This window comes from Leucobacter insecticola, assembly GCF_011382965.1.
Classification (GTDB): Bacteria; Actinomycetota; Actinomycetes; order Actinomycetales; family Microbacteriaceae; genus Leucobacter; species Leucobacter insecticola.
Genome location: NZ_CP049934.1, coordinates 2,358,084 through 2,588,769, shown reverse-complemented (window position 1 = coordinate 2,588,769; position 230,686 = coordinate 2,358,084). Strand labels below are relative to the sequence as shown.

211 protein-coding genes, 1 tRNA gene, 1 other RNA gene and 29 pseudogenes (2 of these 242 only partly in view) are annotated in these 230,686 nt (G+C 63.1%); 160 read left to right on the top strand and 82 right to left on the bottom strand.

Features of this window, described 5'->3' with window-relative positions; translation table 11 throughout:
- Positions 1-1,464, bottom strand: the 5' portion of a protein-coding gene (locus G7067_RS12100; RefSeq protein WP_166324757.1) for an FdhF/YdeP family oxidoreductase. The gene continues 861 nt to the left of window position 1, outside the view; only the first 1,464 of its 2,325 coding nucleotides appear in the window; its start codon is at positions 1,462-1,464; the stop codon falls past the left edge of the window.
- The gene (fdhD, locus tag G7067_RS12095; protein WP_166324754.1) at positions 1,461-2,441 is read right to left on the bottom strand and encodes a formate dehydrogenase accessory sulfurtransferase FdhD; all 981 of its coding nucleotides are present in this window, start codon (positions 2,439-2,441) and stop codon (positions 1,461-1,463) included. Before fdhD ends, G7067_RS12100 begins: the two co-directional genes overlap by 4 nt.
- A gap of 92 nt (positions 2,442-2,533) precedes the next feature.
- Here fdhD and G7067_RS12090 point away from each other — a divergent pair, with 92 nt between their 5' ends.
- The 3 genes from G7067_RS12090 to G7067_RS12080 are packed head-to-tail and all read left to right on the top strand — an operon-like array spanning position 2,534 to position 4,708.
- On the top strand, positions 2,534-3,778 hold the full coding sequence (locus G7067_RS12090; RefSeq protein WP_166324751.1) for a molybdopterin molybdotransferase MoeA: 1,245 nt from the start codon (positions 2,534-2,536) through the stop codon (positions 3,776-3,778).
- Entirely contained in the window at positions 3,775-4,440 is a 666-nt protein-coding gene (mobA, locus tag G7067_RS12085) for a molybdenum cofactor guanylyltransferase (protein WP_166324748.1), read from the top strand. Before G7067_RS12090 ends, mobA begins: the two co-directional genes overlap by 4 nt.
- Complete coding sequence (locus G7067_RS12080; RefSeq protein ID WP_205881146.1) at positions 4,433-4,708, top strand: DUF6457 domain-containing protein; 276 nt, start codon at positions 4,433-4,435, stop codon at positions 4,706-4,708. Before mobA ends, G7067_RS12080 begins: the two co-directional genes overlap by 8 nt.
- On the opposite strand, the gene G7067_RS12075 is transcribed toward G7067_RS12080, so the two are convergent.
- The 3 genes and pseudogenes from G7067_RS12075 to G7067_RS12065 all read right to left on the bottom strand — a co-directional run bounded on the left by G7067_RS12075 (position 4,705) and on the right by G7067_RS12065 (position 8,064).
- Positions 4,705-5,904, bottom strand: coding sequence for an ABC transporter substrate-binding protein (locus G7067_RS12075; protein ID WP_166324745.1), 1,200 nt, complete (start codon positions 5,902-5,904; stop codon positions 4,705-4,707). The genes G7067_RS12080 and G7067_RS12075 overlap by 4 nt on opposite strands.
- Positions 5,905-5,968: 64 nt before the next feature.
- On the bottom strand, positions 5,969-6,799 hold the full coding sequence (locus tag G7067_RS12070) for an inositol monophosphatase family protein (protein ID WP_166324742.1): 831 nt from the start codon (positions 6,797-6,799) through the stop codon (positions 5,969-5,971).
- 9 nt (positions 6,800-6,808) lie between these two features.
- A pseudogene (locus tag G7067_RS12065) lies at positions 6,809-8,064 on the bottom strand (ammonium transporter).
- Between the two features lie 233 nt (positions 8,065-8,297).
- Between G7067_RS12065 and rpsO the strand changes: the two are divergent.
- Together rpsO and G7067_RS12055 are read left to right on the top strand one after the other, a co-directional pair.
- On the top strand, positions 8,298-8,567 hold the full coding sequence (gene rpsO, locus G7067_RS12060; RefSeq protein ID WP_166324739.1) for a 30S ribosomal protein S15: 270 nt from the start codon (positions 8,298-8,300) through the stop codon (positions 8,565-8,567).
- Positions 8,568-8,871: 304 nt separating this feature from the next.
- Positions 8,872-9,876, top strand: a complete 1,005-nt coding sequence (locus tag G7067_RS12055) for a hypothetical protein (RefSeq protein WP_166324736.1) — start codon at positions 8,872-8,874, stop codon at positions 9,874-9,876.
- Positions 9,877-10,046: 170 nt separating this feature from the next.
- Here G7067_RS12055 and G7067_RS12050 read toward each other — a convergent pair whose 3' ends face one another.
- Positions 10,047-11,441: an aspartate aminotransferase family protein gene (locus tag G7067_RS12050; protein ID WP_166324733.1), complete on the bottom strand. Its 1,395-nt coding sequence runs from the start codon at positions 11,439-11,441 to the stop codon at positions 10,047-10,049.
- Between the two features lie 2 nt (positions 11,442-11,443).
- On the bottom strand, positions 11,444-11,911 hold the full coding sequence (locus G7067_RS12045) for an Lrp/AsnC family transcriptional regulator (protein WP_166324730.1): 468 nt from the start codon (positions 11,909-11,911) through the stop codon (positions 11,444-11,446).
- Positions 11,912-12,160: 249 nt separating this feature from the next.
- Between G7067_RS12045 and G7067_RS12040 the strand changes: the two genes are divergently transcribed.
- The 14 genes and pseudogenes from G7067_RS12040 (at position 12,161) to gap (ending at position 25,935) form a co-directional block, all read left to right on the top strand.
- Positions 12,161-13,372: an ABC transporter substrate-binding protein gene (locus G7067_RS12040; RefSeq protein ID WP_166324727.1), complete on the top strand. Its 1,212-nt coding sequence runs from the start codon at positions 12,161-12,163 to the stop codon at positions 13,370-13,372.
- Positions 13,373-13,374: 2 nt separating this feature from the next.
- Entirely contained in the window at positions 13,375-14,553 is a 1,179-nt protein-coding gene (locus G7067_RS12035; RefSeq protein WP_166324724.1) for an ABC transporter ATP-binding protein, read from the top strand.
- Positions 14,554-14,563: 10 nt separating this feature from the next.
- Positions 14,564-15,424 carry an ABC transporter permease gene (locus tag G7067_RS12030; protein ID WP_166324721.1) on the top strand — a complete coding sequence of 287 codons (861 nt, stop codon included), beginning with the start codon at positions 14,564-14,566 and terminating at the stop codon, positions 15,422-15,424.
- Positions 15,421-16,221 carry an ABC transporter permease gene (locus tag G7067_RS12025; RefSeq protein WP_166324718.1) on the top strand — a complete coding sequence of 267 codons (801 nt, stop codon included), beginning with the start codon at positions 15,421-15,423 and terminating at the stop codon, positions 16,219-16,221. Before G7067_RS12030 ends, G7067_RS12025 begins: the two co-directional genes overlap by 4 nt.
- A gap of 185 nt (positions 16,222-16,406) precedes the next feature.
- Positions 16,407-17,822 (top strand): APC family permease, encoded by a 1,416-nt coding sequence (locus G7067_RS12020; RefSeq protein ID WP_166324715.1) that lies wholly within the window; start codon positions 16,407-16,409, stop codon positions 17,820-17,822.
- 46 nt (positions 17,823-17,868) lie between these two features.
- Entirely contained in the window at positions 17,869-18,981 is a 1,113-nt protein-coding gene (gene prfB / locus G7067_RS12015) for a peptide chain release factor 2 (protein ID WP_166324712.1), read from the top strand.
- Positions 18,982-19,049: 68 nt separating this feature from the next.
- The gene (gene ftsE / locus G7067_RS12010; protein ID WP_166324709.1) at positions 19,050-20,258 is read left to right on the top strand and encodes a cell division ATP-binding protein FtsE; all 1,209 of its coding nucleotides are present in this window, start codon (positions 19,050-19,052) and stop codon (positions 20,256-20,258) included.
- A pseudogene (gene ftsX / locus G7067_RS12005) lies at positions 20,255-21,168 on the top strand (permease-like cell division protein FtsX). The gene ftsE and the pseudogene ftsX overlap by 4 nt, the downstream one beginning before the upstream one ends.
- A gap of 152 nt (positions 21,169-21,320) precedes the next feature.
- Positions 21,321-21,797 (top strand): SsrA-binding protein SmpB, encoded by a 477-nt coding sequence (gene smpB / locus G7067_RS12000; RefSeq protein WP_166324706.1) that lies wholly within the window; start codon positions 21,321-21,323, stop codon positions 21,795-21,797.
- Between the two features lie 36 nt (positions 21,798-21,833).
- Positions 21,834-23,071: pseudogene (locus G7067_RS11995) on the top strand (alpha-hydroxy acid oxidase).
- A 98-nt stretch (positions 23,072-23,169) separates the two neighbouring features.
- Positions 23,170-23,542: a transfer-messenger RNA gene (gene ssrA, locus G7067_RS11990) on the top strand.
- Between the two features lie 165 nt (positions 23,543-23,707).
- The gene (locus tag G7067_RS14710) at positions 23,708-23,839 is read left to right on the top strand and encodes a hypothetical protein (RefSeq protein ID WP_280115717.1); all 132 of its coding nucleotides are present in this window, start codon (positions 23,708-23,710) and stop codon (positions 23,837-23,839) included.
- Between the two features lie 40 nt (positions 23,840-23,879).
- Positions 23,880-24,824 (top strand): GlxA family transcriptional regulator, encoded by a 945-nt coding sequence (locus G7067_RS11985; protein ID WP_166324703.1) that lies wholly within the window; start codon positions 23,880-23,882, stop codon positions 24,822-24,824.
- A gap of 112 nt (positions 24,825-24,936) precedes the next feature.
- Positions 24,937-25,935 (top strand): type I glyceraldehyde-3-phosphate dehydrogenase, encoded by a 999-nt coding sequence (gene gap / locus G7067_RS11980; protein ID WP_166324700.1) that lies wholly within the window; start codon positions 24,937-24,939, stop codon positions 25,933-25,935.
- 12 nt (positions 25,936-25,947) lie between these two features.
- On the opposite strand, the gene G7067_RS11975 is transcribed toward gap, so the two are convergent.
- The 9 genes and pseudogenes from G7067_RS11975 to G7067_RS11940 form a co-directional block, all read right to left on the bottom strand.
- Positions 25,948-26,385, bottom strand: a complete 438-nt coding sequence (locus G7067_RS11975; RefSeq protein ID WP_166324697.1) for a DUF3054 domain-containing protein — start codon at positions 26,383-26,385, stop codon at positions 25,948-25,950.
- The gene (locus G7067_RS11970) at positions 26,382-27,215 is read right to left on the bottom strand and encodes an inositol monophosphatase family protein (protein ID WP_166324694.1); all 834 of its coding nucleotides are present in this window, start codon (positions 27,213-27,215) and stop codon (positions 26,382-26,384) included. The genes G7067_RS11975 and G7067_RS11970 overlap by 4 nt, the downstream gene beginning before the upstream one ends.
- A gap of 60 nt (positions 27,216-27,275) precedes the next feature.
- Positions 27,276-27,348: transfer RNA gene (locus tag G7067_RS11965), tRNA-Lys, on the bottom strand.
- Between the two features lie 106 nt (positions 27,349-27,454).
- Positions 27,455-27,967 carry a Na+/H+ antiporter NhaA gene (locus G7067_RS15010; protein WP_341872834.1) on the bottom strand — a complete coding sequence of 171 codons (513 nt, stop codon included), beginning with the start codon at positions 27,965-27,967 and terminating at the stop codon, positions 27,455-27,457.
- Between the two features lie 176 nt (positions 27,968-28,143).
- A pseudogene (locus G7067_RS15005) lies at positions 28,144-28,563 on the bottom strand (Na+/H+ antiporter NhaA); the annotation flags it as partial.
- A 194-nt stretch (positions 28,564-28,757) separates the two neighbouring features.
- Positions 28,758-29,207 (bottom strand): FCD domain-containing protein, encoded by a 450-nt coding sequence (locus G7067_RS11955; RefSeq protein ID WP_166324691.1) that lies wholly within the window; start codon positions 29,205-29,207, stop codon positions 28,758-28,760.
- Complete coding sequence (locus tag G7067_RS15290; RefSeq protein ID WP_166324688.1) at positions 29,204-29,482, bottom strand: GntR family transcriptional regulator; 279 nt, start codon at positions 29,480-29,482, stop codon at positions 29,204-29,206. Before G7067_RS15290 ends, G7067_RS11955 begins: the two co-directional genes overlap by 4 nt.
- A gap of 9 nt (positions 29,483-29,491) precedes the next feature.
- Positions 29,492-30,301 (bottom strand): carbon-nitrogen hydrolase family protein, encoded by an 810-nt coding sequence (locus tag G7067_RS11945; RefSeq protein WP_205881145.1) that lies wholly within the window; start codon positions 30,299-30,301, stop codon positions 29,492-29,494.
- Positions 30,298-30,960: an RraA family protein gene (locus G7067_RS11940; RefSeq protein ID WP_166324685.1), complete on the bottom strand. Its 663-nt coding sequence runs from the start codon at positions 30,958-30,960 to the stop codon at positions 30,298-30,300. Before G7067_RS11940 ends, G7067_RS11945 begins: the two co-directional genes overlap by 4 nt.
- A 363-nt stretch (positions 30,961-31,323) precedes the next feature.
- Here G7067_RS11940 and G7067_RS15325 point away from each other — a divergent pair.
- The 4 genes and pseudogenes from G7067_RS15325 (at position 31,324) to G7067_RS11915 (ending at position 35,200) form a co-directional block, all read left to right on the top strand.
- Positions 31,324-32,388 (top strand): annotated as a pseudogene (locus G7067_RS15325) (extracellular solute-binding protein).
- 2 nt (positions 32,389-32,390) lie between these two features.
- Complete coding sequence (locus G7067_RS11925; protein ID WP_205881144.1) at positions 32,391-33,494, top strand: ABC transporter ATP-binding protein; 1,104 nt, start codon at positions 32,391-32,393, stop codon at positions 33,492-33,494.
- A 12-nt stretch (positions 33,495-33,506) separates the two neighbouring features.
- The gene (locus G7067_RS11920) at positions 33,507-34,412 is read left to right on the top strand and encodes an ABC transporter permease (protein ID WP_166324675.1); all 906 of its coding nucleotides are present in this window, start codon (positions 33,507-33,509) and stop codon (positions 34,410-34,412) included.
- Positions 34,413-34,417: 5 nt separating this feature from the next.
- On the top strand, positions 34,418-35,200 hold the full coding sequence (locus G7067_RS11915; protein ID WP_166324672.1) for an ABC transporter permease: 783 nt from the start codon (positions 34,418-34,420) through the stop codon (positions 35,198-35,200).
- A gap of 150 nt (positions 35,201-35,350) precedes the next feature.
- Here the strand turns inward: G7067_RS11915 and G7067_RS11910 are convergent, their stop codons facing one another.
- Entirely contained in the window at positions 35,351-35,566 is a 216-nt protein-coding gene (locus tag G7067_RS11910) for a hypothetical protein (protein WP_166324669.1), read from the bottom strand.
- Positions 35,567-35,682: 116 nt separating this feature from the next.
- Here G7067_RS11910 and G7067_RS11905 point away from each other — a divergent pair, with 116 nt between their 5' ends.
- From G7067_RS11905 to ilvC, 5 genes and pseudogenes are all read left to right on the top strand, one after another.
- On the top strand, positions 35,683-35,922 hold the full coding sequence (locus G7067_RS11905) for a hypothetical protein (RefSeq protein WP_166324665.1): 240 nt from the start codon (positions 35,683-35,685) through the stop codon (positions 35,920-35,922).
- A 123-nt stretch (positions 35,923-36,045) separates the two neighbouring features.
- A complete protein-coding gene (gene ilvD, locus G7067_RS11900; protein ID WP_166324662.1) occupies positions 36,046-37,740 on the top strand; it encodes a dihydroxy-acid dehydratase in 1,695 nt (564 codons plus the stop codon).
- Positions 37,741-37,822: 82 nt separating this feature from the next.
- Positions 37,823-39,625, top strand: a complete 1,803-nt coding sequence (locus G7067_RS11895) for an acetolactate synthase large subunit (RefSeq protein ID WP_166324659.1) — start codon at positions 37,823-37,825, stop codon at positions 39,623-39,625.
- Positions 39,626-39,627: 2 nt separating this feature from the next.
- Complete coding sequence (ilvN, locus tag G7067_RS11890; protein ID WP_166324656.1) at positions 39,628-40,137, top strand: acetolactate synthase small subunit; 510 nt, start codon at positions 39,628-39,630, stop codon at positions 40,135-40,137.
- 158 nt (positions 40,138-40,295) lie between these two features.
- Positions 40,296-41,320: pseudogene (ilvC, locus tag G7067_RS11885) on the top strand (ketol-acid reductoisomerase).
- A 299-nt stretch (positions 41,321-41,619) separates the two neighbouring features.
- On the opposite strand, the gene hrpB reads toward ilvC, so the two are convergent.
- Positions 41,620-44,199, bottom strand: a complete 2,580-nt coding sequence (gene hrpB / locus G7067_RS11880) for an ATP-dependent helicase HrpB (protein ID WP_244301110.1) — start codon at positions 44,197-44,199, stop codon at positions 41,620-41,622.
- A 70-nt stretch (positions 44,200-44,269) separates the two neighbouring features.
- Between hrpB and G7067_RS11875 the strand changes: the two genes are divergently transcribed.
- From G7067_RS11875 to serA, 3 genes are all read left to right on the top strand, one after another.
- Positions 44,270-44,737: a hypothetical protein gene (locus G7067_RS11875; protein ID WP_166324650.1), complete on the top strand. Its 468-nt coding sequence runs from the start codon at positions 44,270-44,272 to the stop codon at positions 44,735-44,737.
- Positions 44,738-44,739: 2 nt separating this feature from the next.
- Positions 44,740-45,063 (top strand): hypothetical protein, encoded by a 324-nt coding sequence (locus G7067_RS11870; protein ID WP_166324647.1) that lies wholly within the window; start codon positions 44,740-44,742, stop codon positions 45,061-45,063.
- A 146-nt stretch (positions 45,064-45,209) separates the two neighbouring features.
- Positions 45,210-46,802: a phosphoglycerate dehydrogenase gene (serA, locus tag G7067_RS11865; protein WP_166324644.1), complete on the top strand. Its 1,593-nt coding sequence runs from the start codon at positions 45,210-45,212 to the stop codon at positions 46,800-46,802.
- A gap of 76 nt (positions 46,803-46,878) precedes the next feature.
- Here the strand turns inward: serA and G7067_RS11860 are convergent, their stop codons facing one another.
- Entirely contained in the window at positions 46,879-47,727 is an 849-nt protein-coding gene (locus G7067_RS11860) for a hypothetical protein (RefSeq protein ID WP_166324642.1), read from the bottom strand.
- Between the two features lie 273 nt (positions 47,728-48,000).
- On the opposite strand from G7067_RS11860, the gene G7067_RS11855 reads away from it, so the two are divergent.
- The 5 genes and pseudogenes from G7067_RS11855 (at position 48,001) to G7067_RS11835 (ending at position 54,886) form a co-directional block, all read left to right on the top strand.
- Positions 48,001-50,250, top strand: coding sequence for a polyribonucleotide nucleotidyltransferase (locus G7067_RS11855; protein ID WP_166324639.1), 2,250 nt, complete (start codon positions 48,001-48,003; stop codon positions 50,248-50,250).
- A 283-nt stretch (positions 50,251-50,533) separates the two neighbouring features.
- Positions 50,534-51,915: pseudogene (locus G7067_RS11850) on the top strand (M16 family metallopeptidase).
- 9 nt (positions 51,916-51,924) lie between these two features.
- Positions 51,925-52,686, top strand: coding sequence for a 4-hydroxy-tetrahydrodipicolinate reductase (dapB, locus tag G7067_RS11845; RefSeq protein ID WP_166324636.1), 762 nt, complete (start codon positions 51,925-51,927; stop codon positions 52,684-52,686).
- The gene (locus tag G7067_RS11840; protein WP_166324633.1) at positions 52,683-53,138 is read left to right on the top strand and encodes a hypothetical protein; all 456 of its coding nucleotides are present in this window, start codon (positions 52,683-52,685) and stop codon (positions 53,136-53,138) included. Before dapB ends, G7067_RS11840 begins: the two co-directional genes overlap by 4 nt.
- Before the next feature lie 149 nt (positions 53,139-53,287).
- On the top strand, positions 53,288-54,886 hold the full coding sequence (locus tag G7067_RS11835) for an APC family permease (protein ID WP_166324630.1): 1,599 nt from the start codon (positions 53,288-53,290) through the stop codon (positions 54,884-54,886).
- Positions 54,887-55,637: 751 nt separating this feature from the next.
- Here the strand turns inward: G7067_RS11835 and G7067_RS11830 are convergent.
- From G7067_RS11830 to G7067_RS11820, 3 genes are all read right to left on the bottom strand, one after another.
- Positions 55,638-56,690, bottom strand: a complete 1,053-nt coding sequence (locus tag G7067_RS11830) for a hypothetical protein (protein ID WP_166324627.1) — start codon at positions 56,688-56,690, stop codon at positions 55,638-55,640.
- Between the two features lie 135 nt (positions 56,691-56,825).
- A complete protein-coding gene (locus G7067_RS11825) occupies positions 56,826-57,854 on the bottom strand; it encodes a DDE-type integrase/transposase/recombinase (RefSeq protein WP_166324624.1) in 1,029 nt (342 codons plus the stop codon).
- Positions 57,851-58,300, bottom strand: a complete 450-nt coding sequence (locus tag G7067_RS11820; RefSeq protein WP_166324621.1) for a transposase — start codon at positions 58,298-58,300, stop codon at positions 57,851-57,853. Before G7067_RS11820 ends, G7067_RS11825 begins: the two co-directional genes overlap by 4 nt.
- A 108-nt stretch (positions 58,301-58,408) precedes the next feature.
- On the opposite strand from G7067_RS11820, the gene G7067_RS11815 reads away from it, so the two are divergent.
- Both G7067_RS11815 and G7067_RS11810 read left to right on the top strand, forming a co-directional pair.
- A complete protein-coding gene (locus G7067_RS11815; RefSeq protein WP_166324618.1) occupies positions 58,409-58,855 on the top strand; it encodes a hypothetical protein in 447 nt (148 codons plus the stop codon).
- Positions 58,856-58,861: 6 nt separating this feature from the next.
- On the top strand, positions 58,862-59,227 hold the full coding sequence (locus tag G7067_RS11810; RefSeq protein WP_166324615.1) for a hypothetical protein: 366 nt from the start codon (positions 58,862-58,864) through the stop codon (positions 59,225-59,227).
- Positions 59,228-59,670: 443 nt separating this feature from the next.
- On the opposite strand, the gene G7067_RS14480 is transcribed toward G7067_RS11810, so the two are convergent.
- From G7067_RS14480 to G7067_RS11800, 3 genes are all read right to left on the bottom strand, one after another.
- Positions 59,671-59,847: an ATP-binding protein gene (locus tag G7067_RS14480; RefSeq protein WP_244301109.1), complete on the bottom strand. Its 177-nt coding sequence runs from the start codon at positions 59,845-59,847 to the stop codon at positions 59,671-59,673.
- A 9-nt stretch (positions 59,848-59,856) separates the two neighbouring features.
- Positions 59,857-60,033: a hypothetical protein gene (locus tag G7067_RS14475; protein ID WP_244301108.1), complete on the bottom strand. Its 177-nt coding sequence runs from the start codon at positions 60,031-60,033 to the stop codon at positions 59,857-59,859.
- A 139-nt stretch (positions 60,034-60,172) separates the two neighbouring features.
- Positions 60,173-60,922, bottom strand: a complete 750-nt coding sequence (locus G7067_RS11800) for an ATP-binding protein (RefSeq protein WP_166324612.1) — start codon at positions 60,920-60,922, stop codon at positions 60,173-60,175.
- A gap of 108 nt (positions 60,923-61,030) precedes the next feature.
- Here G7067_RS11800 and G7067_RS11795 point away from each other — a divergent pair.
- A protein-coding gene (locus tag G7067_RS11795; RefSeq protein ID WP_166324609.1) for an IS3 family transposase occupies positions 61,031-62,205 on the top strand; the annotation gives its coding sequence in 2 pieces (ribosomal slippage) (positions 61,031-61,310 and positions 61,310-62,205; 1,176 coding nt in all).
- Positions 62,206-62,238: 33 nt separating this feature from the next.
- On the opposite strand, the gene istA is transcribed toward G7067_RS11795, so the two are convergent.
- The 3 genes from istA to G7067_RS11780 form a co-directional block, all read right to left on the bottom strand.
- Positions 62,239-63,774 carry an IS21 family transposase gene (istA, locus tag G7067_RS11790; RefSeq protein ID WP_166324606.1) on the bottom strand — a complete coding sequence of 512 codons (1,536 nt, stop codon included), beginning with the start codon at positions 63,772-63,774 and terminating at the stop codon, positions 62,239-62,241.
- 160 nt (positions 63,775-63,934) lie between these two features.
- Positions 63,935-64,159, bottom strand: a complete 225-nt coding sequence (locus G7067_RS11785) for an ATP-binding protein (RefSeq protein WP_244301357.1) — start codon at positions 64,157-64,159, stop codon at positions 63,935-63,937.
- A 100-nt stretch (positions 64,160-64,259) separates the two neighbouring features.
- Positions 64,260-65,482 (bottom strand): IS3 family transposase gene (locus G7067_RS11780; protein ID WP_166324603.1). Its coding sequence is split into 2 segments (ribosomal slippage): positions 64,260-65,197 and positions 65,197-65,482, totalling 1,224 coding nucleotides; the frame shifts between segments, so codons are not numbered across the junction.
- Between the two features lie 374 nt (positions 65,483-65,856).
- Here G7067_RS11780 and G7067_RS11775 point away from each other — a divergent pair.
- The 19 genes and pseudogenes from G7067_RS11775 to G7067_RS11700 all read left to right on the top strand — a co-directional run bounded on the left by G7067_RS11775 (position 65,857) and on the right by G7067_RS11700 (position 80,547).
- Positions 65,857-66,108: a hypothetical protein gene (locus tag G7067_RS11775; protein ID WP_166324600.1), complete on the top strand. Its 252-nt coding sequence runs from the start codon at positions 65,857-65,859 to the stop codon at positions 66,106-66,108.
- Between the two features lie 74 nt (positions 66,109-66,182).
- Entirely contained in the window at positions 66,183-66,542 is a 360-nt protein-coding gene (locus G7067_RS11770; RefSeq protein ID WP_166324597.1) for a hypothetical protein, read from the top strand.
- Positions 66,543-66,837: 295 nt separating this feature from the next.
- Entirely contained in the window at positions 66,838-67,200 is a 363-nt protein-coding gene (locus G7067_RS11765) for a hypothetical protein (RefSeq protein ID WP_166324594.1), read from the top strand.
- Positions 67,201-67,726: 526 nt separating this feature from the next.
- Positions 67,727-68,086: a hypothetical protein gene (locus G7067_RS11760; protein WP_166324591.1), complete on the top strand. Its 360-nt coding sequence runs from the start codon at positions 67,727-67,729 to the stop codon at positions 68,084-68,086.
- A 538-nt stretch (positions 68,087-68,624) separates the two neighbouring features.
- Positions 68,625-69,038, top strand: coding sequence for a WapI family immunity protein (locus G7067_RS11755; protein ID WP_166324588.1), 414 nt, complete (start codon positions 68,625-68,627; stop codon positions 69,036-69,038).
- A 287-nt stretch (positions 69,039-69,325) separates the two neighbouring features.
- Positions 69,326-69,685: a hypothetical protein gene (locus G7067_RS11750; protein WP_166324585.1), complete on the top strand. Its 360-nt coding sequence runs from the start codon at positions 69,326-69,328 to the stop codon at positions 69,683-69,685.
- 98 nt (positions 69,686-69,783) lie between these two features.
- A pseudogene (locus G7067_RS11745) lies at positions 69,784-70,581 on the top strand (thymidylate synthase); the annotation flags it as partial.
- 7 nt (positions 70,582-70,588) lie between these two features.
- Positions 70,589-70,948, top strand: coding sequence for a dihydrofolate reductase (locus G7067_RS11740; protein WP_425280681.1), 360 nt, complete (start codon positions 70,589-70,591; stop codon positions 70,946-70,948).
- Positions 70,891-71,112, top strand: coding sequence for a dihydrofolate reductase (locus tag G7067_RS15285; RefSeq protein ID WP_425280680.1), 222 nt, complete (start codon positions 70,891-70,893; stop codon positions 71,110-71,112). Before G7067_RS11740 ends, G7067_RS15285 begins: the two co-directional genes overlap by 58 nt.
- 283 nt (positions 71,113-71,395) lie before the next feature.
- Positions 71,396-72,475, top strand: coding sequence for a hypothetical protein (locus G7067_RS11735; RefSeq protein ID WP_166324579.1), 1,080 nt, complete (start codon positions 71,396-71,398; stop codon positions 72,473-72,475).
- A 72-nt stretch (positions 72,476-72,547) separates the two neighbouring features.
- Positions 72,548-73,144: a hypothetical protein gene (locus G7067_RS11730; RefSeq protein WP_166324576.1), complete on the top strand. Its 597-nt coding sequence runs from the start codon at positions 72,548-72,550 to the stop codon at positions 73,142-73,144.
- Complete coding sequence (locus tag G7067_RS11725; protein ID WP_166326162.1) at positions 73,090-73,989, top strand: hypothetical protein; 900 nt, start codon at positions 73,090-73,092, stop codon at positions 73,987-73,989. Before G7067_RS11730 ends, G7067_RS11725 begins: the two co-directional genes overlap by 55 nt.
- Positions 73,990-74,048: 59 nt before the next feature.
- Positions 74,049-75,026, top strand: a complete 978-nt coding sequence (gene dapA / locus G7067_RS11720) for a 4-hydroxy-tetrahydrodipicolinate synthase (RefSeq protein WP_166324573.1) — start codon at positions 74,049-74,051, stop codon at positions 75,024-75,026.
- 149 nt (positions 75,027-75,175) lie between these two features.
- Positions 75,176-76,801, top strand: a complete 1,626-nt coding sequence (locus tag G7067_RS11715; protein WP_166326159.1) for a ribonuclease J — start codon at positions 75,176-75,178, stop codon at positions 76,799-76,801.
- 3 nt (positions 76,802-76,804) lie between these two features.
- Positions 76,805-77,164 carry a hypothetical protein gene (locus tag G7067_RS14470; protein WP_244301106.1) on the top strand — a complete coding sequence of 120 codons (360 nt, stop codon included), beginning with the start codon at positions 76,805-76,807 and terminating at the stop codon, positions 77,162-77,164.
- Entirely contained in the window at positions 77,104-77,820 is a 717-nt protein-coding gene (locus G7067_RS14465; protein WP_244301105.1) for a lipid II:glycine glycyltransferase FemX, read from the top strand. Before G7067_RS14470 ends, G7067_RS14465 begins: the two co-directional genes overlap by 61 nt.
- The gene (locus G7067_RS14990) at positions 77,751-77,909 is read left to right on the top strand and encodes a hypothetical protein (protein WP_341872833.1); all 159 of its coding nucleotides are present in this window, start codon (positions 77,751-77,753) and stop codon (positions 77,907-77,909) included. Before G7067_RS14465 ends, G7067_RS14990 begins: the two co-directional genes overlap by 70 nt.
- The gene (murJ, locus tag G7067_RS11705; protein ID WP_166324570.1) at positions 77,909-79,525 is read left to right on the top strand and encodes a murein biosynthesis integral membrane protein MurJ; all 1,617 of its coding nucleotides are present in this window, start codon (positions 77,909-77,911) and stop codon (positions 79,523-79,525) included. Before G7067_RS14990 ends, murJ begins: the two co-directional genes overlap by 1 nt.
- Complete coding sequence (locus G7067_RS11700; RefSeq protein ID WP_166324567.1) at positions 79,522-80,547, top strand: lipid II:glycine glycyltransferase FemX; 1,026 nt, start codon at positions 79,522-79,524, stop codon at positions 80,545-80,547. Before murJ ends, G7067_RS11700 begins: the two co-directional genes overlap by 4 nt.
- Before the next feature lie 208 nt (positions 80,548-80,755).
- Here G7067_RS11700 and G7067_RS11695 read toward each other — a convergent pair whose 3' ends face one another.
- Entirely contained in the window at positions 80,756-81,790 is a 1,035-nt protein-coding gene (locus tag G7067_RS11695; protein WP_166324564.1) for a hypothetical protein, read from the bottom strand.
- Between the two features lie 381 nt (positions 81,791-82,171).
- Here G7067_RS11695 and G7067_RS11690 point away from each other — a divergent pair.
- From G7067_RS11690 to miaA, 9 genes and pseudogenes are all read left to right on the top strand, one after another.
- Positions 82,172-85,059 (top strand): annotated as a pseudogene (locus G7067_RS11690) (FtsK/SpoIIIE family DNA translocase).
- The gene (pgsA, locus tag G7067_RS11685) at positions 85,035-85,646 is read left to right on the top strand and encodes a CDP-diacylglycerol--glycerol-3-phosphate 3-phosphatidyltransferase (RefSeq protein WP_244301104.1); all 612 of its coding nucleotides are present in this window, start codon (positions 85,035-85,037) and stop codon (positions 85,644-85,646) included. Before G7067_RS11690 ends, pgsA begins: the two are co-directional and overlap by 25 nt.
- A gap of 10 nt (positions 85,647-85,656) precedes the next feature.
- Positions 85,657-86,193: a CinA family protein gene (locus G7067_RS11680; protein ID WP_166324561.1), complete on the top strand. Its 537-nt coding sequence runs from the start codon at positions 85,657-85,659 to the stop codon at positions 86,191-86,193.
- Positions 86,194-86,368: 175 nt separating this feature from the next.
- The gene (locus G7067_RS11675; RefSeq protein ID WP_166324558.1) at positions 86,369-86,689 is read left to right on the top strand and encodes a helix-turn-helix domain-containing protein; all 321 of its coding nucleotides are present in this window, start codon (positions 86,369-86,371) and stop codon (positions 86,687-86,689) included.
- Between the two features lie 81 nt (positions 86,690-86,770).
- A complete protein-coding gene (locus tag G7067_RS11670; RefSeq protein ID WP_166324555.1) occupies positions 86,771-86,992 on the top strand; it encodes a DUF3046 domain-containing protein in 222 nt (73 codons plus the stop codon).
- 254 nt (positions 86,993-87,246) lie between these two features.
- Positions 87,247-88,355, top strand: a pseudogene (recA, locus tag G7067_RS11665) (recombinase RecA).
- Positions 88,356-88,478: 123 nt separating this feature from the next.
- Complete coding sequence (locus tag G7067_RS11660) at positions 88,479-89,210, top strand: regulatory protein RecX (RefSeq protein ID WP_205881141.1); 732 nt, start codon at positions 88,479-88,481, stop codon at positions 89,208-89,210.
- A 46-nt stretch (positions 89,211-89,256) separates the two neighbouring features.
- The gene (miaB, locus tag G7067_RS11655) at positions 89,257-90,798 is read left to right on the top strand and encodes a tRNA (N6-isopentenyl adenosine(37)-C2)-methylthiotransferase MiaB (protein ID WP_166324549.1); all 1,542 of its coding nucleotides are present in this window, start codon (positions 89,257-89,259) and stop codon (positions 90,796-90,798) included.
- A gap of 9 nt (positions 90,799-90,807) precedes the next feature.
- The gene (gene miaA / locus G7067_RS11650) at positions 90,808-91,695 is read left to right on the top strand and encodes a tRNA (adenosine(37)-N6)-dimethylallyltransferase MiaA (protein ID WP_166324546.1); all 888 of its coding nucleotides are present in this window, start codon (positions 90,808-90,810) and stop codon (positions 91,693-91,695) included.
- A 3-nt stretch (positions 91,696-91,698) separates the two neighbouring features.
- Here the strand turns inward: miaA and G7067_RS11645 are convergent, their stop codons facing one another.
- The 3 genes from G7067_RS11645 to G7067_RS11635 are packed head-to-tail and all read right to left on the bottom strand — an operon-like array spanning position 91,699 to position 93,951.
- Positions 91,699-92,433 carry an ABC transporter permease gene (locus G7067_RS11645; protein ID WP_166324543.1) on the bottom strand — a complete coding sequence of 245 codons (735 nt, stop codon included), beginning with the start codon at positions 92,431-92,433 and terminating at the stop codon, positions 91,699-91,701.
- Between the two features lie 7 nt (positions 92,434-92,440).
- Positions 92,441-93,241, bottom strand: a complete 801-nt coding sequence (locus G7067_RS11640) for an ABC transporter permease (protein ID WP_166324540.1) — start codon at positions 93,239-93,241, stop codon at positions 92,441-92,443.
- Positions 93,238-93,951 carry an ABC transporter ATP-binding protein gene (locus G7067_RS11635; RefSeq protein WP_166324537.1) on the bottom strand — a complete coding sequence of 238 codons (714 nt, stop codon included), beginning with the start codon at positions 93,949-93,951 and terminating at the stop codon, positions 93,238-93,240. Before G7067_RS11635 ends, G7067_RS11640 begins: the two co-directional genes overlap by 4 nt.
- A gap of 130 nt (positions 93,952-94,081) precedes the next feature.
- Here G7067_RS11635 and G7067_RS11630 point away from each other — a divergent pair, with 130 nt between their 5' ends.
- From G7067_RS11630 to dapF, 5 genes are all read left to right on the top strand, one after another.
- On the top strand, positions 94,082-94,936 hold the full coding sequence (locus tag G7067_RS11630; RefSeq protein WP_205881140.1) for a sensor histidine kinase: 855 nt from the start codon (positions 94,082-94,084) through the stop codon (positions 94,934-94,936).
- Entirely contained in the window at positions 94,933-95,637 is a 705-nt protein-coding gene (locus G7067_RS11625) for a response regulator (protein ID WP_166324534.1), read from the top strand. Before G7067_RS11630 ends, G7067_RS11625 begins: the two co-directional genes overlap by 4 nt.
- A 263-nt stretch (positions 95,638-95,900) precedes the next feature.
- Positions 95,901-96,350, top strand: coding sequence for a GNAT family acetyltransferase (locus G7067_RS11620; RefSeq protein ID WP_166324531.1), 450 nt, complete (start codon positions 95,901-95,903; stop codon positions 96,348-96,350).
- Between the two features lie 318 nt (positions 96,351-96,668).
- Positions 96,669-97,007, top strand: a complete 339-nt coding sequence (locus G7067_RS11615) for a hypothetical protein (RefSeq protein WP_166324528.1) — start codon at positions 96,669-96,671, stop codon at positions 97,005-97,007.
- A 43-nt stretch (positions 97,008-97,050) separates the two neighbouring features.
- The gene (gene dapF / locus G7067_RS11610) at positions 97,051-97,935 is read left to right on the top strand and encodes a diaminopimelate epimerase (protein WP_166324525.1); all 885 of its coding nucleotides are present in this window, start codon (positions 97,051-97,053) and stop codon (positions 97,933-97,935) included.
- 33 nt (positions 97,936-97,968) lie between these two features.
- Here the strand turns inward: dapF and G7067_RS11605 are convergent, their stop codons facing one another.
- Positions 97,969-99,342 carry a PAS domain-containing protein gene (locus G7067_RS11605; protein ID WP_166324522.1) on the bottom strand — a complete coding sequence of 458 codons (1,374 nt, stop codon included), beginning with the start codon at positions 99,340-99,342 and terminating at the stop codon, positions 97,969-97,971.
- 56 nt (positions 99,343-99,398) lie between these two features.
- Positions 99,399-99,997, bottom strand: a pseudogene (locus G7067_RS11600) (class I SAM-dependent methyltransferase).
- 93 nt (positions 99,998-100,090) lie between these two features.
- Here G7067_RS11600 and hflX point away from each other — a divergent pair.
- Positions 100,091-101,698 carry a GTPase HflX gene (gene hflX, locus G7067_RS11595; RefSeq protein WP_166324519.1) on the top strand — a complete coding sequence of 536 codons (1,608 nt, stop codon included), beginning with the start codon at positions 100,091-100,093 and terminating at the stop codon, positions 101,696-101,698.
- A gap of 21 nt (positions 101,699-101,719) precedes the next feature.
- On the opposite strand, the pseudogene lexA reads toward hflX, so the two are convergent.
- Positions 101,720-102,383: pseudogene (gene lexA, locus G7067_RS11590) on the bottom strand (transcriptional repressor LexA).
- Positions 102,384-102,675: 292 nt separating this feature from the next.
- Here lexA and G7067_RS11585 point away from each other — a divergent pair.
- From G7067_RS11585 to G7067_RS11560, 6 genes are read left to right on the top strand one after another with little or no spacing between them, the layout of a single operon-like run.
- Positions 102,676-103,128 (top strand): hypothetical protein, encoded by a 453-nt coding sequence (locus G7067_RS11585; RefSeq protein ID WP_244301103.1) that lies wholly within the window; start codon positions 102,676-102,678, stop codon positions 103,126-103,128.
- A 34-nt stretch (positions 103,129-103,162) separates the two neighbouring features.
- Positions 103,163-104,248, top strand: coding sequence for a histidinol-phosphate transaminase (locus G7067_RS11580; protein ID WP_244301102.1), 1,086 nt, complete (start codon positions 103,163-103,165; stop codon positions 104,246-104,248).
- 48 nt (positions 104,249-104,296) lie between these two features.
- Positions 104,297-104,905, top strand: a complete 609-nt coding sequence (gene hisB, locus G7067_RS11575; RefSeq protein ID WP_166324513.1) for an imidazoleglycerol-phosphate dehydratase HisB — start codon at positions 104,297-104,299, stop codon at positions 104,903-104,905.
- Entirely contained in the window at positions 104,902-105,540 is a 639-nt protein-coding gene (gene hisH / locus G7067_RS11570) for an imidazole glycerol phosphate synthase subunit HisH (RefSeq protein WP_166324510.1), read from the top strand. Before hisB ends, hisH begins: the two co-directional genes overlap by 4 nt.
- A gap of 42 nt (positions 105,541-105,582) precedes the next feature.
- Positions 105,583-106,329: a bifunctional 1-(5-phosphoribosyl)-5-((5-phosphoribosylamino)methylideneamino)imidazole-4-carboxamide isomerase/phosphoribosylanthranilate isomerase PriA gene (gene priA / locus G7067_RS11565; RefSeq protein WP_166324507.1), complete on the top strand. Its 747-nt coding sequence runs from the start codon at positions 105,583-105,585 to the stop codon at positions 106,327-106,329.
- 39 nt (positions 106,330-106,368) lie between these two features.
- On the top strand, positions 106,369-107,271 hold the full coding sequence (locus tag G7067_RS11560; RefSeq protein WP_166324504.1) for an SseB family protein: 903 nt from the start codon (positions 106,369-106,371) through the stop codon (positions 107,269-107,271).
- Here G7067_RS11560 and G7067_RS11555 read toward each other — a convergent pair.
- Genes G7067_RS11555 through G7067_RS11545 form a run of 3 tightly spaced genes read right to left on the bottom strand, consistent with a single transcriptional unit; the run spans position 107,258 to position 108,664 of the window.
- Positions 107,258-107,584: a branched-chain amino acid transporter permease gene (locus G7067_RS11555; protein WP_166324501.1), complete on the bottom strand. Its 327-nt coding sequence runs from the start codon at positions 107,582-107,584 to the stop codon at positions 107,258-107,260. The two genes, G7067_RS11560 and G7067_RS11555, sit on opposite strands and share 14 nt — an antisense overlap.
- Positions 107,577-108,278, bottom strand: coding sequence for an AzlC family ABC transporter permease (locus G7067_RS11550; RefSeq protein ID WP_166324498.1), 702 nt, complete (start codon positions 108,276-108,278; stop codon positions 107,577-107,579). Before G7067_RS11550 ends, G7067_RS11555 begins: the two co-directional genes overlap by 8 nt.
- The gene (locus tag G7067_RS11545) at positions 108,275-108,664 is read right to left on the bottom strand and encodes a DUF1844 domain-containing protein (protein ID WP_244301101.1); all 390 of its coding nucleotides are present in this window, start codon (positions 108,662-108,664) and stop codon (positions 108,275-108,277) included. The genes G7067_RS11550 and G7067_RS11545 overlap by 4 nt, the downstream gene beginning before the upstream one ends.
- Positions 108,665-108,856: 192 nt before the next feature.
- Between G7067_RS11545 and infC the strand changes: the two genes are divergently transcribed.
- From infC to G7067_RS11525, 4 genes and pseudogenes are all read left to right on the top strand, one after another.
- Positions 108,857-109,507, top strand: a complete 651-nt coding sequence (infC, locus tag G7067_RS11540; RefSeq protein ID WP_166324495.1) for a translation initiation factor IF-3 — start codon at positions 108,857-108,859, stop codon at positions 109,505-109,507.
- Positions 109,508-109,576: 69 nt separating this feature from the next.
- Positions 109,577-109,770 (top strand): annotated as a pseudogene (gene rpmI, locus G7067_RS11535) (50S ribosomal protein L35).
- A gap of 46 nt (positions 109,771-109,816) precedes the next feature.
- Complete coding sequence (rplT, locus tag G7067_RS11530) at positions 109,817-110,203, top strand: 50S ribosomal protein L20 (RefSeq protein ID WP_166324492.1); 387 nt, start codon at positions 109,817-109,819, stop codon at positions 110,201-110,203.
- Positions 110,204-110,446: 243 nt separating this feature from the next.
- Entirely contained in the window at positions 110,447-111,253 is an 807-nt protein-coding gene (locus G7067_RS11525; RefSeq protein WP_166324489.1) for a TrmH family RNA methyltransferase, read from the top strand.
- 103 nt (positions 111,254-111,356) lie between these two features.
- On the opposite strand, the gene G7067_RS14985 is transcribed toward G7067_RS11525, so the two are convergent.
- The 4 genes from G7067_RS14985 to G7067_RS11505 all read right to left on the bottom strand — a co-directional run bounded on the left by G7067_RS14985 (position 111,357) and on the right by G7067_RS11505 (position 114,752).
- Positions 111,357-112,166: a Dyp-type peroxidase gene (locus G7067_RS14985; RefSeq protein ID WP_341872832.1), complete on the bottom strand. Its 810-nt coding sequence runs from the start codon at positions 112,164-112,166 to the stop codon at positions 111,357-111,359.
- 492 nt (positions 112,167-112,658) lie between these two features.
- A complete protein-coding gene (locus G7067_RS11515) occupies positions 112,659-113,303 on the bottom strand; it encodes a copper chaperone PCu(A)C (protein ID WP_166324486.1) in 645 nt (214 codons plus the stop codon).
- A gap of 76 nt (positions 113,304-113,379) precedes the next feature.
- Positions 113,380-113,982, bottom strand: a complete 603-nt coding sequence (locus G7067_RS11510; protein WP_166324483.1) for a copper resistance CopC family protein — start codon at positions 113,980-113,982, stop codon at positions 113,380-113,382.
- A gap of 137 nt (positions 113,983-114,119) precedes the next feature.
- Complete coding sequence (locus G7067_RS11505; RefSeq protein WP_166324480.1) at positions 114,120-114,752, bottom strand: hypothetical protein; 633 nt, start codon at positions 114,750-114,752, stop codon at positions 114,120-114,122.
- 41 nt (positions 114,753-114,793) lie between these two features.
- Here G7067_RS11505 and pheS point away from each other — a divergent pair, with 41 nt between their 5' ends.
- The 3 genes and pseudogenes from pheS to G7067_RS11490 all read left to right on the top strand — a co-directional run bounded on the left by pheS (position 114,794) and on the right by G7067_RS11490 (position 119,028).
- Complete coding sequence (gene pheS / locus G7067_RS11500) at positions 114,794-115,855, top strand: phenylalanine--tRNA ligase subunit alpha (RefSeq protein WP_205881139.1); 1,062 nt, start codon at positions 114,794-114,796, stop codon at positions 115,853-115,855.
- Positions 115,855-118,472 (top strand): annotated as a pseudogene (gene pheT, locus G7067_RS11495) (phenylalanine--tRNA ligase subunit beta). The gene pheS and the pseudogene pheT overlap by 1 nt, the downstream one beginning before the upstream one ends.
- A gap of 16 nt (positions 118,473-118,488) precedes the next feature.
- Positions 118,489-119,028: a YaeQ family protein gene (locus tag G7067_RS11490; RefSeq protein WP_166324474.1), complete on the top strand. Its 540-nt coding sequence runs from the start codon at positions 118,489-118,491 to the stop codon at positions 119,026-119,028.
- A gap of 67 nt (positions 119,029-119,095) precedes the next feature.
- Here G7067_RS11490 and G7067_RS11485 read toward each other — a convergent pair whose 3' ends face one another.
- Positions 119,096-120,028: an NAD-dependent epimerase/dehydratase family protein gene (locus G7067_RS11485; protein ID WP_166324471.1), complete on the bottom strand. Its 933-nt coding sequence runs from the start codon at positions 120,026-120,028 to the stop codon at positions 119,096-119,098.
- 154 nt (positions 120,029-120,182) lie between these two features.
- Between G7067_RS11485 and G7067_RS11480 the strand changes: the two genes are divergently transcribed.
- Positions 120,183-120,899 carry a TetR/AcrR family transcriptional regulator gene (locus G7067_RS11480; protein WP_205881138.1) on the top strand — a complete coding sequence of 239 codons (717 nt, stop codon included), beginning with the start codon at positions 120,183-120,185 and terminating at the stop codon, positions 120,897-120,899.
- Here the strand turns inward: G7067_RS11480 and G7067_RS14460 are convergent.
- From G7067_RS14460 to G7067_RS11465, 4 genes and pseudogenes are all read right to left on the bottom strand, one after another.
- Positions 120,865-121,251, bottom strand: coding sequence for a class I SAM-dependent methyltransferase (locus G7067_RS14460; RefSeq protein WP_244301369.1), 387 nt, complete (start codon positions 121,249-121,251; stop codon positions 120,865-120,867). The two genes, G7067_RS11480 and G7067_RS14460, sit on opposite strands and share 35 nt — an antisense overlap.
- A 53-nt stretch (positions 121,252-121,304) precedes the next feature.
- Positions 121,305-121,376: pseudogene (locus G7067_RS14455) on the bottom strand (SAM-dependent methyltransferase); the annotation flags it as partial.
- 166 nt (positions 121,377-121,542) lie between these two features.
- Positions 121,543-121,959, bottom strand: coding sequence for a PIN domain-containing protein (locus tag G7067_RS11470; RefSeq protein ID WP_166324465.1), 417 nt, complete (start codon positions 121,957-121,959; stop codon positions 121,543-121,545).
- Positions 121,956-122,231 (bottom strand): AbrB/MazE/SpoVT family DNA-binding domain-containing protein, encoded by a 276-nt coding sequence (locus G7067_RS11465; RefSeq protein WP_244301100.1) that lies wholly within the window; start codon positions 122,229-122,231, stop codon positions 121,956-121,958. The genes G7067_RS11470 and G7067_RS11465 overlap by 4 nt, the downstream gene beginning before the upstream one ends.
- Before the next feature lie 222 nt (positions 122,232-122,453).
- Between G7067_RS11465 and G7067_RS11460 the strand changes: the two genes are divergently transcribed.
- The 9 genes from G7067_RS11460 (at position 122,454) to G7067_RS11425 (ending at position 131,246) form a co-directional block, all read left to right on the top strand.
- Positions 122,454-123,056: a VOC family protein gene (locus tag G7067_RS11460; RefSeq protein WP_341872831.1), complete on the top strand. Its 603-nt coding sequence runs from the start codon at positions 122,454-122,456 to the stop codon at positions 123,054-123,056.
- Positions 123,056-123,355 carry a VOC family protein gene (locus G7067_RS14980; protein ID WP_341872830.1) on the top strand — a complete coding sequence of 100 codons (300 nt, stop codon included), beginning with the start codon at positions 123,056-123,058 and terminating at the stop codon, positions 123,353-123,355. The genes G7067_RS11460 and G7067_RS14980 overlap by 1 nt, the downstream gene beginning before the upstream one ends.
- A 130-nt stretch (positions 123,356-123,485) precedes the next feature.
- Entirely contained in the window at positions 123,486-125,120 is a 1,635-nt protein-coding gene (locus tag G7067_RS11455) for an HNH endonuclease signature motif containing protein (RefSeq protein WP_166324462.1), read from the top strand.
- A gap of 71 nt (positions 125,121-125,191) precedes the next feature.
- Positions 125,192-126,040 carry a DUF2510 domain-containing protein gene (locus G7067_RS11450; RefSeq protein ID WP_166324459.1) on the top strand — a complete coding sequence of 283 codons (849 nt, stop codon included), beginning with the start codon at positions 125,192-125,194 and terminating at the stop codon, positions 126,038-126,040.
- A 127-nt stretch (positions 126,041-126,167) separates the two neighbouring features.
- Complete coding sequence (locus tag G7067_RS11445; protein WP_166324456.1) at positions 126,168-126,806, top strand: GntR family transcriptional regulator; 639 nt, start codon at positions 126,168-126,170, stop codon at positions 126,804-126,806.
- Positions 126,803-128,329, top strand: a complete 1,527-nt coding sequence (locus G7067_RS11440; protein WP_166324453.1) for an MmgE/PrpD family protein — start codon at positions 126,803-126,805, stop codon at positions 128,327-128,329. The genes G7067_RS11445 and G7067_RS11440 overlap by 4 nt, the downstream gene beginning before the upstream one ends.
- Positions 128,329-129,240, top strand: coding sequence for a methylisocitrate lyase (gene prpB, locus G7067_RS11435; RefSeq protein ID WP_166324450.1), 912 nt, complete (start codon positions 128,329-128,331; stop codon positions 129,238-129,240). Before G7067_RS11440 ends, prpB begins: the two co-directional genes overlap by 1 nt.
- 50 nt (positions 129,241-129,290) lie before the next feature.
- Entirely contained in the window at positions 129,291-130,427 is a 1,137-nt protein-coding gene (locus G7067_RS11430; RefSeq protein ID WP_166324447.1) for a bifunctional 2-methylcitrate synthase/citrate synthase, read from the top strand.
- Between the two features lie 42 nt (positions 130,428-130,469).
- On the top strand, positions 130,470-131,246 hold the full coding sequence (locus tag G7067_RS11425) for an enoyl-CoA hydratase (protein WP_166324444.1): 777 nt from the start codon (positions 130,470-130,472) through the stop codon (positions 131,244-131,246).
- A 307-nt stretch (positions 131,247-131,553) separates the two neighbouring features.
- Here the strand turns inward: G7067_RS11425 and G7067_RS11420 are convergent, their stop codons facing one another.
- Together G7067_RS11420 and G7067_RS11415 are read right to left on the bottom strand one after the other, a co-directional pair.
- Positions 131,554-131,718, bottom strand: a complete 165-nt coding sequence (locus G7067_RS11420; protein ID WP_166324441.1) for a TetR/AcrR family transcriptional regulator — start codon at positions 131,716-131,718, stop codon at positions 131,554-131,556.
- Positions 131,679-132,209 (bottom strand): TetR/AcrR family transcriptional regulator, encoded by a 531-nt coding sequence (locus G7067_RS11415; protein WP_166324438.1) that lies wholly within the window; start codon positions 132,207-132,209, stop codon positions 131,679-131,681. The genes G7067_RS11420 and G7067_RS11415 overlap by 40 nt, the downstream gene beginning before the upstream one ends.
- 88 nt (positions 132,210-132,297) lie before the next feature.
- On the opposite strand from G7067_RS11415, the gene G7067_RS11410 reads away from it, so the two are divergent.
- Both G7067_RS11410 and G7067_RS11405 read left to right on the top strand, forming a co-directional pair.
- The gene (locus G7067_RS11410; protein WP_166324435.1) at positions 132,298-133,452 is read left to right on the top strand and encodes an ABC transporter permease; all 1,155 of its coding nucleotides are present in this window, start codon (positions 132,298-132,300) and stop codon (positions 133,450-133,452) included.
- The gene (locus tag G7067_RS11405) at positions 133,452-135,269 is read left to right on the top strand and encodes an ATP-binding cassette domain-containing protein (protein WP_166324432.1); all 1,818 of its coding nucleotides are present in this window, start codon (positions 133,452-133,454) and stop codon (positions 135,267-135,269) included. Before G7067_RS11410 ends, G7067_RS11405 begins: the two co-directional genes overlap by 1 nt.
- A gap of 201 nt (positions 135,270-135,470) precedes the next feature.
- Here G7067_RS11405 and G7067_RS11400 read toward each other — a convergent pair whose 3' ends face one another.
- Positions 135,471-135,800, bottom strand: coding sequence for a nucleotidyltransferase family protein (locus G7067_RS11400; protein WP_166324429.1), 330 nt, complete (start codon positions 135,798-135,800; stop codon positions 135,471-135,473).
- 149 nt (positions 135,801-135,949) lie between these two features.
- On the opposite strand from G7067_RS11400, the gene argC reads away from it, so the two are divergent.
- The 11 genes and pseudogenes from argC (at position 135,950) to G7067_RS11345 (ending at position 148,392) form a co-directional block, all read left to right on the top strand.
- The gene (argC, locus tag G7067_RS11395; RefSeq protein WP_166324426.1) at positions 135,950-137,023 is read left to right on the top strand and encodes an N-acetyl-gamma-glutamyl-phosphate reductase; all 1,074 of its coding nucleotides are present in this window, start codon (positions 135,950-135,952) and stop codon (positions 137,021-137,023) included.
- Positions 137,020-138,176: pseudogene (argJ, locus tag G7067_RS11390) on the top strand (bifunctional glutamate N-acetyltransferase/amino-acid acetyltransferase ArgJ). Before argC ends, argJ begins: the two are co-directional and overlap by 4 nt.
- Positions 138,177-138,201: 25 nt before the next feature.
- Positions 138,202-139,103 (top strand): annotated as a pseudogene (gene argB / locus G7067_RS11385) (acetylglutamate kinase).
- An 80-nt stretch (positions 139,104-139,183) separates the two neighbouring features.
- Entirely contained in the window at positions 139,184-139,696 is a 513-nt protein-coding gene (locus tag G7067_RS11380) for a prepilin peptidase (RefSeq protein ID WP_166324423.1), read from the top strand.
- A gap of 5 nt (positions 139,697-139,701) precedes the next feature.
- Positions 139,702-140,421 (top strand): HAD family hydrolase, encoded by a 720-nt coding sequence (locus tag G7067_RS11375; RefSeq protein WP_166326141.1) that lies wholly within the window; start codon positions 139,702-139,704, stop codon positions 140,419-140,421.
- Complete coding sequence (locus G7067_RS11370) at positions 140,418-143,012, top strand: glycoside hydrolase family 65 protein (protein WP_166324420.1); 2,595 nt, start codon at positions 140,418-140,420, stop codon at positions 143,010-143,012. Before G7067_RS11375 ends, G7067_RS11370 begins: the two co-directional genes overlap by 4 nt.
- 73 nt (positions 143,013-143,085) lie before the next feature.
- A pseudogene (gene fdxA, locus G7067_RS11365) lies at positions 143,086-143,397 on the top strand (ferredoxin); the annotation flags it as partial.
- A gap of 47 nt (positions 143,398-143,444) precedes the next feature.
- Positions 143,445-144,524, top strand: coding sequence for a succinyldiaminopimelate transaminase (gene dapC / locus G7067_RS11360; protein WP_166324417.1), 1,080 nt, complete (start codon positions 143,445-143,447; stop codon positions 144,522-144,524).
- A 166-nt stretch (positions 144,525-144,690) separates the two neighbouring features.
- On the top strand, positions 144,691-145,989 hold the full coding sequence (locus G7067_RS11355; RefSeq protein ID WP_166324414.1) for a citrate synthase: 1,299 nt from the start codon (positions 144,691-144,693) through the stop codon (positions 145,987-145,989).
- Positions 145,990-146,014: 25 nt separating this feature from the next.
- Positions 146,015-146,776 carry an ABC transporter ATP-binding protein gene (locus tag G7067_RS11350; RefSeq protein ID WP_166324411.1) on the top strand — a complete coding sequence of 254 codons (762 nt, stop codon included), beginning with the start codon at positions 146,015-146,017 and terminating at the stop codon, positions 146,774-146,776.
- Entirely contained in the window at positions 146,758-148,392 is a 1,635-nt protein-coding gene (locus G7067_RS11345; protein WP_166324408.1) for a transporter, read from the top strand. Before G7067_RS11350 ends, G7067_RS11345 begins: the two co-directional genes overlap by 19 nt.
- 474 nt (positions 148,393-148,866) lie before the next feature.
- On the opposite strand, the gene dapD is transcribed toward G7067_RS11345, so the two are convergent.
- The gene (gene dapD, locus G7067_RS11340; RefSeq protein WP_166324405.1) at positions 148,867-149,838 is read right to left on the bottom strand and encodes a 2,3,4,5-tetrahydropyridine-2,6-dicarboxylate N-succinyltransferase; all 972 of its coding nucleotides are present in this window, start codon (positions 149,836-149,838) and stop codon (positions 148,867-148,869) included.
- 45 nt (positions 149,839-149,883) lie between these two features.
- Here dapD and dapE point away from each other — a divergent pair, with 45 nt between their 5' ends.
- Both dapE and G7067_RS11330 read left to right on the top strand, forming a co-directional pair.
- Positions 149,884-150,990, top strand: a complete 1,107-nt coding sequence (gene dapE / locus G7067_RS11335) for a succinyl-diaminopimelate desuccinylase (RefSeq protein ID WP_166324402.1) — start codon at positions 149,884-149,886, stop codon at positions 150,988-150,990.
- A gap of 84 nt (positions 150,991-151,074) precedes the next feature.
- Positions 151,075-151,245 carry a DUF3117 domain-containing protein gene (locus tag G7067_RS11330; protein WP_166324399.1) on the top strand — a complete coding sequence of 57 codons (171 nt, stop codon included), beginning with the start codon at positions 151,075-151,077 and terminating at the stop codon, positions 151,243-151,245.
- Between the two features lie 131 nt (positions 151,246-151,376).
- Here the strand turns inward: G7067_RS11330 and G7067_RS11325 are convergent, their stop codons facing one another.
- The gene (locus G7067_RS11325; protein WP_166324396.1) at positions 151,377-152,009 is read right to left on the bottom strand and encodes an O-methyltransferase; all 633 of its coding nucleotides are present in this window, start codon (positions 152,007-152,009) and stop codon (positions 151,377-151,379) included.
- A gap of 171 nt (positions 152,010-152,180) precedes the next feature.
- Here G7067_RS11325 and G7067_RS11320 point away from each other — a divergent pair, with 171 nt between their 5' ends.
- The 3 genes from G7067_RS11320 (at position 152,181) to G7067_RS14705 (ending at position 154,441) form a co-directional block, all read left to right on the top strand.
- Positions 152,181-152,564: a twin-arginine translocase TatA/TatE family subunit gene (locus tag G7067_RS11320; protein ID WP_166324393.1), complete on the top strand. Its 384-nt coding sequence runs from the start codon at positions 152,181-152,183 to the stop codon at positions 152,562-152,564.
- Between the two features lie 66 nt (positions 152,565-152,630).
- Positions 152,631-153,923: an EAL domain-containing protein gene (locus tag G7067_RS11315; RefSeq protein ID WP_166324390.1), complete on the top strand. Its 1,293-nt coding sequence runs from the start codon at positions 152,631-152,633 to the stop codon at positions 153,921-153,923.
- The gene (locus G7067_RS14705) at positions 153,920-154,441 is read left to right on the top strand and encodes an EAL domain-containing protein (protein ID WP_166324387.1); all 522 of its coding nucleotides are present in this window, start codon (positions 153,920-153,922) and stop codon (positions 154,439-154,441) included. Before G7067_RS11315 ends, G7067_RS14705 begins: the two co-directional genes overlap by 4 nt.
- On the opposite strand, the pseudogene G7067_RS11305 reads toward G7067_RS14705, so the two are convergent.
- The 3 genes and pseudogenes from G7067_RS11305 to G7067_RS11295 form a co-directional block, all read right to left on the bottom strand.
- Positions 154,353-155,523, bottom strand: a pseudogene (locus G7067_RS11305) (P-loop NTPase). The gene G7067_RS14705 and the pseudogene G7067_RS11305 sit on opposite strands and share 89 nt — an antisense overlap.
- Positions 155,520-156,032: a DUF1003 domain-containing protein gene (locus G7067_RS11300; protein WP_166324384.1), complete on the bottom strand. Its 513-nt coding sequence runs from the start codon at positions 156,030-156,032 to the stop codon at positions 155,520-155,522. The pseudogene G7067_RS11305 and the gene G7067_RS11300 overlap by 4 nt, the downstream one beginning before the upstream one ends.
- Positions 156,029-157,270 carry a magnesium transporter MgtE N-terminal domain-containing protein gene (locus G7067_RS11295; RefSeq protein WP_166324381.1) on the bottom strand — a complete coding sequence of 414 codons (1,242 nt, stop codon included), beginning with the start codon at positions 157,268-157,270 and terminating at the stop codon, positions 156,029-156,031. Before G7067_RS11295 ends, G7067_RS11300 begins: the two co-directional genes overlap by 4 nt.
- A 148-nt stretch (positions 157,271-157,418) precedes the next feature.
- Between G7067_RS11295 and G7067_RS11290 the strand changes: the two genes are divergently transcribed.
- Positions 157,419-157,919 (top strand): YflT domain-containing protein, encoded by a 501-nt coding sequence (locus tag G7067_RS11290; RefSeq protein ID WP_244301099.1) that lies wholly within the window; start codon positions 157,419-157,421, stop codon positions 157,917-157,919.
- 234 nt (positions 157,920-158,153) lie between these two features.
- The gene (locus G7067_RS11285; RefSeq protein WP_205881136.1) at positions 158,154-159,155 is read left to right on the top strand and encodes a type IV toxin-antitoxin system AbiEi family antitoxin domain-containing protein; all 1,002 of its coding nucleotides are present in this window, start codon (positions 158,154-158,156) and stop codon (positions 159,153-159,155) included.
- Positions 159,156-159,264: 109 nt separating this feature from the next.
- Here the strand turns inward: G7067_RS11285 and hrpA are convergent.
- A pseudogene (gene hrpA / locus G7067_RS11280) lies at positions 159,265-163,214 on the bottom strand (ATP-dependent RNA helicase HrpA).
- A gap of 97 nt (positions 163,215-163,311) precedes the next feature.
- Between hrpA and G7067_RS11275 the strand changes: the two are divergent.
- From G7067_RS11275 to argG, 4 genes and pseudogenes are all read left to right on the top strand, one after another.
- Complete coding sequence (locus G7067_RS11275) at positions 163,312-164,148, top strand: aldo/keto reductase (protein ID WP_166324375.1); 837 nt, start codon at positions 163,312-163,314, stop codon at positions 164,146-164,148.
- 48 nt (positions 164,149-164,196) lie between these two features.
- Positions 164,197-165,178: pseudogene (locus tag G7067_RS11270) on the top strand (malate dehydrogenase).
- 139 nt (positions 165,179-165,317) lie between these two features.
- On the top strand, positions 165,318-165,749 hold the full coding sequence (locus tag G7067_RS11265; RefSeq protein WP_166324372.1) for a hypothetical protein: 432 nt from the start codon (positions 165,318-165,320) through the stop codon (positions 165,747-165,749).
- A 17-nt stretch (positions 165,750-165,766) separates the two neighbouring features.
- Positions 165,767-167,184: pseudogene (argG, locus tag G7067_RS11260) on the top strand (argininosuccinate synthase).
- Between the two features lie 71 nt (positions 167,185-167,255).
- On the opposite strand, the gene G7067_RS11255 reads toward argG, so the two are convergent.
- Positions 167,256-167,504 (bottom strand): WhiB family transcriptional regulator, encoded by a 249-nt coding sequence (locus G7067_RS11255; RefSeq protein WP_166288715.1) that lies wholly within the window; start codon positions 167,502-167,504, stop codon positions 167,256-167,258.
- A 192-nt stretch (positions 167,505-167,696) separates the two neighbouring features.
- On the opposite strand from G7067_RS11255, the gene G7067_RS11250 reads away from it, so the two are divergent.
- Positions 167,697-168,110 carry a hypothetical protein gene (locus G7067_RS11250; protein ID WP_166324369.1) on the top strand — a complete coding sequence of 138 codons (414 nt, stop codon included), beginning with the start codon at positions 167,697-167,699 and terminating at the stop codon, positions 168,108-168,110.
- Positions 168,111-168,122: 12 nt separating this feature from the next.
- Here G7067_RS11250 and bcp read toward each other — a convergent pair whose 3' ends face one another.
- From bcp to aroA, 3 genes and pseudogenes are all read right to left on the bottom strand, one after another.
- On the bottom strand, positions 168,123-168,596 hold the full coding sequence (gene bcp / locus G7067_RS11245) for a thioredoxin-dependent thiol peroxidase (RefSeq protein ID WP_166324366.1): 474 nt from the start codon (positions 168,594-168,596) through the stop codon (positions 168,123-168,125).
- A gap of 36 nt (positions 168,597-168,632) precedes the next feature.
- Entirely contained in the window at positions 168,633-169,694 is a 1,062-nt protein-coding gene (gene rsgA, locus G7067_RS11240) for a ribosome small subunit-dependent GTPase A (protein WP_166324363.1), read from the bottom strand.
- Positions 169,691-171,156: pseudogene (aroA, locus tag G7067_RS11235) on the bottom strand (3-phosphoshikimate 1-carboxyvinyltransferase). The gene rsgA and the pseudogene aroA overlap by 4 nt, the downstream one beginning before the upstream one ends.
- Before the next feature lie 162 nt (positions 171,157-171,318).
- Between aroA and G7067_RS14445 the strand changes: the two are divergent.
- The 3 genes and pseudogenes from G7067_RS14445 (at position 171,319) to G7067_RS11215 (ending at position 173,395) form a co-directional block, all read left to right on the top strand.
- Positions 171,319-172,400: pseudogene (locus G7067_RS14445) on the top strand (IS30 family transposase).
- A gap of 133 nt (positions 172,401-172,533) precedes the next feature.
- A pseudogene (locus G7067_RS11220) lies at positions 172,534-173,159 on the top strand (sigma-70 family RNA polymerase sigma factor).
- The gene (locus tag G7067_RS11215; RefSeq protein ID WP_166324354.1) at positions 173,156-173,395 is read left to right on the top strand and encodes a zf-HC2 domain-containing protein; all 240 of its coding nucleotides are present in this window, start codon (positions 173,156-173,158) and stop codon (positions 173,393-173,395) included. The pseudogene G7067_RS11220 and the gene G7067_RS11215 overlap by 4 nt, the downstream one beginning before the upstream one ends.
- On the opposite strand, the gene G7067_RS11210 is transcribed toward G7067_RS11215, so the two are convergent.
- From G7067_RS11210 to G7067_RS11195, 4 genes and pseudogenes are all read right to left on the bottom strand, one after another.
- Positions 173,392-174,297, bottom strand: coding sequence for an alpha/beta fold hydrolase (locus G7067_RS11210; RefSeq protein ID WP_166324351.1), 906 nt, complete (start codon positions 174,295-174,297; stop codon positions 173,392-173,394). The genes G7067_RS11215 and G7067_RS11210 overlap by 4 nt on opposite strands.
- Positions 174,298-174,325: 28 nt before the next feature.
- A complete protein-coding gene (locus G7067_RS11205; protein ID WP_166324348.1) occupies positions 174,326-174,682 on the bottom strand; it encodes a Fe-S oxidoreductase in 357 nt (118 codons plus the stop codon).
- Positions 174,679-175,521, bottom strand: a complete 843-nt coding sequence (locus tag G7067_RS11200; RefSeq protein ID WP_166324345.1) for an arginase family protein — start codon at positions 175,519-175,521, stop codon at positions 174,679-174,681. The genes G7067_RS11205 and G7067_RS11200 overlap by 4 nt, the downstream gene beginning before the upstream one ends.
- Positions 175,522-175,582: 61 nt before the next feature.
- Positions 175,583-176,421: pseudogene (locus tag G7067_RS11195) on the bottom strand (DUF3097 family protein).
- A gap of 78 nt (positions 176,422-176,499) precedes the next feature.
- On the opposite strand from G7067_RS11195, the pseudogene G7067_RS11190 reads away from it, so the two are divergent.
- The 12 genes and pseudogenes from G7067_RS11190 (at position 176,500) to G7067_RS11145 (ending at position 185,913) form a co-directional block, all read left to right on the top strand.
- A pseudogene (locus G7067_RS11190) lies at positions 176,500-177,583 on the top strand (enoyl-CoA hydratase/isomerase family protein).
- A 3-nt stretch (positions 177,584-177,586) separates the two neighbouring features.
- Positions 177,587-178,473: pseudogene (locus G7067_RS11185) on the top strand (DNA-methyltransferase).
- Positions 178,470-179,012 carry a GntR family transcriptional regulator gene (locus tag G7067_RS14440; RefSeq protein WP_244301097.1) on the top strand — a complete coding sequence of 181 codons (543 nt, stop codon included), beginning with the start codon at positions 178,470-178,472 and terminating at the stop codon, positions 179,010-179,012. The pseudogene G7067_RS11185 and the gene G7067_RS14440 overlap by 4 nt, the downstream one beginning before the upstream one ends.
- Before the next feature lie 190 nt (positions 179,013-179,202).
- On the top strand, positions 179,203-179,481 hold the full coding sequence (locus tag G7067_RS14435; RefSeq protein ID WP_244301096.1) for a hypothetical protein: 279 nt from the start codon (positions 179,203-179,205) through the stop codon (positions 179,479-179,481).
- 5 nt (positions 179,482-179,486) lie between these two features.
- Positions 179,487-179,915, top strand: coding sequence for an aminotransferase-like domain-containing protein (locus tag G7067_RS14430; RefSeq protein WP_244301095.1), 429 nt, complete (start codon positions 179,487-179,489; stop codon positions 179,913-179,915).
- 54 nt (positions 179,916-179,969) lie between these two features.
- Entirely contained in the window at positions 179,970-180,638 is a 669-nt protein-coding gene (locus tag G7067_RS11175; protein WP_280115714.1) for a metal-dependent transcriptional regulator, read from the top strand.
- A 545-nt stretch (positions 180,639-181,183) separates the two neighbouring features.
- Positions 181,184-181,717, top strand: coding sequence for an alternate-type signal peptide domain-containing protein (locus G7067_RS11170; protein ID WP_166324342.1), 534 nt, complete (start codon positions 181,184-181,186; stop codon positions 181,715-181,717).
- 195 nt (positions 181,718-181,912) lie between these two features.
- Positions 181,913-182,440: a hypothetical protein gene (locus tag G7067_RS11165; protein WP_166324339.1), complete on the top strand. Its 528-nt coding sequence runs from the start codon at positions 181,913-181,915 to the stop codon at positions 182,438-182,440.
- 58 nt (positions 182,441-182,498) lie between these two features.
- On the top strand, positions 182,499-183,593 hold the full coding sequence (locus G7067_RS11160) for an RICIN domain-containing protein (RefSeq protein ID WP_166324336.1): 1,095 nt from the start codon (positions 182,499-182,501) through the stop codon (positions 183,591-183,593).
- Between the two features lie 103 nt (positions 183,594-183,696).
- The gene (locus G7067_RS11155) at positions 183,697-184,212 is read left to right on the top strand and encodes a signal peptidase I (RefSeq protein WP_166324333.1); all 516 of its coding nucleotides are present in this window, start codon (positions 183,697-183,699) and stop codon (positions 184,210-184,212) included.
- Between the two features lie 157 nt (positions 184,213-184,369).
- Complete coding sequence (locus G7067_RS11150; protein ID WP_244301094.1) at positions 184,370-184,963, top strand: asparagine synthase; 594 nt, start codon at positions 184,370-184,372, stop codon at positions 184,961-184,963.
- Positions 184,964-185,034: 71 nt separating this feature from the next.
- Positions 185,035-185,913, top strand: a complete 879-nt coding sequence (locus G7067_RS11145) for an alpha/beta hydrolase (protein WP_205881135.1) — start codon at positions 185,035-185,037, stop codon at positions 185,911-185,913.
- A 33-nt stretch (positions 185,914-185,946) separates the two neighbouring features.
- Here G7067_RS11145 and G7067_RS11140 read toward each other — a convergent pair whose 3' ends face one another.
- Positions 185,947-186,273, bottom strand: a complete 327-nt coding sequence (locus G7067_RS11140; protein ID WP_166324324.1) for a GNAT family N-acetyltransferase — start codon at positions 186,271-186,273, stop codon at positions 185,947-185,949.
- A 45-nt stretch (positions 186,274-186,318) separates the two neighbouring features.
- Here G7067_RS11140 and G7067_RS11135 point away from each other — a divergent pair, with 45 nt between their 5' ends.
- Positions 186,319-186,876: a hypothetical protein gene (locus tag G7067_RS11135; protein WP_166324321.1), complete on the top strand. Its 558-nt coding sequence runs from the start codon at positions 186,319-186,321 to the stop codon at positions 186,874-186,876.
- 145 nt (positions 186,877-187,021) lie between these two features.
- Here G7067_RS11135 and G7067_RS11130 read toward each other — a convergent pair whose 3' ends face one another.
- Entirely contained in the window at positions 187,022-187,801 is a 780-nt protein-coding gene (locus G7067_RS11130) for a LysR family transcriptional regulator (RefSeq protein ID WP_244301093.1), read from the bottom strand.
- A 126-nt stretch (positions 187,802-187,927) separates the two neighbouring features.
- Here G7067_RS11130 and G7067_RS14975 point away from each other — a divergent pair, with 126 nt between their 5' ends.
- Genes G7067_RS14975 through G7067_RS14965 form a run of 3 tightly spaced genes read left to right on the top strand, consistent with a single transcriptional unit; the run spans position 187,928 to position 189,485 of the window.
- Complete coding sequence (locus G7067_RS14975) at positions 187,928-188,263, top strand: PLP-dependent aminotransferase family protein (RefSeq protein ID WP_341872828.1); 336 nt, start codon at positions 187,928-187,930, stop codon at positions 188,261-188,263.
- On the top strand, positions 188,236-188,790 hold the full coding sequence (locus tag G7067_RS14970; protein WP_341872827.1) for an aminotransferase class V-fold PLP-dependent enzyme: 555 nt from the start codon (positions 188,236-188,238) through the stop codon (positions 188,788-188,790). The genes G7067_RS14975 and G7067_RS14970 overlap by 28 nt, the downstream gene beginning before the upstream one ends.
- Positions 188,787-189,485, top strand: coding sequence for an Orn/Lys/Arg family decarboxylase (locus G7067_RS14965; RefSeq protein WP_341872826.1), 699 nt, complete (start codon positions 188,787-188,789; stop codon positions 189,483-189,485). The genes G7067_RS14970 and G7067_RS14965 overlap by 4 nt, the downstream gene beginning before the upstream one ends.
- A gap of 87 nt (positions 189,486-189,572) precedes the next feature.
- On the opposite strand, the gene G7067_RS11120 is transcribed toward G7067_RS14965, so the two are convergent.
- Positions 189,573-189,803, bottom strand: a complete 231-nt coding sequence (locus tag G7067_RS11120) for a hypothetical protein (RefSeq protein WP_166324318.1) — start codon at positions 189,801-189,803, stop codon at positions 189,573-189,575.
- A gap of 117 nt (positions 189,804-189,920) precedes the next feature.
- Here G7067_RS11120 and G7067_RS11115 point away from each other — a divergent pair, with 117 nt between their 5' ends.
- Together G7067_RS11115 and G7067_RS11110 are read left to right on the top strand one after the other, a co-directional pair.
- A complete protein-coding gene (locus tag G7067_RS11115) occupies positions 189,921-191,624 on the top strand; it encodes a DUF885 domain-containing protein (RefSeq protein ID WP_166324315.1) in 1,704 nt (567 codons plus the stop codon).
- Positions 191,621-192,016, top strand: coding sequence for a YchJ family protein (locus G7067_RS11110; RefSeq protein WP_166324312.1), 396 nt, complete (start codon positions 191,621-191,623; stop codon positions 192,014-192,016). Before G7067_RS11115 ends, G7067_RS11110 begins: the two co-directional genes overlap by 4 nt.
- Positions 192,017-192,050: 34 nt before the next feature.
- On the opposite strand, the gene G7067_RS11105 is transcribed toward G7067_RS11110, so the two are convergent.
- The 7 genes from G7067_RS11105 to G7067_RS11075 are packed head-to-tail and all read right to left on the bottom strand — an operon-like array spanning position 192,051 to position 199,736.
- On the bottom strand, positions 192,051-193,088 hold the full coding sequence (locus tag G7067_RS11105) for an aldo/keto reductase (RefSeq protein WP_166324309.1): 1,038 nt from the start codon (positions 193,086-193,088) through the stop codon (positions 192,051-192,053).
- A complete protein-coding gene (locus tag G7067_RS11100) occupies positions 193,085-194,122 on the bottom strand; it encodes an ABC transporter ATP-binding protein (RefSeq protein ID WP_166324306.1) in 1,038 nt (345 codons plus the stop codon). Before G7067_RS11100 ends, G7067_RS11105 begins: the two co-directional genes overlap by 4 nt.
- On the bottom strand, positions 194,119-195,126 hold the full coding sequence (locus G7067_RS11095) for an ABC transporter ATP-binding protein (protein ID WP_166324303.1): 1,008 nt from the start codon (positions 195,124-195,126) through the stop codon (positions 194,119-194,121). The genes G7067_RS11100 and G7067_RS11095 overlap by 4 nt, the downstream gene beginning before the upstream one ends.
- Positions 195,123-196,028: an ABC transporter permease gene (locus tag G7067_RS11090; RefSeq protein WP_166324300.1), complete on the bottom strand. Its 906-nt coding sequence runs from the start codon at positions 196,026-196,028 to the stop codon at positions 195,123-195,125. The genes G7067_RS11095 and G7067_RS11090 overlap by 4 nt, the downstream gene beginning before the upstream one ends.
- A complete protein-coding gene (locus G7067_RS11085; RefSeq protein WP_166324297.1) occupies positions 196,025-197,029 on the bottom strand; it encodes an ABC transporter permease in 1,005 nt (334 codons plus the stop codon). Before G7067_RS11085 ends, G7067_RS11090 begins: the two co-directional genes overlap by 4 nt.
- Before the next feature lie 57 nt (positions 197,030-197,086).
- Positions 197,087-198,742 carry an ABC transporter substrate-binding protein gene (locus G7067_RS11080; protein WP_166324294.1) on the bottom strand — a complete coding sequence of 552 codons (1,656 nt, stop codon included), beginning with the start codon at positions 198,740-198,742 and terminating at the stop codon, positions 197,087-197,089.
- A gap of 19 nt (positions 198,743-198,761) precedes the next feature.
- Positions 198,762-199,736 (bottom strand): aldo/keto reductase, encoded by a 975-nt coding sequence (locus G7067_RS11075; RefSeq protein ID WP_166324291.1) that lies wholly within the window; start codon positions 199,734-199,736, stop codon positions 198,762-198,764.
- Positions 199,737-199,905: 169 nt separating this feature from the next.
- Between G7067_RS11075 and G7067_RS11070 the strand changes: the two genes are divergently transcribed.
- Positions 199,906-200,466, top strand: a complete 561-nt coding sequence (locus G7067_RS11070; RefSeq protein ID WP_166324288.1) for a MarR family winged helix-turn-helix transcriptional regulator — start codon at positions 199,906-199,908, stop codon at positions 200,464-200,466.
- A gap of 69 nt (positions 200,467-200,535) precedes the next feature.
- A complete protein-coding gene (locus tag G7067_RS11065) occupies positions 200,536-202,161 on the top strand; it encodes a phytoene desaturase family protein (RefSeq protein ID WP_166324285.1) in 1,626 nt (541 codons plus the stop codon).
- Here G7067_RS11065 and G7067_RS11060 read toward each other — a convergent pair.
- The gene (locus G7067_RS11060; RefSeq protein ID WP_166324282.1) at positions 202,142-203,599 is read right to left on the bottom strand and encodes an aminopeptidase P family protein; all 1,458 of its coding nucleotides are present in this window, start codon (positions 203,597-203,599) and stop codon (positions 202,142-202,144) included. The genes G7067_RS11065 and G7067_RS11060 overlap by 20 nt on opposite strands.
- A gap of 124 nt (positions 203,600-203,723) precedes the next feature.
- Here G7067_RS11060 and G7067_RS11055 point away from each other — a divergent pair, with 124 nt between their 5' ends.
- Positions 203,724-204,476 (top strand): SDR family NAD(P)-dependent oxidoreductase, encoded by a 753-nt coding sequence (locus G7067_RS11055; RefSeq protein ID WP_166324279.1) that lies wholly within the window; start codon positions 203,724-203,726, stop codon positions 204,474-204,476.
- A gap of 21 nt (positions 204,477-204,497) precedes the next feature.
- Positions 204,498-205,355 (top strand): PHP domain-containing protein, encoded by an 858-nt coding sequence (locus G7067_RS11050; RefSeq protein WP_166324276.1) that lies wholly within the window; start codon positions 204,498-204,500, stop codon positions 205,353-205,355.
- Positions 205,356-205,494: 139 nt separating this feature from the next.
- Here the strand turns inward: G7067_RS11050 and G7067_RS11045 are convergent, their stop codons facing one another.
- Complete coding sequence (locus G7067_RS11045) at positions 205,495-207,024, bottom strand: DEAD/DEAH box helicase (RefSeq protein ID WP_205881134.1); 1,530 nt, start codon at positions 207,022-207,024, stop codon at positions 205,495-205,497.
- A 141-nt stretch (positions 207,025-207,165) separates the two neighbouring features.
- Between G7067_RS11045 and G7067_RS11040 the strand changes: the two genes are divergently transcribed.
- The 4 genes and pseudogenes from G7067_RS11040 (at position 207,166) to G7067_RS11025 (ending at position 211,529) form a co-directional block, all read left to right on the top strand.
- The gene (locus G7067_RS11040) at positions 207,166-207,885 is read left to right on the top strand and encodes a ferritin-like fold-containing protein (RefSeq protein WP_166324273.1); all 720 of its coding nucleotides are present in this window, start codon (positions 207,166-207,168) and stop codon (positions 207,883-207,885) included.
- Positions 207,886-207,901: 16 nt separating this feature from the next.
- Positions 207,902-209,050 (top strand): methyltransferase domain-containing protein, encoded by a 1,149-nt coding sequence (locus G7067_RS11035; RefSeq protein WP_205881133.1) that lies wholly within the window; start codon positions 207,902-207,904, stop codon positions 209,048-209,050.
- A gap of 114 nt (positions 209,051-209,164) precedes the next feature.
- Positions 209,165-210,845 (top strand): annotated as a pseudogene (locus G7067_RS11030) (MFS transporter).
- Between the two features lie 147 nt (positions 210,846-210,992).
- Complete coding sequence (locus G7067_RS11025; protein ID WP_166324267.1) at positions 210,993-211,529, top strand: hypothetical protein; 537 nt, start codon at positions 210,993-210,995, stop codon at positions 211,527-211,529.
- 7 nt (positions 211,530-211,536) lie between these two features.
- On the opposite strand, the gene G7067_RS11020 is transcribed toward G7067_RS11025, so the two are convergent.
- From G7067_RS11020 to G7067_RS14425, 3 genes are all read right to left on the bottom strand, one after another.
- A complete protein-coding gene (locus G7067_RS11020) occupies positions 211,537-212,292 on the bottom strand; it encodes a type 1 glutamine amidotransferase domain-containing protein (protein ID WP_205881132.1) in 756 nt (251 codons plus the stop codon).
- 151 nt (positions 212,293-212,443) lie between these two features.
- A complete protein-coding gene (locus G7067_RS11015; RefSeq protein ID WP_166324264.1) occupies positions 212,444-213,352 on the bottom strand; it encodes a LysR family transcriptional regulator in 909 nt (302 codons plus the stop codon).
- Between the two features lie 11 nt (positions 213,353-213,363).
- Positions 213,364-213,630 (bottom strand): hypothetical protein, encoded by a 267-nt coding sequence (locus G7067_RS14425; RefSeq protein WP_244301092.1) that lies wholly within the window; start codon positions 213,628-213,630, stop codon positions 213,364-213,366.
- Between the two features lie 80 nt (positions 213,631-213,710).
- Here G7067_RS14425 and G7067_RS14420 point away from each other — a divergent pair, with 80 nt between their 5' ends.
- Positions 213,711-214,067 (top strand): hypothetical protein, encoded by a 357-nt coding sequence (locus tag G7067_RS14420; protein WP_244301091.1) that lies wholly within the window; start codon positions 213,711-213,713, stop codon positions 214,065-214,067.
- Positions 214,068-214,139: 72 nt separating this feature from the next.
- Positions 214,140-215,465: a bifunctional phosphopantothenoylcysteine decarboxylase/phosphopantothenate synthase gene (locus G7067_RS11005; protein ID WP_166324258.1), complete on the top strand. Its 1,326-nt coding sequence runs from the start codon at positions 214,140-214,142 to the stop codon at positions 215,463-215,465.
- A gap of 42 nt (positions 215,466-215,507) precedes the next feature.
- Here the strand turns inward: G7067_RS11005 and G7067_RS11000 are convergent, their stop codons facing one another.
- Complete coding sequence (locus tag G7067_RS11000; protein ID WP_166324256.1) at positions 215,508-215,732, bottom strand: DUF3107 domain-containing protein; 225 nt, start codon at positions 215,730-215,732, stop codon at positions 215,508-215,510.
- Positions 215,733-216,051: 319 nt separating this feature from the next.
- On the opposite strand from G7067_RS11000, the gene G7067_RS10995 reads away from it, so the two are divergent.
- The 5 genes from G7067_RS10995 (at position 216,052) to G7067_RS14410 (ending at position 223,331) form a co-directional block, all read left to right on the top strand.
- Positions 216,052-216,579: a DUF7507 domain-containing protein gene (locus tag G7067_RS10995; protein ID WP_166324253.1), complete on the top strand. Its 528-nt coding sequence runs from the start codon at positions 216,052-216,054 to the stop codon at positions 216,577-216,579.
- Between the two features lie 29 nt (positions 216,580-216,608).
- Positions 216,609-217,343 carry a UvrD-helicase domain-containing protein gene (locus G7067_RS10990; protein ID WP_166324250.1) on the top strand — a complete coding sequence of 245 codons (735 nt, stop codon included), beginning with the start codon at positions 216,609-216,611 and terminating at the stop codon, positions 217,341-217,343.
- 2 nt (positions 217,344-217,345) lie between these two features.
- Positions 217,346-219,826 carry a PD-(D/E)XK nuclease family protein gene (locus G7067_RS10985; RefSeq protein WP_166324247.1) on the top strand — a complete coding sequence of 827 codons (2,481 nt, stop codon included), beginning with the start codon at positions 217,346-217,348 and terminating at the stop codon, positions 219,824-219,826.
- Between the two features lie 8 nt (positions 219,827-219,834).
- Positions 219,835-221,502: an ATP-dependent helicase gene (locus G7067_RS14415; protein ID WP_244301090.1), complete on the top strand. Its 1,668-nt coding sequence runs from the start codon at positions 219,835-219,837 to the stop codon at positions 221,500-221,502.
- 101 nt (positions 221,503-221,603) lie between these two features.
- Complete coding sequence (locus G7067_RS14410) at positions 221,604-223,331, top strand: 3'-5' exonuclease (RefSeq protein WP_341872889.1); 1,728 nt, start codon at positions 221,604-221,606, stop codon at positions 223,329-223,331.
- A 22-nt stretch (positions 223,332-223,353) separates the two neighbouring features.
- Here G7067_RS14410 and G7067_RS10975 read toward each other — a convergent pair whose 3' ends face one another.
- Complete coding sequence (locus tag G7067_RS10975) at positions 223,354-224,586, bottom strand: phosphotransferase (protein ID WP_166324244.1); 1,233 nt, start codon at positions 224,584-224,586, stop codon at positions 223,354-223,356.
- A gap of 110 nt (positions 224,587-224,696) precedes the next feature.
- Here G7067_RS10975 and nudC point away from each other — a divergent pair, with 110 nt between their 5' ends.
- Together nudC and G7067_RS10965 are read left to right on the top strand one after the other, a co-directional pair.
- A complete protein-coding gene (gene nudC, locus G7067_RS10970; protein WP_166324242.1) occupies positions 224,697-225,623 on the top strand; it encodes an NAD(+) diphosphatase in 927 nt (308 codons plus the stop codon).
- On the top strand, positions 225,598-227,316 hold the full coding sequence (locus G7067_RS10965; protein WP_244301089.1) for an ATP-dependent helicase: 1,719 nt from the start codon (positions 225,598-225,600) through the stop codon (positions 227,314-227,316). The genes nudC and G7067_RS10965 overlap by 26 nt, the downstream gene beginning before the upstream one ends.
- On the opposite strand, the gene G7067_RS14405 is transcribed toward G7067_RS10965, so the two are convergent.
- Complete coding sequence (locus tag G7067_RS14405; RefSeq protein ID WP_244301088.1) at positions 227,288-229,639, bottom strand: zinc-dependent metalloprotease; 2,352 nt, start codon at positions 229,637-229,639, stop codon at positions 227,288-227,290. The genes G7067_RS10965 and G7067_RS14405 overlap by 29 nt on opposite strands.
- 123 nt (positions 229,640-229,762) lie before the next feature.
- Between G7067_RS14405 and G7067_RS10955 the strand changes: the two genes are divergently transcribed.
- A protein-coding gene (locus tag G7067_RS10955) for a YlbL family protein (protein WP_166324236.1) crosses the window boundary here: on the top strand, positions 229,763-230,686 show its 5' portion. Its footprint extends 159 nt past the window's final position; the window shows 924 of its 1,083 coding nt (coding positions 1-924); the start codon lies at positions 229,763-229,765; its stop codon lies beyond the right edge, outside the window.

The following is a 230,686-nucleotide window of genomic DNA, read 5'->3' as shown; positions in this document are numbered from 1 at the left end:
CCGCATCGCCGATTCCGCGAGGTGCGTGTCTGAGATCGCCCCAACGAGGTTGCCACCGAGACTCATCCAGACCTTGATCTTGCCCTCGTTGAGCGCACGGATCCCGTGTACGGCATCGACGCCGTGATCCCTGGGCGGATCAAAGTTGAACTCTTTTCCGAGCGCATCGAGGAAGGAATCCGGCATCTGCTCCCACACGCCCATCGTGCGGTCGCCCTGCACATTGCTGTGGCCGCGCACGGGGGAGGCCCCGGCACCGGGCTTGCCGATGTTGCCGCGCAGTAGCAGTAGATTGATGATCTCGCGGATCGTATCAACGCCCTTGCGATGCTGGGTGATCCCCATCGCCCAGCAAATGATGACGCGCTCGGAGCTCAGATAGTGATCCGCGAGCTCGTCGATTTCGGCCGCAGGCAACCCCGTCGCCTGCTCGACCTCGCGTTCATCAAGGTTCGCCATGTGGCTCGCGAAGGCCTCGAATCCGTCGCAGTGCTGCGCGATAAAGTCGTGATCCAGCACTTCTCCCGGGTACTCCGCCTCCGCATCGAGGACGCGCTTCGAGATCGCCTGCAGCAGTGCCATATCGCCGCCGGAACGGATCTTCAAGAACTGATCCGCGATCTGTGTGGCCTTGCCGAGATAGCCCTTGACGCTCTGCGGATCCTTGTAGCCGATGAGGCCCGCCTCGGGGAGTGGGTTCACGGCGACGATCCGGGCGCCGTGTTGTTTGGCCTCGTGCAGCGCTGTCAGCATGCGCGGGTGATTGGTGCCCGGGTTCTGGCCCATGATGATGATCAAATCGGCCTTTGCGAAGTCATTGTAGGAGACGGTTGACTTCCCGATACCGACCGTGTGCTGCATCGCCGTGCCGGTCGACTCGTGACACATATTCGAACAGTCGGGGAGGTTGTTCGTGCCGAGGACTCGCGACATCAGCTGGTACACAAACGCGGCCTCGTTTGAGGCGCGACCGCTGGTGTAGAACGCGGCCTCGTTCGGGTGAGCGAGCCCGTTCAGGTGATCCGCGATCTTCGCGTAGGCTTCGTCCCAGCTGATCGGCTCATAGTGATCGGAGCCCTGTGCCTTGTACACCGGTTCAATGAGGCGCCCCTGCATGCCCAACCAGTACTCGGTCTTGTCCTCCAGGGAAGAGATCGAATGCTCCTGCCAGAAAGAACGTTCAATCTTCAGTGGCGTCGCCTCCCAGGTCACCGCCTTCGCCCCGTTTTCGCAGAACTCTGCGATCTTGCGGTGATCCGGATCGGGCCACGCGCAACTCATGCAGTCGAAGCCCTCTTTGTGGTTGATCTTCGTCATGAGCTTCGCGGTGCGCGCAAGCCCCATTGCTTTGATCGCGGGTTCCATCGAGTGATACACACCCTCGATTCCCACTGCGTGAGTGAGTGGTTCGGTGATCTCGATGTTCGCGTCTGAAAAGTCTTCGAGCGGGGCTTTGGGGGTCATAGCGGAGCTACCTTCTCGATGGTGCGCTGGGGCGCAAGTTCTGGCGTGGAGGACGGGTTGGAGTCGTTGGTGATGCGATCCGGGCGGCTATAGATCACCATGGACTGACCGCGGAGGAACCCCACGAGGGTGAGGCCCGCGTCGGTTGCGAGCTCGGCGGCGAGCGACGACGGGGCAGAAACGGCGGTGAGCATCGGGATCCCGGCCATGAGCGCCTTCTGCGTGAGTTCAAAGCTGGCGCGGCCCGACACCATGAGTACGCAGTTGCGTGCGGGCAGCCGATCATTCATCATCGCCCAACCGACGACTTTATCGACGGCGTTGTGGCGGCCCACGTCTTCGCGCAGCACCAGCATCTCGCCGGTATTGCCATCGAAGAGGGCCGCCGCGTGGAGACCACCGGTGCGGTCGAACACGGCCTGCTGAGCGCGCAGCAGATCCGGGAACGTCGCGAGCATCTCCGCGTCGATCGTGAGCTGGTCTTCTGCCACCGTGTAGTGGGAGTTGGTGTGCACCGCCTCGATGCTCGCCTTGCCGCAGAGGCCGCAGGAGCTTGTCGTGTAAAAGTTTCGTTCAAGGCTTGGATCGGGCGGAGCTACCCCCGGGGCAAGCGTGACGTCGAGCACGTTGTACGTGTTGCCCTCATCGGGGAGACCAGCGCTGGGTTCACCGGTGGGCGAGGGGGGTTGCTCTGGAAGCCCGAGCTGGATCACGGTGCGCACATCGGTGGGGGCCCGAACTCCCGCGCAGTACCTGGCCGTCGTGAAGTGCTCGGCGTGATGGATGACGCCCTCTGAGACGAGAAATCCTGCGGCGAGTTCGATGTCATTTCCCGGTGTCCGCATCGTCACCGCGAGCGATCGGCCGAAAACGCGAATCTCTAGCGGCTCCTCCACCGCGAGAAAATCGGCGCGGCTGGAAACGAGCCCACCCACGGTAAGGCGGGTTACTCTGCGACGTGCGGCGATGCGAGACACACTCCCTGGATATCATTGAAACACGGCGAGAGCAAGGCCAGGTCCCGGCACGTCAGCATTGCGAGGGACGCTTGGCGGAGAGAGGCTGCACCATGCGGGTCACAGCGGAAGAGCATGTGAGCTGGATTCTCGAGCGCGTGACTGCGCTCCCCGAAATGGATGTGGCGATTGGGGACGCCCACGGCTACACCCTTGCTGAGCCGGTTCTTGCCCGGCACCCGCTCCCGCTCTGGGACAACTCTGCCATGGACGGGTATGCGGTGAGAGCGGCCGACGTGTCGGGCGCGTCCGCGGATTCTCCTGCGGTGCTGCGGGTAACCGGTGAAGTGCCCGCGGGCAGCACGGCCGACCCCGGGATCGCGCCGGGGGAGAGCGTGCGGATCATGACGGGGGCACCCGTGCCGAGCGACGCCGATGCGGTGATCCCCGTTGAGCTGACGCTCGGCGATCGCGAAGACTCCGCCTGGGCCAAGGAACTGGTGCGTGTGATCCGCGCCGCGCCCGTGGGTGCGAACATTCGCCGCGCCGCCGAAGACACCGCCGCCGGCAGTGTGCTCGCCGAAGCTGGAACGCGGCTTGGAGCCGCGCGTCTCGCCGCGCTCGCTGCCGCGGGGGTGGCTCGGGTGCGCGTGCGCCGGGCCCCCCGCGTCGCGGTGATCGCGACCGGATCCGAGTTGCGTGCCCCCGGCGCACCGCTTGCGCGCGGCCAGATCCCGGAATCGAACTCGTTGCTGATCTCGGGGCTGCTGCGCGAACTCGGGATCGATGCCGTCGAAGTGCGTCATAGCGCTGACGAGGCGGTGCCACTCGCCGCGGAACTCAGCACCCTCGCTGAACGTTGCGATGTGATCATCACGACCGGGGGCGTCGGCCCCGGCACCCACGACGTGGTGCGGATCGCGCTCGAACGAGAACCCGAGGTGCGCGCCCTGCGGGTGGCGGTGCGCCCCGGACAGCCGCAGTGCGCGGGCCGCCTCGCCGGCGGTGCCTTCATCTTTGCGCTGCCGGGCAACCCGGTGAGCGCGGCGGTCAGCTTCGAGCTGTTTGTGCGTCCAGCGCTGCTCGCAATGCAGGGCAGGGCGGAGCTTGGCAGGGTGGTGCACCAGGCCAGCGCTGAGACCGACTGGCGAGGAACCGAGGATCGCCTACAGGTTCTTCCCGTGATCGTGCGAAGCTCTGCTGATGCGGGGCTTGTGTGCGTGCCCGCGGTCAACCCGCGTGGCGTTTCCCACGCGGTCGGCGGGCACGGTGCCTCCAACGGCTACGCGATGATTGGGATTGGGCGGGGCGACGTGACAGCGGGCGAAACCGTGCCCGTTGTGCTGGTGACGCCGTGAGCGGGTCAGGATCCGCTGCCTTCGCTGCCGTCGTGCTTGCAGGCGGACGTGGCAGCAGGCTCGGCGGCATCGACAAAGCCGCGGTCACGCTACAGGGATCCCGCCTCGTTGACCGCGCCGTCGATGCCGCACGGGCCGCCGGAGCCGCTCAGCTCATCGTGGTGGGGCCCGAGCATGCGGGAGGTGAGGGGGTCGCGGTGGTGCGCGAGGATCCGCCCTTCACCGGCCCGCTTGCCGCGCTCGCCGCAGCCCTGCCGCTTGTGCGGCACGAGTGGCTGCTGCTGCTCTCGTGCGATCTCGTGTACCCCGACCGCGTCTGCACTGTCATCCTGCGCGAGTTTGCGAGTCGCAGGATCCTCGCTGAAGAGACTGCACCTGAGCTCAAAGACCAAACGACTGCCACAAGTGACGGCCTCGTTCTCCGCGATACCGAGGGCCACGCTCAATGGCTCGCGGGCCTCTACCGGGTGAGCGCATTACGTGCCGCGGCCCAGCGTCTCGGAGCGAACATAGAGAACGCCCCGCTCCGCAAACTTCTCGGCGAACTCGATCTCGTCTGGATCGATGTCGAACCCGAGACCACCGCTGACATCGACGACCGGGAAGACCTCAGTCGAGCCCAATCCATGACCGACACCTCCGAAGGAGATCCCCGTGACTAACCCCCAACACCTGCCGCCAGAGGCCCTGAACGACTGGCTCGCGGCCGTGTCCGTTGAGCTCGGCCTCGATCCCGCAACCGTCGACATCGCCGCCCTGCTCAATGTCGCGAGGGATGTCGCCCACGATGTTGCCCGTCCGGCTGCGCCCCTGAGCACGTTTCTGCTCGGTGTCGCGGTCGGTCGCGCAGAGGATCCCGCCGCTGCGCTTGATGAATACGCACAGACGCTCACCGAGCTCGCCGCGAGCTGGGAATCCTCACCCCTCTAGTTTCCAAGCACCTTCTGGTAGGCCTGGGCGAAGATATTGTCCTCTTGCGCGGAGAGGGCGCGCATGTCGAACACCCGGGCCGACATTTCCGCATCAGGAAAAATGAGCGGATTCTCCGCAAGCTCCGGATCGAGCTTCTCCATTGCCTCTTTCGCGCCAGCAACGGGGGTCACATACTCCACGTAGGACGCAACCTCAGCGGCCACTTCGGGCTCGTAATAGTAATTGATGAGCTCGTGAACCTGATCGTATGAATCAGTGACCTCGGGCATGCAGAACGAATCAATGAAGAGCGTGGCCCCGGCCTCTGGCACCACGAACTTCCAGCGCTCCTCGCCAGCTTCTTCGTTCAGGATCGCGATGTCTCCCGACCAGCACATGCCAGCGAGCACGGTGTCGGTCTGCAGATCCTGCGTGTAAGAGTTTCCCTTCACCGTCGCGATCTGGCCGCTCTTCAACTCCTTTTCGATGACGGCGAGCGCGTTGTAGAACTCGTCTTCGCCCCAATCTCCGGTGATATCGACGCCCTGCTCGAGCATCACCAAACCGAGCGTGTCATCCTGTTCGCTGAGCACATTCACTTTTCCCTTGAGTTCCGGGTTCCAGAGATCCGCCACACTCTTCACGCCCTTGGGATAGAGCTCAGTGTTGTAGCACAGCCCCGTCATGCCAGCCTGGTACGGGATCGACCATTGCCGATCCGGGTCGAAAGACGCGTGCTGCACCATGTCGATCATCTGCTTGTTCACGTTCGGCAGGAGTTCGCGGTCAAACTTACGCAGCTGATCCTTTTCGAAGAGACGCAGGAGCGAGGAATCCGTGAGTGTGAACACGTCGTAGCCCGTGTCTTGCGCGAGTTGAAGCTGATCCTTCACTTTCGCGATAAAGGTCATATTGTCGTCGATGTCTTCGAAGTAGTCGACGGTGATATTCGTTTGCTTCATGAACTCGTCGAGAGTGGGCCAGGTGCCGGCCTCCTCGTCGTAGTCGAGATAGTAGGTCCAGTTTGCCCAGCGCACGGTGCCACCGGAGCCATCGCCGGATCCGCCCGGCCCCGCGCAGGCTGCGAGTGAGGCGGTGCCGAGCATCGCTGCCCCCACACCTGCGCCTCGAAACAATTGGCGACGGCTTAGCTGTGCACTCCGAATGCGGGTGACAAGTTCCTGGATCATCGGGTCCGACGGCTCAACCGGCATTGTTCCTCCTATGGAAAACCTGGCAATAGGATCATCCTGGCATAGAGGCAGAGTCGTTCAGGTTTCAGTGGTGTGGATAAGCCGACGCAATCGCCCGCAATTCGCTCACGAGGTGTGGATCCGCCACGAAGATCAGCGGTTCGCCGGGAGGGGTGGCGTCATCTCGGCCGAGGATCCCGGCGCCCGCTTCGGAGGCGACCAGCACCGCGGCAGCGTAGTCCCACGGCTGCAGCCCCATCTCGTAGAAGGCGTCGAGTCGTCCCGCCGCGAGCAGGCACAGGTCGTAGGCGGCTGATCCGATTCGCCGAATATCGCGCACGCGAGGGAGCACCCGTTGCAGCAGTTCGAGCTGTTCGTGCTTGCGTTCAACGGTGTAGCCGAAGCCGGTGCCGACGAGGGAGGTTGCGAGGTCGAGATTTCCCGAGATTCGGATCTTCTCGCCGTTCAGGCGGGATCCGCCGCCCAGCCAGGCGTCGAACATCTCGTCTGATCGGGGATTGTACACGGCGGCGGCGATCCCGCGCCGGCCGTCGGCGAAGGCTGTGGCGTCAGGCACCGTCGCCGCGATGCTGACGGCGTAGGCGGGCAGGTTATAGAGGTAGTTGGTGGTGCCGTCGATGGGATCGATCACCCAGGTGATGCCGCTTGTACCCTCGATCCCGGTGCCCTCCTCGCCGAGGATGCCGTCGTCCGGTCTTGCCTCGCGGAGGGCTGCGACCACGATCCGCTCGCACTCCTGATCGGCTTCCGTCACCATGTCGACGATGCTCGACTTGGTTGCGGCGACCTTGACGCCCTCGTTCCGCAGCTGCAGGATGCGCTGCCCTGCGGTGCGGGCGATCTGCACGGCGATTGCTGCGAGTTCTTGAGGGTCTGCGTGAGTGGTTGCCGTCATGCATCGACCCTATCGCCCCGCGCCCACCGGTTCGCGGGGCTCGGATGCAACCGTGACGCTCGATCCCGAGTCCGGCAGGTAGTCATAGGCCTCTTCGCCGTGGGCGAAGGTGTCGATCCCGGCCTCTTCGACCCGGCTCGGAACCCGCAGCCCGGTCAGCATCTTCACAACGAGCGCGATGATCAGCGACACCACGAAGGAGTAGAGCATCACGCCCGCGACCGAGATCGCCTGCACGAGGAGCAGGCCGCCGTTGCCCCCAACGAAGAGTCCGTCTTCGAAGGCGAAGAAGCCGAGATAGAGGGTGCCAATGACGCCCGCGACGAGGTGTAGACCTACAACATCGAGCGAGTCGTCGTAGCCGAGGCGATACTTCAGATCGATTGCGAATGCGCAGGCGGCCCCGGCGATCAGGCCGAGCAGCAAAGCCCAGAGCGGGGAGAGGTTCGCGGCCGCCGGGGTAATCGCGACGAGACCCGCGATCGCGCCCGATGCCGCTCCGATGACGCCGGGCTTCCGGCCGCGAGCGACATCAGACACGAGCCAGCCAATGATGCCCGCTGCGGGGCACCCAGAGTATTGACCAGGATCAACCCGGCCTCGCCGACCTCGGTCGCAAGCCCCGCGTTGAAGCCGATCCAGCCGAACCACAACAGGGCTGCGCCGATGGTCACGAGCGGAACGCTGTGGGGCTTGTGCGATCCTGGCCCGAAACCGCGGCGCTTCCCCGCGACAATCGCGAGCGCCAGGGCCGCCGCGCCCGCGTTGATGTGGATCGCGGTGCCCCCGGCGAGGTCGATCACCTCGGGTGTACCGAGCCAGGTGCCGAGCTGCGAGATCCAGCCCCCGCCCCATACCCAGGCCGCGACCGGGAAGTACACGAGCGATGCCCATACCCCGGAGAACAGCACCCAGGACCCGAGGCCAACGCGGTCCGCGATCGCACCAGAAATGAGGGCCGTGGTGATCATGGCAAAAGCGGAGCCGAAGCCGATGCCGATAAAGTCTGCGGGATCCGTGGTGAGGAGCCCGAAGTCCTTGAGTGGGCTCCCGGCGAAGCCGCTCTCGCCGTCGGAGAAATAGCTCATGCTGTAGCCGAAGAGGATCCACAGCACACCGACAACGCCCATGGCGCTGACGCTGAAGAGCATCATGTTGACGACCGAGCGGACACGCACAAGCCCGCCGTAGAAGAGCGCGAGCCCCGGTGTCATGATGAGTACGAGCGCTGTGCTCGCGAGGGTCCAAACGTCTGTGGCTTCCATGGTGGCGACTCCCTTATCTCGTGCGGGCGGAATGCATCGCCCGTATACAGATTTTCTGGCGCGGCTGTTTCGGGGCCGTCACCGGTTTGTGGCCCGGGCGTCACAACTGTGTTTCGAATTGATGTCGGCGTGAAGGGTGCTAAGATATTGAGGTTGCCGTCTGAACGGCCGCGGATAAAGAGAGCTGAAGCATCCCGCTGAAGGCGCCGCGCAGCAAACGAAAGGGGACCACTATGGCATTGCCCGCAGAGGTCAAGAAAGCGATCATCGATGAGTACGCAACCAAGCCCGGCGACACCGGTTCCCCCGAGGTGCAGGTTGCGATGCTCACGCAGCGGATCAAGGATCTGACCGAGCACCTGAAGAGCCACAAGCACGATCACCACTCGCGCCGTGGCCTGCTGCTGCTCGTCGGCCAGCGCCGCCGCCTCCTGGGCTACCTCCAGGATGTCGACATTACGCGTTACCGTTCGCTCATCGAGCGTCTTGGTCTGCGTCGCTAGTCTTTAAGACCGACTGCAGAAGCGCTCTCATCGTTTGGTGGGGGCGCTTCTGCGTTGCTGGGCGGCATGGCTTCTGGGCGCGTCGAGGCCACGTTCCATTGAAGCTCACCGAGCCTGCCCTCCGCCGTCGAACTGGCTGTTCCTGACCGCAGGGTCGAGGGTGAAACGCAGGCTCGGCGAAATCCCGTTCGGGATTAGTTGAGAACCTTCGTCCACAGGTAGCTGATTCAGCCAATGCTGCCGAAGTCATCCACAGATTTGGATTCGGGCACCCAAGAGCGGCGGGGGCTGTAAAACTACCGGGATGGAACCGGCCCTTCGCATCTCTGAAATACGCTCAATGATTCGTTACTGGGATGAGCTCTCGAGCACAGACCAGAAAGTGTTGCGTTCGCATCGCCGCCAGCAGCAAGTCGTTGTCCTTGCGAGAGGTTGTTACATTCTGGCGGAACACTGGAATGAGCTGTATGGGGAAGACCGCCAGATCGCGGTGGCTCTCGCTCACAGCGACCGTGAACTGCGGAGGCCGGTGTTCTCGCACTTCACAGCGGCTGCGCTTCTTGGACTTCCGTTGTACCGTTTTTCCAGTATTCGTGTACACATGACGAACCCGCAGGGTGGCATACAGAAGAGCACTCCGAGGGTGATGCGACACGAGGGAACTGCATCCGACGACGAGACTATTGAGATCGCTGGGGTGCGGGTGACGAGTATGGAACGAACAGTTCTAGACCTTGCTCGGTTTGCGAGTGCCGAGCTGGCGCTGGGGTGCGCTGACGAGGCACTCAAGCTGGAGGCTCTGTCTGCTGGAGGTAGTGCGCAAACATCTCAGGAAATATGGCGAGAAGGCTTGCTCGAGAAGCTCCATGAGATGCCCGGGGAGAGGGGTGTGCGTCGTGCCCGAAAAGTATTGAAGTTCGCGGATGGGCGTGCGGAATCCGCTTTAGAGAGCGTGGGGCGACTCAGATTCGCGCGGGCCGGGATCCGGACCGAACTCCAGTATCGAGTGCCCGGGACTCACGGCTATGACTACTTCGTGGATTTCGAGCTGCCAGATCATAAGGCATTCGCTGAGGCCGATGGGGAAGTGAAGTATTTTGACAAGGAAATGGCGAGGGGACGTGATCCCAAGCAAATTCTTCGAGACGAGAAGGAGCGCGAGGACTGGATTCGTGGAACCACCAAGAAACCGATCTATCGTTTCGGACTCAAACACGTGGCAACGCAGGAGTCGTTTGAGAACCGCTTCGCCTCATTCGGGGTTTTCGGTAGCCCTATGTCTTACAGCGAGCGACACCGCATCCCGTAGTCGACCACACTTCACCGAGCCTGCCCTCCACCGTCGAACTGGCGGTTCCTGACCGCAGGGTCGATGGTGAAACGCAGGCTCGGCGGTGAAGAGGAGGGAGGGATGGTCGACGGAAAGCAGTGTGGCCCGCCCTGCCGAAGCAGAGCGGGCCACACACAAACCAGATCAGACTAGATCTTTGATGAAGCATCCTTCAGGACGCTGCGCAGGATCCCACCGATCTCAGCGAACTCCGACGGACCAATGGTCAGCGGCGGAGCGAGCTGGATGACGGGGTCTCCACGGTCGTCGGCGCGGCAGTAGAGGCCGGCCTCCCACAGTGCGGGGGAGAGGTAGTCGCGGAGCAGTCGATCCGACTCCTCCTCGTTGAAGGTCTCCTTGGTGGCCTTGTCCTTGACGAGCTCGATGCCAAAGAAGTAGCCCTCGCCGCGCACGTCACCGACGATGTCGATGTCGAGCAGCTTCTCGAGCTCGGCGCGGAACAGCGGGCTGTTTTCGCGCACGCGACCGTTGAGATCCTCTTCCTCGAAAATGTCGAGGTTGGCGAGGGCCGCAGCAGCGGCCGCCGGGTGACCGGCGAAGGTGAAGCCGTGGTAGAAGGTGTTCTCCACCGAGTTGAAGGGCTCCGACACCTTGTCCGAGACGATCATGGCGCCCAGGGGAACGTATCCCGAAGTGATGCCCTTCGCTGAGGTGATGATGTCGGGCTCGTAGCCGAGCGCCTTCGAAGCGAAGAAGTCACCGACACGGCCGTAGGCGCAGATGACCTCGTCAGAGACGAGCAGCACGTCGTACTTATCGCAGATCTCGCGCACGCGCTTGAAGTAACCGGGGGGAGGCGGGAAGCAGCCACCCGAGTTCTGTACCGGCTCGAGGAAGACGGCCGCGACGGTGTCTTCGCCCTCGAACAAGATCGCTTCTTCGATGCGGTTTGCAGCCCACTGGCCAAACGCCTCGAGGTCGTTCGACGGAGCGCCCATCTCTTCTGCGCGGTAGAAGTTCGTGTTCGGCACGCGGTGGCCGCCCGGGGTGAGGGGCTCGTAGAACTTCTTCATGTCGGGGATGCCGGTGATGGCCAGCGCGCCCTGCGGGGTGCCGTGGTAGGCAACCGAACGCGAGATGACCTTGTGCTTCATCGGCTTGCCCTGGATCTTCCAGAAGTGCTTGGCCAGCTTGAAGGCAGACTCAACGGCCTCGCCACCACCGGTGGTGAAGAAGACCTTGTTCATCTGGCCGGGCGCGTAGCTCGAGAGACGCTCGGAGAGCTCAATCGCTGCAGGGTGCGCGTAGGACCACAGCGGCATGAAGTCGAGCTGCTTCATCTGCTTTGCGGCAGCTTCGACGATGCGATCGCGGCCGTGGCCGGCGTTCACTACGAAGAGGCCTGCAAGGCCGTCAATGTACTGCTTGCCAGCAGCGTCGTAGATGTGATGGCCCTCGGCGCGGGTAATGACGGGGATCCCGTCATTGAGCACCTTGCGGTTTGTGAAGTGCGGCCACATGTGCTGTTTGGCAGAGGCCTGAAGGGCAGCGGTATCGACAGCTGCGGTGGGATCGTAGGACATGGTTATCTTGTTCCCCAGTCGTATTTTTGTTTTTTGAGTTGGAGGTAGACGAACGTCTCCGTGGAGGCGACTCCGCCAAGTGCGCGAATCTTTTCATTCAGCACTTCAATCAGAGCGTCGTCATCTTCGCACACCACCTCGACCATGATGTCGAAGGACCCCGCGCTAAGCACGACGTAACTGATCTCCGGCATCTCAGCGAGTTGATCCGCGACGACCCTGGTATCACCAGAAACGCGGATGCCGAGCATGGCTTGTCGGCTGAAGCCGAGTCGCATGGGATCCGTCACTGCAACGATCTGCATGACGCCGGCATCCGTGAGCTTCTGCACACGCTGGCGCACGGCGGCCTCGCTGAGGCCGACCGCTTTTCCGATTTCCGCGTACGAGCGACGCCCATCGAGCTGGAGTTGCTCGATGATCGCCTTCGACGTGGAATCGAGCGCCGTCGTGTTTCGCTTGCTGCTCACGCAACTGATTCTGGCAGTGAAAACCTGAAAAAGCAAAGGAATCCGAAGTTTTGCCCGGGCGATACGGGGTTTTACGCCGCTATCTCAGCAATATGGGGAGGTAAACATAACTGTTACGTGACGAAATGCCGTTTTTCGCATGAGAGTTTTGCATCGTTTCTGAGACTGTGCCATATTCGAGACAACACCCGGCACAGTCGCCGCTCGCGTGCTGCGCCGGTTTCCATTGAAACCCAAGGGAGAGTTCTCATGGCCCAGCGTCTGCCCGAAGACCCGATCGTCCGAAACATCGTCAATATGCTTCGAGGCGCCCAGATTAATCGACGTCAACTCTTGCGAGGAGCAGGGATCGGCGCTGCCGGCGCCAGCGCACTCGCGCTCTCTGCGTGTGCCCCGGGGGGAAGCGGCGGTGGCGGCAAAGACGGTGTGATCTGGGGAAACTGGACCTACTACCTCGACTTTGATGAGGGGACCGCCTCGTTCGGGTCGCTCGAAAAGTTCACCAAGGAATCCGGGATCCCGGTGCAATACATCGAAGATATCGATGACAACAACACCTTCTACGGCAAGATCAAGGATCAGCTGAAGCTCGGCCAGAACGTCGGCTACGACGTCATCACGTTCACAGACTGGATGAACGCGCGTCTGATCCAGGCTGAGCAGGTGCAGGAGTTCGATTACGCGAATCTTCCCAATGTGACGGCCAACATGATTGACCCCCAGTGGGACGCGCTCGACGTGGATCCCGGTCGCAAGTTCTCGATCCCGTGGCAGCTACCCGCCTCCGGTTGGGTGTGGAACACGGAAGCGGTGCCGGGCGGGATCAAGACTCTCGATGATTTCATGAAGCCTGAACTCAAAGGCAAGGTGGGCGTGCTTACCGAAATGCGTGACACCATCGGCATGATCCTCGCGGGGCTCGGCCATGATCCTGCCGGGGATTGGGGCGACAAAGAATTCACGGAGGCCATTGACTGGCTGAAGGAAGGGCTCGACAGCGGTCAGATCAAGAACGTTAAGGGAAACTCCTACACGCAGGATCTGCAGCGCGGCGACACCCTCGCGGCGATGGCCTGGACCGGTGACGTCATCATGATGAACACCGAAGAGGCGGACGGTCCGAAGTGGACGATGGAGATTCCCGAATCGGGCGGCATGATCGCGGCAGACTCTTTCACCGTGCCGAACGGCACCACCCCGGAGGCGAAGGAGCGGGTCGAAGAGATGATCAACTTCTACTACGACCCCGTCGTGATGGCCGAGGTCGCAGACTATGTCACCTTTGTTCCGCCGGTCAAGGGTACGCAGGAGGCGATGAAGAAGGTGAACCCCGAGAATGCCGATAATCCGCTGATCTTTCCGACTGAGAAGGACTGGGAGCACCTGTATAACTTCCGCACGCTCACCGCCGAGGAAGACAAGAAGTACTCGACCGAATTCCAGAACGTATTGGGGCTGTAAACGTGGGTGAAGTGAGTTTCGCATCTTCGGGTGCAGACCTTGAACTCGTTGGGATCCAGAAGCGATTCCCCGGGTTTACGGCAGTCGAGAACCTGGATCTGAAGATCCCGGCGGGGTCATTCTTTGCGCTACTCGGGCCATCTGGCTGTGGCAAGACCACCACGCTCCGGCTCGTTGCTGGCTTGGAGGATCCCACTCAGGGCAAGATCCTGATCGGTGGAAAGGACGTCAGCGCACTGAAACCGCACAAGCGTCCGGTGAACACCGTGTTCCAGTCGTATGCGCTGTTTCCGCACATGTCGGTGCTGGAAAACGTCGCTTTCGGGCTGCGCCGGCGAAGGGTGGGCGATCCTGTGGCGAAGGCTCACGAGGCCTTGCGTCTTGTTGAGCTTGACCACGTAGCGGATCGGAAGCCCGCCCAGCTCTCCGGCGGCCAGCAACAGCGTGTCGCGCTCGCCCGAGCAATTGTTAACCGGCCGGCGCTGTTGTTGCTCGACGAGCCGCTTGGTGCACTCGACCTCAAGTTGCGCCGTCAGATGCAGCAGGAGCTCAAACAGATTCAGCAGGAGGTCGGGCTCACCTTCTTGCACGTCACCCACGACCAAGAGGAGGCCATGACCATGGCCGACACGGTTGCGGTGATGAACAAGGGGAGGATCGAGCAGATGGGGGCCCCTGAAGAACTCTACGAGTTACCGCAGACGGTCTTTGTCGCAAACTTCCTCGGGCAATCGAACCTGTTCTCAGTGAAGGTGGTGGGTGACACTGATCAGGTTCTGCATACTGATCTTGAAGGAACCAGGATCTCGCTACCGCGGGCGCGGAGTATGCGGGATAGTGGCACCATCACGGTGGGCGTGCGACCAGAAAAACTGCGCCTTACGGGGGAGGCCCCGGTCGCAGATGCGAGCACCAATGTCATCGGGCCCGGCCGGATCACCGACGTCTCCTTCATTGGTGTGAGCACGCAGTACACCGTTGAGGTGCCCGGTGCCGGTGACGTTCAGGTGTTCGCGCAGAACATGCAGGCCGGTCCCGCTGCTTCTCTCGGCGATCAAGTGTGGCTGAGCTGGCTCACCGAACACACCTTCGGCCTCGCAGATGATCGCCTTGATACCGGGGCCCTCACCTCCGAGTACTCAACGCGTGTGATCGCGACGCAGACTGCGCTCGCTGAGTAGGGGGTGAAACATGGCATTCACTGCATTCGCGGGTGACACCAAGACCGTCGATCAAGCCCCCAAGAAACGCGGCTGGATCGTGCTGATCCTGCTCGCCCCGGGCATCGCGTACATGCTGCTGTTTTTCGTAGCACCGTTCATCCAGCTCGCGATTACTTCGCTCCAAGCCCCTGCCGAATCTGGTGGTATCGGTCAGTACGTGGGGGCGTTCGAATTCTCGAACTACTGGCTCGCGTTACAGGAGTATTGGCCGCAGCTGCTGAGATCCTTTGTCTACGCGATCGTGGCAACCATTGTTGGACTCGCAATCAGTTATCCTCTGGCCTATCTGATCGGCGTGAAGGTTCGCTCGAAGCCGATGCTGCAGGGGATCCTCCTGATCCTCGTGGTGGCACCGTTCTTCATTAGCTTCCTTTTGCGCACGCTCGCCTGGAAATCGATCCTCCCGAGCGACCTGATCGGTACGCATTTTTCGGTGATTTTCGGCCTCATCTATAACTTCATTCCGTTTATGGTGCTACCGATGTTTGCGTCTCTGCAGGCTCTCGATCTGCGACTGCTCGAAGCGGGTTCTGATTTGTATGCGTCTCCGGTGACAACGTTTCGGCGGATCACGCTGCCGCTGTCGATTCCAGGGATCGTGTCGGGTACGCTGCTCAGCTTCATCCCGATGTCTGGTGACTATGTGAATGCCTCGCGAGAATTCTTGGGCGGCACGTCGACGACGATGATCGGCAACGTCATCGAGTCGAACTTTCTGCAGACGCAGAACTATCCGATGGCGGCGGTGCTCTCGATCATCTTGATGGCCATCATTCTCGTGATCGTCGCGACATACGTGCGCAAGAGCGGGGCGGAGGATCTGCTGTGAAGAAGTTCAGTCTTGGCAAAGCCTTTGTGCCGGTGGTGGGTGCGGTCGCACTCATTTATTTGCTGGTGCCGATCGTGCACGTCATTGTGTTCTCGTTCAACGACGCGGGCCGCAATAACATTTTGTGGCGCGGGTTCACTCTCCGAAACTGGCAGAATCCGTGCGGTGCTCCGCAGGTGTGTACCGCGTTTGGCAATAGCATCTTGATCGGTGTGGTGGCCACGGTGATCGCGACGGTGCTTGGCACCATGATCGCGATCGCGCTGGTGCGCTACCGCTTCAAGTTCCGCTCCACGGTGAGCCTGCTGTTGTTCACGCCGATGGCGACGCCCGAGGTTGTGCTCGGTGCCGGTCTCGCTGCGCAGTTCCTCCTCGCTGGGGTCGAGAAGGGCATCGGCACGATCATCCTCGCGCACACGATGTTCTGTATCTCCTATGTGGTGGTGGCGGTCAAGGCTCGCGTGGCGAGTCTTGACCCAGCAATCGAAGAAGCGGGCCGGGATCTGTACGCGGGACCCGGGCAGGTATTTTGGCGGATCACCCTGCCGATGCTGATGCCCGGAATCATCGGCGCCGCACTCTTGAGTTTCGCGCTGTCCTTCGACGACTTCATCATCACGAATTTCAACTCGGGCACGGCAACGACGTTCCCGAAGTTCATCTACGTGTCAGCGTTGAAGGGGGTGCCAGCGCAGGCGAATGTGCTCGCCTCGATCGTGTTCGTGGGGGCGCTGCTGCTGGTGATCATCGTGCAGGTCGTTCGTATCAATAATCAGAAGCGGCTCGCGGCGAGATAGCGTTTCCCGGGAGTGCGAACGCGCCGCAGAATCCACGGAATGTGGGTTCGGCGGCGCGTTTCGTTTTGCATTCGAGTCTTCAGGGGTGGAAAATAAACCCTGTGGGCAACAGCGCCCACGCATTTCATGTTGCAACGGGGCGCTGATACCTCCTCGTGTGTGAACTCCAATACGAGGAGATAGCTATGACTGCACCCGTCAAGTCAAAGGGTGGCACGCTCAAACGAAATCTGGGACTCTGGGCCATTGTCGGTCTGGGACTCGGATACATGACACCCACGGTGGTGTTCGACACGTTCGGCATGGTTGCCAGAGACACGAACAATGTGGTGCCGTTGGCGTACCTTGTCGCTCTCATTGTGATGGTGTTCACTGCCGTGAGCTACGGCAAGATGTCGGGTGCGATCCCGAGCGCGGGATCCGCGTACACCTATGTGCGTGAGTCGATCCACCCGAATGTTGGCTTCATGGTCGGCTGGACCTCGCTCATCGACTACATGCTGCTACCGATGGTGAACTGCCTCATTATCCGCAGCTACCTCGAAGCTGTGTTCCCCGATATCCCGGGCTGGGTCTGGGTAGTGCTCTACTGCATCTTTGTGACCGGGATCATCTACCTGACGATGCGCGGCACCTCGAATGTGAACGGGATCCTGCTGGTGTTCTCGATCGTTGTCATGATCGTGTTCGTCGTGATGGTGTGGGCGCAGCTGCAGGGTGGCGAGGGCGCTGGCACGGTTGCTTCGATGACGCCGTTCTTCCACGAGGGTGTGACGATGAGCGCGGTGCTCACGGGTGCCACGATCGTGTGCTTCTCGTTCATCGGGTTTGACGCGGTGACCATGTATGTCGAAGAAGCGAAAACTCCGAAGATTGTCCCGCGCGCGATCCTCTTGACCGTGCTGCTCGGCGGCGCGATCTTCCTCGTTGCCGGTTACTTCACCCAGCTGCGTTTCGGCGATTGGAACGTGTTTGCGCCCGGCGGGGACCAGCAGTTCATCGAAGACAGTACCCTGCCGTTGATCGGCGAGTTTGTTGGCGGTGACGTGCTGAAGGCCGTCCTCACGGCGGCGGGCTTTGCGGCGACGCTCGCCTCGGGACTCGCTTCTCACGCCTCGGTGTCGCGCATGCTGCTCGTGATGGGTCGTAACAGCGTGCTGCCGAAGAAGTTCTTTGGCTACATCAACCCGCGCACCCACACCCCGACCTTCAACATCGTGCTCACCGGCGCGATCTGCCTGCTGGCCGCGGCCTTCACGCTCGAAATGATCGCCGCGTTTATCAACTACGGCGCGCTGATCGCGTTCACGTTTGTGAACATCTCGGTGATCGCATGGTTTGCGATCCGCAAGGGCCGCCGACACACCTTCCCCGATATTTTCAAGTTCATTGTGATGCCCGGGATCGGCATGCTGCTGACGGGGCTCCTGTGGGCGAACCTGCACCTTGACGCGCTCATTGGCGGCGTGATCTGGACCGCGATCGGTTTCGCCTACCTGATCTACCTCACTAAGGGCTTCAAGCGGAAGGTGGCCGCGTTCGACGAGATTCAGCCCGTCACCGGCTACAACAAGATCCCGGAGGACGCAGAGGTCGAGTGAGGCTCTGCGGCGGGCGCGAAGCGCGGCGGGGTAAGGTTTAAGGATCATGCTCGAACTTGATTTCACCTCACGCATCCGCGCGCTTCGCGCTACCTACGCCGACATTGCCGCGGTGATGGATCTCCCGAAGCTTGATCGCGAGATCGCCGAGCTTGAAGAGCAGGCTGCGGCTCCTGACCTGTGGGACGATCCCGCGGCAGCTCAGGTTGTCACTAGCGGGCTCAGTCACCGCCAAGCGCAGGTGAAGCGGCTCCGCACTCTCGCCTCGCGTCTTGACGACCTTGAAGTGCTGGTGGAACTCGCGCTTGAGGCCGAGGATCAGGAATCGGCGGTCGAGGCGACCGAAGAGATCGCCGCGATCGAGGCTCTGGTGCAGGACCTCGAGGTACAGACGATGCTCTCGGGAGAGTACGACGAGTATTCGGCCGTGATGACGATCCGCGCGGGTGCCGGGGGCGTTGATGCCGCCGACTTCGCAGAAATGTTGCAGCGCATGTATTTGCGCTGGGGCGAGCAGCACGGCCACAAGGTCACGGTGATGGAGACGAGCTACGCCGAAGAGGCGGGGATCAAGTCGACAACGATCGAATTTGATGCCCCCTACGCCTTCGGCACGCTCTCGGTCGAGGCGGGGACGCACCGGCTCGTGCGCATGAGCCCCTTTAACTCCGCGGGAAAACGCCAAACGAGTTTCGCGGCGGTCGAGGTGATCCCGCTGATGCCCGAGGCGGAGTCGGTCGAGATCCCGGAGAACGACATTCGCGTCGACGTGTATCGCTCGAGCGGCCCCGGAGGGCAGTCGGTTAACACGACCGATTCGGCGGTGCGCATTACCCACCTTCCGACCGGTACGGTCGTCTCGATGCAGAACGAGAAGAGCCAGATCCAAAACCGCGCCGCTGCCATGCGCGTGCTGCAGTCGAGGCTGTTGATCCTGCAGCGCGAACAGGATGCCGCGAAGAAGAAGGAGCTTGCCGGCAACATCACGGCGAGCTGGGGGGACCAGATGCGCAGCTACGTGCTGGCGCCGTATCAAATGGTCAAGGACCTGCGCACCGAGTTTGAAGTGAATAACCCGCAGAACGTGTTTGATGGTGAGATCGACGGGTTTATTGCGGCGGGGATCCGCTGGCGCTCGCTCGCTCAGAATCAGGGCTAATTCAGGCTCAGAAATTACCCGCGCGCCTGAGTTGCCCCCTCAGCGTTCGGGCGTATTGTCGAGTCGTCATGATCCTCTTTGAGAACGTCACCAAAAAGTACCGGGGCACCGCGAAGCCCGCGCTCGACGGTATCGACCTGAAGGTCGACCGTGGCGAGTTCGTCTTCATCGTCGGCGCTTCCGGATCCGGGAAGTCAAGTTGTCTGCGATTGATTCTGCGCGAGGATCAGCCGAGCGTTGGATCGATCCACGTGCTTGGGCAAGACCTGAGCAAGATCTCCTCGCGTAAGGTGCCCTACTTCCGCCGCAGCTTGGGAACGGTGTTCCAAGACTTCCGCCTGCTGCAGAACAAGACGGTGTACGACAATGTCGCGTTCACGCTGCAGGTGATCGGCAAGTCGCGCGGCTTCATCCAGGAAGCAGTGCCGGACACTCTCGAGATGGTGGGGCTTGCGAACAAGGCGAAGCGCTTCCCGCACGAGCTGTCCGGCGGCGAACAGCAGCGCGTGGCGATTGCGCGCGCGATCGTAAACAAACCCGCGATCCTGCTCGCTGACGAGCCGACGGGTAACCTCGATCCTGCGACCAGTCTTGGCATCATGCAGTTGCTGCGGGCGATCAACGCGGCAGGAACCACCGTCGTGATGGCGACGCACGAGGCGACCTTCGTTGACATCATGCAGCAGCGCGTGGTTGAGCTTTCTCAGGGCGTTGTCGTGCGTGACGAACAGGGCGGTGGCTACGGCGAGACCGCCTCGATCCCGATCGCGGACCTTTCTGAGGCTGGGGCGCAGGTGCTGCGCACGAGCGAGGCAGTGGTGCGGGCCGCATTGCAGCCGGACGGTACACCGGTCGCGTCGCAGGGCGGTGCTGCTCAGCAGCCCGTCGCACAGCCGACTCAAACGCCTCCCGTTCAGCAGACGCAGTCGGCAGCGATTCCCATGGCCGAGGCGCTTGCGGCGCAGGAGGCAGCGCGGCAGCGCGCGGCCCAGCAAGCCGCGGCGGAATCCGCCGAGCCCCTCGCACCTCCGATTCAGCCCGCTCAGCCGGTTGCGGCTTCCGTGTTCGAGGAGCCCAATCCTTTCGGCGACAACGAAGAGGATCTCGATGAGACCAGGCGTGCGGAGGACCCGACCGGCCGGCGCATTCCGGCTTTCCTTGAGCCGGGCAAACCGCTGGATCCGCTTCAAATGTCTGAGACTGGCAGCCTTGCCGAGCATCTCGGACTGAACCGCAAAGACAACGACGACGAGACGGATGTGGGGCCGGTGCGATGAGGGTTGGCCTGGTGCTCGGCGAAGTATGGAGTGGACTTCGCCGGAATATGTCGGTGGTCATTTCGGTGATCCTTGTGACGTTCGTGTCGCTCACTTTCGTGGGCACCGCGATCATCATGCAGCTGCAGGTGCAGCAGATGAAGACCTTCTGGTACGACCGGGCGCAGGTCGCGGTCTACCTCTGCACCGACTACGACCAGAGTGCGACATGTGCGGGAAGCGATGCCGGCGAAGACGAGATTACTGCCGTTGAGGATGCGCTGAACTCAGACACACTCAAGCCGTATATCGAGGACTACTTCTTCGTCACCCACGACGAGGCATTTGACGAGTTCACGAAGCAGTTCGAGGGTAACCCCATTGTGGACATCACCAAGCCCGAGCAGCTGAATCAGACCTTTTGGATCAAGCTGAAAGACCCCTCGCGCTCTGACATCATCAAGGAAACCTTTGCGGGGATTCCTGGCGTACAGAGTGTGTCGGATCAGCGCAGCCTGCTCGACCGGATCTTCCTGTTCCTCGGCGTCGCAAGCTACACGGCCATTGCGGTCGCTGGCCTGATGCTGGTCGCAGCGATGCTCCTCATCTCGACAACGATCCGCCTCTCCGCATTTTCGCGGAGGCGGGAGATTGGGATCATGCGCCTGGTGGGGCATCAAACCGCTTCATCCAGACGCCGTTCATCTTGGAGGGCATTATCGCGGCGCTGATCGGTGCTGTGCTCGCGGGCGCTGCGTCGGTCGCGATCGTAAAGTTCTTTGTGCAGGACTTCTTGGTGACCGAGGTCCCGTTCACAAGCTACATTACGGTCGAACAGTCCCTGATTGTGCCGCCGATCCTGATCCTCGTGGGTGTGATCCTGTCCTCGATCGCGGCGAAGATTGCGATCACCAGATACCTGCGGGTGTAGCGCGGGTCGAGTTCTTGGCATGTCAGCCGGTGCTCACCGCTCAGCCGGTCAGAAACAGACCTTTTTCACCGGCTGACGTGTGAGTACCGGCTGAGCTGTCGGCGCTGTTTCCGGTAGGCTAGATTTTCGCGCAAAATCGGAAGGACGGGACCATGCCAAAGGAGACCGGCGAAAAGCTGATCGCCTCCAACAAGAAGGCTCGGCATGAGTACCTGATTATCGACACCTACGAGGCGGGTATGGTGCTCACCGGCAGCGAGGTGAAGTCGCTGCGCATGGGACGGGCGTCACTTGTCGACGGCTACGTCTTTATCGAGCGCGGCGAGGCGTGGCTTGATGCCGCGTACATTCCCGAGTACCTCAACGGCTCCTGGACGAATCACGCCCCCAGGCGCAAGCGTAAGCTGCTGTTGCACCGCCACGAGATCGACAAGCTGTACCAAAAGACCCGCGAGGGCGGCTTGACGATCGTGCCCCTGCGGCTGTACTTCCTGGACGGCCGCGCAAAGGTCGAGATTGCCCTCGCAAAGGGCAAGAAGGAATACGACAAGCGGCAGACGCTACGCGAGCGTCAGGATCGCCGCGAGGCAGAACGGGCCATCTCTGCTCGTAAACATCTGGGGGAGTAGGCCCGCCTGAGCTCGCGGCGGAGTAGGCTGTGTGACATGGTCAAACGCCAGATCCCCAAACCCGCTGAGCTGCTCGATCTGATGCAGTTCAAGAAGCCGCAATTCAACGGCAAGAAGCGCCGACTCGATAGTGCGCTCACCATCTACGATCTGCGCCGCATCGCCAAGCGGCGCACCCCGGCTGCAGCTTTCGACTACACCGACGGATCCGCCGAGGGTGAGCTGTCCCTGTCGCGGGCGCGTCAGGCGTTTGAAGACGTCGAGTTTCATCCGTCGATACTTCGTGATGTTTCAACGGTGGACACGAGCACCACGGTGTTTGGAGGGCCCTCTGCATTGCCATTCGGGATCGCGCCAACCGGTTTCACGCGACTCATGCAGACTGAAGGTGAGATCGCCGGGGCCGGGGCTGCCGGTGCCGCGGGGATCCCATTCACGCTGTCAACTCTAGGCACGACCTCTATTGAGGACGTCAAAGCAGAGAATCCTCACGGTCGCAACTGGTTCCAACTCTACGTGATGCGTCAGCGCGAGATCAGCTACGGGCTAGTTGAGCGGGCCGCCGCGGCCGGCTTTGACACCCTCATGTTCACGGTCGACACCCCGTGGCCGGTGCGCGTCTGCGTGATGCGCGCAATGGCTTCTCGATCCCGCCCCAGCTGAGCATCGGAACGATCGCGAACGCGATCCCACGGCCCTGGTGGTGGTGGGACTTTCTGACCACGCCAAAGCTGGAGTTTGCGTCGCTCTCAACGACAGGCGGAACGGTCGGTGAGCTGCTTGATTCTGCGATGGATCCCTCGATCTCCTTCGATGATCTGGAGATCATTCGAAGCATGTGGCCCGGCAAGCTTGTGGTCAAGGGGGTGCAAAACCTCGAGGATTCGAAGAAGCTGGCCGACCTTGGTGTTGACGGCATTATCCTCTCGAACCATGGCGGGCGGCAGCTCGACCGGGCGCCGATCCCGTTCCACCTGCTGCCAGAGGTGGTGCGTGAGGTGGGTAAAGACACCGAGATTACGATCGACACGGGCATCATGAACGGCGCCGATATTGTTGCGTCGATCGCGATGGGGGCGAAGTTCACGCTGATCGGGCGCGCGTATCTGTACGGGCTGATGGCCGGTGGCCGTGAGGGAGTGGACCGCGCGATTGAAATCCTCGCCGGTCAAGTGGTGCGGACGATGAAGTTGCTGGAGGTCTCTTCGATCGAAGAGCTCACCCCGGCGCACGTGACGCAGTTGGAGCGCTTGGTGCCGCGCGCGCGGGGCTGATTTGGGCTGCTTTCTCCGTGTAGGCCGTGGTACGCTGTAAAGCCGGGCTCGCCCGGAATCGACAACTCAACAGTGTGTGATGTGAATGCTCCAAACTTGGGGCCGATCGGTTTCGACACGTCGATTTGAGACTGTGAGAAGCGGGTCGAGGATGCGGAGTTATCTCGTTAACGCCCTTCGCAAACTATAGGTGCCAACGCTAAGCGCACCGACTTCGCTCTCGCTGCCTAAGCACGAGACCGAGTCCGTCAGGCCGGATGTGCCTCCGCCCCGGTTTTCCTGACGTCATCTAGGAGGCTTGCTGGTGTGTTGTGTTTCAGGGCACGCCGGGACTTTTACTGAGACTGGGCCTGTCGCACTAGGTGTTCGTGGCAAAGGGCGGGGCCAAGTAGAACGTTTTCACGAACTACACCCGTAGAAGGCATGGAATCATCGAAGTGGACCGGGGTTCGATTCCCCGCGGCTCCACGATTTGCATCACACACTGAGTTGTCGACACTCCGTCATCCTCCGCTCCGAAGGAGTCGCAGGATCCTCGCGTCGAAACAGATCCATCTCGTGTGACCGAGACTGCAACCTCACCACTGAGGTTGCATTTTACTGCCGAGGTTGCAGTTCCTAACCGCCACCTCGGCGGTGAAACGCAATCTCGGCACCGGCAGTGAATTGCCGACACTCGGCCTTCCGATGTGGTTGAACACTGTGCTAAGTGTCGCTGCGGTGCTTGCGGCGCTCGATCGTGCGCTGCAACTCAAACACAACACATAGATCGACGAGTCAAAGCTCCGCCGCGAGTAGGCTTGAACACATGAAGAAGGTCGCCGTCGTGGTGCGCGAGGGCGCAAAACCTCTCGACGTGGGAATCCCTGCACAGGTGTTCACGACCCGCGCGAGTATGCCCTTCGAGGTGCGTGTGTGCGGGATCGAGCCCGGGCTTGTTCCGGGTGGCGACGGGCTCTCCTACGCCGTCGATCAGGGGCTTGAGGCGCTTGACGATGCGGATCTCATCTTCCTCCCCGGCACCAGGCATCCGGATCGGGACCGCCCGCCCCAGATCCTGCTCGACGCCCTCGTGCGTGCGCACGAGCGAGGAGTGCGGCTCGCGGCGATCTCGACCGGCGCGTTCGCGCTCGCGGCGACGGGGCTGCTCGACGGCAAGCGCGCGACGACGCACTGGCACTACGCGCAGATTTTTGCAGCGCAGTTCCCTGAGGTGCAGGTCGACGAGAGTGTGCTGTTTGTTGATGAGGGGTCCGTGCTGACTTCAGCCGGGGCGGCTTCCGGGATCGACCTGTGTCTGCACATTTTGCGCGCGGATCTTGGCATGGCCGCTGCGAACCACGCCGCCAGACGCCTCGTGGCGGCGCCGTATCGCAGCGGCGGGCAGGGGCAGTTCGTGCGCCGCTCCGTACCCAAAGTGCAGAGCGGTGACCGGTTGGCGGAGACCCGCGAGTGGGTGCTGCACCGATTGCACGAGCCGATCACTATTGGGCTCCTCGCACGGCACGCCCGAGTCTCAGAGCGAACCCTCTCGCGGCACTTTACTGAGGAAACCGGGTACACCCCGATGCAGTGGGTGATGCGCGCACGTCTCGATCTTGCGCGCGAACTTCTCGAAAACAGTGAGCTCGGGATCGACGCGGTGGCGACGGCGGTCGGGCTCGGAACGAGCGCGAATCTGCGGCTGCACTTCCGGCGGGTGCTCGGTACGACGCCATCCGAGTATCGGCGGGCGTTCACCCGCGGGGAATAGGCATCCTGGCTAGAAGAGCAACTTGGCGAGATCCTTTCGATAGGTGGCATTGATGCCACTGGCGGGAGAGTGCCAGGGTGCGGGATCCTGGTGCCTGGACGAAAGGATCGACATGAGTGGTCGTATTGCAATCAGTGGTTTTGGGCGAATCGGCAGGGGAGTGCTGCGCGCACTGATCGAGCAGTCGAGCGATCTGGAGCTCGTCGCCGTCAACGATCTCACCGACGGCGCAGTTCTCGCGCAGCTCTACAACTTCGATTCCGTCTACGGACGCCCCGCCGAGCGCATGAGCGTTGATGGTGATGAGCTGATTGTGGGGGAGCGGCGAATCAAGACTCTTGCCGAGCGGGATCCTGCGAAACTGCCCTGGGGTGAGCTTGGAGTTGACGTGGTGCTCGAAGCAACCGGTCGCTTCACCAAGGCGAAAGACGCCCGTGCGCACCTTGATGCTGGTGCCCGCCGCGTGCTCGTGAGCGCGCCATCCTCCGGTTCAGACGTCACGCTGGTGCGCGGCGTAAACGAGGAAGCCTACGTGCCCAGTCGCGACTTTGTGATCTCCAATGCTTCCTGCACCACGAACGCGCTCGCGCCGCTCGCGCAGGTGCTGCATCAGCTCGCTGAGATTGAGCAGGGCTTCATGATGACGGTGCACGCTTACACACAGGATCAGAACCTCGTCGACGGCCCTCACGCAGACGCGCGCCGAGCCCGAGCCGCGGCACTCAACATTGTTCCCGCATCGACCGGGGCCGCGCGCGCGATCGGCAAGGTATTGCCAGAGCTTGATGGCCGGCTCAGCGGCGACTCAATTCGTGTGCCGGTTCCTGTCGGTTCGATCGTGGAGCTGACCGCGAATGTGGGCCGAGATGTGACGGTCGACGAAATCAAGAATGCCTACCGCGAAGCTGCCGAGGGGCGACTGCGGGGCATTCTCGAGTATTCGGAGGATCCGCTGGTCTCCACTGACATTGTGGGCAACCCCGCCTCGTCGATCTTCGACTCCGGCCTCGTTCGGGTGGATGGACGCCACGTAAAGGTGTCTTCCTGGTACGACAACGAGTGGGGATTCTCCAACCGCGTTGCGGAGACGCTCGCGAGGCTCGCCGAGTAGGGAGACACACCACTAGCGCGGTCGCGCGGCGATCCGCAGGATCAGCTGCGCGATGATCCGCCATCCGACGAGGAACACCCCGAGCGCTCCAAGCGTTACCAGCACGAAGGGAAACGCCACGCCTCCGCCGGTGAGACCGCGCAGCAGCAGCCCGACGGCCGCTGTGCCAAACCACACCGAGAGACCTGACTTGATCGGAGCAAACGGGCGTTTAGAGACTCGTGCCGATATCCAGATCAGCGCGAGCGCGCAAAGAAACGGCCAGGCGGTTTGCCACAGACCCAGGAGCGTGGCCTCGCGAGCGTGACTGCTGCGGCCGAGAGCCGCAAAAAGTGTAACAAGCGCGGCGTCGATCGCAAATGCGAGTGCCGCGAGCCGCCAGTGCGTGCGTGCATACTCCCGCGGGCCTGATCGCGGTGCTGCGGGGGAGTGCTGGGCAGGGGTGGTCATGCGCCCTGCCCGGATGCGGCGTGTGTACGGGAGACGACGCCAATCACCGCGTCGTGCAGCGCCCCGTTCGTGGCGAGCGAACTGCCGTTCCACGCGGTTTCCGCCCCGTTGATGTCGGTGAATTTGCCTCCGGCCTCGAGTACGATCGGTACGAGCGCCGCGAGATCGTACGGCTTGACGTCAAACTCTGCGACCACGTCGAGGAACCCCTCCGCGAGCAGCATGTACGACCACATGTCGCCGTAGGCGCGATCCCGCCATACCGCGCGCGACAGCGCAATCAGGGGCTGCAGGTAGCCGGCCAGATCCCACTGTGCAATGCTCTGGAAGCTCAACGACGCGTGCTCGAGTTCGGTGACCCCTGAGACGCGGAGCCGCCTGGGGGCGTCGGATCCTTGCTGGCCCCAGGCCCCTGAACCCGTCTCGGCCCACCATCTGGCCCCAAAGGCGGGCGCAGACACCACGCCGACGGTCGGTTCCCCCGCCACCTCGAGCGCGATGAGTGAGGCCCAGTTGGGTACGCCGCGCAAAAAGTTCGAGGTTCCGTCAATCGGGTCGAGGATCCAGCGGCGCTCGCCTCGTTCTGCCCGGCCAGACTCCTCACCGAAGAAGCTGTCGCCGGGACGTTCCGCCTCGATGCGGGCCCGCAGAGCTTCCTCAACGGCGCGATCCGCATCCGTGACAAACGTGCGATCCGGCTTCGTGTCGATCCTCAGGTCTGCCGCACGAAATCGCGGGAGCGCGATGCTGTCGGCAAGATCTGCGAGTTCCAGCGCAAAGGCAAGATCAGCAGATGGCGGGCGTTGCGCGGGTACTTCAGCGTTATTCATGATGCCTCCATGCCAAATACACGAAAGGCCCGGGATCAAAATGACCACGGGCCTTGCCGGTGCGCCCCCCGGGACTTGAACCCGGAACCCATTGATTAAGAGTCAATTGCTCTGCCAATTGAGCTAGAGGCGCGTGCTACTCGCTGAGCAACAAAGCAACGTTAGCATGCTGCGGGGAGGGCTTCAAATTGTGGCGATATCTTCCGGTTCTCCGCGCGTGTCGGAGGGTTCGGTGCGCGTTAGCCGCGGCGCGGACGCACCAGAAACGCTGCCGCAACGGCGACTGCGACGATGGACGCCACCATCACCGCGAGACGGGCGGTGTCAGCGTCGGCCGGGTGGTCGAAGCTGAGGTCGGTGACGAGAAGCGAGACGGTGAATCCGACGCCCGCGAGCGTCCCCACGCCGATGAGTTCGCGCCACCGCACGGCGGGATCGAGCTCCGCGCGAGTCCAGCGGGTCAGGATCCACGTCACCAACGATATGCCGATCGGCTTGCCTACGACCAGGCCGACCATGACGCCGATCGCGATCGGATCAAAGGGGAAGCGCGACTCCCCGCCCACCGCAACTCCCGCAGCAAAGAACGCGAAGATGGGGACGGCGATTCCTGTTGAGAGTGGACGGAAACGGTGTTCGAAGGTTTCGGCGAGCTGTGTCCCGCCACGGCCCGATACCGGCACCGTGAACGCGAGTACGACGCCCGCGATGGTGGCGTGGATCCCTGATGCGTGAAACAGTGCCCACACCATAATGCCGAGCGGCAGGAGCACCAACCACGCGCCCCATGCTGACGCCGCCAGCTGCTTGGCAAAACGGTGGGAAATGAAGGTGTAGAGCGCGAGTGGTACGAGCGCGATTGCGAGGGGAGGAGGCTGACGGCATCGGTGTAAAAGATCGCGATGATCGTGATCGCGATGAGATCATCGACCACTGCGAGTGTGAGGAGGAACATTCGCAGCGCAGGCGGAATGCGGGGCGCGATGAGCGCGAGCACCGCCACGGCGAACGCGATGTCTGTTGCGGTGGGGATCGCCCAGCCGTGCGCTGCGGGCGTTCCCGCGGTGAAGGCGACGTAGATGAGCGCGGGCACGGCAACGCCGCCGAAAGCTGCCGCTACCGGCACGACGGCGGTGGAGAATTTGCGCAGCGCGCCGGAGACGAACTCGCGCTTCAATTCGAGTCCGACCATGAAGAAGAAAATGGCGAGGAGGCCGTCGGAGGCCCAGTGGCCGATGCTGAGGCTCAGCCCGAGTGACTCCGGCCCGAGTTTGGTGTCGCGCAGCGCGAAGTAGCCGTCCGCGACGGGTGAATTGGCGGCGACAAATCCGAGCAGGGCCGCAACCATGACGATGATGCCGCCGACCACGTCTGCGCGGAGGAGGCGGCTGACCCGCGCAGCCTCACGTTTGCTCACGAGCGCGAGGATGCGGCGTCGTCGCGAAGCTGGATGTGGGTTCGTCATTGTAGGTACCTCCGGGGTCAACGGATACGTGTCGACCAGGCTTCCCGACTCACCGCGCCCTAGTGTAGCTGGAGGAACTAATTAGTGAAAATTCCAGCTACTTGATCGATACTTCCGACGAGGTGGTCCTCAAGCAGGCGCTTTGCTGTCGTGAGATCAAACTGTTCGATCGCCGTGGCGATCTCGGTGTGCTGCTCTATGGCGTCACAGCGACGTTGCTTTAATGCACCAAACAGTGCTATGCCAATCCGAAGCTGACGGTCATGGATCGAATTGTACAGTTGGGCAAACTCGGTATTACCGGTTGCCTTAACAAGGGTCCAGTGGAACTCTTTATCGGTAAGAACCATGTCAACTATTCGTTCCGGATCATCTTCATAAATTGCCCGCTGAGTTTCCACGAGTTCATGTAGGCGGTCCGCAATCTGTACTCTGTGCGTGCATATCCACTCGACGCCATACCCCTCTAGCACCGCACGGGTTACTGCTTGCTCCTGAATTGATCTCAGGGTGATTTCAGGAATCATGGCGCCACGGTGGGGATCAGGCTGAGGAGTTGTTCTGATTGGAGGCGAGAAAAGGTTTCACGCACAGGGGTTCGTGAAACGCCCACAGCTTCGGCAATCTGAGTCTCAGTAATGATGGCCTTGGGTGGCAACTGCAGAGTAACGATTAGATTCTTTAGGTAGCGGTAGACGTAGTCCGGAGCTTTAACACCGGGCGGGCGCAAGCCCGGTGGGAGTTGAGTCTGAGTTGACCAGCCTCCGAACCGGGCGTGCGTCACATCTGGGAGGACATCCATAACTTGATTCTACGTATAGACGTTCGGCTTTACTGTAAAGCGACGATTTGTAAGGCACGGGTTTACCGCACGAACCTGCGCGATGCGCTCAGTGCTAATGGTGGTTGTTGCAATGGCCTCAGCCTCAACTCCCGCAGAAGCTCTGACCGTTCCCAACGGATCAACGATAATGCTTTGTCCGGTGCAGTGAGGGCCAGTCTGGCCGGATGCCGCAAAATAGACAGTGTTCTCCACCGCACGGGCGCGGATAAGTGTTTCCCAGTGTATTTCTTTCATCGGGCCGACGGCCCAAGCTGCTGGGAGGACAATGACATCAACGTCGTGGTCAATCAGCCAGCGGCTCACCTCGGGGAACCTCAGGTCGTAGCAAGTTTCGGCCCCTACTTTGACGCCTTTTATTTCAAACACGAGCGGCACAGCCGTTTCGGCAGCTTTGACCGAGTCGGACTCACGATAGCCGAATGCGTCGTAGAGATGAATCTTGCGGTAGACACCTGAGAGCTCACCGGTGGCATCGACAAAGATCAGAGTATTGTACGGACGATCTTCATCACTTGACTCGGTGAACCCAACTACCACATTGATCGCTGCAAGTTTTGCTGTCTCACGAATCGCGGATACAAATGGTCCGTCAAGCGGTTCGGAATATCCGGCTGCTGGACCCTCCTTCGTTGGATCCGAATACATCGCGTTTTCGGGAAGGACCACGAGGTCTGCGGAACTGCCAGCGCGTCTGATCAGTGACACGGAGATCGATCTGTTGTTCTCGATGTCCTGAGTCGCAGAAAACTGGGCTACGGAGAGTTCTATCGTGCTCATAAGCTGGCTCCGGTCGTCTCGAAGTATTTGGCTGCACCGCTCCATTCAGAGAGTCTTGCACCTGCCGCGATTTCTAGCTTCTTTGAGGGTTCGGCACCTTCTTTTGACTGAAGATCGGCGACAACTGCCTCGATCTCGTTTTCTCGAAGCACCGCGATCCCGTCAGAATCGGCGAAAACCGCGTCACCCGGAGTTACTACAACGCCTCCAATGGTGATTGGGACGTTAATCGCTCCTTCAATCCCCAGGATTCTGGTTGTGCGAGCGGAAACGCCCCGAGAGTAGACTGGTAGGCCGAGTTCAAGAACCTCTTCAAAGTCATTCATCGCTCCTGCGAGAATCACCCCTTCTGCGCCACGGCTCTTGGACGTGAATGCGACCATGCCGCCAAAGCTAGATCGATCATCCCCTGATTGATCCACGACGAGTACGTCGCCGGGTCGGAGCTGGTCTGCGGCGACGTGAAGTGCAGTCGAATCCATGTGTGGCAGGCGCACTGTAACCGCGGTGCCCGCGAACTGGATGGGGCGTTGATTTGGTGTGAGCCCTTGAATGAAGCCGTTGTCGCGAAGATGACCAAGCGTAGAGGTTTGTACGGTGAGGAGCGATTTGCGCAAAACCTCAGATATTTGGGTTGGCATTGCATTGAATTGGAACACTGGGTTGGCCTTTCCGGTGGCACTGTATGGCTAAACGTGCACACCTCTTTGTGTGTACATCGCAGGAAGCTGACCAGGCTGCTGCATGGATTGTGTACGTGTTGTATACACGTGCAATACAGATTAACAGGGTCGAGAGAAAATGCAAGCCGCGGGGTTGATGAATCTTCACGGACTTCACCTTCAATGCAATTCAAAGTTTCCATAAATCGGTGGCAGCGCTCAAGCTCTCCCGTTATTCAATTGTTACTTTTAATGTTTGCTTGATTGGATGCCCTCGAATAGGGTCACTTTTGACCAGGCTTGCTGACATGGGTGATCCAGGTAGGGCCCTCCTACCGCGTACTTCAAAGGAGAAGCACCATGTCATTCAAGACCAAAATAGGCGTATCGTCGATAGCCATTTCTGCCCTTGCTCTTACCGCCTGTAGCGGGGCCGGAGCTGCAGAACTAGGGAGTTCTGAGGTTGTCGAGATTAGGGTTCTTGGCTACGCCGCTTTGTTCGAAGACCAATACACGACCGCTGTCATTGATAAATTCAATGAATCCCAAAATGGCATCATGGTGAGCTTTGTTCCCGCTCAGAACAGTGCCGAGATGCTGGGTAAGCTTCGGAGCGAAGCATCAAATCCAACCATCGACGTTGCAATTCTCGATGCGTCGGTTGCTCATACGGGGAACAAGGAAGGGCTCTTCGCGAAGGTCTCTGAAGAGACAGTGCCCAATATCGCAAATGTAGTGGAGCTAGGGCAGAATGCTGATGGTTACGGGCCTGCGGTTACCTTTGACAACCTCGTTGTGCTGTACAACACCTCTGCTGTGAGTAAGGCCCCGGCCGGCATCGCCGATCTCTGGGATGCTCCTGAAAACTCTGTATCAATTCCTGCACCGCCGGATATTCAGGGGCACACGCTAACGATTCTCACCGCGAATAATCTTGGCGTAGATTATTAGAATGGCATCGAGCCAGCCATCAAGGAACTGGCGAAGCTGGCTCCGCTCGTGAACACTTGGGAACCTGTGCCTGATGTGTACCAGCCGGTCATTTCCGGCACGTCCGAATTTGGGGTCGGATGGAATGCTCGAGCACAGTATTTTTCTGAAGAATCCGATGGCGCGATGGGCGTTGTTCAACCGGACGACGGCATCGGTTTCCAAATCAACACGATCAATCTTGTTGAGGGAAGTGAGAAAGCTGCTGCTGCCCAGGAATTCATGAACTACGCGCTTTCCAAGGAAGCTCAAGAATCATTTGCTGAGGCTCTCTTCTACGCGCCAGTGGTTTCAGATGCTGAACTGCCTGAGTCGGTGAAGGACCGTGTCGCTGATTCTGCAGATCCGGCAATCGTCGATATTGACTGGATCTGGCTCGCCGACCATCGTGATGATTGGACCGAGCAGTGGCGTCGTAGCGTCATCGGAGGATAAGAATGAGTGGCGACCTGAATCCTGAGTACTTGTCAATTCGACAACTAAAGAAAACGTATCCGAAAACCACCGCCCCAGCGGTGAACGATGTGAATCTTGATGTTCAACAGGGCGACCTTGTCGCCCTGTTGGGCCCATCGGGCTGTGGAAAGACCACAACGCTACGAATGGTTGCGGGGCTTTTGGAACCAACCGCAGGGCAGATATTCGTCGACGGAAAAGATGTTGTTTCAATACCCGTGCACAAACGAGGTATGGGTATGGTCTTCCAGTCTTACGCTCTCTTCCCTCATTTGACTGTCGAGGAAAATGTTGCGTTCGGCCTGCAGATGCTTAGAGTTCCCCGCGCGGAGGTGGGAGTCAGATCGTTGGAGGCGCTCGAAAAAGTTCAGCTTTCGCACTTAAAGGGTCGTCGCCCGGCGGAGCTCTCCGGCGGTCAGCAGCAGCGCGTTGCCCTCGCGCGTGCGCTTGTCACGAACCCCACGCTGCTTCTTCTGGATGAACCGCTCTCAAACCTCGATGCTAAGTTGCGCGAGGCAATGCGCCGGGAAATCAGATCCATTCAACAGGAAACGGGCACCACTACACTCTTCGTGACTCATGATCAAGATGAGGCACTCGATATGGCTGACCGAATCGCGATCTTGAATAACGGTGTGATTGAGCAGTACGATACGCCGACTGCAATATATGAAAATCCTGCAACGATGTTCGTCGCAAATTTTGTGGGGAGGGCGAACTTTATTGAGGTGGAGTCCGTTGAGGTGGGACCAGCAGGGTCATATGAAGTGACATCGGCGCTCTTCGGGCGACTACTCGTAGGGGGTGCCCAGGGCATCGGAAATCAGGCATCTCTCGTCGTTCGCCCTCACCGACTCTCCGTTGCAGCTGTGAATAGCGCACACGGCGGAACGTTGCCCACCGCGCGTGCCCGTGTGATCGCGTCGAGCTACACGGGGAATGTGCGTAGTTATGACCTGCAGCTCGATGGCGGGCAAGTTATGCGAGCCGACAAACTCAGTACAGCGCATGAAGATCTATTTGTTGGCGATGACGCTCTGATTTCATTCGAGCCGGGCGACGCGTATCTCGTCCCGGAAGGGTGAGGTGAGTTTCTGATGGCCGTTGAACATACCAATACGGAACTGATCAGCGCGAACGTGAAGTCGGTTAAGGCCAAAAGGCGTACTAATTACTCCGTCCTTGGCTTAATCATTCCAGGTATCATCGGGCTCTTTGTGAGCTTCTTGCTGCCGCTTTTCGTCATGATCCGGATGTCTCTCAATGAGAACGGCCCAGGTGGCCAGCTCATTGAGGGAGCAACACTCACCTCCTATGTTGAGACGTTCGCTGACCCGTTCTATTGGAAGGTGATTGGAAACACTTTGTTACTCGGGCTTGTGTGTGGGCTGTTTTCCATATTGCTCTCGTACCCAATTGCACTTTTTCTTACACGAACAACCTCGCGATGGAAGGGCGTGCTGATGGCCCTGGCCATCGCACCGCTTCTCACCTCTGCTGTTGCAAGGACTTTTGGGTGGATGGCGTTGCTTGGAGACAAGGGTGTGGTAAATGAGGCGTTGGTGAACTTTGGGCTTATCAGTACTCCAATGCGACTCAGTAACAACTTCCTGGGTACTTCAATTGCACTTGTTGAAATCTTAATGCCCTACGCGATCTTGGCAATGATTTCTGGATTTGGGCGCATTAGTATTTCTCTGGAAGAAGCCGCTGGATCCTTGGGCGCTTCGAAGTTCAAAGTGTTTATGAGAGTGACGTTGCCACTCTCGCTTCCAGGAGTGTTCACTGGATTCCTCCTGGTCTTCGTGCTAGCCGTGAGCTCGTTTGTGACTCCGAAACTGTTGGGAGGCGGACGTGTCTTCATTCTGGCAACCGAGGTGTACAACGAAGCGACTCAAACCCTGAACTGGCCACTAGCTTCAGCCTTGTCCGTCATATTGTTGGTTTTCTTCGGCGTTCTTGTAGCTACATATCAGCGACTTATCAAACGATTTGAGGGGTGAATGTCATGGGTAAAGTTCTGAATCGAATCGTAGTTGCGGTCGTGTACCTCTTCCTGCTCGCCCCGATTATTGCGGTCGTGTTTATCTCGTTCAACCAGGGGAAGAGCTTGGCCATCGAAATCGGGGCTCCGTCGTTTGCCTGGTATGAGAGTGTGATAGGGAATACGGCGCTTATGAAAGGCGCGCAGGTGAGCCTAGTGACTGCATCTATCGTTGCGGTCATCGTGTTATTTCTCGGAGTGCCAGTCGCTTTGGCGATAGCACGGTATGACTTCCCTGGGAAAGGAGCGGTGTCGGGCTTTTTCTTGTCGCCGCTTCTTGTGCCTGGAGTTGTACTTGGTCTTGGCCTTTTGCTGGTATTCCAGCCAATAGGTCTCGTTGGCACCTATCCCGGAATCGTGTTGGCGCATTTTGGGGTGACCGTTCCCTATGTCATCCGAACGACTCTTTCGAGTTTATTGACTAGCGACATGCGGTGTGAGGAAGCGGCACGGGTGCACGGTGCAAATGCTTTCACGACATTTCGAAGAGTCACACTGCCGATCATTGCTCCGGGGATTCTCGCCGGCGGTGTGATGGCGTTCATTATTTCATTTGATGAGGCCGTGATTTCACTATTTGTTGCTGGATCAGGTCACACCACACTGCCGGTAGAGATGTTTAGGTATCTTCAGTACCGGTCCGATCCAGGTCTTGCGGCGCTTTCAGTGATTCTTATCGGGCTATCCGTGGTGATTGTGCTGGTTATTGAGCGTGCTGTCGGCTTACGAAAGGTTGTAAATAACTAGCGTTGCTCGCGCGTCTGGCTGGGCTCGGTGAACTGAAGTTCGGCCAGACATGCAGCATCGAAATCATTGTGCTGAACGCAGAGTGCACTGATGCGGGGAGAGGGAATGACCTCCATTGGTTCTGAATGGCCAGAATTGTCTGAACTAGCGCTATGCTCTCCGGGGCAGGCGGCTGGGGCTGGGGTCTTCTTCGGCCTCCTGCATCGCAACCCCGGCAATAGCGAGGGCGAGTCCTGCTGCCCAGACTCCCCACACAATGTAGCGGCGCCAGTCTTTACGCATGCTCTGTGTGCGTTTTGCCGTGCTGAGCGCTCCAGCGGCGGCGCCGAGCACCCCGGGGTTCGTGACGTATTTGCCGATTGACACGGTGCCTCCTCGTAGGGCTTGAGATGAGATAAGCCTAACGCGCATGCGATACGCTGGGTCTGAGCACCCGCACTGCGGGAGGATTTGCACGAGAGTCGACCGAGGAGAAGACGGGCATGGCAAAGCAGGATACTCAGGATCTGTTCGAGGAGAGCTCGCAGGGAGCGGTGAGCGCGCTCACCTTTATTGGGTTTCTGCTTTCCGTTGTCCTCGTCATCGGTGGGATGGCGCTGCTGAGCTTTGGGTTCCAGCCCGTCCTTGAGGCCGCGGAGCTTTGGATTTTCGCGGCGGGCACGGCTTCCGTCATCCTCGGTTTCATTATCCCCTTCGGGATCTTGCCCGCGATCGGCAAGTAGCCACGTTTTTTGAGGCGGCTGCGGGGAGCTTCGTTGCTCCCCGCAGCCGCCTTGTTTTTCTCCCGTTCGAGGCCTCCGAGGTGATAGACGTCACGGCATGCGGCGTAGGCATAGAATGGGACAATGCCTGAGAATGACATCAAACCGCGCAGTCGCGACGTTACCGATGGGATCGAAAAAGCCGCAGCCCGGGGAATGCTCCGCGCCGTGGGTATGGGAGACGCAGACTGGGACAAGCCCCAGATCGGCATCGCCAGCTCCTGGAACGAGATCACTCCCTGCAACCTGAGCCTAGATCGGCTCGCCCAGGGAGCCAAAGAAGGCGTGCACTCGGGCGGAGGGTATCCGCTGCAGTTCGGCACGGTGTCGGTGTCGGATGGCATTTCGATGGGCCACGAAGGGATGCACTTCTCGCTCGTTTCGCGCGAGGTCATCGCCGACTCCGTCGAGACCGTCATGATGGCGGAGCGGCTTGACGGCTCGATCCTGCTCGCCGGCTGTGACAAGTCGCTTCCCGGCATGCTGATGGCCGCCGCGCGCCTCGACCTCGCATCGGTGTTCCTGTATGCCGGGTCAATCGCTCCCGGCTGGGTCAAGCTCACCGACGGCACTGAGAAGGAAGTCACCATCATCGACGCCTTCGAAGCGGTTGGCGCCTGCAAGGCAGGCACGATGAGCGAAGAAGACCTGAAGCGTATCGAGTGCTCGATCGCGCCGGGTGAGGGTGCCTGCGGTGGCATGTACACCGCGAACACGATGGCATCGATCGCGGAAGCGCTCGGCATGAGCCTTCCCGGCTCCGCTGCGCCGCCCAGCGCGGACCGTCGCCGTGACTACTATGCGCACCGCTCGGGTGAGGCCGTCGTCAATATGCTGCGGCTCGGGATCACGGCGCGCGACATTCTGACGCGCAAGGCCTTTGAGAACGCGATCACGCTGCTCATGGCCTACGGTGGCTCAACGAACGCGGTGCTGCACCTGCTTGCGATCGCGCGTGAAGCTGAGGTGGATCTGACGCTCGAAGACTTCAACCGCATCGGCGCGAAGGTGCCCCACCTCGCAGACATGAAGCCGTTCGGCAAATATGTCATGGCAGACATCGACCGCCACGGCGGCGTTCCTGTGATCCTGAAGGCCCTGCTCGATGCCGGGCTGCTGCACGGTGACGCGCTGACGGTGACGGGCAAGACCATGGCCGAAAACCTGGCGGAGCTGAATCCGGATCCGGTTGACGGCAAAGTGATCCACACGCTTGACGATCCGATCCACGCGACTGGCGGTCTCACCATTCTCCACGGTTCGCTCGCACCGGACGGCGCCGTGGTGAAGACCGCGGGCTTCGACGCTGAGGTGTTTGAGGGCCCCGCGCGAGTGTTTGAGCGCGAGCGCGCCGCGATGGACGCGCTGACCGAGGGCAAGATCGGCAAGGGCGATATCGTGGTGATTCGCTACGAGGGCCCCAAGGGCGGACCGGGGATGCGCGAGATGCTCGCGATCACCGGCGCGATCAAGGGCGCTGGGCTCGGCAAAGATGTACTACTATTGACGGACGGGCGATTCTCAGGCGGCACAACCGGACTGTGTATCGGCCACATTGCACCGGAGGCATCGGACGGAGGTCCAGTTGCTCTGGTGCGCGACGGTGACCTGATTCGGGTCGATATCGCCGCTCAAACGCTCGACTTGCTGGTGGATCCCGCTGAGCTAGAGGCCCGCAGAGAAAATTGGGCCCCGCTTCCCCCGCGATACACGCGTGGTGTACTCGCGAAGTACACCAAGCTCGTACATTCCGCCTCTGAGGGTGCGATTACGGGTTAACCGCGTCGAGCAACACAGTCGCATCTCTGCGCAGATGCTGCTCGCATGTATTGCATGACACCTTCAATTGAGAAAGCAAGACATGACCTCGGAATCGAGTGCAGTGCCACATCAAACAGATACCGTAGCGCCTCGCGGCGAGCAGATGACCGGCGCCCAAGCGGTGGTCCGCAGCCTTGAATCGCTGGGCGTCACCGACGTGTTTGGGCTTCCCGGCGGCGCGGTGTTGCCGCTGTATGACGCTCTCATGGACGCGCCGAAGCTTCGCCACGTCCTCGTTCGCCACGAGCAGGGCGGTGGCCACGCGGCAGAGGGCTTTGCCTCCTCGAGCGGCAAGGTCGGAGTGTGCATCGCTACCTCCGGGCCGGGCGCGACCAACCTGGTGACGGCGATCGCCGACGCCTACATGGATTCGGTGCCGCTGCTCGCGATCACCGGCCAGGTGTTCTCTCACCTGATGGGATCCGATGCGTTCCAGGAAGCCGACATCATGGGCGTCACGATGCCCATCACGAAGCACTCCTTCCTGGTAAAGAAGGCGGAGGACATTCCCGGTGCTATCGCGGCCGCCTATCATCTGGCGTCGACGGGTCGCCCGGGCCCCGTGCTCGTGGACATCACGAAAGACGCGCAGGAAGGGCTCATCGACTTCGTGTGGGATCCGCGCGTTGACCTCGCCGGCTACCGCCCCATCACGAAAGCCAACAGCAAGCAGATTCAGGCTGCAGCTGAACTCATTTCGCAGGCGCAGCGCCCCGTGTTTTACGTTGGCGGCGGTGTCGTGAGGGCCGGAGCCGCGGAGGAACTGCGGCACCTGGTCGAACTCGTCGGCGCGCCCGTCGTGACGACCCTGATGGCGCGCGGCGTGTTCCCCGACTCCCACCCGCAGCACCTCGGCATGCCCGGCATGCACGGTACGGTTCCCGCGGTGCTTGCGCTGCAGGAGGCTGACCTGCTGATCACTCTCGGCGCGCGCTTCGACGATCGCGTGACGGGGAAGGCCGCGCTTTTCGCTCCCGAGGCGAAGGTGATCCACGCAGATATCGACCCCGCAGAGATCGGCAAGATCCGCGCCGCAGATGTGCCCATTGTGGGTGACGCCGCCGAGGTGATTGCGGATCTGATTGCCGCGGTCTCGACCGCGAAGGTCAGCCGCGAGTGCGCCGAGATTTCACCGTGGTGGGAGCGGCTGCGGATGCTGCAGGAGAAGTTCCCGCTGGGATACAGCGAGACCAGCGATGGCCTCCTCTCGCCGCAGTACGTGATCCAGCGCATCGGTGAGCTCACCGGCCCAGACGGCGTGTACGTCGCGGGTGTGGGTCAGCACCAGATGTGGGCGGCGCAGTTCATCAAGTATGAACGCCCGAACGCGTGGCTGAACTCCGGCGGTGCCGGCACCATGGGCTACTCGGTGCCCGCGGCGATGGGCGCGAAGGTTGCGCAGCCGGATCGTGTGGTCTGGGCGATTGACGGCGACGGTTGCTTCCAGATGACCAATCAGGAACTCGCGACCTGCGTGGTCAACAACATCCCGATCAAGGTCGCGATCATCAACAACTCATCCCTCGGCATGGTGCGGCAGTGGCAGACTCTGATCTACGAGGGTCGCTACTCGAACACCGAGCTCAACACCGGGCACGGCAGCGCACGCGTGCCAGACTTCGTGAAGCTCGGCGATGCTTACGGCTGCCTTGCGATCCGGGTCGAACGCGAAGACCAGATCGACGACGCCATCAAGCTTGCCCTCGAAACGAACGACCGCCCCGTGGTCATCGACTTCGTCGTCAGCTCGGATGCGATGGTGTGGCCGATGGTCCGCCAAGGCACCTCGAACAGCGATATTCAGTACGCCCTTGAGCACGCCCCCGAGTGGGAGGAGGAGTAAAAATGAGCCGTCACGTACTCAGCCTCCTGGTAGAGGATAAGCCGGGCCTGTTGACCCGTGTCGCTGGGCTCTTTGCCCGTCGCGGCTTCAACATCGAGTCCCTCGCCGTGGGCCCCACCGAAATGCGGGGCCTGTCACGGATCACCGTGGTTGTTGATGAAGACGAGACACTGCTCGAGCAGGTGACGAAGCAGCTCAACAAGCTGGTAAACGTGATCAAGGTCGTCGAACTCGAGGAATCGGGATCGGTGCAGCGCGAACACGTCCTGATCAAGGTCCGCGCCGACAACCAGACACGCTCGCACGTGCTGGAGGCCGTTAACCTCTTCCGCGCCCGCGTGGTCGACGTTGTCCCGGATGCCCTGACCATCGAGGTCACGGGGGATACCGGCAAGATCGACGCGTTCCTGAAGGTGCTCGAGCCTTACGGGATCAAGGAGATCGCGCAGTCGGGGCTCATTGCTATGGGTCGCGGATCCAAGTCCATCACGGAGCGAGTCTTCAAGAACTAGTGCCTCTGCTGCCCCCGAGTCCATCCGCCGGTTGAGCGAGCGAAGCGAGTCGAAACCCAAGGCCATTTCCTTAATTTCGACTCCGCTCAATCGGCGGAAACCACCCCACAGAACAAACAGATTTACCGAAATCACACAACATAAAGGAGAGCCGCAACATGGCTGAGATGTACTACGACGCCGACGCTGATCTGTCGATCATCCAGGGCAAGAAGGTCGCCGTGATCGGCTATGGCTCACAGGGACACGCGCACGCAATGAACCTGCGCGACTCGGGCGTCGAGGTCGTTATCGGCCTCAAAGAGGGGTCGAAGTCGATCCAGAAGGCCGAGGAGGCCGGCTTCACCGTGAAGACCGTAGCTGACGCAGCTGAGTGGGCTGACCTGATCATGATCCTCGCTCCGGATCAGCACCAGCGCGCGATCTACCGCGATTCGATCAAGCAGCACCTCACCGCGGGCAAGACGCTCGCGTTTGCGCACGGCTTCAACATCCGCTTCGGCTACATCGAGACCCCGAGGGCGTCGACGTGATCCTCGTCGCTCCCAAGGCTCCGGGCCACACTGTGCGCCGCGAGTTCGAGGCAGGCCGCGGTATTCCCGACATCATCGCCGTCGAGGTTGACGCCTCGGGCACCGCGTGGGACACCGCGAAGTCGTACGCGAAGGCGATCGGCGGCACCCGCGCCGGCGTCATCAAGACCACCTTCACCGAGGAGACCGAGACGGACCTCTTCGGCGAGCAGGCTGTGCTCTGCGGCGGTACCTCGCAGCTCGTACAGTACGGCTTCGAGACGCTCACCGAGGCCGGCTACCAGCCCGAGATCGCGTACTTCGAGGTGCTCCACGAGCTCAAGCTCATCGTGGACCTGATGTGGGAGGGCGGCATCGCCAAGCAGCGCTGGTCGGTGTCTGACACCGCCGAGTACGGCGACTACGTCTCCGGCCCGCGCGTTATCGACCCCAGCGTCAAGGAAAACATGAAGGCCGTGCTCGCTGACATCCAGTCGGGCGCCTTCGCGAAGCGCTTCATCGATGACCAGGACAACGGTGGCAAGGAATTCATCGAGCTCCGCACCAAGGGCGAGAAGCACCCGATCGAGACCACCGGTCGCGAGCTGCGCAAGCTGTTCTCGTGGAAGCAGACCGATGCGGACTACGTCGACGGCAGCGTCGCGCGCTAGTTCGTTTGCATACAGCGGGGCGTCCAGGGTTTCCCGGGCGCCCCGCTGTGTTATGTCGTGATGCGAGGACGATGCGGTCGTGCTGAGTGGAGCCGATGAGGCCGAGATTGCTGCATGGGAGCAGGGGCATCCCTGTGATCCCTTGAGTGGGGATTTGACGTGAGCCGGTTCTTACTCGCACGAACGTAGTGCTGTGGCTTGCGATCCCGCCGAGGAGAGTGAGTTCACTGAGAACACCGATTCGACGCAGAACACCTCAAACTATTGAAAATCAGGTGTTCTAGGGTGAATCGGTGTTCTTAGGCAAACGGCCGCGGGCGGGTGACGCGGGCCGTGGCCGGGGCGGTCCAGGGATCCTCCGGCCACGGGTGCTTCGGGTAGCGGCCGCGCATCTCCCGGCGCACCTGCTGATAGGGGCCGTTCCAGAACGAGGCGAGGTCGTCGGTGACCGCGAGTGGCCGGCGCGCGGGGGAGAGCAGGTGCACCAGCACCGGCACCCGGCCGTCCGCGAGCCGTGGCGTCTCAGCCAGCCCAAACATCTCCTGCAGTTTGACCGCGATGATGGGAGGCGCTTCGGGATCGCTCGGGTCCGGATAGGTGATGCGAACCGTCGAGCCCGAGGGCACCGTCAAGCTCGCAGGTACGAGATCCTCGAATCTGCCCGCCTCCGGCCACGGCAGGAGTCGCCCAAGCGCCGATACGAGATCGATGCGTGCGAGCGAGGATCCCGCGTTCAGCCGGTCAAGATCCGGACCCAGCCAGGCCGTCAACCCCGCGAGCAGCGCGTCGTCGTCCACGGCGGGCCACGGCTCGCCGAGCTCCCGCCTGAGGAACCCGAGCCGCGCTCGCAGCTGAAGCGCCGCGTCTGACCAGTTCAGTGCCGCAAGGCCGTGCTCCCGCAGGTGTGCTGCGAACGCGGGCGCCGTGTCCGCATCGGTCGCGGCGACCGGCGTCGAAGTGAGCAGGATCGCGCCACAGCGGTGTTCCGTCAGCACCCGAACGCGGCCGTCCTCGACGCGCGCCCGGCGCTCGCGGACCACAAGTGCGTCGCCGATCCGCAGCGCGTCGTGTTCGGAGATGGGGGCGGCGAGCCGGATCACCGCGCCCGTACCGTCAGCGGCGCGTCCGCTCGCACGCTGCACCTCGCGCACCGCGATCCACTCGCTGCCGATCAGTCCACTGCCCTCGGGAAGCGCAGCCCGGGTCCCGCTCGCGAGGAGGTACGCGCGGGATCCCTCCGCCACACGGCGCGCGATCCATTCGGGTCGCCCAAGCGCGGCCACGATGCCCGGTGCATCCGATGGGTGCGATGCCTCACCGGTGCCCGCAGCAATTCCCGTCTCGGCGCCGGCGATCTGCTCAAGGCGTCGGCTCTCCCGACGCCACCGCTGTGACCCCGGGGCCTGGCCCGCGCGCAACTCGCGGAGGAGGCGCGGCAAGTCGGCCCCGGGATCGCGGTGGTCATCAGAAATTGCGGCAACCACCTCCGCGGACAGGCGGGCGTCACCCAGTTCGCGTGCTCCCTCGATCAGGGCCCTGGCATCGCGGACCCCGACAGGCAGGCGTGCGATCCTCGCGCCATCGCGAGTGGGAAGACCTGAGTCATCGGTGAGGTGGAGCGTGCGGAGCTCGGCGACGGCCTCCCTCATTGCCGCCGCGGGAGGGGCGCTCGGCAGCGCAAGGCCGACCGCTCCCGGGGTGCCCCACGCGGCAAGCAACAGTGCCGTGTCTGTGAGATCTGCCGAGGCGATCTCGGGAGGAGACTCGGCGGGCATTCTGGCGAACTCGGCCTCCGAATACGCGCGCACCACACGGCCCGGGCCCTGCCGCGCCGCACGGCCCGCACGCTGTTCGGCGCTCGCACGTGATGCGCTCACGGTAACGAGCCCGGTCATGCCGCGTGCGCGGTCTCGCCGCACCTCGCGCGCGAGGCCCGAGTCGACGACGAGCCGCACCCCCGGCACTGTCAATGAGCTTTCCGCGAGGGAGGTGCTGACGACGATCCGCGGCGGATCGCCGGCGTCCCTGCCGTGCACGGCGCGATCCTGATCCCGCGCCGAAACACGACCGTGCAACGGCAGCACCTCAAGCGGGCCCTGAGCGGTTTCGCGAAGCCGCCGCACCACCTCGTCGACCTCGCGGGCGCCGGGCAGAAAGACGAGCGCATCGCAGTTGTCGGTGGACCGTGCCTCAAGAGCGACGGCGGCAACGTGGCTGAGGTAGTCGCGGGTGACCCCGCGGTCGTCGAGGCGTGCTCCGGCGAAGGGGGCAAAGTCTTCCGCGAGCGGGTGCAACGCGGAGGGGATCTCGACGATCGGTGCCGGGACGGAAGCGCCGGATCCGCAGCCCAGAATCTCGGCAACCCGCGAGGCATTCAGCGTCGCCGACATCGCGACCACCAGGAGGTCCTCCCGCAGCGCGCGCACCTCCGCGATCATGCCGAGCAGCAGGTCGCTGTCTATTGAACGCTCGTGCACCTCGTCCAGGATCACCGCGCCGACGCCGTCGAGGCCCGGGTCTGAGAGCAGGCGCCGCAGTAGCACCCCGGGGGTCACTACCTCGAGACGGGTCTGTGCAGAAACCTGTCGCTCGCCGCGCACAGTGAAGCCCACGGACCCGCCAAGCGCGGAGCCGTTAAGCGATGCGATCCGCGAGGCTGCCGCTCGCACGGCAACTCGTCGCGGCTGGGTCAGAATGGTCGCCCCAAAGTCCCGCTGCAGCTCAGCCACGAGCGGCGGTACGAAGGTGGTTTTGCCTGTCCCCGGCGGGGCGGTAACGACCATTGCGCCCGCCGCGGCGGCGGCCTCGAGCTCTTCGCGGTGATCCGCCACGATCAGCCCGGCGCCGATGGCGGAGAGATTGAAGGGCGACCGATTCACATCGCCAATTCTAGGGCGCGCTCGGGCTTGGGGATCTTTGCTGCGTACTCGGAGCACGTCGCAGTTAAGCTTGAGGAATGCAGAAAAAGAGGGAGCGGGGGCACGCGAAAGCAGCATCGCCTCCGGTTGGAAGATCGAGGAGGAGCCGAACCTTCCCGCCGCGGAGGATCCCGTCGGGGGCCCCGGGAGCGAAGAACAAGAGACGCAAGACGGCGCCGAGACTTCCGTGGGCCTCAGCAACGGCGCGCTCGTGCTCTTTGGGGTGTTTGGCGGCCTCTACCTGCTCTACACCTGGGGCTGGTTCGTGGTCGCGCAAGCCTACTCCGGCATGAACGCGGCTGCCGCGGCGGGCAGCGGATCCGTCGGTGGCGTGCTGCAGCAGATCCTTTTCTGGGCTGCGCCGTTGGCAGCCCCGCTGTGGTTCCTCGTCTCCTTGGCGGCGGCTCGCGGCGGACGCACGAAGCGGCTCGCTTTGATGCTCTGCATCGGTGCCGTCGTGCTGCTTCCGTTGCCCATGCTGATCGCGAAGGGAGGCTAACCGTGCTGAAAACGTTGACCGCTTGGATCGTTGGCCTCATGCTGGCTGCCCTCTACGTGTACGCCGCGGTGGCCGCCGTGGGGAACCTGATCGGCATGATCGGGTATGCGGAACGGCTCGGGCTTGGCCTGAGCGTCTCCGGCTGGGCCTGGCTCATCGCCGGAATAGCGCTCCCGATCCTGATACTGGCGTGTGCGCTATGGACCGCGCGGCGCCGTGCTGCGTGGGCGCGGATCCTGTTCCTCGCCGTTGGTGTTGCTGTCGTGTCGGTGGTGCAGATTGACGTCATGTACGCGATCCCGACCTACACGTATTTCGGTTCGTAGCGACGCAGACGGTCCAGCCAGGGTGCGGGGGAATCCTGGCGGTGTCTTCGCGTACGTCGGCACAGCTTCGCGACGGTAGACTAGCCTTCTGCGCGCTTTCTGGCGTGTGAAAGTTTCTGTCGCCAAAGCTCCGAAGGAACCGTTTGATGTCTGCGCCGGTCGTGTTGATCGCTGAACAACTCTCACCCGCCACTATCGCCGCTCTCGGCCCAGATTTCCGGGTGGTGCACGTCGACGGCACGGATCGCGACGCGCTGCGCCAGGAACTCGAGCATGCCGATGCTGTGCTGGTGCGATCCGCCACCCAGATCGACGCCGAGGCGCTCAGTTGGGCACCCAAGCTGAAGGTGGTCGCGCGCGCAGGGGTGGGACTCGACAACGTCGACATTAAGGCCGCAACACAGGCTGGCGTGATGGTCGTGAACGCGCCAACCTCAAACATCATTAGCGCCGCGGAGTTGACCGTCGCCCATATTCTGGGACTCGCCAGGCACCTGCCGCGCGCGCACGCCTCGCTGTCGGCGGGGGAGTGGAAGCGCTCCTCCTACACCGGTATCGAACTCTACGAAAAGACCGTCGGCATTATCGGGCTGGGCCGCATCGGCGCCCTGATCGCCGAGCGCCTGCGCGGCTTTGGTGTCGAGCTCATTGCCTTCGACCCCTACGTCACTGCAGCGCGGGCCCAGCAGCTTGGGGTGCAGCTGGTGACGCTCGAGGAACTGATTGAGCGTGTCGATTTCTTGACGATCCACATGCCGCGCACCCCCGAAACCCTCGGCATGATCGGTGCTGAGCAGCTTAAGGCGATGAAGAAGACCGCGTATGTGGTGAATGTGGCTCGTGGTGGACTCATCGACGAAACTGCGCTTGCTGCAGCGCTCGCCGCCGGTGAAATTGCTGGCGCGGCGCTTGACGTCTTTATGCAGGAGCCGCCGGCCGATACCTCGCTCACGGGCCTCCCGAACGTCAACGTCACCCCCCACCTGGGGGCGTCGACCGAAGAAGCCCAGGAGAAGGCGGGCGTGTCCGTCGCGAAATCGGTGCGTCTTGCGCTTGCGGGCGATCTGGTGCCCGACGCCGTGAACGTCGCTGGCGGTGTGATTGACGAGTATGTGCGCCCCGGGCTGCCCCTCACTGAGAAGCTCGGTCAGGTGTTTGCTGGCCTCGCCGACGGCGCGATCGCTTCTCTCGACATTGAGGTGCACGGTGAGCTCGCGGAGCGCAACGTTGAGGCGCTGCGCCTCGCGGCGCTGAAGGGCGTGTTCTCGAAGGTCGTCAGCGATCCTGTGTCGTATGTGAATGCCCCGCTGCTTGCCGAGCAGCGCAACGTCGAGGTGCGCTTCACGAGCGACACCGTTGCCGAGGATTACCGCAACGTCATCACGCTCCGCGGTGCGCTCACGAACGGCGAGCAGATTTCCGTCTCGGGGACGCTGACCGGGCCGAAGCAGATCGAGAAGATCGTTGAGGTCAATGGCTACGAGGTGGAGCTGCCGATCCCGAACCACCTGATCGTGTTTAGCTACACCGACCGCCCCGGCATCGTTGCGAGCTATGGCAAGTTGCTCGGCGACGCTGGTGTGAACATCGCCGGTCTGCAGATCGCCCGTGACGAAAAGAAGGGCACCGCGCTCTCCGTCGTCTCTGTTGATGGGCCGGTCGCCGACGAGATGATCGCGGATCTTCGCAGCGCCATTGGGGCTGAACGTCTCAGCAGGATCGAGATCGACGCGCTGTAGTACAGAAAGGGCTGGTGCCGGGGCGATTCATCTCGCTCCGGCACCAGCGAACGCGCCACTAGTGTCCTGCGTCGTATCAGGAGACCGTGTCGCGGATCAGCGTCGTCGGCGGGTAGTCGGCCCGCTGCAGGGTCGAGTCTCCGACGAGCCAGATCTTGTCGGCGTTGGTGAAGCCAAACCAGGTCGTTGCTTCGAGCGCGAGTGGTAGCTGGGGATCCGCGGTTTCGCAGCCGATATCAGTGCTACCCGAGTATCCACCGATGGTGAGCAGCCCGGGTGCCATGGACTCCATGGAAAACTCCGCCATAGCTGTGGGATCGAAGTTCGGGTTCGCGGTGAGTTCCCATGAACCGAGCGCACTATTGCAGCCGTCGGATCCTCTCCACGTGCCGTCTGCTTTGAAGTCGAGATAGGCGTGTCCGGTGCTTGCCGGGTTGTCGGAGACCCAGCGGCCTTCGAGAGTGACGCTCGTGTCGTGCGTTCGCATGAGCTCTGTCTTGGTGCCGTCGGCGGCCGTAAAGCGGGCGCGATCACCGTGTTCTTCGAAACTGACCGATTGCGCGCTCGCGATGACGGTTGGGATGGGGAGGTTATCGCAGCCGATGGCCGTCATAACATCTTTCGAGCGAACCCTGAGTGCTTCACCAGCGCCGTGGCTCCAGGTGCCATCGAGCGTGTTGCAGCCGTCGGAGGCGAACCAGATCCCGTATTCGGTGAACTCGACGTAGGCGTTTTGGTTCGCGGGTTTCGGTGCCTGCCAGCGGCCGATCAGTGTGGGTCCTGCGGTGATGACGCCGGTGGGGCCGCGTAGGCCAGGTTCTTCCGCGGGTCCGCTTGCAGGGGAAAGGAGGCTCGCCGCTGCGACTCCCGCGAATGCGAGAACGCCGGCGCAAATCACTCCCACCGCGTGTGTGAAATTCGACATTGACGTCCCTCCTCTTGAAGGTATCCAGAGTGTAACACTCGACTCTCGGACCCCCGGTGCTATCCTTTTGCAGGTAGGCATCTGCCTGCGAAACAAAGAGGAACCGAGCATGTCGACCGGTTGGCTGGTCTTCGGTGGTGGATCCCTCTCCCGGTGCAGTTCACGCAAGAGCGTGTGACCCGGCAGGGTGGCCTTCTACTGTTGATCAGCGCCTGCGGTCGTTCGCAGCGTCCTAGGCTGCCTGTCGCGCGCTCACGTATGTAAGGAGTACCCGTGGAGGGTCCTGAGATTAAATTCGCCGAGACAGTTCTCGACAATGGCAAGTTTGGCAAGCGCACGATCCGGTTCGAGACCGGACGCCTCGCGCAGCAGGCACAGGGCGCGGTCGCCGCGTACCTCGACGAGGAGACGATGCTCCTCTCGGCCACCAGTGCTTCGAAGAACCCGAAGGATCACTTCGACTTCTTCCCGCTGACGGTTGACGTTGAAGAGCGGTCCTACGCCGCAGGCAAGATCCCCGGTTCGTTCTTCCGTCGCGAGGGTCGCCCCTCGACCGAGGCGATCCTCGTGTGCCGTCTGATCGACCGCCCCCTGCGCCCGTCCTTCGTTGACGGCCTCCGCAATGAGGTTCAGATTGTCGTCACCGTGCTGTCGATCGCGCCGGGCGAGTTCTATGATGCCCTCGCGATCAACGCCGCGAGTGCGTCCACCCAGATTTCGGGCCTCCCGTTCTCTGGCCCGATCGCCGGTGTGCGTCTCGCGCTCATCGGAACTCAGTGGGTAGCGTTCCCGAACGAGGAACAGCTGAAGGAAGCCGTCTTCGATCTGATGGTCGCCGGCCGTGTTGTCGTCGACAAGAACGGCAAGGAAGACGTCGCGATCATGATGGTCGAGGCAGAGGCAACCGAGGGTTCGTGGGATCTCATCAAGGCTGGCGCAACGAAGCCAGACGAGGCAATCGTCGCGCAGGGGCTCGAGGCCGCAAAGCCGTTCCTGTCCCAGCTCGTCAAGGCTCAGGAGCAGCTCGCCGCGCAGTCGGCGAAGGAGATCCAGGAATACCCGGTCTTCTTGCCCTACACCGATGAGGTCTACGCTGCGGTCGCCGAGCTCGCTGAGGCGGAGCTCGCGGGGATCTACCAGATCGCCGACAAGCAGGAGCGCCAGGACGCCGATGACGCATTGAAGGCTCGCGTCAAGGAAGCGATCGTCGCCAAGATTGAGGCCGGCACGCTCGACGCATCCGCTGAAGGCCAGGTCTCCGGCGCCTACAAGTCGGTCACGAAGAAGATCGTTCGCGGCAGGATCCTCACCGACGGTGCCCGCATCGACGGCCGTGGGCTGCGCGACATTCGTGCGCTTGACGCCGAGGTCCAGGTCATCCCGCGCGTGCACGGTTCGGCGATCTTCCAGCGCGGCGAAACTCAGATCATGGGCGTCACCACGCTGAACATGCTGAAGATGGAGCAGCAGATCGATTCGCTGTCGCCCACGACCAGCAAGCGCTACATGCACCACTACAACTTCCCGCCCTACTCCACCGGTGAGACCGGTCGTGTAGGCAGCCCGAAGCGTCGCGAGATCGGCCACGGCTTCCTCGCAGAACGCGCGCTCGTGCCGGTGCTGCCGGCACGCGATGAGTTCCCCTACGCGATCCGCCAGGTGTCAGAGGCGCTGAGCTCCAACGGCTCGACCTCAATGGGCTCGGTGTGTGCTTCGACGCTGTCACTGCTGAACGCCGGTGTGCCGCTGCGCGCCGCCGTCGCGGGTATCGCGATGGGTCTTGTCAGCGACGAGGTCAACGGCGAGACGCGCTACGCGACCCTCACCGACATCCTGGGTGCGGAAGACGCGCTCGGCGATATGGACTTCAAGGTTGCAGGTACCTCTGAGTTCATTACCGCGTTGCAGCTCGACACGAAGCTCGATGGCATCCCCTCCGATGTTCTCGCTGGAGCCCTGACGCAGGCGAAGGAAGCCCGCGCCACGATCCTCGGCGTCTTGAACCAGGCGATCGATACGCCCGACGAAATGGCGCCGACCGCGCCCCGCGTCATCAGCGTCAAGATCCCCGTCGACAAGATCGGCGAACTCATCGGGCCCAAGGGTAAGACGATCAACGGGATTCAGGACACCACGGGTGCTGATATCTCGATCGACGACGACGGCACCGTGTACATCGGTGCGGTTGATGGCCCCTCCGCTGAGGCTGCGCGCGCGCAGGTCAACGCGATTGCCAACCCGCAGAACCCCGAGGTCGGTGAACAGTACCTCGGTACTGTCGTGAAGAACGCCGCGTTTGGCGCCTTCATCTCGCTGCTCCCCGGTAAGGACGGCCTGCTGCACATTTCTGAGGTGCGCAAGCTCGCCGGTGGCAAGCGCATCGACAGCGTTGATGACGTGCTCTCGATCGGTCAGAAGATTCTCGTGAAGATCACGAAGGTTGACGATCGTGGCAAGCTCTCGCTCGAGCCTGTGCTTGAGGAAGAAGCTGCTGAAGCTCCGGCCGAGGCCGCAGCCGAGTAATCCTCGTCTTTGCAGAATGCCCGTCACCCCTTATTTGGGGCGGCGGGCATTCTGCGTTTCGCGGCCCCTGATCATCGCAAGCATCGAGAATTCTGAGCGGATTTCAAGAATGTCTTCAAAACCGCGTAATATTTTGGACCTTTCGGAGTCTTAGTATGTGGAGCGCGTTTTTTGTCGCAAAAGTTGACTATCCCCCCTAGCTTCAACTTCTGACTGACACAAAGCGCGCTCCACTTGCACTCAGCCCACCTCTGGTCTCGCAAGCAGCGGATAGGGTTGAAGGATGCGTGAACCGATTGCTCTGCCCCTCGACCTTCCTGAGCTCGCCGTCGACCTGAGCGGAGGGCTTGTGCGCCGCTCCGTCCACCCGAGCGGACTGCGTATCCTGACCGAGCAGATGCCCGGCGCCCGCAGTGCCGCGATCGGGTTCTGGGTGGGGGTGGGATCCCGTGACGAACAGGCCGAGCGTGAAGATGCACCGGGCAGTCTTGGATCCACGCACTTCCTCGAACACCTGCTGTTCAAAGGCACCCCGAGCGTGACGCGTACACGATCGCCACCAGCTTCGACCGCATCGGAGCGGAGCACAACGCCCTCACCGCGAAGGAATACACCTGTTACTACGCGAAAGTGCGCGACGCCGACCTCGACGGCGCCGTGACGGTGCTCGCCGATATGGTCGCGAACTCGGTGCTCGATCCCCAAGAATTTGAGAACGAGCGGGGCGTGATCCTCGAAGAGATTGCGATGGCCGCTGACGATCTCACGGATGTCGCAAACGAGCGTTTCTTTGAGGAGGTGCTCACGGATCACCCCCTCGGGCGCCCGATTGGTGGGAACCCCGAGACGATTCGCGCCGCTCGTCGTGACGACGTGGATCGCCACTACCGTGACCGCTACGACCCCTCGACGCTCGTTGTCACCGCCGCCGGCGCGGTTGACCATGACCGGCTATTGGAACAGGTCGTTGCTGCCCTGAATCTCTCGCCGGAAGAACGCTGGCACACCGACCACGAAGCGCGGCCCGTGCGGCGGCCGCAGAATGCGGAGTTGACGCCCGTGCCGGAGCGGCTTGACACGGCAGGCGGGCCACGGGTGTCCATCACGGAACGACAGAGCGAACAGTTGAACCTCATGATTGGCACTCCGGGTCTTCGCGCAGGCGACCCTCGGCGCTTCGCGTTCGGGATCATGAACGCCGTGCTCGGTGGCGGCATGTCAAGCCGTCTGTTCCAGGAGATCCGCGAGAAGCGGGGCCTCGCCTACACGGCGTATTCCTTCGGAGCGAGCTACTCCGACGCGGGACTCTTCGGCATGTATGCCGGATCCGCCCCCGAAAATGCGGCGGAGGTTGTGGAGCTCAGTCTGATTGAACTGCAGCGCATTGCTGATGCGGGTATTACCGAAGAAGAGCACGAACGTGCCCTCGGTCAGATCGCGGGATCGACGGCGCTCGCGCTCGAGGATTCTGACACCCGCATGGGGCGTCTGGCTCGGGCGGAGCTGGGCAGCGGCGAACTGTTTGACCTCGACGTTTCTCTCGAGCGCTTTCACGCGGTCACCGCCGAGGAGATTCGGGAGATCGCGGCGACCCTCGCTGCCGCGCCGCTCACCGTTGTAGCGGTGGGGGACACGACCCGTTCAACGCTCAGCGCAACAGAGTAGGTTGGCGGTATGACTACTCGCGTTGCCGTCGCCGGAGCCACTGGGCGACTCGGTTCCCTCGTGTGTGAAATCGTCGAGGCGGATCCCGCATTTGAACTCGTTGCGCGGCTCGGCCGCGCTTCCGACACTGAGGCCGGCGCGGATGCGCACCTCCTCGTGGATGTGAGCCACCCCGATGCCTCTCCCGCGATTGTTGAGCGCGCGCTGGCGCGTGGGCAGCGGGTGCTTGTTGGCACGAGCGGGTGGTCTGAGGATCGCCTCACCGCGCTCGCTGCCACCGTTGCCGCGACGCCAGGTGCCGCGGTGCTCGTGGTGCCGAATTTCTCACTAGGGTCGGTGCTGGGAACCGCGCTGGCGCAGATTGCCGCAAAGTTCTATGACTCCATCGAGGTGATTGAGGCTCATCACCCTGGCAAGGTCGATTCGCCCTCGGGGACGGCGGTACGTACTGCCGAATTGATGGCGAAGGCGAGGAACGGTCGCCCGGTCGATGCCCCGCACGCCGACCAATCGCCGCGCGGCGAGCTGGTGGCCGGGATACCCGTGCACAGCCTGCGGCTTGCGGGGGTGGTCGCGAAACAGGAAGTGCGGTTGGGGGGAGACGGTGAGGTGCTGACCATCACCCACGACACCCACTCGAACGCGGCCTATCGCGCGGGCATCAGCGCGGCGCTGCACGCGCTCCTGACCGCTCAGGGGCTCACTGTGGGGCTCGATGGTGTCCTGGGGCTTTCAGGCCTTGCGGGGAGCGGCGCTGGAGTCTCGGCATGATCTTCAGCGCGCGGATCCGGGCGATTGCCGGAGTGATCCTGATCAGCGCCCTCCTGGTGTTGTACTTTGTCTTCGCGGGAATTCGCGCGATCGCGCTCTTGGCCTCGGGGGAGCTGATCCCGGTCGTCATGGGGGCGGCGATGCTGGTGCTGCCATTGCTCGGTTTGTGGGCACTGCTGCGAGAGCTGATGTTTGGCAGGAGCGCGACGCGGCTGGCCGATCGTCTCGAGGCAGAGGGCAGAATGCCCGAAGATGAGGTCGATGTTTCGCCGACCGGACGGCCCGATCGGGAGCAAGCCGATGCTGCTTTTCCGCGCTATCAGGCGGAGGCTGAAGCAGATCCTGAAGCGTGGCAGTCCTGGATGCGGCTTGGAATTGTCTATGATGCCTGCGGTGATCGGAAGCGTGCAAGATGGGCCATTAGGCAAGCGATCCGCCTAGAACGCAACTGAATCCGTAGCTAAATCACAAAGATTAGGCAATTTTGGCATGTTTGCATAGACTCTACGGCGGACGGCAGTGTGCAGGCCCCATGACCTCGCAGCGAACACATCACTGCCGGTACAGCGCGCAGTGATGCGACACTGAACACGGAAGCCACATGGACAAATACGATCTGAACGCAGCAGCGCCGGAAACTCGAACACTCGATTCGATGACCGGTATCAGCAAGAAGGGCCTCCCCTCCGGCACTGTCGGAGTCTTGGGAGCACTGGTTATCGGCCTTTCGACGTGTGCCCCGGCCTACACGCTGACGGCAGCGATCGGCCCGGCGGCATCCGAGGTCGGATACCAGACCCCGGCGATTTTCCTGATGGGCTTCCTTCCGATGCTGCTGGTGGCGCTCGGCTACCGCGCGCTGAACTCGGCGATGCCCGACTCGGGTACCTCGTTCACCTGGGCGACACGTGCCTTCGGTCCGTGGATCGGCTGGATGGCAGGCTGGGGACTGATCGCCGCCACGGTGCTGGTACTGTCGAACCTTGCGGGCATCGCGGTCGAGTTCCTGTTTCAGTCGTTGGGCATTCTGCTCGACGATCCGTCTATCGCTGACATTGCAGGAAACAAGTTCATCAACATCGCCGTGTGTCTCGCCTTCATGGCGATCGCAACCTTCATATCCTTCCGCGGCATGACCTCAACGAAGGTGTTCCAGTACATCACCGTGGTCTTCCAGATGGCAGTGCTGGTGTGGTTCATCATCGCAATGTTTATGGGAGCCGCGGATCCGGCAAACACCGCTGGCACGATGCCTGAACTGTCGTGGTTCAACCCGCTTGAGGTTGATACTTTCAGTGCGTTTGCGGCCGGTATCGCCGTGTCGATCTTCGTCTACTGGGGCTGGGACACCGTCCTCACGATGGGTGAGGAAACCAAGCCCTCGAAGGGTCGCCTTTCGACCGAGAGTAAGGCTGCGATGATCCTCGTTGCGATGCTTGTTGTCCTCTACGTTGGCACCGCTGCCGCAACGGTTGCGTATTCCGGGCTGGGAGACACCGGCACTGGTCTGAACAACCCCGACATTGCGGAGAACGTTTTTGCCGCGCTCGCGCACCCAGTGATGGGTCCTGCCGCGATCCTGCTGTCGCTCGCGATCCTGGTGAGTGCGCTCGCCTCGATCAACTCGACCGCGATCTCGCCCGCGCGCACGCTCCTTGCGATGTCGCATTACGGCGCACTGCCCGCGTCCATCAAGAGGATTCATCCGAAGTACAAGTCGCCCTACGTTGCCCTGCTGTGGTCCTCGATTGTGGCGTCGGTCTTCTACGCTGTGATGCGCTTCATCAGCGAGGACGTGCTGTGGGACACCATCACGGCGCTCGGAATGATGGTGTGCTTCTACTACGGCATCACGGCGCTCGCGAGCCCCTGGTACTTCCGCCGCACCGCAATTGCGGAGGGCATCCGTGCCACGATCTCAAAGATTGTATTGCCGGGGCTTGGTGGCGTGATTCTGCTCATCGTGTTTGTACAGACGACGGTCGATAGCATGGATCCCGCGTTCGGATCCGGCAGCAATATCTTCGGCATCGGCCTCGTCGGCATCATCGGTGTGGTGGTGCTCGGACTGGGAGTTGTGCTGATGGTTATCCAGTCACGCATGTCGCCCGCGTTCTTCCGCGGCCAGGTCCTGGGGCGTGCGGATGCGAGCGAGGACACGAGCGCCGTGCTCGTGTTCGATGACGGCCTCGGATCGTAACGCTCTTCTGGTATTGAGCACTCCGGCCCGGCTTCTTGTGCGAAGCCGGGCCGGAGTGCTGTTTGGGGCGGTGAGAGGGCGGCTCATTTGGCGCACTCTCACTGCTAAATCGCGCCCTCGCTCGCTTAGCTGGGTTTACCTGCTCAATTGGCCTAGTAATAGTTGATCACACGCCCTCAGCCATCACCCGATGTCCAGCACCTCGAAGGAAGCTTCGTTGCACCACTACCAGAGGTTGACCTACACCTGTGCCAGAATTCTGACCCAAGTGCGTTGCTGAAGTATGTTGGTTTGACCCCAGGGACGTTTCAAGAACTTGACGAGACCACACTGTCGCGAGTGTCACCTCGGCTCGCATGGGAGAGCACCTTTAGCATGAACACGCCACCACATAGGGCAAGAACGAATGTAGTGATCGAGCTTGTGGCGACAACATAGAGCGCGGCATAGCCTGGAACCAGACCTGTGATGAGCAACAATACAAGACCTACTGCGAAGGACGAAGCAATCGCGGCAACGCACACGGCACCAACTCCTCGACCTATTAAGCGGCAGACAAGGTAGCCCACGCTCCAAGCAAGCATCCCTGTCGGCATCCCAACGCACAAGCCCAAGAAACCTGTCCAAATAGCGAACCCACTTGGTAACGCGCCCACAAACATGATGGCGGCGCCGATCAAGCTGCCAAGAAAGCCCGACAAAACAAGGAACGCAGGAAACGGTATCGGCAGCTTGAACGAGGTCATTTGCATCACGCCCTATTGATGTTGCTCACGAAAAGCGCCCAGTTCAAGAGAGCGCCGGTCCGATAAACGTCATTATTCACCCAGGGCGAATTGTTCATTACGTTTGCGGTGACCGTGAAGAGCTTGACTGTGCCAACTTTCTTAAACTCAAATAAGATATCCGAACCATATCCATCGATGTGATTCTTTGTTGCGGTGAAGAAAAAATGAAAATAGTTTGTTGCGGTGTACGTGCGGGCCATCTTCACTTCGAAAGGAAAACCAGCCACGTTCAAGGGCAGTATTGCTCCAGTTGGGGGGAAGCTCCGCGGGGCTCCCGGCACTGGGAAATAGCAATTGAAGCAGGACATGAGTAGCGCGCGGGCCGTATTTGGTTCCTTCTGTAGGTCATATTGATAGGTATATCCCCAAGAGGCTTGCGCTACAATCGGATACGAAACCGCAACCGACTGAGTGTCCACGTTCAGGAAAAGGCTGTTGTCCCGCCGTTCGTAACTTACCGGAAGGGACACTCCGGATGCATCGACGGCATGTGGTTTGCCAACTGTGCCATGCACCACTCCGTCCGAGTATAGTTGGTAGTCTTCCCCGCTCTCGATGAGTACAGTACCTTCTGGCACGTTAAATGTGAAGGATACTTCCTCAGCGGATGCATGCTCGTTAATGACTGTAAACAGGTTCAGGCCAGCTCCTGTTGGTTGGAGGACCGTCGTTGGTCCTTGTACATCATCCCCCGAAGTCGCGGTCATCCCGCCGATAGTTTCGTCAATAGAATTAGCTGTGTTGATTCTCAGGGTGGCTCCCTGCACGGGGAGAAGTCCTTCTATTGCGTAGATTTGTTCGGGTAGATTCACTTCGATCGCGCCACCTGTTTCAACTATCTCGATATCTGTCGACTCAAAGGTCTGATCCGCGATATTGGGTACGGCATCTAGGAGGCTACTAATTGCCGGTTGTTCTGATCCGCTATTGCCCGCGTGTGCCACTCCGCCAGTTAGCGTAATCATTGCTACAGCAAGCCCCGCTGAAACTGACGAACTCAAAAACTTGTTTCTCATAAACATACTTCTTTGTGCGTTAAGTGAGTCCTCAGTTTAGCCTCGTAAGGCGAAATCTGGATAGAGGGAAAGTATCATGTGTAGCAAATTGGTGGTGCGGTGGTTGTCAAGTCAAATGAGACATTCCTAGCCTAATTATTTGGTCGCGGGTTCCTTCCTCTTCGCGAGGTCATTGATCGCGACTTTCGTGGGCAGCTTCGGAGCTACCGGCGGCTTGGTAAACCGTTCCGGGTGCGCCCGATACGCGGCATCGAGGGTGCGCTGCCGACCCTCCCGAATCTCCACAGCCGTGCCGTAATGCACCGACGCTGGAGTATGCCACCCGATCCCCGAATGACGGTGCTCATGGTTGTACCAGCTCACAAACTCGTCCATCCAAGCACGCGCCTCACCGATGCTCGCGAACCGTTCGGGATAGTCGGGCTGATACTTCATCGTCTTGAACTGCGATTCAGAAAACGGGTTATCGTTACTCGTCCTGGGCCGGTTGTGCGACTTCCGCACATCAAGATCGACAAGCAGTGACGCCAACGGTTTCGACGTCATCGCAGCCCCACCATCCGCATGGAGATACCCGGTCGGCCTGCCCTGCTCAGCAACAATATCCGCGACGAGTTCCGCCGCGAGATCCCCGTCCTCGATGACCTCGATCCGCCACCCCACCACGTAGCGAGAGAAAATATCAATCACGACGTAGGCGTGATACCAGATCCCTTTCGCAGGCCCCCGCATCTTCGTAATATCCCAGCTCCACACAACCATCGGTGCGTGCGCGATCAACTCCGGGATCACACGCGGCGGATGAATCGCTTGACGGCGACGCTCACCGCCCATGTGCGCATCCTGCAAGATCCGGTACATCGTGCGCGGCGAACCCCAATACCGGCCCTCGTCAAGCTCTCGCGCCCACACCTGATGCACACTCATCTCGGCATACTCTTCGCTGGTGAGGAGCGTCAAGATCGCTGCCCGCTCCGTCTCGTTAAGCTCCGCAGGATGATGAGGGTTCAGCAACGGGCCGATAAACCGGGGTGGCGGGTTCAACACACGATGATGAGTCGCGCGGGAAAGCCCCACCAGCAGGCACGCCCGCACCACACCGATCAACACGGTGAGCTGCACCACCGTCGCTGACTGCCAGGCCACCCGCTCAGACCTTGTCATGACCTGTTCCTCGACGAGAGCGCTTCCAAGAAGCTGACACCTTTTCCCAGTACCTCGAGTGCGGCATCACGGTCAGCGATAACCCGGTCCTTCTTCAAGGCCTCACCACGGAGTTTCGCGTTCTCACGCTCCAGTTCCACGATCCGTTTCTGCTCTGCCGTACGGGCAGACCCGGCAGGGCGTCCTTTCCGGGTTCCCGTTGCGAGGAGGCCTGCAGTGTTCGCGGCACGCCACTCCTGAATATGGGAGTCGTACAAGCGTTCCCGGCGCAGGATCGAGCCTTTCTCGCCGTGGGCTGCCTGGTCGTACTCGGCGACGATCTGACGCTTATACTCGGCTGTGAACGTGCGTCGTTTCGCGTAGTCTGCTCGCGGGCCGGACGCTGTGTCGGCAGTGCTTGGTTCGCTCTCTTCGGGCAGTTCCGGGAGCATGTCTATCGTGGTCATGTTCTGGGTCCTTCAGCGTTTTTCTAGCCCCATTAATTACCAGGCTCTGTGTCTCACACCAGTCTGGCAGGTAGGGCTACGCGGACTATCCCGAAACTGGCGCAGTTGTTGAAGGGCAGCGAGCGGGTGAGTATTGTTGGCGGTGACGTGCTTGTTGATGGTGTGAGGAAGCTGTCGACGCAGGAGCTTGCTGAGTTGTATGGGCAGAGTGTGCATAATATGGACGCTGGGCAGGCAACGCTCGGGCGATTCATTAAGGATAGTCCGGCTAGTTATGAGAAAGTTGCTGCTGAGGCCGGCGACGCGCACTTCAATCTGGGAGGTGCGGGGTGGGAAGCGGCGCAAGCCAAGTATGGGCTTAACGACGGGCAAATGTTTGAATTACTAAATCGCCCCTTCTTGGAAGAAATCATAGGCAATCGACGTCCTGTGAATTTCACACAGGACCCTACGCTTCGACCGGGATCAGCTTTGAATAAAGAACTCAAATACCTTGAATCTAATGGGTACGAGTATGACCCGTCATCAATGATCGCAACTTATGGAGGAAAATAGGTCGACATGTTTGTGAGTGAGTTGTTTGAGCTACGTGGTTTGGTGCAACAGTATTTTACGCATCGTGCAGTTTATGTCGATACTGTGAGACACAATCCTGAAGTCGATAGAGAAGATGGTTTCGTGAGATTTTTGCTCTACGAGTCATTCGTCTTCGGGTTTGGATTCTCCGGTGCGCCATATTCATCTTTGGGATTCTTTTTCCAAGCAGACTCGGCGGCTTCTTCGACAACGTTGCTGGGTGTTGATCTTACGTTTGTTGAAAACGACCGACAGGCTATTTCGGCCGCGCTGGAACACATTGACCGCTATTGTAGGTTGCGGCTCCCAAAGGAGTTTCTTGTAGCTTTCGATGCAGCCTGGAGCTCTTGAGTAGACGGTTGTCGTTGCACTCACGGAGAACTTCCGTCATCTCGTTGGTCGTCTTGCGTTGCGCATATGTCCCTCCAGAAGGAACTCCGTTCCCTCAGGGGGCGCCTCCGCCAGACTTAACGACGAGCTTATATCACAAATGCAAAAGGCTTTGCTGCAGATTTCTGGGGTTCGCATTCGGTGGAGGCAGCAGGGAGGGTGTCTGCGAACATTGCTTCCTTGTTTATTCCGGTCGGTGGGATTGCGGGGAGGTTTGCAAGAATTAGCAAGGTCGGCGCGGAAGCGGCGGCGACGCGCACTTCAACCTCAAAGACTCTGGTTGGAGCGATGCGCTTCGAATGGCGAGTAGCCCTTTCGGGTAGCGCCAGTCCACCCATCGAGTAGCAGGGTTCCGGGTATCGGGAAGCGCTGCGGTGGAGAACACCTCCCGATACCCGCTGCCGCTACTCCCAGTAGCTTTCGGCTTGGCGGGCCTGCTCGCTGAGCTCGCGACGCATATCGACATCACCGAGAGTGATCTTCTTGGCGTGGTTCACGAGCCGGTTCACGATGGAGTCCGCGGCGACTTTGTCGGGCAGCACGTCTACCCAATAATCCGGCCCCGACTGCGACGCGATCACCGTTGCTGCTCAATGTTCCCTGTTCGCGAGAATCGTGAAGAGGTCGGCAGCCGCGTCGGGGTCAATACCGACCGTGAGGAAATCATCAATGAGGAGCAATCCCACGCTCGAGTACTCGTTCAGCATGGCCTGGTGTTTGATGCTGTCGCTTCTGGCGATCACCAATGCTCGCGCGAGATCATCCATTCGGGCGTAGGTGAGTATTTGTAGGTTTGGGGGCCGCTCAATATTCCCATTCGGGGCCACCCCTATTCCCGTTCGGGGCCAGTAGATCGCGCCGGTGAGCGCCACCCGCGTAACGCCGTGGCACTCACCTTTGCCAAGATCAGACCATCTGGCCCACAGCCTGCTCGCGCATATTCACGGTGCCCGTCTCGACCCAGACCGCGTTGTGCACGATACGGTCCATAATGGCGTCAGCATGCACACCACCGCCAAGTCGTTGATGCCAATCCTTTTTCGGATACTGGGTGCAGAACACCGTCGACGACTCGTCATACCTACGCTCGATCAACTCAAACAGCATTGACCGGATACTTTCGTCGGGTGGGTCGAGGAGCCATTCATCGAGCACAAGGAGTTTGAAGCTCGCGTATTTACGTAAGAACTTCTCCTTCCCGCCGGGTTTGTCGTTCGCAGACGCCCACGCCTCTTCAAGATCGGGCATACGGATGTAATGTGCCCGATATCGTTGCTGGCAAGCGGCCCGAGCGAGCGCACACCCGAGATATGACTTACCCGATCCGGTGAATCCTTGAAATACGACGTTGTGGCCACGATCGATGAATGTGCAGGTTCCGAGCTGCGCGATCACACCACGGTCAAGGCCCCGTTCCTCGAGGAGATCGAGCCTGCGGAGTTCTGCATCAGGGTATCTGAGCCCGGCACGTCGGATGAGTCCATCGATCTTTGTCATGCTGAATGTGGTGTAGGCGTCATCAACGGCCAGACCGATTCGTTCTTCGAAGGAGATACCGAGGGTGAGTGCGTCGTCTTGCCGATCGAACGCATCGACGAGGCAGGCGATGCCCATCTCACGGAGTTTACGTTTTGCTTCGCTATCAATTCGGGTCATTTGGTGTCTCCTGCGTAGTAGTCAGCGCCGCGCACGTACGGGTCTGCTGAGGGTTTGGTTGAGTCTAAGATTGCATAGCTTTGAGGCTGTGCTGGAAGGATAACAACCATGCCAAAGAATGTGTTTAGTGATGAGTTCAAGCGAGACGCTGTCGCGCTGGTCGAGTCGGGCATCTCGCAGAAGACGGTGTGTAAAGATCTTGGCGTCTCGAAGTCCGCGTTGCAGTCATGGGTGCGCGACGCGAGGTTCCAGTCCCACGGAATGACCCCGTCAGCTGATCCTGTCGAGCGGGCCGAGATGGCGAAGGCCGTGAAACGGATTCGTGAGCTTGCGATGGAAACCGAAGTGCTCCGTCGCGCGGCAGCATACCTGTCACAGATACACATCACACCCCCAAAATGATCTCCCCGCTCGTCCAAGAGATGGCTGCGCCAGGTGCCCCTGTCAGGGTGCCGGTCGCGGTGGCGTGCCGGGTGTTGGGTTTCAGTGAACAGGCCTACTACCAGTGGCTGAAATGCCCGAAATCTGCGCGCGAGATTGAGGAAGAACGCCTCATTAGCGTGCTGCGTGAACTCCACGAGGACGACCCCGAACTCGGGTACCGGTTCCTCGCTGACGAACTCCATGACCTCGGCTACCAGGTGAGCGAACGCAGGGTGTGGCGATTGTGTCATGTTGCAGGCATCAGTTCAGTCATTACGCAGCGTAAGCGCCGCTACCAGCAGGCTGGCCCGCCCGTGGGTGATGACCTCGTGAAGCGTGAGTTCACCGCTACTGGCCCGAACCAAGTGTGGCTGACCGACATCACGGAGCACTGGACAGGTGAGGGGAAGCTGTACCTGTGCGCGATCAAGGACCTCTGGTCGAACAAGATCGTCGGCCAGTCAATGGGGCCGCGCATGAAGGCCAGGCTCGCGGTTCAGGCGCTTACGAACGCGGTCCAGCAGCGCGGCTACCCTGAAGGCGTGATTGTGCATTCGGATCGCGGAAGTCAATTCAGGTCAAGGAAGTTCCAGAAGGCCCTGAAACGGTACAGGTTGAGAGGGTCGATGGGCAGGGTGGGGGCGTGTGGGGATAACGCTGCGATGGAATCCTTCTTCAGTCTGCTGCAGAAGAACGTGCTCGATCGTAAAGCCTGGCGTACTCGGCAAGAGTTGCGGCTCGCGATTGTGCACTGGATTGAAGCGAAGTACCACCGTAAACGCAGACAGCGCCGGCTTGGGAAGCTGACGCCGGTCGAGTTCGAAGTGGTTATGATGGATGCTGTCGCGTTGGCGGCATAACAACCCCTGACTCAACCAAACCCTCAGCAGACCCTACCCGACAGGCTCGGCGGCAGGCTCGGTTACGGGTTCGAACCTCGGATGTCGTTTGCTGGCCTGATCTTGGCCGGACTCGAGGAGCGGTTTCACATGTGCGTATCTGGGTGACCTCACTCGTCTTGCGAGCGCGATCTCGCAGGCGCGTTCGACTCTGGCCTGCGAGTAGCGTCTGGTGAGCCTCAGCACGGCAAGCACCGGGTCGAGCGCTTGTTCCTCGACGGGCACGGACTCGAAGATACGGTTCGTGACCAGCAGCGTGTGTTCGCCGATACGAGCTGCCCATTCCCGACATCTGGTTGCATCCCACTCGCGATATTTGGGACCGTGGGGCAGGTCACCGTCATGGGTACGGTATTCGTTGGTTGTTCCCGGGGCAACGAGTAAGTGTGAGGAGAGCCGTTCCCCACCGAGGTAGACTTCCAGCCCAGCCTGGGTGATGCGCAGGTCGACGGTTCGGCCGATCTGCGTGTAGGGGACTGAGTAGAAGTTCTTCTCCCACACCACGTGCCCGTTCTTTTGCACTTTCCGTCCGTATACCCACCGGCTGATCTCGTACGAGACCGCTGGTAGCGGGCGTAGGAGCGGTTTCTCTTCAGCTTCAAACACTGAAGAGCGGGACCCTGCTCGTTTTTGGAACGGTTCAGCGTTCAGCGCAGCCACTTGCTCATACACGTGGGTGCGGAGCTCCGCAAGCGTCGCGAAATCACGGTTGCGGAGCGTCGCGATCACCCATGTCGCAATGTTCCAGACAGTGTTTTCCGCGCTTGGTTTGTCTTTGGGTTTCTTCACTCTTGCGGGGAGTACCGCTGCTGAGTAATGCGCGGCAAGCTCCCGGTAGGCATCGTTGAGAACGATCTCGCCTTCGCGAGGATGCGTGATCACGCCGGTCTTCAGGTTGTCGGGCACGATCCGGGGAACGCTGCCCCCGAACCGCGTAAACATTGCGACGTGGGTGCTGAGCCAGGTGTCTTGTTTCATGTCGAGGGTGGGCTCGACAAACGCGTATCTGCTGAATGGTAGACACGCGACGAAGAGATAGACCTTGGTGTGCTGCCCGGTCATAGGGTCGGTGAGGTGCATCGTGGGGCCAGACCAGTCGACCTCGATGGTTTGGCCGGCCTTATGACCTACTCTGGACGCAGCTCCAGCGATCAGCACATACTGGGCGTAACCTTTACAGAATCGGTCGTACCCCATTGCAGGGTCGCCTGCCGTCTGGCATCGGTCAACATATTCGGCGTGTAACAGTTTGAGTGTGACGCCGACGCGAGCGAGCTCGCGATGTATGGTTGCCCAGTCGGGTTGGGCGTACACGCTCTGGTGTTCACCCCGGCCGGGAAACAGCAACGTATACACTTCAGCATCGCTGTGCTGTGCGATGTCGTCCCAGCGCAGAGCTGCCCGGTCTGCAGCTGCGAATACTTCGAGCACGCTTTTGCGTGACATGGACTGCGTAGCCGCGATCGCGCGGCCAGATAGCCCTTCACCTCGAAGACTGAGGACGAGTTTTGCACGTATTTTACGTACCATCAGAATTACTCCTTCTGTCCGCCCGGTAACAGCGGGCGGACAGAAGGAGCCTACGAGCGTGGCTCCCAGAGAGGCTACTGGCGGCCCCGAAGAAAACTATTCAGCTACTGGCTTGCTGGCCCCCGACTGGGATAAGGGCGACCCCCAACAGACCTAATACTCAGTAGGCAACGGAGTGCCCGTTCTGGCAGGCCGCGATCCCGAGCGCGCACACGAGATACGTTTTCCCGCCACCAGAAGGCGACGTGATAATCACGTTCAGGGTTTCGCTGTCCCAGTCGTGCGCGGCGTAGCGTTGCATTCTGACTTTGGTGATGCCGCGCCCTTCCCGGTAGTCGATCTCCGCGACTGTCGCCCCGGGGAGCGGGAACCTCGCTTTCTTGATGAGCGCGTTGACGCGGTGTTCGTGTCTAATCTCGAGCGCGTCAGCAGTCGCTGTAAGAAACAGTGAAGCGCTCTGGGTTTTGTTCCGACATCAGGTTCCGTCACACCCGCGTAGTCACGGGCTGACGAGCCCCAGCATAGTACGCCGCCTCGACCTCGACAGGGGTGCGGTACTCGAGGGCTTCGTGGAGGCGCTGGTTGTTCCACCACCACACGTACTCCAACGTCGCCAGTTCAACTTCTTCAACCGTCTTCCAAGGCCCGCGCCTGCGAATCAGTTCGGCCTTGTAGAGCCCATTCACGGTCTCGGCGAGGGCATTATCATAGCTATCACCCACAGTCCCGGTTGACGGCATCGCTCCCAGCTCACGCACTCGTTCGGTGTATCTCAGCGACATGTAGTTCGAGCCGTGGTCTGAGTGATGGGTGACCCCAGCAAGATTACCCCCAATATTCCAGGCAGCCATATCGAGCGCCTGCAACGGCAATGCTTCTGTTTTCAGGGTTGAGGCGACGCTCCAGCCGACGATCTTGCGGGCATACACGTCAGTGATGAACGCGACATACGCGAACCCAGACCACGTCGCAACATACGTGATATCCGCGACCCACAAACATCGCGGAGCTGCCGCAGTGAACGCGCGATTCACGAGATCTCCGGGAAGATCCCGGGCGCTGTCACTTCTCGTGGTGAAAGCTTTCGCGCGGCGAGTAACGCCCTGAACGTCGGCCAGGCGCATGAGCCTAGCGGTCTGGTCACGGCCGATCTCCCAGCCCTCACGCTTCACCAGAGCATGCATCTTCCGCACCCCATAGACGCCATAGTTGGCCTCATGAAGGCGACGAATCTCTGGCACGAGTAGTTCGTCACGGAGCTGCCGTGCAGACGGCAGTCGTCGTTTCGCTGCCCGATACCCACGTGAGGTAATGAAGCCACGAACTGCCGCACGGAGAGTACGGCAGAGGAACTCCACCCCGAAACGATCACGATATGTGTCGATGAATTTGATCATTTCGTTCGTGGCTGGTCGAGTTCCTTCGCGAAAAATATGCTCGCGGCTTTGAGGACTTCGTTCGCTTTCTTCAGTTCTGCGTTCTCTCGCCGCAGGCGCCTGTTTTCTTCGGCGACATCGGTCGTGATACCAGGCCTCACACCAGTATCGATCTGGGTTCGGCGATACCAGATACGGAGCGTGTCGGGCGAGACACCCAGCAGCCCGCCGACGTGTTGGCTTGCCGCGTGCAGACTTGTCTGCTCGGGGAGCGCTTCAGCGAGCATACGGAGCGCGCGTGCACGGAATTCTTGATCGTATTTTCTTGCCATGGTGTTCCCATCTTCCTTGTTAAAAGATCGGAACAAAACCCAGAGCGCTTCACTCCGGTGAGCGTAGTCGTGTGCTTGCTCGTGCGAAAATGCTAGCAGGGTCGGCGGAGCAGTATCTTGCAGACGATTGGCTTAGTCGCTCTGACGTATACTGTGTAGCCCAGGAGAATGAGGCCCACGGGTTTCATCACGAATTAGGCAGCCTTGAACAAGCCCTTGGGTTTTGCCTGGGGTCAAAATGGTACCTAGTTGAAACTACGGATCAGGAACTGAGTAATCCGGCGCAGATTGTTGATCCACTCAATTACTTGCTGCGTGAACGGTCTCCCTCGTTGCCCTCCAGGTGGCTTGTTGTTCCTTTCATGTTGTTCGCGATGGATTACGATGCCGTGATCCTGTATTCGCCGGAGTATGAGTACAAGCTGATTTCGGGAACTGCGGAGTTTGTGCGTGCCTACATTGATGGGGCGGAGGTCGATCCCGTCGCGGAGCTAGAGGCCTGGTTGCGTGGAGAAGCTGATATGTGGAAGCAGCGTGGAGATTCGGAGCATGCTGCGGCGATTCTTCGAGCGTTGGATATGGCGTTGAAGCAGGTGAAGTTGCCGCCCTCAGCTGACGAGCTTTGAGATCATGGAAGGGCTTTAATGCTTGCAATAACTATCGGCGACAACGGCTATATCGTGGGGGCGAGCTTCTCCAAATGAGTGATTTCAAGATCGAGTTCGAGGTTGAGAACCCGAACGAGCCACCTTTCGTGGATGTTCACCACGAATTGCAGTGCTATGCCCTGTGGATGTCTGGGAAATTTGGATACGACAATGTTGACGGTCACGAGATAGGTTTGAGTGCCGAGCTGGTGCAAGACCTGCTCGCGTGGGTGAAGAATGGTGATGCGACTTTCAACCACCCTGACCCTCTGGAAGTCCCGTATCCAGACAACTTTCTGGAGGACGGTTACGAATTGGCTCGGCGGGTTCGTGCCGAGCTTCCCGCTGAATGGGTGGTGACGACCTGGAGCCCGGCTCTCAAAGCAGACGTGGTTCTCCCTCTGGAGAGCTAATGCGCAGTGAATGAACCGTCCCGGGTTTGACGCCGTTTCTTTTTGAGTTGAAAGGATGGCTTCGTGCCAAAGAAAATTGACCCCGCATTAGTCCGGATGAACTGTATGAATTACTGAACAAACCTTTCCTGGAAGAGGTCATACAGAAACAACTACCCGTGAAATTCAACGTCAATCCGGAGGTTTCTCCGCATAATCAAGGATTTCTTTTGAAAGAGTACGAATTTCTTGTTGATCACGGGTATATGTTCGGTGATGCGACACTTGCTATGAGACCACCCAAGGAGTAGCAGAGATGTACATACAGGACGTCGAAGATCTTTTCGGCCATGCGCGATCCTACTTTGGGCGAGATGGGAGCTGTCGTGCTTACAGCAGTGGCGGTCTATGGGTGAAGCTACAGCTACACGGTGTTCACGTTTTCTATTTGCAGATGCCGGTGGGGGAGATGCGTGCTGATACGGTGGCATTTTTCCATCAGGTGGCGGATGGGGTGCGGAACCATGTGTTTTTGGGTGTGGATTTGTCTGCGATTCCGAACACTCAGGAGGATGTGGAGGCGGCGTTTGGCGTAATTCATCGGTATTCGCGGTTGATGTTACCGGACAAGTTTTTGGCGGCGTTTGACGCGCTGACTCCCAAGGAGTTGCGTCCGTGAGCCTACTGGTTTTGGCGTGTGCGGCTCGGTCTTTGGTCATTGCTCTGAAGGGGATATGAAGCGTATGAATTTTGCGTATGTTGAGGATATTCCAGACTTTCGCAAGAAAGCGGATGCCTATTTTGGGTCACGTGGCAGATGTATCTCTGAGGATGTGGAGAATGGGCAGGTGCAATTGCTGCTGTATGGGACGCAACTGTTTTATCTGTCGAAACCGCTCGGGGGATGTACTCGTATTCCGTCTCGATGACTCACCAGACGAGCGGGGGCGGTAGCCCAGGCACGTACTTTGGGAGGAATTTAAACCTGGTTACCAATAGTCAGGCTGATGTTGAGGCTGGGTTTGATGTGATTGATCGGTATGCGCGGATGTTGTTGCCGGATAAGTTTTTGGAGGCGTGGGATGCGCTCGGGGATGAGGTTCCGCGTCCGTGATTTTGCTCGTGCATCGGCTGGTTGAGTGTGCCGTGAAGCTTGCGATAACTATCAGTGACAACGGCTTTATCGTGGGGGCGAACTTTTCCAAATGAGTGATTTCAAGATTGAGTTCGAGGTTGAAAACCCGAGCGAGCCACCAATGATAGATGTCCACTACGAATGGTCTCAGTACGCCCTGTGGATGTCTGGGAAGTATGGCTTCGGCACCTTCGACGGTCACGAGATAGGTTTGAGTGCCGAGCTGGTGCAAGATTTACTCGCGTGGGGAGACAGCGCCGACGCAATTTTCAACGCCGATGATCCTGCAAATAGCCCTTATCCAGACAACTTTCTGGAGGACGGTTACGAGTTGGCTCGGCGGGTTCGTGCCGAGCTGCCCGCTGAATGGGTGGTGACGGTCTGGAGCCCGGCTCTTAAAGCAGACGTTGTGCTTCCCAAGGAAAACTGACGTGCGTGTCGTGAAACCCCTTGGTTGAGTTTGGTGTCTCCACATAAGCGGAGCCGGCATAATCTGACCACAAGCTGATAGCTGTGGGGCGGGATCATCGACTCGATCGTGTCTGACCCGTGGGGAGCAGTGGGGTCGATGTTCTTAGATCTCATCGCTGCAGACCATTGGGACGAGTACGCTGGTGAAGGCACTGGACGAGTATTTGTCAACGTTGACCTCACGTTCGTTGGTGGTCTTGGGCTTGTCCGGGGTTTGAAGAATTTGGAGAGTGCTCTCTACGAGCCAGTACCTCCCGGGGCTACCTAAAACGGCCCCTTCTCAGCTAGGTCGTAGTTCGACTGGGAGGATTAAGCCGCGAAATCTTGCTGAGCAGCTAGCAATGACCGAGGTTCGGACAAATCCTAAACTAGGCAAAGAACTCGCGTTGGCTATCGGAGACGCTAGGTGGCCGTCCAGTGAAGGGTGGGTGAAGATGAGCGCAACGTCAACGGAGTCGAAATTCATTATGTACTAAATAAGATAACTGGAGCAGTTGATGGTTTTAAATTCAATTATTGAATGCGAAGCGGGCGATGATTGTGTCCTGTTGAGAACTCACGATGAGGCCAAAATTCTCGTGCTTCATAGAGCCCCAGCAAGTCCATATTCCGATAATCTCACCTTTGAACTGGAAGCAGGATCTCCTACCGTACGGGGGAAAGGGCCCTTCCAGATTTCAGTCGAGCAGGTCACGCGGTTTATTGACGAGTATGAAGAGGTCAGTAAAGCTGAGCTTCAGGATGTAAACGGAGACGGGACAATCACATTTGACAAGATCGATCTGATCGGGCATGTGAGAGTTACGATTCAGCTTGGTGGGCCATGGTCAAACCAAGCCAGGATTGCATTCGACACAGATCAGACAGCCTTGACGTCATTCGCCGAAGACCTGCGCAGTTTTCTTGAATAGAGTTTCCAAACTTAAGCTATGCGATAGGCCTTCCGCGGTGAGTTCCAGCTCAACTTCAGCGCAGTTCCGCGTCCGTGATTTTGCTCGTGCATCGGCTGGTTGAGTGTGCCGTTGGCATGGTGTGAAGCGCAGATACCTGAAGTGTTAACGACCGCGATCCAGGAGGGTAGGTTCATCAGATATCAAGTGGACCGGCCGATCTGTGAATTTGAGTACGCGGGGAAGACTTTGAGACTTGCGATTACTAACAGCGACAACGGCTTTATTGTGGGGGCGAATTTATCAAGATGAGTGATTTCAAGATCGATTTTGAGGTTGAGAACCCGAATGAGCCACCTTTCGTGGATGTTCACCGCGAATTGCAGTGCTATGCCCTGTGGATGTCTGGGAAATTTGGATACGACAATGTTGACGGTCACGAGATAGGTCTGAGTGCCGAGTTGGTGCGCGACTTACTCACGTGGGTGAATAGTGGTGATGCGACTTTCAACCACCATGACCCTGCAAATAGCCCGTATCCAGACAACTTTCTGGAGGACGGTTACGAATTGGCTCGGCGGGTTCGTGCCGAGCTTCCCGCTGAATGGGTGGTGACGACACACCATCCAGTCCGGAGAGTCAGGGTTGTGGTTCCCCTCGAGAGCTGATGCGCATGAACCCTTAAGAGGGTATTAGTGACGTATGGGTCTGCTGCTCTTCTCAGTGCTTGATACGCATCAGAGGCAACCGCGCTAAGCTTGCAGGCGTGAGTGTGAACCGGATCCCGACCCCCTACGAAGACCTGCTGCGTGAGGTGCTCGAACACGGCACCCCAAAGTCTGATCGCACGGGAACGGGCACCCGCAGCCTGTTTGGCCGGCAGATTCGCTTCGATCTCGCGGAATCCTTCCCGCTCATCACCACAAAAAGGGTGCACTTCAAGTCTGTCGCAGTTGAGCTGTTGTGGTTCCTGCGCGGCGAGAGCAATGTCGCCTACCTGCGCGACAATGGCGTCACGATTTGGGACGAGTGGGCTGACGCCGACGGGGATCTCGGCCCGGTGTACGGCGTGCAGTGGCGCTCCTGGCCCACCCCCGACGGCGGCCACATCGACCAGATCACCAAGCTTGTTGAGCAGATCCGGGAGAACCCCGATTCGCGCAGGCTCATCGTGTCAGCGTGGAACGTTTCCGAGCTCGACCAGATGGCGCTTGCGCCCTGCCATGCGTTCTTCCAGTTCTATGTTGCTGACGGCAAGCTGTCGTGCCAGCTCTACCAGCGCTCGGCAGACATGTTTCTGGGCGTCCCGTTCAATATCGCGAGCTACGCGCTGCTGACCCTGATGGTTGCGCAGCAGACGGGGCTCGAGCCCGGCGAATTCGTGTGGACAGGGGGCGACTGCCACATCTACGACAATCACGTCGAGCAGGTGGAGCGGCAGCTGGCTCGGGATCCCTTCCCGTACCCCACGATCGAGATTCGCAAGGCCGAATCGATCCTTGATTACGAGTTCGAAGATTTTGCGCTTGTTGATTACGAGCACCATCCTGGGATTAAGGCCCCGTCGCAGTATGAACACGTCGCGGTTTCGCCTGGGCATGATCTGGGCGCAGTCTCGCAACGGTGCCATCGGGCGAGACGGCGATATGTCGTGGCATCTCCCTGAAGATCTCGCGCACTTCAAGCGGGTCACGCTCGGCGCTCCGGTGATCATGGGGCGGCGTACCTGGGAATCCCTGCCGGAACGCTTCAGACCACTTCCCGGACGCGCCAATATTGTCGTGAGCCGGGACCCTGCCTATCGCGCGGATGGTGCAACGGTTGTCTCCTCCCTCGGGCCGCACGCGAATGCGCGCAGGCAGACGCCTGGATTATGGGCGGCGGACAGCTGTATCGCGAGGCGTTGCCACTGGCGGACGAGTGCATCGTGACGTGCATCGAACTCGACGTTCCGGATGCCGACACCTACGCGCCGGACCTCACGTCTGCTCCCGGCATGAAACTGCAGGATCCGGGCGTGCTCCTCAGCTCGGCCTCGGGTGTGGAATACCGCTTTCAGCGGTGGGTGCGGACTGAGTCTCGCAAAACCTCGTAACCGTCTGCCGGTTTCCTCCGCGTCCGCGCGGTGTGGCGCACCCTCGCGCCAGAACCGCGGGGTATCTGCGTGGCCTCGGGTTCATTATTGCGCTGCTTTTACCTGAGGGCCAGGGGGGCTTGACTTATCCCGGCGCCCCTGAATCCACATAAGGCTACGCCTGTCAGCTAGCTTCAATAATTCGCAACTAAGCTATGCCTCCGTATCTTCACTGATAGTTAAGTGTTTTTGATCGGGGGAACAAGGTAATTTGCGAAACATTGCAGGTATAGACGTAAGAAAAATGATCTTTGGCGCGTTGGCTTCGGGTCTCGCGGCCGTCATGGTGGCATCAGTTGCGACTGCGGCGCAGGCGGCACCTCTGGCTGACGCGCCCATCACGCAAGGCCTCAGCGAGGAGTCGATGAGCGACGCTCAAGACGGTTCGCCCGGGCAGTCAGACCCTGCCGAGGACGAACCCGCTGAGTCGGCACCGGCGGAACATGTTGATACGGAGCCGACCGAGCCTGTGGCGGGGGTGGGGATCCAAGCCGCGTCGCTCAGCGATATTGATGAATTGAAAAATCTCATCGAATCATCCACGGCGAGTATTTCGATTGAGCTTGAGCCCAAGGTATACACGTTCGACGCGAACGTTGGCATCACCGGGCAGATCGTCTCCCCGCTCGGCCACGTGGTCGAACTGGTGGGGGCCGTCGACGCGGATGGGCAGCCCGCAACCACGTTTCAGATGGGCCCGAATGCCGCAGCCGGCGCGCGGTTCCTGCGTGCTGAGACCGGAACGCTGAAGCTGAGTAACATTCGCTTCACCGGCACAACAGACAAGAACGGCGGAGTCTCCGCGCGCAACATCGTGGCGACGAACACGATCTTCACGAACAACCACACGCTCGACGCCGTCAACGGTGGTGGGGCGATCAGGATCACCGGTGGTGATCTCAGCGTGGATCACTCAAGCTTCACCAACAACAGTTCGGAGGGCGCGAGCGACGGCGGCGCCATCAGCTCGCAGTTCAGCGGCAGCGTTCGCATCAACGACTCGGTGTTTGACGGCAATAGGCGCACCGGTAACAATAATCAATACGGTGGGGCCATCAGCGTGAAACAGCCCGGTGTCCCCGGTTCGGTAGTGGAGATCACCGACAGCATCTTCACGAACAACGTGTTGTCTGCCACGGGGAGCTGGAGCACTGGCGGGGCAGTCAGGATCTATGGCACAACGAATCTGACGTCGGTCCTTATCGACAACTCGTTGTTCAAAGATAACAAGACGACAGTCATGCTGACCCAGAGTGGCGGCGCTATTGGGTTCATGGACACGGCCAAATCAACCGTCAGTAACTGTACGTTTATCGGAAATTAGTCCACGAAGTATGGCGGCGCCGTGTACTACGAGAACTCCAAGGCTGACCACAAGATCGTCAACAGTACATTTGTGGGGAATTCAGCAACTCTCGGGGGCTCAGCGGTGTCGGCGTACAACTCGAAGGTGACGATCGATTCCTCAACCGTGCTCTCCAATACGTTCAGCACGGGCGGCAGTGGATCTCTGGTGACGATCCAAGATTCCATCGTCGCGGGTACCGCGACCTACGAGGGGACCACCAGCACCGGGACGATCGCCTACGCGGGCACGAACCTGGCGCGCACTGTGTCCTCGCAACCGGCGATCAACGCGGGCGACGTGTTTACGGCCTACACGGCAGGCACCCTGCAGCGCGTCTCTGATTCCAACTATGTTGCTCCGCTGATCGTCCCCGGCCCGGCGCACAAGGCGGTGTCAACGCCCAGGCTCCTGCCGCAGGCGCAAAACGGCGTGGATCGCAAGACTCCGCTGAGCGACCTCGGCGCATTTGAGGTGCCGCAGACGTACACCGTGAGCTTCGACTCGGCCGGTGGGAGTGCTGTCGACGCGATCGAAAACGTGGAGCATGGCACGGCCGTGACCGCCCCGCGGATCCCACCCGGAACGGTTACATTTTTGCGGGATGGACGCTGCTGGGCAACGAGTATGACTTCACGACGCCGGTGACCGCCGACATTGAGTTGGTAGCGAGCTGGGTCCCGATCCCGGAAGCTGATCTGGCGGCTCCTGACGTCAGCTACGTGTACGGCCAAGTGAAGCCCTTTAGGGTCTTGATCGAGGATGCCGCTGCCGGTTCGGAGGTGGCGCTCCGCGTGGGCGGTATTGACCTGGGGTCATCAGCCGTCGCTGCTGGTGTCGCAACGTTCACCCCCAGCGCTCATCTGGGCCTTGACGCGGGCACGCACACAATCACCGCGATCTACACCGACGCATCCCAGAACCCGGCAGTCGTAAAGACGGCCGAAGGTACGCTGACGGTGCTGAAGGATGCAACAAACACCACTCTTGATGCCACGGTGGCCTCTCGTGACGGAGGTAAGGCAGTACTCAGCGTCAGCGGTGTGGTGACTTCGACCGTGGGTACGATCCCCGTCGGATCGGTGACGCTGATGGTCAACGGATCCGCGTATCCGGAGCCGTTCACGGTCAACGCGAGTGGCGAGTACAGCGGCGAAGTCACTGTGTCGGTTCCCGCAGATGCGGACACTGTCGCGCTCAGCGCGGCGTATAGCGGCGGAACGAATTATCAGCGCTCTGAGGTGCAGCAGACACTGGCACTGCCCGCCATTCAAGGGCCGGGTGACCCTCAGGACGTTCCATCCACGCCGAAGAACAAAGGCGCTGGTCCGTCTGCCCTGAGTAACACCGGCGCGGCCGGCAACTCGATCTTGTGGCTCGTCGGCCTCGCGGTTGTGGGCGGCGGGGTCTCGCTTCTGCTGATTCGCCGCGGACGTAAATCGCGGGCCGCGGCAGCGGAAACCGCGGTCGCCGCGCCAACAGAAGACGGCTAGAGATGACGCGCGGGTGCCGAAAACTCGGCACCCGCAGCATCGTCCGGTAGCCTAGTGAAGTGGCAAATCCAGTGAATCCATTCGGCCAGGTCCTCGTCGCGCTCGTTACGCCCTTCCAGGCAGACGGCGAAGTTGACTGGCCCGCCGTCGAACAGCACATCGATTCGTGTATCGCGAGCGGCGCTGACGGCATCGTCGTCACCGGCACCACCGGTGAAACCTCAACGCTCACCGACCCCGAGAAGATCAAGCTCGTAGAGGTCGCAAAATCGGTATCGGGTGGGCGCGCGAAGGTCATCACCGGTGGTGGATCGAATGAGACCGCCCACGCCATCGAACTCTACAAGGCCAGCGAGAAGGCTGGTGCCGACGGCGTCATGATCGTCACCCCTTACTACAACAAGCCGACGCAGGCGGGGCTCCTGACCCACTTCCGGATGGTCGCCGACGCGACCGACCTGCCGGTGATCCTGTACGACATTCCCGGGCGAACCGGTGTGCCAATCAAGTACGAGACGATCCTGCGGCTCGCGAAACACCCGAATATTCTTGCCGTGAAAGACGCCAAGGGCGACTTCAGCGAGGTCAGCCGTGTGCTGAACCAGACGGACCTGATGTATTTCTCGGGCGATGACGCCAACGTTTTGCCGCACCTGTCGATTGGTGCGACCGGTCTCATCGGAGTCACCGCGAACGTTGCTGCCGCGCCGTATCGCGCAATCATTGACGCGGTGAACGCGGGCGACCTGCACACCGCCCGTGACGCGCACCAGCGCCTCGAACCGCTCGTGAGGGCCGTGATGACGCACGTTCCCGGCACGGTCGCGGCAAAGTATATTCTGCACGGCCTCGGCCGCATTGGCAGCCCGCGCGTGCGGCTGCCGCTGGTCGGACCGGAAGAGTGGGAAGCCGCCCTCATCGAAGACGAACTCGCGCTCGTCAGCGACGTCCCCGGCGTCGATCTTTCAAACTTCAGGCCGGACCGCAACGCGGCTGCCGGCGGTGCCCTGCCCCAGATCGCAGGCACAACCCGCTAAACAATAAATACCGCTGTTTGAGCGATGTGAAACGAGGGGAGCCTAACGCGTGCGATTAGGACATTTTGTCTCCGTCATTCATCAGCGGGGAAAGAATATATGACGAATCCCCCTACGCTCCGCCCGCACTCGAAAAGGGCACCCTCCGCATCACACCGCTCGGTGGTCTCGGTGAGGTCGGTCGTAACATGACCGTCTACGAAATCAACGGCAAGCTGTTGGTCGTCGATTGCGGCGTGCTCTTTCCAGAGGTGCATCATCCCGGTGTGGATCTGATCCTGCCCGACATCACCAAGATTGAGGATCGCCTCAGCGACATCGTCGCTATCGTGCTCACGCATGGGCACGAGGATCACATCGGCGGCGTGCCCTACCTGCTGAAGAAACGCGAAGATATCCCGCTCATCGGCTCCAAGCTGACGCTGGCCTTCATCTCCGCGAAGCTCAAGGAGCACCGGATCAAGCCGGTGACGCGCGAGGTCGCCGAGGGCGATCGCGTCAAGTACGGGCCCTTCGATCTCGAGTTCATCGCGGTGAACCACTCGATCCCTGACGCGCTTGCGGTCGCGATCCGCACCGATGCCGGTCTTGTGATCGGCACGGGTGACTTCAAAATGGACCAGCTGCCGCTCGACGGCCGGATCACGGATCTGCGCGCGTTTGCGCGCCTGGGCGAAGAGGGCGTCGACCTCTTCATGACCGACTCAACCAACGCAGACGTGCCCGGGTTCACGCCGTCGGAGAAGAACATCGGACCCGTCATTGAGCAGGTCATTGCGAAGACCCGTGGCAAAGTCGTTGTCGCGAGCTTCTCGAGTCACGTCCACCGTGTGCAGCAGGTCCTCGATGCCGCGCACGCCAACGGTCGTCGGGTCGTGCTGCTCGGTCGCTCGATGGTGCGCAACATGAAGATCGCGGCGGATCTGGGCTACCTCAACGTGCCAGACGGCGTGATCGTTGATCTGAAGAAGAGCGGCGATATTCCGGATCACCGGATCGTCTACATGTCGACCGGGTCGCAGGGCGAGCCGATGGCCGTGCTCAGCCGCATGGTGAACCAGGAGCACCAGGTCGAGGTGGGGGAGGGCGACACCGTGATCCTGGCGTCGAGCTCGATCCCGGGCAACGAGACCTCCATTTACCGCATCATCGACGGCCTCATGAAGCTCGGCGCGAATGTTGTGCACAAGGGCAATGCCAAGGTGCACGTTTCGGGTCATGCCGCCGCGGGTGAGCTGCTGTACTGCTACAACATCGTGAAGCCGAAGAACGTGATGCCGATCCACGGTGAGTTCCGAATGCTCGCGGCCAACGCCGCGCTCGCCATCGAAACCGGAGTGCCGCAGAATCGCACTGTCATCGCCGAGAACGGCACCGTCGTTGATCTCTCTAACGGTGTCGCGCGCGCGGTCGGTCAGATCGACATCGAGTTCATTTACGTTGACGGCAAGAGCGTCGGACGGGTGACCGAGGATGACCTGCGGGACCGCATGACCCTTGCAGAGGAGGGCTTCATCTCGGTCATCACCGTGGTGGAAACGAGCCTCGCGCAGATCGTGTCTGGCCCCGAGATCCACGCGAAGGGCGTCGCCGAGGATCAGAAAGTGTTCGACTCGATCAAACCGCAGATCGCCGATGAGCTTGAGAAAGCGATGAAGGACGGCGTGAAGGATCACCACCAGCTGCAGCAGATCGTTCGTCGCACCGTTGGTCGCTGGGTCGGAACGAAGCTGCGCCGCAAGGCGATGATCGTTCCCGTCGTAGTGGTGGTGTAGCGTATGGCTCGCGTCGCCGCACGTACTGCGGGCGGCGGTGAGTCCGCTGCGCGCCCCGCAACCGATCGCGAGGTTGCTGAGTGGGATACTCTTGTCGCCGCCAACCCCGGTGGCGGCGAGGTGTGGGGTGGCACCTGCTATCTGGATGTGAAACAGAAGCAGGGGCGCTATCGGCAGCATCGGCTCATCGTGACGCGGCCGGATCGCCCCGCGATTGCGGTTTCGGTTCTCGCGAAACGGGTGCCGTTCTTGGGGAGTGGTGGCATCTGCCCGCCGGGCCCGCAGGAGAAGACATTCCCGCCGTGCTGGAAGTTTCCTCCGCGGTTGCCGATTTTGCGCGTTCCCGCGGCGCGTTCCTCTTGAAGATCGAGCCGAGGCTCGGGCCTGATGCCGCGCCTGCGCTGCGCGATGCAGGGTATCTGGAGACCGTGCGGATCATTCCGAACCCGTCAACGATCCTGATGGATGTTTCCGGCACCGAAGACGAATTGTCTGCCCGCCTCGGCAAGAAGGCGCGCAACGCGATTAACCGTGCGGGGCGTGACGGAATCGTGGTCACTCGTGTGTTGGCGAGTGACGAGAACTGCGCCGCGCTGTACCGGCTGCTGCGAGAGACCGCCGAAGGGCGTTTTGTGCTTCGCAGCGAGGACTACTATCGCGAGTTTTGGCAGGCATTCAAACGGCTCGGTACCGGTCAGATGTTCTTCGCACACGCGCCGGGCGCGGACGGTACTCCCGAGCTGGTGGCCGGAGCCTTTGCGATGGCACTTGGCGCGAAGACGACTTACAAAGACGGTGCCTCCGTTCGCGCGAAGAACGCCTATGGAGCCTCGCACGCGCTGCAGTGGGAAGTGATTCGCTGGGCAAATGAGCGCGGCGCGACGGTGCACGACTTTTGTGGCGCGCCCCCGCGGATCGCGCTGACGACAAGACCCACCCGCTGCACGGTGTGGGACAGTTCAAGCGATCTTTCGCGCCCGAGATCACCGACTACGTTGGTGCCTTTGAACTGCCGCTGAAACCTCGCGCCTACCGTTTCTGGGTCACGCTTGGTGACAGACTCATGAGAAGATGGTCCCTCGCGGTGCGGAAGGATCCCTACTACTAATGGCAGCCAGTCTGATGCGTTCGAGCGCGGTGATGGCATCGGGAACGATGGTGTCGCGGGTGCTGGGGCTCGCGAAAGCGATGCTGTTGGTCTTCGCCATCGGCCAGGTTCAGTCCATCTCCGGTGACGCCTTCGCCAACGGCAACCTGCTGCCGAACACGCTCTACATGATCCTGCTCGGCGGCATGCTGAACGCGGTGCTTGTGCCGCAGATTGTGAAGGCCGCGAAGGATCCGGATGGCGGCGCGGGCTACATCAACAAGGTGTTTACCCTTGTGATGACCGCGCTCACCGTAGTCACCGCGATAACGCTGCTGGCTGCGCCCTGGATCGTCTGGATGTTCACGCTTTCTTGGCCGGAGGATCAGCGGGCTCTGGCGATTGGCTTCGCGTACTGGTGTTTGCCCCAGATCGTGTTTTATGGCCTGTACACGATGCTGGGCGAAGTGCTCAACGCGCGCAATGTGTTTGGGCCTTTCACCTGGGCGCCCGTACTCAACAACGTCATTGCCATCGCCGGGATTTGCCTGTTTATCGCGATGTACGGCTCTGACCCCGACGGGACTCGCACCTCGGGAGACTGGACAACCGGCGCAATCGCCGTCCTTGCAGGGAGCGCCACGCTGGGTGTGATGGCGCAGGCGCTGATCCTGTTCGTTTCATGGCGCAAAGCGGGGATCCGCTACCGCCCCGACTTTCGCTGGCGCGGCATGGGGCTCGCGCACACCGGGCGGATCGCCGGGTGGAGCCTCGCCACCATTGTCGTCATGCAGCTCGGCGGCATCGTCACGCAAAACGTGATTAACACGGCTTCCGGAGACGGCCCCTCGGCACTGGCAATGCAAAACGCGTGGTTGCTGTTCATGATGCCGCACTCGGTGATTGCTGTGTCGCTCGCCACCGCCTACTTCACGCGTCTTGCCGAGTGGGGACAAGCAGGGAAAATCGCCGAGTTCAGAGCGGATTTCTCCTCGTCAGCCCGGCAGATCCTTCTGGTCATGGTATTTGCGTCGGTCACGATTTTTGCCACCGCCCCCTTTATCAGCCGCGTGATGAACCCGGGTGTGGAGCAGGAGCTTGTGGGTCAGTTCACGATCGTGCTGCAGTGCTACATGGTGGGCCTCGCCGCCTACAGCTTTTTGTTCATTGTGCAGCGGGCGTTTTACGCGCTTTCCGATACGCGCACCCCATTCATCTTTACCTCGGTGCAAATCGGGCTGCTCGTGCTCATCTCGCTCGGGCTGTTGGTACTGCCTAAAGAATGGCTCGGTCCCGCGTATGCGCTCGTGTTCGGGTTCACTACCGTCGTTGAAGCGCTTATCGCTGTCTGGCTGCTGCGGCGCAGGATCGGATTCATTGATGCGTCTCGTATTCTCGCCAGCCTGATGCTGTACACGGTCGCCGCGGTCCCCGCGCTTGTTGTCGGGCTCCTGGCGACCGCTTTTGTTGCATACCTGATCCCAGACTTCGGCATGTTTGGTGCGGTGGGGTTGGCGATCCTTGTCGCGATGGTGGTGGGGGCAACTTACGCGTTGGCGCTTCGCCTCGTTAAATCACCGGAACTTGCGGAGCTCACCGCATTTGTGTCTCGTAAACTCGGAAGGAACCGTTCGTGACCTCCCTCACCGTAACCCCGTGCACTGATCGTGCCGTCTGGGATTCGACCGTCAAGGAGCTTGGCGGGCACCCGCTGCAGCTCTGGGGCTGGGGTGAGCTGAAGTCCGCACACCGCTGGAGCGCGGAGCGAGTGCTTGTTACCGATGCTTCGGGCGCCGTGGTGGGGGCGTGCCAGCTGCTTACGCGCGCACTGCCCGGGCCGCTTGGCGGTTTTGTGTATGCGCCCCGCGGTCCGGTGCTTGCGCGGTCGGCGCAGGATCCGGATCACTCGGCCGCTTCGCCCGCTCCCGCCGAGGTCGCTGATGCGGTGGCGTCGTATGTGCGGGGTTCGCGCCGGGCCGTTGCGGTGTCGATTGAACCTGACGAGGATGCCGGTTCGTTTTCGTTGGGTGCTGGTTGGCGCGAGGCGAAGACGCCGGTGCTGCCCGCGCGCACGCTGATCCTGGATCTGCGCCTGTCTGAGGACGATCTGATCCGCGACATGAGCAAGAAGCATCGCCAGTATGTGCGAAAGTCGGGGCGCGAAGAGTCGCTCGAGATCCGCGCCGTGACGACTGCCGCGCAGCTTGACGAGTGCCTCGAGGTGTACCGCGAGACGAGCGAGCGTGCCGACTTTGGGCTGCACGAGGATTCTTATTATCACGATGCCTTCTCGATGCTCGGCGACGATGCTCCCGTGTGGGCGAGCTACGTCGACGGCAAGCCGGTTGCGTTCCTGTTTCTCGCGAAATCGTCGCGCACTGCGTTCGAGCTCTATGGTGGCATGAACGATGTCGGGCAGCGCCTGCGCGCGAACTACGCCTTGAAGTGGCACGCGATCTGCGAGATGAAGAAGCTCGGGATCACGCGCTACGACTTCGGCGGCCTCATCAACGACGGCGTGACGACGTTCAAGAAGGGGTGGGCCTCGCACGAGAACCTGCTCGCCGGATCCTGGGATCGCCCCGGCCCCGGCTACGCCGTGTGGACCGAGGGCCTCCCGCTCGCGAAGCGCGTCGTCCGCGCGCTGCGTCGCCGCTGATCCTGCGCCCGGTGCGGCGTGTGCTGGGTGCTGCTGTGCGGCGTGTGCTGCCGTGCGGCCCGTTGCGCCCGCGCCCACCCCACTGTGTGCGCAGTCTGTTCTTTTGGGCCCGTTTAAGAACGGTCCGTGCACACGCTAGGGCGTGTGTCTTCGATCCCGTGATCCCGTTTCCCCTTGGCGTGTGCGCAGTCTGTTCTTATGAGCCCGCTTAAGAACGATCTGCGCACACGCTGGGGCGTGTGTCTCTCGGTGCTCGCGGCAGGTGCAGCGGTTCGGCGAAATAGGGCGCAAGGTGTCGGGGTAGCGGTTTTGGAGTAAGTTCCAGAAACTCGCACAGCTCCGCTCGTGTCGCCTCGAGCGCGTCAGCCTGAAAGTCCTCTTTGTGGAAGCGTCGTACCTTCCATCCCGCATCACGGGCGGCATCGAGGCGCTTGTCGTCGTGCAGGTACTGCTTCCTGTCAGTGCGGTGCTGTTCGCCGTCGTACTCGCTGATTCGTTTCGCAGCGCGATCCACCTGGTCGAATCTCCCGATCCACTGGCCTGAATCGGTAAAGATCTCTCCCTGCATCTCGAGAATGTCCACTCCCATGCGTGCGAGCTCGAAGTGCATCAGGGTCTCCATCCGAGAGTCGGCGCCGATGCGCGCTATCTCGAGTGCGGCGCGTAGCCTGTCCACTCCGGGGACAGCGTGGTCATGGAAATACTTGTGCAGAGCATCGGGAGTGCTCAGCGACCACCTCGAACCGCGTCGACCCCGGATCCGGATCAGGTGATCGATCGCGACCACGAGTTCCCTGAAGCTGAGCATCCTCGCTGACTGCGTGAGTGCCAACACGTGCGGCACGCAGGGGAGACCTGAGCGACCCGGGATCGTGCGGAAAGCCAGACGGGTTCGGTGTCCTTGTACATTCTTGCCACGAGCATGCGGCACGTGATGCGGGACCGTGAGGTGAAGCTCTGGATGAGTGTGTATAGGCACTCTGAGGAGCAGTAGGGCGGTCGTGTGGCTGAATGCTTCGCCGGGACGAAGAAGTGGGGCGTAGTCGCGTGCGAGTCGCTCCGCCTCCTTTCGATCGAGCTCATTGTGCGGCACCGCTGTCTGAAGTGTTCGAACTCCGTGGTGCGGTCTGGTGAATCGATGGTGTCGCACTGCCTGGCGTGTGAGGCCCGCCTGGATGCCCGTAGCAACGGTGAATGCCGCGTCTTGCAGCTTGGAAGCGAGAGGGAGAGGGGTTCTTGTCATTTCACGATTATTGGTCCCCGCGAGGCGCGTGAATGGGTTATCCACAACAGAGTTCGGAATCGCGCAGGATCGTGGATATATCAGCGCCTGTGAGCGGAGAATGCCCGGCAGCATCTTCTGCCGCGGCAACCCGGCAGAACTGCCACGGCGTGTGCGCAGTTCGTTCTTATGCGAGCCCTTAAGAACAAACTGCGCACACGCTGGGAGACCTCGCGGGGTGAGCGGGGCGAGCGGGGGTGGCGGGGATGAGTGGGGGTGGCGCGGGGCGAGTGGGGGTGGCGGGGACGAGCGGGGCGGCGGGGAGCGGTGAGGCGGAACCGTTATCGGGCACGCCGCCAGTGTGAGACGTGAGTGTCAGTGGTGGCCTGTACCTTTATACGCATGGCAACAAAAGCTTCGTCGCGCGGAAAATCGGGGAAGCCCGCAGCTCGGGGATCCCGCAGCTCGGGCACTCGGGCGACCGCAAAAACGAAGGTACTCGTCGAGGCCGAACCATCCGAGGGCGTGCTCGTGCGTGCTTGGAATGGGCTCGCTCACGCCGTGGGAGGGGCCGCGCGCGCCTTCCGATTGGAGCCGCTGGCCAGCGAGGATCGCCGCGACGGTATCCCGCTGCTGCTGGTGCTGCTCGCGATCGTCGGGGCGGTTGTCGAATGGTTCTTGATCGGTCAGCCCGTCGCGCTGCAGCTTGACGCCTGGACCTTTGGCGGACTTTTTGGCCGCGTCGCCTTTGGGCTTCCGATCATCATGGTGGGTTTTGCGCTGTGGCTTTTTAACCATCCCTCAAGCGTGAACGACAATCGCCGCATCGCGATCGGGCTATTTCTCGCGATCACGAGCATCGCGGGGCTTTCGCACGTGTACGGCGGCCATCCCAATCCCCGCGAGGGCATGCCGGCACTTGCTGAGGCCGGTGGGCTGCTCGGGTGGATGGTTGGCACGCCGCTGCTCGCGCTCACCATCTGGGTGGCGACGCCGGTGCTGTCGCTCCTGCTTGCGTTCTCCGTGCTCATCATCACGAAAACCCCGCCCGGCCGCATTGTCCAGCGCCTCCGCGAGGCGTACGCGTTCCTCTTCGGGGTGAACCTGCCCCAGGCTGATGAAGAGAGGGCGGTACAGTCGGACCAGTCCAAGCCTCGTCGCAGCAAGAAGGACGATGCGCTCTTTGATCTCGATGAGCAGCCCGACGATGGTGGATCGCTGCCGTGGTGGCGCCGCACGAGTTCGGGGCGTGAGGAAGATCCTGAGTACGCCGGAGACAAAGACGCCCTCGACAGCGTGCTGGACGGCACCGTGGTCGATCGGAGCAGCGCCTTCGATTCTGCGTTGACGCCCGATCCTGAAACCGATGTACTGACCGACCTCTTTGGTGAGCTTGAAGACGTCGAAGCCGTGGTTCAGGCGGCCGGGGTGACCCCCGCCTCAGGGCTGGGAGACGATTCGTGGGACGGATCCTCGGTAACAACCGAGTTGTCGGACGGGCAGCTGATCGAAGCCGCCCCCACCACCCCGTTCGTGGTGGCACCTCCGCACGCCCCGGTGCAGGCCGAATACCACTTGCCCGACCAGTCGACCCTTTCCGCGGGAGACCCGCCGAAAGTGCAGACCGAGGCCAACGACATCATCATGGCGGCGATCGCGCGAGTCTTCGAGGAGTTCAAAGTCGATGCGCGAGTGACGGGCTTCTCGCGCGGCCCCACGGTCACCCAGTATGAGGTAGAGCTCGGCCCGGGTGTGAAGGTCGAGAAGGTGACGGCGCTATCGCGCAACCTCTCGTACGCCGTCGCATCGAACGAGGTACGGATCCTCTCGCCCATTCCGGGCAAGAGTGCGATCGGCATCGAGATCCCGAACAAGGATCGCGAAAACGTGGCCCTTGGTGACGTGCTCCGTTCGCCCAAGTCTCAGCGCGCCACCCACCCCCTCACGATCGGCGTCGGCAAAGACGTTTCCGGTGGTTTCGTGGTTGCGAACCTCGCGAAGATGCCACACCTTCTCGTTGCGGGATCCACGGGCTCCGGTAAGTCGAGCTTCGTGAACTCGATGATCACGAGTCTCCTCATGCGGTCTACTCCCGCTGAAGTGCGCATGGTGCTGGTCGATCCGAAACGCGTGGAGCTCACGATCTACCAGGGTGTGCCCCACCTCATCACCCCCATCATCACGAACCCGAAGAAAGCGGCCGAGGCGCTGCAGTGGGTCGTGAAAGAGATGGACATGCGCTACGACGACCTCGAAAGCTTCGGGTTTAAGCACATCGACGAATTCAACAAGGCCGTTCGCTCGGGCGGGATCGTGCTACCCGAGGGCAGCCAGCGCGTGCTGAAGCCCTACCCCTACCTCCTCGTGGTCGTCGACGAGCTCGCCGACCTCATGATGGTGGCGCCGCGCGACGTCGAAGACTCGATCGTGCGCATCACGCAGCTTGCCCGCGCCTCGGGCATTCACCTCGTGCTCGCGACCCAGCGCCCCTCGGTCGACGTCGTCACCGGTCTCATTAAGGCCAACGTGCCGAGCCGCCTCGCGTTTGCCGTGGCCTCGGTAACCGACTCCCGCGTGATCCTGGATCAACCCGGCGCGGATCGCCTCATCGGCCAGGGCGACGGGCTCTTCCTGCCCATGGGCAGCTCGACCGCGCTGCGCGTGCAGGGCGCCTGGGTCGAAGAAGAGGAAATCCAGCGAGTCGTCGCCCACGTCAAGGCGCAGGCGCGGCCCGAGTACCGCCCCGACGTCATGCAGGTCGTGGAGAAGCGGGAAATCGACGCCGACATCGGCGACGATCTTGATGTGCTGATTGCGGCCGTCGAACTGGTGGTCACTTCGCAGTTCGGATCCACCTCGATGCTGCAGCGCAAGCTGCGCGTGGGTTTCGCGAAGGCCGGTCGACTCATGGACCTTATGGAGTCCCGCGACATCGTCGGGCCCTCTGAGGGTTCCAAGGCCCGAGACGTGCTGGTCACCCCGGATCAGCTGCCCGAGGTGCTCGGGCGGATCAAGGGCACCCCGGCCCCCACGCTGGCGGCCCCCAGCCTGCCCAGGCTGCCCCGCAAGCTTCCCAGCCTGCTCCGCCGCCAGCAGAAGCGCAGACGAACGACTTTGCCGCCACCGGCGTGATTACTGACGTGATTGAGCCGCTACAGGATTCTGCCCCCGACTTCGACGACTACTCCGACGAACGCTACGACGATCCCGTTGCGAAATTCCAGTCAACGCTTCCGGATGATGACGATGAGCCTGACGAAGACGCATGGCAGTTGACGGGTCGCGAGTGATGAACGAGGCCGCGAAACCGAGCAATTGGAACGCGCCCAACATCATCACCGTCGCGCGGATCATCGCGACACCGTTCTTTGTCTGGATGCTGCTCGCCGATGATGGTGTGCTCGGCCCGTGGCGCTGGGGAGCGGCCGCTTTTTTTGTCGTGGCGATCGCGACCGATGCGTGGGACGGCTATCTGGCGCGTTCGCGCGGACTCGTCACCGATCTCGGCAAGCTACTCGACCCCATCGCCGACAAGGTGCTGACGGGCGCGGCACTCATCGCCCTGTCGATCTTGCATGAGCTGCCGTGGTGGATCACCCTCGTCGTGCTCGTACGCGAGATCGGTATCACGATCCATCGGCTGATCGTGGCACACGATGTTGTGGTAGCGGCGGCCTGGATGGGAAAACTGAAGACCGTCGCGCAGTCGGTGGCGATCACCCTTGCGCTGCTGCCGCTCGCAAGTGTGATGGGTGCCGCGGCTCCCATCGCCGAGTGGGCGAACATCATCACGATGACGATCGCGGTCGTCCTCACGGTCGCGAGCGGGATCGACTATATCGTCGGCTACGTCCGCTCTCGGAAATCGAGTCAGTGACGAGCGCGCGGTGAGGAATAGCGACGAGGTGCAGGTGCTGTGCGAACAGTTGCTCGCGCTGTCGGTTGCCCGCGACGTGAAGATCGCCGTTGCGGAGTCTCTGACTGGCGGGCTTCTCGCGGCGGCGCTCGTGTCGGTCCCCGGCGCGTCACGAGCATTTGCTGGGGGCGTTGTCGCGTACGACACTGCTCTGAAACACACGCTTCTTGGAGTCGAGGCGGGGATCCTGCGCGAGCGTGGCCCGGTCGATGCGGAAGTTGCCAGGCAGATGGCGCGTGGCGTGCGTGCTGCGTGCGCGGTGCCCGGGCGCCCTGGGGGAGTCGACTTGGGGATTGCGACCACGGGGGTCGCGGGTCCGGATCCCGATCCGCAGAGCGGCCAGCCAGCGGGCGTCGTCTGGATTGCTGTGAGTTTTGGTGATGAATCGTGCACCGAGCAGTTGACACTTACGGGGGATCGTGGCACGATCCGCGCGGCCTCCGTTGCGGCCGCGCTTCGGGTGGCGATTGACGTATTGTTGGCCGCGGATCGCCGAAACATGACGTAACTTGAGTCCCCTTCGCTCAAGTTCAGCAAAGTTTCAGGAATAGACGGGGTATCCTCGGGGTTATTCCCAGTGATGCCAGTCAAACTGGGTTGGTATCCCGCAGGTCATGTGAGTGGCCAAGCGGGTAAGGTGGAGGCATAGCCCGCGGGCTGTGCAAGTTATGAGGAGGATTCGCATGGTGCTGATGCGTCAAGAGATCGGTGACGTTCTGCGTGACTTCCGCTTGCAAAAAGGGCGCACGCTTCGACAGATCGCCGGCGAAGCGAGCGTGGCACTCGGGTATCTGAGTGAGGTTGAGCGAGGCCAAAAGGAAGCATCGAGCGAGATCCTTGCTGCCGTAGCCGATGCCCTCGACACCCCCCTTTCGGTCATTATGGGTGAAGTCAGTGAGCGGCTTGCGGTCGTCGAAGGCCTTACGAGCCCGCTTTCCGGACGGGTGCCCGACACGGTTCCGGCGGAACTCATGACGGGATACGCTCCCGTGCTGGTCTCATAATTCACGAACATATCGTCGTGACAGAGCGCCCGGCCCCGTTTTGGGGCGGGGCGCTCTGTTGTGACCGCGGGGAGGTGCGCTGTGCGGCTGAGTGAGTTTCGACGCGCCTGCGCCTCTGAGTTTGGGGCTGAGTATGCGGGGGTGTTGCTCCGGGATCACTGGCTGACGGCCCTCGGTGGTACAGCGCAGGAGGCTCTTGAGCGTGGCGTGGCACCGCGCGAGGTGTGGCAGGCGCTGTGTGTTGACCTCGATGTGCCGGTCGAGCGTCGCCACGGCCGAGGGCTTCGGGATCCCCAAAGCTAAGGCTGTAGCTGAATCTGGGATCGACACGCCGAGTCGGTATTCGAATATGTGTTCGAGTAATGCTACCTTCGTCCACAGGCGAACTCGCAAGATTCTTATCCACAGATGTAGCTACCCGGCCGTGAATGTCGGTGGTGCGTTTTAGGGTTGGGCTTGTTGGTAACCCGTGCCTTGTCTGTCACGAGTATTCGTGGCCTAGACAGTCTTTAGGCAGCAACCCAGCGGCACCGCCGCGCACAACGAAGGAGCACATCATGGCATCACCCAAAGATCGTGAAAAATCACTCGAAGCAGCCCTCGCCCAGATCGACCGAAACTTTGGCAAGGGTGCCATCATGCGCATGGGGAGCGAAGAGCGTGCTCCCGTTGAAGTAATTCCGACCGGCTCGGTTGCCCTCGACGTTGCGCTGGGTATTGGCGGGCTCCCGCGTGGTCGCGTGGTCGAGATCTATGGTCCTGAATCCTCAGGTAAGACCACGCTGACCCTGCACGCGATCGCAAACGCGCAGCGTGCGGGCGGCATTGCCGCCTTCATCGACGCGGAGCACGCGCTTGATCCGGAATACGCGAAGAAGCTCGGTGTAGACATCGACGCCCTGCTGGTCGCCCAGCCAGACACCGGCGAGCAGGCACTCGAAATCGCAGACATGCTGATTCGCTCCGGATCAGTCGACCTGGTGGTTATTGACTCTGTCGCTGCGCTCGTTCCCAAGGCCGAGATTGACGGCGAAATGGGCGACAGCCACGTGGGTCTGCAGGCACGTCTGATGTCTCAGGCGCTGCGTAAGATCACGGGCAGCCTCAGCTCGACCAACACCACCTGCATCTTCATCAACCAGTTGCGCGAGAAGATCGGCGTGTTCTTTGGCAGCCCCGAGACCACTGCGGGTGGTAAAGCGCTGAAGTTCTACGCGTCGGTGCGCCTCGATATTCGTCGCATCCAGACCTTGAAAGACGGCGCAGATGCCGTTGGTAACCGCACGCGGGTGAAGGTCGTGAAGAACAAAATGGCCCCGCCCTTCAAACAGGCTGAGTTCGACATTATCTACGGCGTCGGTATCTCCCGCGAGGGTCGCTGATTGACTACGGAGTTGAGCAGGGTTTCATCAAGAAGAGTGGCGCCTGGTTTACCTATGAGGGTGACCAGCTGGGACAGGGCATGGAGAACGCCCGCCGCTTCCTCATTCAGCACGCCGATATCGCCAACGAGATCGAAGAGAAGATTCTTACGAAGCTCGGCGTCAACGGACGTAAGGAAGCAGAAGACTCGGCTCCGGTGGCAACGCTTGCCGGTGCTGAGGGTAAGGCAGTCGCGGACAAGGCCGAGACGCCAGCCGAGACGAGCAAGCGCGCGAGCGCCTAGGTCACTATGGCTGTGCGTTTTTTGCCCTCTCCCGACGGGGAGTCACGCCCATCGGGAGAGGACCGCGCAGACCTCGCGGAGGTGATCGAACTTCGATCGCTGTTACAGCAGAACACCTCGCGCGTGACCGCAGGGGGTTCACCCGCTGAGCGCGAGGCCGGGCCCGAGCCTGCCACACCGCGCAGAGCGGTCGCCGAAGTTCCTGCTGGAGCCGAGGTGCTGCGTGGTGTATTCCCCGCGTCGCAAATCCAGCAGAGCTCGCAGAACCCGCAGACACTGCAGACGCCGAAGACCCCACAGACACTGCAGACCCCGCAGACCGCGCCCGAAGCGGCGGAAGACTCGGGGCCTGAACGGAGCGCCAACGAGGACGGGGTTCGGCTGCTCGCCCGCAAGGCAAAATCGAGCGGTGAACTGCGCCACGATTTGCTGCTCCTCGGGCACGACCCTGCCGCGGTTGACACGGTGATTGCCGAGTTCGAACAGAGCCTCTATCTTGACGACGTTGGACTCGCACGATTCTTGACGGAGAAGCTTCGCGACGCAAAGCGCGCCAGCAAGTCACAGATTCGAGTGAAACTTCGTGAACGTAAACTCAGCGACGCGGCGATCGATACCGCGCTCGCTGAGCTCGACGACGATGAGGAGCTGGCGTTACTGCGCCAGACCGCAGCCGACCGGGCGCGGAGCATGCGTGATCTCGACCGGCAGACCGCCGAACGTCGCCTCCTCGGTTTCCTTGCCAGGCGAGGCTGGTCAGGGGAACACGCCACGCGCGCCGTGCGTGATGCGCTGGATGGCAACGGCTCACGCGGTGCGTTCGGAGGCGCTTCTGGTGGCGTCCGTTTTCGTTAAGTGACTCCCAAGATCTAGAACCCCAGGCACCACTAGAATTGACCCCATGAGTCTTGCAGCATCATCTTCGACAGTGATTGACCGCTCACCGGCGGCGCTGCGTCCCGACGGAAGCCCGCGCAGCTATTCCGTGCGCACACTCGGCTGCCAGATGAACGTGCACGATTCCGAACGGCTGTCCGGATCGCTCGAGGCCGCTGGCTATGTCGCTGCAGAAGACGCGGAGCAGGCCGATGTTGTCGTGATCAACACCTGCGCGGTGCGGGAAAACGCGGCAAACAAGCTTTACGGCAACCTCGGCTACCTCGCGAGCGTCAAGCGGGAGCGCGAGGGCATGCAGATCGCTGTGGGCGGTTGCCTCGCGCAAAAGGACCAGGGCGTCATCGTCGAGAAAGCGCCCTGGGTGGACGTCGTGTTTGGCACGCACAACATGGGCTCGCTTCCCGCGCTGCTTGAACGGGCCCGTCACAACGAAGAAGCCCAGGTTGAGATCCTAGAATCCCTCGAGGTCTTCCCGTCAACGCTCCCCACAAAGCGCGACTCGGCTGCGAGTGGTTGGGTGTCTATCTCGGTTGGGTGCAACAACACCTGCACCTTCTGCATCGTGCCGGCGCTCCGCGGCAAAGAGAAAGATCGCCGCCCAGGAGACGTGCTCGCCGAGGTGCAGGCGCTCGTCGACGACGGGGCGATCGAGATCACGCTGCTCGGGCAAAACGTCAACACCTACGGCGTCGAGTTTGGTGACCGTCAGGCCTTCAGCAAGCTGCTCCGAGCGATGGGTGACATCGAAGGCCTCGAGCGGGTGCGCTTCACGAGCCCGCACCCTGCAGCGTTCACCGAGGACGTGATCGCAGCGATGGCCGAAACCCCGAACGTGATGCCATCGCTACATATGCCGCTGCAGTCGGGCTCCGACGCGATCCTGAAATCAATGAAGCGCTCCTACCGCTCAAAGAAGTTCCTCGGGATCTTGGATGCCGTGCGTGAGCGGATCCCGAACGCGGCAATCACGACCGACATTATCGTTGGGTTCCCGGGCGAGACCGACGAAGATTTCGAAGACACCATGCGCGTTGTCGAGGCTTCAAGATTCTCGAGTGCCTTTACCTTTCAGTATTCGATTCGCCCGGGCACTCCCGCGGCGACGATGCCGAATCAGGTCCCGAAGAGTGTCGTGCAAGAACGATATGTCCGCCTGATGGAGTTGCAGGAGAAGATCTCACTCGAAGAGAACGAGGCGCAGATCGGCCAGACCGTGCAGGTGCTTGTGTCGGTGAGCGAGGGCAAGAAGGACTCTGCTCGGCACCGGCTGTCCGGCCGCGCCGAAGACAACCGCCTCGTTCACTTTGCCGTGCCCGAGGGTGCTGAGGTGCCGCGTCCGGGCGATATCGTGACGGTCCAGATCACGGCAGCGGCTCCCTTCTTCTCTATCGCTGACGAGGTGCCAGGCGTGTATGCGCTGCGGCGTACCCGTGCGGGCGATGCTTATGATCGCCGTCAGGCCGAAAGTTGCGGCGTTCCCGCCGCTGCGACGAGCGACGGCGCGGGAACAGTCAGTCTCGGCCTGCCCACGATCCGCCCTCGGTGACTCTTCCCCGTGCCTAAGCTGTGGGTGATCGTCGGGGCGACAGGCACCGGAAAATCGGCGCTGTCGCTCGACCTCGCCGAGGCGTTGGCGGGTCGCGGCGCAGAGATCGTGAATGCCGACGCCATGCAGCTGTACCGGGGCATGGATATTGGCACCGCGAAACTCCCCGCATCAGAGCGGCGCGGGATCCCGCACCACCTCTTTGACGCCCTCGCACCCGAAGAAGAAGCGACGGTGGCGCGCTACCAGCCGGAAGCGCGCGCCCGTATCACCGAGATCCAGGATCGCGGCAAAGACGCGATCCTGGTGGGTGGTTCCGGCTTGTACGTGTCAAGCGTGATCTACGACTTCCAGTTTCCGCCCCGAGATGAGGCGCTGCGTGCCGAGCTCGAGCAGGAACTCGCTGAGCGCGGGGGAGCACCGCTGCTTGCACGACTGCGTGAGATCGCGCCAGCCGTCGCGGACGCGGTGGACGCGAACAACCCGCGCCGGGTCGTGCGCGCGCTTGAGGTCGCGCTGCTGGGCGGAGACGCGCAAGTGGTGCTGCCGTCCGAGCCGCAGCTGTGGCAGCAGGACACGCGCTTGATTGGGGTGAGGGCTGAACGCGCAGTTCTCGTCGAACGGCTCGACCGGCGCGTCGAACAGATGTGGGCCGACGGGCTCCTCGATGAGGTGCGTGGCCTGATCCCGAACGGGATCGAACACGGGCCCACCGCGAGCCGCGCCATCGGCTACGCCCAGGCGCTTGCGCAGCTCGCCGGGCAACTGACCGAGGCGGAAGCGATCGCCGAGACGCAGGCGCTGACCAGGCGTTATGCGAGACGGCAGGTGAGCTGGTTCAAACGCTACCCGGGCGTCGAATGGCTCGATGCGCCCAGTCTCGCGATGATCCACTGACGCTTAGGTATCGCGTGCCCTGAGAGAGATGTACGCTGCAGCCCCGACCGCGATGATCCATGCACAGAGGACGAGTGCGCCGGTGACAGCGGTCAGATCAGCGTCGCCGGCAGAGAAGAGGGTCTCGCCCGCGCGGCTCGGAAGCCAGCGTGAGAAGCCGGTGTTGCGCGCGAGCGGGGGAACAAGGAGCACGAGCACGAGCATGATGACGAGCGCCGGAACCCGGTTGCGCACCAGCACCGCAACGGCGTGTGAGAGGAGCCCGATCAGGGTGAGATAGGCCGCGGCACCTGCGAGGATCCAACCCTGGGGTTGCGTCGGTGAATCAGTGTTGATCCCGGGGGCATCCATTGCCTGTTGTGTGATGAAGGCGCTCGCGAGGCTGAGGCTCGTCGTCACTATCGCAGTAGCTGCGAGTGCGATTACCGCGGACAGCCATTTCCCTGCAAAGAATAACGTTCTGTTTGGCACAGCCACGAGGCTGGTGCGGTACTGGCTCCCGGAGTACTCGTGGCCGGCCGGCAGGATCCCGAGCAGAATGATTCCCACCTGCGCAAACGGAACGGCCTGCGTCACCGCATCACCCGCCGTCATCGCTACGCCCCGCTCCGACGCGTTTGCGGCGAGCGCGGCGGTGATGATGACGCCGAGGAGGACTGTGCCGAGGGCAGTGAGGGTCGTGAACGGTAGGGTGCGGACTTTGGCGAGCTCTGCGGTGAGGACGTTGGCGAGATTCATTGCGACCTCACGCGTCCCTGCGCCGGAACAGGATTCCCGAGATGAGGAGGAGGCCGAGAGTCCACGCCCCCATAACCGGGGCTCCGGGAACCGTGTCTAAGCCACCCTGAACGACGTATTCCGCAGGAAAACCGAAAAGGTTGCGGCCAGCCATGTCGGGAAGCCAATGCGCGAGTGGTGTGAGGTTCGTCAGTAGGAGCGAGAAAGACACGAGCGAGCTGTTGGCGATGAGTAGGATCAGCGGAATGATCCCGTTTTGGGCGAGCGTGGTCACTGAGAAAGCGATGAGCCCCATCAGCCCCCAATACAGCGCGGTTCCGAGGATCCTGGCAACAGCCTCGTCTTGTGTGACGGTTTCGATCCCCGCATCGTGGGTCATTGCCCAGGCAAGGGCAAGGTTGCCGGGGATCGTCACCAGTGCTGTCGATGCGACGTAGACCAGCACAGTGAGGGCCTTCGCCACGAAAAGTGTGGTGCGCCGCGGTGTCGTCGCAAGGGTCGTGGTGATCTGCCTCGCACCGCCCGATTCGGCCCGGTCGGCGGTGTACTCGCTGCCGATGACGGTGACCCCGATGATCACCGCTCCGACAACCCCGAAGATTGGCATCCCAGCGAACCCCGTCTCGAACGGGGATGTATCGGCAAGCCGCTCCGTGGTCTCAGTTGCCACAGCGCCCAGCACGGTGACAGCGTTCAGTGCCGTGATGGCTGCCGAACCGAGCAGCGAGGTGGCAATGCCTGCCCAGACTGCGGGCAGGGTGGCAGACTTCCGCAGCTCCGACAGAAAGCTGTTGAGGAGCCGTTTCATGCGGTGGCCTTCTGCCCGCCGCCGGTGAGCCCAAAGAAGGCTTCCTCCAGTGAGTTGTAGCCGCTGGTAACCTCGGCCGTTGAGCCTTCGGCGACGACACGGCCTCCCGTAATGATGACCAGGTCGTCGGCGATCTCGGCGATCTCGCTCATGAGGTGGCTCGATAGTAAGACGGTTCCGCCGACGTCAGCGTGCCTGCGGAGGAGACCGCGGATCCACCGGATCCCCTCGGGGTCGAGCCCATTGACAGGTTCATCAAGCACGAGGGCGCTGGGCTCGCCGAGCAAAGCTGTGGCGAGCCCGAGACGCTGCCCCATTCCGAGGGAGAATTTGCCGACACGAGTGCGGGCAGCCTCCGCCAGCCCGACTTCATCCAGCACCTCGGCCACGCGGCGGCGAGGAATGCCGTTGCTACGTGCCACCCAGCCAAGGTGATCTTGGGCTGTTCGACTCCGGTGGGCCCCCGATCCATCGAGCATCGATCCCACCGTGCGGAGGGGCTCGCGCAGGGTCCGATACGGCTTCCCTTCAACGAGGGCGGTTCCGAGCGTTGGGCGATCGAGGCCGAGCAGGATACGGAGGATCGAGGATTTACCCGCACCGTTGGGTCCAAGAAACCCGGTAACTCTTCCGGGGAGCGCCCGAAAGGTGATGCCGGAGAGCACGGCACGGTGACCGCGGTATTGAGTGAGAGAGGTGAACTGGATCATCCTTCCATCACAGCCGACTGCGTGGGCGCCGTCATCGGTCCTGACTCCGGAATGTAGCGGTACACTCAGCTTCTGCGCCATCAGACCCTGGGCTGATGGCAGCGGCGGCGAAGGAAAGTAGACTCACAGCGTGCATACTGATCGACCGACTTGGAGTTCGCGCGGGTGGCCTGCAGTCAGCGTCGTGCTTGTCGTCATCGCCCTTATGATGTCTGTCGTTGGATTCGAGAGTCCGACAGTGGGCACCGTCATCTTGGCACTGATGATCGCCGCCGCAGTGTTCGTGACCGTATGGACGCTGCTGCGGACTCGAGCGCAGCGGAGACGGTACGAAGAAGAATTGGCGAGTTGGGCGGGTGAGCGGGCGACGCAGGCGGAGCGATTGCGGATCGCGGCAGATCTGCACGACCTCGTGTCTCATGGGCTGGGACTCATCACGGTGCGGGCTGCTGCTGCCCGCGGTGTGACCGCGAGTCACGGTGATGACGAGCGAGCATTGGCGCTCGCCGATATTGAACGGGTGAGCCGCGAAACCACCACTGAACTGCGGCGCATGCTCACGGTTCTTCGGGATCCAGGAGCGGCACCCTTGCGCCCGGGAGACACGCTCAATGATCTTCCCGAAATTGTGCGGACCGCCTGCGCAGCGGGGCTCACCGCCGAGCTAGACGTTGCTGAACTGGGGGAGCTCTCGTCGGGTGTGCAGCTGACGATCTGTGCTGTTGTGCGCGAGGGGTTGGCCAACACTCTCCGGCATGCCGGCCCCGCTCATGCGCAGGTAGAAGTGCGCCGTGACGGAGCGACGATTGCCGTGGAGATTCGGGATAGTGGTGCTGCTGGGGGTTGGCAGTCGCGGCCCGGTGCCGGTCACGGGCTCGACGGGCTGCGTGAACGGGTCGGCGCTCTGGGGGGCAGTCTCCATGCAGCGCCTCACGAGCACGGGTTTCAGATTCTCGCCAGAGTTCCGGAGAAGGAATACTTATGATTTCGGGACATTCCGCAACCGCGCAGGCTGCAGCGGCCGCTATCCGGGTGCTGATCGTGGACGATCAGCCGCTGCTGCGGCACAGCCTTGCCCTCATTCTCGGCAGCTCACCAGACCTCACAGTGGTCGGTGAAGCTGCGAGCGGTGAGGAAGCGGTGGAGCGGGCACGGGAACTGATCCCCGATGTGATCCTGATGGATATTCGCATGCCCGGCGGTGATGGCATCAATGCGACGCGCAGGATCACGGCCGATGTGGCGCTTGACCGCTGCAGAGTGCTTGTGCTGTCGATGTTTGAGATGGACGAATATGTGTACGGAGCTCTTCGCGCCGGGGCGAGCGGTTTTCTTCTCAAGGACGCCCACCCCGATCAGCTCCAGGACGCGATCCGCCGCACCCAAGCGGGGGAATCCCTCTTCGCTCCGGGGATCCTTACCCGCCTCGTCGAGCACTACGTTTACCGCCCGAACAGCGTGCTATCGGCCAACCTTGACGTGCTCACGCGGAGAGAGGTGGAAGTGCTCGCCCTTATCGCGCGAGGCCTCTCCAACGAGGAGATCCGGGCTACCCTCACCATCTCGATGGGTACGGTGAAAACGCACATCGGCAGTCTTCTTGCCAAGCTGCATGCTCGGGATCGCGCCCAACTCGTTATCGCTGCCTACGAGCGCGGGCTGGTTGCCCCCAAAGCCTCAGAGTAATTCACGCGAGATGGGTCATGCTAGCCGATGTTGAGACGCTCAGCCAGCAGCTCGGGCTCTTGCAGGGGAATACCGTGCCCGCACTCCTCGGCAACCCAGGTCGTACTTGCCGGAGCGTTCATGCCGAGCAGCGCAAGCGTTGCCGCCGGCCACCTGCTTGGCTTTGCTTGGCCGCTGATAGCTGCGACGCGCTCAACAAGATCCGGGCGTCGAATGGCTTGAGGCGCCGGATCTTGCTGAGATCGACCGCATAAACTAGCCGCATGACCGTGCACACGCGCCAGTTTGATCCTGCCGACACCGAGGCGGTTGTTGCGCTGTGGGAGGTGTGCGGGCTCACGCGGCCCTGGAACGATCCGCGAGCGGATATCGCCCTGAAGCTTCGGGTACAACCCGAATTTTTCCGCGTTGCGGTCGGTGGTTCTGCCCTTGCCGGTGCTCGTGCTAACGATGAGATCGTGGGATCCGTGATGGCGGGCTATGACGGCCACCGCGGCTGGGCGTACTACCTCGCCACCGCTCCCGCTCATGAGGGGAGGGGGATCGCGACCGCGCTGATGCGGGAGGTGGAGGCGCTGCTCCTGGACCTCGGCTGCCCCAAAGTGCAACTGATGGTGCGTAGCGAAAACGAGCAGACGCTCGGCTTCTACGACCGCCTCGGCTACGAAAGCTCAGACGTGAGGGTGCTCGGGCGCCGCCTTATCGCGGACTGACTTCACCGAGATTGCGTTCCACTGCCGAGATTGCGTTCAGGAACCGCAATCTCGACGGTGAACCGCAATCTCGATGATGAACCGCAATCTCGCCGGTGAACCACAATCTCGCCGGTGAACCACAATCCCGAATCTGACTATTCAATAGAATGACGCACATGCATCACGAAGACGCCGTTTCCGGCGGGGGCAAGATCGTTCTTCTGCATTTTTCTCCCGATCACTCGTGGGGATCCAAAGAAGAAGAGCGTTCCCGAGAGACCAGCCTTTAGTTTCTGCCTCGAGCTGATCGAGGCCGCAAAGCAGACGGGGCATCAAGTGGAAGCCACCGTGCAGATCGACGATACCGAGGGCTTTTACGCAGACGTGGAAGACGTCTCGAGTGTGGTCATCGAAGACTTGCTTGACGATGCGCTCGCCGACCCCCAGGGCCAGTCTGTCTCAATTGAGCTGCGCGCGGACCCCCAGCGCGGTGTATACATCCGCGTAGCAACTGAAGCGGACGCCGCATTCGTGCAGGCCAGGTTCCCAAGCGATTCCGTCCGGGACGACCTCACTGAGGCCGTCACCGAGGTAGGAGGTGAGCTTGCCGTCTCCCCGGGCGCGGTGACCGTCACGATGCCTTGGAATCTTGAGCAGTCCGGTGACAAGCTCTGAGCACCGCAGCCGCACACGCGAGACGCAAGCATAGACTAGAAGCATGACCGCTCTTACCTTCACCAAAGGCCACGGCACGGGGAACGATTTTGTGCTCTTCACGGATCCCGAGGGTGAAATCACGCTCACGCCGGAGCAGATTCGGTTCTTGTGTGACCGGCACTTCGGCATCGGCGCAGACGGGATGATCCGCGCCGTGCGATCCCGCGCGATCGAAGAGGGCGCCGCCAGTCTCGCCGAAGAACCAGACGCCGAATGGTTCATGGACTATTGGAACGCCGACGGCACCCCCGCCGAGATGTGCGGCAACGGGGCGCGGGTGTACGCTCACTACCTCGTCACCGAAGGACTCGTCGCCCCCGAACGCCGCGACACGCTCCCGATCGGCACCCGCTCGGGAGTGAAAGACGTCTTGGCGGGCGTCAGCGGCTACACCGTTGATCTTGGCCGCTGGCGGCTGAGCGGCGAGCGGCTCGTTGCTGCTCGCGGCCTCGACGTGGCGCGGCCCGGGCTCGGGATCGACCTCGGCAACCCCCACGTTGTCGCCGCGCTCGCGCACGCGGGCGAGCTCGAAGGCCTCGATCTGACGCAGCAGCCGGCTCTTGATCCCGCGCCCGCAGACGGCGCCAACGTCGAATTTGTGGTGCCGGAAGATCCGCTCGTGAAAGACGGTGTCGGCCGCATCCGCATGCGGGTACACGAACGCGGTGTTGGCGAAACGCTCTCCTGCGGCACCGGGATCGCCGCCGCCGCGCTCGCGTTCCGGCACTGGGGCGGCGAGGGGATGCCGAACCACTGGCGTGTTGATGTGCCTGGCGGGCGCGTCGCCGTGCGCATGTTCCCGACCGAGGAAGGGGAGCACGTCTCGCTGAGCGGCCCAGCCGAACTTGTCTATCGCGGCACCATCGAGCTTCCGGAGTCTGAGTAGCGGCTGGCCGGACTCCACGAATAGCTTCGGTTGCTAGCTGCTCGCCTCGGCAAACGGCCGAATGGCGTCCTCGATCTGCGTGATGAGCTGCAGGAGGGTGGCGGGATCATCGCCGTCGCCGATGGTGTCGCACAGCTTAATGATGCGGTTGAGCTCTTCGAGCGTGCTCCCGACTTTGGTGATCGAAGCGGTCACTTCTCCGGCAAGCTGACGCATCGCGGGGGAGAGTTGCGTCGCAGCTGACTGCGCTTGCCAACTCAGCAGGAGCTTGCGCGGGATCGTCAGCACCGACGCTGATTTTTCGATCGATGTGACAGTTCTGGCGGTGAGTTCGCGGTGAGCGCGTGAGTGTTCGGCCATTTCGATGAGCCCGGAGTGGAGCGTCTGAGAGAGCAGCGCAATGGCGTCGGCCTGCATCGATGCGGAGCTCACGGTATCCGCATCGATGAGTTCCACAACAAAGGATGCCATCATCCGCGTGTGCAGCTTGGCGAGCGCAACCCGAAACCGATTCTCTGCGCTGTTCTCGTCGAGCTCCTGCAGGGCGCGGATGAGCTCGACGATGTAGCCCTGAATGAGTCCCTGCATCTGTGCCCAGATCCGCAGGGGCTCAAGGAGCGACGGTGGCGCCTGCACCGTCGCAGTGATCTCGGTGATCCGGTCGATCGTCTTCGAAGTGGCATCGAGGTCGCGCTGTAGCTCCGTACCGACGCGCTGCAACGATTCGGAGAGCGTGGCGAGATGCCGCTGCTGCATGGACCAGGAGCTGAGCGCTCGATCCACCTGGTTCGTGGTGGAGAGCATCACCGCGAGGTCACCCGAAGCTTCCGGCCGTGTGGGGAGGGTTTCCGAACGACGTTCAAACTTTGCGATTTCGCCGGGCAGGGTCTGCCGCTGGAACGCAGCGTATGAGTCATATCCCGCTGCCGCGAGAAGCTCGCCGAGTCGCTGCGCGCTGCGGGCGGCAACGCCTCGCCGTCCGAGCCCCGCTCTGCGAAGCTCGTCCTCGAAGCTGTTGAGCGTTTGGTAGAGATCCCTCGCTGCTGAGGAATGGCTGCTGTCCATCGGGCGGATCCGCACCGACAAGAATCCACCGTTGCTGAGGGGCGTCACCGTGGCGTACACCGAGTACGTGCTGCCGTCTGCCGCAAGGTTATCGACGTGCCCGGCGAAGGGGCGTCCCGCCAAGAGTTCGGTCCACATCACGCTGAATACGCCGCTTGGCATATCGGGATGTCGAATGATGTTGTGGGGCGATCCGACGAGCGCCTCACGGGGAAACCGGGAGAACGTTACAAACAGCCTATTCGCGTGTTCAATGATTCCACGCCGATCGGTCGTGGAGAAGAACACGTCTTCGATCCCCACCTCGTGGACGTTTGTGCGATGCGATGTTGGGCCGGACATAACCGAGTGTTCTCCTGGATGTTCGAAAGAAGTGTCACTGACATCCCCATCTCATCCTATCGACGTGCCTCGATCACGTGGAATCCCTTGTCGCGGGCGATACGTGCGACCTCGCACTCCGGAAACTCCGCGGCGATCCAACGCTGCAGCGAGTCGGCGCCCAGGTGTTTCGCGACGACCAGGTGCGCCGTGCCGCCGGGGTTCAGGCGCGGCAGCCATTGCCGCAGGATCGCGTGCAGTGCCTCTTTGCCGACGCGGATCGGCGGGTTTGACCGAATCTCATCGAACAGGATCTCTGCGGGTACATCATCGGGGCTTGCAACCTTGATATTCGACGCGCCGAGGCGTTCGGCGTTGAGCCTGGTGAGTTCGCGGGAGCGGGCATTGATGTCGATCGCCCAGACGTTCCGTTCGGGAGACTCCAGGGCCGCGCTCAATGCGATCGGCCCCAGCCACAGCCGATATCGAGGATCGCGCCCGTGCCCGCAGGGGAGGGCAGCTTTCGCAGCAGCACCTCGGTGCCGCGGTCAAGATGCTCGGGGCTGAATACGCCCCCGGCGGTCAGCACCTTGCGCGGCGCCCCTGCCAGAAGAACTTCGATCTCCCGAGGTTTCAGTTCGCCTGCGGGGTCTTCCGAGAAGTAATGCTGGTTCACCGTCCCAGTATCCCAGCATGCGCCCCCGAATTGCTGCGCCACGAGTGAACAGGCTGTGCGAGGTCAAGGCGAGGTGCGTAGACTGAAGGCCGGATGACGAAGCATATTTCAGAAGAGGCTGAGCAGCCCGGCGACGATCTTGGCGGCCGGGCGGATAGCGCGGCGAAGACGCGGGCGGCCTCGAAGGATCCGCTCGATCGCGTGCTTTCGCGTGCGGATCAGGCCGGATCGGCAACGGTGCTGCGCGACCTGACGAGTGGCGCGCAGGCGCTGGACCGGGTGTCCGGCGATCAGTATGACGTCGATCTCGGGGCGGATCTGGACGCGATCCGGATGGAGCGAGAGGATCGCGCCTCACTGAAGCGGGTCGTTGGTCTGTCAACTGAGCTCGAAGACGTCACCGAGGTTGAGTACCGCCAGCTGCGTATCGAAAACGTGGTGCTCATCGGGATCTACTCCCAACGCACCCCTGAGGACGCCGAGAACTCGCTGCGTGAGCTGTCCGCGCTGGCGGAGACAGCAGGGGCCGTCGTGCTTGACGGCCTGCTGCAGCGCCGCGCGAACCCGGATCCTGCTACCTACCTTGGCAAGGGCAAGGCCCAGGAACTCGCCGAGTTGGTTGCCGCCGTCGGTGCCGACACGGTGATCGCCGATACCGAACTTGCCCCCAGTCAGCGCCGTGCGCTCGAGGACGTCGTCAAGGTGAAGGTGATCGACCGCACCGCCGTGATTCTCGACATTTTCAGCCAGCACGCGAAGAGCCGCGAGGGTAAAGCGCAGGTTGAACTCGCGCAACTCGAATACTTGCTTCCGCGGCTGCGTGGCTGGGGTGAATCGATGTCTCGCCAGGCCGGTGGTCAGGTGGGTTCTGCTGGTGCGGGCATGGGGTCCCGCGGCCCGGGCGAGACGAAGATGGAGCTGGATCGCCGGAAGATCCACACCCGAATGGCGAAGCTGCGCAAGCAGATCAAGGGGTTCGCACCAGCGCGTGAGGCGAAGCGGGCAAATCGCAAACGCGGTGAAGTGCCTTCGGTCGCGATCGCGGGCTACACCAACGCTGGTAAATCGAGTCTGCTGAACCGGCTGACCGGCACCCAGGAACTGGTGCAGAATCAACTGTTCGCAACGCTCGATACCGCGATCCGGCACGCGGAAACCGACGATGGGCGCCGCTTTACCTACGCGGACACGGTTGGCTTTGTGCGGAATCTCCCGCATCAGCTCGTCGAGGCGTTCCGCTCCACCTTTGAAGAGGTGGGGGAGGCCGACGTGATCCTGCACGTGGTTGACGGTTCGCACCCGGATCCCGTCGCCCAGCTGCGCACCGTCCGCGAGGTGATCGCGGAGGTCGATGCGCAGGGCATTCCCGAGCTTGTTGTCTTCAATAAGTCGGACCTGATCGACGATTCGCAGCGACTTGTGCTGCACGGCCTGGCCCCGGATGCGGTATTCGTTTCTGCGCGCACGGGCGAGGGAATCGAGGAGCTTCACAGACGGGTGGCGGCAGCTCTTCCCGTGCCCGAGCGCGAGGTCACCGTGGTGATTCCCTACGATCGCGGCGAGCTTGTCGCGGAAATGCACGAGCGCAACCGGGTGATGGCGACAGAGTATGTCGAGGCCGGCACGCGCGTTCGAGCCTATGTCACCGCCGAGATGCTGTCGAAGCTGGAACCGTATCTGGTGGAACCCTCCGCCGACTGAGCAGGCGGCGCGGGAGCGGTGCTAGACCGAGCGGAAGACCGCCACGACCTTGCCCAGGATCTCAGCGTGATCGCCCAGGATCGGTTCAAACGCGCTATTGCGGGGGAGGAGCCATGTGTGCCCATCGCGGCGACGGAACACCTTTACGGTGGCCTCGCCGTCGAGCATGGCCGCGACAATGTCGCCGTTCTCTGCCTCGCGCTGCTGGCGAATGACCACGAAGTCGCGATCGCAGATCGCCGCGTCGATCATTGAATCGCCCACCACGCGCAGCATAAAGAGCTGGCCGTCGCCGACGAGCTGGCGGGGGAGCGGCACGATCTCTTCGACCTGCTGATCTGCAGTGATGGGCACGCCCGCGGCGATCTGACCGACGAGGGGCACGAACGCCGTTTCCTCCGGTTGCTGCTGTTGGGCGTCGTCGAGTGCGCTGCGGGTGCCCGCAAGCTCGACGAGGATCTCGAGGGCGCGGGGCGGTTCGGATCGCGTCGGATGAACCCGGCGAGCTCAAGCCGGCTGAGTTGGTGCGTGACGCTCGAGAGTGAGGCCAGGCCGACGGCGTCGCCGATCTCTCTCATGCTCGGCGGGTAGCCCGGCTTTCAACGGAACGGGCGATGAATTCGAGGATCGCCTGCTGCTTCTCGGTGAGGGGCTTTGAGGGGCGTGGCGCGGCAGAGGTGGTCATCGCTGTCCTTTCCTGGTGCCGGGCGCATTCGCCGACGGGTTGAAATTGGCGGTTCTTCGGGGAAATTCGCGGCCTATCCGTGAATGTCGGTGGTCCGGTGTTGAGTGAAATCGTTGTTCGAAACCTTAGTCGCTTCGTTCGAAAACTAGCAAACATGTGTTCGAGTGTCGCGGAAATTGACGAAAGATAACTTCGATAAATGTCTTGATTTTTCGAACAATCGAAGATATATTCGAAACAGATGTTCGGAGAAGCGAGAGTTTCCACCGAACGTATTGGAAAGGAATCCATCATGAGCGCACTCGTACTTGACTCGAACGCTGATCTTGCACCGCGCGACGAGGCCGCCGCGCGTCAGGGCGCACAGCGGGCCGCCGGGGCTGCAACATCCTCGGGTCGCTTGCGGTTGACCCGTCGGGGCCGGTTCGTGTTTGGTACGCTCGCGACCGTTGTGGTGGCGGCAGCCCTGGCGTTGGCTGCGGCGATTGGCGCCCCGCAAGCTCTCGCTTCCGACTCTGCTTCTGACGCCCGGCAGTTCCACTACGTTGTGGCGCAGCCGGGGGCATCGCTGTGGTCCTTGGCATCCGAACTGGACCCGACCGCCGACCCGCGAGATCTCGTTGCCGAACTCGTGCAGCTGAATCAGCTCGATGGCTCCGGCGTACAGGCGGGCGAGGCCATCGCGGTGCCGCTTCGCTACTCCGATAACGAGGGAGTGATCTCTGCGAGCGAGCTGAGCCGGTAACTGGGAACTGGGAGTAGCCGCATAGAATATGCGGGTGACCAGTTTGAGCGATCTGCCCCTGCGCGATAACCTTGTCGGCCTTCAGCCCTATGGCGCCCCGCAAGATCCGGTGCCGGTCAGTCTGAACGTAAACGAAAACACGCATCCCATCCCTGATGACGTGGTTGCTGACATTGTGGCCTCACTCGCGGCCGCAGTCCGCGGCGTGAACCGCTACCCCGATCGCGAGTTCACGGAACTCCGGGAAGCGCTCGCCGGGTACCTCGGTCATGGCCTGAAGGCCGATCAGCTCTGGGCCGCGAACGGCTCAAACGAGGTGCTGCAGCAGATTCTGCAAGCTTTCGGTGGTCCGGGGCGATCGCTGTTGAGCTTCACCCCGACCTACTCGATGTACCCGCTCCTCGCCTCGGGCACAGACACCGCGTGGATCCCGGTCGCCCGCCCCGCGGATTATGCGCTCACAACCGACGGTGTCGTCGCGGCGTTGCGGGAGCACCAGCCAGACATTGCGATTCTGTGCGGTCCGAACAACCCGACCGGCACGCCACTAGAGCGCGAGGTAATCCTCGCGGCCTACGATGCCTTCGACGGCATCCTGATCGTTGACGAGGCGTATCAGGAGTTCGACGCCGAACGCGAGAGCGCGGTGGTGCTCCTCCCGGGGCGTCCACGGCTGCTTGTTTCACGCACCATGAGCAAGGCTTTCTCTTTCGCGGGCGTCCGCCTCGGCTACCTCGCGGCAGACGCCGCCGTCGTCGACGCGCTTCGTCTGGTGCGCCTGCCCTACCATCTCTCCGCGCTCACCCAGGCGGCGGCCACCGCCGCGATCCGGCACTCCGAGACGATGCTCGCCGCCGTCTCCGACATTCGTTCCCAGCGGGATCGTCTCGCCGCCGCTCTGACCGAGCTCGGCTTCGAGGTGCATCCCTCCGGCGCAAACTTTCTTCTCGTCGGTGGGTTCACGAACCCCGGAGCGACGTTCTCGGCGCTCCGGGCGCAGGGGATCCTGATCCGAGACCTCGGTATCGACGGACACCTCCGCATCACCGCAGGCACCGAGGCCGAGACGACGATCCTGATCGACGCCATCACTGCCCTCGGCCCCGGCGGCGCACGGTGACCCGGCCCCGCGAGCCGTGGCGGGTTGGCTCGCGATAGGATATGCCTCATGACCGAAGCAACACGTACCGCGTCGCTTGAACGTTCCACAAGCGAATCGCAGATCCGGCTGAGCCTCAATCTGGACGGCACGGGTGCCTCCAGCATCGAAACCGGAGTCCCGTTCTTCGACCACATGCTGACCGCGTTCGCCCGACACTCCCTCACGGACCTTGAGGTGCACGCTGTGGGAGACACTCACATCGACGTGCACCACACCGTCGAAGACACCGGCATTCTGCTCGGACAGGCGCTCCTTGCCGCCCTGGGGGAGAAGCGTGGCATCTCGCGCTACGGCGACGCCCTCGTGCCTCTCGATGAAGCGCTCGCCCAGGCCGTCGTCGATATTTCCGGGCGCCCCTATCTGGTGCACTCGGGGGAGCCGGCCGGTTTCGAGTTCCACCTGATCGGCGGACACTACACCGGTTCGATGGTGCGCCACTTCTTTGAGGCGCTGACGCTCAACGCGCGCCTCACCGTGCACCTGCGTCTGATCGAGGGTCGGGATCCGCACCACATTGCCGAGGCCGAGTTTAAGGCGTTCGCGCGGGCGTTCCGGCAGGCGAAGTCGCTCGACCCGCTCATCACGGGCGTGCCCTCCACCAAGGGTGCCCTGTGACACAGAGCCGACCCCGCGTGGTGGTGCTCGACTACGGTTCGGGTAATGTCCACTCCGCGGTGAAGGCACTCGCCCTCGCCGGTGCTGACGTTGAACTCAGCCGCGAACCCGCCGCGGTATCCGGTGCGGACGGGCTGCTGGTGCCCGGTGTCGGCGCTTTCGATGCCGTCATGCAGCAGCTCCGCGCCGTTCGCGGAGACGAGCTGATCGATCGCAGGCTCGCGGGTGGCCGGCCGGTGCTTGGCATCTGTGTCGGTCAGCAGGTGATGTTTGAGAGCGGTGTCGAACGCGGCGTCGAGACCGAGGGGCTCGGGCAGTGGCCCGGCACGGTGCGTGAGCTGCGAGCGCCCGTCCTGCCGCACATGGGCTGGAACACGGTGCAGGCGCCCGCAGACTCCACCCTTTTTGCGGGAATCGGCGACGAACGCTTCTACTTCGTGCACAGCTACGCTGCGACCGAGTGGAGCATTGAGGGGCGCACCGAAGCGACCAGGCCCCGCGTCACCTGGGCCGAGCACGGCGAACCGTTCATCGCGGCCGTCGAAAACGGTCCCCTTTCCGCCACCCAGTTTCATCCCGAGAAGTCAGGCGAGGCTGGAATTCAGTTGCTCCGCAACTGGCTCAACACCCTCTAGCCACGATCCCGAAGCCACGATCCCGAAACGGAGAACACATCCATGAGCGAGCTCACCTCGGGCCCCACATTGCAGCTGCTGCCCGCGATCGACATGGTCAACGGCACGGCGGTGCGCTTGACCCAGGGCGAAGCGGGCACCGAAACCGGCTACGGCAGCCCGCTTGACGCCGCAACGGACTGGATCGAGCAGGGTGCCGAATGGATCCACCTGGTCGACCTCGACGCCGCGTTTGGCCGCGGCAGCAACGTCGCCGTCGCGCACAAGATCATCAAGAAGTTCAGCCACGTCAACATCGAGTTTTCTGGCGGGATCCGGGACGATGCGAGCCTCGAGGCGGCGCTCGAGATGGGGGCGCGACGCGTCAACCTCGGCACGGCGGCCCTTGAGAACCCCGAGTGGACCCGCGCCGTGATCGCCCGCTATGGCGAGCAGATCGCGGTCGGCCTCGATGTCCGCGGCGAGACGCTTGCCGCCCGTGGCTGGACGGAAGAGGGCGGCAACCTGTGGGATGTGCTCGACCGCCTGGAAGACGCGGGCTGCCCCCGTTACGTCGTCACCGACGTCACGAAAGACGGCACGATGCGCGGGCCCAACGTAGATCTGCTGCGCCAGGTGTGCGCCAGAACCGACCGCCCGGTGGTCGCATCCGGTGGTATCTCCCACCTCGACGATATTGCCGCGCTGCGTGAGATCGTGCCGCTCGGGGTTGAGGGCGCGATCATTGGGAAGGCTCTGTACGATGGAGCGTTCACACTGCCCGCTGCCCTTGATGTGGCCGGGCGCTGAGCTCACCGCGACCAACTGAATCAGAAGCTGACGACGCGTATGGCTATCAAGAAGCTCCCCTCGACCGGCGACAAACCCCGCACGACGGGGGTGCCTGACAGCTTGATCCCGGGCGGCAAGGTCGATTCGGCCGGATTCCCGTGGGCCGGTCGCACCTTCGACCACCACGAGACGGCGTTCGCTGATGACAGCGGAGAAACACCGGAGCAGCTGCGGATCGCGGTCGCGCAATTGCGATCGGCCGCCGCAGGGTTTCAGTCATCCGAGGCGGGATCCCAGGCCGCCGCGCTCGGCGAGCTTGCCGCGGCCCACACCGGCGTGATCCAAGCGCTTGCCACCTCGCGTCTGCTCGTCCCGCTCCTCACCGAGGCCGGCGACATCGGGGTGACTCCCGAGGGAAAGACGGTCGAGAAAACCCAAGAGCTCTCAATTGTGACGGTCGCTGGGCCTGACGGTCGGCGGGTGATGCCCGTCTTCAGTTCGACCGATGCTATGCGCAGCTGGAACCCGAGCGCCCGGCCGATCCCGGTGCCCGGGCCTCAGCTCGCGCTCGCCGCGGCGCAGGAAGAGACGGATCTGATCATCATCGATCCAGGCTCAGCGGAGGGCGAGTGCGGTGTGCGCCGGCCCGCGCTGCGGGCAATGGCTACGGGCGAACCCGTGCAGCCCGCCTGGGCGGATGAACAGGTGCGCGCCGCGTTTGCTGCCGCACTCAGCGGCGAGGAACGGGTCGAAGCGATCGCGCTGATGCCCGGCGACCCCGAGGGGCGCCTCCTGAACCCCGAGACCGAGGTACACCTGATGCTCGCGGCCAGCGTCACCCGTGACATGCTCGACGACGTTATCGTGTCGCTGCAGCAGCGCTTCGCGGTGAGCGAGGTCATCGCCGAGCGGGTTGATTCCATGCGGATCGTGCCGCACGCCACCGCTACAGAACGTTGAGGAGCACGACGTAGCAGGTGGTGCCGGCCGCGATACTCAGCAGCGCCCGCCGTTTCCCAAGCAGGTGCACCACCACGGTGACCGCGGTCGCCACAGCGACCGCCCACAGTCGGCCCGGGCTCGCCATGATCTCGTTCCGTAGGATGACGACGGCGAGGATGAGCAGGATCCCCGCGGGCATCCATCGGCCCAGCGCCTGCACGAAGCGGGATTTGCGCAGCGGTTTCAAGATCGCGAACGGCAGGGCCCTGAGCGCGAGCGTGATGAGCCCCGCAACCGCAACGGCAGCGATGAGATAACCGGTCTCAGGCATCCGCTGCTCCACTCTCACCGGATCCTGACCGGCGCGTCAGCAGGTATCTTGCGGCGAGCATCACCGTGAAGACGACGAGCGCGGTGAGAAGCGCATTCTCAGGGGTGATGAGGATCGCGACCGCCGCGGCTAACCCTGCGAGTAGCGCCGAAGGAAGTTCCTTCCGGCTGCGCACCGCGTCGAGCGTCATCACCACAAAGAGTGCGACCAGCGCGAACTCGAAGCCCTCGATCGGCTGAGGGAGGGATCGAGCAATCAGCACTCCGGTAATCCCGCCGAGCACCCAGTATGCCTGCATCGTCAGCTGACCGGTGATGATACGGCGTGAGGTCAGTTGTTCAGCGGGCATCAGCACATACGTCGCGTAGGCTTCGTCGATCATCGCGTAGACCGAATATGCGCGGGGGAGCCCGGGTCTCACCCGGTGGATCGGAAACGACAGGGCGTAGAAGACGTGCCTGAAATTCACGGCGAACACCGTGACCGCGATCGTGAGGAGCGGGGTGGTGGCGGCGAGCATGCTGACGAGGAGAAGCTCGACCGAACCGGCGAAGATCCCGACCGACAGTGCCGGCGCGAGCCACCAGGGGAGTCCAGCTTGCACGACGAGGACACCCAGCGCGATCCCGAGCGGGTAGATCCCGATCCCGACACCGAGCGAATCTGTGAGGCCCGCGCGGGTTTGTGGCCTCAATTCACTGGGCCGGTGAACTTCTCGCCCGGTCCCTGGCCGATGGGATCGGGGATCGTCGACGCCTCGCGGAAGGCGAGCTGCACCGAACGCAGGCCGTCACGCAGGCTTCGCGCGTGCATGTCGCTGATATCTGGGGCCGCTGCGGTGATGAGTCCCGCGAGCGCGTTGATGAGCTTGCGGGCCTCGTCGAGGTCGGTCTGGGTGTCAGGGTCGTCGGCGAGACCCACCTTGACGGCGGCAGCACTCAGCAGGTGCACGGAGGCGGTCGTGATGACCTCAACCGCTGCAACGTCCGCGATATCTCGGGTCGCCTGCGCAGGATCCACACTGTCAGGCTGCTGGGTCGCTTCGGGAGCGGCGGAATGGTCGGTGGGTTGGGTGCTCATGACGTCCTGACTGTCGGCGTGGATCTTATGATAAGCTTGCTGAGGTTCTCGTCGTTGTGGCGAGATGCGGAAGAGGAGATTCTCCCACCTGGCAACGCCTCTAAGGTTACCGGGTAGTTGGCACCCCGTCGTTCATTCGGCAGCTTGAGGGTGTGGGTCGCACTGTGCACCTGATCTCCCGCCGCTCTCCGTATGGAGAAGCCGAATACGAGATCAGAGGAGTCAGAGATCAGCGAGCCCCGCACGAATGACAAAATCCGCGTCCCCGAAGTACGCCTGGTGGGAGTCGGCGGCGAGCAGGTTGGCGTGGTGCCAATCGAGACTGCGCTGCGCCTTGCCGCGGATGCTGATCTTGATCTCGTAGAGGTTGCCCCGAACTCGAAGCCGCCCGTGGCAAAGATCATGGACTTCGGCAAGTTCAAGTACGAGGCTGCCCAGAAGGCAAAAGATGCCCGTCGCAATCAGGCGAACACGGTCCTCAAAGAGGTCCGTTTCCGCCTGAAGATCGATAAGCACGACTACGAGACGAAGACGAAGCGTGCCATTGGCTTCCTGGCCCAGGGCGATAAGGTCAAGGCCATGATCCTGTTCCGCGGGCGAGAGCAGTCGCGCCCTGAGCAGGGTGTTCGTCTCCTGCAGCAGTTCGCTGAAGACATCAACGAGTACGGGGTTGTTGAATCCTCGCCCCGGATCGATGGCCGCAACATGGTGATGGTCATCGCTCCGTTCAAAAACAAGTCTGAAGCAAAGGCTGAGCAGAACGCTCGCCGAGCTGAAGAAAAAGCCACCCGCAAGGCCGATAAGGCGTCTGATTCAGGCGCTTCGGCCGAAGCGAGCGAATAACTGCGGAAGCTGCCACGCAGCACCGCGCCCAACGCTGCCGCAAGGCGCGCACACAACAAGGAGAAATCGATGCCCAAGCAGAAGACCCACTCAGGGCCAAGAAGCGCTTCAAGCTCACCGGCACCGGCAAGCTGATGAAGCAGCAGGCTGGCATGCGCCACAACCTTGAGGTCAAGTCCTCGAAGCGTAAGCGCCGCCTGAACGCCGAGCAGGTGCTCTCAAAGGGCGATGCCAAGCAGGCAATGAAGCTCCTCGGTCACTAATCACGGCCCGTCAATACCCAAGACTTTTTTGTAAGGAAGAACTGAAATGGCAAGAGTCAAGCGGGCCGTCAATGCCCATAAGAAGCGTCGCGTAATCCTTGAGCGTGCAGAGGGATACCGTGGTCAGCGGTCGCGTCTGTACCGCAAGGCCAAAGAGCAGGTTATTCACTCGCTCGAGTACGCATACAACGACCGCCGCAAGAAGAAGGGCGATTTCCGTCGCCTGTGGATCCAGCGTATTAACGCTGGCGCTCGTGCGAACGGCCTGACCTACAACCGTTTCATCCAGGGCCTCGGCCTTGCGGGTGTCGAGGTTGACCGTCGTATGCTCTCTGAGCTTGCGACCAACGAGCCCAAGGCATTCGCCGCGCTGGTTGAGGTTGCCAAGGCTGCGCTGCCCGCAGACACCTCGGCTCCGAAGGCTGCTGCCTAAGCATCTCGCGTACGCACACACCCCCGTCACCGTTTTGGTGACGGGGGTGTGTGCGTTTTGCCGCGCACTCGTGTTCACCCCGCCGACCCGCCATCACCTCGCCGAGCCGCCATCACCCCGCCGAGCCGCCATCAGAATCGCGCATATTCTATGGCATCTCGGCGAGAACATATGGTCTCGACAAGGATGGCGGGGACAGGGACGGGGGCGGGGGCGGCAGAGAGGGCGGGGTAGGGTTGTGGGGTGATTGAGAACCCGAAATCTGCCCTCGTCAAGAAAGTGGCGGCGCTCGCCCGCAAGAAGGAGCGGGTCGCCCACGGTCGTTTCCTGGTGGAGGGGCCGCAGGCGGTACGCGAGGCGCTGCTGCACCGGCCGGATCTGCTCGAAACGATCTACGCCACCACCGGCACCGAGGGCTGGCAGGCTGAGATTGACCGGCTCGCCTCGGAGCGCGAGGTGTGGGTGGAACGCGTGACCCCCGAGGTGCTCGCGGGCATGGCCGAGACCGTCACCCCGCAGGGGGTGCTCGCCGTCTCCAAGACCTGGGAGCTGTCGCTCGAAGATGCGCTGTCCGACGCGAAGCTGGTGGCGATCCTGCACGAGGTCCGGGATCCCGGCAACGCGGGTACCGTGCTGCGGGCCGCAGACGCAGCCGGAGCCGACGCGGTCATCTTTGCCGGTAACAGCATCGACCCTTTCCACCCGAAGGTGGTGCGTTCGACCACGGGATCGCTGTTTCACCTGCCGGTTGCGGTGACGGGATCGCTTGAGGCGGCGACCGCCGCGGTGCGAGCGGCAGGAATCACCAGCCTCGCCGCGGATGTGCGCGGAGCGTCGCTGCTGGAAGCCCGCACAGAGGGCGTGCTGCGCGGCCGGATCGCGTGGATCTTTGGTAACGAGGCAAAGGGGCTCAGCGAGGCGGATCGCGCGCTGGCGGATCGCTCGCTGAAGCTCCCCATCTACGGCGCCGCAGAGTCGTTGAACCTCGCGACGGCCGCGAGCGTGTTGCTCTACGAAACCGCGTTCGCTCAGCGCGACCCCGCCGATTGAGCGAGCCGCAGGCGAGTCGAAATCTCGACGCAGTTACCTTGGTTTCGACTCGCTATGCTCGCTCAACCGGCGGAGGGGAGTGAGACCCCGCTCAACCGGCGACTTAGGCCAGCAGTGACGCGCCGAGCGGCGTGTCCGGCGTGAAACCCGGCAGGATCGCGAACACCGCCGACCCGGTGTGCGTGATCCACTCGTTGAGCAGGTCGAGTTCGTCGAGGCGCTGCTGGATCGGCACGAACTGTTTCAGCGGGTCGCGCTGGTAGCAAGCGAAGAGCAGCCCCGCCTCGGTCCCGTCGTCGTAGTTCATGCCGCGGCGAAAGATCCGCTCGTTCGGGTCGGTGGAGCGCGCCCTGGCAATGTGCGAGAACGACGGAATCAGCGGCAGCCCCAAGGCGTTCTTCGCGTCGAAGTCGGAGGGCGTGTGCTCGTCACCGCCGGAGAGCGGCGCCCCGTCTGCGAGCGTGCGCCCGATGGTCTGCTCGCGCCCCGGCCGGTCCACCTGGTCCCAGGTGTCGAGCTCCATGCGGGTGCGGCGCAGCACGAAGGCGCTGCCGTTTGCGAGCCAAGACTCGCCCGCTGCCGAGCCGTCACACCACACGAGCCCGGCAAAGTCGTCCGCTGCGGGATCGGGGTTGACGGTGCCGTCGACCTGCCCCATCAGATTGCGCATGGTGGTGCCGGTCGCTTCGGAGCCGCGGGCCTGGCGGAATCCCTGCTGCACCCACTTCAGTTCCGCGAAGGAGCGGAGATCCCGCTCGAGCATGCGGGCCGCGTGAGCGACGGCGAGAGGATCATCGGCCTGCAGCACGAGCAGCAGATCGCCGCCGTTGAACCGTTCTTCGAGTCGGTCCCGGGAGAAAGCGGGGAGCGGCCCGAGCCAGGCGGGGATCTTTGCGGGGTCGACCCGTCGCACGAGTTCGGATCCCACGCCCACGGTGATGCTGAGGCGCGCAGGCCTGGCGGCGAGCTCGGGCTCTGGATCCGCGAGCGGCCCTCACCGGAGGTGAGCCCTTCGATGTCGCCGTTCAGGATCCTGAACATCCGCGCGAGCGCGGCCCGGTCGGTGCCGGGCAGGAGCGTGTATGACAGGTACCTGATCTGAGCGCCGGGATCCTGTGTGACGCCGGGCTGGTGGGTGCCGTGACAGGGGAGTGCGTCGCCTCCGAAGCCGGGCAGATCGCCGCCGATGCCGCGTGAGGTTTGAAGCTCCTCGGGCGGGGTGCCGGGGATCTCTGAGGGGGCAGCCGGGGCGGTTACGCCGCGGAGGCCGAGGGTCCCGCCGATCCCGAGCAGCGCGCCAACGCCCACGCCAACCGCCCCGCCACCGAGCAGCGCGCGCCGGTTGATGGTGGGGGAGCCCCCGGCAGAGCGTGACTCTGCCGGGGTGCCCGTACGCTTGGCATCGTTAGTGTCCGGCATGATCATCGTTCAGGTCGCCGTGCTCGCCGCTCGTGCCGCCGTGCCCGTCATCCTTGCCGGAGTATTCTTCGTTCGCGCCCGAGGTGTCCTTGACGAGCGCGTGCAGTGTCACCGTGGAACCGTCACCGAGTTCGAGTGTGACGTGCACGTCGTCGCCCGCCAGGATCGGCTTCTCCATGCCCATGAGCATGATGTGCAGGCCGCCCGGCATCAGCTCGAGGGTGCCGCCGGCGGGCACCACGAAGCCGCCGTCTTTCTCCTGCATCTTGCCGTCAACGACCTCGTGCAACTCGGCCATCTTTGCCACGTCGCTCGTGGCGCTCACGATCTTGATGTCCCGATCGCTGTCGTTCGTGATCGTCGCGAACAGGCCCGTCATGCCCTCGCCCGCGACCATGTCGGCTGCGCTCGCTTTGGCCCACGCGTCGCTGACCTTCAGCTGATCCGCTTCTTTCTTCGCCGAGGCCGAAGCGTTCGCATCGGTGGAGGATCCCTTGTCGTCTGCCGGGGCGCTCTGGGCGCTGCACCCGCTGAGCAGCAGGGGAGCTGCGAGGGCGAAGGCGGCTGCGGCCGTCACAGCGGTGCCACGGCGGAAGACGGTGCGGTGTGAATTGAGTGAAATGTTGAACATTGTGGTGGTGTTTCCTTCACGAATAAAAAGTTGTCAGTAATGCTGAGGCGCTCGCCGCACTTGGGCGCAGCGCCCATCAGCTCTCGTCTTCTGAATCTGACTGCGGCGCACCAAAGGCCTGCGCGCGACGCTTCTTTCCGACAAGGATCGCAACGACGGCTCCGGCAACGGCGAGCGCCGCCAGGGCTGAGATCCCGACGATACCGATGACGGGGAAGCCGCTCGTGTCGGCCGCGGCATCAAGCCCGCGCTCGTCGGCTTCAATTGCGGCGATGTCGTTGGGGTCAGCAGTGCCCTGATCCGTGACGAAGAAGACGAAGCCGCCTTCGATCGGATGACCGTCACTTGAAACGACGCGCCAGGCAACGGTGTAGCTGCCTCGCGGCAGATCCGCATTGAGCGCCTGGGTGACATCGGGTCCAGCGACCTCGGGGGCGCTTGAGATAGCGCTTGCGCCGTCCGGTCCGGTGACGAGGATCTCGGTACCGACCTCGACGATCGAGTTGCTGTAGCTCAGCTTCACCGCCTCGACGCGGCCGTCACTCGGGTCCGCGACGAGGTCAATGCCGACGAGTTCATCATGAGCGAGCGCCGGTGAGGCGACTCCCAGAATTGCGCCAAGGGCGATCAATGCGGTCGCTGCAGTCGCGACGGTTTTACGAATAGTGTTGTGAAACAAAGGTCACCAAATTTTCCAGGCGTTAGCCAGATATGGGCGGAACGCGTCGGCCGTGTTGCGGCGAGAGTCGTCCACCGTGTGAAATGAGTCGAGCTGTCTGCTCGCGGTGCTGCGAGCACGGGCGTGTCAGACACGCCCTACGCTGCGGCTGGGGGACCGCGGTGTGTGACGGCGCTGAACAGCCGCTCAAAGACGTTGCTGAACCGCGGGCGGGCTGCAGCGATCTGCGGCCGCACCGAGATACCCCCGAGGGTGATGCACACGGGGGTGTACGCCTTGCGCAGCATACCCCTGAGGGAGAGGAAGGCGCGCTCGCCGCGGTGCAGGATCGCGATCGTGATGATCGCGGCGATCCCGTGCATCGCCCACATCGTCGTGTCGGCGGAGAGAGCGGGCGCGAGGCCGGGGGTGAGCCCCGCGGCGAACGATTCGAGTGCGAGCAGGTGAGCGGCGTGGGGGGAAACGGGGATGCCGCCCGACGCGAGGGGCGCGGATCCTGATCCTGCAGCGGAGATTCCCGCGAACGACCAGTGATATAGGAACTGCGCGAACGCAACCCCGAGACTCAGACGCCACACGGAACCGATCCGCCCGGCGAGCGCCGTACACAGCGGCAGTGCGATCACCCCGGTGACGATGATGGCGGGGAGCGTGATGCTGCCACCTGCGAGTCCGTGCGAGGCAGCCGCGAGAAGCGTGGCGATCGCTGCGCCCATACCACCGCGCGCGACACGATGGGCGCGCGAAAGTGGTGGTGCAGGATGCTTCACGGCTCCCAGTGTACCCGGCTTGCACGGTAGGCTTGGTACCTGTGTCAGACAGTGTAGAGAACCCAATTTCCCAGTCGGCCGTTGATGCCGCCGTTCAAGCGGCTCTCGCGGCGTTTGCGGCGGCGACGTCCGTCGCGGATCTGAAGGCCGCGCGGACCGCGCACGCGGGCGATGCTTCGGCGCTGTCGCAGCTCAACGCGCGCATGCGCGAGGTGCCCAAGGACGAAAAAGCGGCGACGGGCAAGCTCATGGGGCAAGCCCGCGGCCGTGTCGAGGGCGCGTATAAGGGGCGCGAGGCTGAACTGGCTAAGGCTGAGGCGGCGGCGCGGCTCGTGGCCGAAACCGTCGACGTCACCGCTGCCCCCGTGCGTCGCCGGGCAGGATCCCGCCACCCTCTCGCGCAGCTGCAAGACGAGGCCGCCGACATCTTCATCGGCATGGGCTGGGAGATCGCAGAGGGCCCGGAGATCGAGCACGAGTGGTTCAACTTCGATGCGCTCGGCTTCGATCCGGATCACCCCGCGCGCGCTATGCAAGACACGTTCTTTGTTGAGCCCGCCGACCGCCACCTGCTGCTGCGCACCCACACCTCGCCCGTGCAGATCCGTTCCCTGCTCGGCGATCAGCTGACCAACACCGAGCTGCCCGTGTACGTTGTCGCCCCAGGGCGTGTCTACCGCACCGATGAGCTCGACGCGACGCACACGCCCGTGTTCCACCAGATCGAGGGCATCGCGATCGACCGCGGGTTGACGATGGCGCACCTGCGCGGCACGCTTGAGCACTTCGCCCGCCAGATGTTTGGCGCTGAAGCGCAGATTCGACTGCGCCCCAACTTCTTCCCCTTCACCGAGCCGTCGGCCGAGATGGACGCGTGGCAGCCAAACGCAAAGGGTGGCGCACGCTGGGTCGAGTGGGGCGGCTGCGGCATGGTCGACCCGCGGGTGCTGCTCGCGGCGGGGATCGATCCCGATGAATATCAGGGCTTCGCGTTCGGCATGGGGATCGAGCGCACCCTGCAATTCCGCCACGACCTCAACGACATGCGTGACATGGTCGAGGGCGATGTACGTTTCAACTCGCAGTTCGGAGGCCTGGTCTAATGCGCGTACCACTCAGCTGGCTCGGTGAGTTCGTCTCACTGCCCGATGGCGTTCCGTTCGAGCGTGTCACCCCGGAGCAGGTGCACGCCGACCTCGTGCGCGTGGGCTTCGAAGAGGAGTCGATCCGCCGCTTCGATATCTCCGGGCCCATTGTGGTCGGTGAGGTGCTGACGCAGGATCCCGAGCCGCAGTCGAACGGCAAGACGATCAACTGGTGCACCGTGCGGGTGGCGCCGGAGGGCGCGCAGGCTGCCGACGGCGGCGAAGACGTGCGTGGCATCGTCTGCGGTGCACACAATTTTGGCCCCGGTGACAAGGTCGTGGTGACGCTGCCGGGCGCGGTGCTGCCCGGCGATTTCAGGATCGCGGCCCGCAAGACCTACGGTCACGTGTCTGACGGCATGATCGCCTCTGCGAAGGAGCTATCGCTCGGCGAGGACCACGACGGCATCATTGTGCTGTCGCGCCTCGGCTTCACGGGGGACGCCGAGCCCGAGGTTGGCACCGACGCACTTGCGCTGCTGGGGCTCGATCAGACGGCGGTTGAGATCAATGTGACGCCGGATCGCGGCTACGCGTTTTCGATCCGCGGCGTCGCACGCGAGTACGCCCACTCCACCGGCGCGACGTTCCGGGATCCCGCGCAGGCTGTGACCCCCGCGCCCGCGAGCGGCTTTGCCGTGACGATCGCCGATGACGCTCCGATTCGCGGGCGTGTCGGTGCGACCGGGTTCATTGCGCGTGTGGTGCGCGGCATCGATGCGACCCGCCCGACTCCCGCCTGGATGGTGGCGCGGCTGCAACTTGCCGGTATCCGCTCACTGTCGCTGCCCGTCGACATCTCGAACTACGTCATGCTTGAGCTCGGTTCGCCGCTGCACGCTTACGACCTGGCAAAGCTCTCCGGCGGCATCACGGTGCGCCGCGCGCTGCCCGGCGAGACGCTCGTCACGCTCGATGAGCAGGAGCGCACGCTGCACGTTGAGGATCTGGTGATCGCCGATGAATCCGGCGCGATTGGCATTGCCGGGGTGATGGGCGGGCAGTCCACCAAGACCACCGATGCCACCACCGATATGCTGATTGAGGCGGCGACGTTTGATCCCGTGTCGATCGCGCGCACCTCGCGCCGCCACAAGCTGCCGAGCGAGGCGTCGAAGCGTTTCGAACGCGGAGTTGATCCGCTGGTTGCTCGCGCGGCTGCGCAGCGCATGGTTGAGCTGCTGGTGTCGCTCGCGGGGGCACCGCCGATTCCCTCGGTGCTGATCTTGTGGCGCCCTGGGAGCCGACCGAGATCCGTCTGCCGCTCGACCGGGTGAATGGCCTCATGGGCGCCGACTACAGCGACGATGAGGCGCGCGCGGCCATCGAGATGATTGGCTGCGAGGTTGTGGCCGCGGGGGATCGCGTGCTGCGGGTGACGCCGCCGAGCTGGCGCAGCGATCTCACCCGCCCCGCAGACCTCATCGAAGAGGTTGCTCGCATCGTCGGCTACGAGCGTATTCCCTCGGTGCTGCCCGTGGCTCCGGCGGGCCGCGGACTGACGCGCTCGCAGCGCCTGTACCGTCGCGCGGCAAACGTGGTGACGGCCGCTGGACTGACCGAGGTGCAGAGCTACCCCTTTGTGACGCGCGCCCAGCTTGACGCGTTTGGCGGGGATTTTGCCGAAGCTGGTGCTGGTGCTGAGGCTGGTGCCGAGGCCGAAGTTGCCGCGATCCGCCTCGCCAATCCGCTCGATGGCGCTGCACCGTTCATGCGCCGCTCGCTGCTGCCCGGCCTCGTGGCCGCGGCGCAGCGTAACGTATCGCGAGGATCAACCGATCTGTCGCTCGTTGAGCTTGGTGCGGTGTACGTGCCCTTCGCAGACGCCGCAGAGCTTGGCACCGCCGAGGTGCCCCCGCTCGCAGAGAAGCCTTCAGACGACACGCTCGCCGCACTCGACGCGTCGATCCCGAAGCAGCCGCGCCGCGCCGCGGGCCTGCTGCTCGGTGACCTCGTTGCGAAGCAGCCAGGCGAGGCCGCGCGCGCCGCTGACTGGGCGGACGCGTTGGAGGCGGCGCGCACTCTCGCGGCCGCGGTGTCTGTTGAGTTGGTGGTGCGGCAGGGATCCCACCGTGCCTTCCACCCGGGGCGCACCGCCGAGCTGTGCGTGCGCGTGACGACGGACACGGACGCTGACGAGGGCGGTCTCGAGACCGTGGGCATTGCCGGTGAGCTGTTGCCGGAACTCGTGGCGGAGCATCACCTGCCCGGCCGCGCGGTCGCCTTCGAACTCAATCTTGACCGCCTGATCGAGCTTGCCCCGCGTGAGCCCGAGACGCGACCGCTGTCGAGCTACCCGGCTGCGACGCAGGATCTGACGCTCGTCGTCGATGCCGCGGTGCCCGCCGCTGACGTGCTTGACGTGGTGGTCGCGGGGGCGGGGGAGTTGCTGGAACGAGCTCGCATCGTCGATGACTATCGGGGTTCGGGGATCGCGGAGGGTACGAAAGCGCTGACCTTTGCGCTGCGGTTCCGGGCCGCTGACCGCACGCTGACCGCGGAAGAGGCGAGCGAGGCGCGTCTCGCGGGTGTCGCCGCGGCAGAACTCGCGTTCGGCGCGAAACTGCGCGACTAGCGGGCGGGCCCTTCACATGGCAATTGGCTCGACGATGGTGACGTTTGCCGTGCAGTTGGCGGACGTGGATCGCGGCGTGTACGACGAATTCACGCTGCGGCTCGCGCAGCACCCCTCGGAGACCGCCGAGTTTATGGTGACGCGGCTGCTCGCGTACTGCCTTGAATACGAGGAGGGCATCACCTTCGGTGGTGGCGTCTCAACGACCGATGAGCCTGCCGTGTTCGTCAAGGATCTGACCGGCAAGATGACGGCGTGGATCGAGGTCGGTGCGCCGGATGCGGCGCGGGTGCACGCGGGCAGCAAAGCGGCGGATCGCGCGGCGGTGTATACCCATCGTGATCCGGCGAAGCTGCTGGCCTCGTGGACGGGCAAGCCGCTGCACCGCGCCGATGAGCTTGTGGTGCGCAGTTTTGATATCGCGTTTGTGCGCGATGTTGCGTCGCGGCTTGAACGCCGCAACGACCTCAGCGTTTCGGTTACCGAGGGGCAGTTGTACCTCGAACTGAACGGTGCCTCCCTGACGGCGACGGTGGAGGAACACCGCGCAGCCTGAGGGCCTGTCGGATTCGCGTGTGTGGGCGCAGAGCGTCCGCCTCTCGCGCCTCGGGATCGCTCAGGGTTCAGTTGAGATATGACTCGCCGGTGGTGCGGATCACCTCTGGCCAAGCGGTCGCCCGCACCCCGAGAAGCTGTTCGGTTTCGCGCGAGTCAACGACGAACGGCATCTCGAATTGGTAGCTGCTGCGGATGACCTCCTTCACGTCTGGATTGACGAGGCCGGCGGCGTGCAGTGCTAAGGACGGCAGTCGTGCGGCTCGACCGTGTGAGCCAAAGGCGGAGTTAATGTCTGCGGCGATCTCGGAGCGGGAGCGTGTGGTGCTGGGAACCAGCCAGGATCGTCCCCAGAGATCGCGGTCGTCGGCGTCAGCTGCAGCGATGAGTGTTGCGGCAATGTCGGGCAGGTAGCTCCAGGCGTGCGGGATCTCTGGGTTACCGATGACCCGTGCGGTCTGTGAACGCATGATGGGGGCAAAGAACCGCTCGCCAACGTGAGTTGTCGAGGTTGCGTGGGGGCCGATGTAGTCGCTTGCCCGGACCTCGACGGCGGTGATCGATCCGCGATTGTGCGCCTCGAGAAGTTGGTGCCAGCCGTCCGCGCGGATCCGCCCTTTTCTTTCCACCGGGTTCATGGGGGAGTGCTCGGTCATCGGCATCGTGGCTTTGCCGTGCCCGTAGAGGTTGCCCATCATGACAATCCGAGAACCGCTCGTTTGGCTGGCGCTGATGAGCGAGCTGAAGATCGGGGGCCAGTCGGTGGGCCACCGACTGTAGCGCGGGTTGGTGCACACAAAGGTGGTCGCGGCGTGTGCTTGCGCTGCGGTGAGCTCCGCAGTGTTGCTCGCGTCGAGGGTGACGGCGTGAGCCCCGGGAAGGATCGTGCCGCTTCGGGTCGCGACGGTGACCTCGTCGCCACGGGCGAGCAACTGCGCGGCGACGGCACGTCCGATGAAGCCTGCGCCGAGAATGAGATGGTGGGGTGGAGTGTGTGGCACGATACCTGCTTTCATGTTGGGAGAGCGGTGCTCACTCAGTTTAACGAGGAGTGTGCGCTGTTGCAAGAGCAGTGCTCTCTGAGTTGTGTTTTGGTGTGGGGCATAATGGACGAAGTGCTACGACGGCGAATGCGGCAATAAGGGGTGAATGCGTGTGACTGATGCGGGCGAATCCGCGCAGCAGACCCCCCGCAAGATTGCGCGGGATCGCAAACAACAGGAACTCCTAGAGGTCGCACGGCGGCATCTGGGGGAGGTTGGCGCGGCCGGCCTGTCTCTGCGCGCCATTGCGCGTGAGTGTGGCCTCGTCTCCTCCGCGATCTATCGCTATTTCGTAAGCCGCGATGCGCTGCTGACGGTGCTGATTATTGAGGCGTATGACGCGCTCGGCCTACATGTGGAATCGGCGGAGGCGGGTGTTCCGCGCTCCGAGCTGGCGGCAAGATTTACGGCCGCCGCGCACGCTATGCGGGAGTGGGGTCAGAAGAATCCCCACCAGTATGCCCTGATCTTCGGATCCCCGGTTCCGGGTTACAGTGCGCCGCAAGACACTGTGGCCTCCGCCTCCCGAGTGGGCCTGGTGCTGTTTGCTGTGCTGCGTGACGCGTATCAGCAGGGGATTCGTCCCGCTGTCACGCCGAGTCTCACCGAGGCGGGACCGTCGGTTTCGCAGTTGCGTCAGGACTTTGGTTTGGATGTGCCCGACACACTGGTGCTGATGGGAGTAGAGGCATGGTCTCGCCTACACGGTGCGATAGCCTTTGAGATCTTTGGGCAGTTCAACAAGATGGTTTCGGCGCCCGGCAAGCTCTATAGCTTCATTATTGCGGAAGAGCTCACGCGTTTCGGTCTCGGGGCGGGATCGAAGTAGGTTCGAGCGCCGGTGAGCGTGAGTGCTCTCGTCGTGCCACGATCGCGCCGTGCGGACGGGACCCCACATCGCTTCGGGTTACCGATTCGGTCGGGGTGAATCCCGCGCGCATGAGTCTCTGCGAGAGCGCAGGCGTTGACCAGTAGTAGGCGGGCGTCACGGCGTGTTCAAAGGGGGCCTCGAGGGTTCCTGCAAAAAAGCCAATGAGGAGGGAGCCTCCCGGTCGAATGGCGCGAGCAAACTCCGCGAGAGCGCGATCAATGACCGCTGGTGGGGTGTGGATGAGCGAGTACCAGGCCAGTATTCCAGCCAGGCTCGCGGTTGCGACACCGAGGTTCTCAGCCTGACCCACACCGTACCTGCTCTCGGGTAGTGAATGCGCGCCTGTGTAATAAACGCTTGGGAGGGGTCGATGCCTCGAATGCTAATTCCAGCTCTGCGCAAAAAGTCAGTCCACTGCCCGGGACCGCACCCCACATCGAGAATCGGCCCCTCAATACTCTGGGCCCACTGCAGAATGTGCTCGCGGTCTTGTGCTGCAGCGTGTTCAATCTTTCCGACTGCCTCAGTGTATTACGTGGCTCTCGCGGAATAGGCGCCCGCGACCTGCCCAAGGCTTATGTACTCGAGGTCAGTTGGCGGGTCAGTCATTGAGGTTGCGCCAGCCGAGGGCGCTTGCCGCGTGTTGATCGAAGGTCACCGTTTCGGTCACCCCGAAGAGGCCCATTGCGCCCTCAATGAGCGCGTCCGCGAAGTCTGCACCCTCCTCGGCGAGGATGATCGCCCGCATCACTCCCTCCCCGTCATCGAACTCAATCACCGGGGAGCGTGCGAGCTGACCGATGATGGCCAGGCAGGTGGCTTTGGGGAGCTTCTGGCTCTTTGCGAGTACCCAGTACGTTTCTGCGAGGGTTACTTGTGTGATGAATCCAGGGTTCGATGGCGACAATGAGGCGAAAAACTCCTTGGCGACAGCGTACTGCTTGGCGTCGTCTTTGAGGAGGTACCGCAGCAGGACATTGGTATCGATTCCAGTGAGGGATTCGTTGAGTATTGTCATCCGAGCCTCGCCGGGTTCATGCCACGCATTCCGCTCTCGGCGCCGCCGTCCGCGATAGCCTCATTCATCTCCTCGATAGACATTGTGGGACGAGTTGGATCGTACAGAATGCCCGCGAGGTCTTCGATGGAGCTGTTGCGCGCCATGATGCGATACTGGCCAGCCCCGACCTTAATGATCATCACTTGTGACCCGGTGTCGAGCTCGAGGTCTCTGCGAATTTCTTGGGGGATCGTGATCTGGCCTTTGCTTGACAGTGTGGCGACTGGCATGATGCCTCCTTGGTTCTGGATTCCATGGTACCCTACGTCGAAAATTTTCGACAGAGACATTTTCTACTTACTTATTCGGTTTCTCCTTACTTTTGGTCGTCGTGGGCGACAGGATCCCGAAGCGCATGTGTGACCCGGCATCGCCCGCTCATGACCCTTGCGTTCGGTCTCCGGGTGGGCGGATACTGAACGCATAGCGGCGTCCGCGCAAAGGAGAAGATCATGCAGAACATCGTCACAAACATCTGGTGCAACGGTAATGCTGAAGCGGTCGGTCAGTTTTATGCGAGCGTGTTTCCGAATACGCGCAGTTGGGTGGAGTCTCGATACCCACACGAGGGGCTGCTCGATTTTCAGCAGTCGCTCGCAGGCGAACCGCTCACGGTCGCCGTTGACCTGGACGGGATGCGGTTGACCCTCATCAACGCTGGCCCTGAATTCACACCGAACCCTTCGATCTCGCTGATGCTCAATTTTGATCCGATCCTCTTCGGCGACGATGCCATGGCGGCGAGGGCGCAACTCGACGCGGTGTGGGCCGCGTTCCTTGACGGTGGCACGGTCCTGATGCCGCTACAGGAATACCCCTTCAGTCCGCGATTCGGGTGGGTGCAGGACCGCTACGGTGTGACGTGGCAGCTGATCTTGAGCGATGCCTCGGGGGAGGTGCGGCCCTTTGTAATGCCGTCGCTGTTGTTTGGTGGGCCGGTGCAGGATCGCGCGGCGGAAGCCGTGGACTATTACATACAGGTCTTCCCCGATGCAGAGTTGGGAATGCGTGTGCCCTACGAGGTTGACTCGGGGCCGCGGCGGCGGGCGCGGTGATGTTTAGCGATTTTCGGATCGGCGAGCAATGGTTCACGGCAATGGACACCGTCGTCGAACAAGACTTCAGCTTCACCTGCGGCATGTCCCTTGAGGTAGCCTGCGCGGATCAAGCCGAGATCGACCGGTTGTGGGGCGCGCTGTCCGCCGTGCCGGAGGCAGAGCAGTGCGGGTGGCTCGCAGACAAGTTCGGTGTGAGCTGGCAGATCGTGCCCGCGAACATGGGGGAGCTGATGGAGCGGCCGAACGCGTTTCAACACCTTCTCGAGATGAAGAAAATTGTGATCGCGGAGATCTAAGCCTCGCGCGACTCGCCCTGATGGGCCCGCTCTTCGAACCTTTCAATACTCGCTCACAGGCCCCAAAATTCGTTGAAATTACGGGAGTTATCCCTAGGTGTTCCATGCGCTCCAATGGGAGAATTGAGGCATGGAATTCTTCGCCGACGTCGCATCACGGGTCCAGTCGATCCGTGATTTGGTGGGCGTGGTTGAGGATCCAGCGGTGCTGCCCGCGGCCGTTGACCACCTGAATGATGCGGAGGTCGTGACCCTGCTTGATCTTGCCTCGGGCCTTGGTCAGTTGGCAGAGCGCTTGCGCACGGCAGCGGCTGGTGTGGTCGCACAACGCTCGCGCAGGGCCGAGGGGCATTCGGGGCTGGCGCAGTCCCGCGGTCACCGCAATGCCGTGGCGTTGGTGCAGCAACTGGCCCGGGTGAGTCGTGCTGAGGCTGCGCGGCAGGTTCGAGTGGGCGAATCTTTGTTTGATGTGCCGGAGTCCTCGGGTGCTTCGGGTGTCTCGGGTGTCCCTGGTGTGTCGGGTGCTTCGGGTGCGCCGGGTGTGGGGGAAGGAATCGGCGGAGGGGATCATGCTGAGTCGGCAGATCTTGGTGGGCAGGTCGATCCCAGCCGCGGTGATTCCAATGGCGGTGCCGAGAACCCGCAGCGCCAGCCGTGGCACGCGCCGCTCATGAGCGCGCTGCTCACGGGGACGATCTCCGCGACGCAGCACGATGCAATCGCCCGCGGCCTCGGTGAACCGCCACTCGGGAGCGATCGTGCGAGCAGTGCTGAGCACGAGGCGGCATGGTCGCTCGCGGCAGCAGATCTGATTCGTGAAGCCGAACGGGTGACCGTCGAGGAACTTGCGAAGTCAGCGCGGTCGATCCGCGACCTGCTCGATCCCGTCGGCGCGGAGCAGCGCTATCTCGCGCGGCACGAGGCGAGGTCCTTTCGCATGTGGACCGACCGCGAGGGCATTACGCGAGGCAGCATCGTGTTTGACGATCTTTCTGCCGCGTGGGTGCGCTCCGCGTTTGACGCTGCGATGCGCCCGCGGCGGGGTGGCCCCAGGTTCGTGGATCCCGCGGAACGCGCGAAGGCTCAGGATCTCATGAACGACCCTCGCACCAATGATCAGCTCGCCTTTGACCTGTTCCTCGATGTGATGCGCGCGGGCACGCTGGCCGACGCTGAGACGGTCTTTGGGGTCCGACAGCCCGGTGTGCGGCTCGTGCGGATCCTCCCAGAAGCGACGGCGAGTGCAGCGTTCACCGAGGACGACACGCAGGTGATTCCAGCCTGGGTGGCTTCTCAACAGGCGTGCACGGTCGGCACCCTAACCGTCACCACAGATCACATCGGGAATCCCCTCAACCTCGGTCGAAGATCCCGACTGTACACTTCCCAGCAGCGCGTCGCGCTCGCGATTCGAGATGGAGGCTGCCGCTGGCGCGACTGCGACAGGCCCGCCTCGTATTGCGAAGCGCATCACATCGACTCCTGGAGCAAAGACGGCGGCCGAACCGATATCGACCGTGGAATCTTGCTGTGCCGCTTCCACCATATGCAACTGCACCACGGTGGCTGGCGGATCACCCGGAATGATCTTGATGACTTCGTGCTGCACGACCCCGGCGGGCACCAGTTTGCGCTCCCGAGGCGGCTGGCGCAGAAGTACGCCTGGTCGGGTATTGCGCCGCCGCCCAAGCGCTTCGCTGCTGCTGCTGCTGGATCAGTTCCCTCCGGGGTGTTTCCCGGAGAAAGCTCGGCGGTCGCGGCCTGAGTGCTCGCCGTGGCGCAGGTAGTCCCGTGCGCTGGTGTCTGGCGGGCGCTGTGGGGGGTAGATTAGGGCGTATGAATGAGAATCCTGGTGGAGGAGACAGCAGCGCGGTTCCGGCCGGCTGGTACCCGGACGACGCTGGCGGCCAACGGTGGTGGGACGGTCAGCAGTGGACGGAACACTACGCTCCCGCTGAACAAGCGGTTCAAACGCAGCTGCAGGATCCGGCGACGGACGCCCTGCAGCTGCAGGATCCGGCGGCGCACGCCCCGCAGGTTCAGGATCCGGCTGCGCAGGCCCCGCGCCGCAAGATGCCGCGGACGACAAAAATCGTGTTGATCGCCGCCGTCGCCACGGTTGCGGCGCTCGGCGTCGCCACCGCAGCCACCGTGCCGCTCCTGCTGAGCTCCAACAATGATCAACCCACCTCAACGGAGGCCGCGAAGCCAGCTCCCACCCAGAAACCCGACACCAGCGACGAAGAAGAGTATTCGACCCCTGATTTCAATGCGCTGTTCGAAGAACGCGATCAGTTTATGCAGGATCAGCAACAGCCCATCGACGGCTCACTGCTGGCCGCAAAGACCCCCGCGCAGCAGGCCTTTGTTGCGGAAGCGCGTGCCCAAGTTGAACAAAACGGCGGCGTGTGGGATGTGCAAACCGAGTCGATTGCCCTTGCCCTTGCCCTCGACGCCTGTGAGGGTTCGATCCTGAACGGCCACACCATGACGGTAGAAACCGTTCGTCTGCACGCGGCGACAAGCCCGCTAATCGGGGTTGTGGCCGGCAGCGGAACTGAAGCGCAACGCACAGAAATTGTGGCCGGACTCATGAAGTTGGTGGTCACCGGCACCTCGCACCTGTGCCCGGCTGACTCGGCGCAGTGGTCGAGTGCGGTGGGATCGATCGGGAGCGACTGGTAGATCCTCGGGTCGGCAGCTGCCACCGCGCACCCAGGTCACCGATTTGTATACATAATTAGCCATTTCCTCGATTCTCTGTACATTTTCACCCTTTGTGTATACATTGGAGGTGAACCGAGGAGGGTGCATGCGAGCGAGCGATCGAGCATATTCCGTGCTGCTTGATGAGATCCAGCGCGGGATCCTGCGGCCGGGCGCGGTGCTCGGCGAGGTCGAACAGGCGACCCGTCTTGGCGTCAGCCGCACCCCCATGCGCGAGGCTATCCGACGCCTCGCAGCCGACGGTCTGATCGCCCAGCAATCCCCGAGAGTCACTGTCGTCACCGAATTTGATGCCGAAGACATTCAGAAGCTCTTCGTCACCCGCCGCGCTCTCGAGGAGACCGCCGCACGCATCGCAGCAGCCCGGCCCGAACGCGAAGTGTTCCAGGAGCTTGCGCGATCCTTCGAGACCACCGCGATCGAAGATGACGGCGCCGTCGAAGCGTATTACGGCCTCATCGCGGACTTCGACGCCGCGATCGATGCCGCCGTTGACAACCCCTATCTCACCCAGGGCCTGCGCACGATCCGCACCCACCTGGCGAGAGCACGCCGCCTGGCCCGCGACAACCACGCCCGCCTACAAATGTCGGTGGCTGAGCATAGCCTCATCGCACGCGCCATCGCCGACGGTGACGCAGGCCTCGCCGCCCACGCCACCCACGTCCACCTGCACAACGCCTTGACCTCAATTCTGGAGTCCATCCGGGAAGGATCGCAATGACCGTCAACCACCACGTTCGTGTCTACAAGAGCGAAGAAACCCTGCCGCGCGAAGAACAGCTCGCCTGGAAAATCGCGGAGGTCGCTGCTGACCCCGTGCCCGTCGACGCAGACGTCGTTGACATGATCATTAACCGCATCATCGACAACGCATCCGTCGCGGCGGCATCGCTGACCCGCGCGCCGATCGTGTCGGCACGGGCGCAGGCGCAAGCCCACCCCGTCTCGACCGGTGGCTCAGGATCCACGATCTTCGGCTGCGCCATCAGTGACAAGACGAGTCCCGAGTGGGCAGCGTGGGCGAACGGCGTCGCTGTGCGCGAGCTCGACTACCACGACACCTTCCTCGCGGCCGAATACTCGCACCCCGGCGACAACATTCCGCCGATCCTTGCCGTGGCCCAGCACGTCGGCGCAGACGGTGCGGCGCTTGTACGGGGGATCGCGACCGGCTACGAAATCCAGATGGATCTGGTGCGTTCGATCTGCCTGCACAAGCACAAGATCGATCACATTGCCCACATCGGCCCCTCCGCGGCAGCGGGGATCGGCACCCTGCTCGGGCTTGACGTCGAAACGATCTACCAGGCGGTCGGCCAGGGGCTGCACACGACCACGGCGACGCGGCAGAGTCGCAAGGGCGAAATTTCCACCTGGAAGGCGCACGCGCCCGCATTCGCCGGCAAGATGGCGGTTGAAGCCGTGGACCGCGCGATGCGCGGACAAACCTCACCGAGCCCGATCTATGAGGGCGAAGACGGCGTGATCGCGTGGATGCTCGACGGCCCGGATGCCGCCTACGAGGTGCCGTTGCCCGCCCGCGGCGAAGCGAAGCGCGCGATCCTCGACTCCTACACCAAGGAGCACTCGGCCGAGTATCAGGCCCAAGCCTGGATCGATCTCGCGCGCAAACTGCACAGCGAGCGCCCCGAGCTTGGCGATCCTGCGAACATTGCGAGCATTGTGCTGCACACGAGCCATCACACCCACTACGTCATCGGCTCCGGCGCGAACGACCCGCAGAAGTACGATCCGAAGGCGACCCGCGAAACGCTCGACCACTCGATCCCGTACATCTTCGCGGTCGCGCTGCAGGACGGCGGCTGGCACCACGTCGACTCTTACGCCCCCGAGCGTGCCGGGCGCGCGGATACGGTGGCGCTGTGGCACAAGATCACCACCGCAGAAGATGCCGAGTGGACCCGCCGCTACCACTCCATCGACCCCGACGAGAAGGCGTTTGGTGGTCGTGTCGAGATCACCCTCGCAGACGGCTCGACCGTCGTCGACGAGATCGCCGTCGCGGACGCACACCCGCTCGGTGCGAGGCCGTTTGCGCGCGCAAACTACATCGCCAAGTTCCGCCTGCTCGCCGAGCCCGTGCTCGAAGCCGCCGAAATTGAGCGCTTCCTCGACCTCGTGCAGCGGCTTCCTGAACTCACCCCCGCCGAGGTCACCGAGCTGACCATTATCGCGAAGCCGGGGCTGCTCGAGGCCGCCCCGAGCCCGAAGGGACTCTTCTAATGCTGTACGCACAGACCACCCCCGCCGACAAGCGGCGACTGTTCCGCGAGCGTCTTTCGACGGGAGAGCTGCTGCGGTTCCCCGGCGCCTTCAACCCGCTCTCCGCCAGGCTGATCGAACGCAAGAGCTTCGACGGCGTCTACATCTCCGGCGCCGTGCTGTCCGCCGACCTCGGGCTGCCCGACATCGGGCTGACCACCCTCACCGAGGTTGCGGGCCGTGCGCAGCAGATCGCCCGCATGACCGAGCTGCCGGCGATCGTCGACGCCGACACCGGCTTCGGTGAGCCAATGAACGTGGCCCGCACGATCCAGACCCTTGAAGACGCCGGCCTCGCGGGCGCGCACATCGAGGACCAGATCAATCCGAAACGCTGCGGCCACCTTGACGGCAAGGCCGTCGTCGACGAGAGCACCGCGATCAAGCGGATTCGAGCCGCCGCCGACGCCCGCCGCGATGCCAACTTCCTGATCATGGCGCGCACCGACATTCGCGCGACCGCGGACGGGCCCGCTGGCCTCGCCCTCGCAACCGATCGCGCGAAGGCGCTCGTGGACGCGGGTGCCGACGCGATCTTCCCCGAGGCGATGCGCACACTGGAAGAATTTGCGGCGATGCGCGCCGCCGTTGACGTGCCGCTGCTCGCGAACATGACCGAGTTTGGCAAGAGTGAACTGTTTACCGCGCAACAGCTTGCCGATGTCGGGATGAACATTGTGATTTGGCCGGTGTCGATGCTCAGGATCGCGATGGGGGCGACCGGGCGCGCGCTCGACACGCTGAACGAGGAGGGGCATCTCACCGGCAAACTCGACGAGATGCAGCACCGCGCCGACCTCTACGACCTGCTCGATTACGAGGCCTACAACCATTTCGATACGAGCGTCTTCAATTTCAACGTGGAGCGCTAGCGCTCGACGCCACACTTTGAGGTCGAACGCTAAGCATTCGAGGAGTCATTATGCGAGAAACAGACATCAAGAAGGGGCTTGCCGGGGTCGTCGTCGATACCACAGCCGTTTCAAAAGTAAACCCAGAATCGAACAGCCTGCTGTACCGGGGCTACCCGGTGCAAGAACTCGCGGCAACACAGCCCTTCGAAGCGGTCGCTTACCTGCTGTGGCACGGCGAGTTACCAACGGCTGCGCAGCTGGCCGAGTTGCGGGCTGAAGAGCGGAAACACCGTGCGCTCGCAGGCAACGTGCGGGCCGCGATTGACCTGCTGCCGCTCGATGCGCACCCGATGGATGAGGTGCGCACGGCGGTGAGCGTGATCGGGGCGTCTGACGTCAGCGGCAGCGGATCGGTGCTCGATGCCTCGGGCAGCCCCGAAGAGAATCTACTGCGCAGCATCCGCTTGTATGCGGCGCTGCCCGCGATCGTCGCCTACGGGCAGCGCCGCCGCCGCGCGCTCGACGCTGTCGAGCCGCGTGACGATCTCGACTATTCGGCGAACTTCCTGTGGATGACGTTCGGCGAAGAAGCCGACGAGGTCGTCGTGGACGCGTTCAACCGTTCGATGATCCTCTACGCTGAGCACTCCTTCAACGCGTCCACCTTTACTGCCCGGGTGATCACCTCGACGCTGTCTGATCTCTACTCCGCGGTGGTGGGCGCGATCGGCGCACTCAAGGGTCCGCTGCACGGCGGGGCCAACGAGGCGGTGCTCCACATCATGACCGAGATCGGTTCGGCGAACAACGTGGAGTCGTGGCTCGATAACGCCCTCGCCGAGAAGCGCAAGATCATGGGCTTCGGGCACCGGGTGTACAAACGCGGCGATTCGCGCGTGCCGACGATGAAGGCAGCACTCGATTCCTTGATCGCGCACTACGATCGCCCCGACGTGGCCGAGCTGTACGAAAAGCTCGAGAGCGAGTTCGTCGCCCGCAAGGGGATCTACCCCAACCTCGACTACCCCTCCGGTCCCGCCTACAACCTCATCGGCTTCGACACGCTGACCTTCACGCCGCTGTTCATCGCGTCACGGGTGACGGGGTGGACCGCGCACATCATGGAACAGGCCGCCTCGAATGCGCTGATCCGCCCCCTTTCCGCCTACAATGGCGTCGACGAACGACACGTGCCCGGCCTGTAGCGGTAGCGTGGGGGAGTAGGCTTCCCCGCGAAAGGATCGACGATGACCGAGACCACCTGCATTCAGACGGAGACCCGAGGGCGGGTCGCGACGATCACGCTGCACCGCCCGGAGGCATTGAACGCGCTGAACTCGGTGCTGGTGCGGGAACTGATCGATGCGGCGCTCGCGTTTGATGCCGATCCCGGGATCGGTGCCATCGTGATCACGGGTTCAGCGAAGGCCTTCGCGGCCGGTGCCGACATCAAGGAAATGGCCGAGCTCGGTTACAGCGACATGTACCTCGGCGGGCCGTTCCCCGGCTGGGCAGGCTTCGAGCGGATGCGCACGCCAGTGATCGCCGCCGTCGCGGGCTTTGCGCTCGGCGGCGGCTGCGAGCTCGCGATGATGTGCGACATCATCCTGGCCGCCGACACCGCAAAGTTTGGTCAGCCCGAGATTAACCTCGGGATCCTGCCCGGCTTTGGCGGGTCACAGCGTCTGCCGCGGGCGATCGGCAAGTACAAGGCCGCCGAAATGGTCCTCACCGGCCGCATGATGGGCGCGGAAGAAGCCGAGCGATCCGGGCTCGTGTCCCGGGTAGTGCCAGCCGACTCGCTCCTCGATGAAGCGCACGCCGTGGCGGAGACGATCGCTTCGAAGTCGCTGCCCGCCGTCTACGCGGCAAAGGAGGCGCTGCAGGTGGCGCAAGAATCGCCGCTGTCGGAAGGGCTGCGTTTCGAACGCCAGGCCTTCGCCGCGGCGTTCGCCACCGAGGATCAGAAAGAGGGCATGCGCGCCTTCGCCGAGAAGCGGGATCCTGAGTTCACGCATCGCTGATCGGTTTTCCCGCTGATTGAGCGAACGAAGTGAGCCGAAATCAAGGATCCTGCTCTCTTATCTTGATCCGTAATGCGTTGCTCTACTTTTTCTCTGGGCTCGAGTGCGGAGGTCTTCTGCGACTGTTGCAGGGAGGTTGTGAATAAGCAATCGTGTCATCCTAAATCTCCTCGTCTTCGCCTGAAATCAGTGATCTCAATCTTGGGAAATGGACACATCCCGAGAAGATGCCAGAATAGGAAGGGATTGCTGTCTCACCGAAATGAGTGTCCCTATTTCATAAAGCGCTCAGACCTGGTGTGTGTAATTAGTGAACGTGGCCGCCGAGCTCATCCATGAGGTAGTGGTCGAGTGTTGGCCCGACCGTCTGCGCGAGCTCGTCAAGGGAGAGGTTTACAAGCGGCGGAATCTTCAGGATGTACCGCGCCGTGACTACTCCGAGCAGCTGCGAACCGGCCAGGCTGAGCCGCAATTCGGTGTGATCCGTGCCAAGCCGGGGGCGAGCCGCGCAAAAAGCTCCTGGGTTACGAAGTTGAGGAAGATTCGTCGTGATTCCTCGTGTGTGCCGAGGCCTCGAATGAGGCCAAGAAAAGCTGGGCCTATTCCTGACCCTTCGAGGAGCCTCAACATAGTGAGCAAGTATTGGGTGCCGGGTGACGACGCGTCGTTGTGGGGCGCTGAGGCCGCGAGGATCGGGAATCCTTGGGTACGGAACGTCTCCGCGATTGCGGTGGTGAATAGATCTTCTTTGGTGCCGAAATAGTAGTGCACGAGCTTCGTGTCGACACCCGCTGCGAGGCCGATCTTTCTGATGGTGGTTGCCTGGTAGCCGTTTTCTCCGAATTCCGCGATTGCGGCCGCGAGTATCTGCTTCTTTCCGGCGCCGCCGTCGGCGCGTGGCCCACGGCGGGCGCGTGCCGGAGTTCCGTCACCCCGTGTGTGCGCGTCGCTCACCTGACTCATATTCTCAGGCTAGCAGCGCCCCCAATTCACTGAATGATGAAATGATGTAGGATCAATTTCACTGATAGATGAAATGAGGAGCTAAGAGATGCGCGCCCTGATAGTGAAAGAGTTTCGAGAGCTTGCACGTGACAGGCGAACCTTGGCGATGCTTGTGGTGTTGCCGGTGCTACTCTTGGTGATTTTTGGATACGCAGCCAACTTCTCTGTGGACCGGGTAACGGTGATCATTCTGGGTTCGGAGGCGGAAGCGCTTGCGGCGGACATCCAAGATTTCGACATCGCCGTTGATGAACTCGAGATACTGCGGGTGGACCCCACTCTCGGGGAGTCGGATGTCGAGAACCTTCTCGGTACTCAGGAGGCCAACGCGGTAATCCTAGCTGAAACCGCCGATGACGGTCCGCTGATCCAGCGGATGCGCGTGTTTCTTGACGGCAGTGGCTTGTTCACCGCGCAGGCGGCGTCGGGGGTATTCGCGAAGCTCGCCGCGGAGGATGCGCAGACTCGTGTTGCAGCGTTGCAGGCCTCGGCCAGTGGCGTGCCTCCGTTGCTCTCTGCGCCGCAGCTGAACCTTGCCGAAACCGATACAAGTGACATGATTACTGTGCTCTTTAATCCCGACCTGAAAACCTCGTGGGTAATGGTGCCTGGCCTGATCGGCCTCATTCTGCTCTTCATTGGTGCGCTTATCACCAGCATTGGGCTCGTGCGCGAGCGGGAGGCGGGTACACTCGAGCAGCTCGCTGTGATGCCCCTTCGCCCATCCGCGATAATTCTTGGCAAGATCACACCGTACTTTCTGCTTGCGCTCGTGAACATGGCGGCGGTCACCGCGTTGGGAGTCTGGCTGTTTGGAGTCCCGTTCACTGGAAGTCTGGTGTTGTTTGCGGCTGCCGCGATCGTGTTTCTGTTCGTTGTGCTTGGCATCGGCGTACTCATCTCCTCGGTGTCGCAAAACACCGGTCAGGCGATCCAGTTGGCGATACTGTTCGTCGTCCCCCAAATTCTGCTCTCGGGACTTATCTTTCCGCTCGATTCGATGCCGCTCGGTGTGCGCTGGATCGGCTTCGTTCTCCCGCTGACGTGGTTTCGTGAGATTACGCAAGGGGTCATGCTGAGGGATGCCGGTCTCGATAGCCTGTGGTTGCCATTGACCGTGCTTGCGGTGATGGCTGTGGTTGCGTTTGGCGCAGCGACCGCGAGAATGCGTCATTCGCTGACTCACGGGGGCGCCCGCTGATGCGTCCCGTCACCATTCACTTGGATCATGCTTCTGTCCACTTCGGTGAGTTCGCGGCTCTGAACAAATTCAGCGGTAGTTTCACCCCCGGCACCGTCACCGCGCTCATCGGGGGTGACGGTGCCGGAAAATCGACGCTCCTGAAACTCCTGGCCGGGCGACTCTCGCCCCGCCAGGGCAGTAACGAAGGGTTGCCCGTTGACCGCCGCAACCTCGGGTATCAACCCGCAGACTCGGGCGTGTGGCGAAACTTGTCAGTCGCCGAGAACATCGAGTTCGTCGCTCGCAGTTACGGGCTGACCGCCGCTGACACTCACAAACGATCGACGATGCTCCTCCAGCGTGCCGGGCTCGAGCACGTGGCAGAGCGGCTGGTCGGCAAGTTGTCCGGCGGGATGCGACAGAAGCTGGGCGTTGTACTTGCAACCCTGCACGGGCCGGGCCTGGTGTTACTGGACGAACCTACGACCGGCGTGGATCCGATCAGTCGGGCTGAGCTGTGGAGCCTGATCGCCGGTGCAGCGGCCGACGGCGCAACCGTGGTGTTTGCGACGACCTATCTCGACGAGGCCGAACGTGCCAGCCAACTATTTCTGTTAGGCAGCGGCACGCTGTTGGCCGCAGGTACCCCTGAGGAGGTAATCGCGAACGCTCCGGGCACCGTGTGGCGGGCGCCTGCGACTGGCGAGTCGGCGCGAATTTGGCTCGATTCTGAGCGCGTCTGGCGACGCGCCAACACTCTCTACCGCTGGGATCCCGATCAGGGAAACGCGGTACCGGAAGGCTTTCTTCCAGCCGTCGGTGACCTCGAGAATGCCAGCGTCGCGCTGCTCTTGAGCGAGGAAGCGCGTAAGGACGCGGCTGAACCTCTGCCCATTCCCGAACCGGCGACACTGCCGCACCCGACTGCATTCGCCGAACCATCAGAACAGCCCAAAACCATGCGGGCACCGTTGGTGCGTGTGCATGAGGTAACTCGTGAGTATGGTGTCTTTGCGGCGCTCGGCGGGGTGTCGATGCGCGTCGTGCCGGGTGAAGTGGTCGGACTCCTTGGCGGAAACGGAGCAGGGAAGACCACTCTCATGCGCATCCTGCTCGGTCTTGAGACTGCAACCACGGGCGTTTCCGAGCTGTTTGGCAGCGCCCCTAGCCTTGCAACACGCCGCCGCATCGGCTACGTAGCCCAGGGGTTGGGCCTGTATCCAGCACTGTCGGCGACGGAAAATCTACAGTTTGCGGCCGCGGTGCACGGCGTGACGGTCGATGAGCAATCGCTGCGGTACGCACGAAGTCTCGGTCGTGCAGCTATCGAGTCATTACCCCTGGGGACCAAACGCACGCTTGCCTACCTCGCGGCGAACGTGCATCGGCCCGAGCTTCTGGTGCTGGATGAGCCGAGTTCCGGGATGGATGCGCTGAGTCGTGCTCGACTGTGGCGCAACTTGCGTGCTGCGGCGGACGATGGCACCGGCGTGCTGGTCACGACACACTATATGCAAGAGGCAGAGCAGTGTGACCGCCTCGTGATCCTCGCCGCGGGCCGGGTCATTGCCGAGGGAACGGTGGCTGAAATCACGGAGGGATACAGCTCGTTTACGGTGGCGACAGTGCGATGGGCGGAGGCGTTTACGTTGCTGCGGAATGCGGGTATCGCCGCGATCCTCGACGGTCGTACGCTGCGGGTTCCCGGTGTCGACCGCGGCATTATTGAAGCCGCGCTTGCGCCGCTGCAGGATGGGGTGCAACTTGCTGCGAGCTCGGCGTCGATCGCTGAGGCGATGGCTCTAGCCGCGGGAGTGCCGGGATATGTGAAGTGAATTTGCGACACACGACACTAGCTTTGCCAAGTTGTAGAGCGCCTCGGTCTCTGGCGACCACACCGTCATACGAACGCGGGGCGACCGCAGTCGATGCCAGCCGTCTATGCGACGAACGAGCCGCTGCAGGTGGGGCAAGAATTGTTGCTGTCGGAGGGAGGGACAGAAGAATGTCAGCGATGCGCTGTTCGACGCTCCGACTCAAAACGCAACCGCATCGTCAATAGCTGATTGTGAAACGGGACCCTTGAGTAACTGGACCGGGAAAATGTCGATGTCGTCCCGATTAAAGAGCGCTCTGGTCTCCTCCATGAGCCCGGAGGCTCGCATGAGAAGGTTTCCGTCAGCAGGATCCATCTCGACGAGAATGTCGATATCGCTGCCCGCGTGTGCGGTGCCGCGAGCGATCGAACCGAAGAGTCTTGGATTCCTTGCAGCGTATTTATCAAGAATTGCCTGAAGCTCATCGCGACGTGTCTCGAGGAGCTCGCGGATAGCGAGCGTCTCGGGTGTCGCGATGGTCATAGACATGCCTTAAGAATACCTAGAGAGCCTGATCAAGCGCGAGGAATATGACGCATCCGTTACTGAGCTGAAGCCCTCGTAGACGCCATATCTCAAGAAGATGCCAGAATAGGAAGGGTTTGCTGCAGATTCAGGCAGATACCAAAGGAGCATTGATGAGCTACAGCGTTGCGGTCGCGGGAGCCAGCGGCTACGCGGGAGGCGAGCTGCTGCGCCTGCTTGCCCAGCATCCCGAATTTGAGATCCGCACGGTAACGGGCCACTCGAGCGCCGGTCGCCCGCTCATCGAATCCCAGCCGCAGCTGCGCTCGCTCGCTCACCTCACGCTGCAAGAGACGACGCCCGAGGTGCTCGACGGCCACGACATCGTGTTTTTTGCGCTGCCCCACGGTGCGTCCGGCGAGTTCACCGCGCAGCTCACCAGCGTGCGGCTCGCCGTCGACTGCGGTGCGGATCATCGGCTCACCGATCCCGCGGACTGGGACGCCTTCTACGGTGGCGAGTACCACGAGGCGTGGACCTACGGTGTGCCGGAGCTGATCGTCGCCGAGCGTGCCGCTGATGGCGCACCGATTTGGACCCACCAGCGCGAACATCTCGCGGGGGCAACACGTATCGCCGCCCCCGGCTGCAACGCGTCAACGGTGGCACTGTCACTCGCGCCCGGGATCGCCGCGGGGGTCATCGAAGCCCACGACATCGTCTCCGTGCTCGCAGTCGGCCCCTCCGGCGCGGGCAAAGCGGCCAAAACCAATCTGCTCGGTGCGGAGCTCATGGGCACCGCAAACCCCTACGCGGTGGGCGGCACCCACCGCCACATCCCCGAGATCAGGCAGGCGCTGCGCGGGGCAGGAGCAGCCGGTGAACCGAGCATCAGCTTCACGCCTGTACTCGTGCCAATGAGTCGGGGGATCCTCGCCACCTCGACCGCCCGCATCGTGCCCGGCACGAGCGCCGCCCAGGTGCGCGCCGCCTGGGAAGACGCCTACGCCGCAGAGACTTTCGTCCAGGTGCTTCCCGAGGGGCAGTTCCCGCGCACGGCAGACACCCTCGGCGCCAACACCTGTCTCATAGGCCTCGCCGTCGACGAAGCCGCCGGCCGCGTTGTTGTTGTCGCCGCGCTCGACAACCTCGCCAAGGGCACCGCGGGGGCAGCGATCCAATCCGCCAACATCGCGCTCGGGATCCCCGAGGCGACCGGCCTCAGCATCAATGGAGTAGCACCGTGACCGTCACCACCCCGCAGGGATTCCGCTCGGCAGGCATCGCCGTCGGTCTCAAGAGCACCGGCAAGCCCGACCTCGCCCTCGTCGTCAATGATGGCCCGGCACCCGCCGCGGCCGCCGTGTTCACGAGCAATCGTGCGCAGGCAAACCCGATCCTGTGGAGCCGCAAGGTGATGCAGGGCGACACCCCGCCCCGCGCGATCATCCTCAACTCGGGCGGAGCGAACTGCTTCACCGGTGACTTCGGTTACGCAACGGTCAGCCTGACCGCAACCGCGGTCGCCGAAGCCACCGGGATTACGGCTGACGAGGTGCTCGTGTGTTCCACCGGCCTCATCGGCACCGGCGATCAGACTTTCCGTGACAAGATCGTCAGCGGTGTGCCCGCGCTCGCCGCGGCGCTCGCGAGCGACGACACCACCGCTCCCGCCGCGATCCTGACCACGGACAGCGTCGAAAAGACCGCCGTTCACCGCGGAGACGGCTGGACAATCGGCGCGATGGCGAAGGGCGCAGGCATGCTCGCGCCGGGCCTCGCCACGATGCTCGTGGTCATCACGACGGATGCGCTGCTCGACAACGCCGCCCTCGACGGTGCCCTGCGCTCCGCGACTGCGACGAGCTTCGACCGCCTCGACTCCGACGGCTGCATGTCGACCAACGACCAGGTGACGCTCTTCGCGAGCGGGGCCTCCGGGATCACCCCCGATGCGCAAGAGTTTGCGGCCGCGCTCGCCGCCGTGTGTGACAGCCTCGCGACGCAGTTGCAGGCGGATGCCGAGGGCGCAAGCCACAGCATCGATATCGAGGTGGTGGGGGCGGCGAGCGAGGCCGACGCGATGGAGGTGGGCCGATCCGTCGCCCGCAACAACCTCTTCAAGGCTGCAATCTTCGGCAATGACCCGAACTGGGGCGTGTGCTCGCCGCGATCGGCACGACCGAGGCCGCCTTCGACCCCTACCAGGTCGACGTCAGCTTCAACGGCGTGCGGCTGTGCCACGCGGGCGCACCCGATCGGCCCATCGACGAGTGTGATCTGACCCCGCGCAACACCCGCGTGCGCATCGAGCTGTTCGCTGGGGATCACACCGCGACGATCCGCACCAACGATCTCACGCACGCCTACGTGCACGAAAACAGCGCCTACTCGAGCTAGCGGGCTTCGGCAACCAGGGAGAACAATGACCACCACCACACAGCGGCTCGACCACGAGCAAGCCGCCGCAAAAGCCGAGGTATTGATCGAATCGCTGCCCTGGCTGAAGAAGTTTCGTGACCGCGTCATGGTCATCAAATTCGGCGGCAACGCGATGGTCGATGAGGCGCTGTTGCGCGCCTTCGCCGAAGACGTCGTCTACCTCAGGCACACCGGGATCAAGCCCGTCGTGGTGCACGGCGGTGGCCCGCAGATCAACGCGATGCTCGCTCGCCTCGGGATCGAAAGCGAGTTCAGGGGCGGCTACCGGGTGACGACCCCCGAGACGATGGAAGTCGTGCGCATGGTGCTCACCGGCAAGGTGAACCCCGAACTGATCGACGAGATCAACGCACACGGCCCGCTCGCCGCCGGCACCACGGGTGAGGACGCGGGGCTCTTCATCGGCAAACGTCGCCCGCCCATCGAGGTCGACGGCGAGATGGTGGATCTTGGCCTCGTCGGTGACGTGGTCGGCGTGCGCGTGGAGCCGGTGCTCGCGCTGCTGGAGGCAGGGCTGATTCCGGTGGTCTCTTCGATTGCGCCCGACGTGGACAGTCCAGGGGACTCGCTCAATGTCAACGCAGACGCCGCCGCGGGGGCGCTCGCTGCCGCGCTCGGGCCGAGAAGCTCGTGATCCTCACCGATGTTGCCGGGCTCTACGCGAACTGGCCAGATCGCGACTCCCTCGTGTCGTCTATTGCGGCCGCAGACCTTGAGCAGATGCTCCCGAGCCTCGAATCGGGCATGATCCCGAAGATGCGGGCCTGCCTCGACGCCGTGCGCGGCGGGGTCAGTAAAGCCGCGATCATCGACGGGCGCGAACCGCATTCCGTGCTGCTTGAGATTTTCACCGAGAGCGGGATCGGCACCGAAGTTATCCCCTGATACTTCTGAGAGTTTCACTTGCGAAGCTGAGCCTGTGGAGAGCCGCAGCAGGAATCGAGCCGAGCCGTCACGCTGGGTGAATGACGCTAGCGAACCTCTTTCAGTGGGCCGCGCTGCTCTGGGCGGCGGGCGCTTCCGCTGCCCTCGCCGTGAGCGATGTGCGGTGGCGGCGTATCCCGAACAGGATCGTGCTGCCCGCGGCGTTCGGGATCGCAGTGCTACTGGCGCTCACCCAGAACGAAAGGCGGCTCCTCGTCGCGGTCTGCGGGGGAGCTGCGCTCGCCGCCGCACACCTGGTGCTCGCCGTGGCGGGTGGCCTCGGCGGCGGAGACGTGAAGCTGGCGCTGTTCATCGGGATTCCGCTCGGGTACTTCGGAGGCTGGGGTGCGGTGTTGCTTGGCGGCGCACTCGGCTGGGTGTTTGCGGGCGTTGGAGCGGCAGTGCAGGCCGGATTGCGGAGCCGAATGCGTAGGTGCAGGAGAACGCCGGAACCCCGCGCCCGCGGTCTGCCCTTCGCCCCATTTCTGCTGGCGGGGAGCTGGCCGGTGATTCTAGGGTGCGTTCTGGCAACGTACCCTAGCCTTAAGGGGTGACCTCTATGCTCCTGAAACACTTCGACCCCGCATCGTACGACGCGTTTCTCTTCGACCTCGACGGGGTCCTGACGCCGACGGTTGATGTGCATCGGCGCGCCTGGCAGAGAACCTTCGACGCGCTCTTTGCTGCGATGGAGTTGCAGCCCTACAGTGAGGCCGAATACTTTGAGTCCCTCGACGGCCGGGCGAGATTTGATGGGGTGGCGACGCTGCTGAAAGCACGGGGCATCGAACTTCCCGCTGAGGGAGGGGCCGGGTGGCAGGCGAGCGTGCGCGGTATCGGGAACCGAAAGAACGACGTCTTCACCGAGGTGTTGGAGCGCGACGGGATCGAGGCGTACCCCGGCAGCCTCCGCTTGCTCGATCAGCTGCGACAGTTCGGCACGCCCCTTGCGGTGGTCTCAAGCTCGCGCAATGCTGAGGCGGTGCTTCGTGCTGCCGGGATCCGGGATCGCTTTCTCGCCGTGGTGGACGGGGTGGTTGCCGCACGAGAACACCTTCCGGGTAAACCCGCCCCCGACACCTTTCTGCGAGCCGCAGCGCAGCTGGGCGTGAGTCCAGAACGGAGTGTGGTGTGTGAAGACGCCACCTCGGGAGTGGAAGCCGGCCGTGCCGGAGGCTTTGGACTGGTGGTAGGCGTTGATCGTGGGGCCGGAGAGTCCGCGCTGCGCAACGCAGGGGCACACCGTGTAGTGCAGGATCTTGAGGAGCTGACCCAATGAGCAACGCGACTTCATCCCGCGCGAGTTCGGCCCGCGCCAACCAAGCCGACGCCGAAGTGCTGGGTTCCCCGATCAACGAACTGCACCGCGACTTCGGCGAGGACCCCTGGCGGCTCGTAGTTCAGGGGATTGACCCCGCCCTCGCCGGACAGGACGAAACCGTCTTCGCGCTCGGCAACGGCTATCTCGGGATGCGCGGCAACCACGAAGAGGGACTGCCACTCGGCAGCCACGGCACCTTTGTGAACGGGCTGCACGAAACCTGGCAGATCCGGCACGCCGAATACGCCTACGGTTTCGCCGAGCAGGGGCAGACCATCGTCAATGTGCCCGACGCGAAGAACATTCGTATCTATATCGACGACGAGCGCCTCAACCTGCAATCCTCCGACATTCTCGATGTGCAGCGGATCCTCGACCTCAAAAACGGCACCCTCACCCGCTCACTGCTGTGGCTCACCTCGACTGGCAAGCGGGTGCGCGTCGAGTCCCGTCGCATGGTGTCGTTCGATTCGCGGCATATGGCGACCATCGAGATGCGGATCACGGTGCTCGACGCCGATGCCGAGCTCACCGTGAGCAGTCTCATCATCAACAGACAAGACGTCGGTCGAGTGACGCGCGAGGAACCAACGAAGCCTGGTGCCGCGGATTCGGGCATACAGGATCCGCGCAAGAGCGAAACCCCGCGTGAGCGAGTGCTGGATCCGGGGCCCACCCACAGCGACGAGAACCGCAGTGTGCTGAGCTTCCGCGTGCACAATTCGAGCATGGGGCTTGGGATCGGCGTCGACCACCTCTTCGAATCTGAGGACGGCGGCGAATGGCGGCGGCAGGTTGAATCGAACGGTGACCGCGTGCGGCACGTGTTCCAGGGGGTCGCCCGGCAGGGGCAGACGGTGCGGCTTGTGAAGACGCTGGCCTACCATTCCTCAGCGACGGCCGTGCTGACCGAGCTGATTGACCGGTGTGTGCACACCCTCGATAAGGCCGCCGCTGAACCGGAGGATGAGCGTTGGGAGCGCCAGCGCCGCTTCCTCGACGCATTCTGGGATCGCAGTGACGTGCGCGTTGACGCCGAACCCGGAGTGCAGCAGGCGATTCGCTGGAACCTGTTCCAGCTGGCGCAGGCAGCGGCGCGCGCAGACGGGCGCGGGATCTCCGCCAAGGGACTCACCGGATCCGGGTATGACGGGCACTACTTCTGGGATTCCGAGATTTACGTGCTGCCGTTTTTGAGCTACACCTCGCCGTTGTGGGCGAGAAACGCGCTGCGTGCCCGCGCGCGGATGCTGCCGAAAGCCAGGCAGCGGGCCGTCATGCTGAACGAGGAGGGTGCACTGTTCCCGTGGCGCACCATCAACGGTGAAGAAGCCAGCGCATACTATGCGGCGGGCACGGCCGCCTACCACATCAACGCAGACATCACCTATGCGCTTGCCCGCTACGTATCGGCGACGGGGGACCTCGAATTCATGCGCTCCGACGCGGGCGATATTCCCATCGAGACCGCCCGCCTGTGGCGCAGCCTCGGCTTCTGGCGAGACAACGCGGATGGCACCCGCAGCTTCCACATTCACGGGGTTACCGGGCCGGATGAATACACCGCCGTTGTCAACGACAATCTCTTCACCAACGTGATGGCCCGATTCAATCTACGATTCGCTTCCGAGGTCGTGCATCGCTTACGGCGGGAGAACCCTGAAGGCTACGCCGCGATGGTGGATCGCCTCGGCCTCGACCCCGCAGAAGCCGAGGAATGGGAACGCGCCGCCGACGCCATGTGCGTGCCCTATTCGGAGGACGCGGGGATCCACCCGCAAGACGCCCACTTTTTGGAACGGGAGGTGTGGGACCTCGCGGCGACCCCTCCCGAACAGAAACCACTGCTGCTGCATTTTCACCCCCTCGTGATCTACCGCTTTCAGGTCATCAAACAGACCGACGTGGTGCTTGCGCTGCTCCTCGCGAGCGACGAGTTCACGCGGGAGGAGAAACGCCGCGATTTTGAATACTATGACGCGCTCACCACGGGAGACTCGACCCTCTCCGCGGTCGTGCAATCGGTGATTGCCGCCGAGGTGGGTTACCGCGAACTCGCGTACCGCTACTTCACACATTCACTGCGGGTGGATCTTGACGATCTGCACCATAATTCCGCCGACGGCGTGCACATTGCCTCCACGGGAGGCGTGTGGATGGCGCTGGTGCAGGGCTTCGCGGGAATGCGCGACGCCGGCAGGGTGCTGCGCTTCGATCCGCGGCTGCCCGGCCACTGGGGATCTCTGTCCTTCAAACTTGAGTGGCGAGGAACGCGCATCCGGGTCACGCTCGAGCAACACCGCATGAGCTTCGAGATTGTGGAGGGCAGCGAACCGGTCACGGTCAGCGTGCGCGGTGAAGACGTGCTGATCCGGCAGGGCGCGCCAAGCGAGGTGCTGCTGCAGGATCAAGGCCCGGATCTGGGAGCGTTTCGAGGGTTATCGGCCGGGATCCTGCCGCGCGAAGGGGATACGGGGGTGGTGCCGGATCTCGTCGCCGAGGTCCCCATCGTCACCACCTCGATCCCGATCCGTGCCGTCGACGAGTAGACTGGTTCCATTCGGTCGGCGCTCGGACGAGCGGCGAAGGGTAGGGCCCGCAAACAAGGAAAGGTAGGCCGTCGTGACCTATGTGATCGCACTTCCGTGTGTGGACGTGAAGGATCGCGCGTGCGTGGATGAGTGCCCGGTGGACTGCATCTACGAGGGTGAACGATCGCTGTACATCCACCCCGACGAGTGCGTCGACTGCGGCGCCTGCGAGCCGGTATGCCCGGTCGAAGCGATCTACTACGAAGACGATCTGCCGAGCGAGTGGTCCGACTACTACAAAGCCAACGTTGAGTTCTTCGACGAGATCGGATCCCCGGGGGGCGCGGCGAAGGTCGGTGTCTACGCCTTCGACCACCCCGTCATTGCGGTACTGCCGCCGCAGGGGAGTAGCTCGTGCGCGGTCCGCTGCCCGACTACCCGTGGGATGCGATGGCTCCCTATATCGCGGAAGCCTCGCAGCACCCGGAGGGGATCCTGAACCTCTCGATCGGTTCGCCGGTCGATCCCTCCCCGGCATCGGTGCGCGAGGCGCTCGCCGCCGCCACCGATGCGCACGCCTACCCTGCCACGGCCGGGAGCCCCCATCTGCGTGAAGCGATTGCCGAGTGGTTTCTTCGCCGCCGCGGTGTGACGATCGCCCCGGAAGCGGTGCTGCCGACCATCGGATCGAAAGAGCTGGTGGCGCTGCTGCCATTTTTGCTCGGTGTGGGGGCGGGGGAGGCCGTCGTGTTTCCGCGCATCGCGTATCCGAGCTACGCGATCGGTGCGGCGCTTGCGGGTGCCGATGCCGTCGCCGCAGACGACCCCGCCGAATGGCCCGATCACACCAAACTGGTGTGGCTGAATTCGCCGTCGAACCCTGATGGGCGGGTGTTAGGGGTTGACGCGCTGCGGGCAGCGGTGGCGCGGGCGCGCGAGTTGGGCGCGGTGATCGCCGGGGACGAATGCTACGCGGAATTCGGTTGGGAGACTCCCTGGGATACCGAGCCGATCCCGTCGATCCTGGATCCCCGCGTCGTGGGAGAAGACCACACGGGAGTGCTCAGCGTGTACTCGCTGAGCAAACAGTCAAATCTTGCCGGCTACCGGGCGGCGTTCATCGGGGGCGATCCCTCGCTCATCGACGCCCTGCTGACCGTGCGAAAGCATGCCGGGCTGATGCAGCCCGCGCCCGTGCAAGCGGCCATGACTGCCGCCCTTGCAGACGAGACGCACGTCGCGGAGCAGCGGGCGAGGTACCGCGCCAGGCGCGAACTGCTGCTGCCCGCGCTCGAATCTGCGGGCTACCGCGTCGAAGGCAGTGAAGCCGGACTGTATCTCTGGGTGACGCGCGACGCGGATGCCTGGGAAAGCGTCGCGGAGTTCGCGAGCCTGGGCATCGTGGTGGGGCCGGGGCATTTTTATGGCGACCATTCCGCACATCACGTGCGGATCGCGCTGACGGCCACGGACCTTGATGTGGCCGCGGCTGCGGCCCGGATCCGAGCCGGTGGCGTGGCTCGGAAATAGAAGTCTGTGAAGCTCTGAATCGACATTTTGTTCGACGTCAAGATACTCTAGGGGTGAACACCCCGAACAATTTTGCGGTTTTCTGCTCAGCGAGCAGCCGATATGGTGGTTGAGTGGCAGCGCTTACCTGGCGTTGTAGCCGAAAGAGATCCCACGAGGAGATGACGTGACTGAATCGACTCACGGCCAGCAGCCAGCAGCCGCGAAGCTGACATACCCCGGAGGCAGTGCGGAGCTTCCGATTCTGCAAGCCGTAGACGGCACCTCGGCGATTGACATCACTACCCTGACGCGGCAGAGCGGTTACACGGCCCTCGACTACGGCTTCGTAAATACTTCTTCAACCAAGTCTGCGATCACCTACATTGACGGTGACAAGGGGATCCTGCGCTACCGCGGTTACCCGATCGAAGAACTGGCTCAGGCATCGACCTTTCTTGAGGTCGCCTACCTGCTCATTTATGGAGAGCTGCCGACCCCCGATCAGCTGTCAGAGTTTGACAACGAGATCCGCCGCCACACCCTGCTGCACGAAGACATGCGCTACTACTTTGAGGGTGTGCCGCACACCGCTCACCCGATGGCGGTGCTTTCCGGTGGCCTGCAGACCATGTCCACCTACTACGAGAACTCGCTTGATACCGCGGTGCCCGAGTTTGTCGAGGTGAATACGATTCGTCTGCTTGCGAAGCTGCCGATTCTTGCGGCGTACGCGCACAAGAAGACGATCGGGCAGGCCTTCCTCTACCCCGACAACAACCTCAGCTTTGTCGAGAACTTCTTGCGGCTGAACTTCGGCAACAAGGCGGAGAAATACAACCTCAATCCGGTACTCGTTGATGCGCTCGATAAGCTCCTGATCCTGCACGCCGATCACGAACAGAATGCCTCAACCTCAACGGTGCGGCTCGTCGGTTCGACCGGTGCGAACATGTTCTCCTCTGTGTCTGCCGGCATCAACGCTCTCTCGGGCCCGCTCCACGGTGGTGCCAACGAGGCCGTGCTTGAAATGCTCGCGGGGATCCGCGATTCCGGCCAGAGCGTAGAAACCTTCGTGGAGAAGGTGAAGAACAAGGAAGACGGTGTGAAGCTGATGGGCTTCGGGCACCGCGTCTACAAGAACTACGATCCTCGCGCCCGCATCGTGAAAGACAGTGCCGCGAAGGTGCTGCAGGAACTCGGCGTGAACGATCCGCTGCTCGCCCTCGCGCAAGAGCTTGAGCAGATCGCGCTCGAAGACGACTACTTCAAGGAGCGTAAGCTCTACCCCAACGTCGACTTCTACACGGGAGTGATTTACAAGGCGATGGGATTCCCGACGCGCATGTTTACGGTGCTGTTTGCGATCGGCCGTTTGCCCGGCTGGATCGCGCAGTGGCGTGAGGCCCGGGAGGATCCGCAGACCAAGATCGGCCGCCCGCAGCAGCTCTACATCGGCAGCCCCGAGCGCCACCTGAACCGCTAACGTACCCCGAAGGAGCCTTCGCCGCATGCACGCGACGCCCGCACTGGAATTCCGTGGACTGATGAAGCGGTTCGGCGACAAGACTGCAGTCGAGGGCATCTCGCTCGCGATCCCGGTGGGATCCTGCTACGGGATCGTCGGCCCGAACGGTGCTGGCAAGACGACCACCCTCTCTATGGCGACGGGGCTCCTGCGTCCCGACGCAGGCCACGCGCTGATCGCCGGTATTGATGTGTGGCAGCAGCCCACCGCGGCGAAAGAGCTGGTTGGGGTGCTCGCGGACGGCGTCAAACTGTTTGACCGGCTGACCGGCGAGCAACTCATCACCTACACCGGTCTCCTCAGCGGGCTGGGGGCCGAAATAGTGGCGCAGCGCTGCACGGATCTCTTGACGATGCTCGACCTGGTGGAGGCGCGAAACACGCTCGTCGTTGACTATTCAGCCGGCATGACGAAGAAGATCGCGCTGGCGTGCGCGCTCGTCCACGCGCCCAGACTGCTCGTGCTTGACGAGCCGTTTGAAGCGGTGGACCCGGTATCCGCGGCAAACATCCGCGACATCCTTGAGGGGTTTGTGCGCGGCGGTGGCACCGTCGTCGTGTCGAGCCACTCGATGGACCTGGTGCAGCGGATGTGCGATCACGTCGCCGTGGTAGCAGAAGGCCGGCTGCTGGTGGCGGGAACGGTTGACGAGGTGCGCGGCGAGTCAACGCTCGAAGACCGCTTTGTCGAGCTCGTGGGTGGGCGCCAGCACCTCGAGGGGCCAACGTGGCTGAATCATTCCTAGGCTCCGCTGAAGTGACGGCGCGCTCGGGAGCGCTCGCGCGCATTCGAGTGCTGGTGCGACTGCGCTTTGCAGTGATGCGGAACGTGCTGCGACGCCACCCCTGGCAGATGGTGGGCGCCATCATCGGTGCCGTCTATGGACTCGGTGTGCTGGTGTCCGTGGCGCTCGGTCTTATTGGATTGAGTTTCGCCGATCCCGAGATCGTCACGACGGTCCTGGTGCTCGGGGGCGCGGCGCTAGTGCTCGGGTGGATGGTCGGCCCGATCTTCGCATCGGGCATGGACCGAACGCTGGACCCTGAAAAGCTGGTCGTACTGCCGATCTCCCCGAGTGTCCGGCTTGCGGGTCTTGCTGCGGCAAGCCTCGCCGGGATCCCGGGCATCGTCACGCTTCTCGTCGCGGCGATGACGGCGGTGGCGTGGATCCGGTCGCCGCTCGCCGCGGTGGCCGCGATTGCCGCGCTCGTCCTCGCGCCGCTCGCCGCGATCACCTGCGTGCTTGCGTGTCAGCTCGTCATCTCCGCGATGTCGCGGGTGGCTGCGAGCCGCCGCTTCCGCGAGGTTATTTGGGGTGTGCTGCTGCTCATGCTCGTCCTGTTGGGACCGATCATGAGCGGGGTGACGTCCGGCGTCATGAGCCTCGTGGAGAGTCTGCCCGCGATCGCCGAGGCGGTTTCCTGGAGTCCGTTGGGCGCGGTGTGGGCAGTGCCCGCCGAGCTCGCTGCGGGGGACTGGCTGCCCGCGATCCTGAAGCTTGTGATTGCCGTCGCGACGGTGGTGCTGCTGGGCTGGGGATGGCGCGCGATCTCGCAGGCGACCGTGGGTGTGGTGGGTGCAGGATCCCGTGCAAAGGCCAGCGCCGGCACGGGGTGGTTCGGACGCTTCCCCGATACCCCGCGCGGCGCGATTGCGGCGCGCACCCTGACGTACTGGCTGCGCGATCCGCGCTACCTGCAAAGCCTCATCGTGGTGCTGGTGATGCCGGTGGTATTCGGGTTTGTCGCGGTAAACAGCGCCACACCGATCCTGCTCCCCGGTTCCACCGTGATGGTGGCGGTGCTGCTCTCGCTGAGCACCTTCACCGATGTCTCCTACGATGGTACGGCGTTTAGCACGCATCTGCTGCGAGGGGTGCGCGGCATTGACGACCGGCTCGGTCGCATCTGGTCGAATGCGCTCCTCGCCGTGCCCTTGATCTTGCTAGTCGCCGTGGCCACGACGGCCATTGTCGGACGCTTCGACCAGTTGCCGACCCTGCTCGGGCTGACCGCGTCCGTGACCCTCGGCGGCTTCGGCGTTGCGAGTGTGTGCTCGGCACTGTTTGTGATGCCGGTGCCACAGTCGGGGGAGAGTCCTTTCATCTCGAAACCCGGCGCGGGGATGCTCAGTATGGTCGGCATGGCCGGTTCATACGGCTCGCTCACTGTGCTGTCGCTGCCCGCCATCGGGTTTTCGATCGCGGCGGGGATCACGGGAGAAGCGTGGCTCGCCTGGACGACCCTCGCGGTCGGTGTCATCACCGGTGCTGTGGTGTTCACGATCGGGGTCCGCTGGGGTGCCGCGATCTACGACCGCCGCGCTCCCGAGCTGTACGCCCGCGTCGTCGCCCAGGGCTAGTACGCCCAGGGCCCCCGGCCCGGGGCCCCTGGCGCGGATCCGGCCCGGATCCCGCCGGGCCGCCCCGGCCCGGCCCGGATCCCGACCCCCCGAGTCACCCCAAGCCACCGTGTGCGCAGATTGTTCTTATGAGGCCAGATAACAGCCACTTGCGCACACGCTACCTTCCTGCCGCATTTCCTTGGGGCGTGGTGTGTGCGCAGATAGTTCTAATGAGGCCAGATAACAGCCACTTGCGCACACGCTACTCGCGTCACAATTTCTGGCGGTCGTGGTGTGTGCGCAAGTTGTGCTTATCGCCGCGAATAACGACAAGGTGCGCACACAGCACGAGGGCGTGGGGAAAGTGAGCGCAGGGTCGGGCGAGTGAGCGCAGGGTCGGGAAAGTGAGCCCGGGGGTAGGGCGGGAAAGTGAGCCCAGGGTCGGGAAAGTGAGTCCGGGGGTGGGGCGAGTGAGCCCGGGGCGGGCTGAGACTAGGCGTGCAACGCCGCGTTGAGCACGATGCCGGATCCCTCGCGGGGCAGCACCTCGACGGCGCCGCTGCGCGAGTTACGGCGGAACAGCAGCTTCGGCACACCGGAAAGCTCAACGGCCTTCACCTCTACGGGCTCGCCGCCGGACTCGCTCGTCCCGCGCGGCAGCAGCACCTTCGTGCCGGCCGTCACGTACAGACCCGCCTCCACGACGCTATCGTCGCCAATCGAGATTCCGATCCCGGAGTTTGCGCCGAGCAGTGCCCGCTCACCGATCGAGATTCGTTGTGTGCCCCCGCCAGAGAGCGTCCCCATGATCGACGCACCGCCGCCAATGTCTGAGCCGTCGCCCACGACGACACCCTGCGAGATCCGGCCCTCAACCATCGAAGCGCCGAGGGTACCGGCGTTGAAGTTCACAAAGCCCTCGTGCATCACGGTGGTGCCCGGGGCGAGATGCGCACCGAGGCGCACCCGCGAGGCATCGGCGATACGCACTCCCTGGGGCACAACATAGTCGGTGAGGCGCGGGAACTTGTCCAGGCCGACGGAGCTGATCCCGGCCCGCTTGAGTATCGGCAGCTGCGCCGCATAATCCTCGGGCAGCATGGGACCCGCTGTCGTCCAGGCGACGTTGGGAAGCTTGCCGAAGATCCCGTCGAGGTTGATCGAGTTGGGCGCCACCAGGCAGTGTGACAGCAGGTGCAAGCGAAGATACGCGTCTTCGGTGCTCGCCGGCGCCGCATCAAGATCGATCTCGATGTTGATGAAACGGAGTTCAACGCTGCGAGCCTCATCGGTGCCGGTGAGGCCGGCGAGTTCTGCCGGGGCGATCCACGGATCGCGATCCTCCGGGCGTTTGCCGAGCGCTGGTGCTGGGAACCACGCATCGAGGGTGGTGCCCGGCGCCAGGGAGTCGAGTGAAGTAACGGTTGCGAGCCCTGCAGACCAGGCAAAACGTGATTCAGTCATGGCTCCCATCGTATCGGCCCGAATCGAGAAGATAGGCTTGAACCCGTGACTTCGAGTGCGAGCAACCTTCTGAACCCCGTAGCCGGCCCCGTCGAACTGACCAGGCAGCTCTGTAATATTGCTTCAGTGTCGGGGGATGAACGCGGCATTGCCGACGCGGTCGAGGCTGTGCTTCGGGATCACGCGCCACACCTCACGGTGACCCGCGACGGTGACACGCTCATCGCCCGCACGGAACTGGGCCGGGATCGCAGAGTCGCCCTTGCGGGCCACCTCGACACCGTGCCGATCAATGAGAACCTCCCGGTGCGAAACGAGACAGACCCCGAGACCGGCGACGCGGTCATCTGGGGGCGGGGAACCGTTGACATGAAGGCGGGCGTGGCGGTACAGCTCGCGCTCGCCGTCGAGTTGACGCAACCCGCTGTCGACCTCACCTGGATCTGGTACGACCACGAAGAAGTCGCCTCGGAGCTCAGCGGACTCGGGCGCGCCATGCGAAACCACCCGGAGCTGTTTGGCGCGGACTTCGCGATCCTCGGTGAACCCTCGAACGGCACCATTGAGGGCGGCTGCAACGGCACGCTGCGCGCCCGGGTGACGATGCGCGGCAAGCGCGCCCACTCCGCGCGCAGTTGGATGGGGGAGAATGCGATCCACCGCGCAGGCGCGCTGCTCGCCAAGCTCGACGTTTTCACCCCGGAACGCATCACAGTCGATGGCCTTGAGTATCGCGAAGGGCTGAATGCCGTGAGGATCGAGGGTGGTGTCGCAGGCAATGTGATCCCGGATCACGTGAGTTTCGATGTGAACTACCGCTTCGCGCCGAGCCGTTCAGCGGAGGAAGCGATCGCGTATGTGCGTGAGTTCTTCGCGGGTGCGGACGAGGTTGAGATCGTGGATCTCGCCGCGGGTGCACGGCCGGGGCTCGACGATCCTCTCGCGCAGGGGTTTGTAGCGGCGGTGGGGGAGACGCCCACCGCAAAACTCGGTTGGACCGATGTCGCTAGGTTTTCGGCGCTCGGGATCCCCGCCGTGAATTTTGGGCCGGGCAACCCGCTTCTCGCGCACGCCGACGACGAGCGGGTGCCGATCCGGCAGATTGAGGCGAGTATGAGGTCACTTCGAGACTGGCTCACAGCCACCTCTTAGTGCCGCGCAAGCTGGGCACGATTTCGCCGAACCATGGCGCTAGCGGATAATAGAAGAGATTGAACAAACTTGCGAGGAGGCGCCATGGCTGCAATGAAACCGAGGACTGGGGATGGACCCATGGAAGCGGTGCGTGAAGGCCGGGTGATCGTTGTGCGTGTCCCGCTTGAGGGCGGAGGACGCCTGGTTGTATCTGTGAACGACCAAGAAGCTGGCGAGCTGCGAGACGTGCTCGCGGCCGTGCTCGATCGCTAAGACGCTCCCAAAAAATGTGAAGCCGTATTGGCGGTTGGTGTGATCCCAACCGTCAATACGGCTTCACTCTTTGGCGGGTGGCGCATGGGAACCCTGGACCGGAGACCCGGAGACCCGGAAACCCAGAGACCCTAGCCGGCCTGCCGTACCAGGGTGAGGACGCCGTCGCCGGCGGGCGAAAGCATCGAGGCGATCGCGGGGGAGTCGGCAACAAGAGCGAGGAGATCGCGGAGTGCCTGGGTTGCCTCATCGCGGGCTGCGGGATCCGGCACTCGGCCGTGTGAGAATGCTCCGGGCACCACCACGCAGCCGCCGGGCCGAACGATGGTAAGAGCGTGCTCGAAATAGTCGAGCAACTCGGTAGGGTTCGCGTCGAGTACCACCAGGTCATAGGCGGCGAGGTTGAGGCGGGGCATGACGTGGAGCGCGTCGCCCTCGATGAGGCGCAGCCGGGAGGATTGGATCCCGGCATCGGCAAATACGGTGCGGGCCTCACGCAGGTGCTCCGGCTCGATCTCGATTGATGTGAGGGTCGCCTCGTTGTCGTAGCGCAGCAGCGAGAGTCCACTCACCCCGACCCCAGTGCCGATCTCGCAGATTGCGCGGGCGCGGCTGAGTGCTGCCACCCCCGAGAGATGCGCCGCGGTGGACCGGCTCACCGGCTCGATCCCGAGCTCGAGTGAGAGCCTGCGTGCCCGCATCTGCGCTTCAGTTTCGCCCGGATACTGTTCGGCGTACTGCCAATTGCGTTCGAGCTTGCTCACGATCTCCTCCGTGGGTTGTTGCGACATGTTTTGCGGGGATCCGCAGGTAACGCGCACGACTGTGACTAGCGTACGGCTCAGTGCCGGTGGAAGCTGGCTTACACGCGTGAAGCCAAGTAAATCGCGCGGAGCGCAGCCGAAATATCACTCGTGGCGACTACGATAGACGTTGTGGGCCTGACGATAGACAAGATTCTGGTGATCATGGTGATCGCCATGTTTGTCGTTGGCCCTGACCGGCTGCCCGCGTACGCAAAGAAGCTCGGCGAGCTGGTGCGCAGCCTCAAACGTATGTCGGAGGGCGCAAAAGACCGTCTCAAGGAAGAGATGGGTCCGGAGTTCGACGATGTCGATTGGCGGCAGCTTGACCCGCGTCAATACGATCCGCGCAGGATCATTCGCGACGCCCTATTGGAGGATCAGCGCGAGGCTCAGATCGCAGCCAGGCGCGCCGCGCGAAGCCCGGGCACTGCGGCGACGGTTGCGTCGGGTGTGGCTTCGGTCGCAGCGTCCGAAACTTCTGGAACGCTCGCCTTTGATGAAGAAGCGACGTAGGCACCGGCATAGACCTATAGGCGTGATTCAGGGGCGGATCCAACCGAATCGATAGAGAGCGGTGAGATGCATAGCAAATGGGGAGTACCGCGCGAGATTCTCGATGACATCTTGTATGCCCTCGACACCTACACCGTCGTGACGATCACGGACAGACACGGCGTGATCACCTACGCGAACGATCGATTCTGCGAGTTGGCGAAGTACTCTCGCGAAGAACTTGTTGGCCAGACACACAAGCTGGTGAGTTCCGGGCTTCACGACCCCGAACTGTACGCCGAGCTGTGGAGCACTATTCGCAGCGGCAACCACTGGCGCGGGCTGCTGTGCAACCGCGCGAAGGACGGAAGCTACTATTGGCTTGAAACGCTCATTGTGCCGATCCTTGACGAGAGCGGCACACCGGATCGCTACATTTCGATTCGCTCTGAAGCGACCGAACGCCACCTCGCGCAGGAACGAGTGAAACAGCTTGCCTACGTCGATTCTGTGACGAGATTGCCCAATCGTATGTCGATGCTGCAGACGATGGCGAAGGCCGCAGAAAAGCGCAAAGGCGGATTCTGTGCGTTTCTTTCTGTGAGTATCGACGAGCTTTCTGCCGTCAATGATGCCTTCGGGATTGAGACCGGCGAACAGCTTCTACGGGAGGCAACGGCGCGGTTGCAGGATCTCGCTGGACCGCTTCACGCCATTGCGCGGCTGGGCGCGGGGGTGTTTGGTTTGTTCCTTGTGGACCTGGGCGATGAACAGTCTGCGGTGATTCGATCCCTTGCTGTCGCAGAACAAGTCGTAGCGAAACTCAGCGAGCCGCTTGATCTGGGGGCCGGGATCGTGATTGACGGCTCGGTGAGCGTCGGGTGTGTGCTCTGGGCGGATGCGGCTCTGACCCCGAGCGTGGCGACCGTGAACGAAGACACGCACACTCCCGGATACCGGCCCGGATCCTTCGTCAATGCCGAGGATCCCTCCGAAGTGGTGATGAGTTCAGAGGTGGCGAGAAAGCGCGCCAGGCAGAGTGGCGGCGCTCGCAGGCTGCGGTTTTTTGAGCAGCACATGATCGAAGAGGCAAGGGAGCGGGTGCAGCTTGTGGCTCAGCTGCGCCTGGGCATCGAGCGAGACGAGCTGCGATTGTTCTCGCAGCCGATCGTTGACCGGGAACGGCGGGTGCTGGGGGAAGAAGTACTTCTGCGCTGGATGAACCCCGAACGTGGGCTCGTGCCGCCCGACGAGTTCATTCCGCTCGCCGAACAGACCGGCATGATCATCGAGATCGGTGAGTGGGTGCTCCATCAGGCTTGTGCGCAACTGGCTGCCTGGGGCGTGATCCTGCGACCCAGCACCTCACCCTGTCGGTGAACCTCAGCGAGCGTCAGATTCGCGTGCGCAATTTTGGTGAGACCGTGCGCGCCATCATTGCGCTGTACGGCGTGCCCGCCGGCAAACTGAGAATCGAACTGACCGAGAGCGTGCTGCACACGAATCTCGATCGGACCGTTCGTCTTCTGAAGATGCTGGGCGCAGACGGCGTGCTGTCCTCCCTCGACGATTTTGGCACGGGGTACTCCTCGCTCAGTTACCTGCGTGAACTGCCGGTGCAGCAGCTCAAGATCGACCAGTCCTTTGTTGATGCGATCGTGGAAGACACCCAGGCCAGATCAGTGGTAGCGACGATCGTGCAGCTCGCGCGAACCTTTGATCTGAACGTGGTCGCCGAGGGAGTCGAGACCGAGGAACAGTTCCAGGTTCTGCTGAGTCTCGGCGTTGATGCGTTCCAGGGGTACCTCTTTAGTCGCCCGCGCCCGATCCAGGAGGTTTCACGCTCACGCCCAGCGGACGCCCCGCCAACCCGCGGCCCAGCCCCGAGACCGCAGTAGCGATCCGAATAATCTCGGCGGCTGCCGGATCTTCCGGGGCTGCAAGAACCGCGGGGTCACCACTGTCTCCCTTGACGCGAAAGTCAGGGCTGAGGGGCACGCTGCCGAGAAGGGGAACCGCACCGTGCTCCGGGCTGCTCAGCCTCTCCGCGACCAACTGACCGCCGCCCGATCCGAACACATCGATGACGGATCCATCCGCCTGCAGCATCCCCGACATGTTTTCGATCACGCCGATGACACGCTGGCCGGTTTGCCTGGCCACGAGCGCGCTTCGCACGGCTACGTCCGCCGCAGCCTCCTGCGGTGTGGTGACTACCAACACTTCGGCCTGGGGCAGCAACTGCCCCACACTGATCGCAATGTCGCCCGTGCCCGGCGGCAGATCCAGCAGCAGAATGTCGAGATCGCCAAACCACACATCCCGCAAGAACTGTTCGATTGTGCGGTGCAGCATCGGGCCACGCCACGACACCGCGGTGGTGCGGGGATCCTGATCCCCAAGAACATGCCGATGGAGATCACCTTCACGCCGTGCGCAACGGGCGGCAGGATCATGTCACCCACGCGGGTGGGCTGGGAAGTGACACCATCGCGGCTCAGCCCCATGATGCCGGGGATCGAAAACCCGAACACGTCCGCGTCGACGAGCCCCACTGCCAGGCCGGCCTCTGCGAGAGCCACCGCCAGTCCGGCGGTGAGCGAAGATTTACCGACACCCCCTTACCGCTGGTGACGGTGATCACGCGGGTGAGGGAATCAGGGCCGAACTGTTGGGGCCGAGATCCGCGCTCGCCGCGTACCCGCTCGATGAAGGCCTGCCGTTCACTCGGCGACATCACTCCAATCACAACGTTCGCCTCGGTCACGCCCGCCGCCGCAGCGACGGCCTGGCGAGCCTCCGCCTCGATTTTGCGCGCCGCCGGGCAGCCCGCAATGGTGAGAAGCACCGAGACCGTTGCGCGCCCCGCGTCGTCCACCTCAACGCTCTGCACCATGCCGAGATCTGTGATCGGACGCAGAATCTCGGGATCGCGCACTCGCGCAAGCTCCGCCCAGACCGCGCCTGCGATGTCGCTCACTGCTCGGATTCACCCGCCTTCTCTGTTTCGAGTTCGGCGAGCAGAGCGCGTAGTTCGGCCCGCACAAACTCGCGATCTGGCAGCTCTTTCATTGCGAGCCGCAGCGCCACCACCTCACGGGCAAGAAACTCGGTGTCGGCGAGGTTGCGCTCGGCGCGCTGCCGATCCTGCTCGATCTGCACGCGTTCGCGGTCGTCTTGCCGGTTTTGTGCGAGCAGGATCATCGGCGCCGCGTACGACGCCTGCAGTGAGAGTATGAGTGTGAGTGCGGTGAAGCCGAGCGCCGCCGAGTCGAAGCGGAACTCCTCAGGACCGTAGGAGTTCCACGCGAGCCACGCGAGGCAGGTGACTGTCAGGATCAGTAGGAACCACGGGGTTCCCATGCCTCGCGCGATGCTCTCAGTCCAGCGGCCAAAGCGCTCGTTGCGCGATCCGCCGCTCGCGCGTGATGATCGTGTGCTGACGGCGCGGGGGGCGTCGAGGCCGGGAGTGCGCTTGAAGAATCTCACTGAGCAACCTCCGCATCGGCGTGACGCCAGTCGTCGGGGAGGAGATGATCGAGCACGTCATCGACGGTGACCACACCGACGAGCCGATTTTGTTCGTCAACAACAGGCATCGCGACCAGGTCGTAGCTCGCGAGTCGACGTGACACCTCTGCGGCGCTCGCGCTCGCGGGCACCGGCTCGATTTCCGTGTCAAGCAGCGCCGTGAGTCGTTCGTGCGGAGGGAATCGCAGCATGCGCTGAAAATGCGCCATGCCAAGATACTCCCCCGTCGGTGTCTCGTAGGGAGGATGAGTGACATAGACCGCCGAGGCCATCGCCGGCGGGATCTCGGCGCGCCGGATCATCGCGAGCCCCTCGGCCACGCTCGCCTCAGCGGCCAGCACGATGGGGGACGGGCTCATCAGACCACCCGCGGTGTCTCCGTCGTAAATGAGCAGGCGGCGCACGTCCTCCGCTTCCTCCGGCTCCATGAGCTCCAGCAGCTCCTCGCCGGTTGCGGCGGGGAGCGCGGCAATCAGGTCGGCGGCGTCGTCAGGCTCCATCCGGTCCAGCACATCCGCCGTTCGATCCTGCGGGATCTGCGCGAGCAAGGCGAGCTGATCCTGCTCCGTCATCTCTTCGAGAGCATCGGCGACCCGCTCGTCGGGGAGATCCTCGATTACCTTCAGCATGCGCGGCTGGGGGAGTTCGAGCAGGGCGTCGGCGAGGTCAGCGGGCTTCAGATCAACCAGGGTTTGAATGAGCAGCTCGGCGGACTGCGTCCCCCCGTCGCTACTTGGTAGCCGCACCTCCGACCAGCGCACGATCCGCGCGTCACCCTTGCTGAACGGTCCCGCCGGTTTCGGCAGGCGCACAAACACCTCCGACACCAGCCATTCACCGCTGCGGGCGCGCTCAATGGCGGCGTCTTCGATGGTGGCCTTCGTTGCGGTTGGAATCTCGACTTCGCGGCCCACCATCTCCGCAATCAGGCGGGTCTCGCCGCCGCGTTGCTCGAAACGCCGAATGTTGATGAGGCCGGTCACGATCACCTGCCCCGCACCAATCGAGGTCACCCGGCTGATCGGCACGAAGACGCGGCGCTTTCCGGGAATCTCCACGATCAAGCCGACCACGCGCGGCGAGCTCGTGGCCCGGTACACGACCAACACGTCGCGCACCTTCCCGATTCTGTCGCCGACCGGATCAAACACTCCGCGTCCGGCGAGACGCCCGACAAAGACCCTCGAAGTACTCACACCACTACGCTAGCGCTCTTCACGAACGACACGCCGTTGAATCGCCCGGGGCCGTGCCACCTTGCCGCCGGGGTGTCGTTCGCCGTGCGCTGAAACGGATCGGCGAGGATCACGCCGCGATTTAACGTGGCTGTGGAAGAATCAAGGCATGAGCACACCGACTCCTGGTACCCCCCGGCGGCAGATGCAGATGCCCGAACTGCCGACGGGTGAGATTATCTCCACCTACGACCGCTATGAGGATGCCAAACACGCCGTTGATGTGCTCGCGCGCGCGAGTTTCCCGGTGCAGCAGATCAGCATCCTCGGCAATGACCTGCGCAGCGTCGAACGGGTCACGGGACGCCTCACCTACGGCAGGGTGGCGCTGATGGGTGCGCTTTCCGGCGCCTACCTCGGACTCTTTCTCGGTCTCCTGCTCTTCATCTTTCAGCCTGACAACGCGGCGATTCTCGGGGTGTTTGTTGCGGCGATCGCGATCGGTGCGGGGTTCGGCATGCTCTTCGGTGTGCTGTCGTACGGAATGAATCGCAATAGACGCGACTTCTCCTCGGTGATGCAGATGGTCGCCACCCGCTACGACCTGATTACAGACCCTGATCTAATCCACCAGGCCCGCCAGATTCTGACCGCACACACGCACCACTAGCCACCCCTAGCCTTCTACTCGCCGAGACCGTATGGTCTCAGCGAGACGCCATCGAGTTCGCGCGATGGAGATGGCGGGTCGGCGGAGTGATGGCGGGTGGGCGGGGCGAGGGGACTCAGGCGGTAGGGCTTGCTTCTGTCAAGGGTTCTCCGTCCACAGCGGCGGAGCAGATCGTGTTATCCACAGATTCTAGATTTTTGGTTCCTGGTGGAGTTCTTCCGGCAGATTTGGTGTGTGCGCCGACGCGATATCCAAGAACTTCGAATGCTCATTCTGACCAGGAGTGAGCTGCTTCTGTCTGGGCTCAAGGAGCGTGGCATCGCAAGGCAGGTGCGTGATGGTGTTCTGCTACGCCTCACGAAAGGCCTGTATGTGGTCGCCGAGTCCCTTCAGAGCCTAACTCCGGAAGAACGCCACCTGGTGATGGTTTTCGCTGTCGCGACAACTATGCGCACAGAGAGTCTGTTTTCGTCCTATTCAGCGGCTGCGCTGTGGGGTCTCCCGCTTTACGAGTTTCGGGCTGCGCCGCCACAAACGCTCGTCTCGCACACGGTCAACGTCTCAAACACCCGGACCGTCGTGCGCCGGGTTGCGCACTATTCGGACGCGGAAGTAGCGAAGATCGGCGGAGTGTATTGCACGAGTCTCCCGCGCACCATCTTGGATCTCGCGCGACTCGACACCCCGGAGCGTGCAATTGCATGCGCCGATGCCGCAATGAGTCTGCTGTTCCCGGTGGATCGCGGAGCGGGCATGTCGGACGCCGCGCAAGTGTGGAGGCAGGAGCTTCTCGACCAACTTGGGCGTGAGCGGGGCGGGCGCGGCGTACGTCGCGCTGCGAACGTGATACGGCTTGCAGACGGAAGCGCAGATTCGCCGCTAGAGAGCGTCGCGCGGCTCAGATTCGTTTCTCACGGGTATGCCGTCGCCAGCCAAGTGGAAGTTCCTGCCCCCGGAGGCCACCGCTATCACATTGATCTTGAACTCCTCGGTCTCGGTATTTTCTGCGAAGTCGACGGCAAACAGAAATACACCGAGCCCGAGTTTCGCGGTGGACTCACCGCCGAAGAAGTTGTTTTCAGAGAAAAGAAACGCGCGGAGTGGATAGAAAACAAGACTCGCAAACGAGTACATCGGCTGGGGTATGCGGAGCTACGCACGCCAGCTACCTTCACCAGGTGGCTGCGAGACGCGAGGATCCCTGCCCCAAGGGCCGTTGCCGCCGAGACCGTATGATCTCGGCGAGACGCCATCGAATCTGCGCGATGGAGATGGCGGGTCGGCGGAGTGATGGCGGGTGGGCGGGGCGAGGGAAGGGGCGGGGCGCCGAGTGATCGGCCCAACGCTACCGCTCGCGCAGCAGCTTCTGGATCCGCTGCGCAGAGACCGGCTCGGCGGTGCGCAGATGCTGGGCGAAGAGACTGATCCTGAGCTCTTCGATGAGCCACCGGACGCGACCGAGGTGCGCGGGTGCCTCCTCGGCGAGCGGGATCGTGCCCCCGGCCTCCGCATAGAGCGCCGCGACCCGATCCACCTCGTTTTGCCAAGCGCGATCGCGGCCCGGGTTCTCGGTGAGCCCCTTCATGCGCAGCTGCACCGCTTCAAGGTACACGGGCAGCCGTTCCAGCTGCGCGATCCCGGTGCGCGACACAAAGCCGTCAAACACGAGCCCATCAACCTGCCCCGCAGCGTCGGTGACCTGGCCGAGTACCTGCAGAGATTTCGCGCTGTCAATCGCTTTCCGCGCGAGCCTCGCCCCGTCGAGCACCCGTGCGGTCAATGCGATCGCGCCGTAGATTTCGTCGATCAGGGATCGTGCGTAATCGTCGGTGATGCGCTGGAACACCTCGGCGTTCCACACCAGCCCGTCGGGGGCGTGCCTGCGAATCAAACGATCGGCCACCGCTAGCGACACGTCAGCGATCGCGAGATCCAGGCTGCGATACGGGCCTGCCCCGAGCAGCAGCTTTTCCTGGTTCGAGAGGTGATCCCGAATATAGCTCGCGGGCGAGGGGGAACTCAGCGCCACAAGTCTGCGGATCCCGCGCCGCGACACCCGCGCCTGCTCAGCCGCGTCAGCGACGAGCGCCAGGTCGACACTCGTGCGGCGATCCACGATCGCAGGATACGCCCGCACGACCCCGGCCCCGCTCGCGCGACCCTTCGCGTACGCCGTATCGACATGGCGCGGCAGATCGCCGAACGCCCAGCTCGTCGCGCCCTTCTGCTCGAGTTCGCTCTTTGGCAGCGCCGAGGCCGCGACTCTCGCGACCCCCTTCGTCGCCTCGGCCCTGTGCGCGGTTTGCAGTTCGCTGAGATTCTTGCCCGTGCCAATGGTGCGTCCGCGCCCGTCGATCACCCGGAACGTCGGGGTCAGATGGGCGGGCAGACGCTCGGTATCAAAGTCCGTGGGCGCGACCGGCATGCTTGTGGCGCGCCGTATCTCGGCGGCGAGCAGGGCCGTGAGGGACGGGGCTGGATCGGGTTTCGACTCGCTTCGCTCGCTCAACCGGCGGTCCTCATCGAGCTTCGGCCCCACCGTGGTGAGGAGCTTCCGCGCCCAATCCGCGGCCGGCACCACATGCTTGCGAATCGCTTTTGGCAGCGTCTTGATGAGTGCGGTGACGAGTTCCTCGCGGAGCCCCGGCACCAGCTTCTCAAAATCGGAACCGTCGAGGCGGGGGAGCAGCGGCAGCGGCACGTTGACCGTCACCCCGTCGTCTTCGGCCGTCGGATCGAACCGGTAGCGCAGCTTCAGCGATTGGTCACCGTGCCGCCACTGCCTGGGAAACTCGGTTTCGTCGACCGGCTCGGCCTGGTCTTCCAGCAGGTCCTCGCGGCGCAGCGTCAAGAGGTTTGGCTGGGTGAGCCGGGTCTTCTTCCACCAGCCCTCGAAGCTGCGGGTGGAGGCAACATCGGCCGGGATCCTGGCATCGTAAAACTCGAAGATCGCGTCATCATCGCTGACGATATCGCGGCGACGGGTGCGCTCTTCCAGCTGTTCCAGCTCGCGGCGCAGCTGCCGATTGGCACGATCAAAGGCCTGCGACGAGTCCCACTCACCCTCGACCAGCGCGTGCCGAATAAACAGTTCGCGGGCGTGCTCGGGATCCGTGCGCGCGAGTTGCACCCGGCGGCGATCCACGATCGCGACACCGTAGAGCGTCACCCGTTCGTAGGCGACCGCTGCACCCTGCTTCTTCTCCCAGTGTGGCTCGCTGAGCTGGCGTTTCGCGAGCGGGCCGGCAAGCTCCTCAGCCCACGCGGGATCAACGACCGCGTTGCTGCGGGCAAACAGTCGGCTTGTCTCAACGAGCTCAACGCTCATGACTACCTCGGGCGGTTTCTTCGCGAGCACCGACCCGGGATACAGCACAAAGCGGGTGCCGCGGGATCCGACATACTCCTGCGCGGCCCGTCTCTTGCCCGCGCCGGGCGCGTTGGTGCCCGCGCGGCCCGGTGCCCCGCGGTCTTGACGATCATCGCGCACGCCGAGCTGCGAGAGGAGCCCCGCGAGCACAGAGCGGTGGATGAGCTCGAAGGATCCGCCTGTCTCGGTGGCTCCAACGCTGGCCTTCGGTCCGTCGGCAATACGCGAAATCTGTCGGAACAGATCCATCCACTCGCGCACGCGCAGAAAGTTGAGAAACTCTTTCTTGCACAACCGCCGGAACGCGCTTGAAGACAGCTCGCGCTGCTGCTCCTGTAGATAGTTCCAGAGATTCAGCAGGGTCATCAGATCGCCCTGCGGATCATTGAAGCGTGCGTGCAGTTCGTCGGCCCGACCACGCTCGGCCTGCGGGCGCTCGCGCACGTCTTGAATGGTCAGGCCCGCCACGATCGCGAGAACCTGCGGCACCACCTCGTGTCTGCGGGCCTCCACCACCATGCGGGCAAACCGCGGTTCGATCGGGAGGCGAGAAAGCTCGCGGCCGATCTTGGTGATGCGCGGCTCTGCGTTCTTCCCGCGCTGTTTGTCGATCCGCACCGCGCCCAGCTCCGCCAGCAGCCCGAGGCCGTCGGCGATCCCGCGCTGATCCGGAGGAGTGAGGAAAGGGAATCTCGCGATGTCACCGAGCCCGAGCGCAAGCATCTGCAGAATGACCGAGGCGAGCCCGGTGCGCCGCACCTCGGGTTCGGTGTACTCGGGCGGCTCTGAAAGTCTTCTTCGCTGTAGAGCCGGATCGCGATGCCGTCGCTGGTGCGACCCGAGCGGCCCGAACGCTGATTCGCGCTGGCCTGCGAGATTGCCTCGATGGGCAGCCGCTGCACCTTGCTTCGCGCGCTGTACCGGGAGATGCGGGCAGTGCCAGCGTCGATGACGTAGCGGATGCCCGGCACCGTCAGCGATGTTTCGGCAACGTTGGTGGCGAGCACGATGCGTCTCGTGCCGGGTGCGCCGCGCTCGAAGACGCGGTGCTGCTCGGCGGAACTGAGCCGACCGTAGAGCGGCAAAATCTCTGTTCTCGCTGCGCGGGCGGACGCTCGCAACTTGCCGTTGAGCACGTCAGCAGCATCACGAATCTCGGCCTCGCCTGAAAGAAACACGAGGACGTCGCCGGGCGCTTCCTTCGCGAGTTCGTCGACAGCCTCGCCGATTCCCTCGAAAAGGTCGCGCTCGATCCTGCGGGTCTTTGGCGCGCCAGTTTTGGGGTCCGCGGTTTCGTGCTCCTCCACGAGCGGCCGATACCGAATCTCAACGGGGTAGGTGCGCCCCGATACCTCAATGATGGGCGCGGGATCGTTGGTACGCGGATCCGCGAAGTGTTTCGCAAACGATTCCGGATCGATCGTCGCCGAGGTGATGATGACCTTGAGGTCTGGCCGGCGAGGGAGCAGCGTCTTGAGATAGCCGAGCAGAAAGTCGATGTTCAGGCTGCGCTCGTGCGCCTCATCGATAATGATCGTGTCATAGGCAGTAAGGTCGCGGTCGCGGTGGATCGCGTTGAGCAGGATCCCGTCGGTCATCAGTCGGATCTTGGTGTCGGCAGAAACCTTGTCCGTGAACCGGACCTGGTAGCCGACGAGCCCACCCATCTCGGAGCCGAGCTCGTCGGCAATGCGTTCAGCGATCGTGCGGGCGGCGATCCTGCGCGGCTGCGTGTGCGCGATGCGCTCGCGGCCGAGCGTGAGTGCAATCTTGGGGAGCTGGGTCGTCTTGCCGGAGCCGGTTTCGCCCGCGACGATCACGACCTGGTGATCCCGAATCGCGTCGGCGATCTCTTCCCGCATCTGTGAGACGGGCAGTTCCTCCGGGAACTCGATGCGGGGTGCGGGGGCTGGGTGCTGGGACATGACCTAGCCATTATCGCAGTCGCGTCCCCAATAGCGGGGCGTCTCAGGACAGGGAATAGACTGGGCGAAGACAAGTCTTCCGAAACCAAGGGGAACCATGACCGCATTGCCGATCCCGAACATCACCATGAACGACGGAAAGCAGATCCCGCAGCTTGGGCTCGGTGTCTTCCTCGTCGAACCGGGAGAAACCGAGCGGATCGTCACCGAAGCGCTTGAGGTGGGTTACCGTCACATTGACACCGCGCGCATCTACGACAATGAGGCCGAGGTTGGCGCGGCGATTGCGAAGAGTGGGATCCCGCGCGAGGAACTGTTCATCACCACGAAGCTGTGGAACTCCGATCAGGAGGATCCGCACGGAGCCTTCAACGCGAGCATGGATCGCCTCGGCCTTGAAACGGTCGACCTGTACCTCGTGCACTGGCCGATCCCCGAGTTCGGTACCGCGCTTGGCGCGTGGAAGGGGCTCATCGAGATCGCTGAGACCGGCCGCGCCACCTCCATCGGTGTTTCGAACTTCGAGATCCCGCACCTGCAGCAGCTGCTCGACGAGACCGGCGTGGTCCCCGCCATCAACCAGATCGAGCTGCACCCGCTGAACCAGCGCCGCGCGCTGCGCGAGTTCTGCCGCGAGCACGGCATCGCGATCGAAGCCTGGGGTCCTCTCGCGCAGGGCAAGAGCGACCTCTTTGAACGCCCCGAGATTGTCGCGGCCGCTGCCACCCACGGCAAGAGCCCGGCTCAGGTGATCCTGCGCTGGCACCTGCAGCACGACACCATCATTTTCCCGAAGACCACGCGCCGCGAACGCATGATCGAGAACGCAGACATTCTTGATTTCGACCTCTCGGCAGCCGAGATGGCCGCGATCGATGGCCTTGATGAGCAGCACAATTTCGGGCCGGATCCGAGCACCTTCAACCGTCGCTAGCACGCTCAGGATCCGGCACAACGGCGACACCACCCGAACGGAGTAAGCATGTCACGCACACCAGTCACGGTTACCATCACCGGCGCGGGCGGCCAGATCGGCTACGCGACGATGTTCAGGATCGCCTCGGGTGCGATGCTTGGTGCTGACCAGCCGGTGCGCCTGCGTCTGCTCGAGATTCCGCAGGGGATGCGGGGTGCTGAGGGTGCGGCGCTTGAACTCACCGACTGCGCGTTCCCCTGCTCGCCGGGGTCGACATCAGTGACGATCCGAACCGGGCTTTCGACGGCACGAACATCGCGATGCTCGTTGGATCCCGGCCGCGCACAGCGGGGATGGAACGCGGCGACCTGCTGGCGGCGAACGGCGCCATCTTTGGGCCGCAGGGCCGCGCGATTGGTGAACATGCCGCGAGCGACATCCGGGTGATCGTGGTGGGAAACCCCGCGAACACCAACGCCTTGATCGCGCAGCAGCACGCACCGGATGTGCCCGCTGAACGGTTCACCGCGCTCACCAGACTCGACCATAACCGTGCGGTGGGTTTGCTCGCGGCAGAGGCCGACATCTCGGTCGCAGACGTTGACGGCATCACGATCTGGGGCAATCACTCGGCCACGCAGTACCCGGACCTCAGCCACGCGAGTGTCGCTGGGCGCCCCGCACTCGGTGCGGTTGACGCTGCTTGGGCGCGTGGCGAGTACATCGACCGTGTTGCGAAGCGAGGAGCGGAGATTATCGAGGTGCGTGGCGGATCCTCCGTCGCGTCCGCGGCGAACGCGGCAATTGATCATGTGCGCGATTGGGTGCTGGGCACCGGGGAGCGCCGCACGAGCGCTGCGGTGATTTCTCGCGGGGAGTATGGAGTGCCCGAAGGTCTCATCTCGTCCTTCCCTGTGCGCTCTGCCAGCGGAGATTGGATGATTGTCGAAGGGCTTTCCGTTGATGAGTTTTCGCGGGGCGGATCGAGGCTTCCGTTGCTGAGCTGGTTGCAGAACGCGACGCGGTGCGGGAGCTGGGCCTGATTTAGCGGGGATATGGCGAGTTAATCTCCGTCCACAGGGATCATTTTGGGCGCGAGTCAGCCGGAGTTATCCACAGATTTCCGAAGGCCCAAATTGCCCTTGTGAACTGTGGCATTCTGTCGTGAACCCATACAGAATGGAGACATGACCGACATGACGGAACCGCTGACATGGACGCTGGTGAGCGTGCTCGGCACTGGGCTGCTCGGCACACTTGCGCTCATCGCCCGCCTCATCTTTCAATCAATTCCCACTCAGTTTGCAGGGCTGCGCAACGAAATGGTGGCCCGCTTCGAGGCGGTCGACAGACAAACCAAGGATCGATTCGACCATCTTGAGAAGCAGATGAACATTCGCTTTAGTAATGTCGACAAGCAATTCGAGCATGTCAACCAACGGTTTAATCAGATGGACCAGCGCTTTGAGAGGGTCGACATCCGCCTCGATCGGATTGAAGGGCGCTTGGACAAGACTGACGCGCGAATCGGCAAGGTTGAGCTGTCACTTCTCGACATCGACAAAGACGTGCAGGTGATCGCGAGCCGAACCTTCGGTGACGGCGAAGATGAAGCGTAGCCCTTAGGATAGAGGGCATGTCTAAGGTCCTTTCTTCTCTCCCTGTTGGCGAGCGCGTCGGTATCGCTTTTTCCGGTGGCCTCGATACCTCATGCGCGGTTGCATGGATGCGCGAAAAGGGTGCAGTTCCTTGCACCTACACCGCTGATATCGGTCAGTACGATGAACCCGATATTGACGGGTCGCCGATCGAGCCAAAGAATATGGCGCGGAGATCGCGCGCCACGTTGACGCGAAGCTGCCGCTCGTAGAAGAGGGCTTTGCGGCGCTGCAGTGCGGCGCATTCAACGTCCGCTCCGGCGGCAAGACCTACTTCAACACGACCCCACTCGGCCGCGCCGTCACCGGCACCCTGCTGGTACGTGCCATGAAGGAAGACAACGTTGACATCTGGGGCGACGGCTCAACCTACAAGGGCAACGACATTGAGCGGTTCTACCGCTATGGCCTGATGGCGAATCCGGCACTGCGGATCTACAAGCCCTGGCTCGATCAAGAATTCGTGACCGAGCTCGGCGGTCGTCACGAAATGAGCGAGTGGTTGCAGGAGCGCGGCTTCCCTTACCGAGACTCCACGGAAAAGGCCTACTCCACCGACGCAAACATCTGGGGGCCACCCACGAAGCAAAGACCCTCGAATTCTTGAACGAGGGCCTCGACATCGTTGACCCCATCATGGGAGTTGCGGCTTGGCGCGATGAGGTCGACGTTGCCACCGAGGAAGTCTCGGTGCGCTTCGAAGCGGGGCGTCCCGTCGCCATCAACGGTGTTGAATTCGCAGATCCCGTCTCTCTCGTTCTTGAGGCGAACACCATCGGTGGCCGTCACGGGCTTGGCGTCTCCGATCAGATCGAAAACCGGATCATCGAAGCGAAGTCCCGCGGCATCTACGAAGCCCCGGGTATGGCGCTTCTGCACATCACCTATGAGCGTCTCGTCAACGCGATCCACAACGAGAACACGCTCGCGAGCTACCACAACGATGGGCGCAAGCTCGGCCGCCTCATGTACGAGGGACGCTGGCTTGATCCCGAATCCCTGATGCTGCGTGAGGCCCTGCAGCGCTGGGTCGGATCCGCTATCACGGGCGAGGTGACGCTGCGCCTGCGTCGGGGGACGACTACACGATCCTGAATACCACGGGACCGAGCCTCAGCTACCACCCCGAGAAGCTTTCGATGGAACGTACCGTGGGCGCAGCGTTCGGCCCCGAGGATCGGATCGGCCAGCTCACGATGCGCAATCTCGACATTGCAGACTCCCGCCAGCGCCTCGAACAGTACGCGGCTCTCGGCCTCGTGGGGGCGCCACCGCAGAGCTCGTTGGCGAGCTCGAAGCCGGGGGAGCGGCGCAAATTGCTGACGCTGTCACCGGTATCGACGAAGATGGTGACGCGCTGGGTCTCGCCGCCGCCTTTGACGCCGGCACCGACTAACGGCTGACAGACCGAACACAATGAGAGAGGGCCTCGGGGAATCCCCCGAGGCCCTCTCTCATTGCATCAGACTAGGAAGCGCGGCGTGCGCGGGCTGCGCGACGCTTCAGGGCGCGGCGCTCATCTTCGCTCAAACCGCCCCAGACACCCGAATCCTGGCCGGTGTCCATGGCATACTGCAGGCACATCTCGGTCACCGTGCAGCGTGCACAGACCGACTTTGCTCGCTCGATCTGGTCAACCGCCGGGCCGGTGTTTCCCACCGGAAAGAAAAGCTCGGGGTCTACCGTGAGACATGCAGCTTTTTCGCGCCAATCCATATTATTCTCCTCATGTGCACTGTCAGCGCGCAAAAGAACGATTGGCCGGATAGCCTAGTTCTCGCGCACCAATTACCTAACGTGGCTGAGATTGCTCACGTCGGCGTGCGCGAAACTCGACGGAATATATGTTCGCATGTATGTAGTCGCAAATCAATAGGTAACCCGTAATTGATTCGAAAGGTCCACGAAATGAACTCGCAACCCACGCGTCTTGCACCGTCCAAGTTGGGGTGGCTGTTGCTGCGATTCGTTCTCGTCATCGAGGTCGTCGGTGGTGCGGTGTTGGTCTGGAATGTCGTGCTCGCGTTTCTTGCCGCGAGTGGCGAGCCGCTGGGGGCAAAGGTCAGCCTGTTGCTCGCGGTCCTCATCTCCTGGGCGTGGATCGCAATTACGCTGTGGGGCGCACTCGCGAAGCGTGCGAGCTGGGTCCGCGGATCCGCCCTCACGATTCACGTGCTGATGTTTGCCGCGGCGACGGGCGTGCTGCAGGGGATCCTGGGCGAGGCTATTGGACTCGGCTGGTCGCTGCTCATCCTCGCGCTCACTGGATTTGTCGCGGCCGTGATCGCGCGACCGGCGAAGCCCGTTGACCCCGCCGAGTAGCCTCACCTCCGATTAGGCTCCGACGAGCGTCCTCACCCGCGCGACGTGGCCGGTGGCCTTCACGTTATAGAGTGCGTGTTCGATGACCCCATCAGCGCCGATGACGAATGTCGAGCGAATGACGCCCTCGATGATGCGTCCGTAACTGTTCTTCGTACCGAAAGCGCCGTACGCGTTGTGTACCTTCAAATCGGGATCGCTGAGGAGCGGATACTGCAACTCGTCGCGGTCGGCGAAGCGACGCAGCTTCTCGACGTTATCGCGGGAGATGCCGAGCACTCGGTAGCCTGCGGCGGCGAGGGGCGCGGTTGATTCTTGGAAGTCGCAGGCCTCCTTCGTACACCCGGGTGTCATCGCCTCGGGATAAAAGAACACGATGACGCGCTGATCGCGAAAGTCGCTCAGGCTGCGTATGACGCCGTCCTGATCCTGAAGCGAAAAGTCTGGGGCGGCCTGTCCGGCTTCGAGAATCACACGCTCAGTCATGCGTATCAGCATAGCGCCGTTCCCCAGGGCGCGCCGTTACTTCAGGAGGCGTCGCAGTGATTCGACCCGCGAGGCGCCCGTCGCATCGAGGCGACCGTCAGCAATCGCCGCATCGAGCTCGCAATCGGGGGCGTCGTCTTGGTGGCTGCAGCCGCGCGGGCAGGCCTCGATGAGCGCCGCCAGCTCGGTGAAGCCGCGCAGGATCCCGTCGCTCGTGACATGCCCCAGGCCGAAGGAGCGCACACCGGGGGTATCAATGACCCAGCCGGTTTCGCCGCGCTCACGCCCGGGCGTCTGTGCCCGCAAGGCCACAGACGAAGAAGAGGTGTGCCTTCCCCTGCCAGTGACCATGTTGACGTGCCCGGTCGCGCGGTCCGCATCGGGAACCAACGCGTTGATGAGCGTTGACTTCCCCACCCCGGAATGGCCAACAAACACGGTGGTTTGCCCGGCGAGTGCATCCTGAATTGCCGCCAGCGGCTCATCACCCATCGCCGAGCGAAACACCGGAACTTCGAGCCCCGCAAAATGCTCAAGAAATGGTTCGGGATCCGCGAGATCAACCTTGGTGATGCACAACAGTGGCTGGATGCCGGCATCATAGGCAGCGACGAGGTATCGATCCACCAGGCGCACACGCGGTTCGGGATCGGCCGCAGCCACCACGATCAGCATCTGATCCGCGTTCGCGACCATCACCCGCTCGACGCGGTCGCTGTCATCGGCACTGCGGCGCAGCAGCGTCGTCCGGTCCTCGATCCCGACGATCCGCGAGAGCGAACCCTCGCCGCCGCTCGTGTCGCCAACGAGCTGGACGCGGTCACCGGTGACGATTGAGGTTTTGCGCAGCTCCCGGGCGCGAGCTGCGGTGACCTCGTGCTCTTTCGGGGTCTCGGGGTCTGCGCCCGCAGCGACGAGCACGCTGTAGCGGCCGCGATCCACCCCCGTGATCGTGCCAATGACCGCGTCAGTGTGCTCTGGCCGGCGTTTTGTGCGTGGCTTGTTGGCCTTCGGATTCGGGCGGGTGCGCACCGTGTGATCGGCGTACTCGCCGTAGGGAACGTCCTCGTCTTCGTCGTCTGGGGGCAGCCAGCTCATAGGCCACCGAGCCCCTCGCTGAGCCCCGAGAGAATCGCGTCAAGCGAGAGTGAGCCGTTCTCGGGAAGCTCGGCGCCCGGGACGCGGGGGTCGAGAAGTCCGAGCATTCGCCGCCACATATCGGGAAACTGCGGCAGTGTCTTCGCGGTACTGGCAACGTCTTCAATATCTACCCCGGCGACACGGAGCCCGATGAGTGCTCCCGTGGTGGCCATGCGGTGATCCGCGTAGCTGTGCCACGTGCCACCGTGGAGCGGGGCCGGGCGCACCTCGATGCCGTCTTCAAGCTCTTCGATGTCGCCACCCAGTGCCTTGATTTCTGTGACGAGGGCGGCGATGCGATCCGTCTCGTGGTGCCGGATGTGGCCGATGCCGGTGATGCGGCTCGGGCCGTCGGCAAGCGCCGCAAGGCCCACGAGGGTGGGGCGAGTTCGCCCGCCTCTGGCACGTGCAGTGTGACCCCCCGCACGGTGCCGCTGCCGGACACCGTGAGCGAGCCGTCTGCGTTCATGCTCACCGCCGCCCCAAATTCGGGGAGCAGCTGCCGGAGCTGATCGCCAACCTGCGTGGTTGCGACGGGCCAGTCGGGGACGGTTACGGTGCCGCCCGCGACGAGCGCCGCGGCAAGAAACGGGGCCGCATTTGAAAGATCCGGCTCAATGGTGATTTCGGAGGCGCGGATCGGGCCGGGGGAGACCGCCCACTCGCCGGGGGCTGGCGAATCGACCGCTACACCGCGCGCGCGCAAAGCGGCGAGCGTCATTTCAATGTGTGGCACGCTCGGCAGGCGGGAGCCGGTGTGCACGATGTGGACGCCATTTTCGAAGTGAGGGGCCGAGAGTAACAGGCCGGAGACAAACTGGCTGGAGAGCGAGGCATCAAGCTCGACCCGGCCGCCTCGCAGCGATCCCGAACCGTGAACCGTGAAGGGGAGCGCGCCGCGACCCTCGTCAGCGATATCGGCGCCGAGAGCACGGAGTGCGTCGAGGACCGGACGCATGGGACGCTTGCGAGCGTAGGGGTCGCCGTCAAATGCCACCGGGCCGAGTGCGAGGGCTGCGACCGGCGGCACGAAGCGCATCACGGTGCCGGCGAGCCCGCACGCGATCGTGGTGGATCCTGTCAGCTCCACAGCGGGGGTCACTCTGAGGTCGGGGCCAAATGAGGCACGCTCCGCTGGAGGCGTGATCTCGGTGATCTCCGTGCCGAGGGCCCGCAGAGCATCGATCATGAGCGCCGAATCACGCGATTGCAGCGGCGCCCTGAGCGTGCCAGGCCCGTCAGCGAGGGCGGCGAGGATCAGTTCTCGGCCGGTGAGTGACTTCGACCCAGGCAGCGCGACGCGAGCTTCGAGCTCGCCGCTTGCCTGCGGGGCAGCCCAGAGTTCGGTGGGCGGAGTGCCACCGTCGGCGTTCCCTGTTTCGTCGCCGTCTTTGCCATTGTTAAGCTTCGCGATCAGCATCGCCTCCGAGTCTAGCCGGACTTGGATTGGAGGTGGTTCAGCCCGAGTTCTGTTCTGAAGTGCAACACCCCCGACTCCCGCGGATGACCCCCGGGAAATAAAGCGGGAGTGCGACACTTGATCGGTAATCATCACACCACTGATCAAGAAAGCCACACTCCCGTGAATACACAATACCGTCACCTCACCCTGGAAGAACGTATCGAGATCGAGAAGAAACACGATCTTGGCTTTTCCTGCCGCGCCATCGCGAAACACCTCGGACGGAGCCCCTCAACAATCTCCCGCGAGACGCGCCGTAACAGTTGGCGGCCCTCCCGCGAGAATGCCTCCTACACCCCCTACCGTGACCCAGCCCTCCACGGCGACGAACTCACCCCCACCCAGTATCGGGCAGCTCGCACGCAGAAGAAAGCATGCGAGCGCGCCAAGCGCTCACACCAGCCCACCCGCCTCACCACGCCGAAAGCGATCACCTACGTCGAGAACAAACTCAAGGGCGGATGGACCCCGGAAATGGTGGCCGGACGAGTCAGAATCGATTTCCCCGACGACCCCCAAATGTGGGCTTGCCCAGAAACGATCTACCGCTTCGTCTACGCACCCAAGAACCGGGATCGCAGACTCGCCGAGTACCTCCCCGCGGACATAAGAAACGCCGCAAACACCACGGACGTAAGGTCCACTCCTCGAAGATCCCGAACCGTGTCTCAATCCACCACCGCCCACCCGAGGTGAACGAACGGGCGACATTTGGGGATTGGGAAGGCGACAGCGTTGTGGGGGTACGCAGCGTTGGCGGCGGCGTGCATACCGAGGTCGAACGACAAACCCGCATGATGTTCGCCACGAAAGTCGACACGCTCACCTCACGCGATGGCGTTGATGCGCAGAAACGGATCTTCGCTTCGCTGCCTCCAGGAGCCCGTCGCTCGACGACGATGGACAACGGCACCGAGATGCATCTCCACACCGAACTCGTCACCGAGCTGGGCATGAAAACCTATTTCGCGGACCCCTACTCGTCGTGGCAGCGAGGCACGAACGAACACCACAACGGCAGGCTACGCCGCACCTATCCGAAGGGGACCGACTTCAGTCAGGTCAGCGAAGAAGAACTCCAATCAGTGATCGCCGAGATCAACAACCAGCCCCGCAAAAACCTCGCTTGGCTGACACCGTATGAAGCGTTCCAAGAGCAGCTAGACTCGTTGCGAACCGGTCAGTGTTGCACTTCAGAATAAAATTCGGGCAGCGTGCCGGGCGCGAGGACCCGACACCTCAGCCGGTACTCACACTTCAGCCGGTCGAAAACAGCCATATTTCACCGGCTGAGCTGTGAGTACCGGCTGAGCTGCGCGGACCGAGCCGGATAGGATCATAGGCGTGAGTGATTCTGCAGAACAGGCGAAGCTCGAGCGCCGCTTCAAGGAGGAGGCGTTGCCTCTTCTCGATCAGTTGTACGGTGCCGCGATGAAGATGACACGGAATCCTCCGGATGCGCAGGATCTGGTGCAAGACACCTTCATGAAGGCGTTTTCGGCGTTTGCCTCCTATGAAGAGGGGACCAACCTCAAAGCCTGGCTGTACCGGATCATGACGAACAGCTACATCAACACATATCGCAAGCGCCAGCGCGAGCCCTATCTCGGCGTGGTCGAAGAACTGGAAGATTGGCAGCTTGGTGGGGCGGAGTCGGCCACGGCTATGTCGGCGCGCTCGGCGGAGGCCGAGGCGATTGATCGCACGCCCGACAGCATTGTGAGCAAGGCCTTGAACGCGCTGCCCGAGGATTTCCGGATGGCGGTGTACCTCGCCGATGTTGAGGGGTTCAGCTATCAAGAGATCGCCGACATCGCTGAGGTGCCGATTGGCACGGTGATGAGCAGGCTGCATCGGGGCGGGCGCGGCTGCGGAAGTCTTTGGGGGAATACGCCAGGGAGCAGGGCGTTGGACTGAGTAAGAGCGTGTCGGACGAATCGAAGAAAGGGGCCACACGATGAGCGACTGTGGATGCGATACGGCACAGGCAAACATCTACGAAGTGCTGCGTGGAGAGCTCTGCGCCGAGGAGTCGGCGCCAATTCGCGAGCATCTCGCAACGTGCCCGGGCTGCCAAGACGAAGAGACCGTGTGCATTACGCTCACCGAGGTCGTGCAGCGTGCGTGCGAAGAGGAACGCCAGGCGTGCCCGGAGGAGCTGCGCAACGCGATCCTGCGCGGGCTACAGCAGGTCTAGATCGCGCCAGTATTTGGCAGCACCGATGACACGGTTTCAGCGAGTTCGACGGGCGCTGACTCGTGCAGATTGTGTGAGCCGTTGATGCTTCTCACTACGCTGCGTGGCAACCGCTCGTGCCAATCTGCCACGAGCGCATCATCAAGGATGCCGTTTGCCGCGCGGACGAGCGTGATCGGGATCTCAAGCGACTGCAGCGACGCCCAGATCGGTGCGTAGGGCTGCGGATCGTCGCTGCCGCCCGTGGGCAGCGCGTCCAGGTGCGCGAAGTGGTGGGTCCACTCGAAGCGCCCGTCTGGGCGCACGCGCGTATTCAGGCTGGCTCCGCGGGTCAGTGCCTGGCGGTCAGACCCGATCCCGAACTGCACCGCTCGTTCCACAATCTCTTCGATGCTCCCGTAGCTGCGCTGTCCGGTGATGAACTCAGCGACACCGCCCGCGTCGCGCCGCGGTGAGATGCCCGGGGTGATGTCCACGGTCACCAGTCTCGAGACGAGCTCAGGGATTGCAGCCGCCACGAGCGCGGCCGTGAGCCCGCCGAGGGAATGGCCGACGAGCACCACCGGCTGCGGCACCGCCCGGTCGAGCACCTGGACAATATCGTCCGCGAGGTGATCCGGTCGGTAGTCGGCATCCTCTCGCCAGTCACTCCGACCATGCCCGGCGAGATCGATCGAGAGCGCGGGCACGTCGAGCGCCAGTATGAAGGGATCGAAGCTGTGCGCGTTGAGCCCCGCGCCGTGTAGCGCGACGACACGCGGTGGATCCTGCGGTTCGAAGCGCAGGGCGCTGATGCTGCGGCCATCACGCAGCAGAAACGCCACTCGCTCGACATGCGGAAGCGGCGCGGTTCTGCCGACACGAGTCGCGTCGCCCGCGAGAAAACGGAACTCATCGCTCATCTCTGCTCCCGAAGTCTGTTCCCCGCGCTCAACGCGAGCGTTTCACATAGCCGCCGTCAACAAGACCAGCCTCGATCTCGAAGCGGTTTTTCAGTGGATCCCGGCCGGCCAAAAAATAGAGAAGGGGCAGTGCCATGCCGTAGCGCTGCCACTGCCGTCGGTGGACCTGCTCGTGACGCAGCACGGCCGGCCCGACGTTCTGATCGGTGAGGTAGCAGGATCCGACGCAGCTGCCACCGCGGCCAAACGACCACTTCGGCATGCCACGAAACACCCACAGCCCGTCGTGTCGCTCAACTCGGCCCGTACTGAGCAGGGACCCCCACACGAAGCCGACGGCGGTCGCGTAGGCGTAGCCGAGCCGGGCGAGCGGCCACGCCTTCATGCTGCACTCCCGGAGGTCAGCGCCGCGAGCACGCGCAGCACCGTCGGTTGGTTGTCGGCGGCGTTTGCAGGGTCGCTGGGCGCAAACTCGCAGATCGCCCCACCCGCGAGGGGGAGCAGGGCGACCGCGGCGCGAATCACCTCTGTCAATTGCGAGACGCTGAGACCGAAGGGAACCGCGGAGTGGACCGCCGAAAACTCGGCGGGGTCGAGCACGTCCAAGTCAATGTGGACGTAAAGGTGCGTGGCTCCAGCGTCTTTCAGTCGCCGCATGACAGAGGTCTTCAAATCAGGGTCGTCGGCCCCGAACATCGCGATACTCTTGCCCCGCAGGAATTCCTCCTCCTCGGGATCGAAGGCGCGGGTTCCCACAAACGTCACCTGCGAGGGGGTGATGGGATTCGGCGAGATCAGGTCGGGGGAGCCGTCGCCGAGGGCATGCCTGAGCGTCATTCCGGATGCAGCGCCGGAGGGCGAGGTGCTGGGATGCTGCGCATGCGGGTGTGCGTTGCACCACAGCACCGCAAGCCCATCGCCGTGGGCACGCGCGGCAGCCTCGATTCCTGGTAGCGAGGTCGCGCAGTCGCCGCCAACGATAATGGGCGTGGCGTCGATTTCAGCGAGAGCTCGCCGTGTCGCATCGCGCGCTTGCAGCACGCTGCTCAGCCGTGCGACCGGCGTGCCGAGTGCGTCACCCGCCTCAAGTGGCACGGCAACCTCGGTGAGTGCGGAGCGAGGCAGATCCTCGCGGAGCAGCGCCGCGCCATCGGTGAGCTGCATGGCCCTGGAAGAATCTGAGCCCTGCCACTCAGGCACGAGAAGGAACACCGGTTTCGACACGCGCGCCTCCTGGATTTCCTGAAGAACCTCAACATTCCAATGGTACTTGGCGCGGGTGTGTTCAGGGTGTGACTGTCACGAAATCGATGAGATGTTCCACTCGGCCGACGAGTTCCGGCTCAAGATCACGAAAATCACGCACGCGCCCCCGGATCCTGGCCCAGGCGTCCGCAATATCCGCTGGCTCCTCGCCGGGCCAGCCGAGCGCCTCACAGATACCGCGCTTCCACTCGATGCTGCGCGGGATCACCGGCCAACTCTGAAGCCCCACCCGCGCGGGCTTCACCGCCTGCCAAATGTCGACGAAGGGGTGGCCCACGATGAGGACGTTGGCGCCGTGGGGGCCGCGGGCAATCGCGTCCGCGATCCTGGTTTCTTTGCTGCCCTTCACCAGGTGATCGAGCAGGATCCCGGCCCGCCTGCCCGGCCCGGCCCGAAGTCCGCGAGCACGTCTGCGAGATTGTCAGCACCCTGCAACAGTTCAACCACCACCCCCTCGACGCGCAGATCGGCGCCCCACACCTGCTCAATCAGTTCGGCGTCATGCTTGCCCTCGACGAAAATGCGGCTCGGCATGGCGACCCTGGCGCGCTGTTCGGGAGCGGCGAAGGATCCCGACGCCGTGCGCTTGGGTCCAGCGGGCTTTCGCTTCGGCATCACGAGGGTCACCGGCTTGCCGTCGATCAGGAACCCATCACTCAGCGAAAACGCGCGCACCTTGCCCGCGAAGTCTTCGAGCTGCACGAGCCCTTCGCGTGCCCCGACAACGGCACCGCACCATTCCGTCTCGCTGTGCTCCACCACGAGCCCCTTCGCGAGCGTCACCTCGGTGCGTTGCACTGGGCCACGCCTCGGCTTCATATCGGCGAGCACATCGCGGTCGTATCGTTCATCAAACACACACCGAGCCTATAGTCTGGCGCGGTGGGCATCAGACCACACCTGACGCCGGGGGCACCGGGATGCTACGGTGCAGAGATGACAACTGCAGACCTGACTCCTGACCCACTGGTGCTGGCTCGTCGCGAGGGCGCGATCAGCCACCTCACGCTGAACCGGCCGCGCGCCATCAACGCCCTGAACCTGGAAATGTTCGAGATGCTGACGGCGTCGATTGCCGAAGCGAACGCGAGCGACGCGAGCGCCATCCTGCTCGACGGTGTGGGGGAGCGCGGTTTCTGCGGTGGCGGCGACGTGAAAGAAATTTCGGCGGGGATGCGCGGCTGATCCTCTCAACTGAGTATGCGCTCAACGCGCGGATCGCGGCGTCGCGCGTGCCCGTGGTCGCCATCATGGACGGCATCACGATGGGGGGCGGGATCGGCCTCGGCGGTCACGCGGCGATTCGGATCGTCACCGAGCGCAGCCGCCTCGCCATGCCCGAGGTGCGCATCGGTATCGCCCCCGACGTGGGCGGACACCTGCTCCTTGCCCGGGCTCCGGGACGTCTGGGTGAGCTCCTTGCGATTACCTCGGGGAGATGACCGCGGGTGACGCCATTGCGCTCGGTTTTGCCGACCACTACGTGCCGTCCGCGCGGTTGGAGGAACTGCGCGAGGCGCTCGCCGCGGGGCAGGATCCGCGCGCAGCTGTGCGTGCGGTAGCCGAGGCGGCCCCTGAGTCCCCGCTGCTTCAGGCGCGATCCTGGTGGGATCCCATCGCGTCGGCGGCGCTCGATGCTGCGACCGACGCGGAACCAGACGCGGCCCTTGACAGCGCGATCCGTTTGCTACGCACGCTCGATGCGGACGGCAGCGCGGAAGCCGCCGTGACAGCGGCCGCTGTGCGTGAGATGTGCCCGAGCTCGGTGGTGGTCACCCTGGCGCAGATTGCCCGCACCCGCGCGCTCGGGCTGTCACTCAGGGAGGTGCTGAGTGACGATCTGCGCGTCGTGGTACGGCTCTCGCAGCGGCCCGACTTTGCTGAGGGGGTGCGCGCGCAGGTCATTGACAAGGATCGTTCGCCGCGCTGGAGCCCCGCACGTATCGAAGACCTGGACCCGGCAGAGATTGCGGCGGTTCTTGCGCCGCTTCGCACCGACGAACGGGCGCTTGAATTCTGACGAATGCTGGCCCCGGCCCGGTACGCTGAAGGGGTGAATGACACGTGGGATTCGGTCGGGCCAGACCTTGTCATCCAGAGTGACAACCTCCCGGTGTTGAAGCGCCTGCCCGAGGGCGCCTTCACGCTCGTCTATTTTGACCCTCCCTTCAACACCGGATTATTGCAGCGGGCCGAGCGGGTCCGCGGGGTGCCGGTGGACCCCGCAGAAGGGGGACGCCTGGGGTTTCGGGGCGCGGCTACGCCGTGACCCGTGAAATGACGCTGGGCTACGATGACAGATTCGATGACTACTGGGATTTTCTCGAACCGCGGCTGTGTGAGGCGTGGCGGCTGCTCGCGCCAGACGGCACGCTCTATCTGCACTTGGACTACCGCGAGGTGCACTACGCGAAGGTGCTGCTCGATGCGCTCTTTGGGCCCGAGTGCTTCGTGAATGAGATTATTTGGGCCTACGACTATGGCGCCCGGACCCGGCGGCGCTGGCCCACCAAACACGACAACATCCTTGTGTACGCGAAGGATCCGGAAGCGTACTTTTTCGACGCGGAGGCGGTGAACCGCGAACCCTACATGGCCCCCGGACTCGTGACCCCTGAAAAGGCGGCGCTCGGTAAGCTCCCCACCGACACCTGGTGGCACACCATCGTGTCACCGACGGGCAAGGAGCGCAGCGGCTACCCGACGCAGAAGCCGCTCGGGATCCTCCGCCGCATCGTGCAGGCATCCTCCCGCCCGGGCGACTGGGTCCTCGACGCGTTCGCGGGCAGCGGTACGACGGGGGTTGCCGCAGCTGAGCTTCAGCGACGTTTCGTGCTGATCGACGAGAATCCGGAGGCGCTGGCGGTCATGAAACAGCGGCTGAAGGGGCATGAGGTGGTGTTTCGATGAAGAGAGCCCTGATCCCGGTGCATCTTGACCGCGCGAGGGACGTGCCACTGCCGGTGCAGCTTGCGGCCGCCCTGCGGGAGGCGATCGATGCGGCCGTGCTCCGTCCTGGCGAAGAGGTGCCGGCGACCCGCGAATTCGCCAGTCGCCTCGGAGTGGCACGGGGTGTGGTGGTCGCGGCCTATGAGCAGCTCATCGCCGAAGGGTATCTGGCGGCGAGCCGCGGCCGCGGTACACTCGTCAACCCCGAGCTCACCGCGACCCAGCTGGCCTTTCAGGGCCCGCCAAAGACCGTCTCCGACCTCCCAGCGCGCCGGACCCAGCAGGTCTCAACGGGCAGCAACACCCCGGGACCACTCGCGCCGGGCAGGCCGATCACCGACGCCGTCGACAGTGCGGCTTGGCGGTCTGCTTGGCGGAGCGCCGCAGCCCACGCGCACCTCGCGGCCCCGAGCTCGGTGACGATCGGCTGCGGGAAGAGATCGCCGATCACCTGCGACGCATGCGAGGCACCGCGAGAGGCGCGGAAGACGTGCTCGTGACGGCGGGTACCCGCGACGGCCTCGGCTTGCTTCTGACCGCGCTCGGCACAACGCGCGGTCACGGCCTCGTTGTCGGGGTGGAGGACCCGGGCTGCCCTCGCTGCGCGGTGTTGCCGCCCGCTACGGCGCTGACATCGTCGCCCTTCCCGCCGATGCGGAGGGGCTTGATACGCGGCGGCTACCCGAGGGCATGCTTGACGTGATTATCGTGACGCCGAGTCACCAGTACCCGCTGGGTGGATCGCTGCCGCTGCCGCGACGGCGTGAACTGATCGCGTGGGCGAGCCGTACCGGTGTGGTGGTGGTCGAGGACGATTTCGATTCTGAGCTGCGATACACCGGGAGCCCGCTGCCAACGCTGGCGGCGCTTGACGACCCGATGAACGGGGTAGTGGTGCTGCTCGGCACGTTCTCGCGCACAATCGCCCCGGACTATCCGCCGGATATCTACTCGCGCCCGCCGGGCTGAGATCGTTGCTCGAGCCGATTCGGCACGAGCTCGGCGGGCCGGTGTCGACGATCGTGCAGGAGGCGCTTGCGCAGTACCTGACGAGCGGTGCGCTCAGGCGCCACACCGCAAAAATGCTGCGGCGGTATGCGACGCGCCGCGATGTGGTCTCGGATCGCCTCGCCGGGATCCCGGGTGTCCGGGTGCGCCCGATGGACGGTGGACTCCACGCGGTCATCGAGTTTACGGGCGGCGATGCGGCGTCGAGGCGGGCGCGTGAGGCCGCCGTGGTGCGACGCGGGGACGACGAACTGTTGGGGGCGGAAGCCCTCGGCGGTTACTGGCAGCAGCGCGGCGCGGCGGCGAGGATCGCGGGCCTCGTGATCGGCATGGGCGGTTCCGACGATGCGGAGTTCGAAACAGCCCTTGGACGGTTGCGGGAGATGCTCAGCTGAGGCTGCCTGGAGCGGGTTCTGCATGAATTGCAGGATCGCCGCTATTCTGTACCCGTGAGTGTTGACCAGCTGTCGCCCAGCATGCAGAACTATTTGAAAGTCATTTGGGGCTTGCAGGAGTGGTCCGATGTCCCCGTTTCCAACTCGGCGATTGCTGAGGCTGCTGGCGTCCGCCTCTCCACCGTCTCTGAGGCGTTGCGCAAGCTCTCCGACCAAGAGCTGATTGAGCATGTCCGCTACGGCAGTGTGACCTTGACGGAGGTCGGGCGAGATCACGCGGTGTCGATGATCCGACGCCATCGCCTGATAGAGACATTTCTTGTCAACAAGCTGGAGTACGAGTGGGACGAGGTGCACGAGGAGGCCGATCGGCTGGAGCACGCTGTTTCGGATGAGCTCGTCCACCGAATTGACCGTGCGCTCGGGTATCCGACCCGTGATCCGCACGGCGACCCGATCCCGAGCGCCGAAGGGAAGGTGCATCGCCCCGATGCGATCCGGCTCTCGGAAGTCGCCTCGCCCTGCCTCGCCCGTGTCGAGCGCATCTCGGACTCGGACAACGAAATGCTGCAGTATTTTGCGAGCCGCGGCATCATCGTGGATGCCGAACTGAGTGTTCTCGCGGGAGAACCGTATTCTGAAACCGTTGCGGTGCGGATCGGGGAGGCGACGGTGAGTCTCGGACCAGCGGCGGCAGCGGCAGTGTGGGTGTCGACGATGTAGCTCGCGGCGAACTCCACTTGGCGACGGGCGAAAGGCTCCAGAAACCTTTGTAGGCCGAGCGAGAGCAGTGAATCGAGACAGCCTTGGGGTACCGTCAGGGGGGGTGACTCACTACTCTCGCTCAGCCTACAAAGCTGGCGGTCTTCACGACGGGAGTTCTCTGGCTTGCAATCATCGAGCTCCTGCGTTCTGACATTTACAGTGTGCGCCAGGATGCGGGCATTCGAAGGCTGAACGGGCAAAAGTCGCATCGACTTGGTACCCTGACTGGTCCTCGTGTTGGTCCGAATTCTCTGACTGATGCTTGTTTACTCAGCCGGGGCGTGGTAATTTTTCTTCGTCAGGGGAAGACGCGCGTTTGGCGTGTCTGACAGTTCAGATTCTGGGTCACGACGTACCGCGTGGGGAGCGCGAATGCGTGACGTTCCTGTTATTGCGTTGAGGCTCATCTTGTGATGGCGTTGCGCAATGGAGGCCTGCCTGAATCTCTTGGGGTACTCAACAGTGAAATCGTTCGCTAACTACCCTGAATGAGAGCTTGCTACATGAACAAAATGATGAAAGCCGCAGTCGCGACTGGACTCGGCGTCACCCTTCTTCTCGGAGGTGCGGGATCGCTCGCGCTCTGGAACGCTTCGGCGAATGTGGGTGCGGCGCAAAATATTGCCTCCGGTGAGCTGACGCTTGAAGCGACCGGGGCCTGGGATAGTGAGCCATTGACAAAGTGGGTGCCCGGGGACAAAAAGACCTACACCGCAACCGTGAAGATTGTCGCGGTGGGCGACAACATGGATTCACACTTTTCGATTGATCTCGCGTCGCTCACCGGCGGCGCCGATCTGAAGAATGCCCTGTCGGTGAATCTTGCACTCACGGACATTACTGGCGGTAGCCTCACGGAGACCGGCGCTGACACCAATATCTTCAAAGTGAAGCCGAGCGCAAACGGAAACGGCACGATTACCGCTCAGGCTGTGGTGACCGTCGAGCTGCCCCTGGATGTTTCGAACGATCTTGCGCAGGGTGAGCAGGTATCACTGCAGGATCTCGCGTTCCAGCTGAAGCAGGTGCGCGCCTAAAGCGCCCTGCGACCCTTGCCGCGGCGAGGGCAAGTCCCCGGAATGTGCAGGAGTTTTCGTGGAGAGTGGCGAGTGAAAGGAATTCACGTCATGGGCGCAGCACAACACGCCGCGCCGCGCCGTCATCGCGGTCGCGGTCCCCGCCGTCACACGCGGCCCGAGCCGCGGTGTCGAAATTTCTCCACGTCACTCTTCGTGACCACGCTTTCAGCGGTCGCCGGGATCGCGCTTGCTCTCGCGGGCACCGGGGTCAGTGACGCACTCTGGAACGCTCAGGCAGAGGTTGCCGACCTGCAGGTGGTCGCAGGGACTCCAGGGCTCGAGATCGCGCTGGGAACGGAGCCGGGGGTGCCGGCCACCACGGTCCTGTTTCCGGAAGAAACCTGGACGAAAATGCTGCCGGGTGATGCGGCGTGTTCTGCCATAACGGTGACGAACAGCGGTGACATTCCGCTGAGCCTGCAAGCCCGGACTAACGATCTTACCGGGGCCCCGATGACGATTCTGCTGAGCGAAGGCCCGTGTGACGCCCCCAGCGGGCCGGCATTCGCCGGGACAGAGGAACCCACGGAGCTTGCGGAGCCACTGGCCCCGCAAGCATCCCGCACCTTTGGGGTCACCGTGTCGATCAACACAGATGCGTCAAACACGTATCAGGGGAAGACCGTGGCACCCGAGCTTGTGGTGTTCGTGACAGGCAGAAGTGTGCCGTCGCAGCCGTGATCGACGAACAGCCCATTCGGCGCACGCGCGCGCGACAAGCGTTTTGTGGAGGACAAACATGAAATTCGCAGACAAACAGAAACAGTCGCGCTGGCGGTGGATCTTTCTCCGGCGCACGCTCGGTTTTGCCGTGATCGCAGGCCTGGTGAGCACGGCGGTTCCTGCCGCCGGGACGTGGCAACGGGAGATCAACGCCTCGGGAGCTGTCACGGCCGCTTCGATTTCAGTTGAGACGATTGGTGCGGAAGCCGTTGGCGGAGAACTCACGCAGTCTCAACGAGTGCACACCACACTCGTTGAAATCCATGACCGCTCAGACACCAGCTCCGCCTCGCGCCCGAAGGTGTCCGTGCAGCTTTCGGCATCGAATCCTCAGGGAGTGCCGCCCAAAGCGATGACGCTCGAAGTCTGGCGCGTGAGTGACCCGGTGCAGTGCGTTCCAAAGGCCCTGGGAGTGGGAGCACCGAAAGTTCTCTGGTCTTACGGATATAGCCTGAACAACCTTGAGTTTGGTTCACGGTCCCTGATTAAACTGTGTGTCCGCACGACGGCGCTCGACAGCGCGAAGCTGACAACGCCCTCGGGGGCAATGGAGTTCAGTGCAACGATGCGTGTCAAGGTGCATCACCACTCTTTCGTGCGCGAGGAGATCGTTTCGCTCGGCACGATCCGTTCCAGAGCATTCTTCCCGGCTGGTGTCCCGACGGGCGGCGCGTATTACAATTTTCGATCAAACTCGACAAATCCGAGGTGCTTCGATGTCGCGCGTGGCGCTACAGCACCCGGCACTGAACTGTTTCATTACATCTGCAAGACTCGGGCGCAACAGTCAAATCTCTTCAATCAGCAGTTCTTTTTGAGGGTGCAGCCGAACGGCATCGACTATATGATCTTCCCCCGCAGTGCGCCCACTCTCGCGCTCACCGGTTACAGTGAAAAAGGTGCGGTGGCTCGGATCGAAACCGTAAAACCAGGTGATGCCTCGCAGCTGTGGCGCGTGCAGCAGACCGAGCAGGGCAACTACCAGTTTGTGCATCAGCGAACTCAACGCTGCATCACAACTGGTGCCGCCAACAAAATGGTTCTTGAAAACTGTCAAGGTCTGCCCACTCAGATCTATACCGCGGTGAGAATCACGAGGGCGGAAGAGTGAAAGTGCTCGGCAAGCCCGACGCTGCTGAAGTACCTGGCCCCCGGCACCTATCCCGCTGCGTCGCAAACGCGCCTCACAGCGTACGAGTCTGGTGCTGCGTCGCATGAGCGTGCTTGGAGTTTCGGCGGGGGTCTTTGGGCTCGTCATGCTCCTCGCCCTCGCTGCGGTAATTGTGCCGGCTCTTACCGGGGCATCCGGGTACACGATCCTGACCCGCTCGATGGAGCCCGGGCTCCCTCCCGGCAGCTATATCGTCGTGCGTCAGACCCCGATAGCCGAGCTTGAAGTCGGCAACATCATCACGTTCCAGCTTGAATCTGGCAAACCCGAGGTTGTCACCCACCGCATCCAGGCGATTGAGCTGACCTCCTCGGGCGAACGCCGCTTCATCACACGAGGTGACGCAAATGCGGCCTCCGACGCGGGCGCCGTGCAGGAAGCGCAGATCAAGGGACAGGTCTGGTATGTGATCCCATACCTCGGTTTCTTGGGGCTGTTCGCTGCGGGCAGCGGCAAGGAGTGGGTGACGGCTCTCGCAGTGACGGCGCTGTTCGCCTATGCGCTGGCGAACGTGGTCTCCTGGCTGCGGGATCGGCGGCGCCGCAACACACCGCAATAGGCTGGCGACACTTCGTGCGCCTTCCATGCGGGGTTTTGTACCCCGATACGAGATAATCGTTGTGGGCCAGAGCCCACTTGGGAGGAGCACAGTGTTCGGCTGGTTGAAGAAGCAGAATCGACGACGGTCTAGGCCGCCACGTCGACTTCCGCGGCGTGTGCTCGCGCCCGTCGAGGAAATCGTAGAGCAGGGCCTGCTGGTCGCTGATGTTGCGGTGCGAATGACCGTCAAGAACTCAATCATCATCAATGCGCTACAGAAGCACGGGGACTACAACGAGGCGCAGATCATTGAGATGGTGCGCAGCGCGACCGAAAGTTTAGCGATCGAGCGTGAACGTGATGCGCGTCACATCGCGCGGATGCGGGGCGAGATTCGCGACACCGGGCGAAGCTCCTGGAGCGAATCTGACTATGGCAACGATGACAACCGCACGCTGCGCCACCGGCAAGAGGTCTACGAGGGTGTTGCAGAACAACTGCATCTGCGTGCAGCGGATCCCGAATACCTTGAAGCCACAGCGAAGCGCGCGATGGCGCTTGCTTGGGATGAGATCGGCGACTCCCTCAAAGAACGCGCTACCCACCCTTACTACAGCGGTGGGGACAACGAGGAGTATCAGAACGCGCGTGAAAGCCGCATTCAGCAACTCATCGAGAAGGATCTCACTTCGCTCATGCAGCAGCACCAGGAGCCGGCTCAAGAGGGAAAGCTCGCGCGTAAGTGGAAGGCTCGCCGGAAAGACGCCTAATGCCTCCCAGACGGACCGCTAGGCTTCGGGCTGAGTCTCTGCACCCTGAACTGCGCAGCATGTTCAGGTGGGTGCCCAACCCGCCTGTGGGATCGCCGTTGCTGCTCCGCGTGATGCAGCTCGCCACCCGGAGTTCGCGGTCTCCCCATGTGCCGCGTGGCATGGGATACCGTTTCGCGCAGCTGAGTTCCGGGGCCGCCGTGCATGTGTACCTCCCGGAATGGGGCGCGGATCCGCGTGCGGCGGTGCTGTGGATCCACGGCGGAGGTTTCCTCATTGGCAATGCGGCGCAAGATCACCGGCGCTGCATTGCGCTCGCGCGCGATCTCGGAGTGGTGGTGTTTTCTGCCGAGTACCGCCACGCACCGGCGAACCCGTTTCCGGCAGCGCTCGACGACGTGCACGCGGTGTGGACGTGGATCCTGAGCCACACGGCCGAGCTGTGCGTCGATCCCGCGCGGCTCGCTATCGCGGGACAGAGTGCCGGCGGCGGCCTCGCAGCGACGCTCGTGCAGCGGATACACGACGAGGGTGGTGCACAGCCCGTTGCGCAGTGGCTGTTCTGTCCGATGCTGGACGACCGCACCGCACATAATCGCGAGCTCGATGGGATGCGGCACTTCATCTGGGACAACCGCTCCAACCGTGTGGCGTGGGGGGCCTACCTGGGGGAGCGGGATCCTGATTCGCTGCCCTACGCGGTGGCTGCCAGGCGCCGGGAGTTGAAGGGGCTGCCGCCGGCCTGGATCGGCGCGGGGGACATCGAGCTGTTCTTCGACGAGGATCGTCGGTATACCGAGGCGCTGACCGCGGCGGGCGTCGACACGACGCTCACCATCGCGCCGGGCGCGCCCCACGCGTTTGAGTCGTTTGCCGCGCGCACGACGGTAGCGCGGGCGTATCTTGACGAGGCTGAGGGGTGGCTTCGAACGCGCCTGCGCCTTGGCTGACGCGCCTTCGCCGACGCGCCTTCGCTGACGGCCCTAGGCGCTCGGCAGCGCCTCCGGGTGCCGCTTCAGGTACCCGGTAATGAACCAGCAGGAGGCGTGCACGCGCCGGGAACCGATCACCTCGGGGTCGAGCGCGCGCTGGGCGAGCAGCGTCGCGATCCCGGAACCCCTGAGCTCTGGCAGCACGACCGTGTGGTCGAAATCGATGATGCTGTCTTCGATCAGGCTGTAGTGCGCCTCACCGACGAGCCGATCTCCCTGTGGTTCGGACTGGTACACGGCAAAGCGGTGTTGGTTCGGCTCGTGCACGATACGTAGTCCGGCTGCAGATGCCTCGGCCTCATCGCTGTAGTTTGCCATGCGTCCAGCGTACTCTCGCTTCGTGTCCCGGGGTACGCTTGGAGGGTGGGAAATTTGAGGCGCCGCGAAACGATTGGGTTACTGAGGAACGCGGCGATCCTGCTGGGTTTCGCGTTCCTCGCGAGTGGCTGCTCGCAGGCCGAAGAGCCCGTCGAGCCGGAGGTGCTCTCGGCATCGGCGGCGGGTGGGGTGTATCTTGATGCGGTCTGTGCGGTGAACGATGCCTGGGATACGGCTGATCTTGAACTCGACCGTCTTCGCATCGGCCTGGGGCGTGGCGAGGGCGATGCTGCTGCGCTCCAGGCCGCGCTTCGTGAGGTCGCCAGCGCCAGCAAGTCCGCGGCTGCAGAGCTCTCTTCAGAAGACCAGATCTGGCCGAGCGCCGCGCAGGATCCCGTGGACAAGGTACGAAAGACGCTCATCGCTGACCAAACGCAGGCCGAGCGCGTGGCGAAATTGTCTGCGGCGGAGCTCGCTGAGTACAGCTGGGAGGGAAGCGAGACAATTTCTAAGGCCGCTGCGGAGGCTCGCGCGGCGTTGGATCTTCCCGCGGATGGGGCGCTCGCCTGCACGCAGTGGCGAGAGCAGCAGGACGGGCGTTAGCGATTCTCGCGACTATCCGAGTGCGGTAATTGAGCGTCTGACAACCTCGGCAAGCTGGCGTACCGCCGCGGAGGGCCACCCGGCCCGGCCGGGGCGGCGAGGAGAAGTTCTCGGGCAAAACGTGGATCCTCGATGGGGCGCAGGATCACGCCCTCGGGGGATTGTTGCTGAGCAGGCTCGGCACGAGGGCCACGGCCATGCCCGCGGCTACCATCCCGAGGACCACGGAGTAGTCATCGGTGCGGATCGCGACGTTCACCTGGTGCCCCTCTGCTTGAAAGGTCTCGCGGACGAGATCGTCGAGGGTGTCGCCCGGGGTGGACCCCATGACCCAATTGTCGGTCGCGAGCGAGTTGAGCGCGTCATTGTTGAAGCTCTGGTGTCGAACCGCCTTGTGGGTCGCGGGGAGCGCGATGAGCATGGGGTCTGTGAAGAGGTGGGTGGTGTGTACTTCGGCGCGAAACGGCAGCTTGTAACCGCCGGCGGCGTATACGAGCGCCGCATCGAGGGTGTGCTGATTGATGCGGGTAACGAGCGGTGCGAGTTCCTCGAGGGTCGCGTCAAGCTCGATGCCCAGTTCGGCGGTGCGGGTGACGATTCCGGGGAGCAGCCGAGCTGCTGCCGTTGGGAAGGTGCCGAAGCGGAGGCGGATCCGCCCGAGCTTCGAAAAATCTCTGACGTCAGTCAAGGCGCGGTCGGCGAGGCCCAGGATCTCGTCCCCGCGCTCAAGCATCAGTGCGCCCGCGGTCGTGAGCTTGCTGCCGCGGGTGCTTCTGGTGGTGAGATCCGCGCCGACGAGGCGATCAAGGTTGCGCAGGTGGTAATCCACGGTGGGTTGGCTCCAACCGAGCCGAGTTGCGGCGCGCGCAACAGATCCCTCGGCCGCGACGGCGCTCAGTGCTTGCAGTTGGCGAAGATCTATCACGGCGGTATCCCAAGGTCGTATGGAGCTAATAGGGTTATTGTACCCCGTTGGCTCAAGATGGAGTATGGTTCCCGGGAGCGTTTTCGGGGGTTCTGGGCGGCATCCCTGCTCGGGCATTCTAGGTGGATGTTGCAGCAGAGTATTCGTGAGAACGTGATGGAATCTCGAGAGACGCGGGGCGCGTACGCGGATCCGAGCGTTTCTGCCGCACAGCAGCGGGCGCCCTACGCCGAGGCGCTGGTACATTTCGCCGCATCCTCACCCATGTCGCTGATGGTTCCAGGGCACGGGAACGATCCGGCGTATGGTGCGCAGCACCTCACCGAGCTCTTCGGTGAGCGCGTTGTTGAACTGGACGCACCGCTGATGCTTGAGGGGATCGATCTCGGCCCCGATTCTCCGCTGGTCCAGGCGCAGCAGCTCGCCGCGGAGGCGTGGGGGCCAGGCGCAGTTGGTTTCTGACGAACGGGGCGTCGCAGGCGAACCGGACCGCCGCGATTGCGGTGCGCGGGCTCGGCGAACGGGTGCTGATCCAGCGCAGTTCACACTCGAGCTTCACTGACGGCATGTTGCTCGCCGGGCTGGTGCCGGCGTTTATTGCGCCGAGCATTGATGAGCGGCACGGGATCGCGCACGGCCTGACCCCCGCCGTTCTCGATGAGAAGCTTGCGGACGAGGCGCGTGCCGGGCGGGCCGTGTCGAGTGTGTACGCGGTTTCGCCGAGCTATTTTGGGTCTGTCGCTGATGTCGCGGGACTCGCTGAGGTTGCGCACGCTCACGGTGCTGCGCTGATCGTGGACGGGGCGTGGGGCGCGCACTTCGGCTTCCACCCAGAGCTCCCCGAATCGCCGGCCCGGCTCGGCGCCGACCTGGTCGTATCAAGCACGCATAAACTTGCAGGATCCCTGACCCAGTCGGCGATGCTGCATCTGGGGAGGGGGAGCTGGCCGATCGCCTTGAGCCTCTGGTCGCGCGAGCCTACTCGATGACCTCCTCCACCTCCGCGAGCGCGGTGCTGATGGGATCGCTCGACGTGGCCAGGCGCGCGCTCGTGTTGGGTGCCGAGCGCATTGGCCGAGCAATCGGCGCCGCCAGTGAACTCCGTGATCGCGTGCGGCAGGATCCGCGGTTCGCGATCATCAGTGACGGCTTCGACGCTTTCCCCGATATCGTGCAGACTGATGCGCTGCGCGTGCCGATCGATGTGTCGGGCACCGGTCAGAGCGGACACTGGGTGCGCGGGCAGCTGACCAAACAGCACAGCATCTATCTGGAGATGTCAACCGCGACGAGCGTGGTGGCCGTGATCGGTGCGCTCGGCCTGCCCGATGTCGACCGTTTCATTGCGGCGCTGACGGCGGTGGCTGACGAAGCCGCCGAGCTTCGCGGCGCGGGGACTGACAATCCTGCTGAGTTCCCAGCCCTCCCGGCTCCGGGTGAGTTGCGAATCCGACCGCGCGACGCCTACTTCGGTGAGAGTGAGGTCGTGGCGGCGGTGGACGCTATTGGGCGCGTGTCGGCCGATACTCTTGCCGCGTACCCGCCCGGGATCCCGAATCTGATCCCCGGCGAAGAGATCACCACCGAGACGGTCGAATTCTTGCGTGCGGTGGCGGCATCTCCGACCGGCTTCGTGCGGGGCGCTGTAGACCCCGAGGTTTCAGGGATTCGCGTGGTGAAGTAGCTCAGTCGATCGAAGTTCATAGCGCCACAAACGAAAGCGGGGGTGGTGTCGACCAGAGACCGACACCACCCCCGCAAAATACCTGCGCTAGTTCTTCTTCTCGAAGAGGTTGCCGACGAGCGTCGACCCGATCAGGATGACAGCAAGCAGCACGACACCCACGATGGAGATCGCGACCACGTCAACGGGCTGGCCAGCCGAGGAGAACATCGAACCAGAATTGTCGAGTTCGCCGCCGGAAGCAAATGCGGGAGCAGCTACAAACACCGAGGCGATTGCTGCGGTCACGGCGGTCATGATGCGGGTGCGGATCTTCACGGTGTCTCCTCGCGGGTACGAACGGTTTCAGTGCAGCGCACTAGTCCCGCCTATCCTATCCCGAATTCGTTGCGGGCCGGTGATGCTCGGTACGTGGGGCCTAGATAGTCTGGGGGAATGACCGAATCCCGCGCGCACACTGAGATCGACCGCATCGCCGAAGCCTGGGTCGATACGCTTGTTTCTCACGAACCGACCATCGGCACCTATATCGGTCGCACCGAGGCCGATGGCAGACTTCCCGATTACTCTCCCGACGGCGCAGATGCGCTGGCCTCGGCCCAGCGGAAAACCCTCGACGCGCTGCTCGCCGCTCCGGTGAAGGATGCTGTCGATGCGGTGACGCAGGCCGATCTTTCGGCTGAGCTGCGGCTTTCCCTCGAGCAGCAGGGGTCGGGCGAGCATCTGCGCGACCTCAACGTCATCGAGTCGCCACCGCAGCATATTCGCGACATCTTTGACCTGATGCCGAGCGAAGGCGAGGCCGACTGGGCCGTGATCGCCGAGCGGATGGCCGCAGTGCCCGAAGCGCTGCGGAGCTACCGGGCCGCGCTGAGCGAAGGGGCGAGCCGCGGGCTCGTGTCTGCGATCCGCCAGGTGACGGAGGTATCTGCACAGTCGCGCCGGATCGCCGGCACCGATTCCGCCGCGCCGGGATTCTTCACCGGCTTTGCCGCGAACGCCACGGGCGTCTCCACGGCGCTCGCTACGACGTTGGCGACCGCCGCCGCCGCTGCCTCCGAAGCGTACGCAGAGCTCGCAGATTTCTTGGACCGTGAGATCGCGCCGCACGCGCCCTCCGCCGACGCCTTCGGTCGGGATCGCTATGAACTCGCGTCCGAGGCCTTCCTTGGAGAGCGCGTCGACCTTGACGAGACCTACGAGTGGGGTCTCGAAGAGCTCTCGCGCATGATCGAAGAACAGCAGCGGATCGCGGCTGAGATTGTGCCCGGCGGGCGACCCGGGCCGGGGATCGTTGCCGAGGCCATCGCGCTGCTTGAGGCCGATCCCGCGCGAAAGCTGCACGGCACCGATGCGCTGCAGCGCTGGATGCAGGAGACGAGCGACCGCTCAGTTAGAGAACTGGCTGAGACCCAGTTCGAGATCCCGAACGAGATCCGCACCCTCGAGTGCATGATCGCGCCGACCCAGGAGGGTGGGATCTACTACACGGGCCCGAGTGATGATTTCTCAAGGCCCGGTCGCATGTGGTGGTCGGTGCCCGAGGGGGTCACCGAGTTTGATACCTGGCGCGAGCTCACCACGGTGTATCACGAGGGCGTGCCGGGTCATCACCTGCAGATCGGTCAGGCCGTCGTCAATCGGGGCCTGCTCAATGAGTGGCGCAGGCAGCTTGCGGGCACCTCGGGGCACGCCGAGGGCTGGGCGCTCTATGCCGAACGGCTGATGGAACAGCTCGGGTATTTGGAGGATCCGGCCGATCGGCTCGGGATGCTCGACGGGCAGCGCATGCGCGCGGCGCGGGTGGTGCTCGATATCGGTGTGCACCTCGGCAAGCAGCGGCCCGACGGCGGTGGCGTGTGGGATGGCGACTTCGCACTTGAGTTCATGCGCGAGAACGTGAACATGAACGACGGTTATGTGCGCTTCGAGGTGAATCGCTATCTCGGCTGGGCCGGACAAGCACCCTCGTACAAGATCGGCCAGCGCATTTGGGAACAGCTGCGCGATGAGGCCGCCCACGACGCCAGAGCGAGAGGCGAGGAGTTCGACGCCCGCGACTTCCACCGCCGTGCCCTCGCGCTCGGCGGCGTGCGGCTTGACACCCTGCAGCGTGCGATGCGAGGTGAACTCGGGTGACCGCGCGGGACTCCGCAGCGTGCCCGTGCGGGCGAGGCCCAAGCTACGTCGAGTGTTGCGGACCGCTGCACGAGGGTGGGGCCGCGCCAACGGCCGAGCGGCTGATGCGTTCGAGGTACTGCGCCTTCGTGCTCGGCGACGCGCAGTACCTGCTCGATACCTGGCATCCATCAACGAAGCCGACGGAAATGGAGCTTGATCCTGCAATCGAATGGCGCAGGCTCGCCATCGAAGGCACCGTCGCTGGCGGTCCCTTCGACATCGCGGGCGAGGTGACGTTTACCGCGATCGCCCGCACCCCGCAGGGGCGATTCGAACAGCGTGAGCGCAGCCGCTTCGTGAAGGACCAAGACGGCCGCTGGAACTATGTTGACGGAGACTCCCTGGCGTAGTCGTGATTGGGTCGAGTGCCACAGCTCGCAGTGGCTAAGCGGCGGGCTTCTCCACCACGACATAACTGGCCGGGTCGTCGTCCATTGAAGTACCCCAGGAGGCATCCGGAGAAACTGCGTCCCGGTCGAACCAGAATTCCTCAGCAACCGCGCGAATTTCCGCCGCGGAGTGCCGCTCCAGCAGCGCGAAGGCACCGAGGTTGTCGCGGGTCTGCTGTGCGGTGCGAGAGCCGACAAGCACGCTGCTCGTGTGCGGGTTGGTGAGCGGCAGCGCAATCGAGAGCTGCGCGACCGTGGCACCGAGGGAGGCAGCGGCATCGCGCAGCTGCCCGACCGACGCCCGAATCTTGGCCTGAATACCACCGATATCGCCGCCGATCATGCGCGCGGAGCCACTCGTGGACCCGAAAATGAGCCCGCCCTCGAAGGTGTCGGATGCCTGAATGGTGAGCCCCTGCGCTTCACACAACTCCGAGAAGGGGGCGCCTTCGGGGATCGACCGCCGGGTGAGACCGTACTTGAGCTGCGCGTACTCGGGAGCCTGCAGTCCGATCGTGCCGGCCGCTTCCGTTGCGCGCGCGATGTCCGCCGCAGACCAATTGTTGACCGCCCAGCCCAGCGCCTTGCCCGCACGAATAACCTCCTGCACCTCGCTCAGGATCGGCGTAAAGTCGTCGAGATGCATCATGAGGTCACCCAGCACCAAAATGTCCGCATGGTCGCTTCGGTGTCGCCGCAGCAGGGCGTTCGTTTGCTCGGGAATTGAGGGGACTTCGCGGTGCCCGCCCGGGAGCCACGCCTTTGCCGCGAGCTGGTACGCATCCCGCGGTACATCGATCGCCCGGAGTGCGCGTGCCAGCACAAGATCCGTGGAGTTCTCCTTCGGGTTCTCCAAATCATCGCCGTAGATGCCGACGTCAAAGAGCGTGACCCCGGCGGCGATAGCTAACCGCAAATTGTCGACCACCTCCTCAAATGAGGCGCGGTTCCAGGTATCCCAGGATCCAAAACCGAGCTCTGAGACGGCGATTCCTGCGGGGCCGCTGAAGCGGGTCGGGATGGTCTTGTTCATGATGCTCCTCGGAGTTGAGAGACGGTGTCTGGCAAGAATTCTTCCGCCCAGTGGCAGGCAACCCGGTGCTTCCCAACGAGAAGGCGAAGCTCCGGTCGCTCGTTGTCGCAGCGTTCGCTTTTCTTGACCGGGCAGCGTGAGGCAAAACGGCAGCCCTGGTGCACGGCGCTCGGACTGGGGATCTCGCCGCTGAGCACGATCCGCTCGCGGGTATCTTCGAGTTCTGGATCCGGCACCGGCGCGGCAGACAGCAGCGCGCGTGTGTACGGATGCAGCGGTTGTGCGTAGAGTTCGTCGCTCGGTGCTTCTTCCACCACACTCCCGAGGTACATCACCCCGACCGTGTCGCTGATGTGTCGCACAACCGCGAGGTCGTGGGCGACAACGAGCGATGTCAGCCCCAGCGATTCCTTGATGTCTTGGAGCAGGTTCACGATCTGAGCCTGCACAGATACGTCGAGCGCGGAAACCGGCTCGTCGGCAACGATGAAATCGGGCTGCTGGATCACCGCGCGCGCGATCCCGATCCGCTGACGTTGCCCGCCCGAAAACTCGTGCGGGTACCGCGTGAGCACCGAGCTGGGCAGGCCAACAAGGTCGAGCGTGTCCGAGATGCGTTGGCGCTGCTCGCTCGGGGAACCCGCGAGCTTGTGTACACGCAGCGGGGCCCCGAGGATCGTGGCGATGCTCTGTCTCGGGTTGAGGCTCCCCATCGGGTCCTGGAAGATCATCTGCATGCGAGGGCGCAGGCGGCGAAGCGCTTCGCCCTTCAGTGTCGTGATGTCACGGCCGTCGAAATGTACGCTGCCCTCGGCGATCTGTTCCAGGCGAATCAGGGCTCGCCCGAGCGTGGATTTTCCGGATCCTGATTCTCCAACGAGTCCATAGCTCTGGCCGCGCTGGAGGGACAGGCTGACCCTGTCCACCCCGGTGAGGTGTTGCACGGGCCGATTCGTGATCGCGCTTCGCCTCGTCACGTAACGAACGGAGAGATCTCGGGCCTCAACGAGGGCGGGGGTAGTGGTGTCATTCATGCGTGCTTGGGTCCTTTCGCGGGATGCAAGCAACGCACCTCGTGGTTCGGGCGCAGCTCTTCGAAGGGAATGTCGGGGGAGTGGCAGGCCGTAGTCGCGAAGCTGCAGCGATTCGCGAACGCACACGCCGAGGCCCACGCCTGCCGGTCAAAGGCGGACCCGGGAATCGCGTCGAGTCGATGCGGTTGCGCCGCGTCCAGCCTCGGCAACGAGTTGAGGAGGCCGTTGGTGTAGCGGTGCATGGGGGCGCGGAAGAGATCATGCCGACTTGCGGCCTCGACGACGCGACCGCCATACATCACGAGCACCCTGTCGGCCATCCCAGCGACGACGCCGAGGTCGTGGGTGATCAAGATCACCGACATGCTGCGCTCGGCGGCGATCCGCTGGAGCAGCTCAAGAATCTGAGCTTGGATGGTCGTGTCGAGCGCCGTTGTTGGCTCATCTGCGATGAGGATCTGCGGCTCGCAGGCGATCGCGATCGCGATCATGACGCGCTGGCGCATACCGCCAGACAGCTGATGCGGGTACTCGCCGAAACGCTGCTGAGGGTCGGGGATCCCCACCTCTTCGAGGAGCTCAATCGCGCGTGCCCGTGCGTCCTTGCGGTTCAACTGCAAGTGCTTTCGCAGAACTTCCGTGAGTTGAAGCCCGATGGTCAGTACCGGATTCAACGCCGAGAGTGGATCCTGGAAGATCATCGATATCTGGGCGCCGCGAATCTGCGTCAGCTGCTTTTCGTTTGCGCCGAGTATCTCGGTCCCAGCAAACCGCACGGAACCGTCCACCTGTGCGCTGCGCGGCAGAAGTCCCATGAGTGCGAGTGCGGTGGCCGATTTTCCGCATCCCGACTCCCCAACGATCGCGAGTACCTCACCGACGTGGAGCGCGAAGCTGAGGCCGTCAACGGCGGGCAGCGCTTCACTGTCCCGTTCGGCCTGCGCGAATTGCACGCGCAGCTCTTCTACCCGCAGCACGGGGGCTGGGCCTACCTTTCGGGTCATCGCTGTGCCTTCCCTTTCGGATCGAGCGCTTCGCGGAGCGATTCGCCAAGCAGAGTGAAGCCGAGCGCCGTGACGGCGATGCAGATACCCGGCGCGAACGCGAGCAGGGGGGCCGTCTCGAGTCGCGATTGTGCCTTGACGAGCATGCGCCCCCACTCCGCCGCGGTGGGATCCGCGGTGCCAAGCCCGAGATAGGAGAGCGCGGCAACCTCGATGGTCGCGGTGGCGAGCACGAGAGTTGCCTGCACGATCACCGGACCGATCGCGTTAGGCAGCATCTGCGTGGTGATGATGCTCCGCGTGCGAAACCCGAGCGATCTGGCCGCGAGCACATATTCGCGCCCCCGCTCACCAAGCATTGACCCGCGCATGAGTCTCGCGAAGATCGGGATCTGACTCACACCGATGGCGATCATGATTGCAAACGGGCTCTTTCCCATGATTGCGGCGATGCTCACTGCGAGCAGGAGTCCCGGGATCGAGAGCAGAATGTCGACAAATCGCATGATGATCGCGTCCACTGGGCCGCCGATGCCGCCGGCGAGGATCCCGAGTGCTGATCCGAGAGTGACGCCGATTGCGGTGGCGCTGAGGCCAATAATCAGTGATTGCCGAGCGCCGAACAGCAACTGTGTGGCAAGATCCGATCCGAAGCTGTCGAGGCCGAGGAGGTGCTCCGCGCTCGGCCCCGGAACCACTGTGGGGGATACCAGCGCCGCCCACTCGGCACTTCCCGGACTGTAGGGCGTCAACCAGGGGGCGAGAAGGGCAACCGCGAGAAAGACCGCGACGATGACGGCGCCGACGATCGCGTCGGGCCTGCGGCGAAGTCGGCCGACAACCAGCCGCCAGGTGGATTGCCGCCGCGAGGCGGCGGTGCGTGAGGAAGCGATGCTGGTCATGACAATCTCGTTCGTGGGTCGATGTATCCGTAGGTGATGTCAACGAGGAGGTTGACAAACACGTAGATCACCGCGATGAATAGGATGTAGAGCTGCAGCACCGGATAGTCGAGTTGATTGATGGCCTCAAACAGAAACTGGCCGATTCCGTTGAGCGCGAAGACCGTCTCGGTGAGCACCGCACCGGCCAGGAGTGCCCCCGCCTGGAGGCCAAACACCGTGACCACCGGGAGCAGCGCCGGGCGCAACACGTGGCGGCGGCTGATGACGAATCGATCGAGTCCTTTCGCCGTCGCTGTGCGCACGAAATCTTCGCCCATGGTCTCGAGTACCGATGCGCGAGTGATCCTCACGATCATCGCGAGCGGGATTGCGCCCAGCGCAATCGCTGGCAGGATCAGATGCGCGAGGGAGTTGAGGGCCGCGTCCCACTCGCCCGTGAGTACACCGTCGAGCACGTACAGGCGCGTGGGGTGTGTCGCCTCGATCCGCGAGTCGATCCTGCCCGCGGTGGGGAACATGCCGAGCTTGAGTGCGAAGACGAATTTGAGGATGTAGGCGAGAAAGAAGACGGGCACCACCACCCCGAAGAGGGACCCACCGACGACGATGCTGTCGAAGAGCGTGCCGCGGCGTCGTGCGGCGAGGTAACCGAGAGGGATCCCCACGATCGCCGCGAACAGGAGCGCGGCGATGGCGAGTTCCAGTGTCGCTGGAAATCGCGAGATGAAGCTGTCGAGCACGTTTTCACCGGTGCGGATCGAGGTTCCAAAGTCGCCAGAAAACAGGCGCACAATATAGAGCCAGAACTGCTCCAGCAGTGGCTTGTCGAAGCCGTACTGTGCGTTGAGTCGCGCCACCGCCTCGGAGGTTGCTGTTTCGCCGAGCAGTGCCTGCGCGGGGTTTCCCGGCAGCATGCGCAGCCACACAAACAGCAGAACCAGGAGTCCGACAAGGACCGGCACTGTCTGCAGTAGACGTTGCGTAATGTATCGAATCATGAATGTTCACCCGGCTGGGTCGGGGGTGTGGGGTGCCGGAGCACCCCACACCCGTGACTACTTGACGCTGACGGTGTTCCAGACCTCGCCACCGGTGGGGCTGGGTACGTAGCCCGAAACACCTGCGGCCAGTGCCACAGTGACCGGAACGTGGGCGAGCGGCACCCCGGGGATGACCGTGCTAATGAGGTCGGCTGCCTCTTTGTAGGCCTTCGCCGAGAGCTCCGGTGTCATCTCCAGACGCGCACTTCCGACTGCTTCAAACACGGCCGGGTTGTCCATTCCCCACTCCACGTTCGGGCCGCTGAAGAAGATGCCGAGTGTTTCCGGCGCGTTGATAATGAGGGTTGCACCGAGCAGGTATAGTCCGTGGCCGGGCTTTGCCTTGGTCGTCTCAAGATACTCGGGACTCCACTTTTGCGGAATTCCATTGACCGTGATCCCCGCAGCCTCCAGTTGTGTGCGGAGGGCAACGAAAAGATCCTCCGGGGCGGGCATGTATGGCCGGGATACACCGGTCGGGTAGTAGAAGTCGAGCGTGAGATCACTCTGACCCGCCTCGGCGAGAAGTTTGCGGGCCTTCTCGGGGTCGTGAGCAAACCCCTTCGCGTTCGGGCTCCAGCCGGCGACCACCGGCGGCACAAACTGCGTCGCGGCCTCGGATCCCTCGGGAAGTGTCTGCGCGATCAGCGCATCCTTATCGATCGCGTACGAGATGGCCTCGCGCACGCGCACGTCCTGCAACTCGGGGGTTGCCTGGTCCATGCCGAGGTAGAGCACATTGAACGGATCGCGGTTGAGGAGCTGGTATCCGTCACCGCTGAGGGCGGCGATGTCGGCGGGGGCGACGAGATCGTAGGCATCGATTTCGCCGCTCTGCAATGCCTGGACCCTCGCGGTCGGATCGGCGATGAACTTGATGATGACGCGCTCGGTCTTGGCCTTGTCGCCCCAGTAATTCTCGTTCGCGCGCAGGGTGATCTGCTGGCCGTTGTCCCAGGATTCAAAGACATAGGGGCCGGTTCCCGTCGGATGCTTGGTGGCGTACTCACCAAACCGAACGTCACCGCCGTCGACGGCGACCTCGTCCGCAGCGTACTTCTCAAGAGCCGTGGGACTCTGCATGGCGAACTGCACAATCGCGAGCGACTGAACGAAGTTGCCATAGGTGCGGCTGAGATGAATGGTCACTTCGTGCTCAGAATCTGCGGAGCAGCTCTCATAGAGGCCGTCGGTGAGTGCAGGATCGTCGCTTGTTTTGAAGCCACCGAAGATCAGCTGATACAGATTCGAGATGTTCTGCCCCTGCAGGGGGCCGGTCCAGTTGTACCAGCGGTCGAAGTTATAGCAAACGGCCTCCGCGTTGAAGGGGGTCCCGTCGCTGAACTCGACGTTTTCGCGCAGCTTGAAGGTGAAGCTCTTGCCGTCTTCGCTTTGTGTCCACTCGGTCGCGAGCTTGGGTTCGATCTCGGCGGATCCCTCGGCGTATCCGACGAGGCCCTCAAACATCTGCTGCGTGACGCGGCTGGTCTCACTGTCGCTAGACAATGCCGGATCAAGCGATACTGGATCGGCGGAGCCAGCAAAGACAAAGACGCCATCGCCAGATGTGCCGTTTGCGTTTCCTCCGCGGTCGCTCGCGCACGAGGAGAGTAGCAGCGCGGCCGCGGCCGCGAGGGCCACCCCACTCACAAAAGTTGGTTTGATTCTCATAATGTCTCTATCCCTTGGCCTAGTTTTCGAGTTCACCGACGCTGAGTTCGCGTTCGTTCTGGGGGAGGGCGCTGAGCGCGTCGCGGATCCCGGCGGCTCCGACTCGCGACAGGAGGCTGATCGCACCGAGGTTGTCTTCGAGCTGCGACCGTTTGCTCATGCCCGCGATGACTGATGCGACGTGCGGGTTGGCGAGTGTGAACGCGATGGCGAGCTGAGCAGGTGTTGCCTCGAGTGACTCGGCGATCTGCGCGAACTCTCCCGCGACGCGCTCGGCATGGGCTGTCATTCCGTCGGGGCCAAGCGGCCGGCCGGCCTGCGCAGCGGGGCGACCAACGAGGACACCAACGGCCAGGGTGTTCGAGGCCTGGATCGTGAGGTCGAAGTCGGTCATGACCTCGACCAGATCCGGATCCTCAGCCATGCGGCGGGCGATGGCGCTGTATGGAAGCTGCAGCACGGTCGGCAGCGGCATCCCCTCCCGGTCAGCAAATTCGCAAGCCTCGCGGATCTCTGCGGGTGTCGCGTGATTGATGCCCCAGAATCGGGAGAGTCCGGCGTCGATGACTCCGGCCATCTGTGTCACGATGTCTTTCATGTCGTGAGGAGTGCCGAAGTGATAGGCGGTGTCTGGGTTCTCGATCACGATGTCGGCAGCATCCACCTGTGCGCGTGGGAGTGATTCGGCAAGCTGCGCCTTGAACGTGGGGCGTGGGCCGCCGAACCACAGCTTTTCGGTGTGAATGTAGTCTTCACGCTTGATGCCGGCGGCGATCCGAGCCCAGCCGAATCGAATGTCGGTGTCAGATACTCGCCGCTCGGGATTCGCGGCGGAGGCGTAGTGGCCGACATCGAACCAGTTGATGCCCGCATCAACCGCGGTTCGAAGAAGATCTACGATCTCCTCCTGGCTCATCCGGTCGTATACGTGGTACGAGCCCAGCGTGAGTGGCGGGACCTGTAGTCCGCTGTGCCCGAGGGTGTTTCGCTCCATGGGGAGTGTTCCTTCCGCTTCGTTGAGGTGCGTTCAAATTAGCAAACAGGTGTCGACTAAAAGTGTTCCATCAGCATAATTGTTCGGATTCGAATAGTCTATTCCTGAACGATATTTTTTTGGTGGCTATAGTTGAGGCACTGCTGACGTGGAAAAGGAAGCTGGAAAATTGGGGACACGAGACGCTGATTACACGCCGCTAGAACTGGAGATGTGGGACTTGCGCGACCGCGCAACTGAGACGATTCCCCGCATGATTCCGGGCGTCGATGAGCACGCCATGCGATTGTGTATGACACTTCGAACCGCTTCCAATCTCGTGTTCTTGGATCTTCACGAAGATCTGCAGAAGCACGGCGACCTGACGCCGGCGGAGCTCAACGTTCTTCTCATCGCAAATTTGCAGGGCGAAGTGGAGTTTCGGCACCTGACGAAGTTCGCCAGTCTCAAGAAAGCCACCGCGTCGACCATTGTGGACTCGCTCGTCAAGCGAGGCCTCCTGTCGAGACGCATCTCACCCGAGGACCGTCGAGTGATGCTGATCGCGCCCACAGAGCTCGGCGCGAGCGCCTTCCAACGCGACTTTGCTCGCTACAACGAGCGTGAAAAGGCCTGGTCGGCGCTCATTACCGACGAAGAACGCGAAACGCTCGTCAGGATCCTCTCGGCGCTCATCTCGCGCGGTCTTGGGGATCCGAGTCTCCTTGAGGAAACCGACCCGCAGGGATAGCACAGACGCGCTGCCTGTCATTTTGCGCGATTAGCCCTGGAATGCCACGCAGCGTATACGCTGGGGGTTATGACCAAAGCAGCTCATGAATACACACACGACGTCGTCATTGTTGGTGGAGGACACAACGCGCTTGTCGCGGCTGCCTATCTCGCCCGGGCGGGAAAATCGGTGGCGGTGCTCGAACGCCTTGACCATCTGGGTGGTGCTGCGGTGTCGGAAGAACCCTGGGCGGGCGTCGCGGCGAGGCTCTCGCGGTACTCCTATTTGGTGAGCCTGTTGCCGCAGCAGATTATTCAGGATCTGGGCCTCAAGATCGATCTGAATCGCCGCCGGTATTCCTCCTACACCCCGGACCCCGCGGATCCGAGCCTCGGCCTGCTCGTCGACAACGGTGATGTCGCCGCCACGGCCGCCTCGTTTAATAGGGTGACCGGTGACCCAGCTGAAGCCGAACGATTCGCGGCCTTCTACGACCGTATCGGGCCGCTTGCGCGTCGACTGTTTCCGACCGTCACCGAGCCGCTCAAGCGTCGCTCTGAGGTGAAAGAACTGATCGGTGATGACGCGCTCTGGGACGACTTCATTGAGCGCCCGATTGGGCACGTCATCCGCGAGTCACTCAACACCGATCTTGCGCGCGGGATCGCCCTCACCGACGGCCTTATCGGTACCTTTGCGACGGCCGACGAGGAATCGCTCAGGCAAAACCTGTGCTTCCTCTACCACGTCATCGGCGGGGGAACGGGGGACTGGGACGTGCCCGTCGGTGGCATGGGGCGGGTCAGCGGTGAACTTGAGCGCGCGGCGCTCGTCGCGGGCGCTGAACTGCGCACGGGCGCGGAGGTCACGGCCGTGTCGGCTGAGGGCACTGTGACCTTTGTGCAGAACGGCGGCTCGGGATCACTGCGCGGGCGTCTCGTGCTCAACGGGCTCGGCCCCGCGCTCTTCGAGAAGATGCTGACAGCGGGCGGGGTGGCCGTGACGGAATCCTCTCGGGTGCCGCGCCCCGAGGGGGCACAGGTCAAGATCAACATGCTGTTGAAGCGGCTGCCGAAGCTTCGGGACACGAGTGTTGATCCGAGTGCTGCGTTCGCGGGCACCTTTCACATCAACGAAACGCTCACTCAGCTCGACGCCGCGCACGCCGCGGCTGCGAGCGGTGCGCTGCCTCATCCGCTGCCTGCCGAGATCTACTGTCACTCGCTCACGGATCCCTCAATCCTCTCCGAAGAGCTGCAGAAAGAAGGCGTGCAGACGCTCACGCTCTTTGGTTTGCACGTACCGGATCGCCTTGTGAACGCGGAGAATAATGAGCAGCTGCGCGAAAAACTACTCGTTGCCGCGCAGCGTTCGCTCGATTCAGTGCTCGCAGAGCCGATCGCTGATTGCCTCTACATCGCCCCCGATGGCACACCGTGCATCGAGGCGCGCACGACCCTGGACCTCGAGGAATCGCTTGGCATGATCGGCGGCGATATCTTCCACGGGGGTCTCTCCTGGCCGTGGGCCGCGGACGACGAGGATCTCTCGACCCCCGCCGCCCGCTGGGGAGTGGCCACGCAGCTGCCGAACGTGCTCGTGTGCGGCTCGGGTGCGCGCCGCGGCGGGGCCGTGAGCGGCCTCGGCGGCCACAACGCGGCGCAAGCGGCGCTCGAGATCCTCGGAGAGGAAGCTACCGCTGTGCGGCGGTGATCCAGGCCTCCACCTCGTCCGCGGTGCGCGGGATCGCCGCCGAGAGATTCACGCAGCCGGTCTCGGTAACCACGATGTCGTCCTCGATCCTGACCCCGATGCCCCGGTACTCCTCGGGCACGGTGAGGTCGTCAGGCTGGAAGTACAGCCCGGGCTCGATCGTAAAGACCATGCCCTCCTTGAGGATCCCGTCGAGATACATGTCACGGCGTGCCTGGGCACAGTCGTGCACATCAAGGCCGAGGTGGTGGCTCGTGCCGTGCACCATATAGCGGCGGTAATACGCGGTCGGATCGTTTTCGTTGCTCGGCAGGAAGCCCCACTCGCGGGTGTATCGCTCGATCACCTGCATTGCGGCATCGTGAACGTCGCCGAAGCGGATCCCGGGCCGCACGATCGCACGCGCAGCATCTGCGGCCTCAAGCACGGCCTCGTAGACACGGCGCTGTACCGGGCTGAACGTCCCCGAGATCGGGACGGTGCGGGTGATATCAGCGGTGTAGAGGCTGTCGAGTTCGACGCCGGCGTCGAGCAGGAGCAGATCGCCCTCGCGCACCTCTCCGTCGTTGCGGATCCAGTGCAGCGTACAGGCGTGTGATCCCGCCGCCGCGATCGTCTCATAGCCGACGGTGTTGCCTTCGAGCCTCGCGCGCTGGTTGAACACGCCCTCGACGACGCGCTCGCCGCGCGGATGCTGGCTGGCCTTCGGCAGCGCCGCGAGGACATCGGTGAACCCGTCGGCCGTCGCGTCGACCGCGGCCTGCATCTCGGCAAGCTCGTAGGCATCTTTCACGAGGCGCAGTTCCGAGGCCGCACGGGCAAGCTCGGGATGATCCAGCGTGAGATCTGCTGCGGTGCTGGTGAAGGCCGCGAGCGGCGCAGTGCGGATCCCGAGCAATGCCGCGACCTGCTCAAGCGAGGGGCGCGGCCCGATCCAGAACTCACCGATCTCAGGGTTCGCAAAGAATTCCTCGCTGTCGCGCCCAGCCCGCTCGCGGAAGAACAGGGTCGCCTCGTGGCTGCTTGTGCTGCCCGCGGGAGCCGGATCGAGCACCAGGATTGCCCCCGGTTCACTCTCCGAGCCCCAGCCGGTGAGGTGCGCAAACGCGCTGTGCGGGCGGTACTGGTAGAAAGTATCGTTTGAGCGCTGCTTCATCGCGCCCGCCTGGATCACGAGGCGCGTGCCGGGGAACTGCTCCGCGAGCGCATCGCGGCGCTTGCGCGCGAAAGAGGCCACGGGCAGCTCTGCCGGAAGCTCATCTGCGCGCTCGGCCCAACCGGTCGAAATATAGTCGAGGAACTTGTCTGACTGCGGGGTAGTGCTGCGGTTGGTGTTGTCGATCTCGACGGTGTGAGTTTCGGGCGTGTGAGTTTCGGGCGTGTGGGTTTCAGTGTTCTGTGGCTCGGTCGTTGAGTCCAAATTCTCCAGTGCAGTCATCCTCCCATCCTCTCACCTTCCGGTGCGAGTTGTGTGTGGCAACAGTCAGGCAACAGGCGTAGCTTGGCGAGAGCGTGGGAGCACACCGGCTGCCTCGCACAAGGTGAAGAGAGGGAGACTCACAATGGCAACATACGACGTACAGAATCGTTCAGCAGTAGTGACCGGTGCGGGGGCGGGAATCGGGCGAGCCGTCGCGCTGCTCCTCGCGGCAAATGGCGCGCAGGTGGTGGTGCAGGATCTCAACGCTGAGAATGCAGAGGCCGTTGTCGCGGCGATTCGGGCGGCCGGAGGAGAAGCCGTCGCGGTGGTCGGTGATGCCGCGGCCCCCGAGGTCATCGCGGAAACCATTCGCGCTGCCGAGGCGCTCGCGCCACTCGGTATTGGTGTGAATAACGCGGGGATCGGCGGACCGGTGGGGCCCACCGGAGAATACAGCGACGCCGACTGGGAAAAGGTGATCAGCATCAATCTGAATGCTGTGTTCCGCGGCACACGGGCACAGGTCGCTGCGATGGCGAAGACTGGCGGGGGATCCGTCGTCAACATTGCGTCGATCCTCGGGAGCGTTGGAGCCGCATATTCACCGGCCTATGTCGCGAGTAAGCACGCCGTCGTTGGCCTGACCAAGGTTGCTGCACTCGAGTACGCCGCAGCTGGTGTGCGGGTGAACTCGGTGGGGCCGGGATATATTGACACACCGCTCCTGGCAGGAGCAGACGCCGCAACCCGCGATGCGCTCATCGCAAAACACCCGATTGGGCGGCTGGGGCAGGCTGATGAGGTCGCACACCTCGTTGCATTCCTCGCGAGCGACGCCGCATCATTTGTGACCGGCAGCTACCATTTGGTCGATGGCGGATATACGGCGCAGTAGTCACGCGAATACTATGGAGGGATGTGCGCGGCAGATGTACGGGAGATCCGAGGAGGGTTTGACCTCCACACACACTCGGTGTGTTCGGATGGCACCACGGCCCCGGCCGATATTGCGCGCGAGGTAGCTTCCATAGGTCTGCGCGGGTTTTCGCTCACCGATCACGACACGGTAGCGGGTTGGGACGAAGCGCGAACCGCCGCGGGCCTCGCCCGTGTTGAGTTCTTACCGGGCATTGAGCTGACAACTCACACGGGCGATCGCTCCGCGCACCTCCTCGCGTACGGGCCGGATCCTGCGCATCCGGCCCTCGCAGCTGAACTGTCCTTGCTGCGAGACTCGCGGGGCACGCGCGCTCGGGCGATGGCGGATCGGCTCGCCAAAGACTTCGACCTCGACTGGGATGACGTGTTCGCCCGGGCTGGCGGTAGCGTAGGGCGTCCCCACCTTGCGGACGCTCTGGTCTCGGCGGGTTATCTCCCCAACCGCAGCGAGGCATTTGCGACTATCCTGAGCCCGCGCGGTGCCTACTACCTGCCGATCTACGCGCTCGATACGATCACAGCGATCGGGCTTGTTCGAGAGGCGGGCGGCATACCCGTGCTCGCTCATCCCGCCGCCGAGCGGCAGAGGTCGCCCTTTTCGGCCGCGGAGTTGGCCGCGCTGGCTGCGGCGGGCCTGTGGGGGGTTGAACTCGATCATCCCGAGAATCGGGCCGAGTGGATCCCGGAGTTGCGTGCGGCCGCGCGCCACCTGGGACTTGAGGTGACCGGCGCGAGCGACTACCACGGTGCAGGCAAACCGAACCGACTGGGGGAGTGTCGCTCAGATGTGGACCTCGTCGCCAGAATTCGGGCAGAGGTCGCGACACCGAACTAAGCGGTATCCGGGCGCGGATGAGCTGAGGTCCCAGAGAACCTGCGAGGTCCCAGGAAGATGATGCTCACTTTTCCTGGGACCTCGCGATCTTTCTGGGACCTCACCACAGGGCGGAGCCTGGGCAGCGGCGGTGCGTTGTCTACTCCGCGGATTCGCTCTCGGCGGTAGCGGGCGAGGATCCCTCGGCGCGCTGGCCACCCGAGCGGCGGCGACGGCGGCGGCGCGGGGTGGCACTTCCCGCAGCCGTGTTGCTCTCCGCCTCGGGCAGTGGATCGAGCGATGCGCCCGGCTCGCTGCCGCCCTCAAGATCGTGACCGTGCTGTTCGTGGCCGTGGCTCTCGTGGCGGCCACTGCCGCGCGGGTTCGCGCTGCGTGTGCGTCGTCGCGTGCGGGTTCCCTCGCGCTTCTCGCCAGCAGCACCGGTGCCGGATCCCGCGCGATCCCCGCGCTCGCCGCCGCGAGCCACGCGCTCTTTCACCGGTGTCGCCTTGAGGCGACCCTTGGTGCCCTCGGGGATGTTGAGATCCGTGAACAAGTGCGGCGAGGATGAGTACGTCTCGACGGGTTCGGGCATACCAAACTCGAGCGCGTTGTTGATGAGCGCCCACTTGTGCATGTCATCCCAGTCGACAAACGTCACGGCGATGCCGGTGCGCCCGGCACGGCCGGTGCGGCCGACCCGGTGCAGGTAGGTCTTGTCGTCGTCCGGCACCGTGTGGTTGATGACGTGGGTGACGTCGTCAACGTCAATACCGCGCGCGGCAACCTCGGTCGCCACCAGAATGTCTTTCTTGCCCGCCTTGAACGCGGCCATGGCGCGCTCGCGCTGATCCTGGTTCAGATCCCCGTGCACCGCTGCCGCGGGGAAACCGCGGTCCGAGAGCTCCTCCTGGAGCTTCGCAGCGGCGCGCTTGGTGCGCATAAAGATCACGGTCTTGCCGCGTCCCTCGGCCTGCAGGATCCGGCCAATGATCTCGTCTTTATCAAGAGAATGGGCGCGGTAGATGATGTGCTCGATGTTGGCCTGCGCGACACCCTCATCGGGATCCGTGGCGCGTATGTGAATCGGGTTCGACATGAAGCGGCGCGCGAGCGTCACGATCGTGCCGGGCATGGTCGCCGAGAACAGCATTGTGTGCCGGGTCGGGGAGGTCATTGAGAAGAGCTTCTCGATATCGGCGAGGAATCCGAGGTCGAGCATCTTGTCTGCCTCGTCGAGCACCATCTCGCGGATGCCCTTGAGGTTCAATAGACGCTGGTTCGCGAGGTCGAGCAGACGCCCGGGGGTACCCACCACGATCTGCGCGCCGGCCTTCAGCTGCTCAATCTGGCCCTCATAGGCCTTGCCGCCGTAGATCGGTACCACGGTTGCCTTGCGGTTCTTCGTGGCGAGTTCAAGATCCTCGTACACCTGCACGCACAGCTCGCGGGTGGGAACGACGATCAGGGCTTGCACACCCGGTTCGGGGTTTTCGCCAATGCGCTGCAAGAGCGGCAGACCGAAACCGAAGGTCTTGCCGGTGCCGGTCTTCGCCTGGCCAATAATGTCCTGACCCGAAATCGCGAGCGGAATTGTCTGCTCCTGGATCGGGAAAGCCTCGGAAATGCCGCGCTCTTGGAGCGCGTCGACCATGTCTTGGTCAACGCCGAGTTCAAGGAAAGTCGTCACGTTGCGTCCTGTTCAGTGCGTTAGTTGCTGCGCACACATTTCTCAAAGCGCAGCGGCCGACGCTCCTCTGGCGCCAGCGGTGAATACCTACGTGGGTCAGTCTATTCTGATCGCAGCAGGTTCCGGCGCTAAGCTGTCAGAGTGTTCGAGTGGATCAAAGGGTTGCGCGGCAAGAAGGCGCCCGTGCGCAGAGTACGCTTGCAGGGCGACTCAGGAGATACCGAACGGGTTGAACTTGCAGAGTTTGCGCCGGCGATCCTGCCGTTTCTCGGCCTGACCGCCTACCTGCAGCTCGAACTCTACGAAGCGGCAACGCGCGCGGTGTCCGGCGCCGCGACGCTGCAGGCGAAAGACGTGCTCGCCAGGGTGGCAGGTCAGACACTCTCGAAGCATCAGCGGTTGACCGCCGAGATTCGCGGGCGCGGCCAGGAGCCCCACGTCGTGATGGCCCCTTTTGCCGGGGTGATCGACGAGTATGTCGAGCGAATCGAGACCGGCGACTGGCATCAGCACGTACTGACGCTCTACCTCGTTGGCGGCCTGTTTGACGATTTCTTCGCGAGTCTCGCGGGTGGGCTACGCGACAATTACCGTAGCGAGGCGATCGGGATCCTGAACGACGACACGGGCCGGGGAGAGCTGAAAGAGCTCCTTGAGGCTGCGCTTGCCGCCGATGATGGCCTCGCCAGCTGGCTTGCGCTCTGGGGTCGGCGACTCGTGGGCGATACGCTGCTGGTCTCGCGTGCGGCGCTGTCCCTGAGCGAGAATCGTCCCTTCGTGGCGAGCGAAGTAGAGCCGGTATTCACCGAGCTAATTGCGGATCACATTCGCCGCATGGACGGGCTCGGGCTGACTGCCTAGACCCCGAACCACGCTCATGACCGTGAACTGCGAGTATTTCGAGGCCGGCCGCTGCCGGTCCTGCGCCCTAATCGAAACGCCCTACGACGCGCAGCTCCGCGACAAGCAGCTCCGCTGCAGCGAACTGTTGCCCTCGGTCGCTGATGCCGCCTGGCTCCCGCCGGTGCAGAGCGCGGATCGCGACTTCCGCAATAAGGCCAAGCTCGTCGTCGGTGGCGTCGCGGGTGGCGTGACGCTCGGGATCCTGGGCCCCGACGGGCAGGGTGTGGATCTGCGCGACTGCCTGATTCAGTCGCCCGGAATTCGGCGTGTGATCCCGAAGCTCGCCGAGTTTCTTGAGGCGACCGGACTTGAACCCTATGACGTACCTGCGCGGCGCGGCGAACTGAAGTTTGTGCACATCACCGAAGCGCCCAGCGGGGAACTGATGCTGCGTTTCGTGGTGCGCACCGAGCAGGCGCTTGCGCGCTTGCGCCGCGGGCTGGGGGAGCTGCGGGCCGCCGTGCCCCGCGCAGCGGTGATCTCGGTGAACCTCCTGCCCGAACACAAGGCGGTGCTCGAGGGGGAGCGGGAAGAGATGCTTCACGGATCCTCCCTGTCAATGCAGCTGGGGGAGATTGCACTGCACCTGCAGCCACAGAGTTTCTTCCAGACGAACACGCCCGTGGCCCGAGCGTTGTATGCGCAGGCCGCCGAGTGGGTGCGTGGAGTGGATCCCGGTTCTCTCTGGGACCTCTACTGCGGGGTGGGCGGATTTGCGCTGCACTGCGCTGCGATGGGCACAGGATCTGAGCGCGAGGTGCTTGGCGTTGAACTGAGCGAGGCGGCGGTGCTCTCTGCAAGGCGAAGCGCACGCGAGGCAGGGATTGCGGCCCGGTTCGAGGTGGCAGATGCGACGGAGTTTGCGCTCGGCGCGGCGCCCGAGGCGATCCCGGATCTCGCGATTGTGAATCCGCCCAGGCGGGGCATCGGCGTTGAACTCGCGGCGTGGCTGGAGCGCAGCGACGGTGTGCACGACGTCATCTATTCGAGCTGCAACCCCGAGAGCCTGGCCCGCGACCTCGCCGCGATGCCCTCGTTTCAGGTGCGTGAGGCCCGAGTGTTTGACATGTTCCCGCACACCACCCACCTTGAGGTCGCGGTGTGGCTGGCGCGGGCGACGTAGCCGCCTGAGCGGGCTCGGCTGAGCGTCGGCAGACAAGTTGCTTCGTGCGATTGCGCTGCGCCATGCAGTCGGGCAAAGTGAAACCATGAATACCCCAGGGAGCGCAGGATAGCCATGGCTGCAGCGAAGAACACACCCAATTCTCAGCACCCGCAGGGATCTCAGCACACCGGGGCGCCCGGCGATACCCCGCCGACGCGGCGCGAATGGTTCGCCCTCGCGGTGCTCGCGATAGGTCTCGGTCTGATTGTGCTCGACGGCACCATCGTCGGCGTCGCACTTCCCGCCATCATTACCGATCTGGGGCTCGATCTGACCGACGCGCAGTGGGTCAACAGTCTTTACGCGGTGCTGCTCGCGGCGCTGCTGCTGTCGACCGGCAAACTCGCCGACAGCTGGGGGGCGCAAACGCCTGTTCGTGCTCGGAGTGCTCGTATTCGTCGCGGGCAGCCTGCTGGCAGCCGTGTCGACGGGCGCCGGACTACTCATCGGGGCGCGCGCGGTGCAAGCGATCGGTGCGGCCCTCATCATGCCGTCGACGCTCTCCACCGTCAACGCCATCTTTCGTGGCAAATATCGCGCGGCCGCGTTTGGCGTCTGGGGTGCCGTCATCTCGGGTGCGGCGGCCATCGGTCCGCTCGCGGGCGGCGCACTGACACAGTGGGTGTCGTGGCACTGGATCTTTCTTGTCAACGTGCCGCTCGGGTTGCTGTTGATTGTCGCCGCGATGGTGGCGGTGCCCGAGACTCGCGGCGCCAAGGACCGGCCCGGCGCCGACGTGGACGGCGCGCTGCTCAGCGCCATAGGATTCGGCGCGCTGGTGTTCGCTGTCATTGAAGGACCCGATCTGGGATGGTGGGCTCCCAAAGCCGAACTGAAGATCTTCGGCTGGGAATGGCCCAGCACGGCACCGATCTCGGCGGTGCCGGTCGCCCTCGCCCTCGCCGCACTTGCGCTGACGCTGTTCGTATTCTGGGAACGGCATCGCGATCGAGTGCAGCGATCCGCGCTGCTCGATCTCGAGCTGTTTACCTTCTCAACATTCTCCTGGGGCAACCTCACCGCCGCGATGGTTGCTGTCGGTGAGTTCGCAATCATCTTTGTACTGCCGCTGTACCTGATCAATGCACTCGGGCTGGATGTGATGGGCGCGGGCGTCGTGCTCGCCGCAATGGCGCTCGGCGCGTTCTTTTCGGGTGCCTCGGCGCGGCATCTCGCCGCCAAGTTTGGTGCGCCGGGAACGGTGCTGCTCGGCCTCGGCCTTGAGGTGCTCGGCGTGCTGGTACTTGCACTGCTCGTCAGCGCCACAACACCGGGGTGGCTCGTCGCGATCCCACTCGTCGTGTATGGTCTCGGCCTCGGCCTTGCATCCGCACAGCTCACCGGCACGGTGCTTCGGGACGTTCCCGTTGCCGCGTCAGGCCAGGCGTCGGCGACGCAGAGCACGGTGCGACAGATCGGCTCGGCCCTCGGCACGGCGTTTGCCGGGGCCGCGCTCGCCGTCTCTCTCGCGATAACCCTGCCCCCGGCGTTGTCATCGGCGGGAATCACCGGTGCTGCCGCGGAGAAGCTTGCGGACTCTACGAGACAGTCGGCCGGAACCCTGATCCCGCAACTGCGTGCGCAGGGGGAGGCGAGTATGTTCGGCGACCAGACCGCCGCCGCCGTGCGCGCGCTCGAAGCCGGTTTCGCAGATGCAACCCGCTGGTCGATGCTCACCGCTGCGGTGTTTCTTGCCCTCGGTTTTGTGGGCGCGCTGCGGCTGCGTCGTGCGGCCGACCGCTCCTCAAGCTGACCGTTGGCGGTGGCTGGTCCGGGGTGTTGTATGGCTGCGGGGTCCGGGGCTCGTATTGCGGTCCGACATGGTGCGTGGGTGAAAGGTCGTGGTGGGTGGGTGGGCAGGGTGAGGGGAAGGCGAAATGGGCGCGTGAACGAGCGGTCGATGAATAGTGTTGCTGGCCTGGGTAGGCGGTCTCGGCTGCGCGGGCGTGCCGTGGCCCGGATCGCCGGTGTCATCGTGTTGGTGGGAACGTTGACGTCATGCGGACAGGCACCGCAGCTTGTTGAGCCACCGCGCACTGAGCCAGGCCAGAATCAGCCAGAAAAGACCGGTGCTGGCGAGCTCCGCGAAGACCTCACGCCGGTGCTGGAGCGGTTTCCGCAGTTGCCGGAGGCGGTCTCGATTCACTGGATGTCGGGCACCCTGGGCGACGCGCGCACCCCCGGGCCCAGGAGCTATTGGATCGACGCGGTCATCGCGCTGAGTCCTGCCGAGTACGACGCGCTCCAGGCCGACGCCGTCGAGGTGTCAGCATCATCTCTTGATGGACTCTCCCCGGGCTTGCGCGATGTCGTCCCCTCCGGTGCCGTACTGGGATCAGAGCGCCTCGATGATCGCTTTGCCCAGCCGGGATTTTCGACGGAGGCGTATCTGATCGCTGATTCGGACGTGCTCGTGCTGATGACGGTGTTTCAGTAGTCCAAAGTCACGCCGACTCTGCAGCGATGCGGGCGTAGCCCCGCGCAGGCGACATCGCGTGAGCGGGGACTAATCCCGCGCTACCGCAGCTCATTCCATGCGGCCACCACCTCGCGGGCCACGCCCGCGGCGGACTGGGGGTTTTGGCCGGTGACGAGACGACCATCGCGCGCGACGGTCTCGGTGAAGTTGGCCCCTCGATCACCTCCGCACCCTGCTCCGCGAGCGTACTGGCGAGCAGGAACGGCACGATCTCGGTCAGTTCGACCGCGGCCTCCTCGGCGTTCGTGAAGCACGACACGCGTTTGCCCGCCACGAGTGGCGTGCCATCGGAGAGCGTCATGCCGACGAGCGCGGCCGGGCCGTGGCAGACGGCGGAGACGATCCCGCCCCGCTCGTAAATGGTGCGTCCGATGCGATTGATCTCGGCAGAGTGGGGGAAATCCCACATGGTGCCGTGTCCGCCTACAAAGAAGACGATGTCGTAGTCTTCGGCGCGCACATCCGCAAGCGCCGGGGTGTTGGCGAGCTGCGCGGCAACACGGGTGTCGTGCACGAAGGCACGCTGCGCAGGATCGCTCTCGTCGCGGCCGTCCTCCGGAGGCACACCACCCGCCACCGAGGCCAGATCAACCTCAAAGCCGGCCTCGGTGAACACCTGCCACGGGTGCGCGGCCTCACCGACGTAGTAGCCGGTCTTGCGGACGCCGCCGAGATCGTCGTGGCTGGTGAGAACAAGCAGGGCGCGTGCGGTGGTGGACATTCTTCTTCTTTCGCTGGTCGGTGAAGGCCCTTCGCGGGCGTTGCTCCCACGCTAAACCAGCCGCCGGCCGCACCGGGTATCGGGATCCCGAACCCCGCTATCGTGCCCCCGATACTCGCGGCATCGACGTCTCCCTGGCGACCAAGTTCACCTATTCCGCGCGCTTCGCGACGGTCATGATGGCGTCACGCAGCTGTGCGATGGCGGCGTTGGCACCCGGGCGGTCAAGCGGTAGCGGCTCGCGGGTCACGACGTACAGGGTGTTCAGCGGCGGAATCGCGGTCTCGTGCAACAGAGTCAGCGTGCCCTGCTCAAGATCGTCCCGAATGAGGTATTCAGGCAGCACCGTCATGCCCGCCCCCGACAGGGCAAGCGTCCGCAGTGAGCGCAGATCCGGCACCTCGCACGCGAGCCGCAGACGGTCGGGGCGGCGCTCAAACACACTCCGCCAGTAGCGGCGCACGATCGGTAAATCGGGGGCGTAGGCGAGCAGGGGGATCTCGTCGAGCTGAGTGGCCGCTTGCTCCGCCCAGCGCGGGTGCCCGACGAGCTGAAACACTTCGTCGGCGATCGGCGCGGTTTTCAGGCCCTGCTCGCGCACCGCGACCGAGCTGACCACCGCGTCGAGTTCGCCCGCCCGCAGCGCGGTGATGAGTTCCTCCGGCAGCCCGAAGCGGGTGGCGAGGGTGGTGCCCGGTGGCAGGTGCGCGGTGATGCGCGGCAGCACCACCTCGGACAAAAACTCGGCCGGCCCGCCAAGAAAACGGGTGCCGGGGGCGTCGGATCCGGAGCCCTGCGGCAGCGTGTTCGCCACAGCCACGGCGAGCCCATCAACCGCGTCACCCACCCGCTCCGCGAGTTCCGCTCCGCGCGCCGTCGGCTTCACGCCGTGCGCACCGCGGATCAGCAGCGCGTAGCCGAGTTTCTTTTCGAGCCTGGCGAGCTGTTCAGACAGCGAGGATTGCGCGGTCCCCAACTCATCGGCCGCGGCAGAAAAAGATCCCGCGCGCAGCACCGCAACAAACACCCGTAATGCGTCCCAAGACACTCGAGAATCCATGGCCGGTCCTCCTAGCTATCCGGGGCCGTGACGAATCGAGGCGCGCCCCAGACGCCGGGCTCCGCGAGGGTCGCAGACGCAAGCCCGACCCCGGTGCCGATTTCGGCGAGGCACACGAGGAGGGAGCGGGTCGGGTAGCCGTGGGTGGTGTTGTCGCGGATGATCGCGCGGTCGTCGTCCGGGCCGAGTTCGGCGCTGCGCGCGAGCACCGCCAGCCAGCTCTCGCAGCAGGCGTCGGCAGCGCCAAGGTCCGCCGACGCCGCGGTAAACTCCGGCAACCAACGCCGAATCCGGGCGGTATCGGGATCGTCGACCCGGTGGTGCGCCAGCATGTGTACCCCGGGCCGAGCGTCGTGCGGTGCACAGCGACACCGTCCCAACTCGTCACGACAACGGAATCCGCCGTGGCTTCGACGAGATTGAAGGGTCCGGTGCGGGGCTGATCCGGCACCCGCGCGCCGCGCACCGCGTCGAGCACGATTGCGCCGCGCGACTCCAGGGGCGGGCGCGGATCCGCGTCGCCCGAATCCTCTGCGGGGGCACGGTTCAGGATCACGGCGAGCCGCGCGGGATCCTGCGCCGTCGCAAGCCAGGCACCGTTCGCGCGCCGATCCCGGACACCGATGACACCTGGATACGCCTCCGGCCACCACGCGCCGGGCCCATCCCAGGGACGCGCCGGATCCTCATCACGGACGGCGAGGAGGCGGGTTGACGCGCCAGGGCGAAGCTCCACAACGACGGTGCACATATCTGTTCTTCCGGCTAAAGGTGCGAGGATAGAGGTGTGAACATCGTACTCGGAGTGACCGGCGGCATCGCCGCATACAAGGCCGTCGCGCTCGCGCGCCTGTTCGTCGAAGCGGGGCACGAGGTGCACGTCATACCGACCGCTGACGCACTGCGCTTTGTGGGTGCTCCAACGTGGGAAGCGATCAGCCGCAACCCGGTGACCACGTCGGTGCACGAGGACGTTCCCGAGGTTCGTCACGTGGCGCTGGGGCAGCGCGCGGACGTGGTGGTCGTGGCACCCGCGACAGCGAACACCCTGGCGCGAATGACCGCGGGGCTCGCAGATGATCTGCTCGGCACCACGCTCCTCGCGACACGGGCGCCGGTGGTTGTCGCGCCGGCGATGCACACGGAGATGTGGCAGCATCCCGCGACCCAAGACAACGTTGCGATCCTTCGCGCGCGCGGAGTCCATTTCATCGGGCCCGAGAGCGGCCGGCTCACCGGAGACGACACCGGGCCGGGGAGGATGAGCGAGCCCGAGGAGATCTTTGCCGAGGTGCGTGCGCTGCTCGCGCGGCCCGCGAGGGTCGAACCTGAGGTGGCCCAAGAGCCGCCCGCGCCCATGGACCTTACGGCAGCTTTTGACGGCGTGCCGCACAGCGAAGCTATCGGATTGGCTGGCGGTGCGGACACCGCGGCGCTCGAGGGGAAGCGCTTCCTGGTGAGCGCGGGCGGCACCCGCGAGCCGATTGATCCGGTGCGTTACATCGGCAATCGTTCAAGCGGAAAGCAAGGGGTGGCGGTTGCCGCCGCCGCCGCAGCGCTCGGAGCAAAAGTGGTGCTGCTTGCGGCGAATGTTGACGAGGCCGTGCTCGCCGAGGTCGCCGAGAATCCTGCCGTGCGGGTTGTGCCCGTTGGGAGCGCCGCCGAACTTCAGTCCGCAGCGCTCGCCGCTTCTTCAGGCGCTGACGTCGTGATCATGGCCGCTGCCGTGTCTGACTACCGTGTTGCGGATGTTGCGGAGGAGAAGATCCGTAAGGAGGATTCTGCGGGGGAGCCGCCGACGCTGACGCTCGTTGAAAACCCGGACATCCTCGCCGAGCTCGTGCATATGCGTCGGCCCGGGCAGCTGCTCGTCGGTTTTGCCGCCGAGACCGCAGCGAGCACCGACGAACTGCTTGAGCGCGGGCGTCGAAAGCTGAGGCGCAAGGGAGTCGACCTCCTCGCGGTGAACGCCGTGGGCTGGAACGAGGGCTTCGAATCCGCAGAAAACACGCTCCACATCCTCGACCGTTCCGGCGAGGTGGTCGCGAATGTTTCGGGCACCAAACAAAACACCGCGGACGCACTGCTTCACGCAGTGGCCGCGGCGCTGTGATGGGAGAGTGTCGCGAAGACGACGAGCTCTCGGTAAAACCTTTTAGCTGATAAAACCGACCTTGCGGCCGGCATCCCCGCCGAATTCAACGTAGGTGATGGATCCCGCGTCAACGAGGTACTGCTTGCCCTTGGTGTCGGACAGCGCAACGAGCCCCCGCTCCTTTTCCGCAGCTTCCTGGATCAGCGTCCGCAGTTCCTCAGTGCTGGCATCCGTCTCGAACGCAAGTTCGCGGGGTGAGTGCTTCATGCCGATACGAATTTCCACGGGGCCTCCTCGAGATGGTGGCGGGATGCCACAACCAATGCTGTCTCGAGTCTATGACGCTTGGTGGCTGCACATGCCCGAAAGTGCGTCCCGTTCGCCCTGAGCGCAGCGCCACAGCGGGATACTCGGGCGTCCGCGCGGGGTGACGCGGAGAAAGCCGGTTTGTCTACTGAACTTTGCGATGTTTGCGCTTAATTCTACTGCGGTAGTCTATGCGTGTGGGCTCCCGAGATGCTCCTCGGGTTACAGTTGCGGTTGGTTTTGACACAAGACCGTCGTATCTACGGACGGCGCCACGAGTGTTCTCAGGCTTGACACCGTGGCAATTTCACTCGAAAAGACCGGCAAGCTCGTGGGTGAGGCCGCCGTGGGTGCGCGCGTGGAGTGGTCGTTCACGATTACCAACACCGGCACAACGGCGCTCGCGGAAGTCGACCTTGTTGATCACCTCGCAGGTGTGTCGGACCTTTCTGTTGATTGGGCAGCGGGCGAAGAAGGACGTATCGAGCCGGGTGCTTCGGTGACCGCACACGCGAGCTCCGAGGTCACTGCACAGGATCTCGCCGACGGCAAGATCGTCAATACCGCGACCGTCACCGGTGTCGGTGGGGGCGCCATCACGGTGACGGCAGACGCGGAGGCCGCGGTTGTGCTCCCCGCGACCGCGAGCCCGGATAACGGCAGCGGGGCGCAGTCGAAGGAAACCAGTCAGCAGGCGGATCCCTCAGATGTTGCCCTCGCGGTCACGGGCGCCGAGGCAGGCCCCTGGATCGCTGGTCTCGTGCTGCTGCTTGGCGCGGCGGGTGTCTTCGCGATCACACGACGCCGGAGCGCATCTCGCGTCTAAATGTCCGACGGCCTCAGTAGGCTACTTGCATGACCCTCTTTGATCCCTCCCAAATGCGGGTGTTGGAGCTCGATCCCGAGCGCCACGCCCGCATTTTGGGCGCTCCCGGTAGCGGAAAGACGCGGGTGCTGATTGAGGCATTCCGTCGGTCGTTGCAATTGCCCGGTTGGGACGAACAAGACGTGCTGGTTCTCGCCTCAAACCGTCTCGTTGCTGCGGGGCTGCGACCCCGACTGGAGCATGCGCTCGGGCGGGCTTTTGGCGGGACCCCGGTGCGCACCGCAGCGTCGCTCAGCTTTGCGATTCTCTCTCGGATCGCCGCGATTGAGGGTGAAGCGGGCCCCAGGCTGCTTACCGGCACGGTGCAAGACGAGGTGATCGCGCAGGTGGTCGCCGCGCTTTTGGAGCCGGGCGCTGCAGAGACGGCGGGGTTGGTGCCCGAAGTGCTCCACAGCCCGACCTTTCGCGCAGAGCTTCGTGAACTGTGGCGGGTGACCGACGACTTTGGGGTCACCCCCGGGCAGTTGAACGGCGAACTCACCGGGTTGCTGCAGGCCTCCCGGCGGGAATCACACACGCGGTTACCCGCGGCCGAAACGGTTGATCGCTGGCAGTGGAGCCTCGGGATCATCGAGCGGGTCGCCGCCGTGTGCGCGGCGGAGCGACCCAAGGAACTCAGTTCCAGCGCACTGCTGCGTGAGGCCGCTGCTGTCGTGGCACGCGAGGGGAGTACTCGCGGGGTGGGCTCCGGATCCCACGGCTGATCTTGGTCGACGACGCGCAGGAGCTCGGTGAGGGCGAGTTGGGGCTTCTGGCGGGGTGCGCGCGCGCCGGGAGTAGCGTGTGGGTGTTTGGCGATCCCGATCTCGCGACCGGCAGCTTCACGGGGGAGCGGAGCCGGGTGCTGGCGGGCCTGCACGAAGAACTTGCGCGGCGTGGCGGGCTCGCGCCGGGATCCGCGCAGCATCCCGAGCAGCGGGCGGTATTGTCGACGGTGTATCGGCACGGCTCAGAAGTTCGAGAGTTTGTGCGGGGGTTGACCGTGCGCATTGGTGCTGCCGGGGCCGCAGAGCATCGTGCAGCTCCCGCGGTTGCCGGCGGTGGTGCTGCGGAGGCGTCCGCTGGCAGCGCCGTGCAGTTCGCGACGGCGTCGTCTCCCGCCGAGCAACTCGGAATCATCGCGCACCGTCTTCGTGCCCGGCGACTCGGGCTCGGCGGTGTACAACCGGTTGACTGGACAGACATGGCGGTGATCTGCCGAACGCGCGGGGAGGCGAGCCGGGTCGCGCGGCTTTTGGCGGTGCACCAGGTGCCCACTGGAATCGCCGCGGGCGGGGTCGTGCTGCGTGAGCACCAGATCGTGCGTGAACTCATTCGCATGCTCCAGCACACGCTTCGGATTCGCGCGCTCGGAGCTGACGAAGTGCTGCAACTGGTCGGAGGGGTGATCGGGGGGCTGGATCCCGTGGCGATACGGCGTCTCCGTGGTGCCCTGCTGATGCACGAGCGGCGCACCGCGCGACAGGAGGGGCGTGAGCCGCGGTCGATCGATGCTGTGGTGGCGGATGGCTTCGCTGTTCCCGGCGTGGAAGCCATCGTCGATAGTGCTGGCGGCCGCGCCCTGCGGCGGCTCGGAAAGATCGCGGCGGCCGCTGACAGCATCGCATCGTCGGGTGGTACGGCGCGCGAGGTGCTGTGGGCGATTTGGGACGGCACGGGCCTCGCTGGTCGCTGGCAACGCGAGGCGCTTGAGGGGAGGGGTGCCCGCGCAGACGAGGCGCACCGCTCGCTCGACGCCGTGATGGGGCTGTTTTTCGCGCTGCAGCGGCACGAGGAACAAGACAGCGAGCAGCCGATCGCGGAGCTGCTCGAAGAACTCAGCCTGAGCGCGGTTCCAGAAGACTCGCTCGCTCAGCAGAGCCAGCGCGAAGCGGTCACGGTGACCACCCCGCAGGGGGTGATCGGTCGCGAATTTGAGGTTGTCGCCGTCGTGGGGGCGCAGGATGGATCCTGGCCCAATTTGCGCGCTCGTGGCTCGCTTCTTGGCGCGACGTCCCTTGAGCGTTGGCTGCGGGGTGAAGAAGCGACCGCGCCATCTCGGCGAGACACCGTTCACGACGAACTCCGACTCTTCGTGCACAGTTGTGCGCGAGCGCGCGATGCGCTGCTCGTAGTCGCCATTGCCGATGAGGACCAGCATCCGAGCGCATTTTTCGGCTTCGGGCGCGCGCATCTTGTGACCGGGTTGCCGAGCGCAAGGTTGACGCTGCGCGGGGCAACATCCGAGATGCGCCGACGCCTGAACATTGACCCGGGTGATGCCTCGGCGCTCCGCTCGCTTGTGGCGCTTGCCGCGGAGGGCGTCCCGGGCGCTCACCCCGATGAGTGGTACGGGGTGCTCGAGCCGAGCACAACGGCGCCGATCGTGGATCTTGTGGCCGATCCTGCGGCACGCGTGTCGGTGAGCCCTTCGCAGCTTGAGCGCGCAGAGGAGTGCCCGCTCGACTGGGTCGTTTCGAGCCTCGGAGGCGGCGGCGGGAGCGTGCAGGCGAGCCTCGGGACGCTGATTCACCACGCGCTCGAGACGGCGCAAGACACCGATGCCGCGGCCCTGTTTGAGACCGTGCTCGCGCAGTGGCACAAGCTGCCCTTTGACGCCGATTGGGAGTCGCAGCGCACAAAACGGGTCGCGGAGCAGATGACGGAGAGCCTCGCCGAATACCTGCGTGACTTTGCGGGATCAGACCGCGAGCTGCTTGCGCAGGAGGCGGCGTTCGAGATCCCGCTCGAACACGCGGTGCTGCGTGGCTTTGCCGACCGCTTAGAAATGCGGCGATCCGGTGATGATTCCGCGCACGGCGGGGCAGAAATCACCGTCGTTGACCTGAAAACCGGTCGGACACCGCCATCGGCGGCGGCGACCGCGACGCACGCGCAGCTCCAGGCCTACCAGCTCGGCGTCATGCTCGGTGCCTTCGAAAGCGCAGCCGGGCTGGAGGGTGCCCGCAGCGGTGGCGCAAAACTGCTTTACGTGCACCCGGATGCGACGAAACGCGGCGGATACGTCGAACGCGGCCAAGAGCCCATGTCAGAGGACGCAAAAGCAGCGCTGATTGAGCGCGTCACGACCGTCGCGCGAGTGATGGCGGCAAACGAGTTTACGGCCAGGGTAGAGCACCACTGCTCTGACCCGCACAAGCCCGGCAGCTGCCGGCTGCACATCATTCAGGCGGTGAGCCACGCGTGAGGAGCGACATGACACCGGATGTGGAGACTGCGGCGGCGTCGTCCAAAGGATCGCCTGTGTTCTCGGCCATGCGCATCGCCGAGATACTGACATTGCCCCCGGCGAAGCCCCTGAACCCGACGCCCGAACAGCGTGACATGATCGAGCATCCGCTCGGCGGCAGCGCGCTTGTTGTCGCCGGCGCCGGAAGCGGCAAGACTGAGACGATGGCAAACCGTGTGGTCTGGCTCGTCGCCAACGGGCTGGCAGCACCAGAGCACGTGCTCGGGCTGACGTTCACGCGAAAGGCCGCCGGGGAGCTCCGAGAACGCATCTCCATGCGGCTGGCGAGTTTCGCCGAACGGCTCCGGGACCACCGCGAACGTGGTCTCTTGAGCGGCGCCGAAGCCGCTCAAGCCGAGCGCCTTATTGAGCTCCTCGGAGACGGGCTCGACATCCCCGAGGTCAGCACCTACAACGCCTTCGCGGCGGGGGTGTTACAAGAGTTTGGGCTTGCGGCCGGGGTCGCTCCCGGGGCAGTGATTATCGACGAAGCGACTGCGTGGCGCATCGCGAGAGAAACGGTGCTCGCGAGCGATGACCCAGCGTTGGCCGCGAGCGGGCTGCGGCTGCCGGAACTGATCCGGCACACTATTCAGATGGATCATGCGGTGGCTGATAACCTCAGCTCCCTTGACCGCGTCGACCAGGTCATTTCGGAGTTCAGCCGGGTCGGTGATCTCCCTTACAACGACAAAGAACTGACGGGTCCGCGAAGCGGGAAAATCTACGCTGACATTCGCGATGCCATCGCGAACTTCGCAGAGACCCCCGTGATTACGAGGCTCGCCCGAGCCTTCGCTGAGGAGAAGCAGCGACGCGGTGTGCTGGAATTCTCGGATCAGCTTGCCCTCGCGACGAGGGCCATTGAGCGCTCTCCCGAGGCCGTTGCGGTGCTGCGCGCGCGTCACCGCGTGGTGCTGCTGGACGAGGTACAAGATACCTCGGTCGGCCAAACTCGATTCCTCTCAACCATATTTGCGGGGTGCTCAGTGATGGGCGTGGGGGATCCGCACCAGTCGATCTACGGTTGGCGCGGTGCGTCAGCAGAGGGGTTGAAATCTTTCCATCTCGATTTTGGTGCGCGGGGCGGACGCGGGGTCACCACGTCACGAGCGGGCGCGCTGCTCTCCCTCTCGACCAGTTGGCGAAACCCGGCCCGCATTCTCGACATCGCGAACACCATCGCTGCACCCCTCGCCGCGGACGCCGCCATTCAGGTGCCGACCTTGCTTCCCCGCGCCGGAGCGCACGACGGAGTGGTCGACTGGCTGTTTCCTGAAACCGTGCACGAGGAACGCCTGGGCGTTGCGAAATGGTTCCGACGGGCACGAGAGGAACATCTGGCCGAGCACGGTGAGCTGCCAAGCGCGGCGATCATCTTTCGCAAGCGCAGCTCGATGGCCGCGTTCTCGGCCGCGCTCACCGATCAGGGGGTGCCCAATCGGATCATCGGGCTCGGCGGTCTGCTCACCACCCCAGAAGTCACCGACGTCGTTAGTGTGCTGCGAACCCTGTGGTATGCGGACGCGGGGGCGACCTGCTCCGGCTGCTCACAGGCCCCCGCTTCCGACTCGGGGTCGCCGACGTCGCAGGACTTCGCGACGCGGCGCGCTGGTTTGCGCGCCGCGATGTGACGTTGAAGCCGCTGAGTGACGCGGATCTTGAGGCAGACAGCGTGCTTCCGGATCCGGACACCGCGTTCACGCTCATCGACGCGCTTGATCAGATCGCGACGATGCGGGAGCTCGATCACCAGGCGCTCCGCTCCATCAGTGACACTGGCCGCCGCAGGCTCCAAGAGGCCGGGCGGATGCTCGCACAGCTTCGTCAGGGTGTCGGTGGAAACATCGCGGACTTGATCCAGGCAACCGTGCAGGCGCTCCGCCTCGATATCGAGCTTGATGCGAACGAGGCACGTCGCGAGCAGGCAGGCGCCGACGCGCACGCCAATCTCGACGTGTTTATTGACACGGTGGAACACTACCTCGCAATTGACACTCACGGCACGCTTGCGTCGCTTCTCGAATGGATCGAACGCGCCACTGAAGCCGACGAAGCAGCAGAGCACGTCGTAGCGCCGGCGCCGGGCACGGTGCAGCTCATCACCGCGCACGGCGCAAAAGGGCTCGAATGGGATCTCGTGGCTGTGCCGCGCCTGGTCGCCGGAGAGTTCCCCGGATCCGCGCGCAGTGGCGCGGGCTGGCTGCGAACCGGTCAGCTCCCGGATGAGCTTCGCGGGGACGCGAACGCGCGACCGGAGCTGAACTGGCGCATCGCGCAGACGCAGAAGGAGCTCCGCGATCGCATCGTCGAGTATCGCGCCGCCCTCGCAGAAAACCACGCGGAGGAAGAACGCCGACTCGCCTACGTCGCAGTGACTCGATCAGCGCGGCGGCTGCTCCTCAGCGGATCTTTTTGGGGCGGTCAGACTCGCCAGCGAGGCCCGTCTTGCTTCCTTACTGAATTGCACGAGGCGGGGCTGCTCGGGCCGTCGCTCGATGATCCCGTGCGCACCGAATTGCCTGAGCAGAGCGAGTACGAAGAAGACCCGAGCGAATCTTCAGAAATGACGCTGCAGTGGCCGCTTGATCCTCTCGGTTCCCGGGCGCCAGCGGTCTTTCGCGCGGCAACAGAGGTGCGCGCGGCGCTGGACCAGGCTCAGCTAGGCCAGGCTCAGCTGGGCGAGGTTCAGCCGGATCAGGAGGTGCCAGCCGAGGCGACCGCCATCGAAGAAGTCGTGCAGTTGTTGATTGCTGAGCGGCGCGCCATGATTCGTGGGCGAGAGGAGCAGTCCGCGAGCGGTCGGCGGCTCCCAGAGCGGGTCACCGCGTCAACGTTTCACGAGTTTGTGGAAGACCCGCAGGAGGCGGAGCGACGCCGGCTCCGTCCCGTCCCGCAGCGACCCTACCGGCGCACGCGCATTGGCAATCGATTCCATGAGTGGGTGGAGCGGCGGGCCACTACGGCGCGCGGCACCGCCCTCCCGCTCACGGGGTTTCATAGCGACGCGATTGAGCTGGACCCCTCGGAGTTCACCGAGTTCGAGCATGGATCCGGCGACGCAGCTGAGTTGCAGCCACTGATCGAGCAGTTCGAGAAGTCGCGCTGGGCGATGCTTCGGCCCATCGCGGTGGAGCAGGAAGTGACGCTTCCGTTTGCCGGGAGAATTCTCGTGTGCAAGCTTGATGCGGTGTATCGAAGCGGTGACGGCGACATGGCGCGCACCGAGATCGTGGACTGGAAGGCGGGCAGGCCGCCATGCAACGAGGAAGAGAAACGGACCCGCTTTTTCCAACTCGATCTGTACCGGCACGCGTATGCGCAGTGGGCGGGAATCGACCCCGAGCGCATCGATGTGTCGCTCTTCTACGTCGCCGAGGGCGAAGAACTCAGTGGAGGGGATCCGCGGAGCCTGGAAGAGCTCGAACGTATCTGGTTGGAGGCGGCCGAGAAACTCAGCTAGTGCTGCGTCTTGTCGCCCCGCGCTACTTCTGGAAGGGGTTCTCAAACTGTGGGGGTTCGGGCAGGTCCTCGTCGTCGATGGCCTCGGGGAGATCATCGTCATCAATAGGCTCGGTGAGTTGATCGTCGATGGGCTCGGTGAGTTGCGTATCGCTCGCTTCAGATTCATCCTCGCCCGTTTCCCGAAGTGGCTCGATGAAGTCCGTGTCAATGCCAAACATTCGATCCTCGTCGAGCGCCTCGAACGCGGCAGTCTCGGAGAGATGGTCGGTGACCTCGGGGGTCTCTTCGAGGAGCGATACCACTTCGTCTTCGCTCAACGGCTCCCCGGTTTCGGCGGCGCCAAGCACCGTCCCAAACACGCCGACGCTGTCGACGAGCCGGTCGAGCATGCCAACTGCATCACTCGTGATCGAGTCGTCGTGCGATTCGACCCCGTGCAGCAACCAGCGGGCGATCTCTAGCTCGTGGTAGAGCGCAGCTCTGGTGTGCAGCTGAGTCAGCATGCTCTGGTCTCGCAGAGCGGCGTAGCGCACAAGCACAGCCTCGAAGACGTCCGAGCCGGCGCCAAGTAGCCACGCGAGGTCAGCGGCCGGATCCCCGACGGAAAGCTCGGACCAGCCGAGAACTCCGGTGACTGAGTCATTTGAGACGCGGAGCTGACTGGCGTCGAGGGAACCGTGAATGACGGCGGGCGCAAAGTCCCACAGCTCGCTCGTCTCAACGACGTGCTTCCAGCGGTCCTGGATCGTCTGGGGCAAAAGCCTCGTAGCCTCGGCGCGATCGATCAGCCGGGTCGCCTGCAACCTGGCATCCGTCGCGGAACGAATGGGTAGGCCGCCCTGTTGCGCGACCTGGTGGGGGAGATTGTGAATCGCCGCAAGCGTTTCCGCGAGCGGCTGGATCAGGAGGGAATCCTCGGCCAGGCTCTCAATGTCGAATTGTCCGCCGTCGATAAACGTGGTCACTACCGCGCGGGAGTCTCCGGCCCGGGTGACACCGAGTGACTCAGGCACAGCAAACGGAAGCACGCTGCGCGCGCCCTCGTTGAGTGCTGCAAGGCTCAAGAGCTCTGCCGACTGTTGAATCTCGGCGGCCTGAGTCCGCGGGATCCGCACGACAAATTCATCGTTGCCGTCAGTGACAACCGCGGAAACGTATTCCTCGTCCTCCCCGTGAGCTCGGGTCCCGAGGACCACAAGGCCCGGCACCGCGGAGGTCGCAAGCGCGGCTAGAGTGAATGGGATGCTGGCCATGTACATCAGCGTAGGCACCTGCGCCGAAACGGTCGCTACGCCACGCGCAGTGACCGGCAGTCTGAATGTTTGGCTCCCAGTGTGGACACAAGACAGCTGAAGGGAAAACTATGAACCAGGCACAGCCGGCATTCGCGTCGGGATTGCTTGACCGAGACGCTGAAACTAGGGCCTCCGCTGAACTTCTCCAGGATGCCTGGGCGGACCCCTCGGCCCGATTGCTGCAGTTGCGCGGGGTCGAGGTGCCTGTTGCCACCGACAGTGAGGGGAAGCTGGTGCTCGCGCTGCAAGCGACCGACGGGAGGTTTACGCCGGCGGGTGAGCGGGGCGCGGCTCACCATGTCTATCTTGGACGGATGGGATCCTCCCCGGTCTTTGCTGTCGCCGCTGCCGCTGATGCCGCTGCGCCCTTGAGCTCGGCCATTTGGAGGCACCCTTTTGAGGTTGGGGGAGAGCTGAGCGACATCGAGTGCGAGGTGATCGCGGTGGCTTCCGCGCTGCTGCACTGGCACGAAGCAGCCGAATATTCACCGCGTGACGGCTCGCCTACGCAGCCTGAACTCGGCGGTTGGGCGCGCCGTGACAGTCACGGCGGTGAACTCTTTCCCCGCACTGACCCGGCGGTGATCGTGCTGATCGAACACGAGGGCCGCGTTCTTCTCGGCTCGAACGCGCTGTGGGAAACCGGTCGTTTTTCGCTGCTCGCGGGTTTCGTTGAGGCGGGAGAATCGCTGGAGCAGACCGTCCGCCGGGAGATGCACGAGGAAGCCGGCGTGCAGCTGGGAGACGTCACGTATGTGGCCTCGCAGCCGTGGCCGTTCCCTCGTTCACTGATGGTCGGGTTCCGAGCGCAGCTCGCGAGTGGCTTCGGCCCGGACGAGGTGCATGCCGACGCAGAGGAAATCTCAGAGCTGCGCTGGTTCACCCGCGCGGAACTGCGGGATCCCGCCCCCGGACTGCGGCTGCCCATGCCGATGTCGATTGCGCGGTGGATGATCGACGCCTGGGTGCGTGAGGGGGACTGCGGTGGCGAGTGATGTTTCCGAGATCCTCGAGGCGCTCGACCCGGAACAGCGGGAGATTGCGGAGTCGTTGCGGGGCCCCGTCTCGGTGCTCGCCGGAGCGGGCACCGGGAAGACCCGCGCCATTACCCACCGCATTGCATACGGCGTCCGCACAGGTGTCTACGATCCGGAGCGCGTGCTGGCGGTCACCTTCACGAGAAAAGCCGCCGGTGAACTTCAGGGGCGCTTGCGTGAGCTCGGCGCCGATGGCGTGCGGGCGCAGACTTTTCACGGGGCGGCACTTGCGCAACTGGGTCACTTCTGGCCTCAGCTCATTGGGGGAGCAGCGCCCCAGGTGCTTCCCGGTAAGGTCGCCGCAATCTCTCAGGTTGTTGAAGGTCTGGGGCTCCATCCGACAGGAGAATCACTGCGCGACCTCGCTTCCGAGATCGAGTGGCGAAAGACCGCCATGCTCAGCATTGACGACTACGAACGTCGCATCGAGGGGCGTCCGTTACCGCAGGGATTCACAATCGAGCAAGTGCTCGACGTACATCGAGGCTATGTCACTCTTCTTGAGGACCGCCGCCAGATTGATTTTGAAGACGTGCTCGTGTTGCTCGCGGGCATGCTCGAAACAGAGCCCGCCGCGGCGGCGGAAGTGCGCGAGCGGTTCCGCTTTTTCACCGTCGATGAATACCAGGACGTCTCGCCCCTGCAGCACGCGCTGCTGAAGGTTTGGCTCGGAAACCGAGACAACCTGTGTGTGGTGGGTGATGCGAGCCAGACCATTTATTCCTTCGCGGGGGCCTCAAGCTCATATCTGCTTCGTTTCGGTGTGGAATACCCCCACGCGCGCGAGATTCGGCTCGAACGAAACTATCGCTCGACGGAACCGATCGTGCGCCTCGCGAACCGCCTGATGCGGGATCGTCCGGGCGCGTTGACGCTCCGTGCCTCGCGAGAGGTATCGCCAGAGGCAGCATCTTCGGCCGCTGACTCGGCTCCGAGCTTTGAATGGTTCGCTTCCGAACAAGACGAAGCAATCGCCGTCGCGGATTCGATCGCCCAGGCCCTCGCTTCGGGCACCCCAGCCTCACAGGTCGCGGTGCTCTACCGCACGAATGCGCAATCGGCCCGGTTTGAAGAGGCCCTGCAGCAGCGCGGGATCAGCGTGCGCGTGCACGGCGCGCAGCGCTTCTTTGATCGCGCAGATGTGCGACAGGCCGTCATGCTGATTCGAGGCGAGGCAAAGGTGAGCGATAGCAGGCCGCTGTTTCAGATCGTCAGTGATGTGCTCCGTTCTGGGGGCTGGAGTTCCAAGCCTCCGGAGGGTTCTGCCGGTCGTGAAAAGTGGGAGGCGATGAATGCACTGCTGTCCCTCGTGGACGAGATGCCTGCGGGCACCGGGATCAAGGAGTTTAGCGAGGAACTTCTCGCCCGCCAGCGAGCGCAGCACGAGCCAACGCTTGAGGCGGTGACGCTCAGTGCGATTCACGCAGCCAAGGGTCTTGAGTGGTCGATGGTGCATGTTGTGGGTCTCAGTGAGGGGCTCCTGCCCATTGCTCATGCGCTCGACGAAGACAGCATTTCAGAGGAGCGACGGCTGTGCTACGTAGCCTTTACCCGGGCCCGCGACACGCTGCGGCTCTCCGGTGTCGCAGGGGGCGCCCGTGGGACACGATCCCCCTCGCGGTTCATTGCGGAGGCGGGGATAGTGAGCTGAGGGCATTGCAGGCACATTCTGGATGTGGCGCCACGGTGTGCATGGTTACCGGCCCGGAGACACGTCCCAGCGAAACCGGGATACGCGCCCGGGTCGTGTGTACGCTGGTGTCTCCTGCGACCCAGGCCCGCACACTGGCTGCGATCCAGGCCGCCGCCATGTGAATTCCTGCGCTCGTCTCGCTGGCGGGGACTGCGTCGTGCAATTGGGCCGCGATGGCCGGGAGCGCGCTGTCGCGAGAGGTCTCGGTGAGCGCATCGCAGGTGTGGCAGGGATTTCCCTCCGCTTGCACAAGCGGACCCACCAGGATCGCGCGATCGGTGAACCTCACAATGAGGTGCGGCTGAGCAGCCATGAGCCAGCGCTGCGCGCGTTCGAGTGGTTCCAAGAATCGCTCAACAAACACCACTAGATCGGGGGTGGGTTTTTCTTGCTGAGCGCAGATGTTGCTCGCGACAAGCGCTTCCCGAAGACCCTCGATCGGGCGGCCTCCATCGCACAGCCGAACGCTGAGCTGATCGAAGGCGGGAGGTGCAGAGGCGCCGATATCCGACGCGGAAGAGACGCTCAGCAGTGCAGGAGCGAGCAGTTTGAGGAGTTTCCGTGCTTCCTGCGGTGTCGCCCCGACACCGATGGCCTCTGTCGTGAGGTGCTTGCTGTCTATCCCCGTGCGAAACAACCCGAGCAGTCGCTGTACGCCCGCGGTGGGGCGAGGAATACGAACTTCAGCGCGTTCAAAACCGAGCCGAAGCGTATCAGTGTCTTCCCAGCAGAGGGGGAGATCCGGGTGGAGACGGGTAAACGATGAAGACATAGACCCAGTTTGCCGAGTTATCCGGCCTCGACTGAGTTGTCCACAGAAGGATTTGTAAGATCGCTCAAATTGACAAAATTTGGTGCCTGTGAGCGGGGATTGAAATCTTTCTAGGGGTCTTTTCGTCGCCATCGTCGCTCTCGTGCGGGGGAGTTCGCCGTCGAGCAACTGCGCGAGCGCCGTTTCAAAATCGTCGGCTGACGAGTCAGGGAGCGCGCCCGCAAGGCCGAGACGCTCCAGTAGCCTGGCCGGGTGGTCGAGCTCTTCTGACGTGGGGAGAAGATCCGGGTGAGCCCACAGCCCATCCCGGATCTGTTCGTTACCGCGCTCGCCCACAAGACGCCACAGCGCCGCAGCCTCGCGGAGTCTGCGTGGCCGCAGTTCAAGCCCGACCAAGGCGCTGAAGGCGTGTTCCGCAGGTCCACCGGTTGCTCGTCTCCGCCGCACCATCTCAGCGATAGCGTCCGCTCCGGGGAGGCGCTTCGCGGCATCCGCGGTAACCACGTCGACCCACCCCTCAACAAGAGCGAGCATGGTTTCCAGTCTCGCGTGCGCGGCCTCCTGAGCCTCGGTTTTTGGCGGGATCAGCGCGCCGTTTGAGAGTAGTTCCTGTAGTTGCTCTGGGTGCTCGGGATTGATCTCGCGAGCGACCTCTTCGATGCGGTCGGTGTCGATCCGAATACCGCGGGCATAGTCAGTAATGGCCGTAAGTAGGTGAAGCCGGAGCCACTTCGAGTGGCGGAACAGGCGGGCGTGGGCGAGTTCGCGCACGGCGAGATACAGTGTGACAGCCTCGGCGTCTTGGTCAAGTCCCTCCGCAAACGCGGCGACGCCGGTCGGCAGCAGAGCTCCGCCTTCCCGGCCCGGTCCTGAAAGCAGCGGGATCCCGATGTCACCCGCAGAGACGACTTCGCCGGAAAGCTTGCCGATGATCGAGCCGAGCTGCACCGCGAACAGCGCACCGCCGACGCTCTTGAGCATGGGCACCGCGCCCTCAAGAGCGTCGCCGAGCTCTTCGGGCATTTGCGACTGCAAGGCTCCCATGAGAGCTTCAGTTACAGATTCTGCAACGGGTTCGGCGAGGCTGATCCAAGTGTCGACTGATTGCTGCACCCATTCAATCCTGCCGAGCACCCGGGGCGCATCCGGGGTTGCCCCGAGTTCCGTGACCTCGTCGAGCCAGAGGGTTGCTACAGGAAATGCGCGAAGTGCCGATGCGGAGTCGGCCTGCGTGCCGCCGTCGCTCGCCACTTCAAGTGCGGTACGCCGGGTCTGGGCCCAATCGATCCCGTCGCTCGGCTGCTGCATTGCGCCGCGGAGTGTGTTGAACAGCCCCTGCAGGGCAGCGGGGTCTCCTGGAATCCCGGCAGCTTTCGCGAACTGCTCGGGATCAAACGCGCCCGCTTCAGGGCCCTCGCCCGAGAGCATGTCACGCAGGATCCGCTGCAGCTCGTCGAAGTCCTTGTTTCCGTTCTCGCCGCTGGAGTCGTTGTGATCGTTTGCGCTCATGCCGCTCTCCTCAATCTTCTCTCACAACGCTACGGCACCGCGCTCTGATCCGCCTGCTAGATTGACCCGGGCGGTCGTGTTTTCATTGCGCCGACTGCGAACACAGGTCAGAAAAGGAACGACATGTATCACGAAGATCGCGAACGCAAACGAGTGCGGGTACTTGCTGCCACCGCGGTGCTTGCGTGTTTGACGCTGCTCGCGGCGGTGATCCCCTCGCCCTATTCGATCGAGCGCCCGGGGCCATTCGTTGACACACTCGGTGATGCAACGCTCGAGGATGAAACCATACCCGTGATCCAGATCTCCGATCTACAGACGTACCCGACAACCGGAGAGCTGAACCTCCTGACGGTGTCGATCCTGGGCACGCCGGAGCACCCTCTGAGCTGGCTCTCGCTTGTCCCGGCCCTGTTCGATCCCTCGCAGCGCATCGCGCCGCGCACCGAGTTTTTCCCGGAGGGGGTCTCCGAGAAAGAGCGTGAGACAGCAAACACGGCAATGATGGACACTTCGCAAATGCAGTCAGCCGCGGCCGCGTTTCGTGAGCTCGGGGAACCGGTTTCGATCCAGCTCAGTGTCGCGGGAATTTCGGAGGATGGACCGGCCGAAGGGATCCTTGAACAGGGTGATGTGATCCTGACCGTTGGCGGGCAAGAGATCGCAAGTTTCGAGCAGTTGCGTCGGGTCATTGTTGATGCTGGGGCGGATCGCCCGCTCGCGGTGACCGTGCTGCGCGGTGACGAGGAACTGTCGCTTACCCTGACGCCGCGAGTGCCAGACGGTGGGGACTCACCGATGCTCGGCGCCGCTATTTCGTCAAGCTACGAGCTACCGGCAGAGGTCAAAATTAGCCTTTCGCAGATCGGTGGCCCAAGCGCCGGCATGATATTCGCCATCGGGATCTACGATCTTCTGACCCCGGGACCCCTTCTTGACGGGCTCACTGTCAGCGGCACGGGCACGATTTCTGAGGAGGGGGACGTCGGGGCAATCGGTGGCCTGGCGCAGAAGATGTGGGCGGCCTCCCGCGCGGAGAGCGACCTC

Coding starts and splice junctions, on each gene's coding strand:
- G7067_RS12090 (WP_166324751.1), top strand. CDS start 2,534: ATGCGGGTCACAGCGGAAGAGCATGTGAGCTGGATTCTCGAGCGCGTG.
- G7067_RS12075 (WP_166324745.1), bottom strand. CDS start 5,904: ATGCCGGTTGAGCCGTCGGACCCGATGATCCAGGAACTTGTCACCCGC.
- G7067_RS12070 (WP_166324742.1), bottom strand. CDS start 6,799: ATGACGGCAACCACTCACGCAGACCCTCAAGAACTCGCAGCAATCGCC.
- rpsO (WP_166324739.1), top strand. CDS start 8,298: ATGGCATTGCCCGCAGAGGTCAAGAAAGCGATCATCGATGAGTACGCA.
- G7067_RS12055 (WP_166324736.1), top strand. CDS start 8,872: ATGGAACCGGCCCTTCGCATCTCTGAAATACGCTCAATGATTCGTTAC.
- G7067_RS12050 (WP_166324733.1), bottom strand. CDS start 11,441: ATGTCCTACGATCCCACCGCAGCTGTCGATACCGCTGCCCTTCAGGCC.
- G7067_RS12040 (WP_166324727.1), top strand. CDS start 12,161: ATGGCCCAGCGTCTGCCCGAAGACCCGATCGTCCGAAACATCGTCAAT.
- G7067_RS12030 (WP_166324721.1), top strand. CDS start 14,564: ATGGCATTCACTGCATTCGCGGGTGACACCAAGACCGTCGATCAAGCC.
- G7067_RS12020 (WP_166324715.1), top strand. CDS start 16,407: ATGACTGCACCCGTCAAGTCAAAGGGTGGCACGCTCAAACGAAATCTG.
- prfB (WP_166324712.1), top strand. CDS start 17,869: ATGCTCGAACTTGATTTCACCTCACGCATCCGCGCGCTTCGCGCTACC.
- ftsE (WP_166324709.1), top strand. CDS start 19,050: ATGATCCTCTTTGAGAACGTCACCAAAAAGTACCGGGGCACCGCGAAG.
- smpB (WP_166324706.1), top strand. CDS start 21,321: ATGCCAAAGGAGACCGGCGAAAAGCTGATCGCCTCCAACAAGAAGGCT.
- G7067_RS11985 (WP_166324703.1), top strand. CDS start 23,880: ATGAAGAAGGTCGCCGTCGTGGTGCGCGAGGGCGCAAAACCTCTCGAC.
- gap (WP_166324700.1), top strand. CDS start 24,937: ATGAGTGGTCGTATTGCAATCAGTGGTTTTGGGCGAATCGGCAGGGGA.
- G7067_RS11975 (WP_166324697.1), bottom strand. CDS start 26,385: ATGACCACCCCTGCCCAGCACTCCCCCGCAGCACCGCGATCAGGCCCG.
- G7067_RS11970 (WP_166324694.1), bottom strand. CDS start 27,215: ATGAATAACGCTGAAGTACCCGCGCAACGCCCGCCATCTGCTGATCTT.
- G7067_RS15010 (WP_341872834.1), bottom strand. CDS start 27,967: ATGGTGTGGGCACTGTTTCACGCATCAGGGATCCACGCCACCATCGCG.
- G7067_RS11955 (WP_166324691.1), bottom strand. CDS start 29,207: ATGATTCCTGAAATCACCCTGAGATCAATTCAGGAGCAAGCAGTAACC.
- G7067_RS15290 (WP_166324688.1), bottom strand. CDS start 29,482: ATGGATGTCCTCCCAGATGTGACGCACGCCCGGTTCGGAGGCTGGTCA.
- G7067_RS11945 (WP_205881145.1), bottom strand. CDS start 30,301: ATGAGCACGATAGAACTCTCCGTAGCCCAGTTTTCTGCGACTCAGGAC.
- G7067_RS11925 (WP_205881144.1), top strand. CDS start 32,391: ATGAGTGGCGACCTGAATCCTGAGTACTTGTCAATTCGACAACTAAAG.
- G7067_RS11920 (WP_166324675.1), top strand. CDS start 33,507: ATGGCCGTTGAACATACCAATACGGAACTGATCAGCGCGAACGTGAAG.
- G7067_RS11915 (WP_166324672.1), top strand. CDS start 34,418: ATGGGTAAAGTTCTGAATCGAATCGTAGTTGCGGTCGTGTACCTCTTC.
- G7067_RS11905 (WP_166324665.1), top strand. CDS start 35,683: ATGGCAAAGCAGGATACTCAGGATCTGTTCGAGGAGAGCTCGCAGGGA.
- ilvD (WP_166324662.1), top strand. CDS start 36,046: ATGCCTGAGAATGACATCAAACCGCGCAGTCGCGACGTTACCGATGGG.
- G7067_RS11895 (WP_166324659.1), top strand. CDS start 37,823: ATGACCTCGGAATCGAGTGCAGTGCCACATCAAACAGATACCGTAGCG.
- ilvN (WP_166324656.1), top strand. CDS start 39,628: ATGAGCCGTCACGTACTCAGCCTCCTGGTAGAGGATAAGCCGGGCCTG.
- serA (WP_166324644.1), top strand. CDS start 45,210: ATGTCTGCGCCGGTCGTGTTGATCGCTGAACAACTCTCACCCGCCACT.
- G7067_RS11860 (WP_166324642.1), bottom strand. CDS start 47,727: ATGTCGAATTTCACACACGCGGTGGGAGTGATTTGCGCCGGCGTTCTC.
- dapB (WP_166324636.1), top strand. CDS start 51,925: ATGACTACTCGCGTTGCCGTCGCCGGAGCCACTGGGCGACTCGGTTCC.
- G7067_RS11840 (WP_166324633.1), top strand. CDS start 52,683: ATGATCTTCAGCGCGCGGATCCGGGCGATTGCCGGAGTGATCCTGATC.
- G7067_RS11835 (WP_166324630.1), top strand. CDS start 53,288: ATGGACAAATACGATCTGAACGCAGCAGCGCCGGAAACTCGAACACTC.
- G7067_RS11830 (WP_166324627.1), bottom strand. CDS start 56,690: ATGAGAAACAAGTTTTTGAGTTCGTCAGTTTCAGCGGGGCTTGCTGTA.
- G7067_RS11825 (WP_166324624.1), bottom strand. CDS start 57,854: ATGACAAGGTCTGAGCGGGTGGCCTGGCAGTCAGCGACGGTGGTGCAG.
- G7067_RS11820 (WP_166324621.1), bottom strand. CDS start 58,300: ATGACCACGATAGACATGCTCCCGGAACTGCCCGAAGAGAGCGAACCA.
- G7067_RS11810 (WP_166324615.1), top strand. CDS start 58,862: ATGTTTGTGAGTGAGTTGTTTGAGCTACGTGGTTTGGTGCAACAGTAT.
- G7067_RS14475 (WP_244301108.1), bottom strand. CDS start 60,033: ATGGATGATCTCGCGCGAGCATTGGTGATCGCCAGAAGCGACAGCATC.
- G7067_RS11800 (WP_166324612.1), bottom strand. CDS start 60,922: ATGACCCGAATTGATAGCGAAGCAAAACGTAAACTCCGTGAGATGGGC.
- istA (WP_166324606.1), bottom strand. CDS start 63,774: ATGGTACGTAAAATACGTGCAAAACTCGTCCTCAGTCTTCGAGGTGAA.
- G7067_RS11775 (WP_166324600.1), top strand. CDS start 65,857: ATGGATTACGATGCCGTGATCCTGTATTCGCCGGAGTATGAGTACAAG.
- G7067_RS11770 (WP_166324597.1), top strand. CDS start 66,183: ATGAGTGATTTCAAGATCGAGTTCGAGGTTGAGAACCCGAACGAGCCA.
- G7067_RS11765 (WP_166324594.1), top strand. CDS start 66,838: ATGTACATACAGGACGTCGAAGATCTTTTCGGCCATGCGCGATCCTAC.
- G7067_RS11760 (WP_166324591.1), top strand. CDS start 67,727: ATGAGTGATTTCAAGATTGAGTTCGAGGTTGAAAACCCGAGCGAGCCA.
- G7067_RS11755 (WP_166324588.1), top strand. CDS start 68,625: ATGGTTTTAAATTCAATTATTGAATGCGAAGCGGGCGATGATTGTGTC.
- G7067_RS11750 (WP_166324585.1), top strand. CDS start 69,326: ATGAGTGATTTCAAGATCGATTTTGAGGTTGAGAACCCGAATGAGCCA.
- G7067_RS11740 (WP_425280681.1), top strand. CDS start 70,589: ATGAACACGTCGCGGTTTCGCCTGGGCATGATCTGGGCGCAGTCTCGC.
- G7067_RS15285 (WP_425280680.1), top strand. CDS start 70,891: ATGGGCGGCGGACAGCTGTATCGCGAGGCGTTGCCACTGGCGGACGAG.
- G7067_RS11735 (WP_166324579.1), top strand. CDS start 71,396: ATGATCTTTGGCGCGTTGGCTTCGGGTCTCGCGGCCGTCATGGTGGCA.
- G7067_RS14470 (WP_244301106.1), top strand. CDS start 76,805: ATGGCTCGCGTCGCCGCACGTACTGCGGGCGGCGGTGAGTCCGCTGCG.
- murJ (WP_166324570.1), top strand. CDS start 77,909: ATGGCAGCCAGTCTGATGCGTTCGAGCGCGGTGATGGCATCGGGAACG.
- G7067_RS11695 (WP_166324564.1), bottom strand. CDS start 81,790: ATGACAAGAACCCCTCTCCCTCTCGCTTCCAAGCTGCAAGACGCGGCA.
- pgsA (WP_244301104.1), top strand. CDS start 85,035: ATGGCAGTTGACGGGTCGCGAGTGATGAACGAGGCCGCGAAACCGAGC.
- G7067_RS11675 (WP_166324558.1), top strand. CDS start 86,369: ATGGTGCTGATGCGTCAAGAGATCGGTGACGTTCTGCGTGACTTCCGC.
- miaB (WP_166324549.1), top strand. CDS start 89,257: ATGAGTCTTGCAGCATCATCTTCGACAGTGATTGACCGCTCACCGGCG.
- G7067_RS11645 (WP_166324543.1), bottom strand. CDS start 92,433: ATGAATCTCGCCAACGTCCTCACCGCAGAGCTCGCCAAAGTCCGCACC.
- G7067_RS11640 (WP_166324540.1), bottom strand. CDS start 93,241: ATGAAACGGCTCCTCAACAGCTTTCTGTCGGAGCTGCGGAAGTCTGCC.
- G7067_RS11635 (WP_166324537.1), bottom strand. CDS start 93,951: ATGATCCAGTTCACCTCTCTCACTCAATACCGCGGTCACCGTGCCGTG.
- G7067_RS11625 (WP_166324534.1), top strand. CDS start 94,933: ATGATTTCGGGACATTCCGCAACCGCGCAGGCTGCAGCGGCCGCTATC.
- G7067_RS11620 (WP_166324531.1), top strand. CDS start 95,901: ATGACCGTGCACACGCGCCAGTTTGATCCTGCCGACACCGAGGCGGTT.
- dapF (WP_166324525.1), top strand. CDS start 97,051: ATGACCGCTCTTACCTTCACCAAAGGCCACGGCACGGGGAACGATTTT.
- G7067_RS11605 (WP_166324522.1), bottom strand. CDS start 99,342: ATGTCCGGCCCAACATCGCATCGCACAAACGTCCACGAGGTGGGGATC.
- hflX (WP_166324519.1), top strand. CDS start 100,091: ATGACGAAGCATATTTCAGAAGAGGCTGAGCAGCCCGGCGACGATCTT.
- G7067_RS11585 (WP_244301103.1), top strand. CDS start 102,676: ATGAGCGCACTCGTACTTGACTCGAACGCTGATCTTGCACCGCGCGAC.
- hisB (WP_166324513.1), top strand. CDS start 104,297: ATGACCGAAGCAACACGTACCGCGTCGCTTGAACGTTCCACAAGCGAA.
- priA (WP_166324507.1), top strand. CDS start 105,583: ATGAGCGAGCTCACCTCGGGCCCCACATTGCAGCTGCTGCCCGCGATC.
- G7067_RS11560 (WP_166324504.1), top strand. CDS start 106,369: ATGGCTATCAAGAAGCTCCCCTCGACCGGCGACAAACCCCGCACGACG.
- G7067_RS11555 (WP_166324501.1), bottom strand. CDS start 107,584: ATGCCTGAGACCGGTTATCTCATCGCTGCCGTTGCGGTTGCGGGGCTC.
- G7067_RS11545 (WP_244301101.1), bottom strand. CDS start 108,664: ATGAGCACCCAACCCACCGACCATTCCGCCGCTCCCGAAGCGACCCAG.
- infC (WP_166324495.1), top strand. CDS start 108,857: ATGGAGAAGCCGAATACGAGATCAGAGGAGTCAGAGATCAGCGAGCCC.
- rplT (WP_166324492.1), top strand. CDS start 109,817: ATGGCAAGAGTCAAGCGGGCCGTCAATGCCCATAAGAAGCGTCGCGTA.
- G7067_RS11515 (WP_166324486.1), bottom strand. CDS start 113,303: ATGTTCAACATTTCACTCAATTCACACCGCACCGTCTTCCGCCGTGGC.
- G7067_RS11490 (WP_166324474.1), top strand. CDS start 118,489: ATGGCAATTGGCTCGACGATGGTGACGTTTGCCGTGCAGTTGGCGGAC.
- G7067_RS11470 (WP_166324465.1), bottom strand. CDS start 121,959: ATGACAATACTCAACGAATCCCTCACTGGAATCGATACCAATGTCCTG.
- G7067_RS11465 (WP_244301100.1), bottom strand. CDS start 122,231: ATGCCAGTCGCCACACTGTCAAGCAAAGGCCAGATCACGATCCCCCAA.
- G7067_RS11460 (WP_341872831.1), top strand. CDS start 122,454: ATGCAGAACATCGTCACAAACATCTGGTGCAACGGTAATGCTGAAGCG.
- G7067_RS14980 (WP_341872830.1), top strand. CDS start 123,056: ATGTTTAGCGATTTTCGGATCGGCGAGCAATGGTTCACGGCAATGGAC.
- G7067_RS11455 (WP_166324462.1), top strand. CDS start 123,486: ATGGAATTCTTCGCCGACGTCGCATCACGGGTCCAGTCGATCCGTGAT.
- G7067_RS11450 (WP_166324459.1), top strand. CDS start 125,192: ATGAATGAGAATCCTGGTGGAGGAGACAGCAGCGCGGTTCCGGCCGGC.
- G7067_RS11445 (WP_166324456.1), top strand. CDS start 126,168: ATGCGAGCGAGCGATCGAGCATATTCCGTGCTGCTTGATGAGATCCAG.
- G7067_RS11440 (WP_166324453.1), top strand. CDS start 126,803: ATGACCGTCAACCACCACGTTCGTGTCTACAAGAGCGAAGAAACCCTG.
- prpB (WP_166324450.1), top strand. CDS start 128,329: ATGCTGTACGCACAGACCACCCCCGCCGACAAGCGGCGACTGTTCCGC.
- G7067_RS11430 (WP_166324447.1), top strand. CDS start 129,291: ATGCGAGAAACAGACATCAAGAAGGGGCTTGCCGGGGTCGTCGTCGAT.
- G7067_RS11425 (WP_166324444.1), top strand. CDS start 130,470: ATGACCGAGACCACCTGCATTCAGACGGAGACCCGAGGGCGGGTCGCG.
- G7067_RS11415 (WP_166324438.1), bottom strand. CDS start 132,209: ATGAGTCAGGTGAGCGACGCGCACACACGGGGTGACGGAACTCCGGCA.
- G7067_RS11410 (WP_166324435.1), top strand. CDS start 132,298: ATGCGCGCCCTGATAGTGAAAGAGTTTCGAGAGCTTGCACGTGACAGG.
- G7067_RS11405 (WP_166324432.1), top strand. CDS start 133,452: ATGCGTCCCGTCACCATTCACTTGGATCATGCTTCTGTCCACTTCGGT.
- G7067_RS11400 (WP_166324429.1), bottom strand. CDS start 135,800: ATGTCTATGACCATCGCGACACCCGAGACGCTCGCTATCCGCGAGCTC.
- argC (WP_166324426.1), top strand. CDS start 135,950: ATGAGCTACAGCGTTGCGGTCGCGGGAGCCAGCGGCTACGCGGGAGGC.
- G7067_RS11380 (WP_166324423.1), top strand. CDS start 139,184: ATGACGCTAGCGAACCTCTTTCAGTGGGCCGCGCTGCTCTGGGCGGCG.
- G7067_RS11375 (WP_166326141.1), top strand. CDS start 139,702: ATGCTCCTGAAACACTTCGACCCCGCATCGTACGACGCGTTTCTCTTC.
- G7067_RS11370 (WP_166324420.1), top strand. CDS start 140,418: ATGAGCAACGCGACTTCATCCCGCGCGAGTTCGGCCCGCGCCAACCAA.
- dapC (WP_166324417.1), top strand. CDS start 143,445: ATGGCTCCCTATATCGCGGAAGCCTCGCAGCACCCGGAGGGGATCCTG.
- G7067_RS11350 (WP_166324411.1), top strand. CDS start 146,015: ATGCACGCGACGCCCGCACTGGAATTCCGTGGACTGATGAAGCGGTTC.
- dapD (WP_166324405.1), bottom strand. CDS start 149,838: ATGACTGAATCACGTTTTGCCTGGTCTGCAGGGCTCGCAACCGTTACT.
- G7067_RS11330 (WP_166324399.1), top strand. CDS start 151,075: ATGGCTGCAATGAAACCGAGGACTGGGGATGGACCCATGGAAGCGGTG.
- G7067_RS11315 (WP_166324390.1), top strand. CDS start 152,631: ATGCATAGCAAATGGGGAGTACCGCGCGAGATTCTCGATGACATCTTG.
- G7067_RS11290 (WP_244301099.1), top strand. CDS start 157,419: ATGAGCACACCGACTCCTGGTACCCCCCGGCGGCAGATGCAGATGCCC.
- G7067_RS11275 (WP_166324375.1), top strand. CDS start 163,312: ATGACCGCATTGCCGATCCCGAACATCACCATGAACGACGGAAAGCAG.
- G7067_RS11265 (WP_166324372.1), top strand. CDS start 165,318: ATGACCGACATGACGGAACCGCTGACATGGACGCTGGTGAGCGTGCTC.
- G7067_RS11255 (WP_166288715.1), bottom strand. CDS start 167,504: ATGGATTGGCGCGAAAAAGCTGCATGTCTCACGGTAGACCCCGAGCTT.
- G7067_RS11250 (WP_166324369.1), top strand. CDS start 167,697: ATGAACTCGCAACCCACGCGTCTTGCACCGTCCAAGTTGGGGTGGCTG.
- bcp (WP_166324366.1), bottom strand. CDS start 168,596: ATGACTGAGCGTGTGATTCTCGAAGCCGGACAGGCCGCCCCAGACTTT.
- rsgA (WP_166324363.1), bottom strand. CDS start 169,694: ATGAGCTGGCTGCCCCCAGACGACGAAGACGAGGACGTTCCCTACGGC.
- G7067_RS11215 (WP_166324354.1), top strand. CDS start 173,156: ATGAGCGACTGTGGATGCGATACGGCACAGGCAAACATCTACGAAGTG.
- G7067_RS11210 (WP_166324351.1), bottom strand. CDS start 174,297: ATGAGCGATGAGTTCCGTTTTCTCGCGGGCGACGCGACTCGTGTCGGC.
- G7067_RS11205 (WP_166324348.1), bottom strand. CDS start 174,682: ATGAAGGCGTGGCCGCTCGCCCGGCTCGGCTACGCCTACGCGACCGCC.
- G7067_RS14440 (WP_244301097.1), top strand. CDS start 178,470: ATGAAGAGAGCCCTGATCCCGGTGCATCTTGACCGCGCGAGGGACGTG.
- G7067_RS14435 (WP_244301096.1), top strand. CDS start 179,203: ATGCTTGACGTGATTATCGTGACGCCGAGTCACCAGTACCCGCTGGGT.
- G7067_RS11170 (WP_166324342.1), top strand. CDS start 181,184: ATGAACAAAATGATGAAAGCCGCAGTCGCGACTGGACTCGGCGTCACC.
- G7067_RS11160 (WP_166324336.1), top strand. CDS start 182,499: ATGAAATTCGCAGACAAACAGAAACAGTCGCGCTGGCGGTGGATCTTT.
- G7067_RS11155 (WP_166324333.1), top strand. CDS start 183,697: ATGAGCGTGCTTGGAGTTTCGGCGGGGGTCTTTGGGCTCGTCATGCTC.
- G7067_RS11140 (WP_166324324.1), bottom strand. CDS start 186,273: ATGGCAAACTACAGCGATGAGGCCGAGGCATCTGCAGCCGGACTACGT.
- G7067_RS14975 (WP_341872828.1), top strand. CDS start 187,928: ATGTTGCAGCAGAGTATTCGTGAGAACGTGATGGAATCTCGAGAGACG.
- G7067_RS14965 (WP_341872826.1), top strand. CDS start 188,787: ATGACCTCCTCCACCTCCGCGAGCGCGGTGCTGATGGGATCGCTCGAC.
- G7067_RS11115 (WP_166324315.1), top strand. CDS start 189,921: ATGACCGAATCCCGCGCGCACACTGAGATCGACCGCATCGCCGAAGCC.
- G7067_RS11105 (WP_166324309.1), bottom strand. CDS start 193,088: ATGAACAAGACCATCCCGACCCGCTTCAGCGGCCCCGCAGGAATCGCC.
- G7067_RS11100 (WP_166324306.1), bottom strand. CDS start 194,122: ATGAATGACACCACTACCCCCGCCCTCGTTGAGGCCCGAGATCTCTCC.
- G7067_RS11095 (WP_166324303.1), bottom strand. CDS start 195,126: ATGACCCGAAAGGTAGGCCCAGCCCCCGTGCTGCGGGTAGAAGAGCTG.
- G7067_RS11090 (WP_166324300.1), bottom strand. CDS start 196,028: ATGACCAGCATCGCTTCCTCACGCACCGCCGCCTCGCGGCGGCAATCC.
- G7067_RS11085 (WP_166324297.1), bottom strand. CDS start 197,029: ATGATTCGATACATTACGCAACGTCTACTGCAGACAGTGCCGGTCCTT.
- G7067_RS11080 (WP_166324294.1), bottom strand. CDS start 198,742: ATGAGAATCAAACCAACTTTTGTGAGTGGGGTGGCCCTCGCGGCCGCG.
- G7067_RS11075 (WP_166324291.1), bottom strand. CDS start 199,736: ATGGAGCGAAACACCCTCGGGCACAGCGGACTACAGGTCCCGCCACTC.
- G7067_RS11065 (WP_166324285.1), top strand. CDS start 200,536: ATGACCAAAGCAGCTCATGAATACACACACGACGTCGTCATTGTTGGT.
- G7067_RS11060 (WP_166324282.1), bottom strand. CDS start 203,599: ATGACTGCACTGGAGAATTTGGACTCAACGACCGAGCCACAGAACACT.
- G7067_RS11055 (WP_166324279.1), top strand. CDS start 203,724: ATGGCAACATACGACGTACAGAATCGTTCAGCAGTAGTGACCGGTGCG.
- G7067_RS11050 (WP_166324276.1), top strand. CDS start 204,498: ATGTGCGCGGCAGATGTACGGGAGATCCGAGGAGGGTTTGACCTCCAC.
- G7067_RS11035 (WP_205881133.1), top strand. CDS start 207,902: ATGACCGTGAACTGCGAGTATTTCGAGGCCGGCCGCTGCCGGTCCTGC.
- G7067_RS11025 (WP_166324267.1), top strand. CDS start 210,993: ATGAATAGTGTTGCTGGCCTGGGTAGGCGGTCTCGGCTGCGCGGGCGT.
- G7067_RS11020 (WP_205881132.1), bottom strand. CDS start 212,292: ATGTCCACCACCGCACGCGCCCTGCTTGTTCTCACCAGCCACGACGAT.
- G7067_RS11015 (WP_166324264.1), bottom strand. CDS start 213,352: ATGGATTCTCGAGTGTCTTGGGACGCATTACGGGTGTTTGTTGCGGTG.
- G7067_RS10990 (WP_166324250.1), top strand. CDS start 216,609: ATGACCCTCTTTGATCCCTCCCAAATGCGGGTGTTGGAGCTCGATCCC.
- G7067_RS14415 (WP_244301090.1), top strand. CDS start 219,835: ATGACACCGGATGTGGAGACTGCGGCGGCGTCGTCCAAAGGATCGCCT.
- G7067_RS14410 (WP_341872889.1), top strand. CDS start 221,604: ATGCGGGAGCTCGATCACCAGGCGCTCCGCTCCATCAGTGACACTGGC.
- G7067_RS10975 (WP_166324244.1), bottom strand. CDS start 224,586: ATGGCCAGCATCCCATTCACTCTAGCCGCGCTTGCGACCTCCGCGGTG.
- nudC (WP_166324242.1), top strand. CDS start 224,697: ATGAACCAGGCACAGCCGGCATTCGCGTCGGGATTGCTTGACCGAGAC.
- G7067_RS14405 (WP_244301088.1), bottom strand. CDS start 229,639: ATGAGCGCAAACGATCACAACGACTCCAGCGGCGAGAACGGAAACAAG.